This window comes from Sorangium sp. So ce1335, from assembly GCF_051521615.1.
Taxonomy (GTDB): domain Bacteria; phylum Myxococcota_A; class Polyangia; order Polyangiales; family Polyangiaceae; genus Sorangium.
Genome location: NZ_CP150363.1, coordinates 3,103,015 through 3,333,700, shown reverse-complemented (window position 1 = coordinate 3,333,700; position 230,686 = coordinate 3,103,015). Strand labels below are relative to the sequence as shown.

The 230,686-nt window shown below is 72.7% G+C and carries 178 protein-coding genes, 1 tRNA gene and 3 pseudogenes (2 of these 182 running past the window's edge); 93 read left to right on the top strand and 89 right to left on the bottom strand.

Features of this window, described 5'->3' with window-relative positions; genetic code table 11:
* A protein-coding gene (gene ptsP, locus WMF24_RS12505; protein WP_437736619.1) for a phosphoenolpyruvate--protein phosphotransferase crosses the window boundary here: on the top strand, nt 1-99 show its end. It extends 2,409 nt beyond the left edge of the window; only the last 99 of its 2,508 coding nucleotides appear in the window; the start codon falls outside the window, past its left edge; the stop codon is at nt 97-99.
* Between the two features lie 416 nt (nt 100-515).
* Here ptsP and WMF24_RS12500 read toward each other — a convergent pair whose 3' ends face one another.
* The 3 genes from WMF24_RS12500 to wecB all read right to left on the bottom strand — a co-directional run bounded on the left by WMF24_RS12500 (nt 516) and on the right by wecB (nt 4,295).
* Nucleotides 516-2,252: a pentapeptide repeat-containing protein gene (locus WMF24_RS12500; RefSeq protein WP_437736618.1), complete on the bottom strand. Its 1,737-nt coding sequence runs from the start codon at nt 2,250-2,252 to the stop codon at nt 516-518.
* Between the two features lie 11 nt (nt 2,253-2,263).
* Nucleotides 2,264-2,884: a type IV pilin protein gene (locus WMF24_RS12495; RefSeq protein ID WP_437736617.1), complete on the bottom strand. Its 621-nt coding sequence runs from the start codon at nt 2,882-2,884 to the stop codon at nt 2,264-2,266.
* Nucleotides 2,885-3,176: 292 nt separating this feature from the next.
* A complete protein-coding gene (wecB, locus tag WMF24_RS12490) occupies nt 3,177-4,295 on the bottom strand; it encodes a non-hydrolyzing UDP-N-acetylglucosamine 2-epimerase (protein ID WP_437736616.1) in 1,119 nt (372 codons plus the stop codon).
* Nucleotides 4,296-4,491: 196 nt separating this feature from the next.
* On the opposite strand from wecB, the gene WMF24_RS12485 reads away from it, so the two are divergent.
* Nucleotides 4,492-5,655 (top strand): glycosyltransferase family 4 protein, encoded by a 1,164-nt coding sequence (locus WMF24_RS12485; protein WP_437736615.1) that lies wholly within the window; start codon nt 4,492-4,494, stop codon nt 5,653-5,655.
* Between the two features lie 6 nt (nt 5,656-5,661).
* Complete coding sequence (locus WMF24_RS12480; RefSeq protein ID WP_437736614.1) at nt 5,662-6,567, top strand: glycosyltransferase family A protein; 906 nt, start codon at nt 5,662-5,664, stop codon at nt 6,565-6,567.
* Between the two features lie 6 nt (nt 6,568-6,573).
* On the opposite strand, the gene WMF24_RS12475 is transcribed toward WMF24_RS12480, so the two are convergent.
* Nucleotides 6,574-9,393 (bottom strand): cation-translocating P-type ATPase, encoded by a 2,820-nt coding sequence (locus WMF24_RS12475; RefSeq protein ID WP_437736613.1) that lies wholly within the window; start codon nt 9,391-9,393, stop codon nt 6,574-6,576.
* Nucleotides 9,394-9,602: 209 nt separating this feature from the next.
* Nucleotides 9,603-10,433 carry a class I SAM-dependent methyltransferase gene (locus tag WMF24_RS12470; protein ID WP_437736612.1) on the bottom strand — a complete coding sequence of 277 codons (831 nt, stop codon included), beginning with the start codon at nt 10,431-10,433 and terminating at the stop codon, nt 9,603-9,605.
* Nucleotides 10,434-10,492: 59 nt separating this feature from the next.
* Between WMF24_RS12470 and WMF24_RS12465 the strand changes: the two genes are divergently transcribed.
* Together WMF24_RS12465 and WMF24_RS12460 are read left to right on the top strand one after the other, a co-directional pair.
* The gene (locus WMF24_RS12465; protein ID WP_437736611.1) at nt 10,493-12,109 is read left to right on the top strand and encodes a lipopolysaccharide biosynthesis protein; all 1,617 of its coding nucleotides are present in this window, start codon (nt 10,493-10,495) and stop codon (nt 12,107-12,109) included.
* Nucleotides 12,110-12,340: 231 nt separating this feature from the next.
* A complete protein-coding gene (locus WMF24_RS12460; RefSeq protein ID WP_437736610.1) occupies nt 12,341-13,291 on the top strand; it encodes a DUF4123 domain-containing protein in 951 nt (316 codons plus the stop codon).
* Between the two features lie 100 nt (nt 13,292-13,391).
* Here WMF24_RS12460 and WMF24_RS12455 read toward each other — a convergent pair whose 3' ends face one another.
* The 3 genes from WMF24_RS12455 to xseA are packed head-to-tail and all read right to left on the bottom strand — an operon-like array spanning nt 13,392 to nt 18,263.
* The gene (locus WMF24_RS12455) at nt 13,392-15,578 is read right to left on the bottom strand and encodes an amylo-alpha-1,6-glucosidase (protein WP_437736609.1); all 2,187 of its coding nucleotides are present in this window, start codon (nt 15,576-15,578) and stop codon (nt 13,392-13,394) included.
* Nucleotides 15,575-16,561, bottom strand: a complete 987-nt coding sequence (locus WMF24_RS12450) for a shikimate dehydrogenase family protein (RefSeq protein WP_437736608.1) — start codon at nt 16,559-16,561, stop codon at nt 15,575-15,577. Before WMF24_RS12450 ends, WMF24_RS12455 begins: the two co-directional genes overlap by 4 nt.
* Entirely contained in the window at nt 16,548-18,263 is a 1,716-nt protein-coding gene (gene xseA / locus WMF24_RS12445; RefSeq protein ID WP_437736607.1) for an exodeoxyribonuclease VII large subunit, read from the bottom strand. The genes WMF24_RS12450 and xseA overlap by 14 nt, the downstream gene beginning before the upstream one ends.
* Nucleotides 18,264-18,830: 567 nt before the next feature.
* Here xseA and WMF24_RS12440 point away from each other — a divergent pair.
* The 3 genes from WMF24_RS12440 (at nt 18,831) to WMF24_RS12430 (ending at nt 21,871) form a co-directional block, all read left to right on the top strand.
* Entirely contained in the window at nt 18,831-20,012 is a 1,182-nt protein-coding gene (locus tag WMF24_RS12440) for an IMP dehydrogenase (protein ID WP_437736606.1), read from the top strand.
* A 160-nt stretch (nt 20,013-20,172) separates the two neighbouring features.
* Entirely contained in the window at nt 20,173-20,517 is a 345-nt protein-coding gene (locus tag WMF24_RS12435; protein WP_437736605.1) for an SCP2 sterol-binding domain-containing protein, read from the top strand.
* Nucleotides 20,518-20,689: 172 nt separating this feature from the next.
* On the top strand, nt 20,690-21,871 hold the full coding sequence (locus WMF24_RS12430; protein ID WP_437736604.1) for a CaiB/BaiF CoA transferase family protein: 1,182 nt from the start codon (nt 20,690-20,692) through the stop codon (nt 21,869-21,871).
* Nucleotides 21,872-21,992: 121 nt separating this feature from the next.
* On the opposite strand, the gene WMF24_RS12425 is transcribed toward WMF24_RS12430, so the two are convergent.
* Nucleotides 21,993-23,654, bottom strand: a complete 1,662-nt coding sequence (locus tag WMF24_RS12425; protein ID WP_437736603.1) for a hypothetical protein — start codon at nt 23,652-23,654, stop codon at nt 21,993-21,995.
* A gap of 141 nt (nt 23,655-23,795) precedes the next feature.
* Between WMF24_RS12425 and WMF24_RS12420 the strand changes: the two genes are divergently transcribed.
* Nucleotides 23,796-26,642 (top strand): protein kinase domain-containing protein, encoded by a 2,847-nt coding sequence (locus WMF24_RS12420; RefSeq protein ID WP_437736602.1) that lies wholly within the window; start codon nt 23,796-23,798, stop codon nt 26,640-26,642.
* 10 nt (nt 26,643-26,652) lie between these two features.
* Nucleotides 26,653-27,732, top strand: coding sequence for a hypothetical protein (locus tag WMF24_RS12415; protein WP_437736601.1), 1,080 nt, complete (start codon nt 26,653-26,655; stop codon nt 27,730-27,732).
* Between the two features lie 34 nt (nt 27,733-27,766).
* On the opposite strand, the gene WMF24_RS12410 is transcribed toward WMF24_RS12415, so the two are convergent.
* Nucleotides 27,767-28,582, bottom strand: a complete 816-nt coding sequence (locus WMF24_RS12410) for a uracil phosphoribosyltransferase (protein WP_437736600.1) — start codon at nt 28,580-28,582, stop codon at nt 27,767-27,769.
* 240 nt (nt 28,583-28,822) lie between these two features.
* On the opposite strand from WMF24_RS12410, the gene WMF24_RS12405 reads away from it, so the two are divergent.
* Nucleotides 28,823-29,314: an SMI1/KNR4 family protein gene (locus WMF24_RS12405; protein ID WP_020734930.1), complete on the top strand. Its 492-nt coding sequence runs from the start codon at nt 28,823-28,825 to the stop codon at nt 29,312-29,314.
* 57 nt (nt 29,315-29,371) lie between these two features.
* Nucleotides 29,372-31,339, top strand: a complete 1,968-nt coding sequence (locus WMF24_RS12400; protein ID WP_437738798.1) for a serine/threonine-protein kinase — start codon at nt 29,372-29,374, stop codon at nt 31,337-31,339.
* 74 nt (nt 31,340-31,413) lie between these two features.
* Here the strand turns inward: WMF24_RS12400 and WMF24_RS12395 are convergent, their stop codons facing one another.
* Complete coding sequence (locus WMF24_RS12395; protein ID WP_437736599.1) at nt 31,414-32,406, bottom strand: hypothetical protein; 993 nt, start codon at nt 32,404-32,406, stop codon at nt 31,414-31,416.
* Nucleotides 32,407-32,624: 218 nt separating this feature from the next.
* Between WMF24_RS12395 and hisD the strand changes: the two genes are divergently transcribed.
* Nucleotides 32,625-34,010 carry a histidinol dehydrogenase gene (gene hisD / locus WMF24_RS12390; RefSeq protein ID WP_437736598.1) on the top strand — a complete coding sequence of 462 codons (1,386 nt, stop codon included), beginning with the start codon at nt 32,625-32,627 and terminating at the stop codon, nt 34,008-34,010.
* Nucleotides 34,011-34,247: 237 nt separating this feature from the next.
* Here hisD and WMF24_RS12385 read toward each other — a convergent pair whose 3' ends face one another.
* Complete coding sequence (locus WMF24_RS12385; protein ID WP_437736597.1) at nt 34,248-35,177, bottom strand: DUF4388 domain-containing protein; 930 nt, start codon at nt 35,175-35,177, stop codon at nt 34,248-34,250.
* 357 nt (nt 35,178-35,534) lie between these two features.
* Here WMF24_RS12385 and WMF24_RS12380 point away from each other — a divergent pair, with 357 nt between their 5' ends.
* Nucleotides 35,535-36,617 (top strand): L-erythro-3,5-diaminohexanoate dehydrogenase, encoded by a 1,083-nt coding sequence (locus tag WMF24_RS12380; protein WP_437736596.1) that lies wholly within the window; start codon nt 35,535-35,537, stop codon nt 36,615-36,617.
* 70 nt (nt 36,618-36,687) lie between these two features.
* On the opposite strand, the gene WMF24_RS12375 is transcribed toward WMF24_RS12380, so the two are convergent.
* From WMF24_RS12375 to WMF24_RS12350, 6 genes are all read right to left on the bottom strand, one after another.
* Nucleotides 36,688-38,898, bottom strand: a complete 2,211-nt coding sequence (locus tag WMF24_RS12375; RefSeq protein WP_437736595.1) for an ATP-binding protein — start codon at nt 38,896-38,898, stop codon at nt 36,688-36,690.
* 107 nt (nt 38,899-39,005) lie between these two features.
* Nucleotides 39,006-39,380 (bottom strand): hypothetical protein, encoded by a 375-nt coding sequence (locus WMF24_RS12370; protein ID WP_437736594.1) that lies wholly within the window; start codon nt 39,378-39,380, stop codon nt 39,006-39,008.
* A 4-nt stretch (nt 39,381-39,384) separates the two neighbouring features.
* Nucleotides 39,385-43,041, bottom strand: a complete 3,657-nt coding sequence (locus WMF24_RS12365) for a sigma 54-interacting transcriptional regulator (protein WP_437736593.1) — start codon at nt 43,039-43,041, stop codon at nt 39,385-39,387.
* Between the two features lie 99 nt (nt 43,042-43,140).
* On the bottom strand, nt 43,141-44,016 hold the full coding sequence (locus tag WMF24_RS12360) for a DUF2520 domain-containing protein (protein ID WP_437736592.1): 876 nt from the start codon (nt 44,014-44,016) through the stop codon (nt 43,141-43,143).
* Nucleotides 44,013-44,729, bottom strand: a complete 717-nt coding sequence (gene nadD / locus WMF24_RS12355) for a nicotinate (nicotinamide) nucleotide adenylyltransferase (RefSeq protein ID WP_437736591.1) — start codon at nt 44,727-44,729, stop codon at nt 44,013-44,015. The genes WMF24_RS12360 and nadD overlap by 4 nt, the downstream gene beginning before the upstream one ends.
* Nucleotides 44,713-45,330 (bottom strand): hypothetical protein, encoded by a 618-nt coding sequence (locus WMF24_RS12350; RefSeq protein ID WP_437736590.1) that lies wholly within the window; start codon nt 45,328-45,330, stop codon nt 44,713-44,715. Before WMF24_RS12350 ends, nadD begins: the two co-directional genes overlap by 17 nt.
* A gap of 126 nt (nt 45,331-45,456) precedes the next feature.
* On the opposite strand from WMF24_RS12350, the gene WMF24_RS12345 reads away from it, so the two are divergent.
* A complete protein-coding gene (locus tag WMF24_RS12345) occupies nt 45,457-46,731 on the top strand; it encodes a (2Fe-2S)-binding protein (protein WP_437736589.1) in 1,275 nt (424 codons plus the stop codon).
* 88 nt (nt 46,732-46,819) lie between these two features.
* Here the strand turns inward: WMF24_RS12345 and WMF24_RS12340 are convergent, their stop codons facing one another.
* From WMF24_RS12340 to WMF24_RS12330, 3 genes are all read right to left on the bottom strand, one after another.
* A complete protein-coding gene (locus WMF24_RS12340) occupies nt 46,820-47,569 on the bottom strand; it encodes a heme exporter protein CcmB (RefSeq protein ID WP_437736588.1) in 750 nt (249 codons plus the stop codon).
* Between the two features lie 8 nt (nt 47,570-47,577).
* On the bottom strand, nt 47,578-49,509 hold the full coding sequence (gene speA, locus WMF24_RS12335) for a biosynthetic arginine decarboxylase (protein ID WP_437736587.1): 1,932 nt from the start codon (nt 49,507-49,509) through the stop codon (nt 47,578-47,580).
* A gap of 228 nt (nt 49,510-49,737) precedes the next feature.
* Entirely contained in the window at nt 49,738-50,115 is a 378-nt protein-coding gene (locus tag WMF24_RS12330; RefSeq protein ID WP_437736586.1) for a hypothetical protein, read from the bottom strand.
* A 250-nt stretch (nt 50,116-50,365) separates the two neighbouring features.
* Here WMF24_RS12330 and WMF24_RS12325 point away from each other — a divergent pair, with 250 nt between their 5' ends.
* Nucleotides 50,366-51,379 carry a CPBP family glutamic-type intramembrane protease gene (locus tag WMF24_RS12325; protein WP_437736585.1) on the top strand — a complete coding sequence of 338 codons (1,014 nt, stop codon included), beginning with the start codon at nt 50,366-50,368 and terminating at the stop codon, nt 51,377-51,379.
* A gap of 26 nt (nt 51,380-51,405) precedes the next feature.
* Here WMF24_RS12325 and WMF24_RS12320 read toward each other — a convergent pair whose 3' ends face one another.
* Nucleotides 51,406-51,891, bottom strand: a complete 486-nt coding sequence (locus WMF24_RS12320) for a hypothetical protein (RefSeq protein WP_437736584.1) — start codon at nt 51,889-51,891, stop codon at nt 51,406-51,408.
* 341 nt (nt 51,892-52,232) lie between these two features.
* Between WMF24_RS12320 and WMF24_RS12315 the strand changes: the two genes are divergently transcribed.
* The 3 genes from WMF24_RS12315 to WMF24_RS12305 all read left to right on the top strand — a co-directional run bounded on the left by WMF24_RS12315 (nt 52,233) and on the right by WMF24_RS12305 (nt 55,489).
* Complete coding sequence (locus WMF24_RS12315; RefSeq protein ID WP_437736583.1) at nt 52,233-52,919, top strand: transglycosylase SLT domain-containing protein; 687 nt, start codon at nt 52,233-52,235, stop codon at nt 52,917-52,919.
* 193 nt (nt 52,920-53,112) lie between these two features.
* Nucleotides 53,113-54,498: a KamA family radical SAM protein gene (locus WMF24_RS12310; RefSeq protein WP_437736582.1), complete on the top strand. Its 1,386-nt coding sequence runs from the start codon at nt 53,113-53,115 to the stop codon at nt 54,496-54,498.
* Between the two features lie 169 nt (nt 54,499-54,667).
* On the top strand, nt 54,668-55,489 hold the full coding sequence (locus WMF24_RS12305; protein WP_437736581.1) for a hypothetical protein: 822 nt from the start codon (nt 54,668-54,670) through the stop codon (nt 55,487-55,489).
* Between the two features lie 37 nt (nt 55,490-55,526).
* On the opposite strand, the gene WMF24_RS12300 is transcribed toward WMF24_RS12305, so the two are convergent.
* From WMF24_RS12300 to WMF24_RS12285, 4 genes are all read right to left on the bottom strand, one after another.
* A complete protein-coding gene (locus WMF24_RS12300; RefSeq protein ID WP_437736580.1) occupies nt 55,527-56,690 on the bottom strand; it encodes a helix-turn-helix transcriptional regulator in 1,164 nt (387 codons plus the stop codon).
* A gap of 605 nt (nt 56,691-57,295) precedes the next feature.
* The gene (locus tag WMF24_RS12295; RefSeq protein WP_437736579.1) at nt 57,296-57,928 is read right to left on the bottom strand and encodes a hypothetical protein; all 633 of its coding nucleotides are present in this window, start codon (nt 57,926-57,928) and stop codon (nt 57,296-57,298) included.
* Between the two features lie 346 nt (nt 57,929-58,274).
* The gene (locus WMF24_RS12290) at nt 58,275-60,335 is read right to left on the bottom strand and encodes a MopE-related protein (RefSeq protein WP_437736578.1); all 2,061 of its coding nucleotides are present in this window, start codon (nt 60,333-60,335) and stop codon (nt 58,275-58,277) included.
* A gap of 263 nt (nt 60,336-60,598) precedes the next feature.
* A complete protein-coding gene (locus tag WMF24_RS12285; RefSeq protein WP_437736577.1) occupies nt 60,599-62,278 on the bottom strand; it encodes a hypothetical protein in 1,680 nt (559 codons plus the stop codon).
* 229 nt (nt 62,279-62,507) lie between these two features.
* Here WMF24_RS12285 and WMF24_RS12280 point away from each other — a divergent pair, with 229 nt between their 5' ends.
* Both WMF24_RS12280 and WMF24_RS12275 read left to right on the top strand, forming a co-directional pair.
* Nucleotides 62,508-63,692, top strand: a complete 1,185-nt coding sequence (locus WMF24_RS12280) for a porin (RefSeq protein WP_437736576.1) — start codon at nt 62,508-62,510, stop codon at nt 63,690-63,692.
* Between the two features lie 11 nt (nt 63,693-63,703).
* Entirely contained in the window at nt 63,704-67,348 is a 3,645-nt protein-coding gene (locus WMF24_RS12275) for a PHP domain-containing protein (protein ID WP_437736575.1), read from the top strand.
* Nucleotides 67,349-67,477: 129 nt separating this feature from the next.
* Here the strand turns inward: WMF24_RS12275 and WMF24_RS12270 are convergent, their stop codons facing one another.
* Nucleotides 67,478-69,208 carry an OmpA family protein gene (locus WMF24_RS12270; RefSeq protein WP_437738797.1) on the bottom strand — a complete coding sequence of 577 codons (1,731 nt, stop codon included), beginning with the start codon at nt 69,206-69,208 and terminating at the stop codon, nt 67,478-67,480.
* Nucleotides 69,209-70,532: 1,324 nt separating this feature from the next.
* Between WMF24_RS12270 and WMF24_RS12265 the strand changes: the two genes are divergently transcribed.
* From WMF24_RS12265 to WMF24_RS12255, 3 genes are all read left to right on the top strand, one after another.
* Nucleotides 70,533-71,153, top strand: a complete 621-nt coding sequence (locus tag WMF24_RS12265; protein ID WP_437730027.1) for a hypothetical protein — start codon at nt 70,533-70,535, stop codon at nt 71,151-71,153.
* 124 nt (nt 71,154-71,277) lie between these two features.
* Nucleotides 71,278-72,669, top strand: coding sequence for a DDE-type integrase/transposase/recombinase (locus WMF24_RS12260; protein WP_437730026.1), 1,392 nt, complete (start codon nt 71,278-71,280; stop codon nt 72,667-72,669).
* 82 nt (nt 72,670-72,751) lie between these two features.
* Nucleotides 72,752-73,477, top strand: a complete 726-nt coding sequence (locus WMF24_RS12255) for an ExeA family protein (protein WP_437730025.1) — start codon at nt 72,752-72,754, stop codon at nt 73,475-73,477.
* A gap of 163 nt (nt 73,478-73,640) precedes the next feature.
* Here the strand turns inward: WMF24_RS12255 and tnpC are convergent, their stop codons facing one another.
* From tnpC to tnpA, 3 genes are all read right to left on the bottom strand, one after another.
* The gene (gene tnpC / locus WMF24_RS12250; RefSeq protein ID WP_437736574.1) at nt 73,641-75,227 is read right to left on the bottom strand and encodes an IS66 family transposase; all 1,587 of its coding nucleotides are present in this window, start codon (nt 75,225-75,227) and stop codon (nt 73,641-73,643) included.
* 120 nt (nt 75,228-75,347) lie between these two features.
* Nucleotides 75,348-75,719 (bottom strand): IS66 family insertion sequence element accessory protein TnpB, encoded by a 372-nt coding sequence (gene tnpB / locus WMF24_RS12245; RefSeq protein ID WP_437736573.1) that lies wholly within the window; start codon nt 75,717-75,719, stop codon nt 75,348-75,350.
* Nucleotides 75,716-76,057 carry an IS66 family insertion sequence element accessory protein TnpA gene (gene tnpA / locus WMF24_RS12240; RefSeq protein ID WP_437736572.1) on the bottom strand — a complete coding sequence of 114 codons (342 nt, stop codon included), beginning with the start codon at nt 76,055-76,057 and terminating at the stop codon, nt 75,716-75,718. Before tnpA ends, tnpB begins: the two co-directional genes overlap by 4 nt.
* 488 nt (nt 76,058-76,545) lie before the next feature.
* Between tnpA and WMF24_RS12235 the strand changes: the two genes are divergently transcribed.
* On the top strand, nt 76,546-77,328 hold the full coding sequence (locus WMF24_RS12235; protein ID WP_437736571.1) for a formylglycine-generating enzyme family protein: 783 nt from the start codon (nt 76,546-76,548) through the stop codon (nt 77,326-77,328).
* A gap of 78 nt (nt 77,329-77,406) precedes the next feature.
* On the opposite strand, the gene WMF24_RS12230 is transcribed toward WMF24_RS12235, so the two are convergent.
* The 8 genes and pseudogenes from WMF24_RS12230 to WMF24_RS12195 all read right to left on the bottom strand — a co-directional run bounded on the left by WMF24_RS12230 (nt 77,407) and on the right by WMF24_RS12195 (nt 84,689).
* A complete protein-coding gene (locus WMF24_RS12230; protein WP_437738796.1) occupies nt 77,407-77,811 on the bottom strand; it encodes an integrin alpha in 405 nt (134 codons plus the stop codon).
* Between the two features lie 66 nt (nt 77,812-77,877).
* Nucleotides 77,878-77,991: pseudogene (locus WMF24_RS12225) on the bottom strand (integrin alpha); the annotation flags it as partial.
* A 64-nt stretch (nt 77,992-78,055) separates the two neighbouring features.
* A pseudogene (locus tag WMF24_RS12220) lies at nt 78,056-78,115 on the bottom strand (hypothetical protein); the annotation flags it as partial.
* A gap of 49 nt (nt 78,116-78,164) precedes the next feature.
* On the bottom strand, nt 78,165-78,791 hold the full coding sequence (locus tag WMF24_RS12215; protein ID WP_437736570.1) for an FG-GAP repeat domain-containing protein: 627 nt from the start codon (nt 78,789-78,791) through the stop codon (nt 78,165-78,167).
* Between the two features lie 2 nt (nt 78,792-78,793).
* Nucleotides 78,794-79,462, bottom strand: a complete 669-nt coding sequence (locus tag WMF24_RS12210; protein WP_437736569.1) for an FG-GAP repeat domain-containing protein — start codon at nt 79,460-79,462, stop codon at nt 78,794-78,796.
* A gap of 476 nt (nt 79,463-79,938) precedes the next feature.
* Nucleotides 79,939-81,804 (bottom strand): IgGFc-binding protein, encoded by a 1,866-nt coding sequence (locus WMF24_RS12205; protein ID WP_437736568.1) that lies wholly within the window; start codon nt 81,802-81,804, stop codon nt 79,939-79,941.
* Between the two features lie 409 nt (nt 81,805-82,213).
* Nucleotides 82,214-83,251 (bottom strand): cytochrome d ubiquinol oxidase subunit II, encoded by a 1,038-nt coding sequence (locus WMF24_RS12200; RefSeq protein WP_437736567.1) that lies wholly within the window; start codon nt 83,249-83,251, stop codon nt 82,214-82,216.
* Nucleotides 83,241-84,689 carry a cytochrome ubiquinol oxidase subunit I gene (locus tag WMF24_RS12195; RefSeq protein ID WP_437736566.1) on the bottom strand — a complete coding sequence of 483 codons (1,449 nt, stop codon included), beginning with the start codon at nt 84,687-84,689 and terminating at the stop codon, nt 83,241-83,243. The genes WMF24_RS12200 and WMF24_RS12195 overlap by 11 nt, the downstream gene beginning before the upstream one ends.
* 144 nt (nt 84,690-84,833) lie before the next feature.
* On the opposite strand from WMF24_RS12195, the gene WMF24_RS12190 reads away from it, so the two are divergent.
* From WMF24_RS12190 to WMF24_RS12180, 3 genes are read left to right on the top strand one after another with little or no spacing between them, the layout of a single operon-like run.
* Nucleotides 84,834-86,144 carry a thymidine phosphorylase gene (locus WMF24_RS12190; protein WP_437736565.1) on the top strand — a complete coding sequence of 437 codons (1,311 nt, stop codon included), beginning with the start codon at nt 84,834-84,836 and terminating at the stop codon, nt 86,142-86,144.
* Nucleotides 86,145-86,196: 52 nt separating this feature from the next.
* Complete coding sequence (locus WMF24_RS12185) at nt 86,197-87,228, top strand: sensor histidine kinase (protein WP_437736564.1); 1,032 nt, start codon at nt 86,197-86,199, stop codon at nt 87,226-87,228.
* Nucleotides 87,229-87,277: 49 nt separating this feature from the next.
* Nucleotides 87,278-87,982, top strand: coding sequence for a response regulator transcription factor (locus WMF24_RS12180; RefSeq protein WP_437736563.1), 705 nt, complete (start codon nt 87,278-87,280; stop codon nt 87,980-87,982).
* 77 nt (nt 87,983-88,059) lie between these two features.
* On the opposite strand, the gene WMF24_RS12175 is transcribed toward WMF24_RS12180, so the two are convergent.
* Entirely contained in the window at nt 88,060-88,497 is a 438-nt protein-coding gene (locus tag WMF24_RS12175; RefSeq protein WP_437736562.1) for a hypothetical protein, read from the bottom strand.
* 140 nt (nt 88,498-88,637) lie between these two features.
* Nucleotides 88,638-89,105 carry a DUF3293 domain-containing protein gene (locus tag WMF24_RS12170; protein WP_061607955.1) on the bottom strand — a complete coding sequence of 156 codons (468 nt, stop codon included), beginning with the start codon at nt 89,103-89,105 and terminating at the stop codon, nt 88,638-88,640.
* Nucleotides 89,106-89,426: 321 nt separating this feature from the next.
* On the opposite strand from WMF24_RS12170, the gene WMF24_RS12165 reads away from it, so the two are divergent.
* From WMF24_RS12165 to WMF24_RS12130, 8 genes are all read left to right on the top strand, one after another.
* On the top strand, nt 89,427-90,503 hold the full coding sequence (locus WMF24_RS12165) for an ABC transporter ATP-binding protein (RefSeq protein WP_437736561.1): 1,077 nt from the start codon (nt 89,427-89,429) through the stop codon (nt 90,501-90,503).
* Entirely contained in the window at nt 90,500-91,246 is a 747-nt protein-coding gene (locus tag WMF24_RS12160; protein WP_437736560.1) for an ABC transporter permease, read from the top strand. Before WMF24_RS12165 ends, WMF24_RS12160 begins: the two co-directional genes overlap by 4 nt.
* Nucleotides 91,246-92,982, top strand: a complete 1,737-nt coding sequence (locus WMF24_RS12155) for a GldG family protein (protein ID WP_437736559.1) — start codon at nt 91,246-91,248, stop codon at nt 92,980-92,982. The genes WMF24_RS12160 and WMF24_RS12155 overlap by 1 nt, the downstream gene beginning before the upstream one ends.
* Nucleotides 92,982-95,342 (top strand): DUF4340 domain-containing protein, encoded by a 2,361-nt coding sequence (locus WMF24_RS12150; RefSeq protein ID WP_437736558.1) that lies wholly within the window; start codon nt 92,982-92,984, stop codon nt 95,340-95,342. The genes WMF24_RS12155 and WMF24_RS12150 overlap by 1 nt, the downstream gene beginning before the upstream one ends.
* A gap of 63 nt (nt 95,343-95,405) precedes the next feature.
* Nucleotides 95,406-96,317 (top strand): SH3 domain-containing protein, encoded by a 912-nt coding sequence (locus WMF24_RS12145; protein ID WP_437736557.1) that lies wholly within the window; start codon nt 95,406-95,408, stop codon nt 96,315-96,317.
* A gap of 85 nt (nt 96,318-96,402) precedes the next feature.
* Complete coding sequence (locus WMF24_RS12140; RefSeq protein ID WP_437736556.1) at nt 96,403-97,206, top strand: alpha/beta fold hydrolase; 804 nt, start codon at nt 96,403-96,405, stop codon at nt 97,204-97,206.
* A 307-nt stretch (nt 97,207-97,513) separates the two neighbouring features.
* On the top strand, nt 97,514-98,086 hold the full coding sequence (locus tag WMF24_RS12135; protein WP_437736555.1) for a hypothetical protein: 573 nt from the start codon (nt 97,514-97,516) through the stop codon (nt 98,084-98,086).
* Nucleotides 98,087-98,388: 302 nt separating this feature from the next.
* Nucleotides 98,389-98,730 carry a hypothetical protein gene (locus WMF24_RS12130; RefSeq protein WP_437736554.1) on the top strand — a complete coding sequence of 114 codons (342 nt, stop codon included), beginning with the start codon at nt 98,389-98,391 and terminating at the stop codon, nt 98,728-98,730.
* Between the two features lie 218 nt (nt 98,731-98,948).
* Here WMF24_RS12130 and WMF24_RS12125 read toward each other — a convergent pair whose 3' ends face one another.
* The 10 genes from WMF24_RS12125 to WMF24_RS12080 all read right to left on the bottom strand — a co-directional run bounded on the left by WMF24_RS12125 (nt 98,949) and on the right by WMF24_RS12080 (nt 110,733).
* On the bottom strand, nt 98,949-99,434 hold the full coding sequence (locus WMF24_RS12125) for a response regulator (RefSeq protein WP_437736553.1): 486 nt from the start codon (nt 99,432-99,434) through the stop codon (nt 98,949-98,951).
* Nucleotides 99,435-99,760: 326 nt separating this feature from the next.
* Nucleotides 99,761-99,833: transfer RNA gene (locus tag WMF24_RS12120), tRNA-Phe, on the bottom strand.
* A gap of 246 nt (nt 99,834-100,079) precedes the next feature.
* Nucleotides 100,080-101,048, bottom strand: coding sequence for a hypothetical protein (locus tag WMF24_RS12115; RefSeq protein WP_437736552.1), 969 nt, complete (start codon nt 101,046-101,048; stop codon nt 100,080-100,082).
* Nucleotides 101,045-103,153: a M1 family metallopeptidase gene (locus WMF24_RS12110; protein WP_437736551.1), complete on the bottom strand. Its 2,109-nt coding sequence runs from the start codon at nt 103,151-103,153 to the stop codon at nt 101,045-101,047. Before WMF24_RS12110 ends, WMF24_RS12115 begins: the two co-directional genes overlap by 4 nt.
* A gap of 109 nt (nt 103,154-103,262) precedes the next feature.
* Nucleotides 103,263-104,585: a hypothetical protein gene (locus WMF24_RS12105; RefSeq protein WP_437736550.1), complete on the bottom strand. Its 1,323-nt coding sequence runs from the start codon at nt 104,583-104,585 to the stop codon at nt 103,263-103,265.
* 34 nt (nt 104,586-104,619) lie between these two features.
* Complete coding sequence (gene dnaK / locus WMF24_RS12100) at nt 104,620-106,449, bottom strand: molecular chaperone DnaK (protein ID WP_437736549.1); 1,830 nt, start codon at nt 106,447-106,449, stop codon at nt 104,620-104,622.
* A gap of 247 nt (nt 106,450-106,696) precedes the next feature.
* Nucleotides 106,697-108,550, bottom strand: a complete 1,854-nt coding sequence (locus WMF24_RS12095; RefSeq protein WP_437736548.1) for a J domain-containing protein — start codon at nt 108,548-108,550, stop codon at nt 106,697-106,699.
* Between the two features lie 82 nt (nt 108,551-108,632).
* Nucleotides 108,633-109,232: a hypothetical protein gene (locus tag WMF24_RS12090; RefSeq protein WP_437736547.1), complete on the bottom strand. Its 600-nt coding sequence runs from the start codon at nt 109,230-109,232 to the stop codon at nt 108,633-108,635.
* Nucleotides 109,232-110,098 (bottom strand): hypothetical protein, encoded by an 867-nt coding sequence (locus WMF24_RS12085; protein ID WP_437736546.1) that lies wholly within the window; start codon nt 110,096-110,098, stop codon nt 109,232-109,234. The genes WMF24_RS12090 and WMF24_RS12085 overlap by 1 nt, the downstream gene beginning before the upstream one ends.
* On the bottom strand, nt 110,095-110,733 hold the full coding sequence (locus WMF24_RS12080) for an RNA polymerase sigma factor (protein ID WP_437736545.1): 639 nt from the start codon (nt 110,731-110,733) through the stop codon (nt 110,095-110,097). The genes WMF24_RS12085 and WMF24_RS12080 overlap by 4 nt, the downstream gene beginning before the upstream one ends.
* Before the next feature lie 320 nt (nt 110,734-111,053).
* Between WMF24_RS12080 and WMF24_RS12075 the strand changes: the two genes are divergently transcribed.
* From WMF24_RS12075 to WMF24_RS12065, 3 genes are all read left to right on the top strand, one after another.
* Nucleotides 111,054-111,983: a rhomboid family intramembrane serine protease gene (locus tag WMF24_RS12075; RefSeq protein ID WP_437736544.1), complete on the top strand. Its 930-nt coding sequence runs from the start codon at nt 111,054-111,056 to the stop codon at nt 111,981-111,983.
* 158 nt (nt 111,984-112,141) lie between these two features.
* Nucleotides 112,142-112,849 (top strand): PA14 domain-containing protein, encoded by a 708-nt coding sequence (locus WMF24_RS12070; RefSeq protein WP_437736543.1) that lies wholly within the window; start codon nt 112,142-112,144, stop codon nt 112,847-112,849.
* An 81-nt stretch (nt 112,850-112,930) separates the two neighbouring features.
* Nucleotides 112,931-114,250, top strand: a complete 1,320-nt coding sequence (locus WMF24_RS12065; RefSeq protein WP_437736542.1) for a GTP-binding protein — start codon at nt 112,931-112,933, stop codon at nt 114,248-114,250.
* 44 nt (nt 114,251-114,294) lie between these two features.
* Here the strand turns inward: WMF24_RS12065 and rodA are convergent, their stop codons facing one another.
* The 8 genes from rodA to WMF24_RS12025 all read right to left on the bottom strand — a co-directional run bounded on the left by rodA (nt 114,295) and on the right by WMF24_RS12025 (nt 122,802).
* Complete coding sequence (gene rodA / locus WMF24_RS12060) at nt 114,295-115,428, bottom strand: rod shape-determining protein RodA (protein ID WP_437736541.1); 1,134 nt, start codon at nt 115,426-115,428, stop codon at nt 114,295-114,297.
* Nucleotides 115,425-117,380, bottom strand: a complete 1,956-nt coding sequence (gene mrdA, locus WMF24_RS12055) for a penicillin-binding protein 2 (protein ID WP_437736540.1) — start codon at nt 117,378-117,380, stop codon at nt 115,425-115,427. Before mrdA ends, rodA begins: the two co-directional genes overlap by 4 nt.
* Nucleotides 117,377-117,901: a hypothetical protein gene (locus tag WMF24_RS12050; protein WP_437736539.1), complete on the bottom strand. Its 525-nt coding sequence runs from the start codon at nt 117,899-117,901 to the stop codon at nt 117,377-117,379. The genes mrdA and WMF24_RS12050 overlap by 4 nt, the downstream gene beginning before the upstream one ends.
* A gap of 4 nt (nt 117,902-117,905) precedes the next feature.
* The gene (gene mreC / locus WMF24_RS12045; protein ID WP_437736538.1) at nt 117,906-118,763 is read right to left on the bottom strand and encodes a rod shape-determining protein MreC; all 858 of its coding nucleotides are present in this window, start codon (nt 118,761-118,763) and stop codon (nt 117,906-117,908) included.
* A gap of 146 nt (nt 118,764-118,909) precedes the next feature.
* The gene (locus WMF24_RS12040) at nt 118,910-119,944 is read right to left on the bottom strand and encodes a rod shape-determining protein (RefSeq protein WP_020734872.1); all 1,035 of its coding nucleotides are present in this window, start codon (nt 119,942-119,944) and stop codon (nt 118,910-118,912) included.
* Nucleotides 119,945-120,057: 113 nt separating this feature from the next.
* Nucleotides 120,058-120,219 (bottom strand): 50S ribosomal protein L33, encoded by a 162-nt coding sequence (gene rpmG / locus WMF24_RS12035; protein WP_012235039.1) that lies wholly within the window; start codon nt 120,217-120,219, stop codon nt 120,058-120,060.
* A gap of 194 nt (nt 120,220-120,413) precedes the next feature.
* A complete protein-coding gene (locus WMF24_RS12030; protein ID WP_437736537.1) occupies nt 120,414-121,316 on the bottom strand; it encodes an RNA recognition motif domain-containing protein in 903 nt (300 codons plus the stop codon).
* A 511-nt stretch (nt 121,317-121,827) separates the two neighbouring features.
* Nucleotides 121,828-122,802 (bottom strand): prolipoprotein diacylglyceryl transferase, encoded by a 975-nt coding sequence (locus tag WMF24_RS12025; RefSeq protein ID WP_437736536.1) that lies wholly within the window; start codon nt 122,800-122,802, stop codon nt 121,828-121,830.
* 218 nt (nt 122,803-123,020) lie between these two features.
* Here WMF24_RS12025 and WMF24_RS12020 point away from each other — a divergent pair, with 218 nt between their 5' ends.
* From WMF24_RS12020 to carB, 5 genes are all read left to right on the top strand, one after another.
* A complete protein-coding gene (locus WMF24_RS12020) occupies nt 123,021-123,548 on the top strand; it encodes a MogA/MoaB family molybdenum cofactor biosynthesis protein (protein WP_437736535.1) in 528 nt (175 codons plus the stop codon).
* Entirely contained in the window at nt 123,545-124,762 is a 1,218-nt protein-coding gene (locus tag WMF24_RS12015; RefSeq protein WP_437736534.1) for a molybdopterin molybdotransferase MoeA, read from the top strand. Before WMF24_RS12020 ends, WMF24_RS12015 begins: the two co-directional genes overlap by 4 nt.
* A gap of 167 nt (nt 124,763-124,929) precedes the next feature.
* Nucleotides 124,930-126,648, top strand: a complete 1,719-nt coding sequence (locus WMF24_RS12010; protein WP_437736533.1) for a carbamoyltransferase family protein — start codon at nt 124,930-124,932, stop codon at nt 126,646-126,648.
* Between the two features lie 361 nt (nt 126,649-127,009).
* Complete coding sequence (gene carA / locus WMF24_RS12005; RefSeq protein WP_437736532.1) at nt 127,010-128,176, top strand: glutamine-hydrolyzing carbamoyl-phosphate synthase small subunit; 1,167 nt, start codon at nt 127,010-127,012, stop codon at nt 128,174-128,176.
* A gap of 3 nt (nt 128,177-128,179) precedes the next feature.
* Nucleotides 128,180-131,446: a carbamoyl-phosphate synthase (glutamine-hydrolyzing) large subunit gene (carB, locus tag WMF24_RS12000; protein WP_437736531.1), complete on the top strand. Its 3,267-nt coding sequence runs from the start codon at nt 128,180-128,182 to the stop codon at nt 131,444-131,446.
* 100 nt (nt 131,447-131,546) lie between these two features.
* Here the strand turns inward: carB and WMF24_RS11995 are convergent, their stop codons facing one another.
* From WMF24_RS11995 to WMF24_RS11970, 6 genes are all read right to left on the bottom strand, one after another.
* On the bottom strand, nt 131,547-132,686 hold the full coding sequence (locus WMF24_RS11995; RefSeq protein WP_437736530.1) for a collagen-like protein: 1,140 nt from the start codon (nt 132,684-132,686) through the stop codon (nt 131,547-131,549).
* Nucleotides 132,683-133,060 (bottom strand): hypothetical protein, encoded by a 378-nt coding sequence (locus WMF24_RS11990; protein WP_437736529.1) that lies wholly within the window; start codon nt 133,058-133,060, stop codon nt 132,683-132,685. The genes WMF24_RS11995 and WMF24_RS11990 overlap by 4 nt, the downstream gene beginning before the upstream one ends.
* Nucleotides 133,061-133,804: 744 nt before the next feature.
* The gene (locus tag WMF24_RS11985) at nt 133,805-134,419 is read right to left on the bottom strand and encodes an HMA2 domain-containing protein (protein ID WP_437736528.1); all 615 of its coding nucleotides are present in this window, start codon (nt 134,417-134,419) and stop codon (nt 133,805-133,807) included.
* Nucleotides 134,416-134,700, bottom strand: a complete 285-nt coding sequence (locus tag WMF24_RS11980; protein WP_437736527.1) for a hypothetical protein — start codon at nt 134,698-134,700, stop codon at nt 134,416-134,418. Before WMF24_RS11980 ends, WMF24_RS11985 begins: the two co-directional genes overlap by 4 nt.
* A complete protein-coding gene (locus WMF24_RS11975; RefSeq protein WP_437736526.1) occupies nt 134,697-137,927 on the bottom strand; it encodes an HAD-IC family P-type ATPase in 3,231 nt (1,076 codons plus the stop codon). The genes WMF24_RS11980 and WMF24_RS11975 overlap by 4 nt, the downstream gene beginning before the upstream one ends.
* Before the next feature lie 108 nt (nt 137,928-138,035).
* Complete coding sequence (locus WMF24_RS11970) at nt 138,036-139,205, bottom strand: polyprenyl synthetase family protein (protein WP_437736525.1); 1,170 nt, start codon at nt 139,203-139,205, stop codon at nt 138,036-138,038.
* A 305-nt stretch (nt 139,206-139,510) separates the two neighbouring features.
* Here WMF24_RS11970 and WMF24_RS11965 point away from each other — a divergent pair, with 305 nt between their 5' ends.
* The 4 genes from WMF24_RS11965 (at nt 139,511) to WMF24_RS11950 (ending at nt 146,161) form a co-directional block, all read left to right on the top strand.
* On the top strand, nt 139,511-139,903 hold the full coding sequence (locus WMF24_RS11965) for a hypothetical protein (RefSeq protein ID WP_437738795.1): 393 nt from the start codon (nt 139,511-139,513) through the stop codon (nt 139,901-139,903).
* 399 nt (nt 139,904-140,302) lie between these two features.
* The gene (locus tag WMF24_RS11960; RefSeq protein WP_437736524.1) at nt 140,303-141,571 is read left to right on the top strand and encodes a TolC family protein; all 1,269 of its coding nucleotides are present in this window, start codon (nt 140,303-140,305) and stop codon (nt 141,569-141,571) included.
* Nucleotides 141,568-142,929 (top strand): efflux RND transporter periplasmic adaptor subunit, encoded by a 1,362-nt coding sequence (locus WMF24_RS11955; protein ID WP_437736523.1) that lies wholly within the window; start codon nt 141,568-141,570, stop codon nt 142,927-142,929. Before WMF24_RS11960 ends, WMF24_RS11955 begins: the two co-directional genes overlap by 4 nt.
* Nucleotides 142,930-142,945: 16 nt before the next feature.
* Entirely contained in the window at nt 142,946-146,161 is a 3,216-nt protein-coding gene (locus WMF24_RS11950; RefSeq protein WP_437736522.1) for an efflux RND transporter permease subunit, read from the top strand.
* 72 nt (nt 146,162-146,233) lie between these two features.
* Here the strand turns inward: WMF24_RS11950 and tsaA are convergent, their stop codons facing one another.
* The 3 genes from tsaA to treY all read right to left on the bottom strand — a co-directional run bounded on the left by tsaA (nt 146,234) and on the right by treY (nt 152,168).
* Nucleotides 146,234-147,034, bottom strand: coding sequence for a tRNA (N6-threonylcarbamoyladenosine(37)-N6)-methyltransferase TrmO (gene tsaA / locus WMF24_RS11945; RefSeq protein WP_437736521.1), 801 nt, complete (start codon nt 147,032-147,034; stop codon nt 146,234-146,236).
* A gap of 93 nt (nt 147,035-147,127) precedes the next feature.
* Nucleotides 147,128-148,957, bottom strand: coding sequence for a malto-oligosyltrehalose trehalohydrolase (treZ, locus tag WMF24_RS11940; RefSeq protein WP_437736520.1), 1,830 nt, complete (start codon nt 148,955-148,957; stop codon nt 147,128-147,130).
* A 1-nt stretch (nt 148,958) separates the two neighbouring features.
* Nucleotides 148,959-152,168 carry a malto-oligosyltrehalose synthase gene (treY, locus tag WMF24_RS11935; protein ID WP_437736519.1) on the bottom strand — a complete coding sequence of 1,070 codons (3,210 nt, stop codon included), beginning with the start codon at nt 152,166-152,168 and terminating at the stop codon, nt 148,959-148,961.
* A gap of 348 nt (nt 152,169-152,516) precedes the next feature.
* On the opposite strand from treY, the gene WMF24_RS11930 reads away from it, so the two are divergent.
* Nucleotides 152,517-154,097 carry a RecQ family ATP-dependent DNA helicase gene (locus WMF24_RS11930; RefSeq protein WP_437736518.1) on the top strand — a complete coding sequence of 527 codons (1,581 nt, stop codon included), beginning with the start codon at nt 152,517-152,519 and terminating at the stop codon, nt 154,095-154,097.
* On the opposite strand, the gene glgX is transcribed toward WMF24_RS11930, so the two are convergent.
* Nucleotides 154,066-156,396 (bottom strand): glycogen debranching protein GlgX, encoded by a 2,331-nt coding sequence (gene glgX / locus WMF24_RS11925; protein ID WP_437736517.1) that lies wholly within the window; start codon nt 156,394-156,396, stop codon nt 154,066-154,068. The genes WMF24_RS11930 and glgX overlap by 32 nt on opposite strands.
* 343 nt (nt 156,397-156,739) lie before the next feature.
* On the opposite strand from glgX, the gene WMF24_RS11920 reads away from it, so the two are divergent.
* The 4 genes from WMF24_RS11920 to WMF24_RS11905 all read left to right on the top strand — a co-directional run bounded on the left by WMF24_RS11920 (nt 156,740) and on the right by WMF24_RS11905 (nt 160,813).
* Nucleotides 156,740-158,392 carry a 4-alpha-glucanotransferase gene (locus WMF24_RS11920; RefSeq protein ID WP_437736516.1) on the top strand — a complete coding sequence of 551 codons (1,653 nt, stop codon included), beginning with the start codon at nt 156,740-156,742 and terminating at the stop codon, nt 158,390-158,392.
* A gap of 157 nt (nt 158,393-158,549) precedes the next feature.
* On the top strand, nt 158,550-158,870 hold the full coding sequence (locus WMF24_RS11915) for an ArsR/SmtB family transcription factor (RefSeq protein WP_437738794.1): 321 nt from the start codon (nt 158,550-158,552) through the stop codon (nt 158,868-158,870).
* A complete protein-coding gene (locus WMF24_RS11910) occupies nt 158,863-159,294 on the top strand; it encodes an SRPBCC family protein (protein ID WP_437736515.1) in 432 nt (143 codons plus the stop codon). The genes WMF24_RS11915 and WMF24_RS11910 overlap by 8 nt, the downstream gene beginning before the upstream one ends.
* A 208-nt stretch (nt 159,295-159,502) precedes the next feature.
* Nucleotides 159,503-160,813, top strand: a complete 1,311-nt coding sequence (locus tag WMF24_RS11905; protein ID WP_437736514.1) for an ammonium transporter — start codon at nt 159,503-159,505, stop codon at nt 160,811-160,813.
* A gap of 329 nt (nt 160,814-161,142) precedes the next feature.
* Here the strand turns inward: WMF24_RS11905 and WMF24_RS11900 are convergent, their stop codons facing one another.
* Nucleotides 161,143-161,868: a hypothetical protein gene (locus WMF24_RS11900; protein WP_437736513.1), complete on the bottom strand. Its 726-nt coding sequence runs from the start codon at nt 161,866-161,868 to the stop codon at nt 161,143-161,145.
* Nucleotides 161,868-164,033, bottom strand: a complete 2,166-nt coding sequence (locus WMF24_RS11895) for a substrate-binding domain-containing protein (RefSeq protein ID WP_437736512.1) — start codon at nt 164,031-164,033, stop codon at nt 161,868-161,870. The genes WMF24_RS11900 and WMF24_RS11895 overlap by 1 nt, the downstream gene beginning before the upstream one ends.
* A gap of 313 nt (nt 164,034-164,346) precedes the next feature.
* On the opposite strand from WMF24_RS11895, the gene WMF24_RS11890 reads away from it, so the two are divergent.
* From WMF24_RS11890 to WMF24_RS11875, 4 genes are all read left to right on the top strand, one after another.
* A complete protein-coding gene (locus tag WMF24_RS11890) occupies nt 164,347-164,541 on the top strand; it encodes a hypothetical protein (RefSeq protein ID WP_437736511.1) in 195 nt (64 codons plus the stop codon).
* 382 nt (nt 164,542-164,923) lie between these two features.
* Complete coding sequence (locus tag WMF24_RS11885; protein ID WP_437736510.1) at nt 164,924-165,988, top strand: hypothetical protein; 1,065 nt, start codon at nt 164,924-164,926, stop codon at nt 165,986-165,988.
* A gap of 47 nt (nt 165,989-166,035) precedes the next feature.
* Nucleotides 166,036-166,593, top strand: a complete 558-nt coding sequence (locus WMF24_RS11880; RefSeq protein WP_437736509.1) for an RNA polymerase sigma factor — start codon at nt 166,036-166,038, stop codon at nt 166,591-166,593.
* Nucleotides 166,590-167,339, top strand: a complete 750-nt coding sequence (locus WMF24_RS11875; RefSeq protein ID WP_437736508.1) for a hypothetical protein — start codon at nt 166,590-166,592, stop codon at nt 167,337-167,339. Before WMF24_RS11880 ends, WMF24_RS11875 begins: the two co-directional genes overlap by 4 nt.
* Before the next feature lie 464 nt (nt 167,340-167,803).
* Here the strand turns inward: WMF24_RS11875 and WMF24_RS11870 are convergent, their stop codons facing one another.
* On the bottom strand, nt 167,804-168,109 hold the full coding sequence (locus tag WMF24_RS11870) for a hypothetical protein (protein ID WP_437736507.1): 306 nt from the start codon (nt 168,107-168,109) through the stop codon (nt 167,804-167,806).
* Between the two features lie 47 nt (nt 168,110-168,156).
* Here WMF24_RS11870 and WMF24_RS11865 point away from each other — a divergent pair, with 47 nt between their 5' ends.
* The 3 genes and pseudogenes from WMF24_RS11865 to WMF24_RS11855 all read left to right on the top strand — a co-directional run.
* Nucleotides 168,157-170,226 (top strand): hypothetical protein, encoded by a 2,070-nt coding sequence (locus WMF24_RS11865; RefSeq protein WP_437736506.1) that lies wholly within the window; start codon nt 168,157-168,159, stop codon nt 170,224-170,226.
* Between the two features lie 349 nt (nt 170,227-170,575).
* Nucleotides 170,576-171,667 carry an SMP-30/gluconolactonase/LRE family protein gene (locus WMF24_RS11860; RefSeq protein WP_437736505.1) on the top strand — a complete coding sequence of 364 codons (1,092 nt, stop codon included), beginning with the start codon at nt 170,576-170,578 and terminating at the stop codon, nt 171,665-171,667.
* Nucleotides 171,668-171,695: 28 nt separating this feature from the next.
* A pseudogene (locus WMF24_RS11855) lies at nt 171,696-171,962 on the top strand (dihydrofolate reductase family protein); the annotation flags it as partial.
* Between the two features lie 182 nt (nt 171,963-172,144).
* On the opposite strand, the gene WMF24_RS11850 reads toward WMF24_RS11855, so the two are convergent.
* Nucleotides 172,145-172,762, bottom strand: coding sequence for a helix-turn-helix domain-containing protein (locus tag WMF24_RS11850; protein ID WP_437736504.1), 618 nt, complete (start codon nt 172,760-172,762; stop codon nt 172,145-172,147).
* Between the two features lie 629 nt (nt 172,763-173,391).
* Here WMF24_RS11850 and WMF24_RS11845 point away from each other — a divergent pair.
* The 6 genes from WMF24_RS11845 to WMF24_RS11820 all read left to right on the top strand — a co-directional run bounded on the left by WMF24_RS11845 (nt 173,392) and on the right by WMF24_RS11820 (nt 179,914).
* Nucleotides 173,392-174,276 carry an NAD(P)-dependent oxidoreductase gene (locus WMF24_RS11845; RefSeq protein WP_437736503.1) on the top strand — a complete coding sequence of 295 codons (885 nt, stop codon included), beginning with the start codon at nt 173,392-173,394 and terminating at the stop codon, nt 174,274-174,276.
* 494 nt (nt 174,277-174,770) lie between these two features.
* Nucleotides 174,771-175,892, top strand: coding sequence for a hypothetical protein (locus tag WMF24_RS11840; RefSeq protein ID WP_437736502.1), 1,122 nt, complete (start codon nt 174,771-174,773; stop codon nt 175,890-175,892).
* 106 nt (nt 175,893-175,998) lie between these two features.
* Nucleotides 175,999-177,099: a hypothetical protein gene (locus WMF24_RS11835; RefSeq protein ID WP_437736501.1), complete on the top strand. Its 1,101-nt coding sequence runs from the start codon at nt 175,999-176,001 to the stop codon at nt 177,097-177,099.
* A gap of 57 nt (nt 177,100-177,156) precedes the next feature.
* A complete protein-coding gene (locus WMF24_RS11830; protein ID WP_437736500.1) occupies nt 177,157-177,726 on the top strand; it encodes an RNA polymerase sigma factor in 570 nt (189 codons plus the stop codon).
* The gene (locus tag WMF24_RS11825; protein WP_437736499.1) at nt 177,723-178,742 is read left to right on the top strand and encodes a hypothetical protein; all 1,020 of its coding nucleotides are present in this window, start codon (nt 177,723-177,725) and stop codon (nt 178,740-178,742) included. The genes WMF24_RS11830 and WMF24_RS11825 overlap by 4 nt, the downstream gene beginning before the upstream one ends.
* 59 nt (nt 178,743-178,801) lie before the next feature.
* Complete coding sequence (locus WMF24_RS11820) at nt 178,802-179,914, top strand: hypothetical protein (protein ID WP_437736498.1); 1,113 nt, start codon at nt 178,802-178,804, stop codon at nt 179,912-179,914.
* A gap of 179 nt (nt 179,915-180,093) precedes the next feature.
* Here the strand turns inward: WMF24_RS11820 and WMF24_RS11815 are convergent, their stop codons facing one another.
* The gene (locus WMF24_RS11815; protein WP_437736497.1) at nt 180,094-180,468 is read right to left on the bottom strand and encodes a nuclear transport factor 2 family protein; all 375 of its coding nucleotides are present in this window, start codon (nt 180,466-180,468) and stop codon (nt 180,094-180,096) included.
* Between the two features lie 191 nt (nt 180,469-180,659).
* Between WMF24_RS11815 and WMF24_RS11810 the strand changes: the two genes are divergently transcribed.
* The gene (locus WMF24_RS11810) at nt 180,660-181,715 is read left to right on the top strand and encodes a hypothetical protein (RefSeq protein ID WP_437736496.1); all 1,056 of its coding nucleotides are present in this window, start codon (nt 180,660-180,662) and stop codon (nt 181,713-181,715) included.
* Nucleotides 181,716-181,835: 120 nt separating this feature from the next.
* Here the strand turns inward: WMF24_RS11810 and WMF24_RS11805 are convergent, their stop codons facing one another.
* Nucleotides 181,836-181,994: a hypothetical protein gene (locus WMF24_RS11805; RefSeq protein WP_437736495.1), complete on the bottom strand. Its 159-nt coding sequence runs from the start codon at nt 181,992-181,994 to the stop codon at nt 181,836-181,838.
* Between the two features lie 590 nt (nt 181,995-182,584).
* Here WMF24_RS11805 and WMF24_RS11800 point away from each other — a divergent pair.
* The gene (locus WMF24_RS11800; protein ID WP_437736494.1) at nt 182,585-184,255 is read left to right on the top strand and encodes a glycoside hydrolase family 43 protein; all 1,671 of its coding nucleotides are present in this window, start codon (nt 182,585-182,587) and stop codon (nt 184,253-184,255) included.
* On the opposite strand, the gene WMF24_RS11795 is transcribed toward WMF24_RS11800, so the two are convergent.
* The 3 genes from WMF24_RS11795 to WMF24_RS11785 all read right to left on the bottom strand — a co-directional run bounded on the left by WMF24_RS11795 (nt 184,240) and on the right by WMF24_RS11785 (nt 185,770).
* Nucleotides 184,240-184,401: a hypothetical protein gene (locus tag WMF24_RS11795; RefSeq protein ID WP_437736493.1), complete on the bottom strand. Its 162-nt coding sequence runs from the start codon at nt 184,399-184,401 to the stop codon at nt 184,240-184,242. The genes WMF24_RS11800 and WMF24_RS11795 overlap by 16 nt on opposite strands.
* A 75-nt stretch (nt 184,402-184,476) precedes the next feature.
* Nucleotides 184,477-184,701, bottom strand: a complete 225-nt coding sequence (locus tag WMF24_RS11790) for a hypothetical protein (protein ID WP_437736492.1) — start codon at nt 184,699-184,701, stop codon at nt 184,477-184,479.
* A gap of 790 nt (nt 184,702-185,491) precedes the next feature.
* Nucleotides 185,492-185,770: a hypothetical protein gene (locus tag WMF24_RS11785; protein WP_437736491.1), complete on the bottom strand. Its 279-nt coding sequence runs from the start codon at nt 185,768-185,770 to the stop codon at nt 185,492-185,494.
* Nucleotides 185,771-185,840: 70 nt separating this feature from the next.
* Here WMF24_RS11785 and WMF24_RS11780 point away from each other — a divergent pair, with 70 nt between their 5' ends.
* The 6 genes from WMF24_RS11780 to WMF24_RS11755 all read left to right on the top strand — a co-directional run bounded on the left by WMF24_RS11780 (nt 185,841) and on the right by WMF24_RS11755 (nt 194,585).
* Nucleotides 185,841-186,119: a hypothetical protein gene (locus tag WMF24_RS11780; protein ID WP_437736490.1), complete on the top strand. Its 279-nt coding sequence runs from the start codon at nt 185,841-185,843 to the stop codon at nt 186,117-186,119.
* A 395-nt stretch (nt 186,120-186,514) separates the two neighbouring features.
* Nucleotides 186,515-187,390: a hypothetical protein gene (locus WMF24_RS11775; RefSeq protein ID WP_437736489.1), complete on the top strand. Its 876-nt coding sequence runs from the start codon at nt 186,515-186,517 to the stop codon at nt 187,388-187,390.
* 29 nt (nt 187,391-187,419) lie between these two features.
* Nucleotides 187,420-189,663 (top strand): hypothetical protein, encoded by a 2,244-nt coding sequence (locus tag WMF24_RS11770; RefSeq protein ID WP_437736488.1) that lies wholly within the window; start codon nt 187,420-187,422, stop codon nt 189,661-189,663.
* 115 nt (nt 189,664-189,778) lie between these two features.
* Nucleotides 189,779-191,854 (top strand): hypothetical protein, encoded by a 2,076-nt coding sequence (locus WMF24_RS11765; RefSeq protein ID WP_437736487.1) that lies wholly within the window; start codon nt 189,779-189,781, stop codon nt 191,852-191,854.
* A gap of 925 nt (nt 191,855-192,779) precedes the next feature.
* Nucleotides 192,780-193,349, top strand: coding sequence for an NADPH-dependent FMN reductase (gene ssuE / locus WMF24_RS11760; protein WP_437736486.1), 570 nt, complete (start codon nt 192,780-192,782; stop codon nt 193,347-193,349).
* 96 nt (nt 193,350-193,445) lie between these two features.
* On the top strand, nt 193,446-194,585 hold the full coding sequence (locus WMF24_RS11755) for a sigma 54-interacting transcriptional regulator (protein ID WP_437736485.1): 1,140 nt from the start codon (nt 193,446-193,448) through the stop codon (nt 194,583-194,585).
* 106 nt (nt 194,586-194,691) lie between these two features.
* Here the strand turns inward: WMF24_RS11755 and ssuD are convergent, their stop codons facing one another.
* Complete coding sequence (gene ssuD / locus WMF24_RS11750) at nt 194,692-195,831, bottom strand: FMNH2-dependent alkanesulfonate monooxygenase (RefSeq protein ID WP_437736484.1); 1,140 nt, start codon at nt 195,829-195,831, stop codon at nt 194,692-194,694.
* Between the two features lie 386 nt (nt 195,832-196,217).
* Between ssuD and WMF24_RS11745 the strand changes: the two genes are divergently transcribed.
* The 8 genes from WMF24_RS11745 to WMF24_RS11710 all read left to right on the top strand — a co-directional run bounded on the left by WMF24_RS11745 (nt 196,218) and on the right by WMF24_RS11710 (nt 208,536).
* On the top strand, nt 196,218-197,426 hold the full coding sequence (locus WMF24_RS11745; RefSeq protein ID WP_437738793.1) for an acyl-CoA dehydrogenase family protein: 1,209 nt from the start codon (nt 196,218-196,220) through the stop codon (nt 197,424-197,426).
* A 197-nt stretch (nt 197,427-197,623) separates the two neighbouring features.
* Nucleotides 197,624-198,811 carry an acyl-CoA dehydrogenase family protein gene (locus tag WMF24_RS11740; RefSeq protein WP_437736483.1) on the top strand — a complete coding sequence of 396 codons (1,188 nt, stop codon included), beginning with the start codon at nt 197,624-197,626 and terminating at the stop codon, nt 198,809-198,811.
* Between the two features lie 31 nt (nt 198,812-198,842).
* Nucleotides 198,843-199,964, top strand: coding sequence for a dimethylsulfone monooxygenase SfnG (gene sfnG, locus WMF24_RS11735; RefSeq protein WP_437736482.1), 1,122 nt, complete (start codon nt 198,843-198,845; stop codon nt 199,962-199,964).
* A gap of 154 nt (nt 199,965-200,118) precedes the next feature.
* Nucleotides 200,119-201,684 (top strand): AbgT family transporter, encoded by a 1,566-nt coding sequence (locus tag WMF24_RS11730; protein ID WP_437736481.1) that lies wholly within the window; start codon nt 200,119-200,121, stop codon nt 201,682-201,684.
* A gap of 500 nt (nt 201,685-202,184) precedes the next feature.
* Entirely contained in the window at nt 202,185-202,670 is a 486-nt protein-coding gene (locus tag WMF24_RS11725) for a hypothetical protein (protein ID WP_437736480.1), read from the top strand.
* A 434-nt stretch (nt 202,671-203,104) separates the two neighbouring features.
* A complete protein-coding gene (locus WMF24_RS11720) occupies nt 203,105-207,313 on the top strand; it encodes a protein kinase domain-containing protein (RefSeq protein ID WP_437736479.1) in 4,209 nt (1,402 codons plus the stop codon).
* Nucleotides 207,310-207,675, top strand: a complete 366-nt coding sequence (locus tag WMF24_RS11715; protein ID WP_437736478.1) for a hypothetical protein — start codon at nt 207,310-207,312, stop codon at nt 207,673-207,675. Before WMF24_RS11720 ends, WMF24_RS11715 begins: the two co-directional genes overlap by 4 nt.
* Before the next feature lie 105 nt (nt 207,676-207,780).
* Nucleotides 207,781-208,536 (top strand): hypothetical protein, encoded by a 756-nt coding sequence (locus WMF24_RS11710; RefSeq protein ID WP_437736477.1) that lies wholly within the window; start codon nt 207,781-207,783, stop codon nt 208,534-208,536.
* 48 nt (nt 208,537-208,584) lie between these two features.
* On the opposite strand, the gene WMF24_RS11705 is transcribed toward WMF24_RS11710, so the two are convergent.
* The 4 genes from WMF24_RS11705 to WMF24_RS11690 form a co-directional block, all read right to left on the bottom strand.
* Nucleotides 208,585-209,976, bottom strand: coding sequence for a S8 family serine peptidase (locus WMF24_RS11705; RefSeq protein ID WP_437736476.1), 1,392 nt, complete (start codon nt 209,974-209,976; stop codon nt 208,585-208,587).
* A 140-nt stretch (nt 209,977-210,116) separates the two neighbouring features.
* Nucleotides 210,117-211,610, bottom strand: a complete 1,494-nt coding sequence (locus WMF24_RS11700; RefSeq protein ID WP_437736475.1) for a S8 family serine peptidase — start codon at nt 211,608-211,610, stop codon at nt 210,117-210,119.
* A gap of 351 nt (nt 211,611-211,961) precedes the next feature.
* Nucleotides 211,962-212,783 carry an NAD(P)H-binding protein gene (locus WMF24_RS11695; protein WP_437736474.1) on the bottom strand — a complete coding sequence of 274 codons (822 nt, stop codon included), beginning with the start codon at nt 212,781-212,783 and terminating at the stop codon, nt 211,962-211,964.
* A gap of 236 nt (nt 212,784-213,019) precedes the next feature.
* On the bottom strand, nt 213,020-213,721 hold the full coding sequence (locus WMF24_RS11690; protein ID WP_437736473.1) for a helix-turn-helix transcriptional regulator: 702 nt from the start codon (nt 213,719-213,721) through the stop codon (nt 213,020-213,022).
* Nucleotides 213,722-213,979: 258 nt separating this feature from the next.
* On the opposite strand from WMF24_RS11690, the gene trxA reads away from it, so the two are divergent.
* Nucleotides 213,980-214,381: a thioredoxin gene (gene trxA / locus WMF24_RS11685; protein WP_437736472.1), complete on the top strand. Its 402-nt coding sequence runs from the start codon at nt 213,980-213,982 to the stop codon at nt 214,379-214,381.
* 86 nt (nt 214,382-214,467) lie between these two features.
* On the opposite strand, the gene WMF24_RS11680 is transcribed toward trxA, so the two are convergent.
* Nucleotides 214,468-214,884 carry a GFA family protein gene (locus tag WMF24_RS11680; RefSeq protein WP_437736471.1) on the bottom strand — a complete coding sequence of 139 codons (417 nt, stop codon included), beginning with the start codon at nt 214,882-214,884 and terminating at the stop codon, nt 214,468-214,470.
* A gap of 147 nt (nt 214,885-215,031) precedes the next feature.
* Nucleotides 215,032-215,424: a DUF2809 domain-containing protein gene (locus WMF24_RS11675; RefSeq protein ID WP_437736470.1), complete on the bottom strand. Its 393-nt coding sequence runs from the start codon at nt 215,422-215,424 to the stop codon at nt 215,032-215,034.
* Nucleotides 215,425-215,670: 246 nt separating this feature from the next.
* Between WMF24_RS11675 and WMF24_RS11670 the strand changes: the two genes are divergently transcribed.
* The 6 genes from WMF24_RS11670 (at nt 215,671) to WMF24_RS11645 (ending at nt 223,346) form a co-directional block, all read left to right on the top strand.
* Nucleotides 215,671-217,137 (top strand): hypothetical protein, encoded by a 1,467-nt coding sequence (locus tag WMF24_RS11670; protein WP_437736469.1) that lies wholly within the window; start codon nt 215,671-215,673, stop codon nt 217,135-217,137.
* A 147-nt stretch (nt 217,138-217,284) separates the two neighbouring features.
* Nucleotides 217,285-217,878 carry an RNA polymerase sigma factor gene (locus WMF24_RS11665; RefSeq protein WP_437736468.1) on the top strand — a complete coding sequence of 198 codons (594 nt, stop codon included), beginning with the start codon at nt 217,285-217,287 and terminating at the stop codon, nt 217,876-217,878.
* Nucleotides 217,875-218,978 carry a tetratricopeptide repeat protein gene (locus WMF24_RS11660; protein ID WP_437736467.1) on the top strand — a complete coding sequence of 368 codons (1,104 nt, stop codon included), beginning with the start codon at nt 217,875-217,877 and terminating at the stop codon, nt 218,976-218,978. The genes WMF24_RS11665 and WMF24_RS11660 overlap by 4 nt, the downstream gene beginning before the upstream one ends.
* Nucleotides 218,979-219,156: 178 nt before the next feature.
* Nucleotides 219,157-220,122 carry a hypothetical protein gene (locus tag WMF24_RS11655; protein ID WP_437736466.1) on the top strand — a complete coding sequence of 322 codons (966 nt, stop codon included), beginning with the start codon at nt 219,157-219,159 and terminating at the stop codon, nt 220,120-220,122.
* 61 nt (nt 220,123-220,183) lie between these two features.
* Nucleotides 220,184-221,227, top strand: coding sequence for a hypothetical protein (locus WMF24_RS11650; RefSeq protein ID WP_437736465.1), 1,044 nt, complete (start codon nt 220,184-220,186; stop codon nt 221,225-221,227).
* A 55-nt stretch (nt 221,228-221,282) separates the two neighbouring features.
* Entirely contained in the window at nt 221,283-223,346 is a 2,064-nt protein-coding gene (locus WMF24_RS11645) for a PEP/pyruvate-binding domain-containing protein (protein WP_437736464.1), read from the top strand.
* Between the two features lie 114 nt (nt 223,347-223,460).
* Here the strand turns inward: WMF24_RS11645 and WMF24_RS11640 are convergent, their stop codons facing one another.
* Nucleotides 223,461-223,817 carry a hypothetical protein gene (locus tag WMF24_RS11640; protein WP_437736463.1) on the bottom strand — a complete coding sequence of 119 codons (357 nt, stop codon included), beginning with the start codon at nt 223,815-223,817 and terminating at the stop codon, nt 223,461-223,463.
* On the opposite strand from WMF24_RS11640, the gene WMF24_RS11635 reads away from it, so the two are divergent.
* Together WMF24_RS11635 and WMF24_RS11630 are read left to right on the top strand one after the other, a co-directional pair.
* Nucleotides 223,816-224,505 carry a hypothetical protein gene (locus WMF24_RS11635; protein WP_437736462.1) on the top strand — a complete coding sequence of 230 codons (690 nt, stop codon included), beginning with the start codon at nt 223,816-223,818 and terminating at the stop codon, nt 224,503-224,505. The two genes, WMF24_RS11640 and WMF24_RS11635, sit on opposite strands and share 2 nt — an antisense overlap.
* A gap of 93 nt (nt 224,506-224,598) precedes the next feature.
* Entirely contained in the window at nt 224,599-225,834 is a 1,236-nt protein-coding gene (locus WMF24_RS11630; RefSeq protein WP_437736461.1) for a CotH kinase family protein, read from the top strand.
* Nucleotides 225,835-225,853: 19 nt separating this feature from the next.
* Here the strand turns inward: WMF24_RS11630 and WMF24_RS11625 are convergent, their stop codons facing one another.
* From WMF24_RS11625 to WMF24_RS11615, 3 genes are read right to left on the bottom strand one after another with little or no spacing between them, the layout of a single operon-like run.
* Entirely contained in the window at nt 225,854-226,408 is a 555-nt protein-coding gene (locus WMF24_RS11625) for a hypothetical protein (protein WP_437736460.1), read from the bottom strand.
* Entirely contained in the window at nt 226,398-226,904 is a 507-nt protein-coding gene (locus WMF24_RS11620) for an RNA polymerase sigma factor (protein WP_437736459.1), read from the bottom strand. Before WMF24_RS11620 ends, WMF24_RS11625 begins: the two co-directional genes overlap by 11 nt.
* A gap of 56 nt (nt 226,905-226,960) precedes the next feature.
* Complete coding sequence (locus WMF24_RS11615; RefSeq protein ID WP_437736458.1) at nt 226,961-227,092, bottom strand: hypothetical protein; 132 nt, start codon at nt 227,090-227,092, stop codon at nt 226,961-226,963.
* Between the two features lie 249 nt (nt 227,093-227,341).
* Here WMF24_RS11615 and WMF24_RS11610 point away from each other — a divergent pair, with 249 nt between their 5' ends.
* The gene (locus WMF24_RS11610; RefSeq protein WP_437736457.1) at nt 227,342-228,859 is read left to right on the top strand and encodes a L,D-transpeptidase; all 1,518 of its coding nucleotides are present in this window, start codon (nt 227,342-227,344) and stop codon (nt 228,857-228,859) included.
* A 69-nt stretch (nt 228,860-228,928) separates the two neighbouring features.
* Here the strand turns inward: WMF24_RS11610 and WMF24_RS11605 are convergent, their stop codons facing one another.
* The gene (locus WMF24_RS11605) at nt 228,929-229,762 is read right to left on the bottom strand and encodes an STAS domain-containing protein (protein ID WP_437736456.1); all 834 of its coding nucleotides are present in this window, start codon (nt 229,760-229,762) and stop codon (nt 228,929-228,931) included.
* A 252-nt stretch (nt 229,763-230,014) separates the two neighbouring features.
* On the opposite strand from WMF24_RS11605, the gene WMF24_RS11600 reads away from it, so the two are divergent.
* Nucleotides 230,015-230,686, top strand: partial view of an NUDIX hydrolase gene (locus tag WMF24_RS11600; RefSeq protein WP_437736455.1) — the 5' portion only. 18 nt of this gene lie beyond the right edge of the window; only the first 672 of its 690 coding nucleotides appear in the window; the start codon lies at nt 230,015-230,017; its stop codon lies beyond the right edge, outside the window.

Below are 230,686 nucleotides of genomic sequence, written 5' to 3'. Positions count from 1 at the left end.
ACGTTCGCGGAGCTCGCCGCCGCCGCCGAGGAGGCGCTCGCGGTCGACGAGGCGTCCGCGGCCCGCGCGGCGCGCGCGGCGGCGCGGCGGCCGGGCTGACGGCCGGGGGGCGCTCGCTGTCACGCTGCCTGCGCGGGGGCTGCCGCGCTGCCCTCCGCACACCGTTTCCGGTCCCGCGAGGGCTGCCGCGCTGCCCTCCGCACACCGTTTCCGGTCCCGCGAGGGCTGCCGCGCTGCCTGCCGCACACCGTTTCCGGTCCCGCGAGGGCTGCCGCGCTGCCCTCCGCACACCGTTTCCGGTCCCGCGAGGGCTGCCGCGCTGCCCTCCGCACACCGTTTCCGGTCCCGCGAGGGCTGCCGCGCTGCCCTCCGCACACCGTTTCCGGTCCCGCGAGGGCTGCCGCGCTGCCCTCCGCACACCGTTTCCGGTCCCGCGAGGGCTGCCCGGTTGCCTGCCTGTCACCGCTTCCGGTTGTACGAGCCCTTTCCGCGCCGCGGCGGCGGACGCGCCGTTCCTACAGCGCCCCCGCCGGCGCCGCGCCATCGAGCGTGGAGCGCGCCGTGGCGTCCTCCACCGGCAGCGCCGCGCGGACCGGGTGTCCGAGCACGCACGCGCCGTCGCCGGGCAGCTCCGTCGCCTCGTCGCACGCGGCGAGCTCCCAGCCCTGCGCCTTGTCGGCGTCCGTTTCGGAGAGGTCGGCGCCCCGGAGGTCCGCGTCGCTCAGATCGGCGCCCTCGAACGTCGACTCCATCAGCGCGGCGCCCGACAGGTTCGCCCCGGCGAGCCGCGCGTTCCTGAAGCTCGTCTGGGTGAAGTCGGCGCTGGAGAGATCGAGCCCGGACAGGTCGAGGCCGTCGAACCGGCGATGGCCGCTCCGCGCGAGCTGGCGCGCGGCGGCGGACCGGCTCTCGGCGTCGCCCGACGAGAGCGTGGCGCGCAGCCGGAAGACCGCGAGGCGCGACGGGTCGATCCCGTGGACGAGCGTCGCGGCGAGCGCGACGAGGGCAAGGCGCGCCCCGAGCGCGCGCGCTGCGCCGCGCTCGGTCCCGAACGGCGGCAACGCGAAGGTCAGGAGCGCCGCGCCGAGGGCGCCGCCGGCGCGCGCCGCCCAGAGGAGCCCGGGGGGCGGCACCTTCACCAGCGCGACGGCCGCCGCGAGGACCAGGAGCAGCGCGCCGCCGGCGATCGCGAGGCGCAGCTCGGCCGGCCGCGCGAGCAGGGGCGCCTCCTGGGGCGGACGCTGGGCGCCGGGTGAGGCGGGGCCGCGGCGCCCCCGCCCCGGCGGCGGCTCGGCCGACTCGGCGGGGCGGCGCGGCGTCCCCGCGGCCGCGCCGTGGCGGCGCGACGCGGGCGGCGCGGACATCCGCTGCGACTCCGGGGCATCGGACCCCCGCTGCGACGACGGCGCCGCCGGGCTCCGTTGCGATCCGGGCGGCGCGGACATCCGCTGCGACTCGGGGCCAGCGGGCATCCGCTGCGACTCGGGGCCAGCGGGCATCCGCTGCGACTCGGGGCCAGCGGGCATCCGCTGCGACTCGGGCCCAGCGGGCATCCGCCGCGACTCGGGGCCAGCGGGCATCCGCCGCGACTCGGGCCCAGCGGGCATCCGCCGCGAGTCCGGCCCCGCCCCGAGCCGCTGCGACTCGGGCGGCGCGCTCCCCCGCTGCGACTCGGGCGGCGCGCTCCCCCGCTGCGACTCGGGCGGCGCGAGCCGGCGGCTCCGCGCCGCGCCCTCGGGGCCCGCGTCGGCGCCCGCGAGCGCCTCGCGCAGCGGCGACGGGAACGACGCGACGTCGTCGAACGACGCCCCCGCGCCCGCCAGCGCCAGGATCGCCCCCTCGTCGACGCCGGAGCGCGCGCACGCCGGCGCGTCGACGCGCGCGCCCGCGAGCGAGCTCGCCGACGAGATCGCGCGCGGCAGCCGGGCGCCGCGCAGATCCGCGGCGGCGAGCTGCGCCCGGCCGAGCTGCGCCCCCGAGAGATCGGCGCCGCGCAGATCGGCGCCGGTCAGGTCGGCGCCGGTGAGGTCGGCGTTCACGAGCGACGCGGCGCCGAGCCGCGCCCCCGCGAGGCTCGCCCCGCCGAGCTTGGCCCCGTCGAGCCGCGCGCCGGCGAGGTTCGCGCCCTGCAGATCGGCGCCGGGCAGGTGCGCGGCCGCGAGGTCCGCGCCCGGGAGCTCGATCGCGGCGCCGTCCCCGCCGCGGCGCGAGGCCAGGGCGCCGAACAACCTGTGGAGCGCTGCGTGATCCACGGCGCCGCCGCCTACTCGTCCGGGTCGATGGTGCCGATCGCGCTCGCGAACACCACCTGCCCGTCCTTCGAGTAGCCGTCGAGCGCGAACCACGCGTGCGTCCCGTCCGCGTCCAGGTCGCCGCGCGCATAGGCCGCCCACCTGCGCTCCGGCGGCACGTCGGCCGGCCAGTGCGACTTCGAGACCGGCATCGGCGAGCCGCCGAGCCGATAGCGATACTGGTACGACTGAGGGTGGGTGACCTCGAATCCGAGGCACTTCCACCCGACGGTCGGACTCCCCGTGTTGTAATCCACACCCGGCCTGGGGTCGGGCTGGTACTTGATCCCTTGCACCCGGTAAAACGCGTTGGGCACCGTGACCGCGTCGCTGCACAGCGGCTGGGCCGCCGCGCCGCCCGTGTTCGCCTGGAGCCGGTCGGCCGACACGACGACCGCCCGCGCGATGGCGCCGACCGTGTGCTTGGCCTCGGCCGACGTGGCGAGCACCATGTATTTCGATACGCCCTGGGTGGCCAGGGCGGCCAGGACCGCCACGAGCCCGCCCGTGAGCATCACCTCGACGAGCGTGAACCCCCGTCGACCCCGCCCCCGAGATGTCCAGTCGACACCCGATCGAAGATCCCTTGCCACGGTACATTCATAACTGGACTGTTCGTCCAGGAATAGACGGAATCCCCGTCCTGCGGCCACGGAGACGCAGTTTGGTCGGGTGTTGTGGGGAGCGCGGTTGTCCCGGGGGCGCGCCGCCCACGTGGGCGGCGCGAGAGGCGGTGTGGGGCGGTGGTGAGCGCGCGTGGTAAGCGCTGCGTGGCGGGGTGGTGAGCGCGAAAGGCGCGCGCCGTGTCGGTGAGCGCGCAAGGCGCGCCGTGTGAGCGCGCGAGGCGCGCGCCGTGTCGGTGAGCGCGAAAGGCGCGCTCTGGGCTCAGGCGCGCGGGCCGGCGGTCCTGGGCGGCGGATCGCCCGCGAGGAAGGCCTCCAGCGCGTCGGCGATGCGCTCGCCCGTCTTGCCGTCCCACCCCTCGGGCACGGTGCCGCGCTTGCCGCGGCCGTCGAGGATGGCGTCGACCTCGCGCGCGATGAGCGCCGCGTCGAGCCCGACAACGGTGTTTGTGCCCTGGGTCACGGTGATGGGCCGCTCCGTGCCCTGGCGCATCGTGAGGCACGGGATCCCGAGCGCGGTCGTCTCCTCCTGGATGCCGCCGGAGTCGGTGGCGACGAGCAGCGCATTGCCCATCACGGTGACGAAATCGTCGTACCCGAGCGGCTCCATGATCCGGAGCCCCTTCGTCTCGCGCAGGCGCCCCGAGAGGCCGAACGCCTCGGCGCGGGCGACCGTGCGCGGGTGGACGGGGAACACCGTCGGCAGGCGCTGCGCGATCGCGGTGAGCGCGTCGAGCGTCTCGGCGAGCCGCTCGGCGCTGTCGACGTTGGCCGGGCGGTGGAGCGTCGCGATCGCGTACTTCTTCGGCTCGAGCCCGAAGCGCGACAGCGCGTCGGTCTGCCGCTTGAGGGCGTAATGGACCGAGTCGATCATCACGTTGCCGACGAACTTGATGCGCTCGGGCGGGATGCCCTCGGCGAGCAGGTTCGGCTGGGCGTCGTGCGAGGGCGTGAGCAGCAGATCGGAGAGCTGATCGGTCAGGACGCGGTTGATCTCCTCGGGCATCGTCCAGTCGCGCGAGCGCAGCCCGGCCTCCACGTGGACGACCGGGATGCCGAGCTTGGACGCCGCGAGCGCGCCGGCGAGGGTGCTCGTGACGTCCCCCACGACGACGACCACCTTGGGCCGGTGCTCCATCAGGTCCGCCTCGGCGCCGACGAGGACGGCCGCCGTCTGCTGGGCGTGCGAGCCGCCGCCTGCCTTGAGCGTGTGATCGGGCGTGGGCAGGCCGAGATCCCGGAAGAACACGTCGCTCATCGTCGGGTCGAAATGCTGGCCCGTGTGCAGGAGCCGCATCGGCAGGCCGCGCGCCTTGAGGGCGCGGCAGATGGGGGCGAGCTTCATGAAGTTCGGGCGCGTCGCGGCGACGAGGTAGATCATCTCGACCGGCGAGCATGCCGTGGTCCGTGCCTGGCTACCAGCGCGTTGTGTCGCGAGCGCCGGCGCGGCGGTTCACGCCGGGTCACGGCGCTCCACGCGGCCTCACGAGGCTTCACGAGGTCTCACGAGGCTCGGCGCCGCTTCGCGAGGCGCCACGCCGCTTTACGCGCGCGGCGCCGTCCTGTACACGCGCCCCGTGCATCTGACCGTGCTCCTCCACGGCGACCCGAAGGCCACGCAGCAGGCCCGCCTCGGCGCCGCGCTCGCCGCCCGGGGGCACCGGGTGATCCTCTGCGATGCGCCCGGCATCGCGGCGGCGATCCGGCGCGAGTACGGGCAGCGCTGCGAGGAGCTGAGGCTCGTCCCCGCCCTGGTCCCCCACGCGCTCCGGCGCCTCTGGGCGCGGCGGCGCGCGCGCGCGCTCGGCGTCGACGTGGTGCACCTGAACTTCCTCCGCCCGTGGCACGACGTCTGGTCGAGGATGCAGGGCGGTCCGCCGATCGTCGCCACCGCGTGGGGCTCCGACATCAACCCCGAGGTGTTCCGCAGGTCGCGGTGGACGGTGCGCCGGGTCAACCACGTGCTGTCCCACGCCTCGGCCGTCACCGCCGACAGCGTGCCCCTGCTCGCGCGGGCGAGGGAGCGCATGGGCGAGCGCGCCGGCGCCGTCCCCTGCGAGATCGTCCTCTGGGGCGTGGATCTCGCGACGTTCGACCGGCAGCGGGCGCTCGAGGGGGCGGCGCGCTTCCGGCGCGAGCTCGGGATCGAGCCCGGCAAGCGCGTCCTGCTGAGCCCGCGGCAGACGAAGCCGCACTACCACGTCGACCGCATCCTCCGCGCCTTCGCCGCGAGCCGGTGGGCGAGGGAGGGCGTCTTCGTCATCAAGCTGTACGGCCGGCACGACGAGCCCGCCTACGTGCGGAAGCTCAGGTCGCTCGTGCGCGAGCTCGGCGTCGGCGCCAGCGTGAAGTTCGCGGCGCCGTGCCCGTACGGCGAGCTCCCCGGCCTCTACGCGATGGCCGACGCCGCGGTCTCGCTCCTCGAGGTCGACGGCGTGCCGTCCACCTTCTGCGAGCTCGCGGCGCTCGGGGTGCCGATCGTCTCGAGCGACCTGCCGGCCTACGAGGGCGTGCTCGATCGCGATCGCGCGCTCCTCGTGCCGCCCGCCGACCACGCGGCGCTCGTCGCGGCGCTCGACCGGCTGATCGACGAGCCCGAGCTCGGGCCGCGCCTCGCGGAGCGCGGGCGCGCGTGGGCTGTCGAGCGCGCGGACTGGCAGCGGTGCGTCGACAGGTTCGAGGCGCTCTACCGCGCCGCGATGGCCTGCTCGCTGGGGGCGCCCGGCCGCGCCACCCTGTGACGGACGATGACGAGGCCCCTCATCACGGTCGGCATCACCTGCTACGCCGAGGGCGACTGGCTCCTCGAGTGCTGGGAGAGCCTGCTGGCCCAGACCGACGATCGCTGGGAGGCGGTGCTCGTGATGGACGGGACCGAGCACCGGCGCACCCAGGAGATCTTCGCCTCGCTCGAGCACCCGAAGCTCCGGAAGGCCCGCTTGCCCGTCAACATGGGCCCGTATCCCACGCGCAACCGCGCGTTCGAGCTGACCGAGACGCCTTACCACCTCTACCTGGACGGCGACGACAAGCTCCCCCCCGACGCCATCGAGAAGGCGAACCGGACCCTCGACGAGCACCCGGGGGTCGGGCTCGTCTACGGTGATCTCCAGCTCTTCGGCGCGCGACGCCAGCTCTGGCGCTACCCCGCGGTGGTCGAGCCGGACGACTTCGTGTCGAAGCAGGCGCTCCCCGGCGGCGGCAGCGTCTACAGGAAGGCGCTGTGGGAGCAGCTCGGCGGGTACGCGCCGGAGCTCGCGCGCGGCAACGGGGACTACGACTTCCACATCGGGCTCGCCGAGGCCGGGGTCCGAGGGGTGCACTGCGGCGGCGTGTGCGTGCTGTACCGGATGGGCCACGCGACGAAGGTCTCGAGCAGCTACGCGCTTCGCTACCACGAGACGCACGAGATCATGGTCGCGCGCCACCCCCGCTTCTTCGCCGATCCGCGGCGCCGGGCGCTGTTCCTGGCCCACGGAGAGCGGCGATCCGCGGAGGCGAGCTACGCGGCGGGCGACATGACGCGCGCCGTGGCGCTCGCGCGATCCGCGATGCGGCGGGGGCTCTGGAGCAGCCGTACGCTCTGGAAGATCGTCGTGGGGGCCAGGCTGCCCGAGCCGGCGCGCGGCGCGCTGCGGCGGCTCGGGCTCTGACCCGGATCAGGCGCGGCCGCGGTGCGCCATCGCGCCCGCCACGCCCCCCACCGCGGACGACGCCGCGGCGCGGCGCTCGCTCTCCTCGGCGCGCCGCGCCCTTCGGCCGCGCCACCACCGCTCGACGCTCATCACCGGCAGGATCGTCATCGCCACGAGGATCGACTTGATCCAGGCGCCGAGCGAGAGCGGCGCCGAGCCGAACAGCGTGTGCATGAACGGCGCGTAGACGAAGCAGAGCTGCAGGGCGAGGAGCGCGGCGATGCCGACGTAGATCCAGGGGTTCGAGAAGAGCCCGATCTTCAGCATCGAGTCGCGCAGCGACCGGCAGTTGAGCACGTAGAAGATCTGGAACAGCACGACCGTCGTGACCGCCGCGGTCTGGGCCTCGCGGTAGGCGTACTCCGAGACGACGCCGCCGCGAACCTCCGTGAAGTACTCGTACAGGAAGAGCCCGATCGCCCCCGCCGTCATGAGCACCGCGACGATCACCGTGCGCACGAGGACGAACTTGCTCAGGATCGGCTCGCTCGGGTCCCGGGGCGGCCGGCCCATCACGTCCTTCTCCATCGCCTCGAACGCGAGCGGCAGCGACAGCGCCACCGTGGCGACGAGGTTGACCCAGAGGATCTGGACGGCCGTGATCGGCATGAGCGGCGCGCCCCCGAGGATGGGGAAGGTCATCACCGCCACGAGCAGGATCAGCGCCTCGCCCAGGTTCGTCGGCAGCACGAACGCGAGCGCCTTGACCAGGTTGTCGTAGACCCGGCGCCCCTCCTCGACCGCCGCCCGGATGCTCGCGAAGTTGTCGTCGGTCAGCACCACGTCGGCGGACTCCTTCGACACCGCCGTCCCCGTGATCCCCATCGCCACGCCGATGTTCGCCTGCTTCAGCGCCGGCGCGTCGTTCACGCCGTCGCCCGTCATGGCCACGACCTTCCCGTCGGCCTGCAGCGCCTTCACGAGGCGGAGCTTGTGCTCCGGCGCCACGCGCGCGAACACGTTCGTGGACGCCGCCGCCGCGCGCAGCTCCTCGTCCGAGAGCCGCGCGATCTCCGTGCCGTTCATCGCCCGCCCGCCGACCTGCACGAGCCCGAGCTGCTCGCCGATCGCCCGCGCGGTCGCCAGGTGATCGCCCGTGATCATCTTCACCGTGATCCCGGCCTCGTGGCACGCCTTGATCGCGTCGATCGCCTCCGGCCGCGGCGGATCGATCATCCCCTCGAGGCCGAGGAGCTCGAACCCCTCGGCGAGGTGCTCCTCGTCGAGCGTCGCCGCGTCGCGCCCCGCGGGCCGCGCCGCCACGGCGAGCACGCGCATGCCCTGCGCCGCCATCCGCTCCACCTGCGCCATCGCCTCGGCGCGCTCCGCGTCGCCGATCGCGGCGCGGCCGAGCACCGCCTCGGGCGCGCCCTTCATGTAGATCACCCGCTCGCCGCCGGGCGCCTCGTGGAGCGTCGCCATGAGCTGCCGCTCCGACGAGAACGGGACCGCGTCGACGCGCCGGTGCTCCCGCCGCGTCGCGTCGACGTCCACGCCGAGCTTCTGCGCGGCGACGACGAGCGCGCCCTCGGTGGGGTCGCCCTCGATGCCGCACGTGTCGCCCTCGCGCTTCATGCGCGCGTCGTTGCAGAGCAGCCCCGCGCGGAGCAGCGCGCGCACCGGCTCGGGCGCCTCGCCCGCCGGCGCGCCGCCGCGGCAGAGCTCGCCGACCGGCGCGTAGCCGACGCCGGTCACCTCGAGCATCTCCCCGGCGGCCTGCGCGGTGGGGGTCCACAGGGCGCGGACGGTCATCTCGTTGCGCGTGAGCGTGCCGGTCTTGTCGGAGCAGATGACGCCGGTGCTGCCCAGCGTCTCGACGGCGGGCAGCTTCCGGATCACCGCGCGGCGCCGCGCCATGCGCTGCACGCCGATCGCGAGCGAGATGGTGATGATCGCCGGCAGCCCCTCCGGGATCGCGGCGACCGCGAGCGAGATCCCCGCCAGCATCGCGTCGACCGGCGGGTAGCCGCGGAAGAGCGCGACCCCGACGATGAGCAGCGCGACCGCCACGATCGCGATCGTCAGCACGCGGCCCACCTTGGCCATCGAGCGCGTGAGCGGCGTCTCGATCTCGGTCGCCTCGTGGAGCATCGACGAGATGCGCCCGAGCTCGGTCTTGCCGCCCGTCGCGACGACGACGGCCATGGCGTTGCCGTTCGTCACGAGCGTCCCGCCGAAGGCGAGGTTCTTGCGGTCGCCGACGCCCGCGTCCTCCGGGACCGCGTCGATCTGCTTGTCGACGGGCACCGACTCGCCGGTGAGCGCCGACTCGTCCACGTGGAGGTTCTTCACCGAGAGCAGCCGCGCGTCGGCGGGGATCTTGTCGCCGGCCTCCAGCACCACCACGTCGCCGGGGACGACGTCCGCCGCCGAGATCACGCTCCGCTGGCCGTCGCGCACGACCGTCGCCGACTGGGGCACCATGCCGGCGAGCGCCTCGATCGCCTTGCCCGCGCGGAGCTCCTGCACGAACCCGATCGCCGTGTTGAGCACGACGACCGCCAGCACGACCGATCCGTCGATGGCCTCGCCCATGATCATCGCGAGGGCCGCCGACGCGAGCAGCACGTAGATGAGCGGGTCGTTGATCTGTCGGAAGAGCAGCTTGAGCGCGCTGTCGCCCTTCGCGCGCTGGATGACGTTGGGCCCGACGTCCTTGAGCCGCCGGGCGGCCTCGTCGGTCGCGAGGCCTGTCTCGGCGCTCTCTATCTTCGAGAGCGCCTCGCCGGCTGGCAGGCTGTGCCAGGCTATCCCGGCCGATGAAGGGAGGACGCTTTGGGACATGCAGTGTTCTCCTGCGGGAGCCGCGCTGTGCGCGCTGCGCTCACCGGCGGTGGCAGCTTCTCACCACGAACTCTGCACTTGCTTGGCATGTGTCATGCCAGTAACCGCGCCCCGGCAGTTCGGCACATCGAGGGTTGCCCGCGCACGATTTGCGCTGCGCCTTTTCTCCCCGGTGGGGTGTTTTGCCCCACCCCTCTCGAACCGGGCTTCTACGGCGCAGGCAGCTCTCGGCGCCGGTAGAGCGCGATGATCCAGTAAGGCTGCGTTCGCTCGCCCGACGCCAGCTGCCACGCCACGGTCGCCACGTCGAGGACGAGCCGGCCCACGTGCTGCGCGAGCCCGACCCGAGGCGCGGCGAGATCGGCCTCGCCGCAGCCCGGGCAGGAGACGCGTGTGCCCCGCGGGAGGAACCAGCACCCGAGCGCGCGCTGGCGCAGCTGCTCGATCCGCCGGCTCGTGGCCCGCTCGGGACGACCGGCGAGCTCGGTCGCGATCCGCTCGAAGCGCGGGAAGAGCCGGTCGAGCGACGCGGCGTCGAACGACTGCAGGTGGCCGTAGATGTTGAACTCCAGGCCGCAGCGCGGGCAGCGCGCGAACCTGCGGCGGAGGTTCTCCCGGAAGGGCACCGAGATGAGGAGGTATCGCGCGGCGATGCGATCGAGCTCGCGCGCCGCGCCGGCGAGCACCTGATCGGGCAGGTGCTCGAGCATCTCGCTCGAGAAGGCGAGGTCCACCGCCCCGTCCGGGAGCGGCAAGGCGTCCGCGCTCGCCTGCAGGGTGCGGACGCGCAGCTTCGCGAGGGCGACGGGGCTGCGGTCGATGGCCAGCACGTCGTAGCGCTCGGCGAGGCGGTGCGTGAGGTAGCCGTCGCCGCAGCCCACGTCGGCCACGGTGCGCACCCCCGGCGGCATCATGCGCAGGAGCAGGTCGCCCTTGGCGACGATCGCCGGATCGGCCGCCGTCTCGGTGTGCTGCCAGAGCCGATCGTAGAAGGTCTCGCTGTCGTTCGCCTGCTCCGCGCCGCCCATCGCGGGTCGCATGCCACGGCGACCGACTCGCAGGAAGGGCTTCTGCCCGGCGCCTGTGGTACCGAGCCGCGATGCGAGACGAGCAGCCGCCCCCCCCCGACGCGAGCGCGCCGCCGCGGGCGCCGGCGGCCGCGGCGGCGCCCGCGGCGCCCACCGGCGGCGCGGAGGACGGCGCGGAGGACGGTTCGTCGCTGGCCGACCGGATCGGGATGATCGTCGGAGGTCAGCTCGTCAACAACCTGATCACCCTCGTGCAGGGCATCGTCGTCGTGCGGCTGCTCGGCAAGTCGGAGTACGGCGTGCTCGCGTTCGTGACGGTGCTGTTCACGACGGGGCGCGATCTCGCGCAGCTCTACGTCCCGGAGTCGCTCCTCTACTTCACGCCCAAGGTGACCCGCCCCGAGCTCAGGGGGCTCGTGCGGCAGAGCATGGCCCTCCTGCTCGGCCTCGGGACGCTCACGGCGCTCGTCTTCGCCGCGTTCGCCTTCCTCCCCGGCGTCTTCCTCGGCGGCCGGGAGGGGATCACGGTCCCCCTCTTGCTCATCGGCCTGACGAGCGTCGTCGGCTTCCCCGCGAGCGTCTTCGGCCCGCTCTTCATCGCCACGAACAACCACCGCAAGTCGGCGGGCGTCGCGCTGGTCGTCACCGTGGCGAGCGCCGCGGGCGCGCTGCTGCCCGCGGCGCTCGGGTGCTCCATCACGTGGATCCTGGCCGCCCAGTGCGCGGCGCAGGTCCTGAGGCTCTGGCTGTCGCACCGGCTGTACGCGCGGCTGTTCCAGGGGACCCCCGCCGCGCCGTTCCCGGGCGGCGTCAGGGCGCAGCTCGCGTACGCGCTCCCGCTCTCGGTGACCCGCTTCGCCGGCCTCTTCAACCAGAAGCTCGACAAGTTCGTCGTCGGCCTCTTCTTCAGCGCGGGCCTGTTCGCCGAGTTCGCCGTCGGCTCGCAGGAGCTGCCGCTCGTCAGCGTCCTCGCCTACTCCGTCACGTCGACGATGCTCCCCGACTTCGTCGCGCGCGTCGAGGGCGGGCGGACCCGCGAGGAGGGCGCGAGGGCGGCGATCGACCTCTGGCACTCGGGCATCCGCAAGACGACGCTGATCATGCTCCCGGTCGCGGCGTTCCTCCTCCTGTTCGCCGAGCCGCTCATGCGCACCGTGTACGGCGACGCGTACGCGGGCGCCGCCGTCCCGTTCCGCATCTACTCCGCGCTCCTGCCGCTGCGCGTGACCGCGTACGGCATCATGCTGATGGCGTTCGGCCAGACCGCGGTCATCCTGCGGATCCAGGTGATGGCCATGGTGTTCAACACCGCGGCGAGCCTGGCGCTGCTGCCCACGATCGGCATGATCGGCGCGCCGCTCTCGGCCGTCCTGACGCAGGCGATCATGATCGTCCTGATGGTGGCCCGCATCGCGCGCTTCTCGGGCGTCGGCCTGCGCGGCGTCTTCCCGTGGGCCCACTACGGGCGCGTCGCGGCCACCGCCCTCGTCGCCGCGGCGCCGCTCACCGCGTTCCTGATCACGGGAACCTTCGACGCGCGCCCCGCGCTCTCCCTCACGCTCGGCGCCCCGCTCTACGCGGCGCTCTACCTCGTGGCCGCGCGGGTCACCGGCGTGCTCGCGCCCGAGGACCGGGCGTTCGTCGCGCGCTGGCTCCGCCTGGAGCCGCTGCGCAACCGCCATGGTTGAGCCGCCCGATCGCTCGAACCACGGCCGCTCACCGTCGCTGTCTCGGGCGGCAAGACAGCGGACACCTGCGCGAATTCCGCGCAAGCTGCTTGAAAGGGCGGGCAAGCTGGAAAGATTGGCAGTCTTCCGGACGCCTCTCTCACGCTTCCCGCCTTCGTGTGGATTTCGCGCCGATCGATGCTCTAGGCTTACTCGCCGGCCTCATCGGCGCCCTGTGCGATGGAGACGACCATGAGCGAAGACCAGGAAGCAGGTTTCCTCCTCCGGGTCATCTCGGGCCCCCTGGCCGGACAGACCGCGCGCATCCCTGGCGACCGCCCGCTGCTCGTCGGCCGCGCGCCGGAGTCGGATCTCCCGATCGCCGTCGACGGTGAGCTCTCCGCCCTTCACTTCTCGGTGGAGCAGATCGACGGCAGCTACCTGCTCCGCGATCTGGGGAGCCGCAACGGGACGCAGGTCAACCGCGAGCGCGCGCGCGAGGTGCCGCTGCGGGACGGCGACGAGATCCGCGCGGGGGCGACGCTGTTCACGGTGGTGCGCCGCGAGCCCAACGGCGCGAACGGTAGGTGCACCCCGACCCAGCCCGCCCCGCCGTCGCGGAGGGCGCGGCGGACCGTCGCCGTCGCGACGGGCGCGCCGTACGCCGCGTCGGCGCGGGCGCGGCTCCGACAGGAGCGCGCGCCGCTCTTCGCGGTGCTCGACGCGGCGCGCGATCCGCGGATCCGGCTCCTCCTCGTCGAGGCGGGCGAGCAGGCTGCCTCGCTCTACACAGGCTTCCAGGGCGAGCTGCTCGCGGACATCAGCCCCACGCTCGTGCACCTCCCGCGCGAGTCCAGCCTGCTCGACGCGCTGATCGACAGCGGCTGGGGCGACGGCTGGGGCGTCTTCCTGACGAGCAGCCGCCCGTTCGGCGACGTGCGGAAGCACCTCCGCCGGTTCCTCCTCGTCGAGAGCGGGGCGGGCAAGCAGCAGTATTTCCGGTTCTACGACCCGCGCGTGCTCCGCGGCTTCCTGCCCACGTGCGGTCCGCGGAAGACCGAGGCGCTGTTCGAGGAGATCGAGTCCTTCGCGATGGAGGCCGAGGATCCGGGCAAGCTGCTGCGCTTCACCGCCCAGGGCGGCAAGGCGATCCGCGAGGAGTCGACGCTCGATCGACAGGCTGACGGCTCCCACGCAGGCTGACGGCTCCCACGCGGGCTGACGGCTTCCACGCGGGCTGACGGCTCCCACGCGGGCTGACGGCTCCCGCGCGGGCTGACGCGCGCCGCGCTGGCGCGACGGCTCAGCGCGGCGGCGCGCCGGATCCGCCCCCGTCCGAGTGGGGCAGATCCCACGCGATGACGCGCAGCAGCTCCGCCACGCTGAAGGCCTGGGCGAAGCAGCCGCCGGGGTGGTGCGGCGACTCCCCGGACGCGACCTCGGGCACCTGGTTGAGCGCGATCTCGTTCGCGGCCGCGGAGGCCACGAGCCGCTGGATCAGCGGGATCACGTGCTCGCCGAGCGTGGAGTAGCGCTTCGCGGCGCGCGCGTAGAACCCGAGGAGGAACGGCCAGACCGTGCCCTGGTGGTAGGCGCTGTCGCGCGCCTCGGGCCCGCCCTGGTACCGCGGCACGTAGGCCGGGTCCGCCGGGGATAGCGTGCGCACGCCGGCCGGCGTCAGGAGCTCCAGGCGGGCCCGCTCGAGCAGCGCCGAGGCCTGCTGGGGCGTGAAGCAGGCGGGATCCACGGCCACGGCGATCACCGCGTTGGGGCGGATCGACGCGTCGCGGAACGCGCCCTCCCCCTCCGCGTGCTCCGAGATCACGTCGTACGGATAGCTGGTCTCCTCGCACCAGAAGCGGGCGGCGAACGCCCGGCGGGCCGCGCGCGAGGCCGCCTCCGCGCGCTCGGCGAGGCGCTCGTCGCCGGCCGCGCGCGCGAGGCGCGCGAGCGTCTCCGAGCCCTTCGCCCACAGCGCCGTGAGCTCGACCGGGCAGCCGGCGCGCGGGGTGACCGCGCGGCCCCCGACGCGCGCATCCATCCACGTGAGCCCGTCCATCGCGCCCTCGCCGGTGCGCCCGGCGGCGAAGAGGCCGTCGGCGGTGACGTGGATGCCGTTCCTCGTCCCGCGCAGGGCCGCCTCGAAGGCGTCGCGCAGCGCGGCGAGGAGCTCGCCCGCGACGAACGGGTGCGTGTCGCCGACGGCGTCGGCGAGCAGGCGGGCCGCCTCGAACAGCCACAGGGTCGCGTCCGCCGCCTGGAAGTCGGCGGGCTCGCCCGCGTCGGGGAGCCGGTTCGGCACGAGGCCGTCCTGCATCGAGTCGATGAGCGCCCGCAGGACGCGGATCGCCCCCTCGGTCTTGCGCGGCACGAGGTAGAGGCCCGGGAGGGAGATGAGCGCGTCGCGGCCCCACACCTCGAACCACGGGTAGCCCGCGATGATGCCGGGCCGCGCGGCGGCGTCGGCGCGGAACGCCTCGGCCGCGATCGAGAGCCGCCGCTCCAGGAGCGGCCGCCGGGGCCCCGGGTCCTCGGCGCGGATCGCCGCGCTCGCCGCCGCGAGCAGGCTCTCCGGCTCGTCCTCGGGCAGCGCGCCCACCGCCACGAGCAGGTGGATCGGCTCGGCGCCGATCACCGTCTCGAAGTGGCCCGGCGTCCAGAGATCCTCGAGGAAGTCGAGGCCTCGATCCTGCTCGCCGAGGTACTCGAAGCGGCGCCACCAGTCCTGCGAGCCGACGAACGTGCCCTGGTAGCGGAAGCAGATCCGCGGCAGCGCGCGGTTCGGCTGGACCCGGACCTCGCCGATCGCCGGGCGGTCGCGCGCCGCGCCGGGCTCGCCGCGCACCGCGCCGGCGCGCAGCTCGACCTTCTGGGAGATGCCGCCGTTCTCGCGGAGGAGCTGGTGCATGTGGCGCGCCGCGAGGAGCGGGCGCAGCGTCAGCATCACGGGATCCGCCCCGCTCCAGGTGTAGCGCAGGACGGCCGCGTTCTCGCCGCGCACGAGGCCGAGCGTCACCTCGAGCTCGCCGCCCGGGAGGGCGTAGGCCCAGCGCGGGAGCGGGTCCTGATCGAAGCGCTCGAGGAAGAACGAGCTGGCCTCCGGATCGATGCCAGGGAACTGGTGCTTGGCGAGGTCCCACCGCGGCCACGACGCCCGGCGGTCCGTCGGCGAGCTCTGCGGCCGGAGGGGGCGGACGCTGGCGTCGACGTGCGAGAGCATGACGTGCCGGCGCCGCGGCGGGTCCAGGGCCGCGACGAGCAGGCCGTGGTAGCGGCGCGTGTGCATGCACGCGATCGTCGAGCTCGCGTAGGCGCCCGCCCCGTTCGTGTGCAGCCACTCCTTGCGCGCGATGGAGAGCTGGCCGTGCACCTGGACGTGCGGCCACGGCGACGCGCGGTCCAGCGCCGCGCCCTGAGCGCGCGAGGCCGCTGGCGTGGACGAGAGGGGGTCGTGGGCCGGAGCGCTCCTCCGGGATCCGTCAGAGCTCATCGACCGCCGGTGGCCTTCCTGAGCGAGTCCTCGGCGGCGGCGCGCATCACGTCGACCGGGGCCGGGAGGCCGGTCCAGAGCGTGAACGACTGCGCCGCCTGGCCGACCAGCATGCCGAGCCCGTCGGACGCGCGGAGCCCCCGGTCGCGCGCCATCCGCAGGAACGGCGTCACCGGCGGGTTGTAGACGACGTCGTAGAGGCACACATCCGGCGAGAGCGAGTCCCACGGGATGATGCTCGTGACCTCGTCGCCCGGCGGCCCGCCGAGCATGCCGGCGCTCGTCGCCTGGATGATCAGGTCCGCCGCGACGGCGAACTCGCTCCAGTTGAGCCGCAGCGCCTCCGAGGACTTGCTGCTGATCGACCGGTCGGTCGGGATCGGCCACGGCGCGGTGAGCGCGCCGAGCTCGGACGCGCGCTGCCCCGCGGGCGACTCCAGCATCGCCTCGGTGCTCGTCCACGACCGGGTCGTCACGCTGATGAGGTGGTAGCCGAGCATCTTGCAGGCGGCGATCGCCGCGAACGCAGCGCCGCCGGCCCCGATGATGACCGCGCGCTGCCGCGGGCTCGAGGTCGCGCCGCCGCGGCCGGCCGGGTCGTCCCCGGCGGGCGGGGCGGATCGGAGGAGCTGCGCGAGCTCGTCGCGGAGCGCGAGCACGTCGGTGTTGTGCGCGGTCACGCGCCGCGACTCCGTCGCGCAGAGGACGTTGGCGACGCCGACCTCGGCCGCGCTCGAGTCCACGTCGTCGACCATCGACATGATCGCGCGCTTGTGCGGGATGGTGACGTTCGCGCCCGCGATGAGGCCGCTGCGGATGTCGCTGACGAAGCGCGCGAGCTCCGCGCCGGTGGGCACGTCGAACGCGCTGTAGATGTGGGGGAGCTGGTGGGCCCGAAACGCGGCCGAGTGCATCGCCGGCGAGACCGAGTGGCCCACCGGGTGCCCGACCAGACCGAACATTCGCCGCTCAGGGTTCGACATGACGCCTTTCCTCCGGGCCGGCCTCTGCTCCGCCTTGCCCCGCCGAGACCTGCCCGGAGCCGCCCGCGCGACCGTAGGCCGGGGCGGGCTCCTCGGCCACGAAGCCGAGCCCGAGCTGCTCGCACGCGGGCGCGCCGGGCTGCGACCTGCTGCGCCTCGGCGCGCGGCCGCCCCCCGAGCCGCGCGGCCCGCCGTTCTGGCGCGCGGCCGCGGCGGCCGCAGCCGCCGGCGCTGCCGCGGCCGGCGCGCTCGGCTCGACGAGCGGCTCGTCCGGCCCCGCGGTGGCCACGACGCGCGCGAGCAGCGCGCCGTGGTGGACGCGGACCGCGACCGCATCGCCCAGCGCCACCTCGCGGTGGTCGCGGACCGCGCGGCCCGACGCGTCCGTGGCGATGGCGTAGCCGCGCGCGAGCACGCGCAGCGGCGACATCGCCTCGAGCCGGGCGACGTCGCTCGCGAAGCCCTCCCGCAAGAGGGCGACGTGGCGCTGCGCGGCCGCGGCGAGGCGCACCGACAGCGGCCGGAGCGCCCCGCGGGCGCCGGCGATCACCGCGCGCGGGTGCCGCGCGGCGAGCCGCCGCTCGAGGCGCTGCAGCCCCGCGCGGTCCTCGACGAGGATGCGCTCCATGCGGCGCCGCAGCCGCGCCACCGCGTCGTCGATCCGCTGCTGCGGCTCCGCCAGGATCTGCGCGGGCGAGCCGAGCCGGGCGCGCTGCCGGTCGAGATCGGCGCGCGCGCCCCTGAGCCGGTGGGCCATCGCGCGGCGCATGCGCGCCTCGAGGTGCTCCAGCGCGGCGCGCCGCGCGGCCGCGTCCGCGACGAGCATCTCCGCGGCCTGCGAGGGCGTGGCGGCGCGCGCGTCGGCGGCGAGGTCGGTCAGCGCGACGTCGATCTCGTGGCCGACGGCGCTCACGATCGGCACGCGCGCGGCCGCGACCTTCCGGACGACGATCTCCTCGTTGAACGCGCTGAGGTCGTCGGCAGAGCCGCCCCCGCGCCCCACGATGATCACCTCGATGCCCGGGAACTCCTCGAGCAGCGCGATCGCGCGCACGATCCGCTGCCCCGCGCCCGCGCCCTGCACGGGCGTGCGCGCGAGGATCAGCCGGGCGCCGCCGCGGCGGAACGCGACGGTCACGATGTCGTGGATCGCCGCGCCGTCGCCGCTCGTGACGACGCCGATGATCTGCGGATCGACCGGCAGCTTGCGCTTGCGCTCCGGCGCGAAGAGCCCCTCGGCGGCGAGCTTCTCCTTGAGGCGGAAGAGCGCCTCGAGCAGCGCGCCGCGCCCCGCGAGGCGCGCGTCGTCCGCGCAGAACTGGAGCCGGCCGCGCGGCACGTAGACGGTGGCGCGGCCCGTGAGCACCACGCGCGCGCCGTCCGCGAGCAGCTTGCGCGCGCGCGGCGACGCGGTCCGGTACATCACGCAGTCGATCGCCGCCTCCTCGCTCTCGTCCTTGAGCGTGAAGTACGCGTGCCCGCTGCCCACGACGCGCAGGCTCGAGATCTCGCCCTCGACGCGCACGTCCGCCGTCGACCCCTCGAGGATCCGCTTCAGCCGGCGATCGAGCTCCGCGACCGACACCACCTCCGGCTCGGCGCCCTTCGGGCGGCGCGAGGGCGGCGGGCTCGTGAGCTCGCGCGGCTCGACGGCGGGGATGGCCGCGAACGAGAGTTCGGGCGGTAGATCGCGGCGCTGCACAGGGCAGACCTACCCTTTTGCTCGGCCTGGGGAAAGACTCTCGGCGGCCTGATCCCCCGTCGGGCGAGCCCGCCGCCGCGCGCGGCGAGGCTCGGCTCGGCTCGGCTCGGGGTCGCTCCGCGACAGGGCCGCTCGTGCAGGTGCTTTCGTGCGACAGGGCCGGCTCGCGATCCGCAAGGTGCTCGTCGCCGACCGCGGCGATCGCCGTCCGGATCCTCCTGTCGCTGCATGAGGCCGGCACCCAGCGGGTCGCCGTCGACGCAGATCGCGGCAGCCTCCATGTCCACCTCACGGGCGCTTCTGCTCCATCGGTCCCGCACCTGCGGCCGAGAGCTACCTCCGCACCGGTCGCGTCCTCGACGCCGCCCGGCGCTCCGTGGCCAGCGCCATCCACCCCGACGCGGGTTCCCCTCGGAACCGGAAGCCTCAGAACCGGAACTCCCGGACCCTGAAAACGAAACCTTGAACAACGCGCCGCCTACGCAGCGCGTCGCCCAAAGTCTCCTCTCGCTCTGGTCTCGCTCGATGCTATCCTACCCCGAACTTTTCGGCTGGGGTGGAGGTGCGATGGGACGCGAGGCGAAGGGCCAGAACCCTCTTGAGGCCGTCGCCACGCTCCCACCGATCGAGGCCCGCGCGCACGAGCCTCCGCCCGCGACGGGCTGGCCGGCAGCGCAGCGCGCCGACGAACCGGCGAGCGACGCGGCCGCCGGGTCCTCGGATTCTCCGTCTTCCCCCGTCGCGCGGTGGTTCGAGGCGACCGCGCCCTGCGTGGTCCCGGAGGAGCCCGCGCGCTCGCGGCGGCTCCTGTCGATCCCGCTCCTCGTGGCGGCGATCGTGCTGGTCGCGACGGCGCGCAGCGTGATGGTGCGCGCGCTGTTGCCGCTCGCCCTCGTCGCGGCGGCGGTGGCGCTGCTCGCGCGGGGGCGGCGGCGGCGCCTCCTGCCGCCCGTGCAGGCGAGCCGGCGCGGGCTGAGCCTCGACGGCGATCAGCTCGTCCTTCAGGGCGAGGGCGGCGCTGCGCAGCACGTGCTGCTCGCGACGCGCGACCGCTTCGGCGTCACGCTCCTCGCGCCCCCGCGCCGCGATCGCATCGTCGCCCTGCTCAGCTCCAGCGCCGGCATGTCCTCGATCGGCGCCAGCTTCGACGGCCCGTCGCGCCGCACCTTCGCCGCGCTGCTCGACCGCGCGTACGTCGTGGGCGCCGACGAGATCGGGCTCGAGGCGCTCGGCCCGGACGGCGAGGCGCTCTCGCTCGGCCCCCCGGCGCTCGTCGCGCTCCTCGACGAGCTCACGGCGCGCTCGCCCGGGTGCCTCGAGCGCTTCGTCGCGACCGACGCGCGCGGCGCGGCGCTCAGCCTCGACGGCCTGGAGCTCCGCGCCGGCGGCCGCGTCTTCGATCTGACCGCGCCGCTCGAGTGGCGCGCGTTCGTGTTCCAGGAGGCGCTCGGCCAGGCGATCGCGGTCTATCAGGGGACGTGGGTGCGCCAGGGCACGAGCGAGATCGTCCTGGTCTGCCTCCTCCCTGCGATGACGCCGGCGCTCGATGGGCCGAGCGCGCCGAGCGCGTCGCTCGGCTCCCTCGATCGCGGCGCCCTCCGCGACCTCCGGTTGATGCAGGGCTCGCCGGAGAGCCCGCCACCCGCCGACCAGCGCGTCGCCGTCGATCGCCTGCTGATGGTCCCGATCCGATCCGCGCTGGACAAGGCGCCTCGGCCTGCCGCGCAGGCGCCGCGCGCCCGCGCGTGAAGCACGGCGACGCGCGCACCAGGGTTGTCCTGACGGAACGACTCGAGCAGGCCCCCGACGTCGGGCTTCGCTTGACGCGCGCGTTCGGGCACGGGTAAACCGCGCCCGGTATTCGGTCGATTCGAGTCACCACGTCCCACACGAGATCCGGAGGCGATCCATGGCCGTCGATATCCAGAAGCTGTTCAACGAGGAGCTCCCCGCTGCCCTGGCGAAGAATTCTGACACGGCCAAGCAGATCGGCGGGAAGTACCAGATCAACGTGACGGGCGAGGGCGGCGGCGAGTGGCTGATCGACCTGGCGAGCGCCACGCCCAGCATCGCCTCCGGCAACCCCGGCACCGCGGACGTCACGATCGCGCTGAGCGCCGAGGACTTCCAGAAGCTGCACGAGAACCCGCAGGCGAACTCGATGCAGCTCTTCTTCGCGGGCAAGCTCAAGGTCACGGGCAACCAGATGCTCGCGATGAAGCTCCCGAAGCTGTTCCAGCTCAACGCGGGCTGATCGGCGCCCCGGCGGCCCACCTCGGGCGCCGCGCTGCGGCGGGCTGCCGCCCGATCGCGGCCCGCGCGCCCCTCCCCCCGCGCCGAGGCGCCTGCCGGGCGCTCCGACCCGCGGCGGGCATGCCTTGTCTCTTTCCTTCTCATCGCCCCCCGCTCGCGACAAAGAGGTCGCCATGCGCCCGCTCACCGACACGCGCGTCCTCGATCTCTCGAGGCTCCTGCCGGGCCCCTTCGCGACGCTCGTGCTCGCGGATCTGGGCGCGACGGTGGACAAGATCGAGGACCTCGCCGGCGGCGACCTCCTGCGCCACATCTCGCCGCAGATCGCGGGTGAATCGGCGGCGTTCCAGCTCCTGAACCGCGGCAAGCGCAGCGCCCTGCTCGACCTCAAGAGGCCCGAGGGGCGAGACGCCTTCCGCCGGCTCGCCGCGACGTACGACGTGCTCGTCGATCAGTTCCGCCCGGGGGTGCTCGATCGGCTCGGGCTCGGCCACGAGGCGCTGCGCGCGGACAACCCGCGGCTCATCGTCTGCGCGCTGACCGGCTACGGCCAGACGGGCGACCTCGCCGCGCGCGCGGGACACGATCTGAACTACGTCGCGCGCGCCGGGGTCCTCGGCGCGCAGGGGCCCGCGGAGGGCCCGCCGCAGGTCCCCGGCTTCCAGGCCGCCGACGTGGGCGGCGGCCTGTGGTGCGCGATCGCCGTCCTCGCCGCGCTGAGGGAGCGCGAGCGCACGGGGCGCGGCGCGGTGCTGGACATCGCCATGACCGACGGCGCGCTCGGCTTCGCGCTCCCCTCGCTCGCCGCGGCGCTCGCGGGCGGCGAGCCAGGCGCGGACGGCGGGGCGGCGCGCGCCGCGGGCGACGAGCTGCTCACCGGCGGGATCGCGCCGTACAACACCTACCTCTCGAAGGACGGGCGCGCGATGGCCCTCGCCGCGCTCGAGCCGAAGTTCTGGATCTCGTTCTGCGAGGGGACCGGCCTCGATCCCGATCCGAGCGCGCTCGTCCCCGGGCCGCACCAGATCGAGCTCAAGCGCGAGCTCGCCGCCGTCTTCCGGAGCAGGACGCGCGCCGAGTGGGAGGCCTTCGCTGCGGAGCGCGATTGCTGCCTCGAGCCGGTGCTCGATCCGCGGACCGCCGCGGCCGATCCCCACCTCGCGTCGCGCGATCTGCTGTTCGAGATCGCGTCGCCGCGCGGCCGGATCCCGCAGCTCAGGACGCCCGTCACGCCGCGCGGGGTCGCGCTCGCGCCGGCGCCCGGCGCCGGAGAGCACACGCGCGCCGTGCTCCGCGACGCAGGCTTCTCGGACGCCGACGTCGACGCGCTGATCCGCGCCGGCGCCGCCCGCTAGCGGACGGCGACGCGCGCTAGCGGACGGCGACGCGCGCTGGCGGACGGCGACGCGCGCTGGCGGACGGCGACGCGCGCGGAGCGCCGGCGCGAGCCCGGCGCGCCGCTGCGCGTCCTCCGCGTCAGATCTTCTTCAGCTCGTCGACGAACTCCCAGTCGGCGATGAGGTGCTTCTTGAGCAGCAGCGACAGCAGCGCCGCGAACATCGCCTCCCAGCGCACGTTGTTCCCGAGGATCTCGCTCGCGTCGGCGCCGTGGGAGACGGCGCGGAGCGCGGAGACGAGATCGCGCGCGGTGAGGCCCGGATCGTCCGCGGCCGGCGCCGGCGGCGGCTCGGACTGGGCGGCGGCTCGGTGGGACGACGGCGCCTGGCGCTGGGGCTTGCTCCCGCGCGCGGGGAGCGTGATCGTCGTGCCGTCGAGCAGCGTGAGCGAGACCATCCTGCGCCGCCCGCGGCCCTGCGGCGCGGGGATGTTGCGCACCTCGCGCTCGCTCGGGGGATCTTCCCCGTGGTCCGGGGCGGGCTCCGGGGGGCTCTCCGGGACGCTGCGCGCCGCGGCGCTCGCGCGCCCGAGCACGGCGCCGAGGAGCGCCGCCGCCGGCGTGCTCGGCGCGGGCGCCATGTCCATGCTGGGCGTGGCCTCGCTGGCGGCCGGCGTCACCGGTCCCGGCGCGGTGCTGGGGCGCAGCGTCTTCCGGCGCTCGGACGGCGTGGCCGGCGCGGGCTGCGCCGCCTGCGTCGACGGCGTCGGTTGCGGCGGTTGCGCCGGTTGCGTCGATTGCGCCGCCTGCGCGGCCGCGAGCAGCTCGGGCGACGGCGCCACCTTCAGCGTCGGCCGCGAGCGCTCGTCGGATCGCCCGCGGATCTGCCGCTCCTCCGGGCGACCGCGGACCTCCCGCTCCTCCGGGCGACCGCGGATCTCCCGCTCCTCCGGGCGACCGCGGACCTCCCGCTCCTCCGGGCGACCGCGGACCTCCCGCTCCTCCGGGCGACCGCGGACCTCCCGCTCCTCCGGGCGACCGCGGACCTCCCGCTCCACGGGACGCTGCGCCTCCCACCCCATCTCGTCGTCCAGGACGCCCACGTCCTCGGCGTCGACCTCCGACGTCTCGATCGCGGGCATCGCGTCCTCCACGAGCCGGGCCCCGGAGCGGAGCGCGGGCCTCGTCAGCAACAGGGGCTCCGGCGTCGACGAGACCTCCTCCGAGTGCCTGGCGGTCTCCGGCGCCCTGGTGAGCTCGGAGGACGGCGGCGGATCGACCGGTCGCGCCCGCGACTGCGGCTCCGCCGCCGGCGCGCGCTGCGCGGGCGCAGGCGGCGGCGCCGAGCGCGCCCGCGCTCCGTAGTAGACCCGGATCGCGTTCCGGATGTCGCTCGGCGGGGCGATCATCGCGCGCACGGGCAGGCCGGAGAACGCCATGCACTCCTTCATGCCGTCCTCGTTCGTCGGATCGTCCATCGCGACGTAGAGCGTCTCGCCCTGGTTGCGGACGTGGCGCACGTAGATCGGGACGAGGCAGTACCGCTCGGCCACGTCGTGCGGCACGAGGTTGAGCAGCTGCCGCGAGAACTCGATGTGGAGCAGCGACACCCAGGGGACGGCGAGCTGGTGCGACAGGATCTGCGTCAGCTGGGTCTCGTTGATGAGACCCTGTTCGACGAGGAGCGTCCCGAGCCGCCGCCCGTCCGTGCGCTGCAGCTCCAGGGTCCTGTCGAGGGCCTCCGGGGTGATCATCCGCGCGTCGACCAGGAGCTGACCGAGACGTAGGCGAGGCGTAACCATCGCGCCCGAGGTTACCCCAAGTGGGATCCAGGACCTAACAGACGGCTGGACGAGCCCCCCCGGCCCCCTCCCGGCCGCGCCCCGGGGCCCGGCGCCGACCTCGACTCCAATCGCTTTCCCGAACGTGGTAAGGTCCCGCGCGTGTCCACAGTGGTCTGCCCGCAATGCGCGAATCCGTGCGAGCAGGCGCACAAATTCTGCCCGGTGTGCGGCTTCCCGATCTCGGAGTTCAACCGGACGTCCGACGATCCGCTGATCGGCACGACCCTCCCGGGCAACTACGTGATCCTGGAGCTCGTCGGGGTGGGCGGCATGGGCCGCGTCTACCGGGCCGAGCAGAAGGCCCTCGGGCGCACGGTCGCCGTCAAGATCATCCATCCGCACCTGCTCGGCGATGAGAGCGCCTCGGTCCGGTTCATCACCGAGGCGCGCGCCGCGAGCCGCCTCAACCACCCGAACTCGGTCGGCGTCATCGACTTCGGCAAGAACGGCGGGCAGCTCTACCTCGTCATGGAGTTCCTGCGCGGGCGCGACCTCGCCCGCGTCGTTTACGAGGACGGCCCGCTCCCCTTCCGCCGCATCGTCGACATCCTCTGCCAGGTCCTCGCGGCGCTCTTCGAGGCGCACCACCTCGGCATCATCCACCGCGATCTGAAGCCCGAGAACATCGTGCTCGAGCAGATGCGCTCGGGCGGCGACTTCGTGAAGGTCGTCGACTTCGGCCTCGCGAAGATGAAGGCGGAGGTCGCGACGACGAACATCACGAGCCCGGGCATCGTCTGCGGGACCCCGGACTACATGGCCCCGGAGCAGGGGCGCGGCGATCCGATCGACGCGCGGAGCGACCTCTACGCGTGCGGCGTCATCCTGTTCCAGCTCCTCACCGGCCGGCTCCCGTTCGAGGCGGAGTCGCCGACGCAGGTGGTGCTGATGCACCTCTCCCTGCCCCCGCCGGATCCGGCGCTCGTCGCGCCCGAGCGCGAGATCCCCGAGCCGCTCGTCGAGGTCACGCTGCGGGCGCTCGAGAAGGACGCGGCGCGGCGCTACCAGTCCGCGGACGAGTTCGCTGCCGCGCTGCGGGCGGCGGTCGGCACGTTCGACACGCCCTCGGGCCGCTTCTCGTTCGCCGAGGCGACCGTCATCTGCGCCTCGTGCCGCGCCATCGTGCCGCGCGGCCAGAAGTTCTGCGGCGAGTGCGGCGCGAGGATCGCGCAGGCGCACGCGCCCGCCCCGGCCCCGCGCGCCGCGCCGGGCGCCGCGCCCCCCACCGCGCGGCGCGAGCGCGCGTCAGCGGCGCCCCCGCTCCCGCTCCCGTTCGCGGCGCGCGAGGACGATCTCGCGTGGCTCGACGACTGCCTCGCCGACGTCGAGGGCTCGGTCGTCGCCGCGCGCGTCGTCGGCGAGCACGGCGTCGGCAAGACGCGGCTGCTCCGCGAGTTCCTCGACGTCGCCGCGAGCCGGGGCGACGTCGTGATCCAGGCCGGCCCGGATCCGTGGGGCGCCGAGGTCGGCTACTACGCGCTCCGCACAGCGATCGCCGGGCTCGCCGAGCTGCCGCCCGACGGCGGCAACGCGTCGAACTGGAGCGGCGCGACGCCCGAGGCGCGGCGCGGGCTGCTGGAGATCTTCGGCAAGGGCGACCGCGGCAGCGACGTGCGCCGGCACGCCTGGAACAAGCCGGCCGCCGGGGGCCTGTCGCCCGACGATCGCCGCTTCATCGCCGCGGAGGCGCTGCGCTGGGCGCTGTCGCGCGCGCAGCAGACCGCCTTCCCGCACCGCGTCCTGCTCGCGATCGACGACCTGCACGCCGTCGACGGCGCGAGCCGGAACGCGTTCGCCGACGTCATCGCGGAGCCGCCGCTCGCGGCGCTGCTCATCGTCGCCAGCCACACGCCGGGCTTCGAGCCCGAGTGGGGCGGGGCCGTGCGCGCGCTCGGCGGCCTGCCGAAGGACATCGCGCTCTCGCTCCTCCGGAGCAGCGTGAACGTCGATCACCGCGGCGCCCGCAAGACGCCGCCGAGCACGGGCGGGGCGCGCCTGTCGCCGCGGCGCGACGCCGACGGCGCCGCCGATCAGGCCGCCGTGGGCCTGCCGCCGAGCGCGGCGAGCCCGTCCGGCCCGGGCGGCGACGGCGCGACCGTGCCGCCGCTCTACATCGACCAGCTCGTCCGCTACACGCTCGAGGGCGGCAGCGACCCGCCCGCGCGGATGGCCGACCTCGTCGCCGCGCGCATCGAGCGGCTGCCGCAGGACGCGCGCCGCACCCTGCAGGCGCTCGCGGTCATCGGCGACGCGGCCGACCGGGCCACGCTGCAGCGCCTGCTGCCGGACATCCGCGCCTTCGACGACCTGCTCGGCAAGCTCGTCGCGGCGGGCATGATCGAGGAGCACTCGAGCGGCATCCGCACGACGCACCCGCTCCTGCGCGACGTGACGCTCGCGACGATCCCGGCCGGCGTCCGGCGCGACCTGCACGCCAAGGCGACGTTCGACAGCGCGGGCGACCCGCTCGCGCTGCCGATCGAGGTGCAGGCGATCCACGCCTACCACGCGCAGAACGCGTTCGTCGCGCTGATGCTGCTCGAGCAGGCGGCCGATCGCTCCGCCGCGCGCGGGGACAACGCCGGCAGCGTGCTCGCGCTGCGCCGCGGCCTCGATCTGGCGCGGCGGGAGATCTTCCGCGGCGAGCTCGACGACCCGGTGCGCGCGGTGCTCATCTTCAGCCGCAAGCTCGGCGAGGCGCTCGCGCGCGCGGGCGATCTGACCGACGCCGACGGCGTGCTGCGCGAGGCGCTCGACCTCGCCGGCCCCGGCGGCCCCGATCGCGCGCTCGTCCTCGGCGCGCTCGCGCACGTGGCGCACCAGCGCGAGCGCACGGGCGAGGCGTCGATGTACCTGCGGGAGGCGATGGACCTCGCGCGGCAGAGCGCCGACAGCGACGTCGTGCAGTCGCTCGACAGGATGCGGCGCGAGTGGATGTCGCGCTGAGCGGATCACCGTGAACGGCGAGGAACGAGCGCAAGGGCCCCGATCTCAGGCGAACGCAGCGGCGGCGCCCGCGCGCGCGCCGTTCATCGCGCGGTGGGATCTCGACAAGACCTACCTCCGCACGGACTTCGACACGCTGCGCGATCTCCTGCGGACCGCGATCGAGCGGCCGGATCAGAAGCGCACGGTGCCGGGCGCCGGCTCGCTCCTGCGCGAGCTCGGCCGCGCGGGGGTCGAGACGCACATCCTCTCGGGCAGCCCGGAGCAGCTCCGCTCGCGCATCGAGCAGAAGCTGCGCCTCGACGGCGCGCGCTGGGCCTCGCTCACGCTGAAGCCCAACCTGCAGAACATCCTCCGGCTGCGCTTCCGCGCGCTGCGCGGCCAGCTCGGCTACAAGCTGCCCGCGCTGCTCCAGCGCCGCTGCGAGCTCCCGAGCCAGCGCGACGCGAGCGGCGCGTTGATCCGCGAGGTGCTCCTCGGCGACGACGCCGAGGCCGACGCGTTCGTCTACTCCCTGTACGCCGACATCTGCGAGGGCCGGATCACCCCGCTGGAGCTCGGCGAGGTGATGCGGCTCGGGCACGCCTACGACGACACGATCCTGGATGCGATCCGGTTCGCGAGCTACGTCGAGAAGGGCCCCGTCGTCGAGCGGATCCTGATCCACCTCGATCGGCAGTCCTCCCCCTCGGATTTCCGGATCTTCGGCGACAGGGTCGTCCCTTTCTACAACTACCTCCAGGCGGCCTTCGTGCTCCACGAGGACGGCCGCATCGGCGCCCACGCCGTGCTCCGCGTCGCCCAGGACCTGGTCGTCGCCCACAACTTCGACAGCGCGGCGCTCGCGCGGAGCTACGTGGACCTCTCGCGCCGCGGGCACGTCTCGGGCAAGGGCATCGCGTCCCTCGAGGCGGCCTACGGCGAGCTCGCGCAGCGCAGGGCCGCAGGCGCGAGCGACCTCGGCGCGATGATCGCGGAGCTCGCGCGGCTGTCCGCCGACCTGCGCCCCGCGATGAGCCGGCCGCACGCGGCGATCGACTACCGCGCGCTCGCCGTCGGCCACAACCGCCGGTCGAAGCGCCGCCGCTGACGCGCCCCGCGCGCGCTCGATCCGGCCCGCGCGCCTACAGCCAGGCGTTGTTGAGGATCTCGCCCACGCCGCCGGCGCCCGGGACGATGTACTGGATGTCGTTCAGGCCGCGCTCCTCGTCCCAGTGCGTGCCCGGCTCGGTCTTGAGGACGCGCGGCGGCGAGAGGCCCCGATCGAGCCGGAGCGCGTAGATGATGACGTCCGGGTGGGCGGTGGTGACGCGGCGGATGTACTCGGGCGTCACGATGAGGTGCATGGTGATGCACTTGGCCGGCTGCCCCTCGAGCGCGGTCTTGTAGTAGGAGAGGGCGCTGACCATGGATGAGCCCGTTGCGCCCATCGGATCGGGGAAGAGCACGTGGCGGCCGTCGACGTCGCGGCCGATCTTGGCGTCGTGCCAGGTGGCCCCGATGACCTCGCCGTGCTCGTTCGTCTGCCGGCTCATGAACAGGTGGTCTTGCCGGACCAGCGCGGGGTCGAGGACCTCGTTCAGGAGCTCGTAGACGACCTGGGAGGGCATCGTCCCGGCGCGCGCGATGCCGACCGTGACCGCCTTCGTCGCGCGCGACAGCGCGGTGCCGCGGTACACCGCCTGCGGGTGGGACGAGATCATCCGGGTAGGGACGTCGACGCGGGCGCGCCCCAGCTCGGCGGCGAGGACCACGCGCGCCAGGATCTGGTAGAGAACGCCGACGAGGCGTCCGACGTCGGGCTGAACCGTCTCCGGGGAGCAGGCACGAGCCAGCAGCGTCCATGCGAGTGGGTCGTCGAGGAGGTGCACGCCCGGACCGTACCGGTGGGCGATTTCCGGGGGCCGGAATCGACTCTCAGCGTACGCAACGTCGACCATCGTTTTTCTGTTACACTACCTGGCCCGGCGCGGGGTATTCCTCCGGGTGCGCGCCGGAGCTCTCCCCGGGAGCGAAGCGGTTTCGAAGCGATGAGGGCGCCCGCCGAAGCGGGTGGCCCGGTGGACTTGCAAAGGAAGGGATGTTCGGTGGATAGCGACCTTGCCGAGTCGGTTACGGCGCTCAAGGATGCCTTTGCCCGAAGAGGCATCCCTGCGAGGTTCGGAAAGGCGGCTCCAGCGGTGGTGGAAGAGCTGCGCAGGACGCTGCGGGTGCCCGCCAGGTACCGTGCTTTCCTGCAGGAGGCAGACCCGCTCGACGTCGAGACGGTGACTCCGGTCGAGCGCGTACGCCTCATCCCTTCGGAGAAGCTCGCGGCCGAGCAGCAGGCGAACGGCGGCGACAGCTCCCTTCCGGGCTGGCGCAAGAGCTGGATCCTCATCGCGCGCAGCGCCCTGCTGGGAGATCCCTACTTCCTCGACATCTCGAAGCTCGACGCCGAGGGGGACTGTCCCGTGTTCACCTGCATGACCGGGACCGACTCGCTCAAGCCGGAGCTCTGCGCGTCGAGCTTCCAGCAGTTCCTCCGCATCCTCGCCACCTCGATGGAGGTCGCGTCCGGCTTCGGCGAGAGCGGCCTCGACGACGACGACGAGGCGATCTTCCGCGAGGCGCTCGCGCCGAAGATCAAGACGATCGACTCCGCGGCGCTGCGCGCGGGTCACTGGACGTGACGTAGCGTCCACGGCTGGCCGCTCGCCGGGCGGCCGTGGATCGAGCTGATCGTGCCCATGGCCAGGTGCCCGGCTTGCAATGCAGAGAACCCGGGCTCCGCCCGGTTCTGCGTGTCGTGCGGCGCGCCGATGGCCGCGCGGAGCAACGCGGGCGGCGCGGCGCTGCCGGCGCCGCCCGGGCCCCGCCCGCAGGCGACCGTCCCTGGGCAGCCGCTGATCGAGGCGCTGCTCCCGGACGGCTCGGCGCCCGCCTTCGGGCCCGGCGGCGCGGGTGGCCCGCACGCCTTCGGGCCCGGCGGCGCGGGTGCCCCGCCCGCCTTCGGCGGTGGCGCGAGCGCGGCGGCGGCGGCGCACGTGGTCCCGGCGCCGCTGGCAGGCTCGCTCCCGCGGCGCGCTCCAGGGGGTCACCTGCCGGCGGGGACGCTCGTCGATCAGAAGTACGTCGTCGAGCGGGTGCTCGGCGAGGGCGGCATGGGGGTCGTCTACCTCGCGCGGGACGTCCACACCGGGCTGTACGTGGTCCTGAAGGCGGTGCGGCAGGAGCTCGGGCACCGGCCCGACGTGCGCGCGCGGACGCTCGCCGAGGGCCGCGCGCTGGCGCAGATCGATCATCCGAACGTCGTTCACCTGAAGGCGGTGGTCGCGGAGCGGGACGATCTCTGGCTCGTCATGCAGTACATCGACGGCGAGAGCCTGGAGCAGACGCTCGCCAGGTACGCCGAGGAGCGCCGGCCGATGCCGCTGCCCGAGGCGCTCTCGATCTTCCGGCAGATCGCCTCCGGCATCGCGGCCGCGCACCGCGAGGGCGTGATCCACCGCGATCTCAAGCCTGCGAACGTCCTGATCCGCGGCAAGGACGGCGTCGCCAAGGTCACCGACTTCGGCATCGCCAAGGCGGAGGCGGACGCGCTCGCGGGGCGCGGGATGACGAAGGGGATCATCGGATCGCTCTATTACATGTCGCCGGAGCAGGTCCTCGGGCGCCGCGACCTCGACAAGCGGGTCGATATCTACGCGCTCGGCGTCGTGCTCTACGAGATGCTGATCGGGCAGGTGCCGTTCGACGCCGAGAGCGACATCGAGATCATGCGGCTGCACGCCGAGGTGCCGCTCCCCAGCGTCAGCGCGGTGCGGCGCGACGTGCCGCCGGAGCTCGACGCGTTCCTCCGGAAGACGTGCGCCAAGGACAGGGCGGATCGCTTCGCGAGCTGCGAGGAGATGCTCGCGGCGCTCGACGCGATCGCCCGCCCCGCGCCGGCCGCGACCTCCGCGCCGCTCGGCGTCTCGAGCCGCCCGCCGCCGCCCGCGGCCACGACCGTCGACGAGATCCGCAACGCGGCGCTGTCGCCGGGCGGCGCGCCGGCGGGCTGGCCCGCGCGGTCGCAGCGCGGCCTGGGCTCGCGGCTCGCGATCGGCGCCGGCGCCGTCGTCGTGTTCGGCGGCGCGGCCGCGCTGCTCTGGCTGGGCGTGCTCGACAGGCCGCGCGACGTCCGCCGGAGGCGCGCCGCGCCGCCGCCGCCCGCGGTCGCCAGCGCGAGCGCCGCCGCCCCCGAGGCGAGCGCGGAGCCGCCGGATCCGTCGCCGCTCGCCGGCCTGACCGGCCTGTGGGTCGGCAACGGGCGCGAGCTCGAGGCCGTCCTCGCCGGCGAGACGCTCGAGTTCCGGGTCCGCGACCCGGAGCAGTTCGCGCCGCAGGACTACGTGGAGGGCGAGGCCCGCTTCTCGCTGCGCGAGATCCCCGGAGAGACCCAGGTGTTCGCCGTGGAGGACCGGCTCCGTTTCATCGCGCCCGAGTCGCGCCAGTTCGATCCGTCGCGCTCGCGCGGCACGTGCCAGGACGTCCGCAGCGCCGTGGAGGGCCGCCCCCTGCGCGCGAGCTTCGACGGGACGCGCCTGAGCGTCGAGTTCGCGAAGATCGAGCCGACCGCGCGCAACTTCGTGATGGAGCGCAACAAGGTCGTGAGCTGCGTCGGCCTCAGCGCCCTCCCCGCCACGCGCGTCGTGAGCACGCTGTCGAGGATGTGACGCGGCACGCCGCGATCACAGCCCGCCGACGCGTCACGAGCGCGCTGTCAATGATGGGACGCGGCACGCCGCGATCACAGCCCGCCGACCGCCGGCACCGGCTGGGGCTTCCCGGCGTGGATGACCGCGCAACGGACGGTCGTCGACGACGTCGGCGCGCTCGCCCTGCCGCCGCCGAGCACGAGCGTGTTGAAGATGCCGCGCGCGGCCGTGTCGACCTCGGCGGCGCCGCGCGGCGGGACGGGGTTCCCGCTCGCGTCGAACACCGTCACCGCCTGCACGACGCCGCGGGCGATCTCGCTCTCCGGAAAGGACATCATCACCGCGATGCGGACGTAGGCCGACGCCCCCTCGACGACGCCGAAGCTGTGCGGCTTCTTGGCAAAGGCGCCGCAGAAGCCGCTCGTGCCCATGCCGCCGTTCGGCCCGTAGTTCGCCGACGCCCACTGGCCGACGTTCACCGTGAGCCCGCTCTCGCCCGAGCCCTGCGCGTACTGGACGCACTGGCCGAGCGCGGGATCCCACATCGCGCCCGTCGGGCACTGCCCCACCTTGGCGCAGGCTTGACCGGTCCAGACCTCGTCGCGCGCGCAGGTCTGCGAGCGCGGGACGCACGCGGCGGTCGGGCCGTCGACGACGAGCTCCTGGTCGGGCGGGCACCCGAGCTTCTGCCCGGCGCCGACGGCGACCCCGATGTTGCTCGCCACCTGCTCGCGCGAGACGCAGTAGCCCGTGCTCTGGTCGATCTCGTCGCCCGGCCTGCAGCGGTCGGGGGCGCACCCGCCGGCTTCATAGTGGCGGCCCACGCCGCAGTAGGCGTTCGCCGCCTCGGGCGTCAGGCACTGGCCCGCGATGGAGAGGTAGCCCTTCAGGCAGCGGCAGCGGTTCTGCTTCGTATCGAAGCCGGCGCCGTCGCTGCACGACGAGATCGAGCAGCGGCAGCTGCTGCCCTGGCAGATCTTGAGGAAGCAGGAGTTCTCCGGGCACCCGACGAGGACCGCGGGCGCGATCGCGAGGAGCGCGAGCGAGAGCGCGGTGGGGGCGACGCCAAACGAGCCGGGCCGCATGGCGCGACCCTACTCCATCCGGTCTGGCCGGGGAACTTCGCGGCGCGCCGCGAGGTGCGGCCACACGCGCGCGGCCGGCGTGCAGGCGGCGCGGGCGACGGCGGCGCGGACGACCGTGCGGGCGTGCGCGCGCGGCCGGCGTACCACCGGCCGGGGTGCTGTGGTACGGGGTGTCGCCGTCCGCGCGGAGATCCCGCCGCGCCGGTCCACGTGAAGCCATGCTGCCCATCTACATCGAAGGTTCGCCTGAATTCGAATCCACCCTGTCTGCCCTGCGCGCCCGCGGCACGGGCGATCTCGCGAACGTCACGCCCGCGGTGACCGAGATCATCGACAACGTGCGTCGCGGGGGCACGTCCGCCGTGCTCGGCTACATCGAGAAGTTCGAGCGGAGGACGCCGAAGGCGCTCATCCGCCATGCGGGCCCCGAGGCGGAGGGCGGCTTCGGCGGGGCCGAGGCGCTCGCCCGGCTCCCAGCCGACGTCCGCGCCTCGCTCGAGACCGCGGCCGCGAGGATCGCGCGGTACCACGAGCGGCAGCGCGACGCGGGCGACCTCGGGCCGGCGAACGCGGCGCCGGGCGGCCCCGCGCTGCAGGCCGGCTTCAGCTACGAGGAGGAAGGCGTCCTCCTGGGCATGCGCGTGCGCCCCCTGCGTCGCGTCGGCGTCTATGCGCCGGGCGGCAAGGCCCGCTATCCCTCGAGCGTGCTGATGTCGGCGATCCCCGCGCGCATCGCCGGCGTGCGGGAGATCGTCCTCGCGAGCCCGTCGGCGGACGACGCCACGCTGGCCGCCGCGCACCTCTCCGGCGTGACGACCCTGCTCGACGCGGGCGGCGCGCAGGCGATCGCGGCGATGGCCTACGGCCTCCCGGGTCTCGCGCCCGTCGACAAGATCGTCGGCCCCGGCAACGCCTACGTCGCCTGCGCGAAGCGGCTCGTCTTCGGCGACGTGTCGATCGACGGCATCACCGGGCCGAGCGAGATCCTGGCGCTCGCCGACGACACCGCGGATCCGCGGCTCGTCGCGGCCGACCTGCTCTCGCAGGCCGAGCACGACGAGGCGTCTTACGCGCTGCTCGCGACGACGTCGGCCGAGCTCGCCAAGGCGGTCGCGCGCGAGCTCGCCGCCGCGCTCCCGGAGCTCACGCGGCGCGCGATCGTGGAGCAGTCGCTCTCCGAGCACGCGGCGGCGCTCGTCGTCGGGTCGCGCGCGCGGCTCGCCGAGATCGCCGATCAGCTCGGGGTCGAGCACGTGGCCTTCCACGTCGCCGACCCCGAAGCGCTGTTCTCGGAGATCGGCACGCTCGGCGCCGCGCTGCTCGGCAGCCTCACCCCGGTCGCCGCGGGCGACTACCTCGCGGGGCCGTCGCACGTGCTCCCGACCGGCAACTCGGCCCGCTTCGGATCGCCGCTCGGCGTGTACGACTTCGTGACCCGCGCGAGCGTCATCCGTTACTCCGGCGCGGCGCTGCGCGCTCAGGGCCCGATCATCGAGAAGCTGGCGACTGCGGAGGGCCTGCAGGCGCACGCCCGCGCCGTGACGCTCCGCCTGGCGAGCGCTGCGCTCGACCCGGCGGCGAAGCGCGACGCCTCGAAGGCCTGACCCCCCGCCGCTCGTCGGACGCGCCGCTCCCTCGGGGGCGCGGCGCGTCGCCGGGCGGCGCCCGGATGATGGCCTGCGCGCGCGCCCGCCGCCCATGTGCGCGCGCCCGCCGCCTGCATGCGCCTCTTCGCAGCGCCTCGCCGTGCGTGCGCCGGCGAGGCGCCGCGCAGCGCGCGACAGCTCGTCGCACGGAGCCATGACGCGCGCGGCTCACGGCGCCGCGCGCTCAGCTCGGCGTCACTCGACGCGCAGGTAGCCTGCGTTGATCAGCTTCAGCACGGACTGCGCGGTCTCCAGATCCGTCGCGGGGCTCTTGTTGAGGACCATCGCGAGGTGCCCGTGGTTGTAGACGACCTGGAGGACGTCCAGATCGACGGGCGAGAGATCACGGAGCAGCGGCTTGAGCGGCTGGGGGATGACCAGGCGCGCCGAAAGGTCCGGGAGCTGGTGCCGGATGTTGTTCAGCTCGTCGATCTGCCGGAGCCCCTCCATGAGGAGCTCCTGGACCGTCGCGCTGATCTCACCGGTCATCACCCGTTCCTCGGCCGGCTCAAGGTCGAACGTCCCGCCGACCCACGTGAGGATCCGGTAGACGCTCTTGAGCGGCGGGACGTCGGTCAGATCGTTGATCGTCGCAAAGGTCACGATGCCCTTGCGCAGGTAGATCTTGCCGACGTCGTCGTCGGAACGGACGACGAGGACTCCGCTCTTCTTCGATGTGCCGAAGAGCTGAAGCAGATCGGGGAGCGGGATCTCGTCGATCGACCCGGACATCGACCGGGTCTGACCGCTCCTGAGCGAGGGCTCGTCCATCCGACGGCGCGCCGGGGGCGCGCCTGGATCGGTGGAGACGACCTTGAGGATGCTGGTGCCGATGAGCACCCGGTCGCCCTCCTTCAAGGTCGTCTTCTTGATCTTCTCGCCGTTGACGAACGTGCCGTTCGTCGAGCCGAGGTCCTCGATCACGATCTGCTGATCGGTACAGGCAATCCGGGCATGGCGCCGGGAGACCATGTCCTCGACGAGGACCATGTCGAGGTCGCTGGAGCGACCCACGACGATCTCCTGCTGCTCCCCGAGGGGGAATTCGCCGCCTTGGTACTTCCCGGAGATGAAGCGCAACGCCAGTTGCCGCGTTGCCGACACCTTGGGAGCGTGGTTATCCATCGCAGGGAGTAAAAACCTTCATGCGCTACGCGCGCAATGCGAGCGCCAGCAGGGGGCAAAGTCTAGTTTCACCGAGCAAAGGTGGTCAAGAGATCCGGTCCGTTCTTTCAAATGAGTTCGCCCGCTCAGCCTAACGCAGCGCGCCGGCCGCCCGCCCCCCTGCCCCGCTCGGCCCCGGCCCGGAGCCCGCCGCCGGGCGTCCTCGTTCCCTCCCTGGTGCACCCAATTCCCCGGAAAATCGGCCGGTTGCCTCTGCTGAGCCCGCTGGCTTCCAGCTCCCGGAGATGAGCGCAGCGGGCCGCCTCCACCGCGGAGATCGCGGCCGCTCGGTTCATTGCCCTTGCTTTCGGCCCCGGCATGTTCAACGGCCTCGGCGTGAGCTCCGAAGCGACGCAACGCACCCTCGCCGCAGGCGATCCGCTGGGCACGCACCGCGTGCTCGAACCACCGGGGGCCCTCCCCCAGCCGGCAGAGCGGCTGGACGCTGACGCCTCGCGCCACTTCGAGACCGAGATCGTCGTCGACGTCGAGACGCTGAACATCGACGCCGCCAGCTTCCGCCAGATGGAGGAGGCCTCCGGCGGCGATCCCGACGGCGTGGCGCGGCTCGTGCTCGAGACGGTCGCGCGCCGGGGCAAGCAGCACAACCCGGTCACCGGCTCGGGCGGCATGCTGCTCGGCGTCGTGCGCCGGGTCGGCTCGCTCGCGGAGCACCGCGGCGTCGCCGTCGGCGACCGCATCGCGACGCTCGCGTCGCTCTCGCTCACGCCGCTCGCGCTCCGCCGCATCGTCGCCGTTCGGCCCGCGTCCGCGCAGGTCGACGTCGAGGGCACCGCGGTCATCTTCGCGTCGGCGCCGCTCGCGCGGATGCCGAGCGACATGCCCGAGCGGCTCGCCCTCGCGCTGCTCGACGTCGCGGGCGCGGCGCCCCAGGTGGCGCGCCTCGCCGGACCGCGCGACAGCGTCGTGGTGCTCGGCGCGGGCGGCAAGTCCGGCCTCCTGTGCGCCGCCGAGGCGCGGCGCTGCGTCGGCCGCGCGGGGCGCGTGATCGGGGTCGAGGCGTCCCCGGAGTTCGCCGCCGACCTGCGCGCGCTCGAGATCTGCGACCACGTCGCCGTGGTCGACGCGCGCGACCCCATCGCGGTGCGCGACGCGGTGCTGCCGTTCACGGGCGACGCGGGCGCCGACCTCACGCTGTCGTGCGTGAACGTCCCCGGGGTGGAGCTCAGCGCGATCGTCGTCACGCGCGATCGCGGCAAGACGTACTTCTTCGCGATGAGCACGAGCTTCACCGCCGCCGCGCTCGGGGCCGAGGGCATCGGCAAGGACGTCGACCTCTACATCGGCAACGGCTACGCGCACGGCCACGCCGAGCACACGCTGGCGCTCGTGCGCGAGCGCCCCGCGCTCGAGCGCCTCATGACGTCGCGCTACGGCTGAGCGCACCGCGCGGCGCGGGCGTGCCGCGCGCCCGGGCGCCGCGGCCGCGGCGCGGGCGCGCGGGTCGGCATCACCCTGCCCGCTCCTGAGGAGCCGGCGCCGCCTGGGGCAGCGCCGCGGACGCGGGCGCGCCCAGCTTGTCGACGGCGGCGGGGAGGATGACGGCGAAGGTGCTCCCCTTCCCCTCGTAGGAGCGGACCTCGATGCGGCCGCCCGCGCTCTGCGCGATGCGCTGGCTGATCGACAGCCCGAGCCCCGTCCCCTTGTCCTTCGTCGTGAAGAACGGGAGGAAGATGTTCGCGAGCACCTTCTGGGAGATGCCCGGGCCGTTGTCGGTGACGTTGAGCTCGACGAACGGCTCGTCCGAGCCAGCGCCGGGCCGCGTGCCGCGCCCGAAGCGGACGCGCGTGGAGATCACCACCTTGCCCCGACCCTTCATCGCCTGGACCGCGTTGCGGAACAGGTTCATCAGCACCTGCCGGAGCTGCTCGGGATCGATGGCGACCCGCGGGAGATCGGGATCGAGCGTGACCTCGACCTCGAGCTGGTCGTTGCGGCGCTCGATCGAGAGCACCTGCAACGTGCGGCGCACGATCGCGTTCACGTCGGTCGGCACGACCGAGCCCTGCGCCGGCCGCGCGAGGTCGAGCACCGACCCGACGACCCGATCGAGCCGGTCGACCTCCTCGAGGATGATCCCGAGGAACTCGCGCGAGGCCGGATCGATCTGCGCCTCCGGCACGGGATCGGCGAGGAGCTGCGCCGCGCCCTTGATCGCGCCGAGCGGGTTCCTGATCTCGTGCGCGAGCCCCGCCGCCATCTGGCCGAGGAGCGCGAGCCGGTCCCGCTCCTTCATCTGCGCGTAGAGGCGCGAGTTCTCGAGCACGACGCCGATCTGCGCGGCCAGGGTCTCGAGCAGCGTCAGCTCCTCGGGCGAGAACGCGTCGCGCACGCGCGAGTCGGCCACGACGAGCAGCCCGATCGGCTCTCCCTGCTCGTCGCGCGCGCAGAGCACCACGCCCGAGCAGAGGCTGCCGAGCACCTCGGCCGCCGCGAGCACCGCGTCCTCGGGGACCTGCGGCCGCACCTCCGTCCGCCGCGCGAAGTTGCCGTCGTCCTCCGCGTCGCTGTGGCTGCGGCGGGCGCGCCGCTCGCGGGCCTCGCGCTCGAGCTCCTCCATCGCGATCGGCCCGCGCTCCAGGCGATCGAGCATCGCCCTCGCGGTCGCCACCTCGATCCGCTCGGGGACCCGCGGCCCGAGCGAGGCGAGCCGGTCGAAGCCGGTCCCGTCCTGATCGCGCAGGTAGAGCGCCGCCCCCGTGACCCGGCGCGACTGCTCGAGCGCGCTCATCACGATCGCGCCCATCTCCTCCACCTCGAGCGTGTGCACGAGGCGACGCCGCGCCTCCGCGAGCGAGCGATCGAGATCGAACCGCTCCCGCAGGAAGAGGCGCTGGATCTGCTCCTCGACCCGCTCGCGCAGCGGATCGAACAGCACGAGGATCACGATCGCGGCGAGCACGGCGTTCAGGTACATCGTGTTGAAGCCGCCGATGAACGTGAGCAGGAGATAGAAGATCAGCGCGATCAGGAACGCGACCGCCGTGGCGACGAGCAGGCGCGCGAGCATCTCGTAGGCGTCGAGGAGCCGCTCGTGCCGGAGCGCCTGGGCGAGGACGAACAGGAAGACGATCGAGAGGGCCGCGCCGACCGGCGGCGGCTCCGCGCCGAGGAACCAGGCGAAATCGGCGACGCTGGCGAGGCCGGCGAGCGCGCCGATCACCACGAGGAACCGCACGCGCCGCTGCGTCGCGCGCGAGGAGCTCCGCTTGCCGCGCTGGCCGAGCGTGTACAGCCCCGCGGTGAGCAGCGCGAAGACGTAGGTGAAGATGCAGCCGCGCGTGAGCCAGTCGAGCCACGAGCCCGGCTCGCGGCTCATCAGCACGAGGATGAACAGCGGGATGACGAGCACCCCCGCGAACCGGAGCAGCCGCGAGCGCCGGTCCCCGTCGTGGGGGATCATCGCCTCGAAGAGGTGGAGCGCGAACTGCGGGAGCAGCACGGCGAGGATCGCCGTGAAGCGCTCCCAGATCGAGGCCTGGAAGAAGCCGAAGAGCGACTGGGACAGGTACCAGAGCCCGACGTCCGCGGCGAACGCGGCGAAGAACAGGTGGACGCGGCGGACGCGGCCCCGCAGCAGCGTGGAGGCCGCGATGGCCAGGGCCAGGGCCCCGCAGACCAGGGTCGTCCGTGTGCGGAGATCGAACCCGAGCGGCTCCACGCGCGAAGGCTACCGCAGCGCGCCCGGCGACAACCGCAAAACGCGAAAGGGCGGCCGCCCGCGCGGCGCGGGCGCGCGGGCGTCTCGGCCCGGCGCGGGCGCTCGGCTCAGCGCGTCCCGTCGCTGTCGGACGGCGCCTTGTCGTGGCTGTCCGCGCGCCCCGGGGGGCACCAGGGGAGCGGATCCGGCTCCGAGTCGTCGCGGTCCCGCGACCGCACGTAGCTCGTGGTGGGCCAGCGCTCGCCGACGGACGGCACCGCCGCGTCGCGCTGCCGGAGCGGCGCCGGCGCGATGACGTCAAGGCCGACGTCGCCGTCCGGGTCGTCGTTCCTGGCGGATGCCTCTTCGGAGATCATCGGGTCGAGCTCGCTCCACGGTTCCACGCCCTGCTCATCGTGGTCCTCGGGCGCGATCGCGCACCCCACGATCAACAGCGGCGCCGCGAGGCCCCCGAACAGCCAACTCGTCCAGCCACCTCGCATCAGTTCAATCCTCCGAAGTCCCGCCAAAGCCATACTGTTTGACAAGCTGGGAAAGCCGCGGGCGCTTCATGCCCAAGAGCGCGGCGGCGCGCGTGATATTCCCACGACTTTCGTCGAGCGCCCTAGCAATGCATTCGCGCTCGATCTCACGCTTCATGTCGCTGAGGCTGACCCCTCCCCGGACATGCGCGTACGCGAGCTCCAGCGGCGTGCGATCCGCGGGCACCGACGGGGGACGAGACTCCGGCGCGGCCCGCTCGGGCGCCGGCGCGTGGGGAGCGCTGGGCGGCTCGCTCGCAGGGCCAGCAGGCGGCGTGCCAGCGCGCGGTGTCGTCGGCGTGCTCATCGGCTCCGCGGCGTCGAGGTCCCGCAGCCCCTCGACGTTCGTCGTGAAGTCCTCGAGCTCGATCACGTCGCCGTCCGCGAAGATCGCCGCAGCGCGCAACGCGTTCTCGAGCTCGCGCACGTTGCCGGGCCACGGGTGCCGCGACAGCGCCGCGAGCGCCCGGCTGGAGAGGCGCTTCGGCGCCGTGCCGCGCTCGGCGGCGATCCGCTCCAGGATCGCCGCCGCGATCACCGGCAGGTCGCGGGGACGCTGCCGGAGCGCGGGGACCTCCAGGACGACCTGCCGGAGGCGATAGTAGAGATCTTCCCGGAACTCGCCGCGGGCGACCATCGCGCGCAGGTCGCGGTGGGTGGCGCACAGGATGCGGACGTTGGCGCGCAGCGGGGTGACGCCGCCGACCCGCTCGAACGTCTTGTCCTGGAGGACACGGAGCAGCGCGACCTGCGTGCGCGGCGAGATGTCCCCGATCTCGTCGAGGAAGAGCGTCCCGCCCTCGGCGAGCTCGAAGCGCCCGCGGCGGCGCGACGCCGCGCCGGTGAACGACCCCTTCTCGTGCCCGAACAGCTCGGACAGGAGCAGGGTCTCGACGAGGGCGGCGCAGTTCACCTTGACCAGCGGGCCCATCCGCCGCGCGCTCACCTCGTGGATCGCCTCGGCGACGAGCTCCTTGCCGGTGCCGCTCTCGCCGTGGATCAGCACGGTGGCGTCGCTCGCGCCGACCTTCTCGATCTGGTGGACGAGGCTGAGCAGCGCGGGCGTCGTGCCCACCATCCGCTTGAGCGCGGGCGCCGCGACGAGCGGCCGCGGGGCGCGCGTAGACGCCCGCGCGCACCCGGCGCACGCGCTCGATCCGCAGAGCTCGCAGCCCCTCGGCTCCGCCTCGGCGGCGCTGCGCGCGCACGCCTCGATCCGGGCGAGCTCCGCGAAGCACCGGCGCGACAGGAACCGGCGCGCGATCTCGGGCGGGAGCGACTCGGCGATGCGATCGCGCAGCGCGATCGCCGCGTCGAGGTGCGACCGCGCGGCCGCGGGCTCGTCCTCGGGTGCGTGCGGCGCGTGCGGCGGTCGGTCCACGGCCGACGCGTGGTGGAGCAGCACGTGCGCCTCCAGGGCGCGCTCGCGGTTGTGGGCCTGGCGCGACAGCGCGAGCGCCTCGGCGGCGCGCTGCGCGAACGGCTCGCCGGCGGCGCGTGCGCGCAGCGCCTCGAGGAGCGCGACCTCGGCGCGAAGCCAGTCGGAGCTCGCCTCGGCGCGCGCCTTCGCGATCATCTGCGCGGCCTGCACGAGGTCGCCGTCGTCGAGCGCGATACGGGCGGCGATCGCGTAGCACTCGCCGAGCTTCGAGCCGGCGCCGTACGCGAACGCGGCGCTGAGCTCCGACCACGCCTCCGCCGTGCGGCCGCACGCGAGGTGGATCTGCGCCGCGACGTAGGCGACGTGCGTGATCCGCACGCCGGGGACGACGTGGCCGCAGGCCTTCCGCGCGAACGCGAGCGCCTGCTCGGCCTCCTCGACGAGCCCGAGCTGGAGCCGGATCTCGGCGAGGTTCGCGATGAGGTTCACGAGCGCGACCTTGTCGCCGATCTTCCGGAAGGTATCGATCGCGCGCTCGAGGAGGCGCAGGGCGTCCGGGTACTCGTGCCTCAGGTGCGCGATGACCGCGAGGTTCGTCAGCGCGTAGCCCGTCGCGACGCGCTCGCCGCGCCGCTCGCCGTCCTCGAGCACCCCGGCGAGCATCGAGCGCGCCTCGTCCAGGCGGCCGCTGGAGAGCTGCGCGATCGCGCGGTTCAGCCGGGCGCGCAGCTCGCTCACGTGCTCGCCCGCGCACGCCGCGTCCCACGCGTCGGCCGCGAAGTGGAGCTCCGCCTCGGTCCAGGCCTGCTGCGCGAGCAGCAGCTTGCCGAGGATGTTGCGCGCCTGGAGGCGCGTCGCGATCTCGCCCGCGCCGGCGAGCCCCTCCTCCGCGTACCCCCTGGCCGCGGCGAGGTCGCCCGTCTTGCAGCAGAGCTCCGCCATCTCCACGGCGCCGCGCGATCGCTCCGCGGGCGTCCCCGCGCGCGAGAGCGCCCGCGAGAGCACCATCGCGGCGGTCGTCAGGTCGCCGCGCGCGCTCGTCGCGCGGCCGTGCACGAGCAGCGCGGCGAACGACTCGCGCTCGCGCTGGGCCGCCGAGGAGAAGTCGATCGCGAACTCGACGTCGCCGAGCCGGAGCGCGAGCTCCGCGGCGCGGAGCAGCCGGTCGCCCGAGGCGGCGCGCTCGCCCGACAGCGACCGCATCGATCGCGCCCAGCGCTGCCAGAAGTCGGCGCGCGCCGACGGCTCGCCGACCGAGGCGATGGCCTGCACCGCGGCCGCCTCGGCGCGGTCGTGGTGGCCCAGCGCGGCGAACAGCTCGCTCGCGCGCGAGGCGCCCCACGGGTCGGACGGCAGCGCCTCGAGCGCCTCCGCGACCGCGAGCACGTCCTCGGGATCGACGCCGGCCGGATCGACGGCCGCGCGCCGCGCCGCGACCCACCCGCGGTCGTCGACCTCGATCAGGCCGAGGGCGGCGAGCTCCTGGAGCGCGCCCTGGCGCGCGACGTCCGCGAGGCCCTGGTCCGCGCGCCGACCCGCGATCTGGCCGAGCTGCGCGGCGGGCCAGGGCCGCTGGCTGAGCGCGAGGCGATCGAGCAGGCGCCTGGCCGCGGCGCTCGGCGGCTCTGGCGCGGGGCGCTGCTCGGGCGGCGTGGCGAGCACGGCGGAGCACCAGCCGTCGAGCGCGTCGAGCCGCTCGAGCTTCGCGACCACCCGGCGCTCCGCGTCCGCGGCGACCGCCTCCCAGAAGCGGTGCAGGTCGTCCGGCGAGGCGACGGCCTCGATCGTGATCGCGCTCGTCCACGGCCGCCTGGCCGCGTCGCTGCACACGATCACGAGCGCGGCGCACGAGCCCTCCGCGATGAGGCGCGAGAGCTCCTCCAGGACGAGGCCCCCCCAGCTCGTCGGCTCCCCCTCCGAGACGAGCAGGATCGCGCCCTGCGCGGCGGAGCCGATACCCTGCGCGGCCGCGGCCGGGTCGCAGGAGACGACCCCGCAGCGCAGCGCGAGGTCGCGCCAGGGATCCCGGTCCGCGGCGTGCGCGGCCGAGATGAGCGAGCGCCCGACACCCCGCGCTCGGCGCGCGACGTGGGAGCAAACCGCGTCCAGGACCGACCGCTGTCCATGGACGTGGAGCACCCCACGGGACGCGGCATCGAGGACGCGCTCGTCGAGCGCCCGGAAACCTCCGGCGTCGCTCGTCGTGGCGGAAGAAGCACAGGCTGCGGCGGGTGATCCCAAGGCAACAAAAGCGTACCTTCGCGCCGGACCACGCATCAACGAATCCAGCCATCGGACATCGATAAGTCCGTGCCGCCAGAGTAGAAAATTTCAGCGTTACTACTTGCTTCCGTCCAGGGCCCGCTCGATGGCGTCGAACGCATCGGGAGGCGCTTCGCCGAGGGCGCGGGCCAGCGGGAGCTGCGTCGCGGCGGCGGCCACGTAGAGGGGGACGAGGTGCGGCGCGAGCCGACGGAGCGTCTCGAGGTGCCGCGCGACGCCGCCCGCGTCGCCGCGCCGCACCGGCCCGGTGAGCGCGTCGGGCACGCCGAGCACCTCGACGTTGTCCGCCACCGTGCGGAGCAGCGGGCCGAGCATCTCGGCGGCGATCTTCCGATCGACGCCCGCGCGCTCGAGCAGGTCGACCCCGGCGGCGGCCAGCGCGGCGGCGCCGTTGGCGACGAGGCCCGCCGCGGCGTGGTAGGCGACGCGGTCGAGGCCGGGGAACGTTCGCGGCGACATGCCGAGGCGCGCGCCGAGCGAGCGCGCGACGCGCACGGCGCCGGGATCGCCGTCGACGTGGAGCTGGCCGCGCTCGAGGAACGGGACGAACGCGGGCGAGGCGAACGAGATCATCGGGTGCATCTGCGCGACCGAGACGCGGCCGCCCCGCACCGCCGCGAGCGCCTCCGGGCCGAGCGCGCCGGCGCAGTGCACGACCGCGACGTCCCGGTGGCCCACGAGCCCGCGGTCGCGCAGCGCCTCGGCGCAGGGCGCGATGTCGCGATCGCGCACGGCGAGGATCACGAGGTCCGCCTCGATGCGCTCCGCCGGCAGGCCATCCCGGGCGGGCCGAAGGGTGACGGGCATCCCGGCGTCGCGGATCGCGCGCGCGAGCCCGCGGCCCACCTTGCCGCCGCCGTAGATGAACACGTCCAGAGGAGCGCTGTCCTCCCGGAGCATCGGCGACGGGCGCGTGCTGTCCATGTCGTTCATGAGGTGCTCCTGTAAAGGCCGTGCGCGAGCGCGTAGTCCAGCACCGCGCGCGGCACGCGCTGGCGAACGGCCTCCAGATCGCCCGCGGCGAAGGCGCGCCGCACGTCGCTGCTCGAGATCTGCGGGAGCAGCACGTCCGCGGCGCGCAGGGGGGGCCGCCCGACGGCGGACGCCGCGCCGGGGTGCGCCGCCGCGCCGGGGTGCCCCGCCGCGCCCGGGTGCGCCGCCTCGCCCGGGTGCGCATCGACGGACGCGTCGAAGCCGGAGCGGCCGAGGACGATCGGCGGCGCGATCTGCTCGATGCGATCGAAGCGGTGCCACCGCGGCAGATCGGGGAGCACGTCGGCGCCGACGAGCAGCCGCATCGCCCAGCCCGGGTGCTCCGCGGCGAGGTGCTCGAGCGTGCGCAGCGTGAGGCTCTCGCCGCCGAGCTCGCGCTCGACGGTCGACACCGACACGCCCGGGAGCCAGCCGAGGGCGAGGTGGCACATCGCCAGGCGGTGCTCGTACGGCGCGAGCTCCTTCGCGAACGGGTGGCGGTAGACGGGGACGACGAGCACCTCGTCGATCGGCGCGACGGCGATCGCGTACGTGGCCGCGAGCACGTGCGCCACGTGCGGCGGGTTGAAGCTACCGCCGAAGATCGCGACGCGCCGCGCCCCGGGCGCGCTCGAGGCCGGCGCTCCCGCGGGCGCCTCAGCCGTGCGTGCCACCTTGAACCCTCAGCCTGGAGCCGGCCGCGGACGGGCCCACGATCTCGCGCGCGGTCACCGCGCCGTTCGCGTTCATCACCTCGATCCGCACCCCGCCCTGCCCGTCGTCGAGGAGCGCCCTGCCGCCCTCGGAGCCGATCGGCCCCGGGGAGAAGAACGTCCGCGGACCGACCTTCTTGATGAGCGGCCCCGAGCTCTTGCCGAAGACGAGGAGGGACGCGGCCACGATGTCCTCCTCGTCGAGCGCCGCCTTGTCGAACACGAAGAGCGCGACGCGCCCGTCCAGGATCTCGATCGTGCGCTGGCCCGGGGGGAGGCTCATCAGCACCTTGAGGCGCAGCCGCGCCCGCTCGGACGCGACGAAGGCGTCGATCGCCTCCGGCGTCGCGGTCGCGCACCGCGCCGCCCGCTCGAACAGGGCGCCCCCGGTGGGGTTCGCGCCGACGAGGCGCTGCGCCCAGCCCTCGACGACCCTGTCGAGGGCGTCGTCCTCGGCGACGTAGATGACCCGCTCGGCGTGCCCTTCGTCGAGCAGGTGCTGCGCGCCGCGAGCGAGCGCGGGCAGGTCACCCTGTGCAGGGCCGAGGACGCCGAGGCGCATCGGCGACAGCATAGATCACGGCGCCGAGCGGGGGACATCTTCTACGTGCGCTTACGTACGTCGCAACCGCTCGCGCGCCGCGATCGCGCGGGCGCGTCCCGGCGCGCGTCTGCTAGCGTCCGGCCCATGTTTCGGCGAGGTCGCGCGCTCCGGGATCCGGTCACCATCACCCTCGACGGAGCAGCCGTCCCGGCGGAACGGGGCGAGCCGCTGGCCGTGGCGCTGATGGCCTCGGGGCGCGTGACGCTCGCGCGGAGCCCGAAGCTCCACCGCCCCCGGGCGCCGACGTGCCTGCGCGGCGGCTGCGACGGCTGCCTCGCGCGGGTCGACGGGGAGCCCAACGTGATGACGTGCCTGCGCCCGGCCGCCGGCGGCGAGCGCATCGAGGTCCAGAACGTCGTTGGCTCGCGGCAGGCGGACCTGCTCCAGGTGACCGACTGGTTCTTCCCGCAGGGGATCGACCACCACCACCTGATGGCCGGCGTCCCGGGCCTGTCCGCGGTGATGCAGTCGATCGCGCGCAAGCTGGCGGGGCTCGGGCGGCTGCCGAGCGCGGCGGTCCCGCCTGAGCCCGCCGCGCGGCTCGACGTGGACGCCGCGGTGATCGGCGCCGGGCCGGCCGGCGTGGCGGCGGCCTCGGCGCTCGCGGCGCGGGGGCTGCGCGTCGCGCTGATCGACGACGGGCTCGCGCCCGGCGGGTCGCTCGCCGGGGCGCCGCGGCGCGCGGCCGAGCTCCTCGCGCGGCACCCGCTCGCCGGCGTCCGCGTGCTCTCCCGGCACGTGGCCGCCGGCGTCTACCTGGGCGAGCTCCTCGTCGCGGGCGACGCGGGCGCGACCGTGATCCGGGCGCAGGCAAAGGTCTTCGCCACGGGGGCGCACGACGGCGTCGCGGCGTTCCCGAACAACGATCTGCCCGGCGTCTTCTCGGCGCGCGCGCTCTGCCGGCTGCTCGCGCACGGCGTGGAGCCGACAGGCCCTGTCGCGCTCGCCGGCGAGGGGTTCTGGGCCGACGAGCTCGCGGGCGCGCTCGGCGACCGCATCGCGGCGCGGGTCCCGCTGGCCGCGCTCGCCGCGGTGCACGGGATCTCGCAGGTGAAGGGCGTGGCCGTGCGAAAGGCGCCCTTCGGCCCCGACAGCCCGACGACCGACCAGAAGGTCGTCGCCGTCGCCGTGGACGCGCCGGCCGCGCCCTCGTTCGAGGTCGCCGCGCAGGCGGGCGCGCGCGTCGAGGTCGACCGGCGCGCGGGGTACGCCGTGCGGGTCGACGCGCGCGGCCGGGCCGGCGACGGCGTGTGGGCGCTCGGCGAGTGCACCGGCGCCGCGCTCGACCTCGCCGGCATCGAGCAGGCGGCGGCGACCATCGCCGACGACGTGCTGGCGGCGCGCGACGCGGCCACGTGAGCGCGCGCTCGATCGGGCCTGGCCGCGCGGCCCCGTGAGCGTGCGCGCGGCCGGCCCTGGCCGCGCACCCGCGTGGGCGCACGGGAGATCAGCCCTCGATCATCAGATCGAACAGGCCGACGCCGCCCGCGATGAACACCACGTCGAACACGGCCATGAGCGCGATGTAGTCGGTGAGCTCGCCGATCGACGCGCCGCCGAACAGCTCCCGGGTGCCGGCGACCGCGGCGAGCAGGGTGGGCGCGAGGAGCGGGAAGAGCACGCTCGCGAGCACGAGGTCGCGGGCGCGCGTGCGCACGGTCATGGCCCCGAACAGGGTGCCGCTCGCGGCGATGCCCGGCGTCGCGGCGAGGCAGAAGAGCGCGAGCCCCGCGCCCGTCTCCGCGAGATCCACCGCGAACAGGAGCGCCGCGACCGGGATGATGATCGCCTCGACCGCGCCGATGAACAGGCACAGGCCGAGCGCCTTGCCGGCGAAGAGGGCGCTCCTCGCGATCGGCAGGACGAGCAGGCCCGCGAGCGCGCCGTCCTCGCGCTCGCGCTGCCAGGTGCGGCTCAGCGCGAGCACCGACGCGAAGGCGACGCTCACCCAGATGACGCCGGGCGCGACCCGCTCCGTCGCGTCCTGCCCCGCGTGAAACGCGAGCGACGCGATCACGGCGACGAGCACCGCGAAGAAGCCGCTGGTCGTGACGATCTCGCCCGTGGCGAGCTCGATGGAGAGATCTTTCCCCGCGACGAGCCACGCCTGGCGCGCCCAGCCCGGAGGGCGGCGCCCGGGGAGCGACGCGCGGCCCGCGCTCACCGCCGTCTGGGGCGCCGTGGTCTCGGAGGGCACGGCGCGGCTCAGAGGCTCAGGTACGTCTGATCCTTGAGCCCACGCTCGTAATCGGCGAGCAGCCGCATGCCCTCGGTCGGCTTGAGCAGATCCTGCTTGATGGCGCCGTCGACCTGCGCCTTCACCTTCCCGACGAGATCGCGGTTGTCGTACTGGGTCAGCGCCAGGACCTCCTGGATCTTGTTCCCGGCGATCGTCTCCTCGATGTAGTACCCGCTGTCCTCGTCCTCATCGAGGAAGACGTGGACCTCGTTGACCCGGCCGAAGAGGTTGTGGATGTCGCCCATGATGTCCTGGTACGCGCCGGTCAGGAAGATGCCGACGTAGTACGGCTTGTCGCCCGAGATCGGGTGCAGCGGGAGCGTGTCCTTCACATCGTTGAGATCGATGAACTTGCTCACCTTGCCGTCGGAGTCGCAGGTGATGTCGACGAGCGTGCTGTCGGCCGCGGGGCGCTCGTTCAGCCGGTGGATCGGCACGATCGGGAAGAGCGCGCCGAGCGCCCAGTGGTCGAGCAGCGACTGGAACACCGAGAAGTTGCAGATGTACTGATCGGCGAGCTGCTTGCGGAGCTCGCCGAGGTCGTCCGGGACCTCCTCGGGATCGAGCTCCGACGCGATCTTCTGCATGCTCTCGGCGATCTCCCAGAAGAGGATCTCGACCCGCGCCTTCACGTCGAGGTTGAGCAGGCCGAGCTCGAACATCTTCTGCGCCTCCTCCTTGATCTGGAGCAGGTCGTGCCACGACTCGCCGAGGTTCGGGCTGGACAGGTTGTCCTTGATGTAGAGGAGGTTCTGGATGAGCTTGTGCTCCTCGGTCTGGATGTCGATCGGCGACATCGGCGTCTTCTCGATCGAGCCGAACGCCTGGACGACCAGCACCGAGTGGTGCGCGACGATCGCGCGGCCGGACTCCGAGACGATGTTCGGGTGCGGCACCCGCTCCTCGTCGCAGATGTCGGCGATGTTGTGCACGATGTCGCGCGCGTACTCCTCGACCGAGTAGTTCATCGACGAGTGGAAGGTCGAGCGCGAGCCGTCGTAGTCGATGGCCAGCCCGCCGCCGACGTCGATGTACTCGATGCGCTGCCCCATCTTGCGCAGCTTCGCGTAGTAGCGCGTCGCCTCGCGCACGGCGCGCTTGATGATCAGGATGTCCGGCACCTGCGAGCCGATGTGGAAGTGGAGGAGCTTGAACGAGGCGCTCATCCCGGCCTCGTCCATGATCCGGATCGCCGCGAGGATCTCGGCCGTGGAGAGCCCGAACTTCGCGTTCTCGCCGCCGGAGGTCTTCCACTTGCCCGCCCCCTCGGTGAGCAGCCGGACGCGCAGCCCGATCATGGGCTCGACGTTCATGTCCTTGGCGACGCGCGTGATCATCCGCACCTCGGAGAGCTTCTCCGCGATGAGGATCACCTTCTTGCCGAGCTTGCGCCCGATCAGCGCCGTCCGGATGAAGTTCTCGTCCTTGTAGCCGTTGCAGACGATCAGCGACTCGGGATCGGTGTGGACCGACAGCCCGGCGAACACCTCGGGCTTGGAGCCGACCTCGACGCCGTAGTGGTAGGTCTTCCCCGCGTCGAGGATCTCCTCCACGACCTCCCGGAGCTGGTTCACCTTGATCGGGAACACGCCGCGGTACGTCCCGCGGAACTTGCTCTCGGCGATCGCCTTGTTGAAGGCCTCGTTGAGCGACCGCACCCGGTGATGGAGCAGATCCTGGAAGCGGATCAGCAGCGGCGTGCGGAGCCCCTGCTCGAGCGCGGCGTCGACGACGTCGCGGATGGCGATCTTGCTTCCGCGCTCCTGGAGCGGCGCGACGGTGAGGTTGCCGTCCGGGCTCACGTCGAAGTAGCCGCGGCCCCAGCGGTCGATCATGTAGAGCGACTTGGCGTCGTCCGTGGTCCAGACGCCGGTCTCGGTCTCGTGCGCGCTGCTCACAGTCGTTCTCCTTGGCGGGGCTCGCGGCGGGCGATACCCACCTTTCTGGGAGGGCCCAACAAGAGGGGATTCACGCTCAACAGGGGGACGTCAGATCGTCGGTCCGACGCTGGACGGCTGCACACCGCGCGCTGGCGACGCGGCTCAATTACGACAGGAACGCCGGACCTTCAAGGGCAGGCAGCCCGGTCAGATCCGGCATGGACGGGCGCGCTCGGCGGGCGGGGCTCAGGCCTGGGTCTTCGGGGTCGCCGCGGCGGCCTTCGCCCGCTTCGAGGCCGACTGGTAGAGGTCGTAGAGGCGCGGGACGGGGTACGCCTCGAGGCGCTTCCTGTACCCCTGGTCCTTCGACCGGTTCAGGACGGTGAGCGTCTCGTCGATGAGGCGCGCCCGCGTCCCGAACTTCTCCTTCACGGTGCTGAACGTCGCGTGAAGGCGGAGGAGCTTCGCGTTCGAGACGTGCTCGAGCCCCTTGCTGCCGCCCCGATCCGAGCTGACGCGCCCGAGCCAGAGGTCCTCGGTCGCGAACCCTTTCACGGCCTCGACGAGCTTCGCCTTGTCGCCGAAGCGCTCCTTCACGATCGCAAGCGGATTTTTGCTGGCCATTGCTGATACTCCCACGGGCAGGCGAGGCCTGCGCCGGACATGCGCGAGATGACTCGCGCGGCATTGAAGAGGGAGCGCGATCTAGCAGAGCGGCCCGGGTCACCGCAAGGGCGCGCTGCGGGAGTCCGCCGCGGCGGCGCGGGGTCATCGGCGAGGGGCGTCCGCGAGCGGCGCGGGGGGCGTCGGCGAGGAGCGGTACGCCGCTCGTCGGCGCTGTGCTGGACCGCGGATCATGGTACAGGGCGCGCCGATGCTCAACCTGGGGAGCTGGCTCGTGGCGCACGTCGACTGGCTCCGGCCGCTCAAGCCGCCGCTCCAGGAAGCGAGCTCCCGCTTCGCCGAGCCGTCCTCCGCCCTGGCGAGCACGCTCCTCAAGGCCCTCTTCCCGGTCGCCGCGTTCGTCGCGCTCGCGCCCGTCCTCTGGCTCTTCTTCCGGCGCACCTGGCGGGAGCTCGACGTCGAGGCCCACGAGCACCAGCGGCGCACCCTCGCCGCCGGGGGCTACGACCGCCGCCCCGCCGTCCTGTTCACGATCACCGCGGTCGTGCTCCTCCTTCAGCAGTACTACGGCGGCCGGGCCGTCTACGACGCGCACATCCGGCCGTGGCTGCGCGAGGTCGAGCTCGCCCAGTCGCTCGCGCCGGCCGGCGCGCTGCTGCCCGTCTCGCTCCGCCGCTACGACGAGCTCTACAGCTACGTCTGGTGGTCGTTCACCCGCGTGTTCGGCTACGTGGCCATCCCGATGGTCGCGTGGAAGCTCTGCTTCCCCAGGGACAGCCTGCTCGACATGGGGCTGCGCGTCCGCGGGCTCGCGAAGCACGCGTGGATCTACCTTCTCTGCCTGGCCGTCGTGGTCCCGGCGGTGTTCATCGTCGCGAGCGCGCCCGACTTCGGGTCGTACTACCCCTTTTACAAGCAGTCATCGCGATCCTGGTTCGACCTCATCGCCTGGGAGCTGATGTATTTCGCCCAGTTCTTCGCGCTGGAGATCTTCTTTCGCGGCTTCTGGCTGGCCGGCCTGCGGCACACCATGGGCTCCGGCGCGATCTTCGCGATGGTCGTCCCTTACTGCATGATCCACTTCGGCAAGCCGTACCTGGAGGCGGCCGGCGCCGTCGTCGCGGGGATCGCGCTCGGCTCGCTCGCGATGCGCACGAAGAGCATCTACTCGGGCTTCCTGGTCCACGTCACGATCGCGCTGCTCATGGACCTCGTCTCGCTGTCGAACCGCGGCGCGCTGCCGCGGACGTTCTGGGCGAGCTGACGGCCGCGCCCGCCCCGGCGCGGAGATCAGCCGAACGTCTCGGCCAGCTTGCGCATGATCTCGGCGCGGTTCCGGTCCCGGATCTCGCGCCGGTAGAGCGCCTGGAGCCCGACGGCGGCCGCGCGCGCCGCGTCGCGGTGCTCGCCGTCCCACGGGAGCACCGCGAGCCTCCGCCAGAGGATCTTCTCGAGGAGCCGGGGCCTCCGCCTGGCCAGCGCGCCGCTCGCGAGCTCGATGACCCGGGCCGACGTGGGGTCGGCGCGCATGGCGCGCACGAAGAAGCCCACCGCCGCGGTGACGCGGCGGCCGCCGCGCAGCGCCTGTACTCCCGCGTCGCACAGCGCCTCCGCCCGCTCGCGGGGGGTCGCGGCGCGCCGCGCGCGCTCCCGCGCGGCCTGGACCTCGGCGCTCAGCGCGTCGCGGCGCCGCCGGACGGGGCGCATCTTGACGACAAGGAACAGGAGGAAGAGGGCCGCAACCCCCACGAGCACGTGCCGCCAGCCGATCTCCATGGCGCCCGCCTTAGTACAGCGGCCGGGACGTGCTCACCAGACGGACCGTCCACGAGGGCGCGCCCACGGAGGCGCGCCGGCGCCGCCGCGTCCGGCCCCGGAATGCCACCGCGGGACCGCGGCGTTGCTTCCGCGGCCCTGCTCCGCCGTCTGTCATGACGTCTGTTCCGCCGTCTGTTCCGCCGTCTCGTTCGGACGCCGCTTCCCACGTCTGCTCCGATGTCGGTTCCCGTATCGGTTGCGACGCCTGTTCCGGTGTCTCCAACGTCTCCAACGTCTGGTTCCGCCGTCACGGTGCGGTTTGCACGAGCGGACGATCCCAACCTATGCTTCGGCCAGAGATGCCCGTCACGTCCACCTCCGGATCCTCGCTTCGCCTGCCGCTGCGCGCGCTCGCCGCCGCACTCGGGCTCGCCGCCCTCGCCCTGCACCCGGGCAGCGCCCACGCCGACATCTTCACCTACACCGACGCGGATGGGACGGTGCACTTCTCGAACCGCGCCGCCGGCGACGGGCGCTTCAAGCTGTACATCAAGGGCGACGGGCGCCGCTCCCCGGCGCGCCCGGGCGTCACCCCGGTCGCCCCGAGCGACAAATCGCTCGAGCGCTTCAGCCGCTACGACGCGTGGATCCGGCAGGCCGCGACGCTCTACCAGATCCCCGAGGAGCTCGTCCGCGCGGTCATCAAGTGCGAGAGCGACTACGACCCGCGGGCCGTCTCGCCCGTCGGCGCGCAGGGGCTCATGCAGCTCATGCCCGAGACCGCGCTGCGCATGCAGGTGCGCGACGCGTTCGACGCGCGCGAGAACATCTTCGGCGGAACGCGGTACCTGCGCATCCTGGCCAACCTCTTCAACGGAGATCTCGATCTCACCATCGCCGGGTACAACGCTGGCGAAGGGGCGGTGATGCGGTACGGCGGCATCCCGCCGTACGCGGAGACGCAGGCGTATGTGACGCGCGTGCGAACCTACTATGCACGCTACCGCACCACCCGGGACACCACGCTGGCTTCCATCGAGCCCTGACCGGCTCGCCCGCCACAGAGCACCTCCGCCCGCCAGGCGAAGACGCGGCGCACATCGCCCCCGACGGGCGCACCGCGATGCTACGATCCGATAAACCGCTGCCCCTGCCCCTCCCGGGCGGGCCCCCGAGGGGCGCAGGCGGACGGCCATCCGCAGACGCCCTCTCTCCTCCGCGCGGACAAGGGTCCACGACATGACGACGACCTCGAGCCTCATCGAACTCACCAAGCGAAGCAACGACATCGCGCCCCTCAAGCCGCCGGTCGATCCGGCGTCGCTCGAGCACGCGAAGCTGCTCGAGATGCCCGACTTCCGGAGGATCCCGGCGTACGCCGACGTGACCGACGAGCAGTTCATGGATCACCGGTGGCAGGCGAAGAAGTCGATCACCCGCCCGGACAAGCTGCTCGACACGCTGCGCGGGATGGTGTCCGACGACTTCATCCGGGACGCGACCGAGGGCTTCGCGCACGCGCCCATGAGCGTACGGGTCTCGCCGTACATGCTCTCGCTGATCGACTGGAGCGATCCGTACAACGACCCGCTCCGCACGCAGTTCATCCCGCTCGCCTCGCGCATCCTGCCCGATCACCCGAAGCTCGGGCTCGACTCGCTGCACGAGCGCGCGGACGCGCCCGTCCCCGGGCTGACGCACCGGTACGCCGACAAGGCGCTGTTCCTGCCGCTCGACACCTGCCCCGTGTACTGCCGGTTCTGCACGCGCAGCTACGCGGTGGGCATCGACACGGAGGAGGTCGAGAAGACCCACTTCAAGGTCGACGAGGAGCGGTGGCGGCGCGCGTACGCGTACATCGCGTCGCGGCCGGAGCTGGAGGACATCGTCGTCTCCGGCGGCGACGCGTACAACCTGCGGCCGGAGCAGCTCGGCGCGATCGGCGAGGCGCTCCTCAGGATGCCGAACATCCAGCGCATCCGGCTCGCCACGAAGGGCCCGGCCGTGATGCCGCAGAAGCTGCTCACCGACGACGAGTGGATCGACGCGGTGACGCGCACCGTGGAGCTCGGCCGGAAGCTGCACAAGGAGGTCGTGATCCACACGCACTTCAACCACCCGAACGAGATCACGGGCATCACGCGCGACGCGATGAACCGCCTGTTCGAGCGCGGGATCACGGTGCGGAACCAGTCGGTGCTGCAGCGCGGGGTGAACGACACGCCCGAGACGATGAAGCTGCTCGTGAAGCGCCTTGGGCACCTGCACGTGCACCCCTATTACGTCTACATCCACGACCTCGTGCGGGGCGTGGAGGACCTCCGGACCACGCTCGCGACCGGGCTCATGATCGAGAAGCACGTGCGCGGCTCGACCGCCGGGTTCAACACGCCGACGTTCGTCGTCGACGCGCCCGGCGGCGGGGGCAAGCGCGACGCGCACTCGTTCGAGCACTACGACCGCACGACCGGCATCTCCGTGTTCGAGGCGCCGAGCGTCAAGCCGGGGCAGCGGTACACGTACTTCGACCCGATCGATCAGCTCCCGCCCGAGGGGCGCGCCCGCTGGGCCGACCCGGCGGAGCACCAGAAGATGATCGACGAGGCGCTCCGCGCGTCCCGCTGAGGCGGCCCGGCGCAGCGGACGGCCCGGCGCAGGGGACCGAGCCGCGCTCGGCCCGCTGCGTGAGAGGGCCCTTCCCTCGAGAATTCCGCACGAGGTCGCGCTCCAGCACGCAACTCCATGGTGTGTCCCGCCGACTCGCCGGGGGGACCTCTCGCTGGAGGATGCCACCGTGACCCTGCGCAGGCCGTCGAAGAACCCCGCTGCATTGCATCAGGCCCCCGAGGCGACCCCGCCCGCTGCCCGGAGGCTGCCGGGCCACGGCGAGCTGCCGCGCGTCGATGAGCGCCTCGTCGAGGCCGAGACCCGCGAGGAGATGGTCGGCGGCCGCCGCGTGACCGCCGCGCCCGCGAGCCCGCCCCACGCCGACGCCCACTGCCAGGTCGACGGTGAGGCGCTCTTCCACGTCCGGCCCGGATACATTGCCTCGACCGACATGCTGACGCGGACGGATGGCGCGTCGGATTTCGCCACCGACACGTCGATCCGCAAGGAGGGGAACGACCCGGCCACCGGCGCCCGCTACCTGGAGGAGGTCGTGTTCGAGGTCGTCCACACGCAGCCGCTGCGCGACCTCGTCGACAGGGCCGAGCGGCTCACGGCGCGAGGCATCCGGCGCATGTTCGCGATCTTCGTGGAGAAGCGCCTGGTGGCCGAGTGGTCGCCGGCCGACCGGGCGTTCCGGCCGCTGCCCGTCGACGCGGAGATCGAGGACGCCTGCCTGATCCGGCCGCTGCCGGTGCGGGCGCTGCTCGACCGCGCCGAGGGGCGCAACGCGGTCGCGCGCGTGCTCCTGGACGAGAAGAACCCCGTCCTCGCCGAGGCCCAGCAGGAGGCCTTCCGCAGCGGTCTCCGCGCGGCCATCGAGCGCCTCTGCCAGGCGCTCCAGATCGAGCTGACCGACGCGCGCCGCGCCGCGCTCGCGCGCCTCGACGCCGCCGCGCTGGAGGAGATCGCCGCGCGCATCGCCGCCGAGCGGCGCTGGCCGTCCTGAGCGCCCCCGCGCCGCGCACCGCCCGCCAGCGCGCCGGTCAGGCCTGTCCGTCGGCGGGCGGCGGCTCCGCGTAGCGCGCGAGCGCGCCGGCCAGCTCGCGCTTCACGCGGTCGACGAGATCGGGCGGCTCGACGACGCGGGCGGTCTCGCCGAAGCCGAGCACCCACGTCGCGAGCTCGGTCATGTCGCCGATGTGCATCGTGAGCCGCACGCCGCCGCCCGGCAGCGGCGTGATCTCCTGGGAGGGGTGCACCTTGCGCGTCCGAACGAACTCGGTCACGCGCTCGTCGAAGTCGATCACGACGCGCCGGGGCTCGCCGCCGCGCCAGATGCCGAACTGGCCCTGGAAGTAGTCGTCGATCGAGAAATCAGGGGGCAGCTCGAAGCGCTCGGTGACGGCGCACTCGGTGTCGCGCATGCGATCGAGGAGGAACGTGCGCACCTCGCCGCGGCTGACGTGGAGGCCCACGCAGTAGATCGCGTCCTTGTAGAGGACGAGCGCGTACGGGTGGATGAGCACCCGCTCCTCGCGCCCGTCCCGCGCGCGGCGGTAGCGGCACCGGAGCGGGCGCAGATCGGCGACGGACTGGAACAGGTCGTCGAGCTCCTCGGTGCGCGCGGCGTAGTCCTTCGGCGCGAACGGGAGGTAGAGGAACCGCTCCTCCAGGCGCGCGTCGGCGACGCCGGCGTTCGGGCCGCGGCCCGGCCGGCGCGCGACGCCGAGCAGGCGCTGCGCGGCGAGGTCGATCTCCTCGAACAGCGTCGAGCCGCGCATCGGCTCGAACAGCCGGCGCGCGGCGAGCAGGGCGTACGCCTGCGTCCGCCGCACCTCGACGCGCCGGGGCGCCTCGCTCGGGGACAGCCGCCACAGGCGCGGGCCGCCGGGGCGCGTCGCGACCGACACGAGATCGAGCTCGCGCTTGACCTCGACGAGGTAGCGCCGGAGCGATCGCGGCGTGACGTTGAGCTCGCGCGCGAGGTCGTAGATCGTCAGGCCGGCAGGGTGCTTCTGCAGCAGGCTGCGCAGCGCGTCGAGCCGCCGGTGCTGCGTGAACGGGCCGCGCGGCCGGCCGCGCTGCGAGCCGCCCCTGGCCTCGCCCTCGTCGTCGTCGTCGTCCTCCTCCTCGGGCGGCGGCGGCCTCTTCGACGCGGCCGCCGGCGGGATCGAGTCGACCCGCGGCGGGGCCGCGGGAGGGCGCACGCTCGGCGCGGACGGGGTCGCGGGAGGGCGCACGCTCGGCGCGGACGGGGTCGCGGGAGGGCGCACGCTCGGCGCAGACGGGGTCGCGGGAGGGCGCACGCTCGGCGCGGGCGGGGCCGCCGTCGCGGGCCTCGCGTCGAGCCCTACGTCGCCCGTGAGGCGCGGCGTCGTGCCCGCGCGCGGCTTCGATGGCGGCAGGGCGCTGCTGGAGAACGGGTCGGCCGCCTGGCCGGCGCGCGCGCGGGGCGCGCCCGCGGCACCGCCCGACCCGCCGGCCCCCCGCGCGCGAGCCGGCGAGGCGGCCGGCGCAGGGGCACCCCCAGGGCCTGTGCGAACAGCGCGCGCCATAGGCTCAGCGCTCTATCGCATCACCCCCGCCCATCCAAGATGTTTGTCCCGCGCTCCGCCGGCCGGACGGCGACCGCCAACCGGCGCGCCGGGCGACCCGCGCCGCCCGGCGCGCGCCAGGCCCCCGGCGCGCGCGGCGCCCCCGCGATCTGGAAAAAATGTCTTGAAGTTACGAATACTTCTGCCGACCATCCGCGACGGGCGCGGCGGCGGGCGGCGCGCGCGGGAGCGCGCTCGCGGCGCACGCGGCGGGCGGCTCACCAGGGGCGATCGCGCATCGTCTTCTTGTACTGCTCCTTGTAGAGATCGTGGCATTGCTTGCAGCTCGCCTTGGCGCCGTCGATGTCGCCGGCCTTCGCCTTGGCGGCGCCGGCCCTGGAGATCGCGGCCCAGCTCCCCATGCCGGGCGGCGGCTTGCCGGCGATGTACTGCAGCCCCGCCGCGATCTTCTCGCCGTCGCCGCTCGAGGTCGCCGAGGCCATCGTGCTCTTCATCCAGGCCTGCATCGGGCAGGGCTTCTGGCCCTTCGACCCGCACTCGAACTTCTTCTCACCCGCCTGGGCAGCGCCGGTCGACGCCGGTGCAGCCGCCGCGACGGCCGACGCCGCGGCGGTCGCCTTCGGCGCGGCCGCGGCGGCCGTCTCCGCCGGCGCGGCGGCCGCGGCGGCCGTCTCCGCCGGCGCGGCCGTCGGCTCGGCGGTGGCGGCGGCGGCCACGGCCGTCGCCGCCGCGGGCGCAGCCGTCGTCGCCGCGGGTGCGGCGCTCTCGGCCGGCTTGTCCTCGGCGACCGCCCCCGGGGCGGTCGCGTCGTTCCCCTTGCTGTCGCAGCCGAGCGTGGCGAAAGACAGGCCCGCGAGCAACAGCGCGAGCGGGGTGATCGTTCTCCTCATGCAGTCTCCTTGGGTGATGAACAGAAGCGCTCCTGCGAGCGCGAGACCGAGGGATGCGCGCCGCGGTCCCCGGGTTCGTCGCGCAGTGTAATCGGGTCGCCGTCCGTCCGCTGCGTTCGCGCGCCGCCCTGAACGCCGCTGGCCGGGGTGCTCGCCCTGAAGCGCCTTCACGGACGTCCATTCCGGCAGGTGGTGGCAGCTTGGATTACCGAGGCGAGGGGCCGAGCGAAAAGTTCACTATCGCTTTCGCGTGGAGATGCGCAATTTTCCACCGCGCCGGGGCTCGCGGCGCCGACGTCGGCTGCGCCGTGGCTCGCCGGCCGTCAGCAATGCCGTGCTGGACGCCTCATTCGCGCGTACCGGGCGTCGTCGCGAAGCCGGACCACCGGAAATTGTCGAGGAGGGCGACGGAGTCGTTCCACGGATCGCCGGTATCCCAGAGGACGAACCGCAGCTCCATGATCTCGCCCGGGGTGACGTTGCCGTTCATGACGAGCCACCCCGTCCCGCCGCCGGTGAGCTCGCTCGAGCCGCACCAGCCCGGCTCGCCGTCGAACTGGGCGGGCGGCCGCGCGACGTCGAAGCCCGTCCCCTGGAGCGCTTCGACGCCCGCGCAGGTCGCCGTCGTGCCGGGGGTGGCGCCGCCGCCGCACCCGGTCGGGCCGTTGACGCACTGGGTGAAGAGCCCGGTGCCGCCGAACGCGAGGTTCACGCCGAGCGGGTAGACCGGCGCTCCGGCGGGCGGAGGGTCGTAGAAGGCGAGGTTCTTGTCCCCGGGGTTCGGCGGCTCGCCCGGGAGCGGCGCGAACGACGAGTCGAGGAGCGCGAGGAAGAAGTCGTTGAACCGGCTGCACACCCACTCGGGGTATTCCGACGAAAGGAAGTACGTCGAGACGCTGAACGAGCTCGCGTTCGTCGGCACGCGGACGCGCAGCCGCAACATCACCGGATCGCGGGCGGTCGGGCCGCCCTGCGGCTCGGGGCACCCGGGCGCGTTCGGGAGGTTGCCGCCGTTCGCCGCGAGCCAGTCCTCGGGCACGCCGCTCGATGTCCCCATGTCCTGGCCGCCCTGGAACGGGGCGAAGCTCGGCCTCGTGTGGTTCGGCGCCGTCCGGGCCGCGGCCACGCCGGTCGAGAGCACCGCCAGCCGCGCGCCCTGGAGCGGCGAGATGCCGGCGCCGAAGCCCTGGCGGATCGACCGCTGGGCGGCCGCCGGCGCGCCGGCGGCGTCGGCGCGGTGGAAGCTCGCGGAGACGACGCCCCACGTGCGCGCCGCCGGCGACGCCGGGTTCGCCGCGGTGGTGGCGCAGAGATCCATCGCCCTCGCGTAGTCGAGCGCGGTCGCCGAGTCGCTCGCGAGCCCCGCGTCACACGGCGCGGCGTTGTCGACAGCGCCGTCGCAGTCGTCGTCGACGCCGTTGCCTTCCACCTCGAACGCGCCGCGGTTCACGAGCGCCGGGGCGTCGCACCCGTCCAGCGGGGAGTCGCAGCAATCGCCGTCGCAGGTCGTCCACCCGTCGCCGTCCTGATCGGCGGTGTTGTCGATCGCGCCGTCGCAGTCGTTGTCGACGCCGTCGGCGCACGCGTCGAGCTCCGGCAGCACCTGGCCGAGGCACGGGCCCCACCCGAGGCCGTTCTGCCTGCAGGTCGAGGTGCCGGGGGCGCACGGCGAGACCCCCTCGGTGCCCGGCGGTCCCTGGTAGCACGCCCTCGTCTCGCCCGGCGCGCACGAGCAGGGCCCGCGCGCCGCGACGTCGTGCTCGCACCCGTCCGCCGGGTCCTTGTTGCAATCGATGAACCCGCTCTCGCAGGCGCCGAGCGCGCAGGCGCCCTCCTCGCAGGCGCGCTCGCCGTGGGCGAGCTCCGGACAGGCGCGATCGCACGCGCCGCAGCTCCGCGCGTCGGTCTGGAGGTCCCGGCAGAGGCCGTCGCAGCACGCCGCGCCGCCCTGGCACGGGTGCGCCGCCGAGCACCCCTGGATGCACTCGCCCTCTTCGGTGCACGCCAGGCCGGCGGGGCACTCGTCGCTCGTCGCGCAGCCGACGCAGGCGCGCTTCGCGGGATCGCAGGTGAGCGGAGCAGGGCAGTCGGCGTCGGATTCACAGCCGGCCACGCAGCGCCTCGTGTCCGCGTCGCATCGGTGGCCGGCCGGGCACGCGCCCGCGCCGGGGAGGCACGCGACGCAGCGCCCCGTCGCCCTGTCGCACAGCGGCGCGCTCGGATCGGCGGCGCAGTCGGTCGGGCAGCCGGCGGCGTCCTCCCCGCCGCCGCCGAGCGGGGCGTCGGGGGGCTCCGCGCTGGCGCAGGACGGCGCCACCCCGGACGCGAGCGCGAGCGCCGCCAGGGCGGCCAGCCCTCCGGTCCAGGCCAGCGGGCGGCGATGGACGGCGCGGGTTCTCTTCGACATCGGCAAGCTGCTCCCCTCCGCAGGCGGCGAACACACCGAGGAGCGCCGGCCGCAAGGATCGTAGACTACCCTGCCGCCGGCGAGCACGACGGCCCGATCCGGCGGCCCGCGCAGAGGGCGCGCCCGCGCAGAGGGCGCGCCCGCGCGGCCAGAGGGCGCGCCCGCGCGACCGCTGACGAGCGCCGCCCCCCTCGTGGCGCGCGCCGCGCGGCGCGAGCTGCCGCGCCGGGGCGGCCGCGGCGGAGGTGCGACCGAGACGGTGGTCAGCGCGCGCGCTGGTACAGCGTGAAGGCGCCCTCGCGCGCGACGCGGCGAAAGGGGGTGCGCGCCCCGGCGAACACCGACCTGTCCGGCCGCTCGTTCCGGAGAAGCACGTAGTCGTAGGCGGCGCCGTGGACATCCGGCTTGAACCACTCGCCGCGGTTCGCCGGCGGCGCAGGGAGACGGCGCTTCAGCGTGAAGGGGAAACCCACGTTGTGCCAGCCATCCGCGCTGAAGCCCCCGCGCAGGATCTGCACCCACGAGGAGAAGTGATTCATGCCCTCGATGATCAGGGCCTCATCGGCGCGCGGAGGGAGCGATACGAAGAGCACCTCGGCGCCGGGCGGGATCTGCTCCACGATGCGCGTGAACGGCCGCGCTCGCTCGTCGAAGCTCGCGTATTTCTCCGAGAGGTGGAGCGGCAACACGAGCGCCGCGACCGCGGCCGGGGCCATCAGGAGGCGAGAGAGGCCCCGGAGCGGCGCCGTGATGGCCAGGAAGCCGAAGAAGCAGATGAGCGGTGAGAAGCGCCCGCTCACGAACCACCAGTCGAACGGGCGGGCCAGATGCAGTGGCACGAGAAAATAACACGCCACCATCGCCGCGCAGAGGGCCAGGGAGCGATGGCGGTACAGCCGGTCGAGGAGCGGGCCGGGAAGCGGGGGGTGCGAAGGAAGCGGAGGAGGAGCTTCCGCGTCGCGGCGCGGGAAGAAGCGCCGGGCGACGCTCCAGAGGGCCAGCAGCGACGCCGTGGCGAGCAGCACCCAGAAGAGCCGCGTGTCGAGCTCGCCCGAGACCGAGTCGAGCGTGTACCCGGGGAACGACCGGATCATCTCGTGCCAGGGCACCCAGGCGCCCTGGAAGCGCGGGCCGCTCCGCAGGTCGACCATGGGGCTCTTGAAGGCGACGAGCTGCCAGAGGAGGAGCGCGACGGCGGGCGCGAAGAGCGGCAGCGCGCGGGCGATCCGGCCCCACCGGGGCAGGTGGCAGAGCATCAGCACGGCGACGCAGACGTAATAGCCAAACAGGATGAGCGGATGGCTGAGGCCGCAGCCGACGCTGAGCAGCGCCACGGCGGCGGCGCGCCCGCGGCTCGGCCGATCGAGGTGCGCGTCGAGCGCGACGACGGCGGCGAGCAGCAGGGCGATGCCCACGAGGAACGGCAGGAAGCCGCACGCCCAGGAGAGGCTGAACGCGAGCGGGAACGTGAGGATCGAGAGCCACGGGCTGCGCCGCGTCCGGTGCGCCCAGGCGAGCGCCGTCGCAGGGATGCCGAGCACATAGCCGGAGAGCACGAGTCGATTCGCGTCCTCGAGGCTGACCACGTGGGCGATGGCGTGCGTCAGGATGTGATACGCGCCATAGGGCGCGGGGCGCAGGCTGAGCTCGTAGAAGTCCCGGAATCGGGTCCACGGCTCGTCGAAGTTGTGCCAGATGTGGACGGCCGCGAGGTGGTTCGGCAGGTCGAGCAGGGGCAGGAACCGCACGCGCCATATCGGCACGACGGCCGCGACGGCGAGGAGCGCGAAGGTCGCGACAAACACCCTGTCGCTCGACCAGCGAGGCCCCTGCGCCGCAGCGGGAGAGTCGGCCTCGCCGGCGGAGACGCCCGGCGCGGCGGCGGGCGCGGCGGGCCCGGGCGTGAGTTCGCTGTCGGGTGGGCTCGATCCGGGCGTTCGCATGAGAAGGGTGGCCCTCCCTGCCCTCCGCCGGCGGCGCGCGGCGCGCGTGGGCGATGGGCCGATCGAGGCGCCGCGAGCCTTACCACAGGACGCGGCGCAGATTGCAGCGTCGCGCGTCTTCCTCTAGTTTCAGCGGCACCTCGCCGGGCGGACACGGCACGATGGCGCCCGCCGGTCATCCGGAGCGGTGTGGGGCGCTCCACGCAACCCTCCAGGAGAACCTGAATCCATGAGGCATCTTGCTCGCGCCGCCGGCGGCGCCGCCGTCCTGCTCGCCCTCTCCACGACGCGCGCGCAGGAGCCCGCGCCGGCGGCGGTGACGGCCTCGCCGGCCGCGGGCGGCGAGCCGCTCGGACCGGGCTTCCGGGAGCGGCTGCGGCTCGCGCTCGGGCCGCTGGAGATCGCGCCGATCGCGCTGATCGCGCTGCAGGCCGCGCCCTTCGTCGGCGACGACGCGCTGAGCCAGGCGGGGGACAGCGCCGAGCAGCCCGGCTTCCGGCTGCGCCGCGTCCGCGCCGGGCTGCACGGCGACGTCGCGGGGCTCGTCCGTTTCGCGATCTCGACGGACCTCGCCGGGGGCGACGAGGCGACGGCGCGCATCCACGAGGCGTGGGGCGGCGTCACGGCGCTTCCCGCGCTGGAGATCTATGCGGGCGCGCGGACCGTCCCCTTCTCGCGCTCCGCGATGACCGGCGCAGGCGAAGGGGCGCTCACCGAGCGGCCGCTCGCCGTGCGCGCGATCGCCCCGTTCACCCAGGTCGGGATCCAGGCCGAGGGGCACTTCCAGGACCGCGCCTTCAGCTACTACGCGGGCGTTTACAACGCCTTCCAGCGCTCCGATCAGTTCTACACCGGCCACGCCGAGAGCCTCGCCCCCCTCGGCAACCGCTTCGAGGGGATCGCCGTCGCCGGCAGGCTCGCCACCGAGCCGCGGGGCCCGATCGGCCGCACGATCCAGGACGTCGCCCGCTCGCCGTTCCGCGTCGCGGCCGGCGCCGACGGCTTCTTCAGCAACGGCGGGGCGCGCACGCTCTACGGCGCGAGCGCCGACGTGCTGGTGCACGCCGCGGGGCTTCACGCGCTCGGCGAGGTGCTCTGGACCGGCGCGAGCCCCAGGTCGGTGCCCACCCAGCCGATCGCGCAGGTCACGTCGGTCACGTCGCTCGCGGTCGTGCTCGAGGCGGGCTACATGATCGTCGCCCGGCAGCTCGGCGTCTCGGGTCGGGTCGAGTGGATCGACCCGAGCGTCGCTGTCGAGGACGAGGGGGACAACCTCGTTCTCACCGGCGGCGTGAGCTACCACGCCTACGACGATCTGGTCAAAGCGCAGCTCGATTACACGCACCGTGAAGAGCTCGGCGGGCTCTCGCTCGCGAACGACACGCTCGTCCTGCAACTCCAGCTCTCGCTGTAGGGGAGATCGCTGTGCGGCGAACACACCGCTGGTTCACGAGGGTCGCGCTCCTGCCGCTCGCGGCCGCCGCGCTCGCCGCGCCCGCGCTCCCGAGCTGCGGTGAGCAGCGGCTGCTCCGCGCCAAGCAGATAGAGCACCGGACCGAGCTCGTCGGCGGCCCGGTGGCGATGGCGGACGTCGGCGACTTCCTCCTCGAGAACGACCAGATCCGCGTGGCGATCCTGGGCGGGCGGGACTCGCCCGGCCCCGGGATCTTCGGCGGCGCCATCGTCGACGTCGACCGGCGGCGCGGCCGGATCGGCGAGGAGGGGGGGCTCGGGCGCGACAGGTTCGCGGAGATGTTCTCGCTCGCCAACCTCGTCGTGCCCGACCCCACGGCGACCGACGTCTCGGTGCTCGCGGACGGGTCCGACGGGGCGGAGGCCGGGATCCGCGTCGAGGGAGACGGCGAGTTCCTCTTCGAGGCGATAGGCCTGCTCCGGGCCCAGGAAGACCTGCTCGGCCTCTTTTTCCCCAACGTGCGATCCAGGATCCGGTTCCGGACAGACTATCTCCTCCGCCCGGGCGATCGGTTCGTGACGGTGCGCACGACGCTCCTCCTCGACGACAGGCCGCCGCCCGGCTGCGCGCCGCAGCAGAGCTGCGATGCGTGCCCGGACGGGTACCAGCAGGACACAGGCGGGTGCCCGACCTGCGCGTGCAGCGAGGTCCTCCCGCTCGACAACGCCACCGCCCCGGTCTCGGTGTTCGGCGGCATCCTCGGCGATCCGCCGGACGACGCGCAGCAGGCGGGGTCGCGCCGCGCGGGCATCGTCGCCGGCGACTTCGTTTTCTTTGGCAACCAGAACGACGTCTTCGCGCCGGGCGCGGGCTTCGACGAGGACACGGCGGTCCAGGACGCGTGGAACGCGGGGCGCAACTCGTTCCAGGAGCCGCTCACCTTCGATTTCGTCGCCGCGGCCGGCGGGGACGTCAGCTACGGCTACTTCACGAAGGCGCAGGAGGGCGCGGCGCCCTCGGTCGTGAACGTTCCGCTCTTCGCCAGCGCGGCGACGGCGTTCGTCTCCGCCAGCCGCTCGTGCCTCTTCGGCGAGGAGGACGACGCGGCGTGCGACGCCCACCGCGCGTTCAGCTACGAGCGCTACCTAGCCGTGGGCGACGGCGACATCGCGAGCGTGACGGGCGTGATGCACCGGCTGCGCGGGACCGCGACGGGCACCGTCGGCGGCCACGTGCTGTGGGAGAGCACGCTGGAGGCCGCGCCGAACGCGCGGGTGTTCGTGTTCTCCGATCCCGACCCGTCGCGGCCCTTCGGCTCGCTCGACGAGCTCGTGGCGGCGAACCGCGCGGCCCGGGGCGACGTGGGCCTCGTCGACGCGATCGACGCGGACGTGGGGCTCGACCCGTCCGAGGACGGCGACTTCCGCGGCGCCCTGCCGCCGGGCGACTACGTGCTCGTGGCGCGGAACGCGGCGGGGACCGCGACCTCGGCGCCCGTCCGGGTCCGCCTGCGCGCCGGGGAGCACGTCGCCGTCTCGCCGCGCCTGCCCGCGCCGGCGACGGTGCGCTACCGCGTCGCCGACGGGAACGGGCAGCGGATACCGGCCAAGATCGCGTTCGCCTCGCTGGACGCGGCGGGGCGGCGGCTGCCGGGGGACGGGCGGCGCCGGGTGTACCTCGGCGACGGGCGGCTCGGGAACGGCAACCGCGCCATCGAGGTCACCGCCACCGGCGAGGGCGAGGTGGAGATCGAGCCGGGGCGATACACGATCACGGTGTCGCGGGGCATCGAGTACGGCATCCACGTGGAGCGCGACGTGACGCTCGCGCCGGGGCGCGCGCTCCAGCTCGACGCGACGCTCGTGCGCGAGGTCGACACGGCCGGGTGGATGTCGGCCGACATGCACCTGCACTCCAGGCCGAGCTTCGACAGCGGCATGCCGCTGCCGCGGCGGGTCGCCACGATCGCGGCCGAGGGCGTGGAGCTCGCCGTGTCGACCGATCACGACGTCGAGACCGACTACCAGCCGACCGTGCGCGCGCTCGGGCTCGCGCCCCACCTCGCCACCGCGATCGGGGCGGAGATCACGACGCTGGAGCAGGGGCACTTCATCGGCTTCCCGCTCCGGTACGACGAGCTCGACGTGCCGAGCCACGGCGCGCACGACTGGACCTGCGAGCCCGGCGGGACGATCCTCGACGCGATCCGCGCCTCGGGGGACGGCACGGTCGCGCCGCTGACGATCGTCGCCCACCCGCGCGACGGGTTCTTCGGCTACATCGAGCAGCTCGGCGTCGACACGTACACGATGGCCCGGACGCCGACGTTCCTCGAGGAGAACAACCCCGTCTTCCGGACCGCGAGCTGCGATTTCGACGCGATGGAGCTCATCAACGGCAAGCGGTTCGACCTCGTGCGCACGCCGAGCGTGGCCGAGGTCGTCGACTGGAACCGCTGCCTCGCGCGGCTGAACGCCGCCGGGAGCGCCGCCGAGATCGAGGCGGCGTGCCCCGAGGTGGCGGGCTGGCTGCGCGCGCCCTGCGCGATCCCTGGCGACGCGGCGCCCGCGCCGGGCGGCGACGCCGGCGCCGCGCCGGCGCCCGTCGCGATCGCGGACTGCCGGCGCCGCGCGCGCACGGAGCTCGCGTGGGCGCTCATGAAGCGCGTCCTCGCGCGCACGCCCGAGGAGCAGGAGAAGGACTGGGCGTTCGCCGGCGCGACCCCCGAGAGCCAGGAGCTCTGCGGGCCCGCCGCGCTCGGCGACGCGGAGGTCGCCCCGGAGGCGCGCGACGCGCCCTGCACCTTCCGGGCGGGCCAGGTGGACGACTATTTCCGCTACCTCGAGCGGGGCTTCGTCCCGGCGCAGATCGCGAGCAGCGACAGCCACGACGCCTCGAAGGAGCCGGGCTTCCCGCGGACCTATTTCCGCAGCGCGACCGACTCCCCTGCCGCCCTCGAGACGCCGGCCGCGGTGGAGAGCCTGCGGGGCGCGCACGCCTTCACGACGTACGGCCCGTTCATCCGGGCGACGATCGGCGGCAAGACGTACGGCGAGGTGGCGAAGGGGAGCGCCGGGACGCCGCTCGAGGTCCTCTTCGACGTCCAGACGGCGAGCTGGTTCGGCGTCGACCGGGTGGAATTTTACCTCAACGGCAGAATGATCCGCCTGCTGGAGCCGGACATGCCGCCGACCGCGCTCGTGGACGTGCGCGGCAAGGTCACGTTCACGGTGCCGGACCGGGACTCCTGGGTGGTGATCATCGCGATGGGGCTGGAGGACAGGAACCTGATGAGCCCTGTGTCCCTGGACGTGCCGTTCGGGGAGATCCAGCTCTCCCGGCTGGCGAGCGACGCGTTCGGCAGGATCCCCGCGATCAACGCCCTGTTCGCGCCCACGCCGACGGTGCCCGACTGGTCGCCGGTGCCGCCCTACGCGGTCACCAACCCGATATACATCGATGTCGACGGCAACGGCCGTTACGACGCGCCGCTGCCGGGGCCCGACTTCTGCTCTCGCCCGTGCGATCCGGCGGTGCTCGATCCGGCGCAGTGCCCCGCGAAGCAGGACTGCTTGCTGGAAGAGGAGGTCTGCGGCTTCCCGATCCCCGGCAAGTGCGATCATCGCCGCCCGGCGCTCGGGCGTCACGACCACTGAGGGCGAGGGCCCGGAGGCGGCCGCCGCGGTGTATGCCGGCGACCGCTCCGGGCGGAGCTTACCGGCCCTCGATGGCCTGCGACGTGGGAGGCGGCCGCCGGTACGCCGGCGGCCGCCTCCGGGCGGAGCTTACCGGCCCTCGATGGCCTGCGACTTGATGTGGAACTCGACGCGCCGGTTGCGCTGGCGGCCTTCCGGCGTGTCGTTGGACACGAGCGGCCGGCGGGAGCCGTAGCCGACCGAGCTGAGCCGCTCCGACTGAATGCCCTTGTTGACGAGGTAGACCCGGACCGCGATGGCGCGGTTGTGAGCGAGCCTGTCGTTGTAGTCGATCGTGCCCTGGTTGTCGGTGTGCCCCTCGATGCTGAGCAGCTTGATCTCGGGGTTCGCCTTGAGCAGCCGCACGACCTCGTCGAGGATCGGATAGCTCTGCGGGAGGATCCTGGAGCTGTCGAACTCGAACTCGACCTGCTTCATGATCTCGATCTCCGCGGAGCCCTGGATCCTGCGGATGTAGTACGGGCAGCCGTTCTTCTCCGGGTCGTCGACGACGACCTGCCCCGGCTCCTTCGGGCACTTGTCGACGGCGTCGGGGATGCCGTCCTGGTCCGCGTCCTCCTCGGGGCAGCCGTCGCGGTCGTCGATGCCGTCCTTGTCCTCGGGATCGTCCGGGCACTTGTCGACGACGTCGGGGATGCCGTCGCCGTCGCGATCGGGCATGTCCGGGCAGCCGTCGCTCGGCTTCGGCTGCTTGCCGTCCTCCGGGTCCTCCGGGCAGAGGTCGATGACGTCGGGGTAGCCGTCGCCGTCCGTGTCCTTCTCCGCCTCGATGACGTAGTTGAAGCCGGGCGAGCGGGCCTCGGACTCGGCGATGCTGAACGAGCCGCCGACGACGGCGACCCCGCGGAAGTCGGGGGCGTAGCCGCCGCTCATCCGGGTGCCGACGCCGGCGCCGGCGTAGAGCGCCTTGTCCTTCGTGAGGAACATCCGGCTGTTGAGCTGCCACTCGATCGGGGAGGCATCGAGCTCGCCGCGGGTCTCCTCGATGAGGCCGAACGAGCCGAAGATCTCGGCCCCGACGCGGATCGTGTCGTCGCGCAGCGGGACGTAGCCGCCGACGCCGTAGGTGAGCTCGGTGCCGACGTGGAGCTCGTTGAGGCGGACGTGCGGCCGGATCGCGACGCCGGCGTTGAGGGCGACGAGGACGTGCTTGAAGTCGTACTCGGCGCCGAGGCCGAAGGCGCTGCTCACGGTCCTGTCGCCGGCGAACGAGTACACGTTGCCGGTGGGCACGAAGACAGCGCCCGTCAGGCCGAGCCGGAAGCGGCGCTCGTCGAGCTCCAGCGGGACGACGCGCGCCTCGATCCGGAGGTCCATGGGGGCGGCGGTCTTGAGGTCGACGCTCTCGTTGAGGCCGAGCTCGCGGTTGTACGTCTGGTTGCCGTCCTGGAAGAGGATGACCGGGAACGAGACCTGGAGGGAGCCGCGGCCGAGGATCTCGACGCCCGCGTTCAGGTAGGTGATGAGCTGCGAGGTGACGGGCCCGTCGCCCTGGAGCTGCTCCTCGACGGCGAGGTTGTCGACGTAGTTGTCGTTGCGGAGCGGGTGGACCGACACGCCGAGCCCGAGTTGCCCGAAGATGCGCGTCTTTTCCCCCATGTGGGGGCGCCAGACGCCGATCCCGTCGTCTGGGGCGCCGGCCATCCTGAGGCGATCGAGGTAGAAGGTCCGGTCCTGCGCGTGCGCGGCGGAGGGCGCGAGCGCGGCGAGGGCCGGGGCGGCCAGGGCCGCTGCGGTCAACGCGCAGCGAAGGCGCGACCGGCGTCGCGGCTTCCAGCCCGGCAGGTGTCGTCGATCCATCACGGTGAGCTGTCCTCCAAGCAACGCTCGAAAAACGAGGTTGACGCGAGCTTTCCGCCGCATGCGGGCCGGCGTCCGGGCGGGAGATTACTCGGGCCGGGGGAGGATGTCTCCTGGGTCGAGGCAGGAGGTGCGAGGGGAGCGCCAGGGGGGCGCAGGGGCGAGGGCGCCGTGGGCGCGAGGGAAGGCCAGGGAGGGGCGCGAGGGCGGCGAGGCCGTGTCCGGGGTGCCTGGGGTGACGGGGGTCGGGGGCCTCGGGGAGCACGCGCCGGCGTGCGGCCCCTTCGCCCCGGCGGACGGGGTGTAGCGTGGGCGCGTGGCGACGGTGTAGCGCGAGGCGCGTGGTTACGGTGACGAGACGGTGGGCGGGCGACCGCTCGCGCACGTGGCTGGCTCTCCTGTTTGCTGTGGCCGGGACGACGAGCTGCGGCATCGTGCTCGGGCTGGACGACTTGTATCCGTTCTGTAGACCGCATCCTCGCGAGGTGCGGGCCGTCGCCGTAGATTCGCGACGCGATGCGAGAGCAACAGCGGCCTGCGACGACGGGGGGCTGGGCGCAGCAGCAACCGGGGGAAGGGGCGGTCGACGCCGACGTCGCCGCCCGCGCGAAGGTCGCCCGCAGGCGCACGGCGGCCAAGCCGCGTGCCGCCGATGCCTCCGCCGCGCCCGAGTCGTCGTCGAGGCGCCGTGCGCCACGCGTCGACCGAGGGAGCGCCGAAGAAGCGGCACCAGCGCGCCAAAGCCGGCGAGCGGCGCGCCCCGCAGGCGGCGAGGCTGCGTCCGTACCCGCGGCAGCCGATGGCGACGCGGAGGAGCGATCAGCTCGGCGTCGGGGCCGACGCACGGGGCCACGAACTTGCCGCGAGCCGCTGCCGAGCGTCGGCGTTCTCGAGGGTTTGCTTCCAGGACTTGGTGTTACCGCGCCCTCTCAAAAGTGGAGTTCGCCCCGATCTCGATCCCTATTCGTGATGGGAATCCCCTGATCGGCCGCTGCCCGCCCATCAGCGAGCCGGTGTGGGCCCGAGAGAGGAAGCCAGGGTGGAGGCTGATGCCCCGCCGTCGGCCGGCGTTCGCTGTGCATTCCTAAAACCAACCAAAAAATCTCACACAAACGTCAAGTCGCGCGACTTCGCCGCGCTGAGCGCCCTTGCATTCCCGTTCCACGACCCCAATTACCACTACACTTTGCGACACGTCAGCCCCTCGCTGACGTAAGGCCGGGGCCGAGGGAGCGGAGCATCGGCGCGAGGCCGGCCACAAAATAGGCGACGAGGGGATGCGTGTTGTGGCGACCCGTCTTCCCCTCGTCGTGCTCCGAGCACCGTGCAGGAGCGGAGCTCATGCAGGATCGTTCAAGCCGACGTCGACATCAAGCGCTGGATGACGGTGCTGCCAACGGTTGACCTCGTGCGGCCCGCGCGCTGCCCCTGCTGCGACGCGGCCGGCCGCCCCGTCAACGGCCCGCTGGTGATGCGCGGCCACGGCCTGCGCGAGCGGCTGGTGTGCGGCCCGCTCGAGCCCGGCGGCGCTCCCCAGCAGGTCACGATCCAAGCTCGACGCTACCGCTGCAGCGCCTGCGGCGCGATCGTGGTCGTAGTGCCTCGCGGGTTGCTGCACCGCCGGCGCTACTCCGCGGCGGCGATCGGCTGGGTGCTCGCTCGCATCGGGCTCGACGGCGTGAGCACGCCTGTCGCCCGCGCCGAGGTGTGCCCCTGCGCGACCCTGGGCGTCGCAGCGGCCGAGCGGTGGCTCGCGCCGTCTCGCTGGATCGAGGCCAGCCGCCGTGGACAGCTGTTCCCTCGGCTCGGGCGCCATGGCGCGGAAAGCCCCCGCGCGCAGATCGCCGAGCGCACCGCGATGCAGCTCGTGGGGCTGTCACCTCAGGGCAGCACGCGGGAGCCGGCGCCGCACCTGGCGTTCCGCGGCGCCGTGCTCGCAGCGTGATGCCCATCCGCAGGCCAACGCAAGCTCCGGCGACTCCACCACGCAGGATCGGGCACGGCGGTGCAGGAATGAGGCACTGGGTCCACATGGGTCGTCGAAGACGGACCCGTGGAAAGGACCGCTCGTGGACATCCTCAAACCCAGAGACCACGCGGAGGAGATCGCCATCTTCCGCCACGGCGTGATCGGGCAGCTCTGCGCTCGCGATCTCGAGCATGGCGACCTCGTCGAAGCGCTACGCGCCCTCTCGAAGGAGCGCGTGCGACCGCCCGGGAGCTCGTGTACACGCACCTTCGCGGTGCCGACACTCGAGCGCTGGCTCTATGCCTACCGCCAGCGCGGGCTCGAAGGGCTCTGCCCTCGCGCCCGTCGCGACCGCGGGCGCGGCCGCGAGCTCGACCCGGTGCTGAGAAGGCTGCTGTGCGACATCCGCCGGGAGCACCCGGACGCTTCGGTGCCACTCATCCTGCGCACGCTCCGCGCAGACGGACGCCTGAGCGCCACGGTCAGCGCGTCGACCGTGCGTCGCCTCTTCCGTCAAGAGGGGCTCGACAAGATCCCGCAGCGCGACGGGAAAGGGCCGACGACTCGGCTCAAGTGGCAAGCCGAGCGCCCTGATGCGCTCTGGCATGGTGACGTGTGTCACGGCCCGACACTTCATCTCGACGGCCGAAGGGTCACGGTGCGGATCCACGCCCTGCTCGACGATGCCTCGCGCTTCATCGTCATCCTCTCGGTCGAGAGCGACGAGAAGGAAGACACCCTGCTGCGGCTGCTCGTCCGTGCCCTCCGGCTCTACGGAGTCCCCGATGCGCTCTACCTCGACAACGGTGCAACCTACCGTGGCGACGCCTTGCGCCTCTTCTGCTCGCGCCTCGGGATCACCCTGCTTCACGCGCGCCCCTACGACCCGCAGGCGCGTGGTAAGATGGAGCGATTCTGGCGGACGCTTCGAGAGAACGTGCTCGACCACCTGGGCTCGGTCACGTCGCTGCAGGACATCTCCTCTCGCATCCAGGCCTTCCTCGACGTCCACTACCACCCGTCGCCGCACGCCGGGCTGATGGGGCGCGCGCCGGGGCTTGTGTACGCGCCCGGGCAGCGCGAGATCGACGCCCTCTCCGAGGCTCGCCTGCGCGAGGCGCTCACGCTCCGGCAGCGTCGGCGCGTGCGCCGCGACACGACCGTCGCCCTCCGAGGACAGCTCTTCGAGCTTGATCACGGCTACCTCGCCGGCCGTGTCGTGACGGTCGCCTATTGCCTGCTCGACGAGCCTCTCGCCCCGGTCGTCGAGCTGGAGGGGCAGCGGATCCCGCTTCGCCCTGTCGACCCGGTACACAACGCGCACGTCAAGCGGCCAGCGCGCCGAGCCACGAGCGGCGGCGCGTCGGCCGCGGGGCAGCCTGTTGCCTTCGACCCGGGCGGCGCCCTGCTCGTCAAGAGCGCGCGCGACGCGGCCCTGGCGACCGGCGCGGACGAGGCCGATGGGGAGGAGGACCTCGATGCGATCTTCTGAGCTCGGCTTCTTCGGCCTTCGCACGGCCCCCTTCTCCAAGGAGCTCGACGATGCCGAGCTGTGGTTGCCCACGTCCAAGCAGGTGCTCGTCGACGATCTCGAAGCCGCGCTCCTCGAGCGTGCCAGTGTGCTCCTCGTCGGTGAGCCGGGCGTCGGCAAGACGTGTGTGCTACGGGCCTTGCGGCATCGGCTACCCCAGGCCGGATTCCGCCTGACCTACTGCCACAATGCGACGCTCGGCCGACGCGACTTCTACCGCTATCTCTGCCACGCGCTCGGCCTGCAGCCGACCTCGAGCGCCGCGAACCTGTTCCTCGCCGTCGAGCGGCATGTCCACGAGTTGCGCAGAGATCAGATCCACCCGGTGTTTCTGCTCGACGAGGCCCATCTGCTGCACCCGGACATGATGGCGCACTTGCATATCCTCTTGAATCACGAGTGGGACAGCCGTGCTCTTCTGTCGATCGTCCTTGTTGGCCTCCCGGAGCTCGAGGGCCGCATGGCGCTGCGCTCCCATCGCTCGCTCCTCACGCGCATCCACCACCGCTTCATGATCGAGCCGGCCACGGTGGAGGACACGGCGGAGTACGTGGCCTTCCGGCTGAAGGGCGCCGGTGTGGAACACGAACTCTTCTCGCGCGAGTCGCTCGCCGCGCTGCATGAGCTCGCGTCGGGCTCGCTGCGCGAGATCGACCGCCTCGCCTCGGCGGCGATGCGGGAATCGGCGCGCCGCAAGCGCAAGCTGGTCGACCGCGAAGCGGTGGCCCGCGTCGCCGAGACGCTCACGCTCGCCTCGTCTCTCGGCTGAACGGCGGCGCACAGCCCGCGAGGCTCGTCGGCCTCGCGGGCCGAGGCGCGTCTGATCCAGGATGGCCATCGCCTCGCCGCGAGGGACCGTGGCCGGCACGATGCCCATCGCCGTACAGCGCCGGCGCGACACGCCCGCGATGGGCATCGGCGGCTGGGGAGACCTACCGAGCTGCGGCAAGATGGCCATCATTCAGGCGGGGCGCAGTGCCATCAGCCAGCCGGCTCGGCAACAACTTGGGAGCGAGCTCGATGACCCGCTCGGGAGGCCAGGTCGGCAGCAGGATCAGCACATCGCGCAAGTAGGCCCACGGCTCGATGCCGTGCAGCGCACAGGAGGCGATGAGCGACACGATGGTGGCGTTCCACTCGGCGCCGTCCTTGCTGCCCACGAAGATCCAGTTCTTCCTGCCCACGGCTTCGCGGCGGAGCTCAAGCTCGCTCCGGTTGTTGTCCAGGCGGAGCCGACCATCCTCGAGGAAGCGAGTGAGCGCGGTCCACTGATTGAGCGCGTAGCCGATGGCGCCGGCGATGGGGCTTTTCGGCAGGACGAGCACGTCCTCTGTCTCAAGCCAGGCGCGGAAGGCCACGAGCACGGGCTCGGCATCCTTCCGGCGCTGCTCGGTTCGACGACTCGGCGGCAGCTCCTTGGTCGCCTTGTCGATCGCGTAGAGCTTGCGAATGAAGCCGATGGCCACCGTCGCGCGGTCCTGGTCGGAGGTCATCGCCTCGAAGAACTTCCGCCGGCAATGGGCCCAGCAACCGACCTCGGTCACCTGCTCGGTGCGGAAGAGCTGCTCGTAGACGCTCGAGGCGTCGGCCTGGACATAGCCCTTGTAGCCGCGAAGGAACTCTTTGGGGCCATCCTGGTTGTGATGGGGCGTGAACCGGAACAGGACGTGATCTCGGTCGGCCACCAGGACCCAGAAGTGGCCCCGCCGGCACTTTTCCTTTGCTTGCACGAGCACGCCGGTGGCGTCGATGGCGATGCAGTGCGCGTTCAGCGCGTCCTGGGCCATCGCCCCGACGAGGGGCGCGAGCTTGTCGGCGCACGATTCGACCCAGCCGCACAGCGTCGAGCGCGAGAGGTGAAGGCCCCAGCGCTCGAACATCTTCTCCAGCCGGTGGAGCGGCAAGTGATCCGCATACTTGCTCACCAGCACGTGCGCGAGCAAACCCGGACCGGCGAGGCTGCGCGGGACAGGGCTGACGGGGAGGTCGGCGATCGCGATGCCCTGCTCGGGCTCGCCTTTGACCGCGAACTTCGGCCTCACGATCTGCAGCCGCACGAAGCTCGCGGGCCGCCACTCCAGCGTCTCCGACACCTCCTCGCCGATGCGGACAAGCGCGGTCGCGCCCTCATCCTGCGCCTCCGGCGGCAGCAACTCGATCCGCTCGACAGGCAGATGCTCGGGCAGGCGTTGCCGCCCGTGCGGACGGGCCTGGCGCCCCTTGTCCCCGCCTCCGGAGGAGCCGTCCGGCGCCGCGCCATCGCGACCGTCCGGCTGCGCACCGGCGCCCGCATCCGGCTGCGCACCGGTGCCCGCGAGCATCTGCACGATCGCGTCGAAGGCGAGCTGCATCTGCCCGGGGTCGACGTGCTCCGCCTTCTGGCCGAAGATGTGCCGACGAAGCCGCTCCAGCTCGATGCTGGCGAGCTCGTACAGCTTGCGGTACTCGTCGCGCTCGTGGGCAGCGCGCGCGAGCTTGTCCTTGAGCTCACGAATCTGCTCTTCGACCGGCTTGCTCACGACGCCGTAAGTACTCGTGAGCTCCTGATTTTTGAAGGGAATCGTGGAGGAAAATTACCGTTTCCCAGGGGAATGCAGCGTTCGGTGCTCCCCGGAAAAAGGCAGAGCTCTCAGGTGGGATCAGGGCGCTGGAGGCGGTGCGGTCTCGGCGAGCCGGACCTCTCGCCGCAATTTCGAGGGCGAAAGCGCGATGCCTTCGAGGATCTTCGCGAGCTCGGCGGCATCGATGATGACGCTCGTGCCGCCCGGTGTGATCGCGCGCGGGACTCGAAACGTTCCGCGCTCTAGCCTTTTGTAAAGCAGACAATACCCGCTGCGGTCCCACCAGAGGGCCTTGCAGCGGTCGGCTGCCCGGTTGAAGAAGAGGAACAGCGCTCCGGAGAGCGGGTCTTCCCGCAGCACCTCCCGCACGACGGCAGCGAGACCATCGAACGACCGGCGCAAGTCGAGCGGCTCGGCGGCAACGTAGATCGATACACGGCCCGGGATCATCGCGCACCCCCGAGCGCACGAACGACGCGCGCCAGCGTGGCCTCGTCGAACGATGGCGGGACACGGACGACCGCACCGTCCGGCAAGACGATCTCCAGCGATGCGCTCGACGAGGGCGCCGTAGCTCCCGCTTGGGCGACCACCACGGGCAGCAGCGCCGGCAGCGTCGGCCCCGGCGAGCGCTTCGGGTACTCGCTCCGCTTCATGCCCAGTCGGCGGCTCCAGGAGTACAGCGTGCCGGCGTTGACCCCCTCCTGCTCGGCGAACACGCGGGCCGAGTGCCCGCTCTTGTGCCAGCGCGCCACACGGTCGCGCCAGGTGCGTGTGCTCTCATCCATCGATACCTCCGGTGCTGGTTTCTACGCAGCCCAGAGGCTCGAAGACAGCATGGGGGTCGCCGAACGCATACGACGACTTCGAGGATGCGCCTCGATCGAGCGCTGGAGGAGCCGGAGCTGGTGGCGAGAGCGGCTCGATCTCGAGCTCGAGCACGGGGGGTTGCGCGAACGGCGACCGCGACTGCGTCGGTGACACGCCACGACAATGCGCCGACGGGGAGTGGGTTCACCAGCGGCCGTGTAGCGGAGAGGAGCCGGTCTGTGCAGGAGGGCGATGCGTCCCATGTACGGAGGGCGAGCGCGGATGCGCTGGCAACACACCGCTACGGTGCGAAGGTGGCGCGTGGATCGAGGAGGCGGCATGCGCGACGCCGTTCCCGGGGTGCCGAGGCGGGGCATGCGTCCCGACGAGCTGCCAGGGTGGCGAAGCGGCCGGCACAGGGGTCAATTGTGGGGCCTCCAGGGACAACGACTGTTGCGCCACGGACGTGGTGCCGGGCGGGACGTTCTACCGCAGCAACAATGAGAGCTATCCAGCCACCGTCAGCGATTTCAGGCTCGATAGATACGAGGTCACGGTGGGACGATTTCGCGCTTTCGTGGAGGCGCTGAAGGGAACGCATGTGGATCCCCCGCTGCCAGGCGCCGGCGAGCGTTCCGGGGTGCCGGGGAGCGGGTGGAAATTCGCATGGGCATCTTCGCTCTCCGCAGACACCGCGGAGCTCAAGACACAGCTCGAGTGTGATTACTACCCGACGTGGACCGCCACCCCCGGCCCCAACGAACACCGGCCGATCCATTGCGTCACGTGGTACGAGGCGTTCGCGTTCTGCGTATGGGACGGGGGTTACCTGCCCACGGAGGCAGAGTGGAACTACGCCGCCGCCGGCGGAGCAGAGCAAAACGTCTACCCGTGGGGTTCCTCGAAGGAGCGCGGCTTTGCTGCCAACGAATGCAGAGGAAACGGCTCCTCTACTGGATGCAACCTCTCCGCGCTCCTCCCCGTCGGCTCGTTCTCGCCATCGGGCGATGCCAGGTGGGGCCACGCCGATATATTAGGAAACGTCTCCGAGTGGACGCTGGATTGCAGCGGAGACTATCCAGTACCGTGTGAGGACTGCGCGAACCTGGGCTGCTCGGGCTCAACTGGGCACGTGGTACGCGGCGGGAATGCCATCGCACCGCTCTTCGATACAGCGTTCAGGAACAGTGAGGACCGCACGAGCCGGACTCAGGGTGTACGCTGCGCGAGAGGGATCCGGGTTGAGTGAGCTGCGATCCGATGTGCGGGTGGTATCTCACTCGCCGCATCGAGGGCTCGACCCCGGCGCTGGGAGCAGAGCGCTGCGTTACCGCCGCGACACCGCGACGCCAAATGTCAAGTCAACCAACGGCTGCATCACAGCGCCGTCCTCTGGATCAGGGGTCTCGCTCGCCGACTTGCCGAAGAACAGGTAAACGGCATCATCCTGCGGCGCAGCGACCGTGAGATCCGAGAAGCCATCGCCGTTCACATCTCCCGACGAACCCAGGACAGGTCCAAAACCATCACCCTGGACCGGTCTGTAAAAGGCCACGTCCGCACTGCCATTCAGCATCGTCCCCGAACCGCCCATGTAGACATAAACCGTCCCGGGGTCACCACGATAGTCGCTCGTACCAACAGCAACGTCGCCGAAGCCGTCCCCGTTCATGTTCCCTGCCGACGCGACCGCCAGACCGGAATTCGTACGTTCCTTGCCCTCGAGCGTCAAGACCGGCATAGGATCCAAGCCATCGGGTCCGCCGACGTATATGTAAGCACGAGCGAGCCCGTGGGATCCGACGATCACATCCCCGAAGCCATCGCCATTCACATCACCTGCTGCGGAGATCGCGGAACCGAAGCTTCGAGTCCTCCACGGGCGCGATAAGCTCCACGTCTGGCACAGCATCGAAAGCAGGCCCTACCGCTCCGAAGTACAGCCCCACCGTCTGCCGGCCTGAAGGCGAACCAGGCTAAAAAGATACGATCACATCAGAAAACCCATCGCCGTTCACATCACCGGCTGTCATCGCGCCCCGTCACCCGGCCGAGGAGGCGACGCTCGCGGCGCACATCCCGACGTCACCGGTGCGCCACGGCGAAGCCGAACTCTCTATCACTTGGGGGCTGCGCTATCAAGACGTCCTCAGTCAAAGGACTTGCGACCACAGAGCGCCCGAAATAGAGATATACAGCATCCTCATCCGCCATGGCGATCGCAAAGTCCGAGTAGCCATCCCCATTCACATCCCCAGGTGATCCCAGGCGCTGCCCTGTCCTGTCTTCAATAGCATCCCTGTAGATTGCAACATCCGGCTCGCTCAGATTTGATTTATCACCGCCCAAATACAGAAGCACCTTTGGAGACCGGTCGGCAATTGCAACGTCATCGAATCCGTCGCCGTTGACATCACCCACCGTCGCAACCGTGGCGCCAAACGAGTCGCTCCCTGTCAGGGTCACGCTCGGCGCCGTCTCCAACCCCTGGGGTCCACCGAGATACACGTAAGCACGACTATCCTGCGTGGCGCCGATGATGACGTCATCAAATCCGTCACCATTGACATCACCAGCCGTACCGAACGAATGAACAAACCTGGATTGGCCGGACGGATCCACAAGCTCTGCCTTCGGCGCGGCATCGAACCCTCGACCCGGGTTGCCGTGATAGACCCGCACGACATCGCCATCAATCGTATGGAATACCACGATTACATCGGAAACCCGTCCCCGTTGGTGTCACCCGCCGATGAAGCGCGCGAGATCGCATTTTCCCGGTTCTCTACAGGTTCACCAAGCTCGATCTCGATGGGCGCATCGAGCTCTGACGCGCCTCCCAGGTACAGAGACGCGATCAACCTGGAGCGCTCGGCTGTTCCGACGATGACATCGGCGAATCCGTCTCCATTGACGTCACCTGCGGAAGCCACATAGGGCCCGAGATAGCCATCTACCGAATTCCCGTCGATCCTGATATACTCCGAACTAAATCGGACTCTGCTGCTGCCACGATACACGAATGCATTGTCTCGATAGGGCGCACCAACCAGCACATCGGCATAGCCATCGCCGTCAACATCGCCAGCACACGACAAGGATATCCCGAAACCGTCGCGAGCACCAGAAGGACTGAAGACGATTCCATCGTCATTCAAATCAAACTGCGTACCGGGGATCCCGTAGTAGAAGTAAATGGCACTGCTCGTTGGGCTGCGACCGTAGGCAGTGATTGCGACGTCATCATGACCATCAGCATTGTAGTCGCACTTCGTCCGGCCGATATTTACCCACCGTGCCCGCGAAAAATCTGAACAGGCTCCCTGCGCGCAGGCGCGCACACGCCAGTAATACCGCCGCCCGACAGGCGGAAGCAGCGCCATCTCGAGATCCTCTGCCGGCTGATGCTCCGTAAGGTCTGTGGTGACCGAGACTGCATTGTCCGCCTCGAGATCGGTGCCGTACTGCAGCTCGTACTCGATGGGAGCACCGGAAGGCGATGTCGACGCTTCCCAAACGAACCTAGGCCTGCGCGAGCCGACCTTCCGTTGAGCACCAAGATAGGCATCGTTCCTTGGAAGCCGCAGGACGGGTACTGTTGGCGGCTCCCCCGGGCCGTTGCCACCGCCGGACGTCATGCCCCCGCTGTCGCTGCCGGATGCCGCCCCCCCCGCCGCTGCCGACCACCGAACCGGAGGGAGCGTCGACGAACTCTTCGAGACCGAGGATCTCGCCGCAGCCGGCGAGAAAGACGGCGACGGCGAGCCATCCCGCGTCAGGCCGGAAGAACACGGTCGACCGACGAGTCCTCATGACATCTACAAAATCATACCGAACACATCGATGTCAAGGGATGACCCTAGTTTGCCACGGGAGGGATCTCGACATTATTGATAGGCAGGAATCCAGCACCGGCGGGATATGCGTAGGAAACACGATAATTTTGCTGAATTGCACCCCATCCCCAAACCGTGACGCCAAAGGGGAGTTCGCTCCGCATCTCGTGCCGACCGTTCACGCACCCATTCACCGACTGCCACTCCCCAGTCATCAAATCAACAATAGTATATTCGTAGCTACCATCGCCAACAGGAGTCCACCCCGTGAGATTTCCAACACAATCCAGCTCAACGTCGGCAAATTCACCATTCACCCTCGATCGGGTACGGACGACAACGAGACTCGTCTCCGGGTAAGTCGGATCGGTGAAAAATGCATAGTAATCGAGATACTGAGACGGCGGGATCACATTGACCCACTCCGGGTCCCCAATACCCCCGAGGAGAGAACCACCCGTCATATACTGACCGACATAGAACGGATGATTAGCATCCTGACTCTTGACAACAAAAGGCTCACCTGTCGCAAACTCATACACTTCGCCCAGCCGCAGCTCCTCAGGTGCATTATCTGGCCTCGATGGCTCCCAAGTGAGCCGCGTGCCGTCAACCATGCCCACAATTCGGTACGGCGGCGACTCATCCTGTTCCGTTCGGTTCCGGTGTCGAACCGCGACGTACTCGCTCCCGGTAGCTCTAACGGGCGCGATTTGCTGCTGTCCAGAGTCACAATCACGAACATCACTGCCCGCAGGCACGAGCATGCAAGCATGCGCCCCGAACAGGCCAACAGGCTTGGTCGATTGAATTGGGCTACCGGTCAGCTCAGCCCGCTGCGTAATCTGCAGGAATTCGCCAGCATTCAGTGCATATGTTTTCGCTTCACCCGCGTTCGCGGGCTCAACGCCGTCCCCCGCCTCTACACTCACCTTGGGCAGGATAGTAACCTCGGTATCATCTTCATGAGCAACGATGGCCAACGAAGGATACGCACCATTGTACGCCGGAGACTGCGACTCTGATTCCGAGTAACCATTTATAGCCACATAGTTGCTATCCCAGGCGCTCGTCGGAAGCAGAAGCGTAGCGGAGGTGAATGACGCTTTACCTCCGCCGTACGGAAGGATCTGGTAGGCTACGACTGGGAAATCGGTCGTGATATGAAAGGCCTTTCCGCGACCGGTGATTGGCTCGCCCGGAAACTCCGGGACGCCGGTTTCCTCATCCAGCGCTCCGGGCGCTGGGCAGTCCTCAATACCGCCCCCTGCAGACAATCTCGACAGGAACAGGACAGCAACTTTCCCCGCGGCAAGCTCATTGGTGTCAGCGTACTTTTTGTAGGTAACGCTCTTTGTCTGCTCGTTCCATTCGGGGATGTAGGCGAAGGTGTCAACCGGAAGCGGCTCTCCACCGCGCTCGACGTTGATGTGAACCGGCAAATTCCACGTATTCGCGACAATTGCAGCGAAACATGCGCCCTGCGTGGTCGGCCGCAGCGCCGTCTTCAGCGCCCAGTAATCGCATCCGTACGAGCTCTTCGACTCCCGCGCCGCCTTGCACGGGTCCGGCACGCACTGCGCATTGAGGCACCCCTCTTCGGGCTTGCACTCCTCGACCGTCGCGCCATTGCAGCTGATGACCTTCTTCAGATCGTTGGAGCACGTGTACTCGCACCGCCCCCCCTCCCCGAAGGTGCCCGAGCTCCCCGCCTCCCCGCCCGCGCCGCCGATGCCGGCGCCGCCGCCGGTCCCGGTGGGGCCGGAGCCGCTGCCGGTGAGCTCGTTGCGGTACGAATCAGAGCACGCGGCGAACGAGCCCGTCACACCGGCTGTCGCTGCAAGAAGACCCATAATCGCGTGTCGACGGTATCTGGCCATGTTCGCCATCTCTACAGGGCTCCTTCCCCCACAAGCATCCTGAAACTCTTGACTGCGAGCCTAACACGGTTCCCGCGCGCTGGGGAGGCCCGCGAAAGCGCTCGCGTTTTTTCACCGGCCTCATGAGAGGGGGTTCTGGGTTTCAGGAATGCAATGCGCGCCCTGCCGCGCGCCGCGACCGCCTAGCGCCCGGACGGATAGACGCCCTCTGAGGGAGCCGACCTCACGCCTCTCCAGCGGGTGGGGCGAGGTGGTCGGACGATGGCGACCCGTTGCTACCGGTCACGAGCAATTGGGGCCGTTCCACCGGCCGCACCGGCCGTACCGGCCGCACCGGCCACGCGGCCGCACCGGCCAGCCTCGATCGCGACCGATCGGGACCAGTCACGACCGGTTGCGACTTCCACGCACCTCGCCCCTACTCCCGCTCATGCGCCTCGTCGCCGTCCGGCGCTGCCGCCGCGCGGCTGTTCCCGAAAATCCGGAAAAGGATGTACAGACAAGGGAAGAGCAGCACGAATCCGACGCCGAGCACCCAGACCAGAAGTCGCAGCGTCTTCGGGTTCGACGCCGCCCCGGCGAGCGTCACGTCGGGCACGACAAGGAACGGGTACTGCGACGCCGCCCAGCCCAGCACGATGAGCGCGACCTGCGCCGCCGCCGCGAAGCGCGCCAGACGGAAGCGGCGGGTCCACAGCGCGTGGAACGCCGTCGTCGCGGCGAGGCCCGTCGTGACGTGCAGCGGCCACGTGATCGGATGATCCGTCAGGCCCTCTCGGATCAGCGGCGCGCCCTGGAACGAGGCCCCGAACGACGCGAGCGCGAGCGCCGCGACGACGCAGCCCGACGCGAGCGCGCGCCGACGGAAATCGTCGACGAGCGCCGGATCCGTCGCCTCGTTCGTCAGGTAGACCGCCGCGAGGAACGCGAACAGCGCCAGCGCGAACAGCCCGACAACGAACGGAAACAGCGAGAGCCACGGGGCGAAGAAGCCGCTCGTCACCACCCCGGACCTCACCTGGATCCGGCCCGACGCCACCGCGCCGACGATCATGCCGAGCAGGACCGGCGCGATCACGCTCGCCATCGAGAACATGAAACCCCAGCGCTTCTGCTGCCGATCGCCCCGCGAGTCGTAGCTGCGGAAGCTGAACGCCGAGCCGCGGAACACGACCCCCACGAGGAACAGCGTGAGGGGGACGTGCAGCGCGATCGAGATCGCCGCGAAGGCCGGCGGAAACGCGGTGAAGAGCAGCACGATCGCCAGGATCAACCACACGTGGTTGGCCTCCCAGATCGGGCCCATCACCCGCTCGATGAGCGCGCGCTGCTCTTGCTTCCGCGGGCCGGAGGCGAGCAGATCCCAGACGCCGCCGCCGAAGTCGGCCCCGCCGAACAGCGCATACAGCACGAGCGCCGCCACCATCACCCCGCCGAGGAGCAACTCAACGTGCATCGGCGCCTCCCGCGACCGCGCGCGGCTCGCCGCCGCCCGTCGCGCCGGTCGCGCGCGGCTCGCCGCCGCCCGTCGCGCCGGTCGCGCGCGGCTCGCCGCCGCCGGTCGCCCTTCCCCCGCGCGGGCCGCCGCCGCCCGTCACCGCGAGCGGCGCGTCGCGGAGCTGGCGCACGAGCAGGTAGGTCACCATGACGCCCAGGAAGACATAGAGCGCCATGAACATCCAGAAAGGCGCCGCCAGGTGCGGGAACGGGGTCACCGCGTCGCGCGTGCGCATCGCGCCCCGCACGATCCACGGCTGGCGCCCGAACTCCGTCACAAGCCACCCCGCCTCCATCGCCACGATGCCGAGCGGGCTCGCCAGCACCGCCGCCCAGAGGAACGGGCGCTGATCCGGGATCCCCCGGCGGCGCCACGCGAGCACCGCCGCCACGAGCGCGAGCAGCGCCATCGCAGAGCCCGCCGCCACCATCACCTGGAACGAGATGTGCGTCGCCGTCACCGGCGGCCACTCGTCGCGCGGCACCGCGTCGAGCCCCGGCACCACCGCGTCCGGATCGCCGTGCAGGAGCACCGACAGGCCGCCCGGGATCTCGATCGCATGGTCGACCTCGCCCCGCTCGACGTCGGGCAGGCCGCCGATGAGGAGCGGCGCCCGGGCCGACGTCTCGAAGTGCGCCTCCATCGCCGCGAGCTTCGCCGGCTGCCCGGCCCCGACCTGCACCGCCGCATAATGGCCGACGAACGGCTGCGCCAGCGCCGTCACCCCGGCGATCGCCAGCGTCACCGCGAACGCCTTCCGGAACAGCGGGCTGCCAGGGTGCCGCAGGAGCACCAGCGCGTGGATCCCCGTCATCACGAACGCCGTCGCCTGATAGCACGCAAGGATGCCGTGAAGGGTCTCGTGCTTCCACGGCGGGCTGAACATCGCCGCGATCGGGTCGATGTCCACCGGGCGGCCAGCCGCCATCGTGAACCCGACCGGGTCGTTCATGATCGCGTTCACGAGGATCACGAAGAACGCCGACATCGCGCCGCTCAGGGCCACCAGCGCGCCGGAGAGCAGGTGCAGCTTCGGCGGGAGCTTGCCGCGCCCGTAGAGATAGATGCCGAGGAAGATCGCCTCGGTGAAGAACGCGAACCCCTCGAGCGAGAACGGCAGCCCGACCACCTCGCCGAACGTGCCCATGAAGCTCGGCCAGAGCAGGCCGAGCTCGAACGAGAGCACCGTCCCCGACACGGCGCCCACCGCGAACAGGATCGCCGTCCCCTTCGCCATGCGCTTCGAGAACTCGAGGTAGTCGCGATCGCCCGTCCGATGCCAGAGCGCGTCCGCGATGACCATGATCAGCGGCAGCGCCACCCCGGCGGCGGCGAAGATCATGTGAAATGCCAGCGACAGGCCCATCTGGGCCCGGGCGTAGAGCAGGCTGTCCATGAGGCCCCGTGCGGCTCCCTTCCAGTGCGAACGCGACCGGCACCGGATCCGCTCTCCTGCGGGGGCGGCCCGCGCGCTCCCAGCCACCATAGGGACGACCGCGCCGGGGACAAATAGGGCGCAAGCCGGCTAAGCTCGACGCCCATGCAGACCCTTGTCGAGCTCGTCGCGAAGAAGCGCGACGGCGAGCGGCTGTCCGAGGACGAGATCGCGCGGATCATCCGCGCCCACCAGGGCGGCGAGCTCGCCGACTACCAGATGAGCGCGCTGCTCATGGCCGTCTTCTTCCGCGGCATGGACGACGCCGAGACCGTCGCCCTCACGCGGGCGATGCTCCACTCGGGCGACGTGCTCGACCTGTCGAGCGTGCCCGGGCGGAAGGTCGACAAGCACTCGACCGGCGGCGTCGGCGACAAGGTCTCGATCTGCCTCGCCCCCCTCGTCGCCGCCTGCGGCGTCCCCGTCCCGATGGTGTCCGGCCGCGGCCTCGGCCACACGGGCGGCACGCTCGACAAGCTCGAGGCCATCCCGGGGTTCGACGTCGCGCTCGACACGGCCACGTTCGCGCGCATCGTCCGCGAGGTCGGGACGTGCATGATCGGGCAGACCGAGCGGATCGCGCCGGCGGACAAGCGCATCTACGCGCTGCGCGACGTGACCGCCACGGTCGAGTCGATCCCGCTCATCGTCGCCAGCATCCTCTCGAAGAAGCTCGCGGAGGGCATCGACGCGCTCGTGCTCGACGTCAAGGTCGGGCGGGGCGCGTTCATGAAGACCCTGGACGACGCCCGCGCGCTCGGGACGGCGCTCGTGCGCGTCGGGACCGCGGCCGGCAAGCGCGTCTCCGCGCTGCTCACCGACATGAGCGCCCCGCTCGGCCTCACCGTCGGCAACGCGATCGAGACCCGCGAGGCGATCGAGGTGCTGCACGGCCGCGGCCCGGCCGACCTCGTCGCGTGCACGCTCGCCCTCGCCGAGGAGATGCTGATCGCCGGCGGCGCCGCGGCGAGCGCCGCCGAGGCGCGCGTCAAGCTCGACGCCGCCATCGCGAGCGGCGCGGCGGCCGAGGTCCTCGCGCGGATGATCGCCGCGCAGAAGGGCGATCCGGCCGTCGTCGAGGACCCGGGCAGGCTCCCCGCCGCCCCCGTCGTCGTCGAGGTCGCGGCGCGGGACGAGGGGCACGTCGTCGCCGTGGATCCGCTGGAGATCGGGCTCTCCGCGGTGGCGCTCGGCGCCGGACGGACGCGCGCCGACCAGCGCGTGGACCCCGCCGTGGGCGTCGAGCTCGCCGCCGTGCGCGGCGATCGCGTCGGCCGCGGGGCGCCCCTCGCCCGCATCCACGCCCGCCGGGCGGAGGACGCGCAGGCCGCGGCCGAACGCGTCCGCGCGGCCTTCCGGCTCGGACCGGCGCCCGCCCCGGCGCCCGCGCTCGTGCTGGAGCGGATCGAGGCGTAGCCCGCCCCCGAGGCCGCTCGCGGGCGGCGCGCGGCCCCACTAAGCTGCCGTCATGCGGACCCCGCGGCGCGACCTCACAACGCTCGGCTACCGGCGGATCATCCAGCTCCTCGTCTACCTGGTCATCGTCCCGGGCGTGCTCCTGTCGGGCGTCGGCTTCATCCTGCTCGTGCTCGGCGAGGCCCAGTACAACCTCATCATGGGCATCCTGGTGCTCACGTTCTGCGGGACGCTCGCGACAGGGGTCATCCTCGTGTGGGTCTTCCTCCGGCGCGAGCGCAACCTGTCCGAGCTCCAGGCCGACTTCGTCTCGAAGGTCTCGCACGAGCTGCGCACCCCGCTCACGTCGATCCGGATGTTCACCGAGACGCTCAAGCTACGGCGCGGCGACACGCACAGCGAGGACCGCTGCATCGACGCGCTCACGAAGGAGAGCGCCCGGCTCCAGCAGCTCATCGACCGGCTGCTCGACTGGGGCCGCATGGAGAGCGGCCGGCGCGTCTACGAGCTCTCGGAGCACCGCCTCGATGACGTCATCGACGAGGCGATCCACGCGTTCGAGCCGACCCGCGAGAAGCGCAGCGTCGAGCTCGACGTCGCCGTCGACGAGCAACTCCCGCCCGTGCTCTGCGACCGCAGCGCGCTGGTCGACGCGATCGTCAACCTCCTGTCGAACGCCTACAAGTACGGCGGTCAGCCGAGGAAGATCCGCGTCTCCGCCCATGTCGTCAACCGGTCGGCGCTGATCACCGTCCGCGACAACGGCAAGGGCATCGCGCGCAAGGAGCACAAGCGGATCTTCGAGAAGTTCTACCGGGTCGACGATCTCCTGGCCCGGCATCAGGAGGGCTCCGGGCTCGGGCTGTCGATCGTCAAGCACGTCATCCGCGCGCACCGGGGCAAGATCCTCGTCGACAGCGAGCCGGGGAAGGGCAGCACGTTCACGCTCGTCCTGCCGATCCGGAGCGCGCCAAGGACGAGCCCCGCCGGGAAGCCTCCGTCGAACGCGTCGAGCGCGCCGGCCGCCGTCGCCGCGGCCCCCGGGGCCGCGGAGCGCGCCGCCGGAGCGGAGGCGCCGCCCTAGGCGCGGCGCCTCCGGACCGGGCATGGACATGCTAGAGGACGTCCCCAGCATGACCCGGAACCCTCAAGCCTCAGCGCGGACCGTCCTGCTCGTGGAGGACGATCCCAGCATCGCGATGGGTCTCGAGATGAACCTGACCGCGGAGGGTTACCGCGTCCTCGTGGCCGAGGACGGCGAGCGCGGGCTCACGCTCGCCCGCGCCGGCGGGATCGATCTCATCATCATCGACGTGATGCTCCCTCGCCTGAACGGCTTCGAGCTGCTCCGCATCCTGCGGAGCGAGCGGCGCACCCTGCCCGTGATCATGCTGTCCGCGCGCGGCGCCGAGATGGACAAGGTGATGGGCCTCGAGCTCGGCGCCGAGGACTACATCACGAAGCCGTTCAGCCTGGCCGAGCTGCTCGCCCGGGTGAAGGCGGTGCTCCGGCGCGACGCGATCGCGCGCGCGGACGCGGAGCAGCTCCGCGCAGGCGACATCGTGATCAACGCGGCGACGCGCGAGGTCCGCCGCGGCGACGCGCTGATCGAGCTCACGGCGACCGAGTTCGACGTGCTGCTCTGCCTCGCCGAGGCCGGCGGCCGGGTCCTGTCCCGGGAGCAGATCCAGGCCAAGGTGTGGGGCCCGACGCACCACGGGACCCCGCGCACGATCGACAACTTCATCCTCCAGCTCCGCAACAAGCTCGAGGACGACGCGGCCGCGCCGCGCCACCTCGTGACGGTGCGCGGGGTCGGCTACCGCTTCGTGCCCTGAGCGCGCGGCGCTCCTCGGCACCGCGCCGGCGCGCTGCCCTGACGCGGCTGCGCCGGCGGGCCGGTCGCTTCAGGGCTTCAGGGCGCCTGACAGAACTTGTTGATGTTGTCGACGAGCGGGTCTTCCTGCTTGATCGCCTTCTCGATCGCGGCCTGGGCGGCGTTGCTCTTCTCCGCGTCGTTCGCGTCGGCCGCGGTCGCGAGGTCGCGCGCCGCCTTGGCGACGTCCTTGGCCATCGCCTGGTACTCGCCCGAGAACTTCTGCAGCTCCGGGGTGGTCAGCTTCACCTGCGCCGCGTCGGCCGCCACCTTGTCCATCGCGTCGGCCATCGCCTTCAGCTCGCTCGACCCGCCCTGGTCGGCGCCGGTCTTCGTGCCCTTCTCGATGCTCTGGACGCCCTTGTTGATGACCTCGATGAGCGCGTTGCACTCCGAGACCTTGTTCTGGCCGCAGCCGCCAGCGCCGGCGACGAGCCCGAGCGCGGCGAGCGCCGCGAGGGTGACCTGGGTGCGCATTCTGCTGTGTCTCCTCATGTGGTGAGCGAGGCCGGTCCGCCCATCCCTAAACGCCTGGGCATGAACCCACATTTTGCGGGTATGTTTCAACATGGAATCGGCGCTCCGCGTCCGCGGCCGCCCTCAGTGTCACGACCGAGTCACGACCGGACGCGCCAGTTGCCCTGGAAAGTTCGGCCGATGTCGTCGGCGGTCGGGTCCGTGATGATGAGCTCCGGCCGGCCGCCTTGCGCGAAGACGATCGTGTTCTGCCGGAAGACGCGGCCGAAGGCGATCGCCTCGTCGCGGTCCATGCCGTGGACGAGCCAGGCCGGCTCGCGCCAGATGCCCTCCGGCTCGGCCTCGGATCCGACGCACGGCTCCACCCGGTAACACCCGAGGATCAAGAGGTCGCGGAGCACGTGGTGGCGCTGATCGTTCACCCGGCGGGGGATGAGCATCGAGCGCGGGTTGTAGGCGGTGAGCACGGCGAACTTGCGGGTCAGGAGGTCGGGCAGCCCGGCCTGGTCCTGGACGATCTCGCCGTCCAGCGAGACGCGCAGCGTGCCCGCCGCCGTGGGGAACTCGTAAATGGTCGAGAAATACGACCGGAGGAGCGTCTGATCCATCGTGAAGCGGGGGTGTGAGGGGGCCGCGGCGCTCGGCGCACCGGGTGCGTCGCACGGCGGAGGGGCCCGTGGCCTGAGCGCCCGGCCGCCGGGCGCGACGGCGGAGGGTTACCAGAGACGCGCGGCTCTGGCTACTCGGCGGCGATCGGCGGGCCCCGCGTCCACCGCGGCGCACGGACGCCCGCCGCGCGCTTCCCCTACCCCGCCCGGTGCGCTAAGCGTTCCGCGCGTTCGCCGCGGCGTGGCCCGCGCGCACCTGCGCGTGCCGCGCGGGCCAGCGCGCGCCGCCCGCGCCGACGGCCCCGACCCCCCGATGTCCCGATGATCGAGGTCGAGCACCTCTCCAAGTCCTACGGCCCTCACCTGGCGGTGAGCGACCTCTCCTTCCGGGTGAGCCAGGGAGAGATCGTCGGATTCCTCGGCCCGAACGGGGCGGGCAAGAGCACGACCCTGCGCATCCTCGCGGGATTCCTCGGCGCGACCTCCGGCCGCGTGCGGGTGGCCGGGTACGACATCGCGGAGGAGCCGATGCGCGCGCGGGCCTCGATCGGGTACATGCCCGAGACGTCGCCGCTCTACCCGGAGATGCGCGTCTCGGAGTACCTCGCCTTCCGCGCCGAGCTCAAGCTCGTGCCCCGGCGCGCGCGCCGCGAGGCGGTCGCGCGCGCCCTCCGCGACGCGCGCGTCGAGGACGTGGCGAGCGTCATGATCGGCCACCTCTCGAAGGGCTACCGGCAGCGGGTGGGCCTCGCGGACGCGCTCGTCGGCGACCCGCCGCTGCTCATCCTCGACGAGCCCACGGCGGGCCTCGATCCGAACCAGATCCGCGAGGTGCGCGCGCTCGTGCGCCGGCTCGGGCGCGACCGCACCGTGCTCCTCTCGACGCACATCCTCTCCGAGGTCGAGGCGACCTGCACGCGGGCCGTCGTGATCGCGCGCGGGCGCCTCGTCGCCGAGGGGTCGATCGACGAGCTGCGCGCGATGCGCCGCGTCGGCGGCGCGCGCGTCGTCGTGCGCGGCGCGCCGGACGCGGCGCTCGCGGCGGCGCGCGGCGCGGCGGGCGTCCGCTCGGCCGCGGCGGAGCCGGCCGGCGACGCGGCGCGGCTCACGGTCGAGTTCGACGCCGGCGCCGACCCCGGCGAGGCCACCGAGCGCCTCGTGCGCGCCCTCGTCGGCGCGGGCATCGGCGTGCGCGAGCTCGTCCCGCACGCCCCGTCGCTGGAGCAGGTCTTCTCCGAGCTGACCGCCGCCGACGACCCCGGCGAGCAGACCGCCGCCGCGGAGCCGGCCGCGCCCGGCTCGGACGGCGGCGGCGAGGCGCCTCCGAAGGCGGCCCCGAAGAAGAAGGGCGGCGCCGGGCGCCGGGGCGCGGGCGGCGCCGGGGAGGAGCGGCGGTGAGGGGCTTCTGGCCGATCTTCAAGCGCGAGCTCTTCTCGCTGTTCGTGACGCCGCTCGCGTGGGTGCTGATCACCACGTTCCTGCTCGTGCAGGGCGTGCACTTCTTCCTCATCGCCACCCAGTTCGCGGGCGAGGTGGAGCTCTCGGCCGACACGGGCCCGGTGCAGGTCTTCTTCGGCCAGACGATCCTGATCTACCTGCCGCTGCTCTTCGTGTGCCCGTTGCTCACGATGCGGCTCTTCGCGGAGGAGCGCAGGAGCGGCACCATCGAGGCGCTCCTCACCGCGCCCGTCGGGTCCACCGGCGTCGTGCTGGCGAAGTACGCCGCCGCGCTCGTGACGTACGTCGCGATGTGGGCGCCGACGCTGCTCTACGTGGTCCTCATCAGCCGGACGGGCGAGCTCGACTGGCGGGTCGTCGGGTCGAGCTACCTCGCCGTCGTCGCGGTCGGCGCGGGCTACCTCGCGATCGGGACGATGACGAGCGCGCTCACGAAGAGCCAGCTCATGGCGGCGGTGCTCAGCACGATGGCGGTGATGGGCCTGTTCATCCTCGGCATCGGGGAGTTCATCTTCCCGGACGGCCCGGCGCACGACCTCTGCGCCCACGTCTCCGTGTGGGCGCAGATGAACGATTTCTCCCGTGGAATCGTGGACTTGCGACGGCTCGTCTTCGACGCCACGGTGATCGCGCTGCCGCTGTTCGTGACCGTGCGCGCGGTGGACGCGTGGAGGTGGGGCTGATGGCCGAGGAGCGGCCCGCTCGGGATCCTTCGCCCGCGCCGCCGGGCACGTCGCTCGGCGAGAAGCTCTCGGTGAGCGTCGGCATCATCGCCGCGATGGTGCTCGCGGTGCTCGTCAACCTGCTCGTCGCCCGGCACTACAAACGCTGGGACTGGACGCAGGGCGGCCTGTACACGCTGAGCGACGCGACGATCGCGACGCTGCGCTCGCTCGAGGAGCCGATCCGCGTCTACGTCCTGCTCTCCGAGGGCGACCCGCTGACGCTCTCGGTGCGGCACCTGCTCGACGCGTACCGCGCCGAGACCTCGCGGATCGAGGTCGAGGTGACCGACCCCGATCGGCGCCCCGCGGAGTTCCTGGCGGTGCAGCAGCGCTACGGCGTCGTGGCGGGCAAGACCGAGGACGGCCGCATCGTCACGGACGCGGCGATCATCGTCGCGCGCGGCGACCGGCCGCACTTCCTGACGGCGAGCGACCTCGTCGAGGTCGAGGACGAGGACGATCTCCGGGCGCGCCCGCGGCTCGAGCAGGCGCTGACGGGCGCCATCCGGAGCGTCGTGCGCAGCGAGCGGCCGATGGTCTGCTTCGCGACCGGCCACGGCGAGAAGTCGGTCGAGGTCGGCGGCGCCGATGGGCTCGCGGCGCTCAAGGACCGGCTCCACAAGAACAACTACGAGGTCGTGGAGCTCGGCGGCGGCCGCGGCGCTCACGGCCACGACGACCACGGCCACGACGACGAGCCCGCCGCGCCGAAGGAGCCCGCGGCCGAGGTCGACCTCGGTCGCTGCCGCGTGCTCGTCCTCGCCGAGCCGAGCCATCCCGTGCCCCCGCGCGACGTGGCCCGCTACAGGGCGTTCATCGAGGAGGGCGGCAGCGCGCTGCTCGCGCTCGGCCCCGTGCCGGACGAGAGCGATCAGCGCTACGTGGACCTCGGGCTCTCGGGCCTGCTCGCCGTGGCCGGCGTCGAGCTCCGGTCGGACTTCGTGTTCGAGCTCGACCCGAAGCTCCGCTCGACGCAGGGCTTCGGCGAGACCTTCTCGCCGATCGTGCGGCCGCACCCGATCACCGAGGGGCTCGTCAGGGCGGCCGATCAGGGGCTCGGCCCGGTGCTCACGGTGGCGAGCTCGCTCGCGCCAGCGAAGACAGGGCCGGTCGCCCCGGCGCCGCTGCTCGTCACGAGCGACAAGGCCTTCGGCATGGTCGATTTCTTCGGCTGGGCCAGGGACCCGTCCGAGCCGAAGCCGCGCGACGGCGATCACCCGGGGCCGCTCACGGTCGCCTACGCCGCCGAGCTGCCGAAGGCCGCGGGGTCGAGCGCCGCGCACGGCCCGCGGGTCGTCGTGATCAGCTCGCCCAGCGCGCTGTACGGCGCGAACTGGCAGAGCCCCGAGCTCCGCGGGACGGCGGTGTTCGTGGAGAGCGCGCTGTCCTGGCTCGCCGCGAGCCCGCCGATGCTCGACATCCCCGACAAGCCCGCGGTCACGGCGGGCCTCCGGCTCAGCGAGGACTCGCTCGCCGGCATCTTCCGCTACGTCGTCGTGTACATGCCGCTCGCGGCGGCCCTCTTCGGCCTCGCCGTGTACCTCTCGCGGCGCAGCTCCGAGCGCCGCCCCGACGGCAAGGGCGGCCCCGGCGCGCCCGCCGACCGCGGCGCGCCCGCCGACCGCGGCGCGCGCGGCACACGCGGCACGCTGAACGCTCGCGAGGACGGCGCCGGGCGCGAAGGGGCGCCGTGATGCGGTCCCTCCGCCGGCACGCGACGACGCTGATCCTCGTCGTGCTCGCCGCCGCGGCGGCCGTCGTGCTCCTCGTGCTCGACCGCGGCTCGGTGTCCACGGACGAGGCGGAGCGCCGCAGGAAGCACCTGTTCGAGGCGTGGCGGCCCGAGGAGATCACCGAGCTCACCGTGACGATGACCTTCCCCTCCGGGCTCGAGACGGCGCGGCTCACGCGCGGCGAGGTCAACGACGCGGGCCAGCGCCCCTGGAACGTCGAGATCGACGGGGAGCGCTACCCGGCCGACGAGCCCACCGTCGACCAGCTCCTCGGCACCCTGGAGTTCGCGACCGCCGAGCGCCGCGTGTCCGCGGAGGCGGTCGACGCGGCCGCCTTCGGCCTCGGCGCCCCCCGGCTCACGATCGCGATCGCGATGGGCCCGCGCCGCGAGCGGCTGCTGCTCGGCGGCAGCGCCCCCACGCCGCCCGGCGCCGTCTACGCCGAGGTCGCCGGCCGGGGGGTCTTCGTCATCACGAAGCAGCTCGCCGCGGCGCTCGACATACCGCCGGTTCGCTTCCGTTCTCGGAGCTTCGTCCCCTACCTGCCGTCGGAGCTCTCGGGGCTCACCCTCGAGGGAGACGGCGGCCCGCGGCGCTTCTCGCGCGCCCCCTGGGGCGGCGGCCGCGGCGCCGGCTTCCGCTTCGCCGAGGGCGCGCCCGAGGGCAGCGGCGTCCGGGTCAGCGCGCCGGCGATGGAGCGCGTCCTCTCCGCGCTCGGCCGCCTGCAGGCCGAGGCGTTCCTCTCCGAGGAGGAGGCCCGGGAGGCCGCGGCCTCCGGCGGCCCCCGGGTCACGCTGACGCTCCTGCCCGGCGACCCCTCGGCGAAGCCCGGCGTGATCGACCTCGGCGGCGCCTGCCCGGACCGGCCCGACCACGTCGTCGCCGTGCGGCGCGAGCCCACGCGCGCGGCCGCCTGCGTGCCGGCGAGCGCCCTCGAGCCGCTGACCGAGGAGGCGTCGCGCTTCGTCGATCTCGCCCTCGTCGGTGCGCCGCTCGATGAGGTCGCCGAGGTGAAGCTCTCGGTCGGCGAGCGCGGCGAGGGCGGCCCTGGCTCGCTGGAGCTCGCGCGCGCCGGCAACGAGTGGCACCTGCGCGCCCCGCAGGACCGGCCCGTCCCGACCGAGACGGGCCGCGCCCTCGTCCAGGCGATCCTCGACGTCCGCGCGACGCGCCTGCTCCCGACGGCGAGCGACCCCCGGGCGCTCGGCCTCGACCCGCCCCGCGCCACGCTCCGCGTCCTCTCGACGCCGCCGGAGTCCGCCGGCGAGGGCGAGCCGCGGGAGCGGATCGAGACGCTCGAGATCGGCGCCGAGCAGGCCGGCGTGGTCCACGTCCGGCGGCTCGAGGACGGCGCGATCGCCGAGATCCCGGCCGCGGCCGCCGGGGCGCTCCTCCCCTCCGAGATCTCGCTGCGCTCGATGAAGGTGTTCGATTTCACGCCCGACCAGGTCAACGCGCTGCGCGTCGAGCGCCCCGGCCTTGTCCAGCGGCTCCGCCGGACGGGCGACGGCGCCTGGCAGCTCGTCGAGCCGACCGGCGAGGGCCTCGCGGCCGACGGCGCGCTCGCGGACGAGCTCGCCGACCTGCTCGGCGCCCTCCAGGCCGAGCGGTGGGTCGCGCCGGACGCCGGCCAGGGCCACGGGCTCGCCGCGCCGCGCCTCGTCGTCGAGGCCGAGCTGACCGCCGCGCCCGGCCCCGGCGACCCCGCGGGCGACCCCGCCGCGGGCTCGGCCCGGGTCGAGCTCGGCGCGCGCGCCGGCGCTGGCTCGTTCGCGCGCGCCGGCAAGGGCGCCCCGGTGTTCGTGGCGCCGCCGTCGCTCGAGGCCGCGGCCGGGCGCCTCCTCCTCCGCCGCGACGTCTTCGCCGTCGCGCCCGACGACATCGCGCGGGTGACGCTCACCCCGGCCGGCGGCAAGCCGGTCGTCGTCGAGGCCGCGGCGGGCGGCTTCACCCTCGCGGGGGCGGCCGACCCGGCGGCGGCCACAGCGACCGCCGCGGGCGTCCGCGACGCGCTCGCCGACCTGCGCGCCGAGGGCGCCGTCGCGCTGGGCAAGCCGGCGCCGCACCACGGCCTGAGCCCGCCGCGGCTCCGGATCACCGTCGATCTGGCCCGGCCGCAGCCCGCGCCGGCGGCCGAGGGCGGCGCGGGTGCGCCGCGCTCCCCGGCGGGGTCCCTCTCCATCGCGATCGGCGCCGGCGACGCCTTCCGCGGCACGAACGTCGTCTATGCCCGTCGCGACGGCGTGGACGCTGTCTACGCCATCGCGCAGTCCAGGGTGCGACCGCTCCTCGAGGCGGCGGGCGTGGCGGGCGCCCGCTGAGCGACCGCGCGCGAACGGACTATTTCGTTCTGGCGGCCCACCTGTGCTAGGCGACGTGCAGGCATGGCGAAGGCGGACATGGCGAAGCGGCAGCGCCCGCTGACGGTCGACATCCCCCGTCCCGGCGATGAGCAGCCGGTCTGGTCGCGGGTCGGGGTGATCGCGCTCGTGGGGTTCGTCGTCGGCGTCGCCTGGCCCAGGCTGGCCGGCGTCCGCATCGGCCCGAGCGTCCCCGGCGACCTCAAGCCGACGGCCGAGACCGCGGCGGCGTCCGCGCCGCCCGCCCCCGCCGCCGCCGCGCCCGGGACCGCCGAGCCCGAGGCCAAGCCCCCGGAGACCGCGAAGGACCAGCAGCAGGTCGTCGTCGGCCCCGGCAGGATCACGCGCTGCTCGGACAGGAAGAACAAGAAGATCGAGGACTGCGGCGAGCTCCAGTTCGACCCGATCGCGTTGCCGCGGCTCAAGGAGCTCGCCAGGTGCCCGGCGGCGCTCGGCGTCGACGGCAAGCTCCCGATCGGCTTCGAGCTCAACTTCGAGAAGAAGGAGGTGCAGGTCGTCAAGGGCAAGAAGACGACCCTGCCCGCCGCGACGGTCAGCGGGATCCTCCAGTGCGCCGCGCGCGAGTTCTCGAACGTTTCCCTCGAGGAAGTCCCGCACAAGCACCGCCGTTACTCCCTTGTTTACACGGCCACCTTCGTCCCCCCGGGCGCGCAGGCGGAGGCCGCGAAGACCGAGGCGGGCGGCGAGGACCAGGAGAAGGCCGCCGGCGCGACGACGAGCGAGACGGCGGCGAGCGGCCTGGCCACGGTGAGCTGGGATACCGCGCTCGTCCGCGGGGCGCCCAAGGAGGGCGATGTGGTCATGCGCCTCGTGCGCGGGACGCGCGTCAAGCTCGTTGGCCGACAGAACGATTGGTACAAGATCGAGCACCGGGGGAAGACAGGATGGGTGTACCGCGGCTCCATCGGGCTCTAGCCGAGCTCGTCGCGCCGGCGCTTCGCTGACGCGCCGGGGTCGCCGCGCCTGACCAGCCTGGGACCGGTCCTCCAGGAGGTGCTCGATGGCTCGGTTGAACCTCGGAGGCTGTGAGCTCTACTACGAGGAGCTCGGACAGGGCCGCCCGGTCGTGTTTCTCCACGGCGTCTGCATGAGCGGGCGTTTCTTCCACCGCCAGCTCCCGTATTTCTCGGCCCGTTACCGCGCCATCGCGCCCGACCTGCGGGCGCACGGCCGCTCGACCCAGGTCCCGTCGGGCCACACGCTCCCAACGTACGCGCGCGATCTCCGCGTGTTCCTGGAGCGGCTCGCGCTCGACGGGGTGGTCCTCGTCGGCTGGTCGATGGGTTGCCTCGTGATCTGGGAGTACGTCAGGCAGTTCGGGACGGCGCGCCTCGCGGCGACCGTCCTCGTCGAGCAGTCCCCCTCCGACTTCAAGTGGCCCGACTGGCCGCTCGGCGCGTACGACCTCCCGGCGCTGACGGAGTCCATGGAGCAGCTCCAGACGGACCGCGACGCCTTCGCGAACGAGTTCATCTCTCTCATGTTCAAGGATCCGCCGGGCGCGGCCGATCGCCGGTGGATGTTCGACGAGATCACCCGCATGCAGGAGTCGATCGCCGGGGCGATCCTCTTCGATCAGACGATGCGGGATTACCGGCCGGTCCTCGGCTCGCTCGCGGTTCCGTCGCTCGTCGTCGTGGGCCGCGACGAGAAGCTGGTCCCGGTCGCGGCCGGCGAGCACCTCGTTCGCCATCTCCCCGACGCGCGGCTCCTGGTCTTCGAGGAGAGCGGCCACTGCCCCTTCCTCGAGGAGCCGGACCGGTTCAACGAGGAGGTCCACCGGTTCATCGGGTCGCTGCCGTGACGGGCTGCCCGGAGGCCTCGCGCGCCCGGCTTCGCGGGTCGCCCAGGTGCCTCTTCCGGCGGCGCGCGGCGCGCGGCGCGGGAGCGGGGCGGCGGCGCGGGAGCGGGGCGGCGGCGCGGGAGCGGGGCGGCGGCGCGGGAGCGGGGCGGCGGCGCGGGAGCGGGGCGGCGGCGCGGGAGCGGGGCGGCGGCGCGGGCGCAGACGAATGCAGGAACGCGCGACGACGCGGGCGCCAGCCAGCTCCGGGCGAGTTTCCCGGACCGCGCGCAGGCGGGCGCGCGCCGGTTCGCGTAGAATGCCAGGTCCGATGACGCGCAAGCTCTCGCTCCCCCTGATCAAGCTGGACGACCCCGTGCGCGTCGCGGCGCTTGCCGCCTCGAAGCCCACCGTGGACGCCGTGCGCGAGCGCCTCGGCGGACGCGCGTCGGCCGAGCCGGGCGTCGGCGAGCTGGTCACGCTGACGACCGCCGCGGGCAAAGCGCTGCCCGGGGTGGTCCTGTTCAGGCGCGGCGCCACGGTCGACGTGTGGATCGACGCCACGGACACCGTATCATCCGTCCAGGACGATACAAATCACGCTGCCTCCGCGCGCTCCACGACCAGCCGGGGCGTGCTTCATCGCGCGCAGCGCGCGGATATCGCGCCGCTGCGCGTCCCTGCGCCGGAGTCGCTCGTCGCGGTCGCGTCGGATGCGCGCGTCTTCGCTGCCCTGAGCGAGGGCCAGCGCATCCGGTTCCAGGACGGCGGCGATTTGGCCGAGGGCACGCTGGTGGAGAAGTGCCGCTACGGCGGCCTGGTCCAGCGTGACGATGGCGTCCTCCTCGGCGTCGGCTTCCGCCGGCTCTGGCCGGCGCAGCCCGCCGACGGCAAGCGGAACTGAACGAGACCGCGAAGGCGCGGTCTCGTGGGACGAAGGACGAGGGTACCCGTATGAGCGGGTATCCATGCCCCAACATCGCTCGTCGCCGCGCGGCGGATCGCCCGTGGCGCCGTCGAACGACACAGATGTCGTCTGGCAGCAGCGGAGTCCCGCGCTGCCGTGCGCGCGGCCGGAGCGCCCCGCAGAAGCCGCTCCAGGCGCGTCCGGGGCGCGAACATGCGGCTTGTACCTCCTCCGCGGACGCGATAGACAAGCTGCATCATCGTAGCTCGCGCGCCGCGCGACCAGGCTGGAGGTACACCTTGAAGCTCGCTAGCTCGTTCACGGTCGCCGTTGCGCTCGCCCTGCTTCCGGGCTGTGGGAGCTCGATCTCGAGTCTGTGTGAGGACAAGTGCGATTGCACCGGGGACTGCAGCCCGGATGACCTGGACGACTGCATCGACAACCTGGAAGACATCGAGCGCGAAGCGGAGGAACAGGGCTGCGAGGACCAGTTCGACGCGGCCATGTCCTGCGTGGAAGACGAGTTCGCGTGCCGGAGCCGTGGCGTCGACGTGGACGGGTGCCGCCCGGAGATCGACAACCTGGGGGGCTGCACCGATCGCGCGACCGGGCTCCTGTTCTGGGCCCTCGTCAACGACTGAGGGTCGACCGCGCGCCGCGCCTGTCCCTGGGGGCCTGGAACGGCACGGCGCCGGAGCCTGCCTCCTCCGCCCCGGCGCGGGCCGGGACGAGCAGGGCCCGGTCGGATGACGCCGCGAGCCGTCCGACCAGCGAGAGCGAGCGAGGAATACGACGTATCTCGGGCGATGTCGATCGACGGATCGGGCGCGCAGCAGCGCGTCAGGCGGGCGGAGCGCGCCTATTCGCCGAGGTGGGTACGGACCTTCGTGAGCAGCGTGTCGCTGTCAAAAGGCTTCACGAGGTAGTCGGTGCATCCGTTGGCGAAGCCGATCTTGATGCTCGTCTGATCGCTCCTCGTCGTCATCATGATGATCGGCACGGTCTTCGTCGCGTCGAACGCGCGAAGCCAGCGGCAGGCCTGGAAGCCGTCCATGGCGGGCATGACCACATCCATCAGGATGAGATCAGGGCGCTCGGCCACGGCCTTCGCAATGGCCTCCTTGCCGTTGCGCGCGATGACGATGTCGTAATCGTCCGCGCCGAGCGTGAGCTGCTGCGACAGCAGTGAAGTCATCGAGTCGTCGACGACGAGGATCTTCTTCTTCTTCGTCGTCTCACTGGCCTGGTTACCTGGCGCGGTCGGCCGGCTCCGCGGCGCCGAGTCGGAAGCGGAGGCCGTTTCCGGAGAGCTCTTTCGCGAGGAGTCGACACGACGATCGGCCATGAGGGAGCCTCCATGAGGGGGCGCCGTTCCCTGGGGCGCTCCCGGAGTGTTCAGGTTGCAACGAGTGGTCCCCCCGTCACCTTACCAGGATCGCTACCGCACCGGAACCAAGTTCCACTGTCACCCGATGTGGCCAAATCCGCGAAAGTACTCCTGAACAGTACCGTCGCGCCCACGCCGGCGACCCGTCGCTGAGGCCGCCCGACGAAAGGCGGAGTCACCCCGGAGGGAACAACAGGAGCGGACCGGGGCGAGGCAGAAGCTCACGCACGAACGTGAGAACGGAGCGGCAGCGCCTGCTCGCCGGCACAAGAAAGGAGGAATAGTGCCCAGGGACGGAATCGAACCGCCCACACGAGGATTTTCAATCCTCTGCTCTACCAACTGAGCTACCTGGGCTTGCTGCGGGCCCCGCGCTTACGCCGAAGCGTCGGTCACGGGCGGGCTACGTTACGCGGATGCGGAGCCATGTCAAGGACTTCTGCATCGCGATCTCTCCGTTCGCGCTTTCAGACAGAGCCCGGGCGGGCACCGGCACCGTCGTCGCCGGCGGGAGCCTCTTGCCGCCCCTGGGGACCATGGACGCGGCGCAGCGCGCTGGCGACGGAGGCGCTTCCCTGGCGGGAGGTTCACCTGCCGCGGTCTTCACCTGGCGGCGTCGTCCGGCGCCGTGGCGACGGCGCCGCGCGGCGTGCGCTCGTGCGTGAGCGCGCCGCGATCGGATAGCCGCAGGGCGGCGGCGAGCCACGAGGCGCGCAGGTAGGCCGCGACGGCGAGCGCCGCGAGCTGCGCGGCGAAGGCGGCGGCGACGCGCGGGCCCGTGCCGACGCCGGCGAGATGGATGGCCCAGGCCCCGCAGGCGAGCGCGACGACCGCCAGGGCGCCCCGCCATGCCCAGGCCCAGGCCGCCGCGAGCGGCGCGGCCTGGAGGGTCGCGAGGCCCCGCGACGCGGCGGCGTGAAAGCCCCGCTGATCGTCGACGAGGGCGACCCGCGCGAGGTCGTGGAGCAGCCCGATGGCCGCGACCGGCACCAGCGCGACCGCGGCGACGGCGATCGCCGCGATGTCGCGGGTGCGGGGCAGGACCAGGAGCTCTGCGCACAGCTGCATCCCGGGGAGCAGGACGAGCGCGGCCGCGGCGACCTGCGCCGCGAGCGCGACGCCCCAGAGCAGCGTCAGCGGGCCGAGGGCGCGCGCCGCGCGGGCCCCCACGGTCTGCGCGGAGAGCGGCCCGCCCTGGGTCAGCGCGGCGAGGAGCACCGCGAGCGGGACCAGCCCGAGCGCGGCGGCGACCAGCGCGCCAAGGCCAAGCTGGGCCGTCAGCGACGCGGCGGCGACGGCCGCGAGCCGCCCGAGCTCGGTGAGCATCAGCCCGCCGGGATCGAAGAGGATGGCGTCGCCCCGGGGATAGCCGCCGACGAGGTCGGCCGCGAGGACGGAGAGCGGGGTCGCGACGACGAGCGAGGCGATCGCGCGGTGGCCGAAGTAGAGCGCGACGGCGCCGAGCCGCTCGTGCGCGGCAGGGCGCCGCGGCGCGCCCTCGCCCGCCGGTACAGCCGCCTCCGCCGACGCCCCCTCGCCCGCCGGTGCTCCCTCCTCCGCTGGCGCGCTCATGGCCCCAGAAGCGTGAGCGCGAGCCCCACGCCGAAGCTCGCGCGCGAGAGCACGGCGGGCGCGAGGAGGTCCCGATCCGAGCGGCGCGCGTTATTCGCGAGATCCTCGTCGAGCAGCACCCGGTGGTCGGGATCGATCACCACGGCGACGAGCGGCGACGCGCCGGCGTAGGGGATCCTCGCGACGCTCTCGCGCGCCGGCCACCGCGCGCGCTGTACGCGGCCGTCCGCCCCGTACAGCGCGACGTCGACGGGGAGCACCAGCGAGCCGCGGCGCCGCACCACGGCGTGGCCGCGGTAGGCCGGCGCCTCTCGTCCGCCCTCCTCGGGAGCGGCCGCCGTGGCGTCCGTCGGCGGAGCGGCCGCCGTGGCGTCCGTCGGCGGAGCGGCCGCAGCGGGGTCGGCGACCGGAGCGGCCGCCTGGGCATCCGCGGGCCACGAGTGGAACGTCGCGACCGTGTAGTCGACCCAGGCGCGATCGAAGAGCCCGGCGCGGAGCGCCTCGGCCGCCTCGTCGCCCGCCTCCCGCCGCACCGCCTCGAGGAGCGCCTCGGGGCCCGGGTGCCGGAACCGGTTCTCGCGCGCGTAGCGGCCGACCGCGCGGCGCACGACGTCCTCGCCGTACACGCCCGCGAGGGTCGCGAGGAGCACCGCGGGCCTCGTGTACACGAGCCCGGCGTAGTCCTCCCCGTTGACGAACGCCGTCGCCGGCTGCGCCACGGCGCCGTTGTGGCCCGACGCGATCGCGCCGACGCGGTGCTGCGCCAGGAGGTCGATCTCGATCCCGAAGAGCCGCGCCGCGGAGCCGTCGCCGTAGCGCGCGCGCAGCGCGTCGGCCTCGGCGTAGGTGGTGAGGCCCTCGTCGAGGAACGGGTGGCGGTGCTCGTTCGTCGCGACGAGGCCGTAGAACCACTGGTGCGCGAGTTCGTGCATCGTGACCGCCTCGACGAAGCGCAGGCCCACCGCGGGCCAGAGCCAGCTCCCGCCGGTCGTGATGAGCGTCGGGTACTCCATCCCGCCCGCCTCCTCGGCGCCCTCGGGCGGGTGCACGATCGTGAGCGTGCCGTACGGGTAGCGGCCGAACGCCGCGCCGAGGTGCGACAGGCCGAACTTGACCACGTCGATCTCGAGCGCCGCCTCGCGCTCGTTCCCCGCCGGGTACAGGCACCGGATGGCCACGCCGTCGTCGGTCGTCGCGCGCATCTCGAGGAAGCGGTCCCACGCGGCGAACGCGAAGTCGTGCACGTCCTCCTGCACGAACCGGCGGATCGCCCGCCCGTCGCGCCGCTGCTCCTCGACGAGCCGGCCGGTGGCCCCGACCGTGAAGCCCTCCGGGACGTCGACGGTCACGTCATACGCGCCGAAGTCCGCGTAGAACTCCGAGAGCCGGTGGAAGGGGAAATGCGCCCAGACCCCGTCGGGCTCGAGGCGCGCGATCTTCGGGAACCACTGCCCCACCATGTGGAAGCTCCCGTGGTGGCCCGTCCTGAGCGCGAGCGAGGGGAGCTCCGCGTCCCACGCGAGGTCGATCGTGATCGCGTCCCCGGGCGCGACGGGCTGCGGCAGCTCCACGCGGATGTCGGTCTCGTCGTCGGGATCGCCGGGCGTCGTCGGCTTCCCCCCGGGCCACACGTCCGCGCCGCCCATCTCGCGCACGGCGAAGCGCGTGACCTGGATCTTCCCGTAATAATACAGAATTTCGCTTCCACGGAAGCCGTTGACGGGCGTGCGGAGGAAGGCGGTGCGCGGGTCCTTGAAGCCGTTCAGGTAAAGGTGGACGAACAGCTCGCGCTGCGGCTCACGCGAGGCGTTGCGCCAGACGAGCGTCCCCTCGCCGCGCAGCGTGTGCTGCGCCGGATCGAGGGTCGCGCGCAGCGTGTAGCTCGCGACCGGCTCGGCGCGCGCCGCGAGCGCCGCGCCGGGAGCGGGCGCGGGGAGCGCGGCGGGGGTCGGCGACGGGCGGGCGGCATCGGCGGCGCCCGCAGCAGCGGCCGCCGGCGGCTCGGCCGGAGCGCCGAGCGCGATCGTGGCGACGAGCGACGCGCCCGTGCGGGCGGCGAGCAGCGCGAGGAGGAGACCGACGGCGGCCTGGAGAGCCGTGCGCACCCGTGCAACCTAGCGAGCCAGGGCCGTCGCGGAAAGCCGCGTCCGAGGGCGCGGCCGTCCGCCCGGCGCGCGGCGCCGCGAGCTCAGGCCCCCCAGGGGGGCCGGACGGCTAGACGCCGCAGACGATCCCCTCCTGCACGAGCTCGTACAGGATGCGCAGGGCCTCGAGCGACGGCATGCCCGACACGTCGAGGATCTCGTCGATCGAGCTGCACCCGTCGATGCACGACAGCAAAAATCCCGCGCGGTGATCGAGGTTCAGCGAGCGGAGCTGGTCCGGCGGCACCGCGAGGCGGAGCACGCGCGAGCCGTCGCCGAGGCGCGACTGGTACATCTGCCGCAGCATCTCGACGCAGCTATCGGCGTACTGCCGCGCCATCCAGTCCTTCGGGTTCTCCTCCAGCAGGCCTTCGGCGAGCACGAGCGCGCCGCCGAAGTCGCCCTGATCGAACCGGTGCTGCATCTGCTCCCGCGGCCCAGGGGCGCTGAGGTGGGGCTCGGTCGCGCGGGAATGAACCCCCCGGTCGACCCTCCCCCCGGACGCCGGCGAGCGCTCGGTCTCCAGGGGGCGCGGCGCGCGCGCCTCGCCCGAGACCTGGTACGAGGTGGAGCCGGCGAGGGCGCCCGTGCCGCCGCGGAAGGCGGGCTCGTCGTCCTCGACGATCAGGCCGTAGCGGAGCGTGCCGGGCGGCGGCGTGATCGGCTGCTCGTCGATGGGGAGGCCCGGGTCCTCGAAGCCGAGCCCGAGATCGAGGCGGAAATCGATGCCCAGCGGCCCGCCGTCGTCCGGGCGGGGCGCGCGGCCCCTGGCGCTCGGCGGGACGCGGACGTCCCGCGAGTCGATCGGCGGGCCGCCGAAGACGTCGATCTCGCCGAAGCCGTGCGGGTACGGCTCGCCTGGGTCGCGCAGGAGATCGTCGTCGAGGTCCGGCCCGAGCTCGCGGTCGGCGTCGAACGACCCGAACCCCAGGCGCCCGCCGGGCCGCGACGGCACCCCCGGCTCGTCGCACTCCAGCCCGAGCTGCGCGCCCTCCCGGCCGAAGCCGCCGTGCTTGCCCGAGAAGACGCTGCCGGGCGGCGGCTCCCAGGGGATCGTCCTGCGCGCCGGCGGCGGCGGGTACCCCTCCGCGGGGACCTCGGGCGGGTGCGGCCGCTGGGCGGCGATCTCGGAGCTCGAGTGAGAGCGACGCGTCATCATCTTTGCCACGTATTCGCTGACCGGGATCGGCGGCGGAAGGGTGATCTTGCCGTCGGGGTCCGGCTGCAAGGGAACGCCGGACGGCGGGGTCTCCATGCGGGGTGAACCGTGCTGCTCGCGCGCGCGCGCGACGTGCGCGAGCATCTCCTTCGAGGCGACCGGCTGGGTGTCCTCGAGCTCGTCCACCTCGTCGTGCCCCCAGGAGGCGTCCAGGGTCTTGGAGTCAGGCGGCACGGACCGCATCGTCTTCCCTCATCGCGGCCACGGTTCACCCCTGCGGCCGGGCTACGACACCCTTGAACATCCGGTGGGTGCGCGAGAGCGCCTCCATCTGCTCCTTGACCGCGGCCGCGTCGCGCCGGCCGATGGCCTGACGCGAGCGGTCCACGATGCCGCGCGCCTTGCCGATGGCGTCGCGGCCGAAGTCGCTCGACGCCACGATCTGCTCGACCTGCGGGAACATGCGCTCGATCTCGGCGATGAGCTTCTCGGCCTCCTGCCGGACGCCCTCGAACTGGTCGCTCGCGCGGCGATCGACGAGGTACTCCTTCGCGGCCTCCATCATCTCGCCGACCTCCTCCTTCGTGAGGCCGCTCGATGCGGTGACCTGGATCGACTGCTGCTGGCCCGTCTCCAGATCCTTCGCGCTCACGGAGACGATGCCGTCGCTGTTGATCTCGAACGTCACCTCGATCTCGACCTGGCCCTTCGGGGCGCGGCGCAGGCCGGTGAGGATGAACTCGCCGAGCAGCTCGTTGTCCGTCGCCTTCGTGTGCTCGCCCTGCATGACCAGGATCTTCACCGCGGTCTGGTTGTCGCGGCTCGTCGTGAAGATCTTCGACCGGGCCGTGGGCACGGTCGTGTTCTGCGGGATGAGCTCCTCGAAGTTGGACCCGAACGTCATGATGCCGAGCGCGTGCGGCGTGACGTCGAGCAGGATCATCTGCTTCGTCTCGTCCACGAGCGCGGCGCCCTGCACCGCCGCGCCGAGCGCGACCACCTCGTCGGGGTGCACCCCCTTGCACGGCTCGCGCTCGAAGAAGTCGCGCACGGCCTCCTGCACCCGCGGCATGCGCGTCATGCCGCCGACGAGCACGACGTCCTCGATCTCGTCGCGATCGAGCCGCGCGTCCTCGAGCGTCTGGCTGCAGATCTCGATGCACCGCTCGACGAGGTCCTCGCACAGCCCCTCGAGCTCGGCCCGCGAGAGCGTGCGCTGGAGGTGCAGCGCCTCGTTCCGCGCGCTCGAGATGATGAACGGCAGGTTGATCTCGGTCTCCAGCACGCTCGACAGCTCGCACTTCGCCTTCTCGGCCGCGTCCTTGAGCCGCTGGAGCGCCATCCTGTCCTGCCGCAGATCGACGTCGTGCTGCTCCTTGAAGCCCTGCACCAGCCAGTCGATGACGCGCGCGTCGAAATCCTCGCCGCCGAGGAACGTGTCGCCCGCGGTGGCGATGACCTTGAAGACGCCGCCCGCGCCGATCTCGAGCACCGAGATGTCGAACGTGCCGCCGCCGAGATCGAACACGGCGATCGTCTTCTCGACGTTCTTGCCGAACCCGTACGCGAGCGCCGCCGCCGTGGGCTCGTTGACGATGCGGATGACGTCGAGCCCCGCGATCTGGCCCGCGTCCTTGGTCGCCTGCCGCTGGTTGTCGTTGAAGTAGGCGGGGACGGTGATCACCGCCTTCGAGATCGGCTCGTTGAGGTAGTCCTCGGCGAACAGCTTCATCTCCTGGAGGACCATCGCGCTGATCTCGGGGACCGAGTACGTCTTGTCGCGAAGCTGGATGCGGACGTCCCCGTGCGGCCCCTCGACGATCTTGTACGAGGCGGTCAGGATCGCGTTCTTCACCTGCGGGGACGACCACTTGCGGCCGATCAGCCGCTTGGCGGCGTAGACCGTGTTTTCGGCGTTGGTGATCGCCTGCCGCTTCGCGATGTGACCGCAGAGCCGCTTGCCGGCCTCGGTGATCGCGACCATGGACGGCGTCGTCTTGTACCCACCGCGATTCGGGATGACGGTCGGGACGCCCTCCTCGACGATGGCAACGCACGAGTTCGTGGTGCCAAGGTCAATGCCGATGACACGCTCCATCGATGCCGCTGCTCCTCTTGTGATCTCCGGCCCGAACGGCCGCCGAGGTCACGATGCTAGAACGTTTCGCGGAGCCGAGCGGGCCAATCGTGCGTGACCCCCGAGGAAGTCGGCGCGAGGGCACGAGGAGCGGCCGCGACGCACAAGCGCGGACCCCTGGACCACGCCTGGGTGAAACGGAGCTTCGTCCCGCGCGAATTTCAGCGGACGGACGGACGGCCTGCCGACGCGATGCCCGATGGCGGCACTAGACTTGCTTACCGTATCGTCGGGCTTGCTCGCGCGCTTGCGCGACGAGGCCGCGCAGCCTCGGATCGGTGCCTGCCAGCTCGGCGGCGCGGTCGAACTCGCCCGTCGAGCTCTTCGCGAGCCCCGCGGCCGAGTACGCCAGCGCGAGCGTCAGCCGGTACTCCACGGAGCCGGGCACGAGCTCGACCGCACGGCGCGCGTACTCCACCGCGCGCCGCGTGTTCTCCCCGGTCTGCAGCGTCGCGTAGGCGACCCGCTCGTACGCGCCGGCGTCGTCGGGACGACCGCTGCACACCTTCGCGTAGCTCAGCGCCGCGTCGAACCAGCGCCCGTTCTGCGCCTCGTACTCGGCCTGCTTCAGGTAGCCGTCCGCCAGCGTCGCCGCCGCGAGGCGCTGCGCGTCGGCCGACGCCTTCTGGAGCGCGATGTCGTCCGGCGCGAGCGACGCGGCGATCCGGTACGCGTTGGCCGCGGCCGCGTGGTCGTTCCGCTCGAGCGCGACGCGGGCCGCCTCGGCGTGCCGGGCGATCTGGTTGCGGAGCGCGTCGCTGCGCGCGGCGTCGTACCGCGCCTTGAGCGACTCGACCGCCCGCATCGACTCGGGCGAGCGGGAGCCGCCCGGCGCCTTCGGCATCGCCACCGCGGCGGTCGGCACGGCGGGCGCCGCGGGCGTCGCCGCAACGGACGCGGTGACCGATGCTGTGGCGGACGCCATCGACGCGGCGGGCGACGCGGCGGGCGACGCGCCCGCCGGCGCGCGGCGCAGGCCGCCAGTGAGCTTGCGCGCGAACGTCTCCCGCCGATCCTTGGCGCTCGGCGCGCTCGGCGCGCTCGGCGCGCTCGGCGCGCTCGGCGCGCTCGGCGCGCTCGGCGCGGGCGCGACCGGCGCGCTCGCCGCCGCGGCCCGCGCCGGCGCGCCCCCGCCGTCCGCCGCGCTCGCCTCGCGGGGCGGATGCGCCGGCGCCGCGGCACGGGAGGTCGCCGCGGGCGCGACCTGCTCCGCGGCGGCCGGGCGCGCCGCGGCCTGCTCCATGGGCGGGCGCTCGGAGGAGTAACGGCCGGGCGACGCAGCCACGTCGCGCGGATCGGCGAAGGCAGCGCGCACCGACGCGTCGACGGCCGTGGCGATCGTGGCGATGTCGCGGGGCGTCTGCTCGATCAGCGCCGCCATCACCCGGTTCTTGTGGGTCTGCTCGAGGTACGCGTCGTACTCGGCGCGCCGCTGCTTCGACGTGAGCGTGTCGTGCGCGAGCGTGATGCGCGTGAAGATGGCCTCGATCTTGTGCTTGTACGAGCCGAGCTGCTTGCGGAAGTAGGTGTCGGGGTGGAACTCCGGCGCGAGCAGGTAGTAGGCGCTCTTGATCTGCTTCTTGTCCGCCTGGTCGGAGACGCCGAGCAGCGCGTAGTAGCTGAGATCCTCGAGCCGGTAGTAGAGGTCGAGGATCCGCCGCTTCCGCTCGGGGGTGAGCTCGACCGGCTCGTCGAGCTCGGCAGGATCGTAGAGCGGTCGGGACTCCACCTGCTGGAGCGCGTCCCGGCCGAGCGGCGGGACAGGCTCGCCCCCGGACGACATCGATCTCTCCGGGTCCGCCGCGGCCCCGCGCCGCCCGGCCTCGGGAGCACCCCGCGGCGGGGGCTGGCCGGCGACATCGCCGTCCAGCACGATCGCGCCGAGGTCGCGCAGGCGGCGCAGCGTCTCCACGGTGTCGCCGTGCGACATGCCCGTGATCAAGGACAGATCGCGATCGGTGAGGACGCCGTCGATCCTGGAGAGGAGGAACGCCTCCGCGGGTTTCAGCGGGAGCGACTTGAGATCGTACCCGGGCTTCAGCCTTGGAACACGGAGCGTCATCGCGTCGGGCAGCGGCCCCTCTCGGGGAGTCTAGCGAGGAACGCGCGCGCGTCGCAATTGCAGACCACGGCGGCCGCGCGCCTCAGCGCGACTTTTCCGGGGCGCCCTCGAGGGTGTCGGTGATAACCTGATCCTGGATCGAGATCGCCCGCTCCAGCAGCCCGAGCGCGCGCTTGCGGGCCTGCGCGGCCGCCTCGCGATCGCCCTTCTCGTCCAGCGCCTTCGCGCGGCGCTCCTCGACCACGCCCGCCACCTCGTAGAGGTGGCCCTGGAAGTGGGACGGCGCGGGCGCCAGCTCGAGGCCCGCCTCGATGTCGCGCGCCGCGGCGTCGAACTCGCCGGCCTCGCTCCGGAGCTCCGCCAGGCGGGCGTGGGTGTCCGCGATCACCTCGGCGACCTCCGGCGGCGTGCCCGGCGGCCTCGGCGCGGCGATGATCCCCTCGAGGGCGCGCACCGCGGCGGAGCGATCGCCGGCGCCGAGCGCCACGTCGGCGGCGTGGTGCGCCGCGCGCGCCCGGGAGAGAAAGGCGAGCAGCGTCGGGTCGACGACCTGCGCCGGGGCGCACGCGCACTCCGGATCGCGCGGGGCGCCGGCGGCGCGCGACCGCTCGCGGTCGCGGGCGCACCCGACGTGCGCCGCCGCGAGGAGGGCGAGGCAGGCGGCGAGGCGCGCGCGCCGCATCAGCGCACCCCCCACGCGGCGTAGCGGTTCTGGCGCAGATCAGACGCGCGCGCGGCGGCGATGCGGTCGATCCGATCGGTGTGGCCGCCCTCCCGGGGGAACGGCGCGGCCGGATCGAAGAGCGCGGCGGTCGAGCGCGCCTCGATCAGCCGGGGCAGCGGCACGGCTTCAGCAGCCGGCGAGCCGGGCGCACGCGCGGCGGGGGCGCGCTCTCCGCTGATCTCGCCGACGAGCAGCGCCACGGCCGCCGCGGCCGCGGCGAGGGTCGACAGCGCCGCCATGGTGACGGGCGCGAGGCGCCGGGCGCGGGGCGCCGTCGCGGGGCGGAGGGCGCCCTCGACGAGCGCGCGGCTCCGGAGCTCCGGGAGCGGCGCCGGGCGCCACGCGGCCCGGAGCGCGACGGCGAGCTGCGCGAGCTCGTCGCGCCCGTCGTGCGCGCCGCCGCTCCATCCGCGCGACCCCTCGCGTCCGGCGCCGCCTCCCCTGCCCGGCTCGCCCTCGCCGGAGGCGGCGCGCTGCTCGAGCGCGCCCCGCAGACGCTCGGCGGCGCGCAGCTCGGCCCGGGTCGGCGGCGCGTCCTCGTCGCCGAGCGCGCGCGCGAGCAGCGCCTCGTGGTCCGTCCTGTCGAGCCCGACGGGCCTGGCCGCCGCCCGGAGCGCTTCCGCGAGCGGGACCTCGCCCCGATCGAGCGCCTCGGCGAGCTCGCGCGCCGCGCGCACCTCGGCGTCCTCCGCGGGCGCGAGCGGATCGTCGTCCGGCGCCGCGACGAGCGCGAGGTGCCGGCCCCGGTCCGCCCCGGCGCGGCGCTCCAGCGCCTCGTCTCCAGCCGGTGAGGGGCGCGGTCCCCGGGGCAGCCGCGGCTTCATCGCGCCCCTTCCTTGGGCTCCGCGCGCGGCGCGGCAATCCCCGCGGCGAGCGCCTTCTTCAGCGCGGTCATGGCGCGGTGCAGGACGACATCGAACGTCGCCACGCTGACGCCGAGCGCGAGCGCCACCTCGTCGCGCGGCCGCTCCTCGAGCACCCGGAGCCGGATCGCCTCCGCGTAGCGCGGGTTGAGGCGCGCGAGCGCGTCCTCGACGCGCGCCCGCGCGTCGGCGAGATCGCGCTTCTCGCAGAGCTCGGCCTCGCCGCGGGCGGTGAGATCGGTCTCCGCGGCGTCGATCTCGCGCTGCAGATCGTCGGGCTCGAAGAGCGCCTCGCGGCGGCGCGCGCGGAGCATGTCGAGCGCGATGCGCAGCGCGATCACGCGGAGCCAGGGGTAGATGCCGCAGCTCTGCCAGTGGAACTGGGAGAACCGCTCGACGACGCGCGCGTACGTCTCGGCCAGCGCGTCCTGCGCGGCGGCGTCGGAGCCGAGGCGGGGGAGCAGCACCGAACGGTACAGCGCGGGCCCGTACCGGCGGAGGAGCAGGCCGAGCGCGGCGCGATCGCCCTGCGCGGCGCGCTCGCACTGGAGGCGCTCCGCCTCCAGATCCGGCCTCGCTGCTGCCACCGCGGTCACGGCCGCGACGATACCCGGACGTGGAGACGATCGCATCGGTGTCCGCCTCGCGCCCGCGGCAGGGCCGCGGGCCCGGCGGCCCTGGAGCGCGGGCGCGCCGCCGCGGGTGCGCCACGCGGCGACGAGGACCGGGCGCGGGAGGGCTGCCGCATTCACACCTCGACAACGGCCCAAAGCCGTGGACCTTACGGCGAAGAGCCGCCACAGTGTGCCGGTCCCTGGCGGCGTGCGTCCGCCGTGGAAGGAGCCCTGGTGAACGTCGATACAACCTTTGCGCAGCGCCCCCGCCTCGAGGGCGGGCGGCGGGTCGGGCTCGCCCCGTGACGGCGGGACCGCCCGGCGAGCGGAGGCGCTCGCTGCACTGTGCGCGCTGCGGCGCCCTCAACGGCAGCGACTTCGACCGCTGCATCCGCTGCGGCGCGCCGCTGCTCGCGCCCGCCGCCCACGCGGCGCCGCCGGCGCGGGGGCTCCTCGACGGGCGGAGCCTGCCCGCGACGAAGGTCCTGGCCGCGCTCACGGCGTTCGTGTTCGTGGGGCAGATAATGGCCGCGCACAGCCGCGACCTCGGCCTGCTCTCGGGGTGGGACGCGTCGAACTACCTCCGCTTCGGCGCGCTCTGGCTCGTGCCCGGCGCCCCGTTCGAGCCGTTCCGCCTGCTCTCCGCGGTGTTCGTCCACATGGGCGTCCTCCACTTCGCCATGAACATGATGACGCTGGGCATGCTCGCCCGCGCCGCCGAGCCCGCCGTCGGCTCGGCGCGGTTCGCGATCGCCTACGTCGTCACGGGCCTGGTCGGCTTCGTCTCGAGCGCCGCCTGGAACCTGCTCGTTCAGCCCGAGGTCGTGCTCACCGCGGGCGCGAGCGGCGCGGTGTTCGGCGTGATGGGCCTGCTGCTCGGCTGGCTCGTCCGTCGACGCGACCCGCGCTGGAAGGACCTGGCGCTCCAGGCCGTCTTCTACATCGTCCTCTTCGGCTTCGTCGTGAACGCGTCGAACACCGGCATCCGCATCAACAACGCCGCGCACATCGGCGGCCTGATCAGCGGCGCGCTGCTCGGGGTGATCTACGCGGGCCCGTCGCGCCGCCGGTACGAGGGTGTGGTGAACGCGGGCGCGCTCGCCGGCGTGATCGCCTGCGTCGCCGCGCTCGCCCTGGCCCAGCGCTCGCCGGTCTGGCGCGCCGCCGAGTCGCTCGAGGCGCGCTCGGGCCTGGAGACGCCCGGGATCGAGGAGCGCCTCGATCAGCGCTGAAGCCAGGGGCCGGCAGCCCGGAGGCCGGGGTCGCCCGCGGGGCCGGGCTCGAGGCGTGGCGCGACGCTGATTGCCGCGCCCTGCTCGAACGTCTAAGCGGCATCCTCGCATTCACGTGGGGGGCGGGCCCGTCCGGCCGTTCCCTCCCAGGAGACGTCATGGTCCGAACCTCATCGCGCATCGCCTCGTGCGTGCTTGCCGCGTCTCTCCTCGGCGGCTGCCATGTCACCATCCAGAGCGGCAGCGACACGCCGGCGGAGACCTCACCGCCGCCCCCGCCGCCCCCCGCCAAGACCTCCTCCCGGGCGCGCAAGCCGGCGAAGCCCGACCCGGAGCCGGCGCGCCGCAGGCAGCCGAAGTGGCGCCTGCCCGCGAGCAACGCGCCGCGCATCAACGCCCCGAACGCGTTCGGCAACGGCGAGGGCGGCGCCTTCCGGGGGCTCGCGTACGTGATCCCCGAGGGCAGCAAGAAGCTCCCGAGCTTCGACGGGCTCGTGCCGTTCGCGATGCTCTTCACGGACAAGTTCGAGGTGAGATCGCAGGAGTTCTCCAGCGGCTTCCCTGGCGCGCTCATGCAGAACGACTGGTTCGCCATCCGCTTCGAGGGCGAGTTCACGGTGCCGAAGGACGGCGAGTACCAGCTCCGGCTCACCTCGGACGACGGCGCGATCCTCTACGTGGACGACAAGCGCGTCGTCGCGAACGACGGCGTCCACAACGCGAAGACCGAGGACGGGGAGGTCCAGCTCACCGAGGGGACGCACCGGCTGCGGCTCGATTACTTCCAGGCGCAGCGGGGGCAGGTCGCGCTCATGGTCCAGATCGGCCAGAAGAACAAGTTCGAGCCGCTCGTCGGCGTCCGCTGACGACGCGCGGCGCCCTCCATCGGGGGCGCGCGCACGCTCCGGCGCCCCCCATCCCCTTTTCGTGTATCGTCGCCGCCGCCCATGGCGTCGGTGAACCCACTGTCGCGCGAGCTCGTATTCAAGATCGTCTATTACGGGCCCGGTCTGGGCGGCAAGACGACCACGCTGGAATACCTGCACGCCACGGCGAAGCCCGAGTACCGCGGCAAGCTCGTCTCCCTGGCAACGCCGGTCGATCGGACGCTCTACTTCGACTTCCTGCCGGTCCGGCTCCCGCAGCTCCGCGGGATGAACGTGCGGCTCCAGCTCTTCACGGTGCCGGGGCAGGTCTACTTCAACGCGACCCGCAAGCTGGTGCTCACGGGCGCGGACGGGATCGTGTTCGTCAGCGACTCGCAGACCGTCCGCGCCGACGCGAACCTGGAGAGCCTGGAGAACCTGCGCGACAACCTCGCCGAGCAGGGGCGGGAGCTGCGGCAGGTTCCGCTCGTCTTCCAGCACAACAAGCGGGACTTGCCCGATCTCCTCCCGCTGGAGGAGCTCGACGCGATGCTGAACCCGTTCCGTGCCTTCTCGCTGGCGACCTCGGCGAAGACGGGGCTCGGCATCTACGAGGGGCTGGAGGAGATCAGCGCCGCCGTCCTTCGCGCGTTCGAGAGCCGGCTGCCCGACGCGATGGGGAGCGGGCTCGGCGGGTTCGACGCCATCGAGGGCGGGCTTGTGACGGCGCTGCGCGACGCGTCGCCGCCGCCGTCGGCTCCTCTCGATGCGGTGATCTCGCGTCTCGCGCCGCCCAGCAAGCCGTGGTCGACCATGCCCCCGAACTCGACGATCGGCGACCCGGGCGAGGGCGAGGCCGCGCCCGGCGCGGGCGCGGCGCCGAGCGTCGGGGCCATGCAGCGCAACGCCGGCGTGCTGCGCAGCGCCGGCGCGCGGGAGCCGGCGAGCCGCGAGATACCGTCGTCGCTGCGGCTCGCCGCCCGGCGGCTGGCCGCGTCGGCGGAGGCGCCGGCGACCGCGCGCGCGGATGGCCCGTCCGCGGCGACGCGGCACCTCGCCCAGCCGGGCCTGTCGTTCGTGGCGCTGTGGCCCACCGCGGAGCGGGAGGCGGTCGCGGAGATCGAGGCCGCGATCGCCGCGGAGCGGTACGCCGTGGCCGTCGCGCGCTGCGACGCGCTCGTCACGGAGATCTTCGACAGAGCCGGGGAGCTCGCGGGCGCGCGGGAGGCGTCGCGCGACCCCGCGACGCTGCCGGCGCTGCTCGGCCTGGACGGGCGCCGCTACCTCGGGTTCCGCGCCGCGGTCCGGAGGGCGCACGCCGGCGGCGAGGTCACCGAGCGCGACGCGCTCAAGGCGTTCGCCTTCGTCATCGATGTGCGCCTCGCTGAAAGTGCCATCTGACGAGAACTGAAGCGGGCTGACGAGGAGGGCGCGCGCCCCCGCCCTCACAGCCGATCGAGCGAGGCGACGCCGGAGTAGCGGCGCATCGACACGCTCATGAGCAGCGAGATCGCGACCATCACCGTGGTCACGCTCGATCCACCGTAGGAGAACAGCGGGAGCGTGACGCCGACGACCGGGAGCACGCCGGACGTCATGCCGAGGTTGATGACCGCGTGCCAGAAGATGATCGCCGCGGCGCCGACGCCGAGCACCGCGCCGAAGCGGTCCTTGGCCATGGAGGCGATGCGGATCCCCCACACGACGAGGAACGCGTAGAGGCTCACGAGGACGACGCTCCCGACGAACCCCCACTCTTCAGCGAAGACCGGGAACGGGAAGTCGGTGAACTGATCCGGCAGGAAGAGGAACTGGTTCTGGGTGCCCCTCAGGTACCCGTTGCCGAACAGGCCGCCGTTGCCGATCGCCACGCGCGAGTGGTGGGCGTGCCAGCCGCGGTGCAGGAGATCCTCCTCGGGGTGGAGGAACACCTCCACGCGGGCGCGCTGGTAGTCGAGCAGCACGTACTCCCAGACGATCGGGACCGCGATGACGATGGACGTCACGAACAGCGCGGCGCTCTTCCAGCGCACGCGCGTCACCGCCGCGATGGTCAGGAAGACGAACACGAGGATGAGCGCCGTCCCGAGATCGGGCTGCTTGAGCACGAGGAGCGCGGGCACGGCGGTCAGCGCGGCCGGGATGGCGAGATCGCGCAGGGTGCGGCCCTCGTTGCGCGGGTCGTCGTGCAGGTACTTCGCCAGCGCGATGACGAGGAATATCTTCATGAACTCGCTGGGCTGGAAGCGGAACGCGCCGAACTCGATCCACCGCGCGGAGCCGCGCACGTCGCGCGCGAGCACGAAGACCAGCGCCAGGGAGAAGACGCCGAACGTGTAGAGCACGTACCCGAGGCGCTCGAGGTGCCGGTAGTCGATCGCGATCAGGACGCCGCCGATGATGCCGCCCATGAAGAGCCAGTAGACCTGGCTGATGTAGAGCTCCGCGCGCGACCCCGAGTAGACGCTCGTCGCGCTGTAGAGGTTCACGACGCCGAGCACGGCGATCGCCACCGCGGCGATGAAGAGCGGCCAGTCGAAGTGGTCGCGATCGCGGGAGAGTGAGTCGCCCCGGATCATGGCGTGCGCCCCGACGCGGCGGGCGCGCGGCCCGCGCTGTTCTTGCCCGCGCGGGGCCCCTCGTTCGGGCCGCCGCGCCGCTCCTTCGCGAGCTCCTGGTACGCGCGGACGACCTCGAAGGCGACCGGCGCCGCGTGCTTGCCGCCGGCGCCGCCGTGCTCGACCAGCACGACGATGGCGACCTCGGGCGAGCGCGTCGGCGCGTAGCCGGCGAACCACGCGTGCTCGCGGTTGAAGTACCAGACCCGCTCGGCCTCGACGCCGCGGGTGAGCCGGTGCGAGACCTGCGCCGTCCCCGTCTTGCCCGCCATCTCGACGCCGGCGACGCGGGCCTTGAACGCCGTGCCGCCCTCCTCGTTCACGCCGGCGACCATCGCCTTGTGCACGAGCGTGAGGTTCTCCGGGCGGATGTCGATCTGGCGGCGAACGCGCGGCGTGAACTCCTGCACGACCGTGCCGGCGCTCGTCTCGACGGCCCGCACGATCTGCGGCTGGTAGAGCGTGCCCCCGTTCGCGAGCGCCGCGTACGCGAGCGCGAGCTGGAGCACGGTGACCGTCGTCGCGCCCTGGCCGATCGCCGCGTTGAGGCCGAAGCCGAGGCGGAACTGCCCCTTGTTCCGGAGCGTCATCCACGCCCTGGTCGGCATCCTGCCGCCCGCCTCGGCGTTGATGCCGAGCCCCGTGCGCGCGCCGAGCCCGTAGCGCTGGCCCATCTCGGCGATGACGTCCATGCCGACGCCGTACTCCGCCGCGAGGCGGTAGAAGAAGACGTTGCACGACTCGGCGATCGCCTTTTGCATCGCGACCGGGCCGTGCACGTGCGTGCACCGGAACGTGCGCTTGCCGAACGTCAGCGCGCCCCGGCACCGCGTGGACTGGCGCGGGTCGATGAGCCCCTTCTCGAGCGCCGCCAGCGCGGTGAACGGCTTGAACGTCGAGCCAGGCGGGTACGCGCCGGAGAGCGTCTTGTCGAGCGCGGGCTTCAGCGGGTCGGAGTAGAGCCGCCTGAAGGCGTCGCGGATGACCTGCTTGCCCGAGCCGCCCGAGAGGGCGTTCGGGTTGTAGCCGGGCTTCGAGTAGAGCCCGAGGATCCGCCCGGTGCGCACGTCGATCAGCGCGACGCCGCCGGCGAGCTGGCCGCGCATCGCCTTGTCGATCGCCTTCTGGATGTCGGCGTCGAGCGTCAGCCGGAGGTCGCGGCCGGGGATCGGATCGACCCGCCGCGGCTCCTCGATGATCCCGTCGCCGCCCGCCCGTCGCCGCCCCTTGGCGTCGACGAGCACCTTCTCCCAGCCGCGCGTGCCGCGGAGGTAGCTCTCCCAGGCGCGCTCGATCCCGGTGACGCCGATGCGGTCGCCCTCGATGTAGCCGACGCTCCGGAGCGACGCGAGCCGCTCGGCGTCCACCTCGGCCATGTAGCCGAGGACGTGCGAGCCGACCTCCTCGTAGGGGTAGTAGCGCACCGGGACCGGGACCACGTCGACCCCCGGCAGCTCGGCGTCGTGCGTCGCCAGCGTCGCCACCGCGTCGCGCGAGATGTCCTCCTTCAGCAGGATCTGCTGGTTCTTGCGCGGGCCGTCGCTGGCGCGGATGGCGGTGATGTGCGCCTCCAGCCGCGCGCGCTCCTCGATCCCGACGCCGAGGTACTCGATGAGCTTCGGCCAGGTCGTCTCCATGTCGAGGCGCCGCGGGACGACGTACACGTTGTACGAGGGCCGGCTCGCCGCGAGCACCTTGCCGTTCTTGTCCCGGATGATGCCGCGCGTGGTGGCGAGCGTCACGCGCCGCACGATGTTCTCCCGGGCGATGGCCTTGTTCTCGTCGGCCTCGATGATCTGGAGGTAGAACATGCGCCCGATGATCACCATGAAGCCGACGACCATGCCGAGCGCGATCCACCGGAAGCGCCGGCGGAACTCGCTGACGTCGGAGCGCTGGACGAGCAGGCTCACCGCGGGCTCTCCCCCGGCCGCGGGACGTTGATCGTCGCCTGGTGCACGCGCTCGGCCAGCCGGAAGACGAGCGGCGCGAACAGCGCCGTCGAGACCGCGTGCGGCGCGACGAGCAGCGCGAGCGCGCGGGGGCGCGCCGCGTCGCCCCCGAAGATGGCGGTGAGGATCACGATGAGCACCCCCTCGACGAGGCCGAAGACGAAGGCCAGCGCGATCTTCGTGAGCAGCGTCTGCGCGGCGAGCCGGACGCCGGCCGCCCGCGACACGACGAAGGTCGCGACGGTGATGAAGGTGAACAGGCCGACCGGCGCGCCGGCGAAGAGATCGAGCAGGTAGCCGAGCAGGAACGCGAGCGCGGCGCCGCGCGCGATCGAGTACTCGTGCACGCCCATGAACACGACGAGCGGCAGGAGCAGGCTCGGCGTGGAGCCCGGGATGTTCAGCTTGCCGATCAGCCGGAACAGGTTCGACTGCACGATCAGCAGGGCGGCTCCCATGAACAGGAACGCGGAGTTTCTCATCGCGTCACCTGCGCTGCGCCTGCGGCGGCGTCTCCTCCGGCGGCGTCGTCGTGACGATGAGCACCTCCTCCAGCCGGGAGAAGTCGACCGCCGGCGCGACGTACACCTGCTGGTAGATGCCGAAGTCGCGCCGGATGACCTGCGTCACCGTCCCGACCGGGATCCCCTTGGGGAAGCGCCGGCCGACGCCGCTCGTCACGAGCAGGTCGCCGACCTCGATCTCGTCGGTGCGCTGCACGTACTCCACGCTGCACGAGTACTTGGTCTCGTCGCCCGTGCCGCGCACGAACCCGCGCGCGCCGGTGCGCTCGACGACCACGTCGACGCCGCTGCCGGCGTCGACGACGAGCCGCACGTCGACCGTGTCGCCGGCGCTCTTCAGCGTCGTGCCGACGACGCCGTCCGCGGAGAGGACCGGCAGGTTGGAGCCGATGTCGCGCGCCTCGCGATCCAGCATGACCCGCACCACGCGGAAGAAGTCGTTGGTGCTCTTGCCGACCACCTGGGCGCTCACGACGTCGGTGCGGAGGCTCTGGCGCAGGTCGAGCAGCCTGCTCAGGCGCCGGTTCTCCTCCTCGAGCGCCTCGAGCTTGCGCACGCGCTCCCGCAGGCGCGCGATCTGCGAGGCCTGCCTGGCGTTGTCCTCCTTGACGTCGACCAGGTAGATGTAGTCGCCCCAGAGGTTCGAGATGCCGCGCGCCAGCGTCGCGGCCGCGTACTGGATCGGCGCCGCGATGCCGATGATGATCCGGTCGGCCCCCGTGTTCTGCTTTGGGTCGCGCATGCTGGCGCGCAAAAACCAGAACGGCACCGCGAGCGCCAGCAGCACGATCACGAAGTCGCGGTAGCGTTTCAGGTTCACCGTGGCTCCCGAACCCAGGTAGTACGGGGCGACCCGCGAGGCCACCCCTGTCGACGCCGCGCGGGGCGCCCGCGTAAGGAGGCGCGCGCCGCGCGTCCCCAAGGAGCCCCGCCGGCAAGCTCACGGGCGGGGCGCGAGACCGGAGGTCAGCTGATCGTGACCTCTTTCAAGAGCTCCAGATGATCGAGCGCCTTGCCGCTGCCGAGCACCACGGCGCTGATCGGGTCGTCGCACACCATGACGGGCAGCCCCGTCTCCTCGCGGAGGAGCACGTCGAGGTTCTTGAGCAGCGAGCCGCCGCCGGTGAGCACGATGCCCTTGTCGACGATGTCGGCCGCGAGCTCCGGCGGCGTGCGCTCCAGCGCGATGAGCACGGCGTCCACGATGGCGTTCGTCGGCTCGCTCAGCGAGTCGCGGATCTCGTCGGAGTTGACCACGACCGTCTTGGGGATGCCCGCGACCATGTCGCGCCCCTTGACCTCCATCGTGAGCTGCTGCTCGAGCGGGTACGCGTTGCCGATCGTGATCTTGATGCGCTCCGCGGTCTGCTCGCCGATGGCCATGTTGTACTTGCGCTTCATGTAGGCCATGATCGACTCGTCCATCTTGTCGCCGCCCACGCGCACGCTCTGCGAGTAGACGATGCCGGCGAGGGAGATCACGGCGACCTCGGTCGTGCCGCCGCCGATGTCGACGACCATGTTGCCGCTCGGCTCGGTGATCGGCAGCCCGGCGCCGATCGCCGCGGCCATCGGCTCCTCGATCAGGAAGACCTCGCGCGCGCCGGCGCCCTCGGCGCTCTCCTTCACGGCCCGCTTCTCGACCTCGGTGATGCCGAACGGGACGCAGATGATGATGCGCGGCTTGACGAGCGTGCGGCGGTTGTGCGCGCGCGCGATGAAGTACCGGAGCATCGCCTCGGTGATCTCGAAGTCGGCGATGACGCCGTCGCGCAGCGGCCTCACCGCCTGGATGTTGCCCGGGGTGCGCCCGAGCATCTCCTTCGCCTCGCGGCCGACGGCGAGCACCTTCTTGCCGCCGCGAGCATCGCGCTGGACGGCGACCACAGAGGGCTCGCACGACACGATGCCCTTGCCCTTCACGTAGATGAGGGTGGTGGCGGTGCCGAGATCGATCGCGAGATCGTTCGAGAACAGGCCGTAGAGCCAGTCGAAGATCATCGCTGCGTCCTAGAAGTGAACAAGGATATGCCGAGCACCGCGAGGGCGCAGATGCCTGACCCGAGGCCCGCGTGCGCGGGCCCCGGCGGCAGCAGCCAACGGCGCAGCGTGGCCTAGCCCTTCGAGATCTTGCCCTCTTTGTGCTCGGTGTGCTTGCGCTCGGTCGGGCAGAACTTCTTGATGACGAACTTGTCCGTCATCGTCCGCTTGTTCTTCGTTGTGTGGTAGTTCGCGCGGCCGCAGTTGCCGCACGTGAGCTTGATGATGTCGCGCATCGGAGGCCTCCGAGGACAGGGCCGACCTGCTTCCACAGGCGGCCCTGGTTGAACCCAGGCGCGGGTAGCACAGGAGGCGCTGACACCGCAACCGGCGGGGTTCCAGAGGACGTGAGCGGGGTCAGCGACGCCCGACCGCCCGTCTGGAGGGCGCCTACCCTACGGGAAACGGTGCAGTTGTCAACCGGGAGAGCTCATTCGTCGTCCCAGTCGTCCCCGCCGCGACCACGATCCCAGTTCTTGTTGTTGCTGCGACGGCCACCGCCGCCACCACCGCCGCCGCCGCCGGGAGGGCCATCGCCGTCGTGAGCGCCGCGCCGCCGGCGATCGTCGAACGTCTTGCGCGCAGGAGGCGGAGGCCCGCCACCGCCGAAGCCGCCGCCACCACCGCCGGCGAAGCCGCCGCCACCACCGCCGGCGAAGCCGCCGCCACCGCCGGCGAAGCCGCCGCCGCCGAAGCCGCCCGGGCGCTCCTCGCGCGCCGGACGCTCGCCCTTCGGGTGAGCGAGGTTGACGACAAGCCGGCGGCCGCGCACATCGACGCCGCGCAGCGCATCGATCGCGGCGCGCGCCGCCTCGGCGCTGGCCATGGTCACAAAGCCGAACCCGCGCTTGCGACCGTCAGGGTCCATCGGGAGGTGGACCCGCACCACCGGCCCGGCGCCCGTCGAGCCGATGAGGCCCTCGACCTCCTCGACGCTCGCGTCGTAGGGCAGGTTGCCGACGTAGAGGGTGCGATCCGGCGCCGCGGCAGGGCCGCCGCCAGGACCGCCGCCGCCACCAGGGGCGCCGCCAGGGCCGCCGCCGGGGCCCATCGGGCGACCTTCGCGTCGCGGCGGCTCGGCCTGGAAGGGCCGGACCGAGATCGACTTGCCGCCCTGAAATGAACCGTCGAGCGACTCGCGCGCGGCGTTGGCTTCGCCGGTCGTCGAGAGCGTGACGAAGCCGAACCCGCGCGGACGACCTGTCGCGCGATCTTTCGGAAGACTGACCTCGACGACGTTGCCGCCGGTGGCCTCGAAGAGCTGCCGCAAAACGTCTTCGGTGATGGAGTCGGGCAAGCCCGCCACGAACAACTTACGCGAATCTTCAGCCATTGTTGAAAAACCTGGGGTTGGCCCCTGCGTTCCCTCTTATTTGGTCCACTCGCTCCGTGATCGATGTCGATGATGCGGAGCCTTTCGCGAGCGCGCCTCGATCGACCCGCCCTTCGTCGGAAGGGCCAACCGAGCTCAATCGAGCGAAGGTCGGCGGGCCGACCCTCTGGTGCAAACTCCACCCCACGATATCTAGTGCCCCTGGCGCGTCAAGGGACCCGCCGCGGGCGAGCGAGCCAAATGCAGGCCCTACGGAGCACTCCCGACCCCCGCCCCCCGAGGTTCGGGTCCGCCGGCGGGGGCCGCACCGTGCGCCGCCCCGTCGCCCGCGCCACCTTCATTGCCGGCGGATGCCGCGAAAACATGGGCGGATGGCGGGGAAAGCGCGCTCGGGGAGGAGGGCGGCGTGGTCCAGCGCTGACCGGCGCATCAGGGAATCTCCTGACATCGCTTTTCCCGACTCGACCGCCGGACGAAGGCGCCCGGACCCCGGAATTCCCGGCAGCGGCGACTAACGTCCGGCCCGGGCGCGAGGCGCCCGGGGCTCCTCGGCCTCGTCGTCCACGTCGTTCTCGTCATCGTCCGCGTCGTCCGCTTCGTCGTCCGCGACGCGCGGAGCGCCGGCGAGCGGCCCCGCCCCGGCGCTCGACGGCTCACCGCGCGCCGCCATCCGCAGGAAATACAGGCCCAGCGCGAGCAGCCCGAAGCAGGCCCACTGCGCCGGCGTGAGGCCGCCGTAGCGCGGATCGCCGCCGAGGAGCGTGCCCTCGCGCTCGCGCAGGAAGTCGAGGCCGAACCGCACCGGCGCATACGCGGTGCACATCACCCCGGTGTAGAAGCCGAGCGGGCGGTGCGGATTCCTGCGCCAGAGCACCGCGAACGCGATCGCGAGCGGGATCGTGAGCACGCACTCGTACAGGCCGAGATCGAACCGGCCGACATAACCGTTGCCGAGCGGGTAACGGACCGCGAACCACGCGTCGGAGAGGCGGCCCGGGTGATCGTGGACCGACGCGCAGCCGGCGCGCCCGAACACCCACGCGAGCGGGAACGCGCTGTTCACGACCTCGCAGTACGGGAGGATCCTCTCGCGGCGATAGAAGCGCCACGCGGCGGCGCCGAGCAGGGCGCCGGTGAAGCCGCCAAAGCTCGAGAGGCCGTCCCAGAGCGCGAAGAGGTAGAGCGGATCGCGCGCGACGCGCTGCGGGTGGTAGAAGATCGCGTCGAAGACGTGTCCACCGATGAAGCCGGCCGCCACGACCCAGAAGATGAACTCGCTCATCTTCTTCTCGTCGAGCCGCCGCTCGCGCGCGTGCCGCGTGGCGACCACGGCGCCGATGTAGACGCCGAGCGCCACCAGCGTGCCGAACGGCTTGATCGAGGGCGGCTTCGCCGGATCGATGAGCTGCCCCACGATCGGGATGTGCTCCAGGAACGAGAGCGGGATCTCGGGGAGCTGGATATAAGGGATCAGGGGGCCGGACACGCCGCTCCCCCTAGCGCAGCGGCGCTGCGAAAGCCATCCGCCGTGGAGGCCAGCGGCGCGTTCCCCCGTCCGCGGCGCGCCGCCGGCCGCGCGGCCGCGCTGCGCCGGCGAGGTGCCGCGCGCCCCCGAGCGGCCGCGAGGCGCAGCGGCGCCAGGGCGAGCGGGCCGGCGTCACCAAGAGGTCGCCATCGGCCGTCGAGCGGCGTAGATCTCGCCGCATGAGCCGCTCCCCCGTGCGCGTCGCCACGCTGACGCTCAGTGATACCCGCACCCTCGACGAGGACGAAGGCGGAAAGCTCCTCGGCGCGCTCCTGACGAGCGCGGGCTTCTCCGTGACGTCCCACGCCGTCCTCCGCGAGGAGCCCGAGATCCTGCGCGCGGCGATCGAGCAGATCGCGAGCGCAGGGTCGGCCGACGCGATCGTCACCACCGGCGGCACGGGGATCGCGCCGCGCGACAGGACCTTCGAGGCGCTCGCGCCGCTCTTCGAGAAGACGCTCGACGGCTTCGGCGAGGCGTTCCGGCGCCTGAGCTGGGATGCGATCGGGCCGAACGCAATCCTGTCGCGCGCGGCCGCTGGCGTCGTGCGCGGGCTCGTCGTGTTCGCGCTGCCGGGCAGCCCGAAGGCGGTGGAGCTCGCCGTCACGCAGCTCATCGGCCCCGTCCTCGCGCACGCTGTCGCGCTCGCGTCCGGCAAGGGCGGCCACCACCACCGGCACGCCCAGGACAGGGAGCAACGCGGATGATCCCCTTCGAAGAGGCGCTGGCGCGGCTGCTCGCGACAGCGGTCCCGGTCGGCCCGGAGCGGGTGTCGCTCGACGAAGCGGCCGGGCGCGTGCTCGCCGAGGACATCGCGGCGGCCGACGCGATGCCCGCGTTCGATTACAGCGCGATGGACGGCTACGCCCTCGCGTCGGCCGACCTCGCAGGCAGCGGGCCCTTCACGCTCCCCGTGCGCGGCGAGAGCGCGGCCGGTCGGCCTCTGCCGGCGCTCGAGCCGGGCACGGCGTGCCGGATCTTCACCGGCGCGCGGCTGCCGCCCGGCTCGGACACGATCGTGCCGCAGGAGGACGCGGCGCGGAGCGGCGACGAGATCACCGTGCGGGAGGCGCCGCGCGCGGGCGCCTGGGTGCGGCGCCGCGGCGCGGACCTCGCGCAAGGCGCGGTCGCGCTGCGCCGCGGGGCGCGCCTCACGCCGGGCAAGGTCGCGCTCGCGGCCGCGCTCGATCGGCCGACCGTGCTCGTCGCGCGTCGGCCCGTCGTCACGGTGCTGTGCTCCGGCGACGAGCTGCGCGCGCCCGGCTCGCCCGGCGCCGCGGGCACGGTCGCGGAGTCGAACAGCTACTTCGTCGCCGCGACGGCGCGCGCCGCGGGCGCGGCGGTGCGCATCGCGCCCTTCGTCCCGGACGACGCGGCGCGCGCCGCCGAGGCGGTGTCGACGGCGCTGCGCGGGTCGGACCTTGTGGTGACCGTCGGGGGCGTGAGCGTCGGCGACCACGATGTGGTCCGCCCCGCCCTCGAGGCCGCGGGCGTGACGCTCGACTTCTGGCGCGTCGCGATCAAGCCGGGCAAGCCGCTCGCGGTCGGCCGCGCCGAGCTCCCGCGCGGCGGCGCGGTGCACGTGCTCGGCTTGCCGGGCAACCCGGCGTCCGCGTCGCTCACGTTCGTCCTCTTCGGCGTGCCGCTGCTGCGCGCCCTCCAGGACGACAGCGCGCCGCTGCCGCCGCGCGTGGTGGTCCGCGCGGCCGGCGCGCTGCGGCGCCAGACCGGGCGCGCCGAGTTCCTCCGCGCCCGCCTCGAGATCTCGGACGGCGAGCTCGTCGCGCGCGTCTCGGCGAACCAGGCGTCCGGCGCGGTGACGAGCTTCGCCGAAGCGGACGCGCTCGTCCTCGTGCCGGCCGATCAGGATCGCATCGACGAGGGCGACCGGCTCCAGGCCATCCGCCTCGCCGAGATCTGACCGCGCGCGAGCCCACACGCGCGCGCGTTCACGCGTCCTGCGCGCATGCGACGCGCATGGCGCGCACGGGCCCGCGCACGGGCGTTCACACGCGCACGGCGCTTCGCACGAGCGCGCGCGGCCACGGCGTTGACCCTCGCGGGCGGGCACCTGAAGATGGCCTGCGCATGCTCATCCTCGGGATCAACGCCTACCACGGTGACGCGTCGGCCGCGCTGCTCGTCGACGGGCAGCTCGTCGCCGCGGCGGAGGAGGAGCGGTTCAGCAGGATCAAGCATTGCGCAGGGTTCCCGCGGCTCGCCGTCGAGTACTGCATGAGCGCCGCCGGCGCGCGCGTCGAGGACATCGACCACATCGCGATCGGCCGCGACACGCGGGCGCACCTCGGCGACAAGCTCCTCTACGCGCTGACGCGGCGCTCTCCCGCAGGGATCCTCAAGGGATCGTTCAGCTCGAGCGATCCGAAGGTGCACCTCGGCGCCGCGCTCGGCGTCGACCCGAAGCGCATCCGCGCCGCGTCGCACAGCGTCGAGCACCACCTCGCCCACCTCGCGTCGGCGTTCTTCCCCTCGGGCTTCGACGACGCGGCGGTCGTGTCGATCGACGCCTTCGGCGACTTCGTGAGCACGATGTGGGCGCGCGGCCGCGGCAACAAGCTGGAGATCCTCCGGCGCGTCGGCTTCCCGCACTCGCTCGGGCTGTTCTACTCGGCGCTGACGCAGTACCTGGGCTTCCCCAAGTTCGGCGACGAGTACAAGGTCATGGGGCTGTCGGCCCACGGCCAGCCCGAGCTGCTCGACAAGCTCCGGCAGGTGGTGCGCGTCAAGGACGGGGCCTTCGAGCTCGGGCTCGAGTACTTCCAGCACCACACGAAGGGCATCGCGATGACGTGGGAGGGCGAGCCCCGCTACGGCACCATCCACTCCGATCGCCTCGTCGACCTGCTCGGCCCCGCCCGCAGCCCGAAGAGCCGCATGGAGGACCGCTTCATGGCGGTCGCGGCCTCGACGCAGGCGGCCTTCGAGGAGGTGTACTTCGAGCTGCTCGCGACGGCGAAGCACCTCACCGGCTCGACGCGCCTCGCCCTCGCGGGCGGCTGCGCCTACAACTGCGTGGCCGCGGGGAAGATCCGGCCGAAGGGGCTGTTCGACGACGTCTTCATCCAGCCCGCGGCCGGCGACGCCGGCACGTCGTTCGGCGCGGCGCTCCACGTCTACCACCACAAGCTCGGCAACCCCCGCCGCTTCCACCAGACGCACAGCTACTTCGGCCCGGCCTTCTCGCAGGAGGCCATCGAGGAGCTGCTCCGGAAGGAGCAGGTCGCGTTCGAGCCCCTCCCCGACGAGGACCTGATCCCCCGCGTCGCCAGGGCGATCAGCGAGGGCAAGGTGGTCGGCTGGTTCCAGGGGCGGATGGAGTTCGGCCCACGCGCGCTCGGCAACCGCAGCATCCTCTGCGACCCGCGGCGGCAGGACGTGAAGGACATCATGAACGAGCGGATCAAGCGCCGCGAGATGTTCCGCCCGTTCGCGCCGGCGCTCCCCCTCGAGCGCGTGGGCGACTACTTCGAGCAGAGCGCGGCCGACCCGTTCATGGTGAAGGTGTCGCGCGTCAAGCCCGAGCGCCGCGCCGAGATCCCCGCCGTGACCCACGTCGACGGCACCGGCCGCCTCCAGACGGTCACGGCCGAGGAGAACCCGCGCTACCACGCGCTCCTCCTCGAGTTCGGCCGGCTGACCGGCACGCCCGTCCTCCTGAACACCTCGTTCAACGCGAGCGAGCCGATCGTTTGCACTCCAAAGGAAGCGCTCGACTGCTTCCTCCGGACGAAGATGGACGTGCTCGTCCTCGAGCGGGCCTACCTGGAGCGCCCGCAGTCCCCCTAGGCAGACCCGGCAGGCCGGCGAGCTCGTGAAAATCACTGCGGAAACGGCCGGGAAACCTCAGGCGATAATTCCTGGTTGACGTGGAGCGAGGGGACGGCAAATGGGCGTCCCCGGCATGTGGAAGAACGGGACGGCGGGCGCCATGCCCACCTCGACGGAGTGCCGGAGCGAGCGGGTCCGGCATCCGGGGGTGCTTGAACGCCCAGCCTCGAGCATGATGCCGGCCCGCCGCGCGACCCGCGCGCGGACCTGGTCATGGTCACCCACCGGCCCACGGCGCGTCACGCGCCCGCGGCCCCCCCTTGCGTAACGGTCCGCGCCGCGGCGGCCCAGGCGGTCAATGAGGATGGATGCGAATCGGATGAAGCTCGTACTCGAAGACGGCACGACCATGACAGGCCGGTGCTTCGGCGCCCCGCGCGCGGTGAGCGGCGAGGTCGTCTTCAACACAGGCATGACGGGGTACGTCGAGACGCTCACGGATCCCTCGTACAGAGGCCAGATCCTGGCGCTCACGTACCCGCTCGTCGGCAACTACGGCGTCCCCGCGCCCCGGAAGGCCGGGAGCGTCGACGGGCCCTACGAGGCCGACCGGATCCAGGTGCAGGGGCTCGTGGTCCAGACCTACGTGGAGCGGTACAGCCACCACGCTGCGGTCCGCTCGCTCGGCGCCTGGCTCGCGAGCGAGGGCATCCCGGCGATCACGGGGATCGACACGCGGACGCTCACGCGGCGGCTGCGCGAGGCCGGCACCATGAAGGGCTGGCTGTTCCCCGCCGAGATGGACCTGGAGCGGGTGAAGCGCTCGGCCGAGGCCGTGGACATGCGCGAGGAGGTCTTCCGCCTCGTCGCGCCCCGCGAGCCGATCACGTACGAGGGCGGCCCGCTGAAGGTGCTGCTGATCGACGCGGGCGCGAAGGACAACATCGTCCGCTCGCTCCTCCAGCGCGGCGTCACCGTCATCCGCGCGCCCTACCACGCGCGCATCGCCGAGCTCGCCGAGGCCGCCGACGGCGTCCTCATCGGCAACGGGCCCGGCGACCCCAAGGACCTCGGCCAGCTCGTCGCCGCGGTGCGCGGCCTGCTGGGGACGTACACGAAGCCGATCTTCGGCATCTGCCTCGGCAACCAGATCCTCGCGCTCGCGGCCGGCGGCGACACCTACAAGCTGCCGTACGGGCACCGCGGCGTGAACCAGCCGGTGCAGGACCTCCTGAGCCGCCGCTGTTACGTCACGAGCCAGAACCACGGGTACGCGGTGAAGCACGAGTCGCTCCCCGCCGAGTGGGAGCCGTGGTTCATCAACATCAACGACGGCACCAACGAGGGCATCCGCTCGCGGCTGCGCCCCTTCTTCAGCGTCCAGTTCCACCCCGAGGCGACGCCCGGGCCCGAGGACGCCGGGTACCTCTTCGACGACTTCCTGCGCCTCTGCGGCGCGATGAAGGGGTCGGCCGATTCGCGATTCAAGACCGCAGGGACCGCCGCCGCGGAGCCCCGCGCCACCTCCACCGCAGGAAGGAGCTGAGCCATGTACGGCGCCTATCTCCCCAAGAAACCCCGGCGCGTGCTCGTGCTCGGCTCCGGCGCGCTCCAGATCGGCCAGGCCGGCGAGTTCGACTACTCGGGGTCGCAGGCGATCAAGGCCCTCAAGGAAGAGGGGATCGCCACCGTCCTCGTGAACCCCAACATCGCCACCATCCAGACGAGCGAGGGGCTCGCCGACCGCATCCACCTCTGCGCGGTCACCCCGGAGTTCGTCGAGCGGATCATCGTCAAGGAGGAGGTCGACGCGATCGCCCTCTCCTTCGGCGGCCAGACGGCGCTCAACTGCGGGCTCGAGCTCCACGACGCCGGCATCCTCGACAAGTACGGCGTGCGGGTGCTCGGGACGCCGATCAAGGCGATCCGCGACACGGAGGACCGGCGGCTCTTCATCGACCGGCTCGACGAGATCGGCGTGAAGACGGCCCGGAGCCGCGCCTGCCGCTCGCCCGCCGAGGCCATGGCCGCGGCGCGCGAGATCGGCTTCCCGGTGATGCTCCGCGGCGGCTACGCGCTCGGCGGCAAGGGCAGCGGCATCGTCGAGAGCGAGCGCGACCTCGAGGACGCGGTGCGGCGCGGCTTCGCCGGCGGCGTGCCCCAGGTGCTCGTCGAGGAGTGCCTCCGCGGCTGGAAGGAGATCGAATACGAGGTCGTCCGCGACGGGCGCGACAACTGCATCACCGTCTGCAACATGGAGAACCTCGATCCGATGGGGATCCATACCGGGGAGTCGATCGTCGTCGCCCCGTCGCAGACGCTGAACGACGAGGAGTACCAGCTCCTCCGCTCGGTGGCGCTGAAGACGATCCGCCACCTCGGCATCGTCGGCGAGTGCAACATCCAGTATGCGCTCAACCCGCACAGCACCGATTACCGGGTCATCGAGGTGAACGCGCGCCTCTCCCGGTCGAGCGCCCTCGCCAGCAAGGCGACGGGCTACCCGCTCGCCTACGTCGCCGCGAAGATCGCCGTCGGCTACACGATGCCGGAGATCGCCAACGCGATCACCCGCAGGACGACCGCGTTCTTCGAGCCGGCGCTCGACTACCTCGTCTGCAAGGTCCCGCGCTGGGACCTCGGCAAGTTCCGCGGCGCCTCGATGCGCATCGGCAGCGAGATGAAGAGCGTCGGCGAGGTCATGGCCATCGGCAGGACGTTCCCCGAGGTCATCCAGAAGGCGCTGCGGATGCTCGACATCGGCGTGAAGGGGCTCGACCCCGACGCGTTCACCTTCGAGGACCTGCCCGACGCGCTGAAGAACGCGACGCCGCTCCGGATCTTCGCCGTCGCCCGCGCGCTCCAGGAGGGCATGTCGGTCGACGCGATCCACGATCTCACCAAGATCGACCGGTGGTTCCTGAACCAGATCGAGCCGATCGTGCGGATGCAACGGGACCTGCGGGCGCTCAAGGTCGCCGTCCCGGCGCAGGCCGACAGGCCCGCGCCGGAGCCCGAGATCGACGAGGCGACGCTGCGGGAGGCGAAGCAGCTCGGCTTCAGCGACCGCATGATCGGCTCGCTGACGGGCGCGGCGCGCGGCTCGATCCGGGAGCGCCGGAAGCGGCACGGCGTCGTGCCGCACCTCGCCCAGATCGACACGCTCGCGGCCGAGTTCCCCGCCGAGACGAACTACCTCTATTCGAGCTACCACGCGTCGGCCACGGACGTGGCGCCGTCGTGGCGGAAGAAGATCATGGTGCTCGGCTCCGGCGCTTACCGCATCGGATCGAGCGTCGAGTTCGACTGGTGCTGCGTCAACGCGATCCGCGCGGCCTCGGAGCTCGGCTACGAGACCATGATGCTGAACTACAACCCGGAGACGGTCAGCACCGACTACGACACGTGCGACAAGCTGGTCTTCGACGAGATCAGCTTCGAGACGGTGCTCGACATCTACGAGCGGGAGCAGCCCTACGGCATCGTGGTCAGCATGGGCGGCCAGGTCCCGAACAACCTGGCGCTCCGGCTGCACCAGGCGGGGGCGCGCATCCTCGGCACGAGCGCGGGGAGCATCGACACCGCCGAGGACCGGAAGAAGTTCAGCGACCTGCTCGACCGGCTCGAGATCGATCAGCCGCGCTGGGCCCACGTCACCGACGCGGGCGAGGCGGGCGAGATCGTGAACAAGCTCGGGGGGTTCCCCGTCCTCGTGCGCCCGAGCTACGTGCTGAGCGGCGCGGCCATGAGCGTGGCGCACGAGCCCAACGAGCTCGATCGCATCCTCGCCCGGGCCAAGGCCGTCTCCCCCACCTACCCCGTTGTCGTCTCGAAGTTCGAGACCCACGCCCGCGAGGTGGAGATCGACGCGGTCGCCGACCGCGGGGAGATCGTCCTCTGGGCGATCAGCGAGCACGTCGAGAACGCCGGCGTCCACAGCGGCGACGCGACGCTCGTCCTGCCCCCGCAGTCGCTCTACATCGCGACGATCCGCAGGATCAAGCAGATCGCCCAGCAGGTGGCGCGCTCTCTCTCGATCACCGGGCCGTTCAACATGCAGTTCCTGGCCAAGCACAACACGGTGAAGGTGATCGAGTGCAACCTGCGCGCGTCGCGGAGCTTCCCGTTCGTGTCCAAGGTCACGGGGAACAACTTCGTCCGGGAGGCGATGCGCAGGATGCTCGGCGTGTCGCAGCCGGTCGAGAACCGCGGGCTCGACCTCGATTACGTGGGCGTGAAGGCGCCGATGTTCTCGTTCTCGCGCCTCGTGGGGGCCGATCCGATGCTCGGCGTGGAGATGGCGAGCACCGGTGAGGTCGGCTGCTTCGGGGACGACATGCACGAGGCGCTCCTGCACTCGCTGCTCGCGACCGGCTTCCGGTTCCCGAAGAAGGGCGTGCTGCTGTCGCTCGGCCCGCTGGAGGACAAGTACTGGTTCGCCGACGAGGCGCGCATCATCGCCGAGCACCTCAAGCTCCCCATCTACGCGACGCCGGGGACGGCCGAGGCGCTGCGGGCGCTCGGGCTCGCGTGCACGAGCCTCGCGAAGCAGCCCGATGAGGGGGAGACGGCGATGAGCGCCATCGAGCAGGGGAAGGTCGATCTCGTGATCAACATCCCCCGCGAGTACGACCAGCTCGGCCGGCCGGACGGCTACCTGATCCGCCGGCGCGCTGTCGACGCGAACATCCCGCTCATCACGGACCTGCAGCTCGCGCGCGCCGTCATCGGGGCGCTGCGCGCGAAGCGGATCGAGGATCTGCGCACCCTCGCCTACGACGAGTACATCGCGCGGAGCCCGGTGGCGCTGCGCTGACGCACGAGCCCGCGCGCCCCGCGAGCGGGGCGCGCGGGCGCCTCCATCCCCGCCAACAGCCCCACGAACGACGAGCCCGGCGCCGCCGCGGCCGGCGACCTCAGTCGTTCGTGACGATGAACCAGCCGTTCACCATCGAGCCGGCCCCATCGATCTGGTAGCTGCCCTCGTTGCGAAGGCACATGCCGACGTTCCACGTCCCCACCGGCAGCACCGTCGTGGCCGACACGGAGTAGGTGGCGCGCGTCGACGAGAACGGGTGGTTCGCGAAGCCGGCCCCGAAGAAATTGGCGATCTCGCCGGAGGAGCCGTCGACCCGCTGATAGCAGAGGCCCACGGTGGCGAGAAGCGGAGCGCCGCCCGCCTTGAGCGAGAGGGGAGCGGAAGCCGAGCCCGTCACGCGCTGGGGCCCCTCGCGGATGGTCAACGACGCCGGAGGACCGACGAACTGGTAAATGGGGCTGTTGGCCATGAAGGTGTGGGCGGCGTTACCCGCCAGCGCCACGGTCGCCACGACGCCCGACGGCCCAACCGGCCCCGGCGGTCCCTCAGGACCCGGCGGCCCCTCGGGACCCCGCTCCCCCGGCGGCCCCTCGGGCCCCTGCTCCCCCGGCTGGCCCGGCGGCCCCGTCAGCCCGGGCGGCCCCTCGGGCCCCCGCTCCCCCGGCTGGCCCGGCGGCCCCTCGGGGCCGCGCTCCCCCGGCTGGCCCGGCAGCCCCTGGGGACCCGCAGGGCCCTCGGGCCCGACGATGCCGCTCGGGCTGCCCACCCAGTTGCCGTTCTCGTCGATGACGACCTTGTCGCCGATCTTCACGCGCTTCGGCGTGATCTCGCCGACGGCGTTGTTCGCGACCATCGCATAAGGGACGCTCCCGATCGCGGTGCGAGGCTCCATCTCCGGGTCGTCCCCGACCGTGATGCCCAGGTAGCGAACCGAGCCATCGAAGACCTTCGCCGCCTGCTCCTCGGTGAACTCGAGCACCGTGGAGAAGTAGCCGTCATCGAACGTGATCGCGATCGACTCGCTCCAGAGAGGCGCCTCGCCCTCCCCGGGCTCCGCGGAGGCATAGACGGCGAACGTCACCGGAAGCGCGTTGTTGACCGGATCTCCGTTGGCCCCGAAGAGCCGCCCCTGGTGCGTGATCTGCGTTGGCACCGCGGCGGCCGCGCCGCGCACGATGCCGAGCGAGGCGGCGAGAAGAACACAAACCGCGAGGAGACGCGGTCCCATCCCGTTCATGGCAAGCTCCCGTTCGCCCCCACGAGGCCGCCCTGCATGCGGTAGCTCGGTGAGGTCGTCTTTCCCTGATTCTGAGTCGGCTGACCGAGCGTGAAGACCATGCGATAGCTCGGACTCCTCACCACCTGGCCCGCGCTGACCACATCGCTCGCGGTGCGCCCCACGTCCGCGAGCTCGGGCGCGCCGCCAGCGCCGCCCCCGCCCTCCGCGGCCACAACCGAGCCAGCCCCCGCGCCGCCAGCGCCGCCCGATCCCCCGACCCCCGCCCCGCTCACCGCGACCGTCGCGGCCTCCGGGCCGCAGCTACAACCGGGCGACACGGCGAGCGACACAACCGCCAGACCGAGCCACACAGAAAATTGCAATCGCGCCATCAACGGGTTCCCCTCTGCTTCCGGGGCTGACGAACCGGGGCACAAGGTACGCGCGCCGGCCTCGAGGTTCAATCAGTTCCAGGGCCGATTTCGATCGGTTGATGGCTTATGTCGAGGTCAACGGGCGCGACACGAACTTGAAAACGCGCCGGCACGCCCCGGCCGCGAGAGGATGTCCGATGGCGAGGCGCGCGCCGAGAATCATGTCCTCTCCGGTGGAATGCTGTCTCGCCGTCCTTCCCGTCCCTGTGTGTCATCAGGCGTTCCCCGCGGGTTCTCTTCCCCCACACGCGTGGAGTCGCCGTCGCCGGGCGGACGACGGTGCTCCGGATCTGCCCGATTCCGGGGAGCATTTCCCGGAACAGCACGCTTTTCTAGGCCCTGGAGCTGGAAGTCCTTCTGGCGACCTTCTGGACGGTGCTCCTGACCGAGCTGGGCGACGGGACGCAGCTGGCGGTCTCCGCGATCGGCGCCCGGCGGCAAGAGCCGCGTGTCGGTGTGCATCGGCGCCATCGCCGCCCTGGTGCTGAGCACGCTCATCGCGGTCGCGGAGGCCCAGGCGGTCAACGCGCGCCTCAACCCGCGCTGGACTCAGGGGCTCGCCGGCGACCTTCTCATCGTGACGGGCGGCATCTATCTGGCTGGCGCGCCCCGCCCGGCCGCGGGCCGGCGCGCCCCGCCCGGCCGCGGGCCGGCGCGCCCCGCCCGGCCGCGGGGTGACGCCAGCCGGGCGACGCGCCTGAGCTACAGCTCGCCGCGAGGCGGGCACGCCCCGCCGGGTCCGCCGCCCGGGGCTGCCGGCGCGCCCGGTACGCCGCCGGCGGCGCTGCGCAGCTCCTCCGACACCGCCCCGGGGTTGAACGTCATGAACCACCGGAGCGACCACCAGAGCAGGTTGAACCACGCCGGCGCAGGCAGCCGGCGCGTCACGCCGACCTCGGCGAGCCCCGCCGTCGCGAACACGACCGGCAAGAGCGTCCCGAGATCCGCGCGGTAGCCCAGCGCCTCGCGCACGTCCGCGTTGATCCCGGCGAACGCGTGCGCGAGCGCGCGGGCGACGCGCGTCGGGCCAGGGTGGGCGTCGGGAGACGGCGTGGCGAGCAGGTGACCCTCGTCGTCCCGCGCCTCGCCAACAAGCTCGGCGAGGCGGCCGCAGAGCCGCTCGGGATCGAGGCCGCCGTCGAGGCGCTCGACGACCACCGAGCCCGTGGCCGGGCGCACGGTCACGACCTCGCAGACGGGGTCGGCCGCGAGCTGCTCGGCGACGCGCTCGCACGCGCCGCGGTGGCCGGCCAGCGCGGGCGCGCGCAGGCGGACGCGCCGCTCCAGGGCGTGGGCGACGACCACCGGCGCCCTCATGACGACGGCTCGTCGTGGAGCGCCGAGGCGCCGTTGCTCTTGCGCGGCGCGCGCTCGCGGCGCGCCGCGCCCCGGGTCCGGTGCCGCGCGCGCTCGGCGACCTCGGCCCAGAGATCCTCGGCGTGCTCCCGCTGCCGCTCGACGAGGGCGAGGCCGAGCTTGCCCAGGTGGAGCCCGAGCGCCGCGATCTCGACGACGACGGGCCGGAGGTGCTGCTTCTTGCTCATCAGGAGGACGGCGCTGCCGACCCCCAGCGCGAACGATGGTGGATGAAACCTCATGGTGCCGGATCTCCCTCGCGCGCGGCGTCGTCGTCGGCGATGACGTCGCGCGCGGCGTTGACGACGATCACGATGTCGCGGCCGGCGCCCGCGAAGGGCCCCGGCCGGCGGCGGAGCAGCGAGGGCAGCGCGCCCGCGGCGACGGACAGCGCGAGCTCCCCGCCGCGGAGGCGCGTCGCCCCCAGCAGGCCGCCGAGGGAACGGGAGCCGAGCGCGAGCGCCTGGAGCGCGGCGGTCGCGGCGAGCGCGCGGGCCACGTGCGGGTTGTCCCCGCGAGGCGCGGGCCCGGGCGCGCCGTCCGCGGCGCCCGCGCGGCAGGCCATGATGTGGAGGAGCTGCGCGGTCACGAGCGCGGTGAACGCCCGCGTGCCCGCGGCGGCGCGGCCGCCGAGCGCGTACGCCGCGAGGGAGGCGCCGGACATCAGGGCCGCGTCCGCGCCCAGCGCGCGGACGTCGCGCGGGCCGAACAGCCGCGCCCGGTGGTCGCGCGGGGGGCGCTGCATGACGCCCGGCTCGGCCGGCTCGAGCGCGAGCGCGAGCGCGGGCGCGACGTCGGTGAGCAGGTTGATCCAGAGGAGCTGCAGCGGGGTGAGCGGCGAGGCGCCTGCCAGGGAGCCGGCCAGCATCGCGAGGACCTCGCTCGCGTTCGTGGCGACGAAGTACGCGATCGCGCGGCGGACGTTGTCGTGGAGCCGCCGCCCCTCGCGGACCGCCTCGGTGACGCTCGGCAGGTCGTCCTCGGCGAGGACCACGTCGGCCACGGCGCGCGCGATGTCGGTGCCGCGCTTGCCCATGGCCACGCCGACGTCGGCCGCCTTGAGCGCGGGGCCGTCGTTCACGCCGTCGCCGGTCATCGCCACGATCTCGCCGCGCCGCTGGAGCGCCCGCACGATGTCGAGCTTGGCCTCGGGCGTGACCCGGCTGTGCACGGCGTCCTCGGGGATGCCGAGCTCGGCGCCGATCGCGCGCGCGGTCCGCTCCTGGTCGCCCGTGAGCATCAGGGTGCGGATGCCCGCGCCGGAGAGCGCCGCGAGCGCCTCGCGCACGCCGGGGCGCGGCGGGTCGCGGAGCCCGACGAGGCCTGCGAGCTCGAGCGGGGCGTCGTTGTCGGGGCGGCCGTTCTGCCGCCACGCGAGGGCGAGCACGCGCAGGCCGCGCGCGGCCATCTCGTCGTTGATCCGGAGCACGTCGCCGCGCGCGTCGCCGAGCGCGTCGCAGCGCGCGACGACCTGCTCGGGCGCGCCCTTCACGAGCTCGATGTGCCCGAGCTCCGGGTGGTCGTGGACCGTCACCATGAACGCGCGCTCGGCCGAGCGGCGCTCCTCGCTCACGCGCCGCGCCGCGAGGCGCCGCGCCGAGACGGGGTAGCCGGCGGCGAGCGCGAACTCGACGAGGGCGCGCTCGGTGCCGCTGCCCTGGACGACCTTGCCCACGTCGCTCAGCTCGACGTCGGCGTTGAGCGCGGCGATGCGCGCGAGCGCGTGCACGGGCCCGGCGGCGACGTCGACCTCGCGCCCGTCCTCGCCGATCAGCGCGACCTGGGCGGGGCCGCCGTGCTCGACCCGGAGGACGCCCTCGCCGGGGAGGAAGATCTCGGCGACGCGCATCCGGTTCTCGGTGAGCGTGCCGGTCTTGTCGGCGCAGACGACGCTGACGGCGCCGAGCGTCTCGGCCGCGGCGAGGCGGCGGATCACGATGCCGCGGCCGCGCAGGCGGCGGCTCGCGAGCGCGAGCGCGGTGGTGCCCACGGCGGGGAGCCCCTCGGGGATGGCCGCGACGCCGAGGGCGACGGCGCTGCGCGCGAGCGCGCGGAGCGGCCTCCGCCGGGCGAGGCCGACCACCACGACCGCCGACGAGCTCGCGAGCGCGAAGGCCGCGAGGCGCCGGCCTATCCAGGCGAGCTCCTGCTCGATCGGCGGGGTGCGCTCGCCCTCGCGGGAGAGCGCGCGCTGGATGTCGCCGAGCGCTGTCCGCCGGCCCGTGGCGACGACGATCGCCGTGCCCTCGCCCGAGGCGATCGTGGTGCCCGCGTACACCATGCTGCGGCGGTCGGCGAGCGGCGCGCCCGCGTCGACCCGCGCCGGGCCCTTCTCGGCGGGCTCGCTCTCGCCGGTCAGCGTGCTCTCGTCGGCGGCGAGCTCGCGCGCCGCGACGACCCGGGCGTCCGCCGCGACGGGCTCGCCGGCGCGCAGCGCGAGGACGTCGCCCGGCACGATGTCCGAGGCGGCGAGGCGCTGCTCGCGGCCGTCGCGCACGGCGCGCGCCCACCCGACCTGGAGGTCGCCCCACGCGTGCAGGAGCTCCTCGGCCCGGGACTCGCTGTACGTGCCGACCACGACGTTCGCGCCGACGACGAGGAGGACGGCGCCCGCGTCGATCACGTCGCCGAGCGAGAGCGACAGGCCCGCCGCGCCGAGGAGCAGCGCGGTGGGCACTGTAAAAATCTGCTGTGCGAGGATATCGAGCGTCGAGCGGGTCGCGACGCCCGCGAGCTCGTTCGGGCCGACGTCGCGGAGGCGGCGCTGCGCCTCGGCGGCGCCGAGCCCCGCGCGCGGGTCGACGCCGAGGGCGCGGGCGACCTCGCTCGCGTCCTCGGCGTGGGCGCGGTCGGCGGCGGCGAGGAGGTCTTCCCCTTCGCGACGGCCGGGCCGCGCCGGCTCCCGCTCTACGGGCGGCGCCGGCATCCGCTCTACGGGCCGCGCCGGCATCCGCTCTACGGCCCGCGCAGGCTCCGGTCCCCCGGCCCGCGCAGGCTCCGGTCCCCCGGCCCGCGCAGGCCGCGCGCCCTCGCCCGCTGTGCCCTCGCCCGCCTCCCCCTCGCGGCGCGCGCGTCGGCCCGCCGCGCGGACGAGCGCGCCGACGCCCTCGGCCACGGCGCGCGCGGCGCGGCGCGCGGAGGGCGGCGGCGGGGCGCCCGCCTCGGCGTGGGCGCCGAGCGCGGCGTCGACCGCCTCCGCCGCGTCTCGCTGCAGCAGCACGAGCACCCGCCCGGTCCGCGCGCTCGCCCGCACCTCCAGGACGCCGGGCATCGCGGCGAGATCCCGCTCGATGCGCGCGGCGCGCGCAGCGTCCCCGAAGAGCCCGGCGACCTCCACGCGCACCCGGGCGATCCCCGCGCGCCCGTGCAGATCGCGCCCACGCGGGCCGCGGAGCCCCCCGGCGACGCCTCCGCCGCTGCCCCTGCCCCCGCCGTGACGGCCGATCCAGCCCGTGCCCGAACGCTCCATGATCCTCCGCGCTGGGCCGGGGACCAATTCAAAGGTCGAGCCAGCGCCGATGTGCGGTCGGGCCACATCGCCCTGCCGGGGCGGGCGCGGCGGCGCGCGCGGGCCGCGTCAGCCGTAGCTCTGCTTCAGCAGCTCGATCTCGCGCTCGAGCTCGACGACAGGCGACGCGCTGCCGACCGCGGCCCGGAGCGCTGCCAGCGCGCCGCCGAGGTGGCGCGCGACGCGGACCCGGCCGGTCGCCCCGACCCGCTCGCGGAGCATCTCGGCGACCGCCCGGAGATCGCGCTCGTCCTCGGCCAGGCAGAGCCGCCGCTGCGCCTCCGCGAACGCCCGCGGCTCGACCAGCTCGGCGAGCCACGCCCACGGCCACGTCGAGCGGCGGTGGCGCAGATCCTCGAGCCCCTTGTCGGCGCGGGCGCTGGAGGTGATGCCGCCGAGGTCGTCGAGCATCTGCAGCCCCACGCCGACGTCGCGGCAGCACCGCGCGACGCGCCGAACGAGCGGCGCCCCGGCGCGCGCGGCGCGGGCGCCGACGTAGCCGCAGAAGCCCATCAGGCTGCCGGTCTTGAGCCGCGTGATGCTCGCCACGACGCCGGGCACGAGCGGCTGCGCCAGCTCGGCGACGCGCACCGTGAGGTCGAGCGCCTGCCCCTCGTGGCAGCGCATGAGCGTGCGGCCGAGGCGGCGGTAGATCGCGAGCCGGGCCGCGGCGCCGAGGGGCGCGCGGCCGAGCAGGTCGAGCGCCCAGAAATACATCCAGTTGCCCGTGTTGATCGCGAGCGGCACCCCGCAAACGCGATGCAGCGCCGGCGCGCCGCGCCGCGCCGCGGAGTCGTCCTGGACATCGTCGACGATGAGCGAGCCCGCGTGGAGGATCTCCACGACCAGCGGCAGCTCGTCGGGGAGCTCGGCGGGGTCGCCGCCGCCGAGGGCCCAGCCGATCGCCACGAGCCGGGCGCGGAAGTCCTTGCCCGGGCGCTGCAGGAAGTCGCGCGCCGGGCCGACGAGCGCCTTGCCCCACAGCGCGTCCGGCAGCCCCGAGGGGAGCGCGCCGGGCGCCGCGCCGAGCGCCCGCTCGAGGGCGCGGGTCAGGGGCGTCTCGCGCCGGCGCGCCTCCGCGGCGAGGCCATTGAGCCGCCGCTCGCCTTCGGGCCGCCGCTCGCCTTCGGGCCGCCGCTCGCCTTCGGGCCGCCGCTCGCCTTCGGGCCGCCGCTCGCCTTCGGGCGGCTCGTCGCGAGGGTGGGTTGCACGACGAAGGCTCGACCGCGGCTCGCTCATGGATCCATCGCTCTCGGCAGACCGGGGGACACGGCGCTGCGCCCGCCTCGCGCACGGCGCCGTCGCGTTCCGTTGACCACGCGCGCACAGCATCCATCGACTGAACCGGGAGCGCCAGGGCCGCTCCCCGGGCGCGGGCCCGCGTCGTTGCAGCGCGGGGCTTCGCCGCCATCGCCGACGCCGCCAGCAACCGGCGCGCGTGCGCGTGCGCATCGACGATGGCGGGCGCCGCGCCGTGGAGACCACCGAGCGCCGCGAGCTTCCGCCTTGACGCCCCGCGGTGGGGCGCCCCATCCTTGACGGGCATGTTCCGCGTCCGGCCCGCGCAGCGACGGCGTGGCCAGCTCCTCCGCTGGCTCGGCGCGGCCCTGTCGGTCCTGCTCGTCATCGGCCTGCTCGGCCAGGGACACACGTTCCAGACGCTCGGCATCGCCGTCGCCTGTACGCACCCGGCGGCGCCCGCCTTCGCGGACGCTGAGGACGACGGCGGCAGCCACGACGGATCGCACAGCGACTGCCCCCCGGACTGCCACGACTGCGCCTGCGGCCACGTCCCCATGACGCTGCCGCGCGTCGAGCCGCCGCTGCTTTCCTCGCTGCTCGCCGCGTACGAGCTCGAGGATCTCGCCCCGCCGGTGATGCCGGGGCGCGCCGCGCTCGACCGCCTCGAGAGACCACCGCGCCAGCCGCGCGCCTGAGGCCCCGGGTCGGGAGAGGCGCTCCGCGCCGGAACGCGCGCCACCGCGTGCCGCGCGCCACCGCGTGCCGCGCGCCACCGCGTGCCGCGCGCCACCGCGTGCCGCGCGCCACCGCGTGCCGCGCGCCACCGCGTGCCGCGCGCCACCGCGTGCCGCGCGCCACCGCGTGCCGCGCGCACCGCGTGCCGCGCGCACCGCGTGCCGCGCGCACCGCGTGTCGCGCACGGCGTGCCGCGCCGCGCGTGAGGCGCTCACGAGGCTCCGCGCACGGCGTGTGGCGCCGCGCGTGAGGCGCGCACGAGGCGCCGCGCGCTGCGTGGACAGCGCGCCACGCCTCCCCTGACGACCGGGATTCATGCGGCTCTTGCGCGAGCGCTGTGCGCTCGGGGTTGCCCGGCCATGTCCCTTTCTCCTGCGCGTGCTCTGTCGATCATCGCTCCGTTCGTCGTCCTCTCCGCCGTCGTCCTCCCGGGACCAGCCCTCGCCGCCGAGGCGCCGCTCACCCGCGCCCGCGTCGTCGAGCTGGCCCGCGCCTCGCCGGCCTCCCGCGTCGCCGCGGCCGAGGTCGCCGTCGCGCGCGCCACCGCCGGCGCGTCCGGCGCGCTGTCGCTCGAGAACCCCGTCCTGGCCGGCGCGGGCGGCGTCCGCCTCAACCCCGACGGGAGCCGGCCGGCGGCGGCGATGGCGTCGCTGTCCTGGCCGGTCGACCTCGGCGGCCAGCGCGGGGCCCGGATCGACGCCGCCGAGGCCGAGCTGCGCGCCGCGGAGAGCGCCGCCGAGGACGGCCGGCGCGGCCTCGTGCTCGCGGCGCTGCTCCAGCACGCCCTGGTGCTCCGCGACGAGCGGCACGTCGCGCTCGCGCGGGCGCGGCTCGCGCTCGGCGACCGGCTCCTCGCCGCGGCGGCGCGGCGGCGCAAGGCGGGCGAGGCGCCCGAGGTCGACGTGGCGCTGGCGTCGCTGCAGCGCGGCCGCGACGCGGCGGCCGAGGCGGCCGCGAGGGGCACGCGCGACGCAAATCTGGCCGCGCTGCGGGTGCTGCTCGGGCTCCCCGCCGCGGCCGACCCGGAGCGGGGGCACGAGCGGGGGCCCATGCAGGGCCCGCTCGTCCCGCCGGACGAGCCGCCGCCGCTCGCGGCGCTGCTCGAGGCGCTCGAGCAGCGCACGGACCTGCGCGCCGCCGCGGCGTCGCTCGACGCGGCCCGGGCGAGGTCGGCGCGGGAGCAAGCCGCGCGGTGGCCGACGGTCACCGTCACGGCCCAGTACGAGCGCGACGACGGCGCCAACATCGGGATGCTCGGGCTGGCCGTGCCGCTGCCCCTCCTCAACGCGAACCGGTCCGGCGCGGCGACGGCGGCCGCCGAGGTGGACGTCGCCGCGGCCCGGAGCGGCGCCGCGCGCGCGGCCGCGGCCGGCAAGGTCCAGGAGCTCCACGCGCGCTACGTGGCGACGAGGCGCGCGCTCGAGGCGCTGACGCCAGCGGCCGCCCTGGGCGAGAAGGCGGCCGCGCTCGCGGCGCGCGGCTACGAGCTCGGCGAGAACGACCTGCCGAGCGTCCTGCTCGTGCGCCGCGAGGCGCTCGAGACGCAGGCGGCGCTGCTCGACGCGGAGCACGCCCACGCGGCCGCGAAGATCGAGCTGCTCGTCGCCGCAGGGAGGATGCCCCTATGAGCAGCAACAGCGGAAAATTCGAGCTCACGCGGAAGGGCGTCGCGGCGCTCGCCGCCGGCGCGCTCGCGCTCGTCGGCGCGGCCGTGGGGGCCACCGTGCTCGTCGAGCACCGCCTGCACGGCCACGGCGCGGGCGCGGGCGCGGCGCACGACCACGACGCCCACGCACACGGAGAGGAAGGCCGCGAGCACGGGCAGGACCGGGGGCACGGCCACGGGGAAGATGACGGGCACGGGCGCGGGGAGGATCACGGGGACACCGCGGGTCATCCCCACGGCGAGCACGGCGCGCACGGCGACGAGCACGCCGGGGGGAGGCTCAGGCTGTCGCCGGCGATGATCGAGAACGCCGGGATCGAGCTCCTGACCGCCGGGCCGGGCAAGGTCGCCGTCACCCTGCGGCTGCCCGGCGAGATCGCGCTCAACGCCGAGGGCGTCGCGCACGTGACGCCGCGCGTGCCCGGCGCGGCGCGGGAGGTCAAGAAGCAGCTCGGCGACGCGGTGAAGAAGGGCGACGTGCTCGCCGTGCTCGACAGCCGCGAGCTCGCCGAGCTCCAGCGCGAGCTGCTCGCGGCGAAGGAGCGCCTCACCCTCGCCGAGGCGAGCTTCGCGCGGCAGGACGCGCTCTGGAAGGAGCAGATCTCCGCCGAGAAGGAGTACCTCGAGGCGAAGCAGGCCGTCGCGGAGGCCCGGATCGAGCACCGGAGCGCGGCGCAGAAGCTCGGCGCCGCCGCGGGCGCCGGCGGCGGCAAGGGCGGCGGCTACGCGCTGGTCGCGCCGATCGACGGGACGATCATCGAGAAGCACATCGCGGTCGGGGAGGTGCTCAAGGAGGACACGCAGGTGTTCGTGATCGCGGACCTGTCCACCGTCTGGGTCAACGTGACCGTGTACGCGAAGGATCTGCGCCGCGTGCGCGTCGGCCAGGCCGCGTGGGTCACGGCCGAGGGGGCGCCGGCGCCGGCCCGGGGGACGGTGACGTACCTCGGGCACGTGCTCGATGAGGGGAACCGCTCGGCCAGCGCCCGCGTCGAGCTCCGCGAGCCGGACAAGGGCTTCCGGCCGGGGCTGTTCGCGACCGTGGACGTGAGCGTCGAGGAGGTGGACGCGCCGGTGGTCGTCTCGGACGAGGCCATCCAGCGCGTCGACGGCGAGGACGTCGTCTTCGTCCAGGAGGGCGACGCCTTCGAGGCGCGGCCCGTGAAGGTCGGCCGCCGGGGGGCCGCGGACCCCGCCGGGCAGGGCGCGCGCGTCGTGGAGATCGCGGCGGGCCTGTCGGCGGGCGAGCGCTACGTGGGCAAGAACAGCTTCGTCCTCAAGGCAGAGCTCGGGAAGCCCGAGGGCGGCCACGCGCACTGAGGGGCGCCGCACGACCATGATGACGCTGCTCTCGCGCCTCCTCGCCTTCTCGGTCCGGCACCGCTTCCTCGTCGTCGCGCTCACGCTCGCGGCGGGGGCGCTCGGCGCCTACAACTTCACCCGCCTGCCGATCGACGCGGTCCCGGACATCACCAACGTCCAGGTGCAGATCAACACGCAGGTGCAGGCGCTCTCGCCCGTCGAGGTCGAGCGCCGGATCACCTTCCCCGTCGAGCACGCGATGGGCGGGCTGCCGCGCGTCGAGGAGGTCCGCTCGCTGTCGCGGTACGGCCTCTCGCAGGTCACCGTCATCTTCGAGGACGGGACCGACATCTACTGGGCGCGGCAGCTCGTCGCCGAGCGGCTCGCCGCCGCGCGGGAGAGCCTGCCCGAGGGGCTCGGCGCGCCGCAGCTCGGCCCGATCGCGACGGGGCTCGGCGAGATCTACATGTGGACCGTCGAGGCGGCGCCCGACGCGCGGAAGCCCGACGGCACGCCGTACGACCTGACCGACCTCAGGACGCTCCAGGACTGGGTCGTCCGGCCCCAGCTCCGGACGGTGCAGGGCGTGACGGAGGTCAACTCCATCGGCGGCCACGAGCGGCTCTACCAGATCGCGCCCGACCCGGCGAAGCTCGTCGGCTACGGGCTGTCGTTCCGCGACGTGCTCGACGCCGTCGCGGCGAACAACGCGAACGCGGGCGGCGGCTACATCGAGCACCGGGGCGAGCAGTACCTCATCCGCACGACGGGCCTCGTCAGGGGCGAGGACGACCTGCGCGGCATCGTCGTGGGCCACCACGGCGGGGCGCCGATCCGCGTCGAGGACGTCGCCGAGGTGGGCGTCGGCCGGGAGCTGCGCACGGGCGCCGCCACCGAGGACGGCGAGGAGGCGGTGATCGGCACCGCGATCATGCTGATCGGCGAGAACAGCCGCGCCGTGTCCCGCCGCGTCGACGAGCAGATGGCGACGATCAACCGGTCGATGCCGCCGGGGGTGTCGGTCAAGACGATCTACGACCGCACCTACCTCGTCGAGGCGACGCTGAGCACGGTGCGCAGCAGCCTGCTGGAGGGCGCCGCGCTCGTCGTGGCGGTGCTGTTCCTGCTGCTCGGCAACTTCAGGGCGGCGCTCATCGCCGCGCTCGCGATCCCGTTCTCGATGCTGATCGCCGTCACCGGCATGGTCGAGGGCGAGATCAGCGGCAACCTGATGAGCCTCGGCGCCATCGACTTCGGCCTCATCGTCGACGGGTCAGTGATCATCGTCGAGAACTGCGTGCGGCGCTTCGCCGAGGAGCAGCGCCGGCTCGGGCGGGCGCTGACGCAGGACGAGCGGGTCGCCCTCGCCTACGAGGCGTCGCAGGAGGTCCGCAAGGCGACGATCTTCGGCGAGATCATCATCGCGATCGTCTACCTGCCCATCCTCACGCTCACCGGGATCGAGGGGAAGATGTTCCGCCCGATGGCGCAGACCGTCGTGCTCGCGCTCGCGGCCGCCACGATCCTCTCGATGACGTTCATCCCCGCGCTCGTGGCGCTGCTCCTCACGGGCAAGGTGTCGGAGCGGGAGAGCGCGGCCTTCGGCTGGGCGAAGCGCGCTTACGAGCGCGCGCTCCGCTGGGCGCTCGCCAACCGGCCCGCCGTGCTCGGCGCCGCCGGCCTCGCGCTCGCGGCCTCGGGGCTCGTCGCGGCGCGCCTCGGGAGCGAGTTCGCGCCGAAGCTCAGCGAGGGGGCGCTGGCGCTCCAGCCGGCGCGGATCCCGTCGATCAGCCTGACCACGAGCGTCGCCATGCAGGCGCAGCTCGAGCGCGTCCTCAAGGAGCGGTTCCCGGACGAGATCGAGCACGTCTTCGCCCGCACCGGGACGGCCGAGGTCGCGACCGATCCCATGGGGCCGAACGTCTCCGACACGTACCTGATGCTCCGGCCGCGGAGCGCGTGGACGAAGGCGTCGACGCAGGAGGAGCTCGCCGAGGCGATCGAGGAGGTGATCCGCGAGGTGCCGGGGCAGAGCTACGAGTTCAGCCAGCCGATCGAGCTGCGCTTCAACGAGCTGATCAGCGGCGTGCGCAGCGACGTCGCCGTGAAGGTCTTCGGCGACGACCTCGACGTCATGCTCCGGGAGGCCCGGCGCGTGGGGGCGATCCTCGCGGCGACGCCGGGGGCGGCGGACGTCAAGGTGGAGCAGGTCACCGGGCTGCCCGTGCTCACGATCGACGTGGACCGCGCCGCTGTCGCCCGGTACGGGCTCAACGTCGCCGACGTGCAGGCGGTCGTCGAGACCGCGATCGGCGGCGTGAGCGCGGGCGAGGTGGTCGAGGGGGACAGGCGGTTCGACATCGTCGTGCGCCTGCCCGACGCGGTCCGCCGCGACGTGGACGCGCTGGCGAAGCTGCCGATCCCGCTCCGCGCCGGGAGGGAGCGGCCGGAGGGGCCCACGAGCCCGGAGGCCGCCGCGGCGGCGGGGCACCGGGCGGCGTTCGTGCCGCTCGACGCGGTGGCGAACATCTCGCTCGAGGAGGGGCCGAACCAGGTGAGCCGCGAGGACGGCAAGCGCCGCGTCGTCGTGCAGTGCAACGTGCGCGGGCGGGATCTCGGCGGGTTCGTGGCGGACGCAGAGGCGCGGATCGACGCGGAGGTGAAGCTGCCGTCAGGCTACTGGATGGCCTGGGGGGGCCAGTTCGAGAACCTGATCGCGGCGCGGGAGCGGCTCGCGCTGGTGGTGCCCGTCGCGCTCGGGCTGATCTTCGCGCTGCTGTTCCTGTCGTTCGGCGCGGTGAGGAACGCGGCGCTCATCTTCACGGGCGTGCCGCTCGCGTTGACCGGCGGCATCGCGGCGCTGTGGGCCCGGGGGCTCCCGATCTCGATCTCGGCGGCGATCGGGTTCATCGCCCTCTCGGGGGTCGCCGTGCTGAACGGGCTCGTGATGGTGACGTTCATCGAGAACCTGCGGCAAGGCGGCGCCTCGCTCGACGACGCCGTGCTCGAGGGCTCGGTGTCGCGGCTCCGCCCGGTGCTGATGACGGCGCTCGTGGCCGCGCTCGGCTTCGTGCCGATGGCGCTCGCCACGGGCACCGGATCCGAGGTGCAGCGCCCGCTGGCGACGGTGGTCATCGGCGGGGTGCTCTCCTCGACCGTGCTCACCCTGCTCGTGCTGCCGGTCCTCTACCGGCTGTTCCACCGGAAGGGTGATCCGGCCCGCGCCGACGAAGCGGCGACGAGCCCGTGAGCGCCGCGCCTCGAGGCCCGCTCCTGCGCAGGAGACCCTCATGATCGATGGCGGCGCGGCGCTCGCGCCGCGCTAGCCGCGGCCGAACCGCTCCACGAACTGCCGGTGCGCCGCGAGCTCGGGTGCGTCTCCGCCCCAGAGCTCCTTCTCCCGGTAGCCGGTCGAAACGGACAGCACCTCGATGCGCCGCCCCTCGGCCCGGAACCGCACCCGCCACGAGGTGACGGCGAGGCGCATGGCGTCGCCGTCGGCGCGGATCCGCCGGTAGGGGTGCGGCTGCGGGCCGAGCGCGAGCACGCGGTCGACGCGCTCCCGCAGCGCGACCCCGTGCGCCGCGTCGAGCCACGCGGCCTGCTCGGCCGCGCGCTCGCTCCAGACCACCTCGAAGCCCGGCTCCGGGTCGGCCGGCGCCTCGCCCGGCCCGAGCGGCGCGACCCAGCCGGTGCGCGCGTGCGGGTACGCGTCGGCGTAAGGCACGTACGGCTTCAGATCGAGCACCGGCGTGCCGTCGATCATGTCCACGCCGCTGACGCGCAGCGAGAGGCCGTCCACGGCGAGGAGCTTGACGACGCTGAGGCCGATCGGGTTCGGGCGGTGCGGCGAGCGCGTCGACAGCACGCCGCGCCGCTTGCCGGCGCTCCGCGGCGGCAGGACCTTCGGGCGCCAGCCCTCGTTGAGGTGGAACCAGAAGACGACCCAGAGGTAGTCCCACCCCTCGATGTCGCAGAGCGCGTGCTCCAGCCCGCGGCCGGGCACGAGCTCGATCGTCCCCTCCGCGCCGGCCGCCGCGTGCGGCTGCCGCGGCGCGCTCACCCGATCGGGGAACGGCGTGCGCACGACGCCGATGGGCGTGAACGTGACGGGCTTCAGCATCACGGCAGCGACGTAATCGATGCGGGCGGTGGGGTCACGGGGTCGACGCGAACTGCGCGAGCGACGTGACCAGCGCGACCCCTGCGGCGGGCGTCACGCGCGCGGCACCTCGACGATCAGCACCGCCGGCCCCTCGAACGCCGCCCGGCCGCGCTCGAGCGGGATCCGCTGCGCCGCCCCGCCGAACCGCGGCTCCTCGCTGAACGCGAGCGCCCGCGCCTCCGGGCGGCCGAGGTCGACGTCGAGCGCGCCGCGCAGCGCGACGAGGGCGATCACGGTCGTCTCGCCGCCGCGGCGCTCGATGCGGACCGCGTTGTCCGAGATCGCCTCGGCCGAGAAGTCGCCCCGCCCGCGGCGCCGCAGCGCGGGGTGCGCGGCGCGCAGGCCGAGCAGCTCGCGGTACCACGCGAGGACGCCGGCGTGCTCCGGCCGCTGCCGCTCGCTCCAGTCGAGCTTCGACCGCTGGAACGTCCGCGGATCCTGGGGATCCGGGACCTCCGCGCCGCTGAACGACGAGAAGTACTGGAACTCGCGCCGCCGGCCCTCGGTGACGAGCCGGCCGAGCTCGGGGTTGTGATCGGTGAAGTACTGGAACGGCGTCCGCGCGTTCCACTCCTGCCCCATGAACAGCAGCGGCGTGTACGGCGTGATCAGGAGCAGCGCCGACATCGTCCGGAAGGCCGCCGCCGTCACCGTCTCGCCGAGCCGATCGCCGAGCGCGCGGTTCCCGATCTGGTCGTGGTTCTGGATGCAGTGCACGAAGCGCGGCGGCGGCACCGGCTCGGCCGGCGTCCCCCGCGGCTTGCCCGCGTGCTTCGAGACCTGCCCCTCGTAGAGCCACCCCTTGCGGATCGTCGCCGCGATGTCCTCCGCCGTGCCCTCGTGGTCCTCGAAGTAGCCGTCGCGATCGCCGGCGAAGCAGACGCGGAGCTCGTGGTGGAAGTCGTCCGCCCACACGCCGTCGAGGCCGTGGCCGCCCTGCTCCACGGGCGCCACGAGGCGCGTGTCGTTCAGGCTGTCCTCGGCGATCACCACGACGCGCCGGCCCCCGCCGGCCGCCCGCGCGCGCTCGGCGATCTCGCGGAGGATGTGCGGCTCGGTGTCGTCGAGGATCGCGTGGGTCGCGTCGAGGCGGAGGCCGTCGATGTGGAAGTCGCGGATCCACATCTCCGCGTTCGAGATCGCGAGCGCGCGCACCTGCTCGGCCCCCTCGCCGTCGTAGTTCACCGCGTCGCCCCACGGCGTCTTGTGGCGCTCGGTGAAGTAGCGCTTCGTGTAGGCGCGCAGGTAGTTCCCGTCGGGGCCGAAGTGGTTGTAGACGCAGTCGAGGATCACGCCGAGCCCCGCGGCGTGCGCCGCGTCGACGAGGCGGCGGAGCCCCGCCGGGCCGCCGTAGGCCGCGGACGGCGCGAAGAGATCGACGCCGTCGTACCCCCACCCGCGCTCGCCCGGGAAGCTCGCGACGGGCATGATCTCGATCGCCGTGATCCCGAGCTCCCGCAGCTCGGCGAGGCGCGGGATGAGCGCGTCGAACGTGCCCTCCGCGGTCGCCGTGCCGACGTGCACCTCGTAGAGGACGAGATCCTCGAGCGCCACGCCCTTCCACCCCGCGTCGGTCCACGCGAACGACGGGTCGTCGACGGCGGACGGCCCGTGCACGCCGAACGGCTGCGCGCGCGCGTACGGGTCGGGGAACGGCCCCTCGCCGTCGATCCTCACCTTGTAGAGCGCGCCCGCGCCGAGGCCGGGCGCCGTCGCCTCGAAGGTGCCGCCGCCGGTCGGGGTCGCCGGCAGCGCGCCGGTGACCTCCTCGCCGTCCTCGCCGTAGGTGACGATCTCGACGCGATCGTGATCGGGCGCCCAGACGCGGAAGCGGACCGCGTCGCCCTCGATCCACGCGCCCATGGTGCGAATCGCTTTCATGTCACTGACCTCGCTGTGGCGCCCGCACGAGCAGGGCGACCGGGAAATCGGAGAGCACGCGGTCGAGCGGGAGCGCCGCGCCGCCCTTCGGATCGGACGTCGGGGCCGCGTCGCGCGGCGAGGAAGCGGGCGCCGACGCCTCGATCTCGGCGCCGGTGAAGAGGTCCTTGTAGAGGCCGGGCTCCACGTCCACGGAGGTGCCCGCCCACACCTTGCCGATCGGCGGGGCGACGGCGCCGCCGAGCAGCCGCGCGCTGAACCGGGGCGCGATCACGACGAGCGCGCGCGCGTTCGACGTGTCCGCCTCGACGCGGCGCGAGAAGGCGACGACGTGCGCCTCGCGCTCGCCGGTCACGGCGCGCGGCGCGTAGGCCCCGTCGGCGCCGAAGAGCGCCGGGCAGCGCCGGCGCAGATCGAGCGCGACGTGCGTGACGAAGAGCTTGATGCGGCCGTCGCGCGCCTCGGCGCAGAGCTCGCGCGCGAGCGCGGCGTCGCCGCCGTTCCACCGCGAGCGGACCTCCGCGAGCGCCTTCTCGCGCGCCGCGTAGTCGACAGCACGGCGGTTGTCGGGGTCGACGAGGCTGAAGTCCCACACCTCGTTGCCCTGGTAGATGTCGGGCACGCCAGGGGACGTGAGCTTGAGGAGCGTCTGCGAGAGAGACCCCCACATGCCGTGGTACGCGACGACGCGCGCGAGCGGCAGGAGCGCGCCCATCACCTGCGCCGACGCGATCGCCTTGCGCACGAACGCCTCGACGGCGGCGTCGTACTCGGGCTGCGCGTCGATCCACGACGTGTTGACCTTCGCCTCCTTCGTGGCCTTGCGCATGTAGTCGACGAGCCGCCCGGTGTAGGCCTCGAGCGCGTCGCCCTCGGGCGCGCGCGCCGCCTCGGGCGCGCCGAGCAGCGCCTCGATCGGCAGGCTGCCGAGGAGCGTCTGGTAGAAGAAGTACTCCTCGTTGCTGTCCGGCGCGACGCGCCCCTCGATCTCGGCCTTGAGCGGCGCGGCGGCGGCGGCGGCGCGGTGGAGCGCCTCCTCCCAGGCCGACGGCAGCTCGGAGAGCACGCTGATGCGCGCCCGCACGTCCTCGCTGCGCTTCGTGTCGTGCGTCGACGTCGCGAGCATCGAGCAGGGCCACGTCTTCTGCCGCTGCACGTTGCCGCGGTGGAACGCGAGCACGCTGGCCCCGTAGCGCTCGGGCTCGCCGCCGACCTCGTTGAGCGAGACGAGCCGGTTGTAGATGTAGAATGACGTGTCCTCGAGCCCCTTGGCCATCACCGGCCCGGTGAGCTGCTGGAACTTCATCACGAAGTCGCAGAAGAGGTGCCGGTCCTCCTCGCGGAACAGGTCGGTGCCGTCGAGCATCAGGACCGAGCGCACGAACGTGAAGATCGAGGCCTCCATCGTCGGGTTGCGCCGGCGCGCGAGGGCCACGGCGCGGCCGATCGCGACCCGGTCGTGATCGGAGATCGTCGGCGTCCGCTCGTTGGCGTACGTGCGGTACACCGGGAAGCACGCGATCACCTCGCGCAGCGCGTCGTTGAGCGAGCCCAGGGTGAAGTCGCGGAAGCGGCGGTCGCGCTCGGTGAGCCGGTTCAGCGCGTGGGTGAGCACGTTGAGCTCGCTCGCGAGCGCCGTCCGCAGGATGACCTTCTTCTTCTCGTAGACGAGCGTCTCGAACTCGATCTGGTCGCCGATGAACCGCTCGTAGATCGACGTCATCGCCGCCTCGCTCGACGCGTCGACGAAGAGCTCGGCCACGGCCGCGGTGAAGTCGTACCCGCTGGTCCCGTGGATGGGCCAGGCCTCGGGCAGCGTCTCGCCGCGGGCGAGGATCTTCTCGACCACGACGTACATCGGCCGCGCGAGGCGCGAGGCGCCCCCCTCGCCCTCGCGCATGCGCTCCCTGAGCGCCGCGCGGAGCGCCGGCTCCAGCCTGGCGAAGCGGGCCTCGGGGCGGCGGCGCGGGTCGAGGAGGCTCCGCGGCTCGGGCTCGCTCGCGGCCTCGGCGAGGAAGCGGCGGCGGCAGCGCTCGATGAGGTAGCCCTGCTGCAGATCCTCGAAGTAGCCGATCGGATTCCAGAGGCCGTCGGGGTGGTCGATGCGCAGCCCGGTGACCTGGCCCCGCTCGCAGAGCTCGAAGACGAGCCGGTGCGCCTCGGCGAACACCGGCCGGTGCTCCATCCGGATCGCCGCGAGGTCGTTGATGTCGAAGAACCGGCGGTAGTTGATCTCCTCGGCGGCGGTGCGCCAGAAGCTCAGCCGGTAGGCCTGCTCCGCGATCAGCGCCTCCAGCGGGTCGAAGCTCCGCGGGTCGCCGACCTTGCCGTTGATGCGCTCGACCCCCTCGGCCACCGCGGACGCGACCTCGGGCGAGTCCGCAACGAGCGTGGCGAGCCGCCGCTTCAGGATCTCCTTCTCGCGCCGCCGCTCGATCACCTTGGCGCGCTGCGTCTCGGTCCGCGGCGGCAGGTTGCGCAGCCCGGTCAGGATGCTCTGGAGCTCGAGGAGCGCGTCGTGCTCCTCGCCGAGCGCGGCGGTGAGCCCGGGCACGAGCGGGCCGATGATCATCCCGTACGTCCGCGGGTTCACCGGGAAGACGTGATCGAAGTAGCGGAGGACGAACGCGCCGTTCTCGAACGTGATCTTGAGCTCGCCGCGCTCGAGCACGCGCCCGTAGTGATCGCCGAGCACCGGGAGCAGCACCATGTTCCTGAGCTCCGTCTTGAGCGGCGCCCAGTCGATGTCGAAGAACGCCGCGTACAGCGAGCTCGGGCCGTTCTCGAGGACGTCGTTCCACCAGGCGTTGTCGGACGTGCCGACGCCCATGTGGTTGGGCACGAAGTCGAGCAGGAGGCCCATGCCGTGCTCCGCGAGCGCGCCGGTGAGCCGATCGAGGTCGCCGCGGTCGCCGATCTCGGGGTTCAGCGTGTTGTGATCGACGAGATCGTAGCCGTGGAGGCTCCCGGCGCGCGCCTTGAAGAAGGGCGAGGTGTAGAGATCGCTGACGCCGAGCGCGTCGAGGTAAGCGACGACGCGGCGCGCCTGCTCGAAGGTGAAGTCCTTGTTGAGCTGCACGCGGTACGTCGCGCGCGGCAGCCGCGGCGCCGCGCCCTCGCACGCCGCCTCGACGAGCCGCGCCACCGTCGCCTGCTGCGCGGCGCTGTCTGCCTGGCCGCTCATCTTCTGATCGTCCGACGCTTCCGTCATTCGTCGTGTGCCTCCGCGGCAGAATCTACTTCGAACGAGCCTTGGTGAAGGAGGGTATTTGCCAGGATCGTCGCGAGATCCTGTCGCGCCGACTCGGCGCACGAAGGGAGAACCTGAGGGACATAGGGAATCACAGCAGAGGCGCGCCCAGCGCCGCCCGGACGCGCGCTGAGCGCATGGAAATCGTCACGAACCTTCAAATCGGTTTGCCGGCGCAGGCTCCGGCGGGAGTGTGGCTTTTCGTCTCAATCGATGCCCTGACTGGGCATGGCGGAGCCACGCTGAGAGGGCGCGAGTTACAGCGCGCGAGCATGGCGCGCCCGTCGCGTGCGCGCCATGCTCGCCCCCATGGATCAACAGCGGGGCGCGCCGAGCTGGCAGGACATCCGGCAGATGGCGCGCGAGCGGTTCGGCGTGAAGACCTTCCGGCCGGGCCAGCGTGAGCTCATCGAGGCGGTGCTGTCCGGGCGAGACGCCCTGGGGCTCCTTCCGACGGGAGCGGGCAAGTCGCTCTGTTACCAGCTCCCCGCGCTGCTCTTGCCGGGCCCGGCCGTCGTCGTCTCGCCGCTCATCTCGCTGATGCAAGATCAGCAAGCGAAGCTGGCGGAGGCGGACATCCCCGCCGCCAAGCTCGACTCGACGCTGAGCGCGACGGCGGAGCGGGAGGCGGTCGACGGGATACGGCACGGCGATCTCCCGCTCATCTACGTGACGCCCGAGCGGCTCGAGAACCCGGAGTACCTCGACCTGCTGCGGCGATCGGGCGTGTCGCTCTTCGTCGTGGACGAGGCGCACTGCGTCTCGCAGTGGGGCCACGACTTCCGCCCTGCGTACCTGGGCCTCCGCGAGGCGGTCGCCGCGCTCGGGCGGCCGCCGGTGCTGGCGCTGACGGCGACGGCGACGCCGGAGGTGGCGAACGACGTCGTGGAGCAGCTCGGCATGCGCTCCGCGACGGTGGTGAACACCGGGGTCGATCGCCCGCAGCTCTCGCTGGAGGTGATCCGCACCCCGAACGAGGAGAAGAAGCGCGAGCGCCTCGCGCGCATCCTCGAGGAGGAGAGCGGCGTCGGCATCGCGTACGCGGCGACGGTCCGCGTCGCGAACGATCTCCACCGGTGGCTCGAGGGCCGCGGCGTGCCCGTCGGCCGCTACAACGGGCAGATGCGCGCGAAGGAGCGGGAGGAGACGCAGCAGCGGTTCATGAACGACGAGTACCGCATCATCGTGGCCACCAAGGCGTTCGGCCTCGGCATCGACAAGCCCGATATCCGGTTCGTCGTGCACTACAACTTCCCCGACTCGCTGGAGAGCTATTACCAGGAGGCCGGCCGCGCCGGGCGCGACGGCCGCCCGGCGCGGGGCGTCCTCCTCTACCGCGTGGAGGACCGGCGCATCCAGGCGTTCTTCCTGGGGGGCAAGTACCCGCGCCCCGACGAGAGCTACCGCGTGTACGAGACCATCGGCCGCCTCGAGGCGCAGCGGGCCGAGGGCAAGAAGCGGGGCGGCATCCCGGTGAAGACGCTGGCCGAGGTCGCGGATCTGCCCGAGCGCAAGGTGAAGGTCGTCGTGGCGCTGCTCGAGGCCGCCGGCATCGTCGACCGCGGCCGCGGCGTGCGCCGGCTGCGCGACTTCGCCGACGAGGCGGAGCTCGATGCGTTCCTGAAGGCCTACGAGGAGCGGCGGGTGGGCGACCGCGAGCGCCTGGAGGCCGTGATGCGGTACGCCGAGAGCCCCGAGTGCCGGATGGCGCTCGTGAAGGCGTACTTCGAGGACACCGGCGCGCCGGACGAGGGCGGCGGCGCGGCCGTGGAGGCCTGCGGCCGCTGCGACAACTGCCGCCGCACGGAGGACTCGAACCGCGCCGTCGTCGACCGCCTGACGGCCGCAGCGCCGCCCGCTACGCCTTCCGCGACTTCGGCGGCTTGCTGACCTTCTTCTTCGTGTTCGTGCCCTTCCGCTCCAGGAGCCGCATCACCACGACGGAGCGGTCGACGAGCAGGTAGCGCTCGCCCCCTGCCCTCGCCGGCACCGTGCGCGCCGGCTCCCCGGCGGTGCGGGTGTCGACGAGCACCTCCCAGCGCTCGCCGAGCTCGATCGCGGGCAGCACGAACTCGAGCGGCGAGTGGTTCGCGTTGATGAGCACGAGCAGCGTATCGCCGGTGATCATCTCGCCGCGGGCGTCGGGCGTGCAGATCGCGTCGCCCCCGAGCAGGAAGCCGATCGCCCGCGCGTTCGGGTGCGTCCAGTCCTCCGGCGTCATCTCGCCGCCGTCGGGGCGGAACCACACGATGTCCTTGAGCCCGCTGCCGTGCACGTAGCCGCCCGAGAAGAACGTCCGCCGGCGCAGCACCGGCTGGCTGCGCCGGAGCGCGATGAGGCGGCAGGTGAACTCGAAGAGCTGCTTGCGCCGCTCGTCGAGGTCCCAGTCGTGCCACGACAGCTCGTTGTCCTGGCAGTAGGCGTTGTTGTTGCCGTTCTGCGTCTTGCCGATCTCGTCGCCGGCGTTGATCATCGGCACCCCCTGCGAGAGGATCAGCGTGGCGAGGAGGTTGCGCTTCTGCCGCTCGCGCAGCTCGACCACCGCGGGGTCGCTCGAGGGGCCCTCGACGCCGTGGTTGTAGCTGTGGTTGTTGTTCGTGCCGTCGCGGTTGCCCTCGCCGTTCGCCTCGTTGTGCTTGTCGTTGTACGAGACGAGGTCGTTCAGCGTGAAGCCGTCGTGCGCCGTCACGAAGTTGACGCTCGCGTACGGCCTCCGCCCGCTCGACGCGAAGAGGTCGCTCGACCCGGTGAGCCGGTAGCCGAGATCGGCCGCGAGCAGATCCCCCTTCCAGAAGCGGCGGACCGAGTCGCGGTAGCGGTCGTTCCACTCCGTCCAGAGCACGGGGAAGTTGGCGACCTGGTAGCCGCCCTCGCCGACGTCCCACGGCTCCGCGATGAGCTTGACGCGCGAGAGCACCGGGTCCTGGTGGATGATGTCGAAGAACGAGCTCAGGCGGTCGAAGTCGTGGTGCCCGCGCGCGAGGGCCGACGCGAGGTCGAAGCGGAAGCCGTCGACGTGCATCTCGGTCACCCAGTAGCGCAGGCTGTCCATGACGAGCTGGAGCGTCTGGTAGTGGCGCGTGTTGACCGTGTTCCCGCAGCCCGTGAAGTCCATGTAGTAGCGCGGGTTGTGCGGGACGAGCCGGTAGTAGGCCCAGTTGTCGATCCCCTTCAGCGAGAGCGTCGGGCCGAGGTGGTTCCCCTCCGCGGTGTGGTTGTAGACCACGTCGAGGATCACCTCGATGCCCGCGGCGTGGAGCGCCTTCACCATCGCCTTGAACTCGGCCACCTGCTGGCCGAGCCGCCCGGTCGACGAGTACCGGCCGGCCGGCGCGAAGTACGCGAGCGTGTTGTAGCCCCAGTAGTTGACGTGCCCGCGCTCCCAGATCTCGCGCTCGCTCGCCATCTCGTGCACCGGGAGCAGCTCGATCGCCGTGACGCCGAGCTTCTTGAAGTGGGCGATCGCCGCCTCGGACGCGAGCCCCGCGTACGTGCCGCGCAGGTGCGCGGGGACGCCGGGGTGCCGCTGGGTGAACCCCTTGACGTGCACCTCGTAGATGATCGTGTCCTGCCAGCGCGTCGCCGGCGGCCGGTCGCCGTCCCACGCGAAGCGGTGGTCGACGACAACCGACTTCGGCGCGCCCCACGCGCTGTCGCGGTGGCAGATCTCGAGGTCGTCGAGCGCCGCCGGCGCCGGCGGGCACTCCTTCGCGCGCGCGTCCGCGGCGCGGCGGTCGCTCGCCTTGCCCGCGCGCGCGCCGTCGCCCTTCTCGCCGGCCGCGCCGTCGGCCTTCGCGGCCTTTCCGGGGACGCTCTCGGGCGGGTGCTCCCCGCGGTCGTACCCGTAGAGCGGCGCCTTCCAGTTCGGCTCGTTCGACAGCGCGTACGCGTACGGGTCCACCAGCAGCTTCGCCGGGTTGAAGCGGTGCCCGGAGCGCGGGTCGTACGGCCCGTGCACCCGGTAGCCGTAGAGCTGCCCGGGCTTGAGCCCCGGCACGTACCCGTGGAAGACGTGGGCCGTGCGCTCGGCGAGCTCGATGCGCACGCGCTCCACGACATCGTCGACGGCCTCGAACAGGCAGAGCTCCACCTTCGTGGCGGACTGTGAGAACAGCGCGAAGTTCACCCCTTCGCCGTCGTAAGAGGCGCCGAGGGGGGTCGGCGCGCCGGGCCATATGCGTCTGGTCATCGGAAAAACCTGTGGAGCCGCCTATTCGCGAAAATGGCGCCGCTGTCGAGACACAAGCGCGCCGGGCGCGAGTTTTTCGCGCGCCGGGCGCGCGGCCAGGCACCTGCCTGCCCGCTCGGGCGATGCCCGGCGGGCGGTCGGGCGGTGCCTTCGCGCCCTCCGGTCTCGCTCCGATCGCGCGCGATGGCAGCGCATCGGCGCGGCGCGCTCACGTCGCGCCCGACGCGTGAACGCGCGTGAACGCGCGCGTTTCCGCGAGGATCGCGCGCGAGGAGCATCGCGAAGCCGCGCGACCCGGGATAGACTCCGCCCCCGAACGCCTGGAGCCAAGCCAAGAACGCACATGTCTTCCCCCTCTGTTGAAAACCAGTCCCAGGGCTCGTCCCAGAAATCGTCCTCTCCTTCCGGCGCGCGCCGCCGCATCTCCGGCGTGACGGTGCCGCTCTTCTCGCTGCGCAGCGAGCGCTCGTGGGGCATCGGCGAGATCGGCGACCTCCCCGAGTTCGCCGCGTGGATGCAGGGCGTCGGGCTGCGCCTCGTGCAGCTCCTGCCGCTCGGCGAGGTGTCGGGCGGCGAGACGTCGCCGTACATGGCGCTCTCCGCCTTCGGGATCGATCCGATGTTCATCTCGCTCTCGGCGGTGCCGGAGCTGCCGCCGGAGCTCGTCGGCGAGGCGCTCGGCGAGGACGTGGAGGCGCTCGAGCGCGCGAAGAGGAGCGCGCGCGTCGACTACGATCTCGTGCGCCGCGTGAAGCGGCGGGCGCTGCGCTTCGCGTTCGACAGGTTCGAGCGGGAGCACCTCGCGAAGCAGACGCCGCGCGCGGCCGAGCTCTCCGCGTTCGTGAAGCGGCAGTCGGACTGGTTGCCCGACTACGCGCAGTTCCGCGCGTTCAAGGACGGCTTCGAGGGCATCGCGTGGTGGGACTGGCCCGAGGAGGTCCGCCAGCGCAGGCCCGAGGCGCTCGAGGGGCTGCGGCGCGAGCGCGCGCGGGACATCCTCTATTACGAGTACGTCCAGTGGCTCGCGCACACGCAGTGGGAGGCGGCGCGCGCGGATCTCCGGAGCAAGGGGATCGAGATCATGGGCGACCTCCCGTTCATGGTGTCGCGCGACAGCGCCGACGTGTGGGCGCACCAGGACGAGTTCCGGCACGACATGTCGGTCGGCGCGCCGCCGGACCAGTTCAACACGGAGGGGCAGAACTGGGGGCTGCCGCCGTATTTCTGGGCGAAGATGCGGGAGAACGACTTCGCGTGGCTGCGGCGTCGGTGCCGCTACACGGGGCTGCTCTACGATCGGTTCCGGATCGATCACCTCGTCGGCTTCTACCGGACGTACATCTTCCCGGAGCAGAAGGGCCAGGGTCAGGGGGGCGAGCGGCCGAAGGCGACGTTCGATCCCGCGGAGGAGCCGGAGCAGCGCGAGCACGGCGAGCGCGTCGTGCGGGCGATGATCGAGGGGGCCGCGGAGACGGGGGCGCAGCTCATCGCGGAGGATCTCGGCGCGGTGCCGCCGTGGGTGCGGGCGTCGCTGACGGCGCTCGGGGTGCCCGGGTACAAGGTGCTGATCTGGGAGAAGGACGACGTTCTGTTCCGCGATCCGGCGGAGTACCCGGAGCTCTCGGTGGCGTGCTTCGGGACGCACGACACGGACTCGGTGGTCGTGTGGTGGGAGTCGCGGGACGACCGGGAGCGGGCGGGGGTGCTCGATCTGCCGCAGCTCGCGCCGCGGCGGCAGGAGTTCGGGCGGGAGTTCACGAAGGAGACGCACAGGGCGCTGCTCGACCTGATCCACGGGTCGAAGAGCGAGCTCGTGCTGCTGCTCGTGCAGGACGTGCTGGCGACGCGGGAGCGGGTCAACACGCCGGGGACGGTGGGGCCGGAGAACTGGTCGCTGAGGCTGGCGGCGACGCCGGCGGAGATGGACCGGGATCCCGAGGTGCGGGGGGCGCTCGATCGGGTGCGGGAGAGCATCAAGGCGACCGGGCGCGCGTGAGCTGACAGCGGGCGGCGAGGTTGAGCCGAGCCGCCCGGCCCCCTCGATCCTGCCGTCGCGCGACGGGACGCGATCGACCTGCTTGACATGCAACCGGTTGGTTGCATATTGACATGCAACCGATTGGTTGCATGATGGGCCGGTGAGCGGCGGCTCGATGGACAAGGTCTTCAAGGCGCTCGCGGATCGGAGCCGCAGGAAGCTGCTCGATCGGCTGCACGCCGAGAGCGGGCAGACCCTCGGGCAGCTCTGCGAAGGGCTGGAGATGACACGCCAGGCGGTGAGCAAGCACCTCGGCGTGCTCGAGGACGCGAACCTCGTCGTCGTCGTCTGGCAGGGACGGGAGAAGCTCCACTACCTGAACCCCGCGCCGATCAGCGAGATCTACGAGCGATGGATAGGCAAGTACGAGCGCCAGCGCGTGCGGGCGCTCGACGCGCTCAAGCGCACGTTGGAGGGAGAGAGCGACGATGAGTAAGCCCGAGTTCGTCTACGTCACGTACATCGCCTCGACGCTGGACAAGGTCTGGGAGGCGCTGACCACCGGCGAGTTCACCCGGCAATACTGGGGCGGAAGGACCATCCAGTCCGAGTGGAAGCCCGGATCGGCCGTGAAGCACATCAAGGAAGACGGCTCCTTCGACTGGGAAGGAGAGGTCCTCCAGGCCGACCGACCAAAGCTCCTCGCCTACACCTTCGGCAACGTCCTCGGCGAACGCCCGTCGCGCGTCACCTTCGAGCTCGCCCAGTTCGGCCCGCACGTGAAGCTCACGCTCACCCACGACCGGTTCGACGAGGGAAGCAAGGTGCTCCCGGCCATCAGCAACGGATGGCCCGCCATCCTGTCCAGCATGAAGAGCCTCCTCGAGACAGGAAAGGCCCTCTACCCGGAATGGCGATGACCCCAGCGGCACGGCACGCGGGCAGCCCCACGGCAAATCCACCAACGCCGCTGTAAACCCCGGGTCATGACGCGCGCGTGCGGTTGGCGGGCCCACGCGCGCTGACTCGCCGCGTCGGGTGGGAGATTTCACGAGTTCGTGAAGTACATGCCGGCGAAACATTCCGGAAAACTGCTTCCTCTTACTTTCGCCGTCGAGGAGGCCACCAGTGAACGAAATCAACGCCTCGGACACCACCTGGCTCCTGGTCTCGTCGGCAATGGTTCTGCTGATGACGCCAGCGCTGGCCCTGTTTTACGGGGGCATGGTCCGAACAAAGAACACGCTCAGCACCTTCATGCACAGCTTCTTCGCCATGGGTCTCGTGACCCTGGCGTGGGTGACCATCGGATACTCGATGGCGTTCGGCGAATCCAAGGGCGGGTTCATTGGAGGCCTGAACCATGCGTTCCTGAACGGCGTCGGCTTCGAGCCCCGCGAGGGGATGACGGTGCCGCACCTGCTGTTCATGGTGTTCCAGCTGATGTTCGCCATCATCACGCCGGCGCTGATCTCGGGCGCTTACGCGGAGCGCATCAAGTTCTCGTCGTATGTCGTGTTCACGCTCCTCTGGTCGCTCGTCGTCTACAGCCCCATCTGTCACTGGGTCTGGAACCCGGGCGGGTGGCTCCTCGCGCGCGGCGCGCTCGACTTCGCCGGCGGCACCGTCGTGCACCTCGCCTCGGGCGCGAGCGCGCTCGTCATGGCGATCATGCTCGGCAAGCGCCGGGGGTACCCGACGCGCAAGATCGTCCCGCACAACCTCACCATGACGCTGCTCGGCGCGGGCCTCCTGTGGTTCGGCTGGTTCGGCTTCAACGGCGGCTCGGCGCTCGCGGCGAACGGGCTCGCGTCCGTCGCGTTCGTGAACACGCACATCGCCGCCGCGATCGGCGCGCTCGCGTGGGCCCTCATCGAGGGCGTGCGCTACGGCAAGCCGTCGCTCCTCGGCGTGGCGTCGGGGCTCGTCGCGGGCCTCGTCGCCATCACGCCGGCCGCGGGCTTCGTCGGGCCGATGGCCTCCGTCGCGATCGGGCTCGCGGCGGGCGCCGTGTGTTACGGCGCCGTGATGATGAAGGGCAAGCTGGGCTATGACGACAGCCTCGACGCGTTCGGCATCCACGGCGTCGGCGGCCTGCTCGGCGCGCTGCTCACCGGCGTGTTCGCCTCCAAGGTGTGGAATCCGGCCGGCCAGGACGGCCTCATCAAGGGCAACTCGGCGCTGTTCACCGAGCAGGTCATCGCGGCCGCCGTCGCGGCCGCCTATGCGGCGGTGGTCACCTTCGTGCTCGTGAAGGGGATCAACGCGGTCATGGGCTTCCGGGTCGACGCGGAGGTCGAGGACGAGGGCCTCGACGGCGCCCTCCACGGGGAAGAGGCCTACTCGCTCGGCGAGGGCGGCGCCCACGCGGTCGAGTCGGTGCCCCCGGCCTCGCCCGCCCCCGCCCCGTCGCCGGTCCTCGCGCGCGAAGGCGCCTGATCCAGCGCAGCGGAAGCGCGGGCCCGAGGGCCGCCTGGCATCGCCGGGCGGCCCTCGCCGCTTTGTGGCCTGTGCTTCGATGGCGGCAATGCGGGCTCGCGGGCGCCTGGGCGATGAGAAGAGAAGAGAGAGAGAGAGAGAGAAACCACAGAGGGCACAGAGGGCACAGAGGAAGAGAGAGCTCAGAGAGAGAGCTCGGAGAGGGCTCGGATCGTGCCGAGGGGGCTCGGAGGACGAGCCAGAGAGAGGTCAGAATCTTCTTCTCATCCTCTGTGCCCTCTGTGCCTCTGTGGTTTTTCTCTCTCTCTCTTCCCCCGACGCGAGCGGCGTCACCTGCACGCAAACGACGGCTCTCCCGTCTCCCTGCAGCCCTGGTAGCATGCGACCTTGGCGCACCCGCAGCGGCGCAGCGCGCCCCGGTCGCCGTCGCGCCCGCAGCCGGCGCCGAGGCTGCGGCAGTCGGCCTCGCAGCGCGCGACCTGGGCAGGTGACGGCGCGCAATCGGCGCCATCCGGCCGGCCGCCGGGGCCGGCCGCGGCGCACAGCTCGACCGACGCGACCTGCTCGAGCAGCGGAATGCGCCCGCCGCTCAGGCACTGCGCGTGCGGCTCGCAGACGTGATCCCGCAGGACTGCCACCACGCGGACGCGCTGCCCGCGCAGCGCGCGCCAGTCGGGACCGAGCCAGCGCTCGGCGTCCTCGCGCGCCATGATCCTCCCGGCGATCATCGGCTGCGCGCCCTTCGTCAGCTCCAGCGCGCCGACCCATCGCTCGCGCGGGACCGCATCGCCCGATCGCTCCTGCTCCCCTGGCGGAGACGGGGGCGCCCCGGCAGGCGCGGAGCTCGCCGCCGTCGCCGCCGGCGCGCCCTGCTCCGCCGGCGCGCCCTGCACCGCCGTCGCCGCCGACGCGCCCTGCACCGCCGTCGCCGCCGGCGCAGGGCGCGCGCCCTCCGCGCAGCCCGCCCCGCCGGCGCAGCACGCGCACACGAGCGCCCCGCAGCGCCACAGCCGAGCTCCCGCTGCGGCGGGCTCGCGCCGCGACGCGCGCGCCATCACGCCCTTCCCCGCCCAGGGCGCAGCTCGCGCGGCGAGCCCGCGTCGCCCCGCCCCGCGCGGAGCGAGCGGAGCCCCCCGCGCGCTACCTCGTCGAGCGCCGACGACAGCGACTTGCGCGTGGCGAGGTCCCCGAGGTCGACGTCAAGCGCCACGAGGCGCGCCGCGATCTCCGGGCGCACGCCGACGAGGACGACGCGCGCGCCGAGCAGGCCCGCCGCGCGGTGGGTCTGCTGCAGCGCGTGCGCCACCTGCGCGTCCACGAGCGGGACGCCCGTGATGTCGAGCAGCACGCAGCGCGCCCCGTGCCGGCTCACCCCCTCGACCACCGTCTCGAGCACCTGCCGGGCGCGGTCGCCGTCGAGCTCGCCGATGAGCGGGACGAGCAGCACGCCCTCGAAGAGCGGGATGAGCGGACACCCCAGCTCCCGCACCGCCGCCGACAGCGCGCGCTCGCGCTCGAAGGCATCCAGCAGGCTCGCGTGCTGCTCCGAGAGCGACTGCATCAGCGCGTCGCGCTCGAGCGCCGCGCTGAGCAGCGCCCCCCAGATCGCCACCGAGCCCTCGTCGCCGGCGATCTCCGGCGAGCCCGGGCCGACCGTCGCCAGGATGCCCCAGTCCCGCTGGAGCGTGCGGATCGGCAGGAGCGACACGAGGTACGGGCCGCCGACGGACGACGGCGGCAGCAGCTCCGCGGGCGGGAAGGCCTCCCGCGGGACGACGCTGCCGAGGGGCGGCGTCGGGCTGCCATCGCGGCTGTAGGTGCCGACGATGACGAGGCGCTCGCGCGTCGCCGGATCCTCCCAGAGCCCGAGGCAGCTCCACATCGTGGACGTCGCGTCGAGCCAGGAGAGCGAGCGCAGCTCGTCGTGACTGCCGCCGAGCAACGCCAGGCTCACCTCGTGATCGGACCGGACGACCTGCCCGAGCTCCCCGACGAACGCCCGCTCGGCGTCGAGCCGGGCCAGCATGAGCGAGAGGCGCACCTGCTCCAGGAACTCCTCGACGCGGTCCTCGGCCGCGCCGTCGACCCCCTCGCCCCGCCGCGCGCGGCGCCGCCTGAAGGCCCGGCCGAGCAGGCGGACGATGCCCATCAGGCTCTCCACGTCGGGCGTGAGGCGGACGGCCTGCTGGCAGGCGTCGTCGATCCCGGCCGCCGGCGGGGGCGTCGCGCCCTCGATCGCCGCGGTGAGCCCCTCGAGCACGCGGGTCACGCCGGGCCACGCCGACCCGGGCGGCGTGCCGGGCGGCAGCGCGTGCGGGGAGAGCAGCGCGACCATCTGTCGGGCGAGGAGATCGCCGAGGTCGTCGTCGGGCGCCGCGTCCCCCGCGCGGAGGAAGCCCTGGAGCGCGTTGCAGCCGCACGAGCGCCGCTGGACAAACGTGGTCGGCGCGAGCGCGGGGCCCGGCGGGACGACCTCGCCGTCGAGCTTCGCCAGCACGAGCTCGCACGCGAGCCGCCCCAGGCCGTCGAACCGCTGGCGCACCGTGGTCAGCGGCGGCGCGGCCCACTGCGCCTCGGCGATGTCGTCGAAGCCGGTGACCGCGAGGTCCTCGGGGACGCGGCACCCGGCCGCCTGCAGCGCCGACATGAGCCCGAGCGCGTTCTTGTCCGTACCGGCGACCGCTGCCGTGATGTCGCCCCGGCGCGCGAGGATCGCCGCGGCGACGTCCTGTCCCCCGGAGAGCCAGTTGTTCGCGGCCTCGAAGACGAGCCCCGGATCGAACGGGATCCCGCGCTCGGCGAGCGTCGCCTTGTAGCCCTCGAGGCGCGCGCGGATGTCCTCCTGCTCCAGGCAGCCGACGAACGCGATGCGCCGGTGTCCGTGCTCGATCAGGTGGCTCACCGCGCTCCGGATGCCCGCGGCGTTGTCCGGCATCGCGGTCGGGCAGCCCGCCTCGGGCGCGCAGGTGCTGACGGTGACGAGCGGCACCCCCGCCCGCGCGAGCCGCTCGATGCCGTCGGTGCTGAGCACGACGATCCACCCGTCCACGAGGTCGCGGGCGAGCGACGGGGCCTCGACGAGCTCGGGGGTGGCGCGTACCACGACGAGGCGGTGCCCGCGCTGCTGCACCGCCTCGTGGATGCCTCGTACGACGGCGTTGAAGTAGAAGCCATCGAGGAAGGGGGTGAGGACGCCAATGGTCGTGGGGCGGGAGTGCATGGGGGCGCGCGCTCGGAGCAGGGGCGGAGATGAAGTGATGCTACGCGAAGCGGGCGCCGAGAGGGGATGTGCGGTTGCCGGGGAGCAGGAAGGCTCGTCGCCAGCCATGACCCTGGAGCAACAAACGGGTTGACCCCGCCTGAAACGAGCAGAGCTTCGAACCGCCAGGGCGCCAGGGCGCCAGGGCGCCAGGGACGCCAAGATATTCTCTCCTTCTTGGCGTCCTCGGCGCCTTGGCGGTTCATTTCTCGCTCGATCCACGTGTTCCGACGGCCTGTTCAGGGCGCCCGGGTTCGCGGACGTGCGGCCTCGCGTGCTCCCTGGCACGAGCCAGGATCTCGGGCTCAAGAACCTCCTCGACATCATCACGGGCTGGAAGCGGGCGCTCATCCCCGCGAGCCAGGCCGCCGAGGCGGAGCAGGACCTCGCGGACGTGTACACGATCACCACCGTTCCGGAGGCGTGGGGCGCAGCGGGCGTGTTCTACACCGTGGGCAAGAAGCCGTAGCGCGACGCCGCTCAACCCACACTGGCGCTTCGAGAGCGCTGCCAATGTAAAAATCCAGCGTCGAAGCGGCGCCCCGGCGCGCCCACCGCGCACGCCCTGCGCGCACGCCCTCCGCGCTTCACATCGCGGCGTGCCCGCTCGACGCGACGGGAGGAAGCGCCACGCGTCGCGCCTTCTCCGCCGCGTGTTTCTCGTGTACATGCGAGGAAGGCCACCCGCAAAGGCACCGTAAATTGGGGTGTGACGCGTCGACCACCCGGGTGTACACGACCGCGCTCACGACTGGCACGTGAGCTAACATCCTCTCCGTCATGACGCGTCGCTCCGTACGAGGTCTCACCATCGCCCGCAGAACCCCGAGCCACCGGCGAGGTGCGACGCGATGGTGAGCGCGGGGGGCGCGCGTGCGCTGGCGCCGGTCGTCCTCGCGGCCGCCGCGCTGGCGCCGGCCGTGGCGCGAGCGGAGGAGTGCGACCTCGCGGCCGCCGACGTGTCGTGGGTGCGCCTCGAGGGGGCGGAGGCCCAGTGCCCCTCGGCGTCCCAGGTGCGCGCCGACGTCTCGCGCCGGCTCGGGCGGGAGCTCGTCACGACGGGCAAGGTCACCTCGATCGAGGCCGTCGTGCGCGGGCAACCCGGGGCGTGGTCGGCCCAGGTCCGGACCGAAGGGTGCGACGGCGCCCCCCCGACCGTCCGCACGATCGCCGATCACGGGATGAGCTGCGACGGGATCACCGCCGCCGTGACGCAGATCATCGTCCTCGCTGTCGACCCCGACGCCGAGCTCTCCTCCCCGGCCCCGCCGCCCGCCGAGCCGCCGCCACGCCCGCCCCCCCCTCCGGCGCCGCCCCCGGCGACAGGAAAGCCGCCGGAGCCGCCGTTCCCCTGGCCGGCCGAGACAAGGCCCGCGCCCCCGCCGCCGCCCGCCCAGCCGCCGCACGTCGGGGTCTCCATCACCTGGCGCGGGCTCGCGTCCGTGGGCCTCATCCCCTCGCCCGGCGGCGGCGTCTCCCTGGCGGCCGCGTGGTCCGTCCTGCCGCGATGGACCGTGGAGACCGGGGCGATGTGGCTCCCGGAGCAGCCCGCGACCGACCCGACGTTCGCCTTCGGCCTGACCGCGGGCTGGCTCGGCGGGTGCGTTGAGGCGATCCACAGCCGCGCGATCGCCCTGGGGCTCTGCGGCCGGGTGCTCGCGGGCGCCGTGTACGCCGTCATCGACGAGGACGAGCGGTACGTCCCCACCGATCCCGGCGCCCGGACGTGGATCAGCGCCGGCGCGGGCGCGCGCCTCGGCGTCCGCGTCGTCGGGCCGCTGCGGATCGAGACAGGCGCCGACCTCATCGTCCCCATGACGCGGTACAGCTTCCGGCTCGAGGGCGAGCAGCCGGCGCCCTTCGAGCAGCCGGCGGTCGGCGGCGCGGCGTTCGTCGGCGTCGGGGTCGCGTTTTGATGAAGGAACCCCGGGCTGCCGGCATTCACCAGTCCGTGGAGCAATGCATGCCAGCGGAGGTCCTGGGCGGCGCCAAGCAGCCGCCGCAGAGCCTCGTCGCCCTGCACGCCGAGCACGGCGGCTTCGTCTGGGCCACCCTTCAACGGTTCGGCATCCAGCACCCCGACCTGGAAGACGCCTTCCAGGACGTCTTCATCGTCGTCCAGCGGCGCCTCCCCTCGTTCGACTGGGCCTGCCCCGTCACGACGTGGCTGTTCGCCATCTGCCGGCGGGTCGCCGCCTCGCAGCGCCGCCGCGCCCACACGCGGCGCGAGCGGCTCGGCGAGATCGTCGACGACGTACCGGACTCGGCGAGAGGCCCCGAGGAGATCACCTCTCAACAACAGGCGAGATTGCAGCTCGAGTCGATCCTCGAGGCCATGGATCTCGACCGGCGAGCCGTGTTTGTCATGTTCGAGATCGAAGAGATGCCGTGCAACGAGATCGCGAGCCTGATCGGCGTCCCCGTCGGGACGGTCTACTCGCGGCTCCACGCGGCGCGCAAAGAGTTCGCGAATCTGTTAAAGAAGGCGGAGGCCGCGCGAGAGCGCAGGGGGAGGGCATGAGCGATCCGAAGCGATGGATCCTGGACGGTGGGGGCGCCCCCCAGGGAGCGCGTGAGCTGCTCCTCGCCGCGTCGCGCCCGCGGCCCATGACGTCCGCCGAGTTCGCGCGGACCGCTGCGCGGGTGGCGCCGCTCGGTACGGCGAGCGCGGGCGCCGGGGCGACGCTGCCGATGTGGGTCAAAGGGATCTTCGTCGCTGTGGGCGTCGGGCTCGGCGGGGCCGGGCTCTACCTCGCCCTCGACGACGGCCAGCGCGCCGGCGCCCCGGCGGCGACCCCGCCGCAGCTCGTCAACTTGCCACTGGAGGAGCTGATCCAGCGCGGGGGCGGCGTGGCCGCGGCGCCTGCGGAGCCCGTCGCCGCGCCGGAGGCTGCGCCGGCGCCGGAGCCGGCGCGCCCGGCGGCGTCCGTCCCCCGCCGGGAGCTGCCGAGGAACACCCGGCCGGCCGCGCCGGCGGCGGCCGCTGCGAGCGACAGCGACGAGCTGCTCCGGGAGTCGAAGCTCATCGACACGGCCAGGGCGGCGGCCGCGCAGGACCCGGACGCCGCCCTCGCGGCGGTGCGGGAGCACCAGCGCGAGTTCCCGGGCGGGCGGCTCGCCGAGGAGCGGGAGTACGTCGCGATCCGCGCGCTGATGCGCCTCGGGCGCGTCGACGAGGCGCGGGCGCGCGCGGCGTCGTTCCTCGCGCGGTACCCGTCGACCCCCTACGCCGAGCGGGTGCACCGGGCCGTGAACGCGGCTCCCTGAAAAAAATTACGAGCCCGCCCGCGATCCCGTGAAGGATGGCGGGCTCAGCGGCATTCAGGGTGCGTGAGCCGATCGCCGCGGCCCCTGTCCGTGCGGTCCTTCTCCGCGCCGTTCTCGTTCACAAGCTGTGACCTCATCGCGAACCCCGACCGGCGCCGCGTCGCCCGGGCTCGTCCTTCGTTCCCGCAGGCAGCAGAGCCGAGGAGCGCAAAGCAGAGGAGAGAAGAGAAACCCTTTCGAGGCACGAAGGACACAGCATCTTCGCTCTCTCTCCTGTATCCAGTGTGCCTCTGCGGCTTCACCTCTCCTGCGCGCGGGGACGACCCCGGACGACGCGGCGCCTGCGACTTCCCCCGCCGCGCCCCACAGGCGCGCACTGGACATCTCGCCGCGCGCGCCGCGCGGGAGATGTCCAGTGCGCGAGCCGCGCAAAACTTGCTGGCCGCGCGCGCCGCGAACCGTGATCAGAAATCGAAGAAAAGTCCGCAACGCTTGATTTGATCACAAACCAGACTAACATCGCCGCTCGTGATTATGCCCAGGGCGTCGCCGCAGAGAACGGCGCGCGGGCAGGTGTTCACAGGATCGTCCATGTCATGAACGATGAGGCCGTGCTGCGGTGACAGCGTGGCCAGCGGCGATGCGCGCCCGGGTCGGGCGCGCGCGGCTCGTCGTTCATGGAGCAGCGTCTCGGCGCGCTCGCGCGCTCGCTGCCGTGCAGGCCGCTCCTTTGTCGCGCGCGCAGCGACGCTGCGATCGCAGGTGGTCACTCTCAGGAGGTCTCATGTTCTCCAGGTCGTCGAGTTCGAGCAGTCCGGTGCGCACTCATTCCCATCACACCTCCGCCGGCGCGTGGCGGAGGTCGCGGCACGCCGCGCTGATCGCGCTCGCGCTCTTGCCCGCCGCGTGCTCGGACGTCGGGCCGACGGACGGCGCGCCGGAGGATGTCCTGGAGGGCGAGGCTGGCGAGGCCGCCCTGGCGCTCACGCTGCCGTTCCTCATCGATGACCGCAAATCGCTCATCGTCACGGAGACGGACGTCGTGAGCGCGTTCACGCTCGAGGAGGTGCTCCAGCAGCTCATCGACCAGGCGGGCGCCTCCAGCACCGCGACGCCCCTCTCGGTGTTCCGGCAGTTCATTAACAACCACCGGCCCGGATCGAGCGACCCGAACAACATCGGCCCGAACTGCGATGACGAGCCGCCGAACACCGGCGATCTCGAGCCTGTGGACGATCCGCTCACCGGCCCCATCCCGCATGAGGAGAAGAACCAGACCGGCTCGATCAACGGCTGGCCCATCTTCTGCCCCCGGACGGCGGACGACCCCGAGAGCGATCCCTTCGCTGACTCGGAGAGCGACAGCGCGTACATGGCCACGACCCTGGCGAACCGCTTCGACCTCGCGCCGCCGGACGGCGCCCATTGCGGCGAGTACCGCATCGTGTTCGCGAAGCGGTCGGGCATCACCAACACCCTGAACCGCAACTTCATCATCTTCGAGGGCCGGCTCCCCAACCCGAACCCGAGCCAGGGCCGGCTCGGGTGCGCCCCCGTCGTCAACTTCTGGCTGAACCAGTCGGATCCCGCGAAGAGCCCGGCGACCCGGGCGGCGGAGCTGCACGACTTCTACTTCGATGGTCTGAGCGGGTTCGAGCCCGTCATTCACATCGACCACTACGGCCCCGAGGGCGGCCAGATCCGGACCAACGAGTTCGTGAGGCCCATGGGCTTGCCGTTGACCTCCTGGTCGCTCCGGCAGTTCGAGATCGCGCACGCCGGTCCGACCGGCGGCTGGCTGCTCATCGCGCCCTCGTTCGTATCGGACAACCCGGCCGGGAAGCTCTTCACGAGCGCCTCGGGCGATCAGCGCGTCACCGACTTCCAGGCCACGTTCTTCCCGAGCGTGGTGGAGAGGCTCGCGGCCACGGACGACATCAACCGGTTCGCGTACGGGGCGGAGGTGCCCAGCGAGCACGAGGCCGGCGAGAGCCTGATGATCCCGATCCACAACAACTACCTGAACAAGTTCACCACCGCGCCGACGGCGTTCAGGAACAGCATCCAGGCGAAGCTCACCGCGATGGGGAGCACCTTGACCCCGGAGCACATCGTGGCCCGCGCGCAGTCGCTCGCCTGCGCCGGGTGCCATGAGCCCGTGAACGTCGACAACGAGTTCTTCAAGACGACGCTGGACGAGAACGGCCAGCCCGTGCCCGACCTCACCGATCCCGAGAGCCCGCTCGACGTCGGCCTGGACGAGAATCCCCTCCGGACGCTGGGGTTCACCCACACCTCCGAGCAGAAGGAGCCGGTCGACGAGACGACGACCCGGGAGCGGTTCCGCATCTCGAAGATGCTCAGCGAGAAGTTCCTGCCGTTCCGCCAGCGGGTGATGGAGGACTTCCTCCTCAACAACCCGATCCTCGGCTTCGAGAAGCCGGGGGCGTGGACCTCGACGCAGGCCCTGCTCTCGGTCCACACGGGCCGGGTGCAGGAGGGCATCTCGTCGCTCGAGGTGAAGATGCCGTCCTCGTGGAACGAGATCGTGAGCGCGAATTTCAGCACCGCGGGGCTCACCCCGGTGGGCGACAAGATCACGGTCGACCTCTTCGTGTCCCCCGTGCAGCCGAATCCGAGCTGGATCGGGAAGGTCGTGGCGATGATCTCGATCCCGTCGGCCGGCATCAACAACCAGTGGGCCGGCGAGGCTGAGCTGACACCGCTCACCCCGGGGGAGTTCCATACGATCCAGTTCGCCTCGCTGGCGACGGCCACCAAGAACGCGCTGAACGCATCGCCCAGCGATGTGAAGCTGCAGTTCATCTTCAACGTGACCGCCAACGCGGGGCCGTACTACCTGGACAACGTCCGGTTCGCGAACTGACCGCGGGCGGGCGCTCGTAGAGCGCGCGCTCATGAAGAGGGCGCCGGCTCCCCCCGGCCGGCGTCCTCTTCCTTCTATTTTGTACTGCGGTCTGCGCGGGGCGCCCGCCGAGGTGCGGGAGTGGGGCCGCGCCCGCAGCGCCGGGCAACCCGACCCGGGTTGAGGCGACCCGACCCGGGATTCCGGGGAGCCGCTCGAGTCCGTGCCAGCGCGTTGGTCGTCGCGGGCTGAATGCCTGGAAGACGAGCGCGCGAACGCGCCTGTGGACCGAACCCTGCTGCTCGGTTGACGCTGGCGCGCGAGCGCTTGTAGGGAGGTCTACACCTGAACGGAGCCCATCGAGGAGATCATGTTCCTGAATCGACGCTATGTTGCGCTGGCTTCCATCTGCCTCACGTCGATGCTCGGCGCGTGCGGCGACGATGATGTCGGCGATTCCGGTACCGGCACCACATCGAGCGGGGCGAGCACGTCCTCGGGCACGGGGGGCGAGGGCGGGGCCACGTCGTCCACCTCCTCGGGCACGGGGGGTGACGGCGGCACCGGCGGCACCGGCGGCACCGGCGGCACCGGGGGCGATGGGGGATCCGGCGGCGCCGGGGGCGATGGAGGCGCCGGAGGCGATGGGGGATCCGGCGGCGCCGGCGGCGGCCCCGCCTACGCGTTCCAGCAGGTGGGCGGGTTCGCCGCGCCGGAGAGCTGCTACTGGGATCCGGAAGACCGGCTCTGGTACGTGTCGAACATCGGGGGAGAGGGCGAGGCGGGCTGGATCAGCCGCCTCGACGAGAACGGAAAAGTCCTCGACGCGAGATGGCTCGACGGGCTCAACAATCCCAAAGGGATACGGGTCTTCGAAGGCGCCCTTTACGTGACCGACGTCGACCGTGTCCTCGGCATCTCCCTCTCGGACCACACCGTCACCGAATACCTCATTCCGGAAGGCCTGTTCGTCAACGACGTCGCCGTCGACGAGAGCACAGGCCAGGTCTACGCCTCCGACACGGTCGCGAACGTCATCTATCGAATCGACCCCGGCGCCCCCACGAGCGCCGAGCTCTTCCTCAAGTTCGAGGACGTGGTCGGCCCGAACGGCGTGCTCGTCGACGGCGGATCGCTCGTCGTGGTGGGCGCGGGGGGCGAGACAGAGGATCAGCTCGGGACATTCCTCTCCATCGATCTCGCCGACCGGACCGTCACGCGCCTCGGCGATCTCGCCGGCAGGCTCGACGGGGTCGAGAGGGATGGAGACGCCTTCTGGGTGTCGGATTATGGTTCTGGCAAGGTCTTCCGGGTCTCGGCGGACGGCACCTGGACGGTCGCGTACGACCTCGCCGCGGATCACGCCGTCGCCTCGGCCGCGGACATCGGCTTCGATCCGGAGCGCCGCATCCTCTGCGTCCCCGATCTGAACACCAGCGTCGCGTTCATCACCGCGGAGTAAACCTGAGCGCGACGTCGTCGCCGGCGTCGCCGGCCTGAAGCAACGCTACGAGCGCGAGGTGCAAGTGCACGGCAGCGCGGGCCTCGCGCAGGCGCTGCTCTCGCACCGCCTGGTCGACGAGCTGCACGTGCTCACGTTCCCGGTCGTGCTCGGCGCCGGCACGCGCCTCTTCGAGCGCGTCGCGCCCACGGCCTTCGAGCTCAGGGCCACGCGCACGACCGCGCGAGGCGTCGTCGTCAACACCTACCGGCGCGCGGGCGAGCCGACGTTCGGCTCGCTCCGGCTCGACGATTGAGCCGCCCCGCGCGACGCCCCGGCCACGCGCGTCGACATGCGTCGCTCGCGCGGCGGGCCGGCGCGCCGCGGCCTCACGCCGGCTCGGCGGGGAAGGCGACGAGGATCGAGCGCGCCCACAGGGCGATCCCTCCTCGGGATCGACATCGGGAGCATCGCAGCCCGAGACACCGTCTCTGCTCTTTACGCGGCCGCGCTCCCGCGACGGGCTGCGCCGTTCCCCCCTTCGGTGAGCTTCGCTTCGTGCTTTGCGATCCACTTGCGGAGCCGTTGCGACAGAGGTGACCGTCCGTTCTCGTAGTTGGCGACCGAGCTGCGCGCGAGGCCGAGCTTCCCGGCGAGCTCGGCCTGCGAGAGTCCGAGCTTCTCGCGAAGCACCTTCAGCGACGTCGCGCCCGTCGCCGCTTGCTCGCGCGTCGGTGCGCTCGGAGGGCGAGGCGGCACGACCTCGATCGCACGCACACCCCGCTGTGCGCGCTCGACCCCCACCGGCGGCGACTCGGTGCGGGCGCCTTCCGACGCGGCGCGTCGCGCCACGGTCGCCCGGACGCTCGTCGCGCTCCCCACCAGCCCCTCGCCGCAAAACGGGCAGTACTTGAACGCGAGGACCTTGCCCGAGTCCGTGCGGAGCTCGACGCCTTGGATCGAAGCCGGGAGCCCTTGCGCGCGGCGCTCCTCGCTCGACCACCCGTAAACAACCGTGAGCCCGGGCCCCTCGTGATTTACCGGCAGACCGGCCTGACTCATCTCGAGGCAGACCGTCCTGCCATCGCGTGTGCACTGTCGTCCGATGATGGGCATTGTCATCTCCTAGCTTCGAAGGGGGTGCGAGCGCAGGCCTACCCGGTCGAACTTTTGCGCAGTACTGTTCACGTGTCAAGGTAGAGATGAACCGAGTGCGTCAGACGAGGCCTGGGCGGGGGATCACGGGCCGTCCGGGTGACGAGGCAGCCGCGGCGGCTTGATCTGCGCTGGCGCGTCCTTTCGCAGCTCACCCCCCACAGCGCACAGCTGCCCGGCAGCTGCTCGTTTCGGCGCTCGTTTCCGCGATGGACCTCGGCAGAGAACCTGCGCGCCCGCGCCGGGGTGCAGGCGGCAGCCCTCGGCGTCTCGAAGGCCTGCCCGGCGCGCCGCGACTCGCCAGCCCGCCGTCGCGAGCGCACGGGCGACCTCGCCCCGCTTGGTCTGTCGACCCCACCGCACGCCGCCGCACAGAGCACGCAGCCCCGAGCCTCCCCGGGATGCTCATGACCTCATGTACGCGACACGGCGCCGGCGGCGAGCGGTGTGACTGACACCCCGCAGGCGCGGTGGAGCCCTGTGCACAGCGCGCTGGGATTCACCTTGACAGCCTATGAAGCCTGAGGTGGCATCAGCCGGTGGTCTCCAGGCATCTGCGCAGGTGATCACAGGGAAGAGGAGATCAGATCTTGCCGCACAAAGAGACCGTATCCATCGTTGGTCTGGGTCAGATGGGCGCCGCGCTGGCGCGCGCCTACATCAACGCAGGTCATCGGGTGACCGTATGGAACCGGACCCACAGCAAGGCAGAGCCGTTTCAGGGCCAGGCGAAGGTGGCGGCGACGCCCGAGCAGGCGTGCAGCGAGAGCGACCTGACGATCATCTCGCTGCTCAACTACGAGGCAAGCGACCAGGTCCTCCGCGCTCCCCTCGTGGCCGAGGCCGCGAAGGGCCGGACGATTGTACAGCTGACCAGCGGCACGCCCAACGACGCCCGCAGCGGGGCGGCATGGGCGTCGGACCTCGGAATCAACTACCTGGACGGATGCATCTTGGCTTACCCCAGCTACATCGGCGGTGAACAGACGCCGGTGTTCTACTCGGGTCCCAGGGAGCTCTACGACCGCCACGAGCCGACGCTGCGCGTCCTCGGCGGGGCCACCTCCCACGTCGGCGAGCCGATCGGGGCCGCGGCAGCGCTCGACTGCGCTCTCCTGGAGAGCTTTTACGGCGCCACGCTGTCGTTCCTGCACGGGGCGGCCATCTGTGCGTCGGAGAAGTTTCCCCTCGACGCGTACTTCGCCAGGTACCAGGCGATCATGCCGCTCATCTCGATCACCGCCGACATGTGCAAGAAGATGCTGTCGACCGGCGATTTCAACGGGACCGACTGCACGCTGGACATTCACACCGGCGCACTCGAGCACATCGCGCGTCTCAGCCGGGAGAACAACATCGATCGGCGCATCCCGGAGCTCATCCTGTCCTACTACAAACGGGCGTTGCAGCTCGGCCACGGCGCCGATGAAATGGCCGCCGTGTTCAACGCCATCCAGGATCAGGCCCGCGGCTGACCCGCGGCGCGGGGCCCGCTCCTGCCGATACGATAGCCCGTAAAGGGGTCCGAGGGGCCCCCGCTCCAGCCGCCCTGGCCGAGCCCGAGGCGGAGCCCGGCGCCGGATGAGGCCGCCGAATTCGACCTTCCCATCGTCGGGCACCGCGGCCTCCGGATCGCGCTGTAGGAGAAAATAGTCGCCATACCACCGTCCTGTGGCATGAGGCGGTCGAGCGGGCGGGCGGGGCAGACCATAAGAAAAATAATCTGAAGGATCGATCCCCGCGGCGGCATCAAGAGCACGAACAGAAGCTCCCGCCGCCAGGCAGCCCAAGTCGGTCGCATCGCGTCGCTGCTCCTCGCCGCCCTGTGTCCGTAGGGCTCCTCGGCGCACCTGGCTGCACCAACGTCGGCCGCCTGGCTCGGTCCGGCTTTGGTCGGCGATTCAGCACGACGGAGTTCGACATGAAATTCTACATTATCATTGCTTCGTCAGTTCTTCTTTCGGCGTGTATGGGAGAGGTGGACGACGTCTCCACCAAGGGGACGGACGGCAACTCCGCCTCCGTCATCGGAGGCGCTGCCGATGCGCCTGTCGACAGCGCGCCGCTTTCGGGGGAGCGCCCTCCGACGCGCGAGGAGGCCGAAGCGATCCTCGATCGCGTGGTCGCGCTCTACCAGGACCACGCCGCGGCCGCGAATCCGGCAGGTACCCACAAGATCTCGTGGAGGATCAACTGGGACAGCGATGCGGTCAGCGCCAGCGTGCAGCTCAAACCGGGGGAGGACTGGACGATTCAGGTGACCAGGGGATGGCTCACGGCCCCGAGCATGACGACGGAGGTGTTCGCGCTCACGATGTGCCACGAGATGGGGCACTTCATCGGCGGGTTCCCGTTCAAGACCAACCGCGGCGGGGACAGCGCCGGCGCGCTGGGCACGTCGATCTCCTCCGAGGGGCAGTCCGACTACTTTGCCACGAAGGATTGCTTGCCGCGGCTGTGGGCGAATGAAACCGAGGCGAACGCCGCGGCGTTCGCCGAGCTCGACCCTTCCGCGCGCGAGCGTTGCACGACGGCCTACAGCGACCTGGCGAGCCAGCAGCTCTGCGGCCGGATCCTGCGCGCCAGCCTGCAAACGGGGCGGTTGTACGAGGAGCAGGAGGTGCTCCAGGCCCCGAGGGAGCTCGTCTACCCGCGGCTCGACACCCCGGACACGACCGAGGCCGCGGTGACGAAGGAGGGCCATCCTACGTCCCAGTGCCGCCTCGACACGCTCGTCGCGGGCGCCGTGTGCAGCGTCAAGGCGACGGGGACGGGGATCCCGGGGTTCGTGCCGCCGTACGCCGAGTACAGCGATGCGAGCGAAGAAGCAGCGCGCCCGTTCGCGTGCCAGACCGGCCCCGGAGCCCGACCGAGGTGCTGGTTCCAGCCGGACACCGTGGCCACCGACTGCTCCGGGCTCGGTGAGGCAGCGTGCGTCGTCGAGGACGGGGTACACGGGGTCCGGTACTGCGATACGACGTTCGGCGTGAGCTATTACTGGTGCTTCCAGGACGAGGTGTGCAAGACGAGCAGCGACGGTTTCTCGGACTGCTATGCTGCCGACGTCGATCCCGAGGAGGGCTCTCCCTGAGCGCGATCGACCGGTTCGGACTGCGTAGAGCCCACTGACCTGACGCAGCTCCGGCCCCATTTTCCCCTTCTTGACGGCCTCGACGATCGAATGGATAAGCTGCCGCATGAGACCCGCGGCGCTCGCGCTCCTCGTCGGGGCCGCGCTGGGCACCTTCGGTCGTCCTGCCGACGCGGGACCGCGCACCTCGTCGCTCGCGTGGGTGCGGATGCCTGGGGCCGAGGCGTGCATTGACGCGCGGACGCTCGCGCTCGCCGTGGAGCGGCGGCTCGGGCGGGTCGCGTTCGTGCCGCCCACCCTCGGCGAGGTGGCCATCGAGGGGCGGATCGAGCGCTCGCAGGAGTCCGGCGTCTGGCGGGCGACGATCCGGGTGTTCGGCGCGGGCGGGGCGGCGATCGGGTCGCGGGAGATCGAGGCCGCTCACGTCGATTGTCGGGCGATCGACGATCAGCTCGAGCTCGTGATCGCGTTGCTCGTCGACCCCGACGCGTCGCTCCTGCTCCCCCGCGCCGCGGGCAGCCCGGCCGGCAGCTCGCCCGCGAGCGTCGGCGGGGGAGCGCCGGCCGCGAGCGCCGGCGGGGGAGCGCCGCGCGCGGCGGTGCGGCCCGCCCCGCTGCCCCCTGCCGCGCACGCGGCCGCCGCGCTTCCGGCGTGTCCGCCCGTCAGCGCGGCGCCGAGCGCATCCTGGCGGGTGGGGGGCGCGGTGGAGGCGGTGGGCGGGCTCGGGCTCGTGCCCGGGCCCGCGAGCGTCGGGGTCGGGGTGCGCGCGCACGCGACGCCGCCGCGCGGGCCGGGCTTCGCGCTGGGCGGCGTGCTGTGGGCGAGCCCAAGCGTCCGCGCGGCGCCGGGATCGCCGGCGTTCTCGCTCGCCTACGGAAGCCTGTCCGTGTGCCCCATCGAGATCGTGCGCGGCGAGACGGCGCTCTCGGGCTGCGCCGGCGCGATGCTCGGATCGCTGCGCGTCGAGGGGCCCGCGGTGCCGAGCAGGTTCCGCCACGAGCGGCTCGTCTTCGATCTGAACCTCGACACGCGCGTGCGGCGGCGCTTCGTTGGGCCGCTGTTCGGGGCCGTCGGGCTCGGGATCGCGGTGCCGACCGTGCGAGATGTCTATTTTTACACCGACGCCGCGGGGGCGCGGCACGACATCTTCCAGGTGTCGCCGGTATCGGCCATCCTCGACCTCGGCCTCGGCCTCGAGCTGCCGTGACCGGGCCGCGTCGATTGTCTCAAAACGCGTCCGCCGCGCGTCCACTCACCCCAGCGCATGCCCCTGCTCGCCACCGCGCGCGAAGGCCGGCCGCGCGCGATCTCCGCGCCGGGAGGGCCGGTCCCGTCCTTCGAGCAGCTCTTCTTCGATCACGCGCCGTTCGTCTGGCGCGCGCTGCGGCGGCTCGGCGTCCATGAAGCCGACGCGGAGGACGTCTGCCAGGAGGTCTTCATGATCGTCCACCGGCGCCTCGCGAGCTTCGAGGGGCGATCCTCGGTCCAGACCTGGATCTATGGAATCTGCATCCGGGTCGCGGCCGATTACCGCAAGCGCGCCCACCGGCGCCGCGAGTCGACGCACGCCGAGCTGCCCGACCAGGTAGCGCCCGAGGACCCGCACGGGGCGCTCGAGGACCATCAGGCGCGCGCGCTCCTCGACGCGTGCGTCCAGATGCTCGACGACGACAAGCGCGCGGTGTTCGTCCTCTTCGAGCTGGAGGAGCTGCCGATGACGGAGGTCGCCGAGGCGGTGGGCTGCCCGCTTCATACGGCGTACGCGCGGCTCTACGCGGCGCGCCGGGTGATCGAGGCCGCCCTGCGGCGCGCCACGGCCAGGAGGATGCCTTGAGCAAACCGAAGGATCCGCCGCGGCTCTTCGATGCGTCCTCGGACACGACCGACGCCGTACGCGCCGTCTTGCGCGCGGGTCAGCGCGAGCTCCCCGGGCCATCCGACCTCGCCCGCCTCGCCGCGCGCCTCCCGCTCGGGCCGCTCCCGCCGCCGGGCGCCTCGCCCCCGGGCGCCTCGCCGGCGGGTGCCTCGCCGCCGGGCGGCTCGCCGCCGGCCGGGGCGCCCCAAGCCACGTCGCCCCCGGGCGCCTCGCCGCCGGCCGGGGCGCCCCAGGTCGCTTCGCTGCCCCCGCCGCCTCCGCTCGCGCCCGGGCACCTCGCCGCGGCCGCCGCGGGGCCTTCCGTGGCCTCCAGCGCGCTCCTCGGCGCGCTCCTCGGCCTCGGCGTCGTGGGCGGCGTGTGGTGGCGCGACGCCGCCACGCCGCCGCGCGCCGCCGCCACGGCCCCGCGCGACGCCGCGCCCAGCGCCGTCGCGAGCGCCGCCGGGCCGAGCGTCGCCGCGCCCAGGCCCACCCCCGCGCCGCCCGCGGAGCCCGGCCTCGACGGCGCCGGACCCGCTGGATCGGAGCCCGGTCGCGGCGCAGCGCGCGAGCCCGCGAGCGCGCCGCACGACGATCTCCTCCCGCGCGCGCGCACCGCCGCGCCGCGCGCCGGGGGGGCGGCGCTCCGCTCGCCGGGCGCGCCGAGCGGCGGGGCTCCCCCGAGCGCGAGCCCTCCCCCCGCCGGCGCCGCCGACGAGGCGGAGACCGAGGTCCAGCTGCTCCATCGCGCGCAGGACGCGCTCGCCACCGACGCCGGCTCGGCCCTCGCGCTCACGCTCGAGCACGCGCGGCGCTTCCCCACAGGCGCGCTCGGTCAAGAGCGCGAGATCATCGCCATCCGCGCCCTGCTCGCCCTCGGCCGCGCGGCCGAGGCGCGCGCTCGCGCCGCGAGCCTGCTCGAGCGGTTCCCCGGCTCCGCGTACCGCGGCAGGCTCGAATCGCTCGGCCTCGAGGGATCACCTCCAAAAAATTGAGCCGGTCTCTCCACGTACCCGGTGACCGCACGACGCGGTCCCTTCGATGGAGATGACCCATGTCGAACCGCTTCTCCTCGCGCGCCTCGCTGCCGGCGCGCGCCGCGAACCTCTTCCTTCTCGCCGCGCTTGCGGCGACCGCGCCGCTCGTCGGCGGCTGCGGGATGGTGCTCCAGATTGGCGACGAGTCCAGCGGCGGTGGTGGTCCCGAGCCCGGGACGGGCGCGGGCGGCTCCCCGCCGGGCACCACCGCCGCGACGGGAACGGGCAGCGGAGGCACCACCGAGACGGGCACGGGCGGCTCCCCGCCAGCCGCCAGCGGTGTGGGGGGCGGCGGGGACACCACCGCGACGGGCGCGGGCGGGACAGAGGAGATCCCGCCCGACCTCTGTCCGGGCGGCGTGGAGAGCGACGATGAGCGAGAACCGACGTCGGAAGAGCAGTGTCAGGAGATCGGGGCGGTGCTGAAGGCCGAGCACGACACGGCCCTCCAGGGCGCGGAGCTCGCCGTCGCGCCGCTCGCAGGAACCTGGGTGATCGGCAGCGGCCCCGAGCGCGTCGAGCTCGTGCTCGACGCGCAGGGCCAGGGCACGCTCCTCTTCGGGGAACCGACGGACCTCCCTCCGATGTCCGACCCTGACGAGCTCTACCTCACGAACAGGGCGGCGAACGACGCCGAAGATCTCTTCGGGCTCGATCACCTGAAGATCCACCCTGGTTTCAGGTACTCCGTCGTCGCCGAGAGCGGCCGCGGCGGCGAGATGTCGTTTCACATCTGGGTCGTCGAGGTGTGGGAGGGCTGGTGCGCAGCGCAGACGCCCGTCCCCTCCCCGTACTCGCGCCACTGCCACGCCTGCATGTACGACGAGGGGCGCTACACCTTCATCAGCAGCAGGTCGGCCTGCGAGGTGCCGCCGGGCTGCTACGCGGGCCACACGCTGGAGGAAGACAAGCTCGTGGATTGCGGTCGCCTCGAGCTCTGCGTCTTGCCCAACTACAACGTGTGCAACTGCACCGGCGACGAGTGCTTCGCCAACCTGGGAGGGAGCCAGAACCAGCTCACCGTCTACCCCTACACCGTGACGCTCGATCCCGCCGACGCGACGATCCTCCGCCTCAAGAGCCTGTCGGAGCTCGACGGCAGGACTTACTATCTCGACAAGCAGCCGTAGGCCCGGCGCTGGGGGGCCTGCGCCGGAGGCGGCGGGCTCAAGAGCGCGACGCGGTGTTGCGCGCCCGAGCGAAGGACGACCGGGGCTGCCGGCATTCACCGGGTGCAGGCGAACGACAGCGCGATGAGATCGAGTCGTACCCGCCGTGTTACAGGTAGATGGCCTCTACCGGCCGTTCGTCAGGCGTCCGCAGCGTCACGTAGAGGGCCGGCGAACGTGAGCAGGAGCGAGATGCGGCCCGCAGGGTCTACCTCTCCTGCGTCGAAGAACTCGAAATTCTTGCCATCGCTACGTTCGACGACCGAACGGAATCGAAACGTGGTGTTCCCCGTGTCGATGACGCTGAGCACGCGGACTCGCACGAGCAGCGGATCCTCGAGCAGCTTCGCGATCTCGTCAGCGACCGCTGCTCGCCCTCGGATCTCGCGGCTGCGCGAGACGACGCGCCCGTCAGCCGCAAAGCACGCATCGAGCATCGCTGCCCGCTTCTCTGGATCCCGCTCGCTCGCCGCGTCGATGTAGGTCTTCACCGCGGCGTCGACAATGCTTCCCATGGTGGGGCCAGGAGATCCAACCGCGCTCCGAAAGTCAACCTCCTCGCGGTGGCCGTCCCACCAGGTGACGCCCGTCCGGGCCCACGCCTGGCCAGAACACCGACATCGAGATCCAGGAAGCGATCGACAGGGCCAAGGCAGAGATTCAAGCGGCCCTCGGCGGAGCCTCGTCCCCGCCGGACAAGGCCGCCGTGGTGCGGCTGGGGCCCGGCGTCTTCAAGCTGGGGAAGACCATCCAGCTCGACGGTGCCGTCTCGCTGTTCGGGGCGGGCATGAGCGCCACCAGGCTGGAGTGGGACCCTCGCGGGCCGGACGGACAACCCATCATCGACGGTAGCCCGGCCATCAAGGTCCACAATCACTCGCGTTACGAGGCCGGCAACTTCGAGCTGTTGAACAAGCTGCCCTCCACGGGCACCCCGGATCCGCAGAAGAATCGGCTGAGCTTCCCCGCAAACGCCAATCGCGCCGGGACCGGCCTCCTCCTCACCGGCACGGGCTTCGGCACCCGGGGGCACACGGCGTTCTGGCGGAACGTCAACCTGCGCAATTTTCACATCGGGATGCAGGTGGGCGAGGTAGGCCCGGGCGTTCAGGTCGCGAACAGCGAGCTGAAGTTCGTGAACCTGGAGGCGAGCTACAATGACATCGGCGTGCTGCTCCGGGACTACAACACGCTGAACATCAATTTCGACATGGTGTCGATGGCCTACAATCAAACCGGCCTGCTCGCCGTCGAGGCCAACTCCGTGAGCGTGTACGGCGGCTCGGTCGGCTACAACGGAATCGACTTCAGCTTCACCCCTGGCGGGGCGTTCTCGGTGCGCGACGTCCGCAGCGAGCACTCCGGGTGGTTCGTCTTCGCCTCCGGGACCAGCGCGCCCACGCCCGTCACGATCGACGGCTGCAAGGTCGCCGCGTCGGAGCCCGACCCCGATCCGAGCCATCCCCCCCTGTCCATCCGGACCAACGGCGGCGCGCTGCTCAACATCCGTGGTTGTCTGCTCGCGCGTCCCATCGGCGTCGCCGTTCCAGCAGCTGGCCAGAGCCTGGTGCTCGTCGGGAACTCCATCGGCGGCGAACAGCCCTTCCTTCCTTATTACGCGGCAGGGATGAACGGCCTGCGGTACGTGTCGCTCGGCAATGTCCGCACCAACCAGCAGTTCGAGGTGCTCGGGTTTCACCCGTACGAGGTAGGCCACGTATCAGGCGGCCAGAAGGTATCGACCCTCTTCCCCATCCAGTAGCCGCGCCCGAGGGGCGCCGGCTCGGCTCTGGGGTGTACATCCGCGCGAGGCTCGAGGAGCCGCACCGATGGTGCCTTGCAGCTCGCCTTGGCGCTGTCGATATCGCCCTTCTTGGCCCTCTCAGCGCCTTCCTTCGAGATCGCGATCCACCTCGACCGATGCGGGGACGTCCGCCGTCCCGCCCGCGGCCCATCCTGCGCCAGCAAAGCCGACCGCAAAGCCGCCGGCAAAGCCAATGCTGACGCTCATGATCATGGCCCCCATCAGCTTGATGCTCATCGACATTGGCGTCTCCTGGTCCGGTGAAGGGCAAGCTCGACTACCCCATCACAGCCCCAAATGTGAACGTTCACAGGTGCGACGTCAATCCAGATCGGCCGAGGATGGGCCGAGCTCCTGGCGCGGAGCGCGCGCTCCAGTCGCCGCGCGTAAGAGGCGACACTTGGGACGCCCACAACCTGCGGCATCGGGCGCCAGCCGTCCTTGCGCAAGGCCGCCATCGAGCGCCGACCCTCCCTGCGCAGGTCGGCATCGAGCGCATCGGGCCAGCGATCGCCGCGGTCCGGCGCCCGCCCCCGGGTGACGCGGCGCTCCGGAGGAGCCCGCCAGCGTCGTCCTCCCTCCGGGATCGAGCATCCCGCTCCGGCCGGTCGATTGGGTTTGACATCAGAAATGTGATCGTTCACATTTCGAAGGGGGTATACTTGTGCTTTGCCCTGGGTAGGTCGTCCTGCGCGCCTTTGCGCGGGCTATCCGCCCATTGGATGGGCGCCTTTGTCGAGTCAGCACCAGGGGTGCGGGGCGCCAGCAACTCGCTCGCGAGAGGATTCAACGTGCGCCTGATCACAACGTGGTACCGAGCAAGAAGAATGACCCTTACGGCGATGGCGCTGGCCATCGGCGCCGCGCTTCCGTCCCCCGCTCGGGCGGACAACCCGATCGTGCAGACCTTCTACACGGCCGACCCCGCCCCCATGGTGCACGAAGGCACGTTGTATCTCTACACGTCCCACGACGAGGACGTCTCGGTGAACAACTTCTACACCATGAACGACTGGAGGCTCTACTCCACCACGGACATGGTCAACTGGAGGGACCACGGTTCGGTGGCGAGCTACAGGACCTTCCGCTGGGGGACCGGCGACGCGTGGGCGCCGCAGGGGATCGCCAGGAACGGCAAGTACTATCTCTACGTGCCGCTGAACAACGCCACCGGCGCGAGGATCGGCGTGGGCGTGTCGGACAACGTGGCAGGACCGTTCATGGACCCGCTGGGAAAGGAGCTGGCCGCGACCGGATCCGGCAACATCGACCCGACGGTGTTCGTCGACGACGATGGACAGGCGTACATGTACTGGGGGAACGGCACCCTCCGGTACGTGAAGCTGAACTCGGACATGATCAGCACCTCGGGGAGCATCACCAACGTGCCGTTGAACGGCTTCACCGAGGGGCCGTGGCTCTACAAGCGAGGTTCGCTGTACTACCTCGTCTACGCCGCCATCTCCGGGACCGAGAAGATCAGCTACGCGACCAGCAACAGTCCGACCGGGCCCTGGAGCATCCGCGGCGACATCATGGACGCCGGGCGCACCTACACCAACCACGCCGGCATCGTCGACTACAAGGGGCACTCGTATTTCTTCTATCACAACAGCGCATTGCCGGGCGGCGGTGACTTCAAGCGCTCGGTCTGCGTGGAGGAGTTCACGTACGGGGCCGACGGCAGCATCCCGAAGATCACGATGTCCACGAACGGACCGTCCGCCGTCGACACGCTGAATCCGTTCAGTCAAGTCGAGGCCGAGACGATCGCCTTCTCGTCCGGTCTCAAGACCGAGGCGTGCACCGACACCGGCGGCGGCATGAACGTCACGTCCATCAGCAATGGCGACTACATCAAGGTGAAGAACGTCGACTTCCTGGACGGCGTGACCTCCTTCGAGGCTCGGGTGTCGTCCGCGGCCGGCGACGCGAAGATCGAGCTCCGCCTCGACAGCCAGAACGGCACGCTGCTCGGGACGTGTGACGTCTCGGGCGCGTCGTCCTGGACCACCAAGACCTGCACGGTCAGCGGGGGCAGCGGGAAACACGACTTGTTCCTGAAGTTCGTCGGTGGCGGCGGCGACCTCTTCAAGTTCAACTGGTGGCGGTTTACCGGCCCCACCACGCCGGATGGCGAGGGCGGCGGAGGCGGCGCCGGCGGCAGCGCCGGCGCCGGGGGCACGATGTCGGGCAGCGGCGGCTCGGTCGCCGGAGGCACCGGCGGAACGACCGACCCCGCTGGCTCGGGCAGCGGCGGCAGCGCCGATCCCTCCGGTGGAGCGGGCGGCGGTGGCGACGCCGCCGGCGCTGGTGGTCGCGGGGACAGCACGCAGGCTGCCAGCGGCTCGGGTGGGAACGGCGCGGACGGCGCCGACGCCGACGGCTCGTGCGGTTGCCGGACGGGCGCGAGCGCTGGGCACGGCGGATTCGCCGCCGCTCTCTCGCTGGTCGCTTCTGCGCTCGTCCTTCGGCGCCGGCGTCAGCGCTTGTCCTGAAGGTCGTCCGAGGGGGGTGCATCGGAGAAGGCGCCTGCTGGAGCGACAACCGGGTTGAACCCGCCTGAAACCAGCAGAATTTCGAACCGCCAGGGCGCCAGGGTGTTGTCGTCGTCTCGGCGCTTCACCCGTACGAGATCGGCCACGTATCAATCGTCCAGAAGGTATCTCTTCCCCATCCGACGGGGTTGAAGAAGCTCGGCGTCGTGATGCGCCGTGTGTCATGCCTCGTCGTCCTCCAGCGCCCCCTCACGCGAAAGCACCTCTGCCAGCGCGTCGTCCACCGCGGCCCGGACACGGCCCGCGCGTCGGACGAGATAGCTCTCGACCAGGGCCACCTGCGCCTCCTCGCCGAGACGACCGAGCGCATCGAGCGCCGCGCCTTCGGCCTCGCCACCTCCGGATCCAGCGCGCGCCGTCCCTGGCGCCCCGAACCCGTGGAGCATCCCGGGGGCCTCCACCTGCTATGCTCGTCAGGGGGGTGCTCGATGGCCCAGGTCGCGCCTGCAACCGACGAGATCGCCGAGGAGCTCTCGAGGATCAGCCGAGCTGTGCTCCTCGTGCGGCGCCCCGGGAGCGTCAGCCGAGCTGTGCTCCTCGGGGAGGAGCCTGATCCGATGAGCGTCGCTCTCCAGCGCAGCCTGGACGAGGTCGACGCGTTGCTCGCGCGGTGTCCACGCCGCGCGGAGGCGAGGCTGCTTCGAGACCGGATCGCGGACGCATTGCGACGGCTCAGGACTGTAATTTGCTGCTTCGGCGGTCGCTCGATGCTCGAGCGGCACCGGCTGCAGGCGCCTCCGCCCAGCTTCACCGGCCGCGAGGGAGAGCTCGGCGAGCTGATGCAGCATGCGGATCCCTGGGGCCCGCTGATCTGCGGGCCGGGCGGGGTGGGAAAGCCCCCCGGAGACGTACGTCGATCGGCTGCGGGACGCCCGGGGTCGATACGAGCAGGTCGACGCGGCGCTCGGGGTGACCCACGGTCTCCTCGCGCCTGTCCATGAGATGCTGTGGGCTCGCCTGAGCGTCGTCTCGTCCTTCTTCCCTGTCGATCGCGCGCTGTCGATCACCGCGTTTCCCGCGCTCCACGCGCTCCTGCGCGACCTCCAGGCCTGCGCCATGCTCGACTACAATCCGGCGACGAGGCTCTACAGCATACCTCGCGCGGCGCGGAGCTTCGCGGCGTCGCGTCTGACCGAGGAAGACCGCGACGAGACAGAGCGTCAGCTGAGCGCCGCGTCAGCCGGTCCCCCGACGAGACCGAGCGGCCGATTTCTGTCGCTCGAGCATCGGGATCACGTGCTCGGCGTCGCCCGCCGCGCGGGATATCGGCGCGCCGAGGTGTTTTACCTGGAGAGGATGGCGGACTGCGAGGCGCCTGCCGCTGTGCAGTTCCTGCAGCAGGCGCTGGCGATCTGCTGGGAGATCGGCGATGGCCCCGCCGAGCGCCGGATCTTGTTCAAGATGATCGGGCTCTACGAGCGCATGGAGGATCACCGCAGCGTCCTCGAGCTCCATGCGCACGCCCTGGTCGTCCTCCGCGGGCTCGGTGACCGGAAGGAGGAGCTCCGGATAACGAGGGAGCTCTTTGCGTTTCTACGCGATGCTCCGCAGATCGAAAGAGCGCGCTGTCGAGCTCGGGGAGCGCGCCGTGGCCCTCGCGCACGAGCTCGACGACCTGGAATCGGAGCGCCACCTGCTGAAGGAGCTGGGCAGGCTCTATCTGGTTCACAAGGAGACGCACCGCGCGGCCGAGGTCTACGAGCGCCTCCTCGCCGCCACCGGCGAGGTTCGTGGCACCGTCCCTCGGGGTCGCATCGCCCCGCCGCCCAACTCGATGTACAGGCGCTTCGCCAGCTCGGATTGATGAACCGCGACCGACGCGCCCAACGCGACCGACGCGCCCAACGCGACCGACGCGACCGACGCGACCGACGCGCCCAACGCGACCGACGCGACCAACGCGACCGACGTGACCGATGAACGGTGGCCCACCACAATGCTTGAAAGGCGCGCACGATCCGTGTAGCGTGAGCACACTGGCCCCAGGTCACGCCTCCGCAAGGACGGGACTTACAAGGGGACAAGAAGCTCTTCGCGACGAATCGGCGGTCGGTAGGGCGCGTGCAGCGGCTTTGCGCTGCGCGCGCCCTACCGGGTGGCCAGCTATTTTGTACTCATGAGGTGAACATGGCGATGCTGCGCGCGAGCCGACAGCTCCGGGCGGGAGCTATTGGGCTCCTTTGTTTGTTCACGAGCGCCTTGTCGCTCTCCTCGTGCATCGACGGCGGGTCTCCGAGGACGAGGGAACGACCGACGCTCCGGATCCTCCCGGAGGTGACGTGCTCGTCCGAGTCGCCGCGGCGCGTCTATGTGCTTCTGGAGCTGCGCCAGCCTGATCTCGGCGAGGCTCCCTTGAGGCCCGTCGTTATTTATCTGAGGGCCGACGGCGCGACGGTGGGCATGCTCCCGGGGCCGACGTTCTGCGAGGCGCCGAGCGACGGCGCCGGGGCGGCCGGCGGCGGTGGCGGCGCGGCGGGCGACGCGGCCGGGGATGGCGGCGCGGCGGGCGACGCGGCCGGGGATGGCGGCGCGGCGGACGGCGCGGGCGGCGGCGGGGGCAGCGGTCCCGGGGACGAAGGCGTCGGAGCAGGCGAGGCAAACCTCGTGATCCCGAGCGCGGCGCTCCTCGTCAACGACGCCGCCGGCACGCGCGATTTCGCGTTCCTGCTTGAGCTGCCCGATGGGAAAGACCTCGTCTCGATCTACGCCACGGCGTATTCGCACGAGGGCAAGCCCGGTGATTGCGAGGGCTTCAACCTGCGGCCGATCGCGGTAGGCCGCCAGGAAATCGAGCGAACCTGCGGGCGCGACGGAGCTGATGACGGCGAACAGGGCGGAGGTGGTGAGGGAGGCAGCCAGGGGAGCGCCGGCGGCGAGGGCGGCGCTGGCGCTGGCGGCGGCGGCGAGGGTGGCGCTGGCGGCGGCGAGGGCGGCGCTGGCGGCGGCGAGGGCGGCGCTGGCGGCGGCGAGGGCGGCGCTGGCGGCGGCGAGGGCGGCGCTGGCGGCGGCGAGGACGGTGGCGGTGGCGGAGATGGCGAGGGTGGTGATGGCCAGGCGGGCGGTGACGGGAACTAGCCGGTGAGCGAAGCGAACACCGAGGGACGGTGAACATCATGAAGCGAGTGTTTGGGATAGCTCTTGTTTCGATCGCTGCGTGCGGAAGCCTGCTGCTGGCCCCCCCCAGAGCCGACGCGGCACCGCAGCCCGCGCCAACGTCCGGACCGCCGGCGAATCCCGCCTATGCGCTCTTGGATGTCTCCTGCGACGCGAAGACAGGTCAGCTCGTCGTCGCGAAGGGCGCGACGCTGGCGGGGGACGCCGAGAGCTACTACGTCCGGCGAAATTGCCCCGGCCGTAAAGGCGCTGAGCTGCTCGCGAACCGCGAGCCCCTCACGAAGAGCGACTGCCCCGCGGGGGCGGCGCCTCCGGCTGCGGCCGTGGGCGACCCCAACCTGATCGAGTGCTTCGAGCTCGAGAAAGAGGCGCTCCCGGTCAACGACGAGCGGCCGTCGACGCTCTGGCTCTCCTCGCGCGAGGACGACCCCCAGACAGCGATCGCGCTCACCCGCGCGGACAAATCCGGCCCGATCCAGATCGGCCCGCCGACGTGGACCGTCGCGCTCGAGCTCAACTACGCGCCCGACGGCACGCTGCACCTCGTCCACCCGAAGACGTTCGCGCGGAAGCAGAAGGGCTCGCGGTATGCGGTCGCGGTCTACAACATGCCGACCAAGACCACCAGTGTGTTCATCGAGGGCGAGCAGGCCTTTCCGGCCGAGTGCAAGGAACAGGAGGCGGACACCGCCACGTGCTTCGACGTCCCGATGCTCGATGGCGTCGGCGCCGGGTACAAGACCCAGCTTGATTTTTCCACGACCAGCGCCGGGGCGTTCACGAGGATAGCCCTCCAGCTCGACGCGAGCGACCGCATCCGCTCCACGCTCGCGGCCAGCGCGTACGATTACCTTCAGGCGATCAGCGCCGCGTACGAACAGGCGAAGAAGAGGATCAAGCGGCAGAAGCTGGTCGACTGCCTCGACAGCGGCAAGACGGACATCCCGCGAAACCTCTATTGCCCGATACAAAACTTCGCGATCCTGTTCTTCGATGAGACGGGCGCCTCGCCGTTCGCGCTGGAGCGCGTCGACGAGGACGACGAGGTCGTCATCGTGGTGGTCCCCCGGAACGGGATGCCCATCCAGGAGCTCACGCTGACGACCTGCGGCAACGCCGATCAGGCCCGGGTCGCCGGCAGCATCGTCGCGGTCAACGCTGCGTCGGCCCAAGGAACCGACGCGCTGGGTCGTGGGCCTCAGAGCGTCGACAGGCAGAAGGAGAAGATCGAGCAGACGACCAAGGAGGTTGGCGAGCAGAAGGCCGAGGCAAAGAGGAACCAGGAACGCGCGGCGGATCTGGACGCCAAAGCAGCGCAGCTCTCAACGCCGGTCGCGGGGAAGGCCGATGCCAACGCGCTGGCCGAGAAGCTCGATGAGCTCAGCCGCGATCAGGCGCTGACAGACGATCTGCAGGACGAGCAGACCAATGTCAAAGCCATCAATGAGAGAATCGCGTCCAGCAAGAAGAAAGAGATCTCGGATGACGACAAGAGGGAGCTGAACGCCCAGCGGGAAAGCGCCCAGAAGGACATCCTCGCCGAGCGGTACAGCTACGAGCAGAAGGCGCTGAAAGCAGAGAAAGACGCCGCGAGCGCGGCGCGCGAAGTCCGTACCCTCCAGGCCCAGCTTCAGGCGAACACCGCCGTGCGCATGCTCGTCGCCAAGCACTGCGCGTCGCCGAGGATGCAGCTCACGGTGCGGGGTGAGGGGCAGACGCAATCATCGCAGATCTCGATCGACACGCTCCCGATCTACCGGTTCTCGGTCGGCCTCGCGCTGATCGCCGATTTTTCGACCAAGGTGGAGTACCGCTCCACATCGGTGAGGGGAGAGACGGTCCCCGTGATCCAGAGGTCCGCGGAGACCCAGGGGCTCGCCCCGCCGATGCCGTTCATCGCCTGGCGGCCCAGCGGGACCAACATCGAACGGAAGCGTGACTGGAATTCCTGGGAGGGGTTGGGCATAGGGGTCGGCATCTCCCTGGTGGAGCCGCTCGATCACCTCTATCCCGGCGTTTTCTACGAGCCCGTCCCCGGCTTCGGCCTGCTCGTCGGGTTGCACTGGCAAACCGTGCCGGAGCTGACCGGCGGCTACGAGGAGAACGATCGCGTGCCGGCGGGGGAGATCGGTGTGGAGCGGAAATGGAAGGCGGGGCCCATGCCTTTCGTCGGTGTCAACCTGGATGCAGCTCTGTTCCTGAAGCTGGTCGGCGCCGTCGGCACCGGCCGGTAGCGTGCGCGTACAGCCACGCTGCGCGCGCTGGTTGACGTGGACCCCCTCCCGAGGAGCGCCCTGTTCGCCCCCCCGCGCGGGAACCATCGCAGCGACGCCGTGTCGCTCCCCTCGCATGTTCACCTTCCGCCCCCGTCCGCGCTCCTGCCGCGCTGCCGTCCGGCCGGCGCCCGCGGCCGCGCTGACCGCCTCCCCTCGCCTCGCCGGTGCCGTCCTCGCCGGCGCCGCGCTGCTGCTCGCCGCCGCGGGCGCCCGGGCCGACGGCCTCGACACCGTCGAGGGCACCGAGACGAATGCGCTCGTCGAGCAGGAGCACCGCATTGCGCTTCGCCTCGACCGCGGGCACGCCGAGCTCGTCGTCCAGCGCACCGTCGTCAACGGCGGCCCGCGCCACGATCAGGCGCTGTTCCTGCTCAACATGCCGCGAGGCGCGGTCGCGACCGGGCTCGCCTCGCTGGGGCTCAAGGACGGACGACCGTCCTGGTTCCGCGCGGACCTCATGGAGGCCGAGGCCGCCGCCGCGAGGTACATGGAGCTCACCGGGGTCGCGGGCTACCACCCAAAGGGTGCGGCGCTCCTCTCGTGGCGGTCGCAGGGCTTCCTCGCGCTCCAGGCCTTCCCGTGCGCGCCCGGCCAGCCAAGGACCGTCGCGTACACCGTCCGCGTGCCCACGGCCTACCGCGAGGGCCGCCATCACCTCACCTTGCCGCGCGTGGGGACCGAGACCCTCACCGCCACCGTCGTGGTCTCCGCGGCGCGCCCCGGAGATCGCCTGTTCCTCGACGGCAAGCCCATCTCCCCCGGCGCCACCTTCCAGCTCGCGCAGGACGAGACCGACCTCGCCCTCGCCCCGCGCCCCTCGCTCGCGCTCGACGGCGCGTTCTCCTCCTCGTCCCTCGGCAGCGGCCGCGCGCTCGTCGCGCTCCGCGTCGACGCGCCTCTCCGCCTCTCCGAGCCGCCGCGCAACGCCCGCGTCGTCGTCCTCCTCGACGCCTCGCGCTCGCTCCCCGAGCGCGACGGCGCCGCCGCCCTCGCCGCCGCCCGGGCCTATCTCTCCCATCTCGACGGCTCCCTCGTCGAGGTCCTCACGTTCGACCGCGAGGTCCGCCCGCGCCACGGCCGCTTCGTCCCCGCCGCCCGCGCCGCCGCCGACCTCGACGCGCTCGTCCTCCCCCGCCGCAACGGCAGCCGCCTCGACGACGCCCTCGCCCGCGCAGACGCCCTGCTCGCCGCGACGCCCGCGGGCCTCCCCCGCCGCATCCTCGCGCTCACCGATCTCCGCGCCCGCTCCGCGCTCACGCCCCGCCGCCTCGGCGCGATCGTCAAGAGCGGCGCGCTCGTGCACGTCGGTGTCGTCGGCGAGGGCGCGCCGGACCTCACGCGCAACGAGCACCCCTTCGCCGCCCCGGTGCGCGCGACCGGGGGGCTCGTCTGGACCGCGCGCGCGAGCGCCAGGCCCGGCGACGCCGGCGCCATGCGCCGCGTTTACGAGGAGTGGGTTCGCCCGCTCCGCATCGACCGCCTGGACGTGGAGCTGCCCGGCGTCGACCCCTCGGAGGTCGGCTTCGGCGAGCAGCTGCCCGAGGGCAAGGGCCTGGAGCTGCTTCGCCTCCACCGCGGCCGGGTCGCGCGGGCGGTGCTGACCGGCGAGCTCTGGGCGCGGCCCATCCGGCGCGTGTTCATGCCGGACCCGGCGCACGGCCGGCTCTGGTCTGCGCTCGTGTTCGGCTCCGAGCTCCTCGATTCGCTCACCGAGCCGGAGATGGCCGTCCTCGCCTTCCGCGGCGGCGCCGTCTCGCCCGTGACGAGCTACGTCGCGAGCGCGCCCGGAGAGCGCCCCATGACCCTGAGCCTGGGAGGCAGCGCGGGAGGAGGATCCAGCACCTGCGAGGGGCTCGGGGGCGGCCTTGGCCATGGCGGCCCGACGGGGAGCGGGAGCTCGTTCGACCATCGCGCGTACCTCCGCGCCGCGCTGCAGCGGGCGTTCGGCGGCTGCCCGCCGGGGCCGAAGAGCGCGCGCGTCACGCTCGAGACCACGGTGGACGAGGTGGTCGACGTCCCCGCGGTCAGGCTCGCGGGGAGCGATGCCGAGGCGGTGCGGCAGTGCCTCGGCGAGGCCGCTTGGTCGCTCGCGCTCCCGGGGGAGTTCAGGGAGCAGCTCGCCAGCTATGACATCGAGGTCTCTCGCTGAAGCGTCCTTCTATCCCGCTCCTGTGCGCCATGGCCGAGCAGGGCTACCGCGTCGTCGTGCGCACGGCGCGCGCTCGGATGGTGCCGGACTCTGGCCGAAAGTGCGGGACTTTGGGAACCGCCAAGGCGCCAAGGAATCTCAATAATTTGGCGTTCTTGGCGTTCTTGGCGTCCTGCCGGTTCGAAGCGCTGCGGCCTGTCTACGGAGAGTCCCGCACCACCTGCACCGCAGCCTGACCCGGACCGTTTCCGGTGCCTCGGTGGCTGCGCCGCAGCCTTGCCCGGACCGTTTCCGGTGCCTCGGTGGCTGCGCCGCAGCCTTGCCCGGACCGTTTCCGGTGCTCCGAAGGCTGCGCCGCAGCCTTGCCCGGACCGTTTCCGGTGCTCCGAAGGCTGCGCCGCAGCCTTGCCCGGACCGTTTCCGGTGCCCCGAGGGCTGCGCCGCAGCCTTGCCCGGACCGTTTCCGGTGCCCCGAGGGCTGCGCCGCAGCCTCTCGCAGACCGCTTCCGGTACCGCGAGGGCTGCGCCGCAGCCTCGCCCGGGCCGTGTCGGCCGAGGTTGGCGAGGATACCTCCAGAGATCGCGATCTCGCTCGCCGGCAAGATTGCAGTGAAGGCCGGTGAGGACGCCTCCAGGGTGCGAGGCAAGCGCTCCAGCCGCTGACGATTGCATGAAGGACCCGCACGCTCAGGACATCCACTGGACAGGTGGCATGAACGACCCGCACGGAGCAGCTCGAACCAGCGACAGACGATCTGCCCCACCGCCGGTCCGCACCATGGAGGGACATGTGGGTGACGACGATCGCGCGCAGGTCCACCACGCCGTGAGCTGCCCGGCGCCGGTCCAGCCAGCGCCGTCTCCCATGACGGACAACTCGTCCGTTATGATGGACAACGGGCGCTGGTCTTGTTATGTCGCCCCCATGTCGACCATTGCCATCATCACAGGGAGCGTCTCCGCGCGCTCCAAGACGGCGGCGCTCGCGGGCCGCGTCGCGGCGCGGCTCGGGCGTGAAGGGTTTCGCGTCGCCACCGTCCATGTTCGTGACCTGCCCGCGGAGGATCTCCTCTTCGGGCGCGTCGATTCGCCGGCCATCGCCGAGGCGACACGCGTCATCGCCGAGGCGGCGGGGGTTGTCATCGCCACGCCCATCTACAAGGCCTCGTACACGGGCGCCCTCAAGGCGCTGCTCGACCTCTTGCCGCAGTTCGGGCTCGCCGGGAAAGCGGTGCTGCCGCTCGCGACGGGGGGCACGCTCGCGCACGTGCTCGCCATCGATTACGGGCTGCGGCCGGTGCTCCAGTCGCTCGGCGCACGGCACGTGCTCGCGGGGCTGTTCCTCCTCGACAAGGCGCTGCGCCTCGGCGAGGACGGGCTGCTCGAGATCGATGATGAGCTCGGAAACAAGCTGGAAGAGGTCGTGAGGCCGTTCATCGACAGCGTGGTCCGCGAAGGCCTGGCGCTCCCGGCGCGCGAGGTCGCAGCAGCCTGAGGTCGGGCCGGGGAGGAGGGCGGCGCCCTTCGATTCGTTGCTTGTGCATAGCAGGATTCGCGCCAGGAAGTCCGCTGGCGCTTCGAGGTGAAACCCATGCGCTTGCTCACCCTCCCCACCCCGCAATCGACGACCCCGACGACCGAGCGCGCCAGGGCGCTCGTCTTCGAGGACCCGAGATCGCAGCAGCTCCTCCAGCGCGTGAAGCAGGTCGCCTCGACCGACACGGCCGCGCTCCTCACCGGCGAGCTCGGGACCGGAAAGGAGATCCTCGCGCGGCACGCGCACGAGCTCGGCGCGCGCCGCGACAGGCCCTTCGTCGCCGTCCGGTGCGGGGCGCTGTCCCCCTCGCTGGCCGAGAGCGAGCTGTTCGGCGACGAGCAGGGGAACGGGCCGCGAAAGCGCGGCCTGTTCGAGGCGGCCCACGGCGGCACGCTCTACCTCGACGAGGTCGGGGACCTGCCGCCCGGCGCGCAGGCGAGGCTGCTCCGCGCGCTCCAGGAGCGCGAGGTGCTCCGGGCCGGATCGCGCAAGGCGACGCCGGTCGACGTGCGGGTCATCGCCGCGACGAGCGTGCCGCTCGAGAGCGTTGTCGCCGCCGGCGGGTTCCGCGAGGACCTGCTCGCCAGGCTGAGCGGCGCGCACGTCGCCGTGCCGCCCCTGCGCGAGCGGCCGGGCGATATCCTGCCGCTCGCGCGCTATTTCGCCGGGCTGTCCGGGCGGCGGTCCGGGGCCGCGCCGTGCGCCCTCGCGTCGTCCGCGGTGGAGCTGCTGCTCGCGCACACGTGGCCAGGCAACATCCGCGAGCTCGAGCACGTCATCCACCAGGCGTCGCTCGTCTGCCGCACAGGCCGCGTGACGAGGGACGACCTGCGCTTCACGAGCCTCCACCCGAAGGCGCCGGCGTCGCCTGGCGCCCCGTGCACCGTCGACGGGCTGATGGCCACGCTCGAGACGACCATCGCCGCGCTCTTCGAGGGCGGCTGTCCCAACGTGCACCAGCGCGTCGAGGAGATGGTGATCCGCGCGACCTACCGCCGCTGCGAGCGCAACCTGGGGCAAACGGCGGCCCGGCTCGGCGTCAGCCGCGACCTCGTGCGCACGCGCCTGCTGCAATCCGGCGAGATCGCGACGCCGCCCGCCTCGGAGCCTCCAGCTTCCCTCCCGGCAGCTCCGCCCTCCAGGACCGGAGAGGCGCTGGCGGCGGTGAGAGGGCTTCTGGCGCTCCACTCCTGATCGCACACCGCCACCGCGGATACGCGCCGCGCTGCAATCGCAGCGGATACGCGCCGCGCTGCAATCGCAGCGGATACGCGCCGCGCTGCAATCGCAGCGGGCCGGCTCAGCTCTGCGACCGCTGGGGGAGGATGTCGTTGGCGATCACCTCGCCGAACGGCCCCGTGAGGTTGGGGCGGACGTCTGGCCCCTTCTGCGCGATGGAGAGCCGCGGGAAGAGCAGCTCGGCGACGCGATAGGCCTCCTCGAGGTGCGGATAGCCGGACAGGATGAACGTCTCGATCCCGAGCTCCGCGTACTCGCGCATGCGGCGCGCGACCGTCTCCGGGTCGCCGACGAGCGCCGTGCCGGCGCCGCCGCGCACGAGCCCGACGCCGGCCCACAGGTTCGGGCTTATCTCGAGCGCGTCGCGCCGCCCGTTGTGCAGCGCCGCCATGCGCCGCTGGCCCTCGGAGTCGAAGCGCGAAAACGCCTGCTGCGCCGCGGCGATGGCGCGGTCGTCGAGGTGGCGAATCAGGTCGTTCGCCGCCGCCCACGCCGCCTCGGCGGTCTCGCGGACGATGACGTGCATCCGGATCCCGAAGCGCACCTCGCGCCCCTCGGCCGCCGCGCGGCGGCGCACGTCCGCGATCTTCTCGGCCACGGCCGCCGGCGGCTCGCCCCAGGTCAGGTACACGTCGTGGTGGCGCGCGGCCAGGGCGTGCGCCGCGGGCGACGAGCCGCCGATGTAGAGCGGCGGGTGCGGCGCCTGGATGGGCGGATAGAGGACCTTCGCCCCCTTCACGCGCAGGTGCTTGCCCTCGAAATCGACCGTCTCGCCGGCCATGACGCGGCGCCAGATGGTGAGGAACTCGTCGGTCACCGCGTAGCGCTCGTCGTGCCCGAGGAAGACGCCGTCGCCCTCGGACTCCGCGGGGTCGCCGCCGGTCACGACGTTGAGGAGCAGCCGGCCGCCCGACAGGCGATCGACCGTCGACGCCATACGGGCAGCCCACGTGGGCGAGACGATGCCCGGCCGCAGCGCGACGAGGAACCGGAGCCGCTGCGTGAGCGGGATCATGGCCGACGCGACAGCCCACGCGTCCTCGCACGACCTCCCCGTGGGGAGCAGCGCGCCGTGATAGCCGAGGTCGTCGGCGGCCTGCGCGATCTGGCGGAGGTACGAGAGCGAGACGGGGCGCGCCCCCTCGGCGGTGCCGAGATACCGGCCGTCGCCGTGCGTCGGGAGAAACCAGAAGACGTTCATGAACAGATGAGCTCCTCGCCCGCGCATCGCCGGGCCGGAGGCCCGCAAGCACGCCCCGCGCCGCGGCCGCGGAGCCATGCATCCGCGCGCGAGCGCAGGCCGGATCCGCGCGCCAGCGCAGGCCGCCGCGCCCGGGATCCCCTCGCGCGCCGGGCCGGCGCTGCTGCTCCAGCAACACCTCACACGCAGCCCTTGCTGCTGGAGAAGCAGCGCCGGGCGGGCTCCACCGCTCTGCTCAGCCCGTTCCCGCGGGCAGCGCGACGGGATGGGAATGGCATGAGTCGTGCCCAATCGCGCGTATCCAACGATACGTGGCGATGACACGTGCCAGTGACGTGCCACGGACGCGCGGCGTCGCGACGTGGCATGTCGATCGAGGCGGAGGCATGCAGGGCGAAGGAGCTCACGTGAGCAATGGACGGGCGCATCAGGCGCCGAGCAGCGCGCTGGAGCTCGCCGACGAGCTCGCGCGCGCCCTCGCCGCGACGGCCGTGGAGCGGGACAGGCGGGGCGGGACGCCGAAGGCGGAGCGCGATGGCCTGCGGCGGAGCGGGCTCCTCGCGCTCTCCGTGCCGGCGGCGCTGGGCGGCTGGGGAGCGCCCTGGCCCGTCGTGCTCGAGGCGGTCCGGCGTATCGCGCGCGCCGACAGCGCCATCGCACACGTCTTCGGCTTCCACCACCTGATGCTCGCGACGCTGACGCTCTTCGGCAGCGCGGGCCAGGCGACCCGGCTCCAGGCCGACACCGTCGCCAGGCGCTGGTTCTGGGGGAACGCGCTCAACCCGCTCGACACGCGCGCGCGGCTCGTGCGCCGCGGCGACGCGCTCGTCGTGCGCGGTGCGAAGAGCTTCTGCTCCGGCGCGGGCGACTCGGACATGCTCATCGTGTCCGCGATCGACGACACAACGTCGCGGCTCGTCGTCGCCGCCGTGCCCACGGGACGGCCGGGGATCCGGGTGCTCGGCGACTGGGACAACATGGGGCAGCGGCAGACCGACAGCGGCACCGTCGAGCTCGACGACGTCGAGGTGCGGGCGGACGAGCTCCTCACGACGCCGGGGCCGCTCGGCTCGCCGTTCGCCTCGCTGCGCCCCTGCCTCGCCCAGCTCGTGCTCGCGAACGTGTACCTCGGCCTCGCCGAGGGCGCCCTCGAGGAGGCGCGGCGGTACACGCGCGCGCGGCGGCGCCCGTGGGTCGCGGCGAAGGGGACGCCCGCGACCGAGGACCCCTACGTCCTGCTCCGGTACGGCGACATGTGGCTCGGGCTCGAGGGCGCGCGGCTGCTCGCCGACCGCGCCGGCGCGGCGTTCCAGGCGGCCTGGGAGGAGGGCGACCGGCTGAGCCCCGAGCAGCGCGGCGCGTGCGCCATCGCCGTCGCCTCGGCGAAGGTGACGACGTCGCGCGCCGGGCTGGAGATCACGAACGGGATGTTCGAGGTGATGGGGGCGAGCGCGACGACCGCCGGCGCCGGGATCGACCGGTTCTGGCGGAACCTGCGCACGCACACGCTCCACGACCCTGTCGATTACAAGTCGCGCGAGCTCGGCGCCTACGCGCTGAACGGCGCGATCCCGGAGCCGAGCTTCTACTCCTGAGGAGAGCGCGGCGCGAGGCCGCGCCCGGAGCAGGGCAGCGCGCGGACTCGCGGAGGGCGACGCAGGCCGCCGGCGCGCGGGCGCCGCGGGGCCCGGCAAGGACGGGAGGTCGCCGGGCCGGGACGAGGCAAGGACGATCGGCGCGCGGGCGCCGTCACGAGGAGATGCGATCGGCGCGCGGGCGCCGTCATGAGGAGATGCAGATGGCCAGACGAGATGATGCTGCGATCCGCGAGAGCGTGAGGGCGATCGTCGCCGGGGTGATCGCGCCGAACGCCGAGCGGGTCGATCGCGAGGGGGTCTTCCCGCGCGAGAACCTGGAGGCGCTCGCGCGCGAGGGGTGGAATGGAGTGCTCCTGCCCGAGGAGCTCGGCGGGCTCGGGCTGGGCCACGCGGCGTTCGCCGTCGCGACCGAGGAGATCGGGCGCGCCTGCGCGTCGACGGCGCTCGTCTACGTCATGCACACGGGGGCGGCGCAGACGATCGCGCTGTACGGAAGCGACGATCAGAAGGAGCGGTGGCTCAGGCCCGCGCGGCGCGGGGTCATCGGCACCTACTCGACGAGCGAGAAGGCGTCGGGGGGCCACTGGTGGTTCAACTTCAGCGAGGCGAAGCGCGACGGGGACGATTACCTGATCTCCGCCGACAAGTCGTTCACGACGAGCGCCGGCAAGGCCGACTACTACGTCCTCCAGACGCGCACGCCGGGCGCGAAGGGGCCGACCGACATCACCTTCTTCATCGTCGACGGGAAGCGGCCCGGCATCGAGGCGGGGCGCTGGGACGCCCTCGGGGTGCACGGCAACCACAGCGGGCCGATCCGCTACACGGACGTGCCCGTGCCGCGCCGCGACCGGCTCGGCGCGGAGGGCCAGGGCAAGGACATCATCTATCACGGCGTCTCGCCCGTGTACCTCATCGGGCTCGGCGCCGCGTGGCACGGCGTCGCGCGGGGCGCGCTCGCGGCCGTGACGGAGTACGCGCTCGGCACGGTGCACCGCGACTTCGATCGCCGCCTCGCCGACTACCAGGTGCTGCGCCAGCAGCTCGGAGAGGCGAAGGTCCTCGTGGAGAGCCTGCCGCCCTGGCAGGCGGCGCTGGCCGAGCAGCTCGACGCGCTAGAGGCCGCGGGCAAGCCGCAGGGCGAGCTGCTCCTGCCGCTCACCGAGTTCAAGGTCCACGCCGCGGAGGTGGCCAACAAGGTGACGCGCCTCGCGCTCGACGTGAGCGGCGGCTACGGCTACCGCCGCGGGCCGCTCGAGCGCGCCTTCCGCGACGCGCGCGCGGCGATCGCCATGGGGCCGTCCAACAACATCGCGCGCGAGTGGATAGGCAAATCGCTCGTCGGATTGCCGCTCGAGCTGTTCGAGGCCGGCGGAGAGTGAGCCCGCGCGGGCACGCACGGAGGACAGGATCATGAGCCATCACGGAAACATCACGTCAACGCCGGCGCCGCGCGCCCCGGTGAGGTTCGCGTACTGGGTGCCGAACGTCAGCGGCGGCCTCGTCGTGAGCAAGATCGAGCAACGGACGCACTGGGGGATCGATTACAACCGGAAGCTCGCGCGGCTCGCGGAGGACAGCGGCTTCGACTACGCGCTCAGCCAGGTCCGGTACATGGCGAGCTACGGCGCCGAGTACCAGCACGAGTCGACGTCGTTCAGCCTCGCGCTGCTGCTCGCGACCGAGCGGCTCCGGGTGATCGCGGCCGTCCACCCGGGGCTGTGGCACCCCGGGGTGCTCGCCAAGCTCGGCGCCACGGCCGACGAGCTGTCGGGCGGGCGGTTCGCCGTCAACGTCGTGAGCGGCTGGTTCAAGGGCGAGTTCACGGCGCTCGGCGAGCCGTGGCTCGAGCACGACGAGCGATACAGGCGCTCGGAGGAGTTCATCCGGGCGCTCCGGGGCATCTGGACCGAGGACCACTTCTCGCTGCGGGGCGACTTCTACCGGATCAACGATTTCACGCTGAAGCCGAGGCCGGTGCAGAAGCCGCACCCCGAGATCTTCCAGGGCGGGAACTCGAAGGCGGCGCGGCACATGGCCGCGCGCGTGTCGGACTGGTACTTCATGAACGGCAACTCCATCGAGGGCGTCCGGGCGCAGGTGACCGAGATCAGCGAGCTCGCCGCGCGCGCGGGGCGCCGCGTGAAGTTCGGGCTGAACGCGTTCGTGATCGCCCGCGACACGGAGGAGGAGGCGCGGCAGGTCCTGCGCGACATCATCGCGCACGCGGACGTGGAGGCGGTGAACGGCTTCGGCGACGCCGTGAAGCAGGCCGGCCGGGCGTCGCCCGAGCGCGAGGGCATGTGGGCGAGCTCCGATTTCGAGGACCTCGTGCAGTACAACGACGGGTTCCGCACGGGCCTCATCGGCACACCCGAGCAGGTCGCGCGGCGGATCGTCGCCTACAAGGCGGCCGGGGTCGATCTCGTGCTGACCGGGTTCCTGCATTACCTCGAGGAGGTGGAGCAGTTCGGGAAGAAGGTGCTCCCGATTGTCCGCGAGCTCGAGGCCGACGAGGCCCGCAAGGCGGCCTGAGAGACGCCGGCGTCCGCGCGGGCGCGCGGGCGTCGAAACGTCGAGGAGCGCTCGACGGCGCTCGACAATTCCATGCCAGCATCGCCCTCGAAATCGCGCGCGCGCCGCCGCGCGACGGCGCCCATCCGCGCGCGTTCCGGATTACGATGCGCGCATGTCCAGCAACCAACCCGAGCTCCCCTCGCCCGCGCCCGGAGCGCCTCGCGGCTGGGCGAGCCGCGCCCTCGACGCGCTCGAGCGCGCCGGCAACAGGCTGCCCGACCCGGCCGTGCTCTTCGTCGTGCTCGCCGCCGTCGTCATGCTCGCCTCCGCGGCCCTCGCGCCGCTCCAGTTCAGCGAGATCGACCCGCGGACGAAGCAGCCGCTCCAGGTCCAGAGCCAGCTCTCGGGCAAGGCCCTCACCGAGTTCCTCTCGAGCATGGTCCCGACCTTCACGGGCTTCCACCCGCTCGGCGTGGTGCTCGTCGCCCTGCTCGGGGTCGGGATCGCCGAACACTCGGGGTTCATCAACGCCGTCCTGAAGAAGCTGCTCACGATCACGCCGAGGGCGCTGCTCACGCCGATGCTGATCCTCGTGGCCATCATCAGCCACACGGCGGCCGATGCGGGCTACGTGCTCGTCATCCCGCTCGCCGCGGTCATCTTCCATGCCGCGGGCCGGCACCCGCTCGCCGGCATCGCCGCCGCGTTCGCCGGCGTCTCGGGGGGCTTCAGCGCCAACTTCATCCCCTCCAGCCTCGACCCGCTGCTGCAAGGGCTGACCCAGGCCGGCGCCAACATCCTCGACCCGAAGCGCACCGTCAACCCGCTCTGCAACTGGTTCTTCTGCAGCGCCTCGTCGGCGCTGATCATCGGGCTCGGCTGGTTCATCACCGACCGGGTGATCGAGCCGCGCGTCGCGCGCGTGCCCGTCGACGCGGCGCCCGAGCAGGACACGCGCATGGCGGACCTCACGCCGCGCGAGGCGCGCGCGCTCTGGGCAGGCCTCGGCGCGATGGCCCTCTGCGTCGCCGCGCTCGTCGCCGCATGCGCGCCGGCGTCGTCGCCGCTGCGCGCGCCCGGCGGCCAGCTCACGGTCAGCGCCGCGCCCCTGATGACCTCCATCGTGCCGCTCATCTTCCTCTTCTTCCTCGTCCCGGGGCTCGTCTACGGCTATGCGGCCGGCACCTTCAAGAGCCACCGGGACGTCATCGGCGGGATGAGCAAGACGATGGGCACGATGAGCTATTACCTGGTCATGGCCTTCTTCGCCGCGCAGTTCATCTACCTGTTCAACAAATCGAACCTCGGCGCGCTCCTGGCCCTCAAGGGCGCCGCGGCGCTGCAGGCCCTGGCGCTCCCGAGCACGGTCACCATCGTGGGCATCATCTTCCTCACCGCGGCGGTGAACCTCCTCATCGGCTCCGCGTCCGCCAAATGGGCGCTGCTCGCCCCGATCTTCGTGCCCATGCTCATGTCTCTCGGCATCTCGCCGGAGCTCACGCAGGCGGCTTACCGCGTCGGCGACTCGACGACGAACATCATCACCCCGCTCATGGTGTATTTCCCCCTCGTGGTGGTCTTCTGCCAGAAGTACGTGAAGAGCACCGGTATCGGCACCCTCATGGCGCTGATGATCCCCTACTCCATCACATTCCTCGTCGCGTGGAGCCTGTTTCTTCTCGCCTACTGGCAGCTCGGGTTCCCGCTCGGGCTCGACGCGCCGTACGTCTATCCGTGACGGCCCCGCGGCGCGCGATTTGCTCTGCACGCGCCGCCTCCGCAGCCTCACGCAGCCTTTGCACGCCCGCGCCCCGCCCGGCGAGCGCCGCGCCTACCCGGGAAGCGCCGCCCGCCGCGCAGGGCCGACGCACGGGCTGCGCGCGAGGCGCAGACAATGCGCACGCCGCGCGCCCGCGCCGGGATCCACCCGAGCCGGCCTCCCCCCGCGCCGGTGGCGCGGGGTATGCGACATGCGAGCAGGCTCGGCGCGCGGCCGCCGCCGGGCTCGTGCGCGTATCTCCGCGCATCTCCGCGCATCTGCTCGCATTTTCCTGCGTCGCCGCCGTGACAGCGGTGTTTCGATCGGGGCGCACCGATTGCGTGTCCGCGCGAGGGCTGCGCCAACCCGCGCTGCGGCAATCGCTCCAGGCACGTCCAGACGCCGGATCGAGCGATGGCGCGCGGCGTGCAAGCGGGCTTGTGCGTGGGATCGGACGGCGAACCCAGAAAGGGGTTTGTATGAGCTCAATGCATCTCGGCGCGGCGGGGAACTGTAACGGCGCGTCGTCGGGGCCGCTCATGGCACGCGACGGCGCGCCGGTCGTTCGTGGCACGCAGGCAGCCGTGCCTTCCGAGAAGGCGGGCGAGCCGCCACCCGCCGTGGCGAGCGCGCTCGCCCGCGCCGCGGAGGCCGAGCGCACCGAGCGCGGCGAGTCATGGGGGCTGTGCAGCGCCCTGCTCGCAGTGGCCATCGGCTGGCTCGCGTGGTCGCAGCCGGCGCCGAGCGCCCGCACCGTGCTGTTCGTCGCGCTGTGCCTGGCGCTCGTGACGATCGAGTACCGCCGGGCCGGCGCGCGCTTCCGCGGCGCGATCGTCGCGGCCGGGGTGGCGCACGGCCTGACGGCGGGCGAGGCAGCGCGCGAGGCGTGGCGGCTCGACGCGGACTTCCGCGCGGCCCGCGACGCGGGGCAGAGCGAGGCCGACGTCGACGCGAAGCGCGGCTGAGCGACAGATCCCGCGGGCCAGCGGCCCCTCCGGCGAGCGCAGGAGTTGCGCGTGTGCCCGCCGAAGCGCCTGTCCGATGCACATGGTCTCAGGCAGGAGACAACTCTTGTTGGGTGGGCCACTCGGGCAGATTACAGATCAGGAGTTGCCGACGCGCGGCGGCTCCTGAGCACGGGCGCAGGAAGGTACCCGGCATGGCGAGCAGCCCCGGCGGGCCTCCAGGACCCTCACCGCGGGCCGGGAGGTCGACCCGTCCGATGAGACCCCCTGCGTTCGGACCGTGGCCGCCCACGGTGTCATGAAGCCTGGGGTTCCCTCCCATCACGGGGGGAAGAGGCCTACAGCTCTCCCACAGCGGAGCCGCTTCCCTCGAACGCCGCCATGAAGCGGAGCTCCCCGCCGATCGCCTCCACGTCCGGCACGAAGGCCGCGCGATGGATGAGATACTCGGTGGGATGACGCCGGGGGAGAGGCTGGGGGCGCGCTATATCATCGAGCGTCAGGCGGGAAAGGGCGGCCTCGGCACCGTCTACCGCGCCCGCGACGGCGAGAGCGGCGCGCCGGTCGCCATCAAGGTGATCCGCGAGCCGACAGCGGACAAACGCAGCCGCTTCGCCCGCGAGGCGCGCGCGCTCGCCGCCCTCTCGCACCCCTGTATCGTCCGTTACATCGCGCACGGGCAGACACCGGACGGCGAGCTCTACCTCGTCATGGAGTGGCTCGAGGGAGAGGACCTCGGAGCGCGGCTCGCCCGGGGGCGGCTGGGGCCGGCCGCCGCGCTCAAGGTCGTGACCCGCGTGGCCGAGGGGCTCGCGTCCGCGCACGCCCGGGGCATCGTCCACCGCGACATCAAGCCCCAGAACATCTTCCTCCGGGACGGCGAGCTCGAGCGGGCGACGATCGTCGACCTGGGCCTCGCGCGGCTCGCGGACGCGACGGCGTCGCTGACGCGCACCGGGGCGACGGTCGGCACGCCGTCGTACATGGCCCCGGAGCAGGTGATCGGCGAGGGCGAGGTCGACGCCCGCGCGGACATCTACGCGCTCGGCTGCGTCCTGTTCGCCTGCCTGGCCGGCCGGCCTCCGTTCACCGCGGCGCACCCGCTCGCCATGCTGGCCCGGGTCGTCTTCGAGGAGCCCCCGCGGCTGAGCGCGCTCGCGCCCGGCGTGCCCGCAGAGCTCGACGCCTTCGTGGCGCGGCTGCTCGCCAAGCAGGCGGGCGACCGGCCGGACGCGCGGGCGGTCATCGAGGAGCTCCGCGCGCTCGCCGCGCGCGTCGCGGGGTCGTCGTCGATCGCGCCCGCCTCGGCGGCGGGCCTGACGCGCCGCGAGCGGCGCCTCGTCAGCGTGATCCTCGCGCTCGCGCCCGAGCCGGCCGCGCCCGCGATGACGGCGGGCTCGCTCGCCGCGACCGCCGCGCACGTCGACGCCCCGCTGATCGGCGCGCTCTACAGGACGTCGCAGACGCTCCGGCAGGTCGCCGCCCGGCACGGCGCGCAGCTCGAGCTGCTGCGGGACGGCTCCCTCGCGGCCGTCATCACGGGCGCGGGCTCGCCGACGGATCTCGCCTTGAACGCCGCGCGCTGCGCCATGGCCCTGCGCGACCTCCTGCCCGGCGCGCACGTGGCGCTCTCGACCGGGTGGGACGAGCTCGAGAAGACGCAGCCGATGGGCCAGGTCATCGATCGCGCGAGCGCGCTGCTCGCGGGGACCGCGGCCGCGCGCGCGGCCGATCGCGCGCCGCCCGATCCGAGGGCCGCCGCCACGCTGTGCGATCCGAAGGCCGCCGCCACGCTGGACCCGAAGGCCGCCGCCACGCTCGCTCCAGAGGCCGCCGCCGCGCTGGATCCAGAGGCCGCCGCCGCGCTGTCCGGTCGCGAGGCAGAGCGCACGCTGTCCCCCCGCACGCTGTCCGCGCGCGAGGCCGCTCGCCCGGCCGGCGGCGCGGACAGCGCGGCGCGCGTGCTCCTCGACCGGATGACGGCGGACCTGCTCGGCGACCGCTTCGAGGTGTCGCTCGACCGCTCGACGCTGGCGCTCATCGGCGAGCTCGAGCCCGCGGACGAGGCGCGCAAGCTGCTCGGCAGGCCGACGCGGTGCGCGGGGCGGGAGCGCGAGCTGCTCCTCCTGCAGTCGACGTTCGACGAGTGCGTCGCCGAGTCCGAGGCCCGCGCGGTGCTCGTCACGGCGGACGCGGGGGTCGGCAAGTCGCGCCTGCGCCACGAGCTCGCGCGCCGCCTCGCCGCGCGCGGCGCGGCGATCGAGCTCTGGATCGCGCGCGGCGACCCGATGCGGATGGGCGCGCCGTGCGGCATGCTCGCCCAGATCGTCCGGCGCGCGGCGGGGCTGCTCGACGGCGAGCCGCTCGAGGCGCGGCAGCAGAAGCTCGCGGCGCGCGTGGCCGAGCGCGTGGCCGCGCCGCTCCGGCGGCAGGTCACCGAGTTCCTCGGCGAGATGGTGGGCGCGCCCTTCCCGGCCGAGGCGAGCGTGCTGCTCCGGACGGCGCGGCAGGACGCGAAGGTCATGGGCGACCAGATGCAGGCCGCGTGGGTGGAGCTCGTGCGCGCCGAGTGCCGGACGCGGCCCGTCCTGCTCGTCCTGGAGGACCTGCACTGGGGCGACCGGCCGACGGTGGAGTACGTCGACGCGGCGCTCCGGCTCCTCGAGGGCGAGCGGCTGATGGTGCTCGCGCTGGCGCGCCCCGAGGTGCGCGAGGCCTTCCCCGATCTCTGGAGCAAGCGCGCGCTGACGGACCTGCGGCTCGTCGGGCTGTCGCGCCGCACGTGCGAGAAGCTCGTCGTCGAGGCGCTCGGCGCGCCCGATCCCGAGACCGTCGCGCGGATCGTCGACCGCGCCGGGGGCAACGCCTTCTTCCTCGAAGAGCTCGTCCGCGCCGCGGCGGAGGGCCACGGCGGCGGCGTGCCGGAGACGGTGCTCGCGATGATGCAGTCGCGCCTGGAGGGGCTCGCGCCGGACGCGCGGCGGGTGCTGCGCGCGGGCAGCGTGTTCGGGGGCGTGTTCTGGCGGGGCGCGGCGGGCGCGCTGCTCGGCGCCGAGGCGGGCGAGGCGCACCTCGACGAGCAGCTCGGGGAGCTCGCGCAGAGCGAGCTCATCGTGCGCCTCCACGCGTCGACGTTCCAGGGCGAGGTGGCGTACGCCTTCCGCCACGCGCTCGTGCGCGACGCGGCCTACGAGATGCTGACCGAGGAGGACCGGCAGCTCGGCCACCGCCTGGCGGGCGCGTGGCTCGCCAGGGCCGGCGAGACGGACGCCATGGTCCTCGCGACGCACTTCGAGCGCGGCGGCGACCTCGAGCGCGCGCTCGGCCATTACCGGCAGGCGGCCGGGCAGGCGCTCGGCGGGTGCGACTGCCGGGGGGCGATCGAGCGCGCCGAGCGCGCCATCGCCTGCGGCGCTTCCGGCGAGGCGCTCGGCGAGCTCGAGGCCATAAAGGCGCAGGGGCGCCGCATCCTCGGCGAGAGCGCGGCGGCCGAGCGCCACGCGCTCGCGGCGATGCGCGCGCTGCCCGAGGGGAGCCCGTGGTGGTGCCGCGCCGCCTGCGTGGCGGTCTGGGCCTGCGCCGTCGTGGGGCACCGGGAGACCGTCGTCGAGCTCGCCAGGGCGCTCTGCGCGCGGTGGTCGCCGTCCACGACGACGGGGCCCGAGCTCGCCGCCATGGCGCAGGCCGCGCAGGTCCTTCACTACGCCGTCGGCGAGAGCGAGGAGTCGGAGGCGCTGGCGTCCCGGATCGACGCGTCGTTCGATCGCTTCCGGAACGACCCGGCCGTCAGCGCGCCCATCCTGCGGCTGCGCATGCACCGCGCGGCCCTCGCCGGGGATCTCGGCGGCGCCCGGGAGCTCGGCGAGGCGTCGGAGCGCTGCTACATCGCGGCGGGCGACGCGCGCGGCGCCTGCGACGCGCGCGTCAACGCGGCCCACCACTGCAACGAGCTCGGCGCCTACGCCGACGCCGCGCGCCTGCTGCGCGCCGCGCTGGCCGACGCGGAGCGGCTCGGGCTGCCGTACCTGACGGCGTTCGCGAAGGAGAACCTCGGCCGCACGCTCTTCCTCCTCGGCGATCTCGGCGAGGCGCGGGCGCAGCTCGACGCCGCGCTCCGCGTGTTCGCTGCGTCCGGCGATCGGCGGATGGAGGGCGGCACCTACGTCTACCTCGCGGAGGTGTCGCGGCTCGCGGGCGATCTCGCCCGCGCCGAGGAGGAGGCGCGCCGCGGCTGCGAGCTCCTCGCCGACTGCGCGCCGCTCATGCCGTGCGCGCTGGCGACGCTCGCGCAGGTGCTGCTCACCGGCGGGCGCCCCGCCGAGGCGCTCGAGGCCGCGCGCCGCGCCGACGAGCACGCCGCCGCGCTCGTCCGATCGCTCGGCCACCTCGAGGAGGGCGAGGCGCAGCTCGATCTCGTGCGCGCGGAGGCGCTCGAGGCGTGCGGCGCGCGCGAGGAGGCCTGCGCCGCGATCGAGGCCGGCCGGGGCCGTCTGCTGAAGCGGGCGGCGCGGATCGCGAACCCCGCGTGGCGGGCGAGCTTCCTGGAGAACGTGCGAGAGCACGCCCGCATCCTGGCGCTCGCCCGCGCGTGGCTGGGCGAGCCCGACGGCGCGGCGAACGCGCCCGCCGGGGGGGCGCCGTGAGCGCCCACGCCGCGATCGAGCTCGCCGGGGGCCGCACGTCCTACGAGGCCGGCGAGGAGATCGCCGGGGTCGTGCGCCTCACCGCGCTCCCGGGCCGCCCGCTGCCCCGGGTGGAGCTGTCGGTCCTGTGGCAGACCGAGGGCAAGGGGAGCACCGACACGGGCGTCGCCCACGCCGAGGTGCTCACCGAGGGACAGCAGGAGGCGCCCGCGGAGGGCTTCCGGTTCCGGGCGCAGCTGCCGCTCCTGCCGCGCAGCTACCGCGGCCACCTGATCGAGATCTGCTGGCTCGTCCGGGTGCGGTGCTCCGGCGGGTTCCTGAAGGAGGACGCGACCTATGACCAGCCCATCACCGTGCGCTGAGGTCCGCGACCTCGCGATCGTGGGCCGCGCGCTCCTCGCCCTGGCCGCGCTCCGCGCGCGGCGAACGGCGAGCGACATCGGCCCGTCTCGCCCGGGAGGCGGCTCGTGAAGGGCGCGCGGAGGTCCGGCGCGGAGCCCGCCGCGCCGCCGCTCGCCGTTCGCGACCCTTACCGGAGCGGCGGCCAAGGCGGCCCCCTCGATCGCTACCGCCAGGTGCTCGATCGGCTGCCGCTCCCCGCGGCGCGCACGGCGGCGGGCGCGCACCTGCCCGTGCGGCTCCTGCACGACACGGACCCCGTCGGCCCGGTCAGCCATCGCGCCCAGGTCGCGATCTTCATCGCCGCCTTCTCGCTCTGGGGTCTGGCGGTCTCGCTGGAGCGCCCCGGGCGCACGTCGGTGCTCGCAGCGCTCGTCTTCGCCCTCAGCGCGTGGATGGCCTGGTGGTTCCTGGTCGGCCACCTCCGGCGGGCGAGCCGGGACCTCTCCATCGAGCTCGCGGAGGAGCCGCTGGTCCTCGGAGCGCCGCTGCGCGTCTGCCTGGCCCTGCGCGGGCCGCGGCGCGTGCGCCGCGTGCGCGTCACGCTCGTCTGCGAGGAGCGGGTCCAGTTCCAGCACGGCTCCGACACGGCCTCGGACGCGCACCGCCTCTGGGAGCGGGTGCTGCTCCTGGTGGAGGGCCTCGACATCGAGCGTGCGAGAGGCTGGTACCAGGAGGTCATGGCGCACCTGCCCGAGCAGGCGACGCACTCGTTCAAGTCGGCGAGCAACGAGATCCGCTGGGCGTTCCTTGTCGACATCCAGGCCGAGCGCGGTTCGAGGGTGACGCTGTCCTATCCCGTGCGCGTCTTGCCGCCGGCGTGACCCGGGCCGGCGCACCGTGATCGTGCGGCGAGGAGGGGAGCGTCGTGTCTATTTCGAGATCGGCGCCTGGGGCTCTGTCGTCGCGGACACCGGCGCTTGCACAAGGCCGGCGCCGACGTCCGTGGCGGGCGCGTCGAGCTTGCGCGCGCTCGCCTGCAGCCGCTGCCAGATCTCCCGGGCGCTCGCGTGCGGATCCGCCTGCATCAGCAGCGCGATGACGCCCGCCACGTACGCTGCCGCCGCGCTTGTGCCGCTGAGCGCAGCGTAGCCCGGCGGCCGCGGCCACGACGAGTGCACGTCGACGCCAGGCGCCACGATGTCGATCTTGCCGCCGGGCGAGAAGTCCGCGACCCGGAGGCTCTTGTCGACGGCCCCGACCGCGACGATCGTCTCGACGTTCGCCGGCGAGCCTGTGCGGCCGATGTGGCCCCGGGAGCGCTGGCCGCTACTCCCTGCCGCGGCGACGAGGATCGCGCCCTGGTTCAGGGCGCGCTCGCCGAGCATCCGGTAAATGTTTCTGGGAGGCGCGTCGCTCCCGATGGACATCGAGATGACGCGGCACCCGTTGCTCAGGGCCCAGTTGATCCCGTTCATGATCCAGCCATCCTGGCCGGAGCCTTCTCGGCCGCCCAGGACCTTGCAGATGAAGAGATCGGCCTCGGGCGCGACGCCGTAGCGCGGCCCCTGCGCCGCGGACAGCGGCCCGCAGGCGATGCCGGCCGTGTACGTGCCGTGACCGGCCACGTCCTGGATCTCCTCTCCCGGCACGAAGGACTGGGAAACGACCTTCCGGCCCCGGAAGTCCGGATGGTTCGAATCAAGACCCGTGTCGAGGAGGGCCACCCGGATCCCGCGCCCCGTGAGCGGGGACTTCTCCATCCCTATCGCGACGAGCCCCCAGGTCATGTCCCCCTGATCCTGCGGCCTCGTCCCTGGTTCGTGGAGCTCGCGGCCCGGCCTCTCCTCGGGGGCGCCGCTCGCGCGCTCGCCGCGCGCGGAGCCCTCGCTCGTGTACCCCTGCGTCGCGGCAGGCGCGCCGCCGGTGATCAGATGGTCGACCAGCCCGTTCACGCCGGCCCGATAGCCATCCAGGTACTCTCGCTGCGAGGGATGCAGGGCGGGCGCGCCGAGGGCGTGAACGTACCCCTCGTCCTCCACGGAGAGGATGATGCCCCGCTTCTTGAGCTCGTCCATGACGGCGAGGGCCGCCGGCGAGGTGTCGGCGACGACCATCATCTGCAGCCTGTCGAACACGATCGCGTCGGCCGTGGCCATCTTCTCCGGCGGCACGGCGCCGCCGTACTGGGAGGCCACCACGACGTCCATGCCGACCGCCTCGAGGGCGCTCGTCATCACAGGGATGTTCACGGTAGGGCTGAGCACGACGAGCTTGCGGCCCGTTGTCCTCTGCTCATCGCTCGGAGGTTGGCTCTTCTTCATGACGTGCTTCTCCAGGGGGGTCGGTCCGACAGGCTGCGTGTTCCTTCATGATGCGGCGCCCGCCGCCGACAAGCGGGCGCCGCTCGCCTGGCCTCGCCACGACGGCGGCGTCGGCGCCAGGTGGGCTCGGCTCCGCGGGATTACCGGGTGCTGGACTCTCGCGCCGAGGGGGGCTGGCCGCTGCCGCTCTCCACGAGGGAGTCCTGACCCTGCGCGGGCGGCGAGGAGGGGGCCGACGCGCCCTGCTTGCCGATCGGCTTCTCCGGCTCTGTCCTCGCGGACGTCGGCGCCTGCACGAGGCCGGCGCCGACGTCCGTGGCGGGCGCGTTGAGCCTGCGCGCGTTCGCCTGCAGCCGCTGCCAGATCTCCCGGGCGCTCGCGTGCGGATCGGCCTGCATCATCAGCGCGATGACGCCCGCCACGTGCGGGGTCGCCATGCTGGTGCCGCTGATCGTGTTGTAGCCCTGCGGCAGCGGCCACGACGAGTGCACGTCGACGCCTGGCCCCGCGATGTCGATCTTGCCGCCGCTCGAGAAATCCGCGACCCGCAGGTTGCTGTCGAGCGCCGCGACCGCGAGGATCGTATCGACGTTCGCCGGCGAGCCTGTGCGCGCGATGTGGCCCTGGGAGCGGTGGCTGGCGTTGCCCGCCGCGGCGACGATGATCGCGTTCTCGCGCAGGGCGCGCTCGCCGAGCATCCGGTACATGTTGCTGGGAGGCGACTCGCTCCCGAGGGACATCGAGATGACGCGGCACCCGTTGCTCAGGGCCCAGTTGATCCCGTTCATGATCCAGCCCTCCTGGCCGAAGCCTTGTCGGCCGCCCAGGACCTTGCCGATGAAGAGATCGGCCTCGTGCGCGACGCCGTAGCGCGGCCCCTGCGTCGCGGACTGCGGCCCGCAGGCGGTGCCGGCCGTGTGCGTGCCGTGACCGGCCACGTCCTGGGCCGTCTCGCGCGGCACGAAGGACTCGAAAACGACCTTCCGACCCCGGAAGTCCGGATGGTTCGAATCAAGACCGGTGTCGAGGACGGCGATCCGGATCCCGCGCCCCGTGAACGGGGACTTCTCCATCCCTATCGCGTTGAGACCCCAGGTCATGTCCCCCTGATCCTGCGGTCTCGTCCCTGGTTCGTGGAGCTCACGGTCCGGCCTCCCCTCGCGGACGCCGCTCGGGCGCTCGCCGCGCGCGGAGCCCTCTCTCGCGTACCCCTGCGTCGCGGCAGGCGCGCCGCCGGTGATCAGGTGGTCGACCAGCCCGTTCACGCCGGCCCGATAGCCATCCAGGTACTCTCGCTGCGAGGGGTGCAGGGCGGGCGCGCCGATGGCGTAAACGTACCCCTCGTCCTCCACGGAGAGGATGACGCCCCGCTTCATCAGCTCGTCCATGACCGTGAGGGCCGCCGGCGAGGTGTCGGCGACGACCATCATCTGCAGCCTGTCGAACACGATCGCGTCGGCCGTCTCCATCTTCTCCGGCGGCACGGCGCCGCCGTACTGGGAGGCCACCACGACGTCCATGCCGACCGCCTCGAGGGCGCTCGTCATCACAGGGATGTTCACGGTAGGGCTGAGCACGACGAGCTTGCGGCCCGTGGTCTTCTGCTCATCTCTCGGCGTATTGATGTCTGTCATGGCTCGATTCTCCAGGTGAGTCGACGATCGGCAGCGTGGAATCCCCCGCACGGGGCTCCGCGTGAATCTATGAAGTCGCCCTCTCACCACGGCAAGCTGGCCGTCCAAACTGATAGAATCGAACTCCGCGCAATCCAGCGCTGAGCGCGTGTACGCCTGGTTCGGCCCGCTCCGCGCAATCCAGCGCTGAGCGCGCGTACGCCTGTACCAGCCCGCTCCGCGCAATCCAGCGCTGAGCGCGCGTACGCCTGGTTCAGCCCACTCCGCGCAATCCAGCGCCGGCGGGTCCAGCCGCTCTCCTGGATAACGAGGCTCGAGCGGAGAGGGCCGGACCTGCGCGAGCAGCTCACGCTACGCCGCGAACGCCGCCGCGTGCTCCGCCGCCCACTGCGCGAACGTGCGCGCCGGCCGTCCTGTCACCTGCTCGACCGTCGGGACGACGGTGCGCCCGATCTCCGGCGTGTTCCCGTAGATCTCCACGAAGAACTCGATGGCTTCGGGCGAGAACCCCGCCGCCGCCCACCGCTCGCGCGCCTGCTGCTCGGTCAGCTCGACGAGCTCGATCTCGCGCCCGGCGGCGGCGGCGAGGAGGTCTATCTTCTGGCGCAGGCTCAGCACCTCGGGCCCGGTGAGCGTGTACGTCTTGCCGGCGTGGCCGTCCTGCGTCAGCGCCGCGACGGCGACCGCGGCGATGTCGGCCTCGTGGACCGCCGCGCTCAGCCGGTCGCAGAACGGCTCGCGCACCACCCCCTCGCCGCGGATCGACGCCGCCCACTCGAGGTGATTCGCCATGAACTCCACCGGCTGGAGGAACGTCGCGTCGATCCCGCTGGACGCGACCGCGGCGTCGAGCGGGGCGGACGAGCCGCCGAGCAGCACCGTGATGCGCCGCACCCCGGCCTTCCTCGCGAGCGCGACGATCTGCTCCCCTGTCTCCAGCGGCGCATACTCCTCGCCGCCGAAGTTGATCAGGTGCAGCGCCTCGACGCCCTCGAACGCGGCCGCGAACGTCTCCGGCGCTGTCAGGTCGCCGCCCACGGCCTCGACGCCCGCGGGGAGCTTCGCCTTGCCAGGGTTGCGGCTCAGCGCGCGGACATGGTGCCCGCCCTCGACGAGCTGCTTGACGATCTCGCGGCCGACGGTGCCGGTCGCGCCTGTGACAAGGATCTTCATGGTTTTTTCCTGTGCTCCTGTATTCGTCGCCGGCGAGCCGGCAGCCTCTCCACCCACGGTCGCTTCCGGGGGCCTGGAGCGGGCCTGGAGCGGGGATCGCGCGCCTCGCGGCAGCGAGCGGCGCCCGGATCCTCGTGGGCTCCTTGCCCGCGGTGGACCCGAGGAGCCTGCGCCACCCCTCCTGACAACCCGTGGCAGCAGCGCGCGCGACGCGATCGCGCCGCGCGCCCGCGGGCCTATGCCGGCGCGCTGCCCCGGCGCTCCCAGTCCTCTCGCCACTCCTTCGTGAGCGTCCGGCGCGGCTTGCCGTAGGGCTGCGCGGTGAGCGCGAGGCTCACGACGCGATCGGCGCGGAAGTGCCGGAACGACCCGCGCAGGCAGCACCACGCCGCGATGATCTGCTTGCCCTCGTAGTAGGCGATCTGCACCGGCCAGACGTCGCGCTCGGTGATGCTCCCCGACTCGCTCGCGTAGCGCATCGCGAGCGCGCGCTCCTGTCGCATCGCCTTGCGCACGAGGCCGAGCACGGGCTGCGGCGCGGCGCCGGACCACGCGAGCACGACCGGCCAGAGCCCCGTGTCGTCGATGCGGCGGCGGAGGTCGTCGGGCGAGGCGGCCGCGATCTTGGCCACCGCGTAGCTCGCGGCGTCCGCGAGGCCCTCGTCGGCCTGCGCGCCGACCCAGCGCGCGCCGAGGACGAGCGCCTCGAGCTCCTCCGCGGTGAACATCAGCGGGGGCAGGAAGAAGCCGGGCCGCAGCACGTAGCCGACGCCCGCCTCGCCGTCGATCGGCGCGCCGAGCCCGATCAGCGCCTGCACGTCGCGGTAGATCGTGCGCACCGAGACGCCCTGCTCCTCCGCGAGCCGCGCCGCGGTGACCGGACGCCGGTGGCGCCGGAGCGCATCCATGAGCGCGAAGAGGCGCCCGGTCCTGTCCATCGCCGACGACGATCGCAGGAGGGGCGGGCCGTTGTCGAGCGGCGCGGAGGGCGCGGCGGAGAGCGGCGAGACAACGAATGCCCCCCTGTGCCGCCGTGGCTCGGAGGCTCGACGCGCGTGGCCTTCCGGACGACACCACTCCCCCTGTCCGGCACGCTCGCCTCGGATGGATCTGCGCGGCGATACGGGCTCAGCCGCCTTGAGCCGCCTGGCCCATCGCCCGGGGACACGGGTGGGTTTCGGGGCTATGCTCCGTGGATGAGTACCACAGAGCTCAGCGCGGCGAACTTCGAGCAGACGGTCGACTCGAACGACATCGTCCTCATCGACTGGTGGGCGCCCTGGTGCGGCCCCTGCCGGGTCTTCGCGCCCGTCTTCGAGAAGGCCTCCGAGAAGCACCCGGACCTCGTGTTCGCGAAGATCAACACCGACGAGCAGCAGGAGCTGGCCCAGGCTTTCAACATCCGCTCCATCCCGACGCTCTTCATCTTCCGCGAGAAGGTCCTCCTCTTCGCGCAGGCGGGCTCCCTGCCGGCGTCGGCGCTCGACCAGGTGATCGAGAAGGTGCGCTCGCTCGACATGGACGAAGTGCGAACGAAGATCGCCGAGGAGGAGGCCAGACAGGCGGCCGGCGGAGGTCAGGGCGGCGAGGAGGCCTGAGGCGCAGAGGATCGCCGGCGCCACGGCTCGCTGACCAGCCCGGCCCCCGGGGCGCGGCGCGGCGGGCGGTGCCGGGGGGGCGCGGCTCAGCTCGGGCTGCCGGTCTTGCTCCCGCGGTAGTCGGTGGCCCCCGGGATGGGCGGCAGCCAGGGGACGCGGTGCACGGTCCAGCTCTGGAATGCGGGGGGCGGGAGGTCGCCGGGCCGGTCCATCGTGCCAAGGAAGATATCGATCTCCCGCGACCCGTCGCGGCGCCAGAACAGCGCGGATCCGCAGGTCGAGCAGAACTGGCGGACAGCGATGCTGGAGGACCGGTAGGTCGCGGGCGAGCCGGAGAGCAGCTCGAAGCGCTCGTCAGGAAAGGTGGCGAAGGCCGGCATGGGTGAGCCGCTCTGCCGCCGGCACTGGGTGCAATAGCAAAGATTGGTGCTCGAGGGCGCGCCGCGCGCGCGGTAGCGGATCGCGCCGCAAAGGCAGCCGCCGGTGTGGTGAGCCTCGGTCATGGACGTCGCCTCCTCCTCTGCTGGGTGATGCGAGCGCCAGCCTGGCCCCTCCCGGCGCACGTCGCAACCGCGCGGCTCGCCGCGGCGCGCGCCTCGCAGTGCGGGCGCCTCGCCGCCGCGCGCGTCCAGGCCGCCGACGCGCCGGCCTCATGCCGAGGCCCGGAGCGGCCGGCAGAGCGCGTGGCCAAGGACGCAGCCGAGTCCGTACAGCGCGAAGTCCGCGGGGTCGAATCCGCCGTTTCCGCCGAGCAGGAGCCGCCCCGGCAGGGTGCTGCGCGCGGCCAACAGCCAGGGCGCCTCGCTGAGCTGGAGCAGCTCGATCGTGCACGTGGCGGCGAGCACGGCGAGCGCCAGCCGATGGGTGCGCGCCGAGATCCACACGAATTGCGCCGCGGCGATCCACACGACCACGTAGAGCACCGCACCAGCGCTGTTGCGCAGCCAGGCCGGACCGCCCTGGAACCGGGCGATGAGGCCGATCGGGACGGCGGCCACGACGAGGAGGGCCAGCAGGATGCGCTTGCGCACGGCTTCCGGCATCCGCAGAGCCTACAGCGACGTCCGCGCGGAGAGCACGGCCGGAGCGAGGGCGCGCGCCTCGTCGATGGAGCAGCGCGCAAGACCGCCCCGCGGCGACGGACAGACACAGAGGAAAACTCCTCGCGTGCTTCATCATCGATGCTCCCTCCGACGGCGCAATCCAGGGACAGACGCCGCGACAGGAGCCTGTCCCGCACGAGGCAGGGGATGGTGCGCCCAGGGAAACACTGGTAAGTTTCATAGCCCGTGCCGGCTGGGTCGTCCGCGCTCGCCCTCCGCGCTGCCCGAACGGCCGCGTGCGCGGTCGCGTGCGCGCTCCTCGCCCTGCCGGCTGCGGCGAACGAGCCCCGCGCCGCCCGCAGGCCGGTGCTCGTCCTCGCCGCCTCCCCGAGCGCCGACCGCATGAACACGCGGGCCATCGACCTCGTCGCGGCCCACATCCGGCCCCTCGGGATCCACCTCCAGATCGTGCGTCCCGGCGCGCCGAGGCCGGCGCTGGCGCAGTTCCTCCCCGACGCCCGCGCGCTCGCCGACGCCTGGGACGCGCGGGGCGTGCTCTGGGTCGACGCCGGGTCGACGGGCGAGCTCGCCCTGTTCGTTGTCGAGCGCGACGGCCACCAGATCTACGGCCGGCGCATCCCGGTCGCGCCCGGGCAGACGGCCACGGCCCTCGAGTCGCTCGCCAACATCGCCGGCGCTGTCGCCGAGGAGCTCCGCGAGGGGCACGTGGCCGCGCTCGCCCAGGTGAACGTCGCCTCGGCCGGGGCGGACCCGGCAGCTCCGCCCGCGGCCGCTGTCTCCACCGCGACGGCGGCGCCCGCGGCGCCCGCGGCCGGCGCGCCCCTCGCCGCCGCGGCCGGCGCGCCCCTCGCCTCCGCGGCGGCCGCGCACCTGCCGCCGCGCCCGGGGCCGTCCGCGGCCCAGCCGGGAGCCCACCGCCCGCCGGACCGGCTGCCCACGGTCGCCGTCCTCGCGGGCTACACCGGCGCGAACTTCAGCGGCGAGGCGCCCTGGCAGAGCGCCGCGGCGCTCCGCGCCTCCTGGGCGCCCGTGGATCGCGCCGTCGTCGGCCTCGGCTACGAGCTGATGCCCGCGGCGACCCTCGGCGACGAGCGGTTCGAGTTCGACCTCGCGCGCCACCCGGTGACGACGACCGGCCAGCTCCGGCTCCGCCTGCCGCTCGGCCTCGATCTCCAGCTCGGGGCGCGCGCCACCGTCGATGTCGTCCAGCGCATCCCCCAGGGCGGCGCGCAGCCGCCGGCCCGGCAGCCGCAGGCGGCCCCGCAGCCGCCGGCCCAGCCGCCGCCCGGCCATGCGCTGCCGCCGCCCCCGCCGCCGCGCTTCCCGCCGCCCCCCTGGCCCCCGCGCTTCCCGCCGCCGCCCCCGCCGCGCTTCCCGCCCCCGCCCCCCTACGGCGCCCCGCCGCCGACGACGTGGCAGCGGATGGCGCCGCAGGAGACGCCGCCGCTGGAGACCCAGACCGACGTGCTCGTCAGCGTCGCGCCGGTCGCGGAGCTCGGTTACCCGCTCACCGAGCGGCTCCGCATCAAGGCGACGCTCGGCGTGGACTTCCTCCTGACGCAGCCCGACGGCTCCGTGCACCCGGACCTCGCGCTGCAGCCCCACCGGGTTCGGTTCCTCGCCGGCCTGGGGCTGGAGGTCGGCCTCGGCCTGCCGACGCCGCCTGCGGCCGCGGGTGGGGCCAGCCGGTGAGCGCCCGCGCCGCGTGAGCCGGCACCGAAAGAAAATTGACCCGGTTCGGGGCGGGCATCGCACCAGATCGCGGCGATGGACGCCGAGCACTCACGAGCTCTCCGCGCGAGCCTCGGCCCGCTGCCCGACCTGCGTCTCGCCAGCGCCATGACGCGCCCCGCGCCCCCGCCCGCGGCGCCCGTGCCGCCCGACCTCGAGCGGATGCGCCGCGCCGGCGCGGGGGATCCCGCGGCCCAGGCCTGGCTCATGACGCACGTGCTGCCGCGGGTCCGCCGGATCGCGCGCGCGTTCCTCCGCAGCTCGGCCGACGCCGACGACGCCGCGCAGCTCGCCCTGCTCGCGATCCTCGAGAGCGCATCGACGTACCGCGGCGAGGCGACCGTCGAGGCCTGGGCCAGGCGCATCGCCGTCCGGACGATCCTCCGGTACGTCAAGCAGCGGCGGCGCGACGGCGCGCCGGTCGCCCCGGAGAGCGCGATCGACGAGGAGGTCGCCCATGCGCCGCACCAGCCGCCGTTCGAGGCGCTCCCGCGCGACGCGCGCGCGTACCTCGACGCGCTGCCGGAGGCGCAGCGCGACGTGATCGTCCTGCACCACGCGCTCGACTACTCGATCGAGGAGATCGCCGGAATGACCGACGTCAGCCCCGACACGGTGAAGAGCAGGCTCCGCCTGGGGATCGGCGCGCTCCGGAAGCAGGTGCGCCAGGACATCGCCGTCGGCCGCAAGAGGACAGCATGACAGGGACGCCGAAGTCCGAGATCGACCTGGACCGCCTTCCCGCCCTCCTCGCCGCCGAGGCGCGCGGCGGGCCGCTCGGACCGGAGGACGCGGAGATGCTCCGCCGCGCCGAGCAGGAGGACCCCGAGCTGCGCGTGGAGGCGCCGCTCTGGGCCGCGCTCGGCAAGCTCGGCGACCCGCGCGGCGACGGCCGCGAGCTGAGCGACGCGGCCATGCTGGAGCGCGTGCTCGAGCGCGCCTCGGCCCAGCGCGCGCCCGCGAGCGCGGCCGGGCCGCGCGCGGCGCCGCGGCCGTCGCTGCGGCGCGGGTTCGCGGGGGCGATCGCCGGCGTGGCCGTCGCGGCGACCCTGCTCGTCGCGCTGGCGGCCGAGCTGCTCGACGGGCCTGCGCAGCCGCCCGCGCCGGGCGGGAGCGGGGCGATCTATCCGGGCGGCGCGCCGCGCGAGGCCCCCGCCGCCACGCCGCCGGCAGGGCCATCGCCCGGCGTGGGCGCGGCGGGAGAGCCCGCGCCGGCCGCCGACGCCACCGGCGAGCCCGCGGCCGCCGGCGCCCCCGCGAGCGCCCCCGCGGCCGCGAGCGCCCCCGCGGCCGCCGGCGCCCCCGCGGCCGCCGGCGCCCCCGCGGCCGCCAGCGCCCCCGCGGCCGCCGGCGCCCCCGCGGCCGCCGGCGCCGCCGATGCCCCCGGCCGCGCGCCGCCCAGACCGCGCGCGGAGCCGCCCGCGGCGAGCGCCGAGGCGCTGCTCCTGCGCGCGCAGTCCCGGCTCGCGCAGGGGAAGAGCGCCGAAGCGAGCGCCGCGTACCGGGAGCTGATCGCGCAGCACCCGTCCAGCCCCGAGGCGCGCGCCGCCCTCGTGTCGCTCGGGCAGCTCGCGCTCCACAAGGGCAAGGCGGCCGAGGCGCTCGCCCATTTCGAGCGCTACCTCGCCGGCGGCGGCGGCCCCCTCGCCGCGGAGGCACGCGTCGGCCGGGCGCAGAGCCTTCGTCGGCTCGGGCGCACGGCCGACGAGCGCGCGGCCATCGCCGACTTCCTCTCCCGCCACGGCGAGAGCGTCCACGCGCCCCGGCTGCGCGCGCGCCTGTCCGAGCTCGGCGCCAGGTGACCGCAGGGCCCGCGCGGCCCCGCGATCGCCGGCCCCCGCGCGGTACGCCGCCCGCAAGAAACTTTGACCCGCCATCTCGCGAGGCCACCACCTTGTCATCGAGATGACGCAAAAAATCCTTCGAATTGTAAAATTCCTTTCCCGCGGCGAGTGGCGCGTCAGCGCCCTCGGCGGGGTCTTGAGCCTCCTGTCTGCAAGCTGCTCGACCACGACGACCGGCAACAACCCCCCGGAACCCGGTCCCCCCGACGGGGCCGGAGGGTCGGACGGCGCGACCGGGGACTCCACGCGCCTCATCGGCGCCTTTCAGGTGCGCTCGTCCCCTGCCTCGGGGGACGGCGCGCCGGCGGGGACCACCGCGGTGCTCGGCAAGATCTACGACGGGACCACGCCCTCCCAGATCATCTGGGAGCTCGCGGCCGAGGAAGGGAGCTGTCGGCTCCTCACGCCGCGCGTCCCGTTCTGCAACCAGCCCTGCGGCGGCAGCGCCGTCTGCGTGGAGGACGACACGTGCCAGGCCTACCCGGCCGCGCACAGCGCCGGAGACGTGACGGTGACCGGCCTGAACCTCGAGTCGGGCGAGGCGGCCTTCGTCATGAAACCCACGGCGAACAACTACCAGCCGCCCGCCGGCGTGAAGCTCGGCTATCCGCCCGCCGACGAGGGACAGACGGTTCGCCTGGAGGCGAGCGGCGATTTCTTCAGCGCCTTCGCGGTGGAGTCGAAGGGCGTGAGCCCCCTGGAGCTCCTGAACGACGCGATCCACATCGAGCCCGATCAGGGCGTGCAGCTCGCCTGGACCCCGCCGGGGCAGGCCGGCATCTCGGAGATCTACGTGAAGCTCGATATCAGCCATCACGGGGGCACGAAGGGGATGATCGAGTGCTCCGCCGAGGACACCGGCTCGCTCGACCTGCCGGCGGCGCTCGTCACGCAGCTCCTCGACCTCGGCGTCGCGGGCTTCCCGACGATCGTCGTCACGCGCAGGGCCGTGGGCTCCACGACGATCCAGCAAGGCCGGGTCGATCTCGTCATCTCGTCCCAGATCGAGCGGTCGGTGGTGATCGCGGGGCTCACCTCGTGCAACGACAGCTCCCAGTGCCCCGAGGGCCAGACCTGCCAGCCCGATCTCACCTGCCAGTGAGCCTCGCCGGTCCCCGGCGCGACGACCAGTCCAGCTTGATAGATAAAAAGGAACGAAGACCATGACCATCGCTTATCGCTCCCTCTCCTTGCTGCCCCTCGCCCTCGCGCTGTTCTCACCCGTCGTCGGCTGCTCCGGATCGGACCCGGAGGTCTCGAACGACGGAGCGACCGGCACGTCGTCGAGCGCCGGCGGCGGCGCCACGACCACCACCGGCGGCGGCGCCACGACCACCACCGGCGGCGGCGCCACGACCACCACCACCGGCGGCGGCGCCACGACCACCACCGGCGCCGGCGGCGGCACGACCGAGAAATTCAGCTTCTTCGTGACCAGCCTCGTCGCCATGCAGGAGCTGTCGGGCTCGCAGGAGGGCTTCGGGGGCGATCTCCGCTTCGGAGAGACGGGCCCGGGGGCCGGTCTCCGCGGCGCGGACAAGATCTGCGCGACGATCGCGGACAAGAGCCTTCCGGGCGCGGGGAGCAAGGGGTGGCGCGCGTTCCTGAGCGCCGTGGCAGGAGAGGACGGCAAGCAGGTCGACGCGATCGACCGGATCGGCGAGGGGCCCTGGTACGATCGGCTCGGCCGGCTGGTCGCCAACAACAAAGCGGAGCTGCTCAACGATCGTCCCATCGCGGCCGACGAGGCGATCATCGACGATCTGCCGAACGAGGACGGCGTCCCCAACCACCAGCCCGATCCGAGCCAGCCCGAGGTCGACAACCACGATATCCTGACGGGGACCAACGACGAGGGCAGGCTCTACAGCGCGACGGCGACGTGCAAGGACTGGACGTCCGCGGTGGGCGACAGGGACGTCGAGGGGAGGCCGCGCGTCGGACACTCGTGGCCGAGGGACTTCGGAGGAGGGTTCGGAGAAGGCGGCGGCTCCGGCTTCCCCGGCGGCGGGCCCGGCTTCCCCGGCGGCGGCCCCGGCGGCCCCGGCGGCGATTTCAACATGGCCAACTGGATGTCGTCCCTCGACGAGTCGGGGTGCGCGCCGGGCGTGAGCCTCGTGGAGATGGGGCCGCCGCAGCTCGACGTGCCCACGGTCGGATCCGGCGGCGGTTACGGCGGGATCTACTGCTTCGCCCTGACGCCCTGACGCAGGCGCACCGCCGCGCGTCCCCTCGATCAGCTTACTTGTCTCAGGAGGATTCATGGTTCATCGCAATCGCATCACGTCGATCCTCGCGCTCGCCCTGCTCGCCGCGGCGCTGCCGGGCGCGTGCGGCGGCTCGTCCGACGAGCCCGGCGCGACCGCAGAGGTCTGCGAACGTACGAGCGAGGACGGGTCGACGGAGTTCCTGAAGCGCGTGGGGTGCGCCGCGGACTTCGAGGCGCTCGCGTCGGCGCCCGTCGACGCCAGCCTGCCCGGCGCGCGCTCGGTCAAGGTGGTCCTGGATCGCGCCGATCAAGACGCGCTGTATTTCCAGAACAGCGTGCTTTACCAGATCCACTACGACTTCGTTTCATCGCACCTCTCCGGCGACGCGCTGCCTTATGTCCCTCCCCTCGCCGAGTTCAACGCGACCGAGTACTTCACGCCGGATCGCCGCTTCGTCCTCGGCGCGGTGACGCATTACCAGGGTCCCGACGTGTGGGCGCTCGAGCTCTCGCCCTACGACACCGCGTCTGCGGACATGATCACCGCCCTGTTCAAGGCGGTGCAGGGGGCCTCGTTCTTCGGCTCGAAGCTCGCCTTCCACCCCACGTCGGAGGCCGTGGCGGTCGAGGCGCAGAAGCTCCCCGCCGACATCCCCGTGGTCAGCACCGGCGATCTCTACGCCGGGATCGACTACCAGCCGCTCTCGCTCGGCACGGCGGTGGGGCGGCTCCGCTTCGCGAAGGCGGCGGATCTCGCCGACGAGTACCTCTCCCACCAGGACATCGTCGTCCTCGACCAGGCGCCCAACGACATCTCCGTCGTCCAGGGGATCATCACCGAGGAGTTCCAGACGCCGCTCTCGCACGTCAACGTGCTCTCCCAGAACCGGCGCACGCCCAACATGGGGCTGCGCGACGCGATGAGCCACCCGGAGCTGCTCGCGCTGAAGGACAAGCTGGTCGAGCTCACCGCGGGGCCGTCGTCCTGGAGCGTCCGCGAGGTCACCCAGGCGGAGGCCGAGGCGTTCTGGGAGGCGCACAAGCCCGAGCCCGTCACGCTCCCCGAGCTGGATCTGACGGTCACCGATCTGCGCGACATCGAGGAGGTGACCCCCGATCCGCCGGACGGCGAGCCGCTCCGGGACGCGATCAAGAAGGCCGTCCTCGCCTTCGGCGGCAAGTCGGCCCACTACTCCATCCTGGCGAGGATCCCCGAGGTCCCGATCCAGAAGGCGTTCTCGATCCCGGTCTACTACTACGACCTGTTCATGAAGCAGAACGGCTTCTACGAGCAGATCGAGGCGCTGCTCGCCGATCCGCAGTTCAACACCGACACGGCGGTCCGCGACAAGGGGCTGAAGGCGCTCCGCGACGCCATGAAGAGCGCGCCCGTCGACGCCGAGCTCCAGGACCTCCTCAGGGCGAAGATCGAGGCGGAGTATGCCGGGCACCCGATACGCTTCCGCACCAGCACGAACAGCGAGGATCTCGACGGGTTCCCGTGCGCCGGCTGCTACGACTCGAACACCGGCGATCCGACCGACTGGGAGGACGTCCTCGACGCCATCCGCAAGACGTACGCGAGCGCCTGGAAGCTCCGGACCTTCGATGAGCGCACCTATTACGGCATCGATCACAGGACCATCGGGATGGCGTTGCTCGTACACCACAACTTCCCGGACGAGGAGGCGAACGGCGTGGCCATCACCAACAACCCGTTCGACACGGCCGGGGTCCAGCCTGCGTTCTACGTCAACGTGCAATCGGGCGGCGACGTGGAGGTCGTGGCCCCGCCCCCTGGCGTGACGAACGACGAGTTCCTCTACTTCTTCAACCAGCCGAACCAGCCTGTCACGTACCTCACCCACTCGAGCCTCATGCCCGAGGGCCAGACGGTCCTCACGGCGGCGCAGGTCCACCAGCTCGGCGTGGCGCTCGACGCCATCCATGAGCGGTTCTCCCCCGCGTACGGGCCCGCGGCGGGCAACAACGGCTGGTACGCGATGGATGTGGAGTTCAAGTACGACGACGACGCGAACCCGGGCGAGCCGGCGACGCTCTACATCAAGCAAGCGCGCCCCTACCCCGGCCGCGGGGCGGCCGCCGGCGCGCCGTGAGGCGGCTCCGCGCGGCGCTCGCGCTCCAGCATGCCGGCCCCGCGATCAGCCGGACACGACGCGACGAACAACCTGGCTCGAAGAGGACAAGGGAATCGACACCATGACATTTGCTTATCGCACCTTGTGGCTCCCTCTCACGATGGCGCTCTTCTCGCACGTGCTCGGCTGCGGCTCGGAGGCCTCGAGCGACGACGCGACCGGCGCGTCGTCGAGCTCCGGCGGCTCCGCCACCAGCGGCGGCGGCTCCGCCACCAGCGGCGGCGGCTCCGCCACCGGCGGCGGCGGCTCCGCCACCAGCGGCGGCGCCACGACCACCAGCGGCGGCGGCTCCGCCACCAGCGGCGGCGGCTCCGCCACCAGCGGCGGCGGCTCCGCCACCAGCGGCGGCGCCATGGCCACCAGCAGCAGCTCCTCGGGCGGCGGGACGACGGAGCCGTTCAGCTTCTTCGTGACCAGCCTCGCCGCCATGCGGGAGCTGTCGGGCTCCCAGGACGGCTTCGGGGGCGATCTCCGCTTCGGGGAGACGGGCCCCGGGGCCGGCCTCCGCGGCGCGGACAAGATCTGCGCGACGATCGCCGACAAGAGCCTCCCCGGCGCGGGGAGCAAGACGTGGCGCGCGTTCCTCAGCGCCGCGGCGGGCGAGGACGGCAACCAGGTCAACGCGATCGACCGCATCGGCGAGGGCCCCTGGTACGACCGGCTCGGCCGGCTGGTCGCCAGCAACAAAGCGGAGCTGGTGAACGAGCGCCCCCGCGGGGCCGACGGGGCCATCGGGGACGATCTGCCGAACGAGGATGGCGTCCCCAACCACCAGCCCGACCCGAGCCAGGACGAGGTCGACAACCACGACACGATGACGGGGAGCGACGCGCAAGGGCGGCTCTTCGGCGCGACGGCGACGTGCAACGACTGGACGAGCGCGTCGGGCGACAGGGCCTCCGGGAAACCGCGCGTCGGGCACTCGTGGCCGAGGAATTTCGGCGGCGGCGGCGGCGTGGGCGGCATCAACATGGCCCACTGGATTTCGGCCCACGAGGCGCCCGGGTGCGCGCCGAGCGTCAACCTCGTGGACGCGGGGGGACCGGCGCCGGGCGCGAACGGCGTGGGGTCCGGCGGCGGCTACGGCGGGATCTACTGCTTCGCCCTGACGCCCTGACACGCCGGCGCCCCTTCGCGGCGCTCTCCGCGCAGGCACGCCGGCCCGCGATCGCCCTCGAGCCCACGCGCGCGGGGTGATACGCCGTAGGCGATGAGACCCCGCAGCGCTTCCCCTCTCCTCCTCCTCGTCGTCGTGGCCAGCCAGAGCGGCTGCCCGGCTGACGAGGGGTACGCCTCGGCGGCGGTGTTCGACCGGGCGGTGCTCCACACGGTCGAGATCACCGTCGACGAGGCCTATCTCGACCAGCTCGCGACGGACGACGAGGCGCGCGTCCCGTGCAGCGTGGTCTACGACGGCGAGGTCGTCCGCGGCGCCGGGATCCGGCAGAAGGGCAACAAGCTCGAGGAGCTCTCCGACAAGCCGAGCTTCAGCATCAAGTTCGACGAGTTCAACGAGGAGACGGAGCTGCGCGGGCTCAACAAGCTCCTGCTGAACAACGCAAAGCAGGACCCGACGTTCCTCCGCGAGCAGATCGGCGCGGAGCTGCACGCCCGCGCCGGGGTGCCCGCGGCGCGCGTCGCGCACGCGGTGGTGAAGCTCAACGGCGTCGACCAGGGGATCTACGTCGTCACCGAGGCGGTCGACAAGCGGTTCCTGAGGCGCCATTTCGGCCGGGGGAACGACGAGGGGGCGGTCTACGAGGGCCCGTGCTGCGGCGACTTCGTCCACGACATCGACGCCGTGGAGCTCGACGGCGGGGAGGACGCGGGGGCGGCCGCGCTCCGCGCGCTCGCCGACGCGATCCGCGACGCGCCGGACGAGCAGCTCGCGGCGCAGGTGAGCCAGCGGCTCGACCTGGATCGGTTCATCACGACCTACGCCCTCGAGGCGCTGATGGGTCACTGGGACGGCTACGCGTACCGGGCGAACAACTACTATCTTTACAGGAGCCCTGTCGACGGGCGCTTCGTGTTCCTCCCCCACGGGATGGATCGCATCCTGGACGACGTGCGGTTCGACACGGAGACGGCGCCCGTCGCCGTGCTCCCGGGCCGCATCCGGGCGATCCCGGCGCTCGACGAGCGGTTCCGCGCGGAGCTCGCGCGCGTCGCGGTCGAGGCCTGGGACGAGCGCGCGTTGCTCGCGGTGGTCGATCAGGCGGCGGAGGTGGTCGGCAAGGCGAGCGCCGGCGAGGCGACCCGGCGCGACGTGAGCGAGCTCATGGCCAACATGGGCGCCCTGCGGGACGACCTCACGCTGCGCCGCGCGCTGATCGACCCCGCGATCGCGTGCGGCGACGGCGACGTCGAGGGGCTCGAGACGTGCGACGACGGCAACACGACGGGCGGCGACGGGTGCAGCGCGAGGTGCCGCGTCGAGCCTTGACGGGGACGCCGCCGGCGCGTCACGCGCCGCCGCGCGCAGGGCGCAGCGCGAGCGGCGCGGTGCCGGTGAGCAGCCCCGCCGCGAGGGCGACGACGCCGCCGAAGCCGACGCACGCGCAGCCGAGCGCGCCCGTCAGGGCGGCGACGCCGCACGCCGAGGCCCAGGAGGCCCCGAGCCGCTCGGACCGGCGCAGCACCCGGGAGAGCAGCACGCCGGCCGCGACCCCGCCCGCGAGGCACGCGGGGACGCAGATCGACACGCACCCCTCCGGCGTGCACAGGTGGCCGTAGATGCGCGCCGCGTGCGCCGCCGCGAACGGCACGAGCCCCGCCGCGACCCCCGGGAGCACGCCCCGCGCGAGCTGTCGCCCCCGCCAGAAGAGCAGCGCCGCCGCGATGTAGAGCGCCGCGCCGATGGCGGCCGTCGTGAGCGGGCGATCGCTCATCAGCGCGGCGACGAGCGCCACCGCGATCGTCGGGGCCGCCGCCAAGGCGGCCTGCCGCGCCCTGCCGCGCTCGTACGCGCGGTAGGCCTTCTCCTTCAGGTTCAGGCGCGCGGTCGCCTCAGGTCCCATAGATCCTCCTCCACGCCTCCCGGAGGCGGGCAAATGCGCGCTCGCGGCGCTTGCGGAACGCCGCTCCCGACACCGACGGGTCGCGGTCGCTCTCCAGCACGGTCGCCCGCAGCGTCTCGCGATCCGCCTCGGCCAGCGTGCCGAGCACCTCGCGCGCCGCGTCGTCCAGATCGCGGGCGATCGCCGCGTCCTCCGGCGTCGGCGCGTCGGCCGCGACCGACGGGGCGAGCTCGCCCGGCGCCTCGCGCGACCTGGCTCGCCGCCGTCGCGCCGTGCGGCACTCCCACGCCGCGATCGCGAGCGCCCAGGTGAGCGCGTCCGCCTCGGGGTCGAACGAGCTGGCGCGGTCGAAGACCTTGAGGAGCGCCTGCTGCGCCGCGTCCTCGGCGTCCGCCTCGCCCCCGAGCATGCGCCGGCAGAACGCGCTGATGGCCGGCCACAGGGCGGCATAGACGGCATCGAACGCCGCGCGATCGCCGTCAGCCAGGCGTCTCATCGACGCGTTGAGCAGCGATCGCGCGCGCGGTTCCAACGGTGCCTGTCCTCAGCCGCTCAGCCGCAGGGGCAGTCCGGGCAGGGGCAATCGCCGCACGGACAGCCGTCCATGAGCTGCGTGCCAGCGTAGGCCGCCGTGGGGATTCCGAGGACGGCGGCGATCAGGGTCACCTTGAGCCAACGACGCATGAGCGTTCTCCTTGTTCTCTGACCGGCTGTCGTCGCCGGCCTTCATCGGCTCTAGGCGCGAGCGGGGGCAAGCGTGACACCCGCGGCGATCAAAATCATGGCGGCCGAGGGAGCGTGAGAGGAGGAAGGAGGAGGCACGCGCGATGACGCGCAGCCGTGTTCGACCGCCCGCGCCCCGCAGGCGCGCCGCGATTCCAGTTTGGCAGGTCATTCCGCCGTACAGGCCGAACGTGCTAGGGTGGCGTGCCTATGTCCGGCCGCTTCTGTACCGCCGCCCTCGGCGTCCTGTGGCTCGTCGGGTGCACGTCGTCGCGGCACGAGGCCGGCTCGAGCGCCGGCCCGTCGGGGAGCGCCGGCGTCGCGGTCGCGGAGCCCGCCGGCGACCGCCCGGCGGGCGCCGTCGCGCCGGCGGTCGTGCCCGGGCCTTCGCCGGTGGTGCCGGCCGCCGCGGTCGCGCCCTCGCCGGCCGCCGCGGAGCCGGCGCCGGCCGCAGAGGCCGCCCGCGTGTACTCGAAGAGCCGCGAGGTGATGATCCGGGCGGCCCCGCGCCCGAAGTCCCAGTGGATCGGCCAGCTCTCGATCGGCGGCTCGGTGCTGTTGAAGAGCGCCGAGCCCGTCCGGGGCTCGGGCGACTGCCCGGCGTTCTACGCCGTCGAGCCGCGCGGCTACGTCTGCGTCGACGGCGACCGCGCCACGCTCGACCCGGCCGACCCGATGCTGAAGACGCTGGCCCCCCACGCCCCGCTCGTGGATCAGCCGCTGCCGTACCGCTACGGCGAGTCGCTCGGGCTCAAGCGCCTCTTCGAGGTCGATGGCTTCGAGACGCCGGAGTGGCCGTCGGGCATCCACGACAGGCGGCACATGACGGTCCGCCCGCGATCGTCGGTCGCGTGGACGAGGGAGGTCGAGGCGGGCGGCGCGACGTGGCTCTGGGCGTCCGATCTCACGTTCATTCCGAAGGACAAGGTCAAGCCGTACGAGGGCGCCACCTTCGAGGGCGTGCACCTCACCTCCGAGGAGCGCCTCCCCCTCGCGTTCTTCCGCCGCAAGCCGCGCCCCAAGTACCGCCTCACCGAGGGGGACGCGCTCGAGAAGACGGACGCCGTGTGGGAGCGCCTCGACCGGGTCGGGCTGACGGGCAAATCGCGGCGGGTCGGCAAGCTCACCTACCTCGAGACCCGCGACGACGGGCACTGGGTGCTCGAGCGCGACGCGGTCGTCATCAAGCCGCGCAAGTCGCGCAACCCCTGGGGGCGCCCCATCCGGCTCGGCGGCGATGCGCCCGAGGCGCGGGCCGAGGGGCCGAGGAACACGTGGATCGAGATCGCCGCGCTCGAGGGCTGGCTCATCGCCTACGAGGACGACCGGCCCGTCTTCGCGACGCTCATCTCGGCCGGGCGCAACGGCGCCGACGAGCCGGAGAAGACCGAGACCGAGTCGATCGTGCCGCCGTCGACGACGCCGCTCGGCCAGTACCGCATCAACCGCAAGTGGGTGACGAAGACGCTGATCACGCCCCACGTCAACGCCGACGACTGGATCGAGGCGGAGGTGCCGTGGAGCCAGCACTTCTTCAGCAAGTACCTCGTGCACGCCGCGTACTGGCACAACAACTGGGGTGACGGGCAGAGCGGCGGGTGCGTGAACCTCTCGCCTGTCGACGCGAAGTGGCTATTTCACTGGACCGAGCCGCCCGTGCCCGAGGGGTGGCACGCGGTCCAGGTCACGCGCAAGGACCCGTCGACGCGCCTCGTGATCCACCGCTGATCCGCGCGCCGGCGCTCGTCTCGCCGGCGCGCCTCACGATCCACCGCGGATCCGCGCCCGCACGGGCGCTCACTTCGCGGGCGCGCCGCCCCCCTCGCCCGCCCTGGCCATTCGCTGCATGCACAGCTTGAGGCCGGCGCGCAGGTTGCCCACCGTCGTGACGCCGGACAGGTCGAGCCCGAGCGCGATCATCGTCTGCGCCACGTTCGACCGGATCCCCGTGATGATCCCCTCCGCCCCGAGCAGCCGGATCGCCTGGATCATCTCGATGAGGTACCCCGCCGTCCGCGTGTCCACCGCGTCCACGCCCGTGAGGTCGAGGATCGCGAACCGAGCGTCCTTGCTCACCACCGCGCTCAGCAGGTTGTCCATCACCTCGGAGATCCGCAGGCTGTCCACCACCCCCACCATCGGCAGCGTCAGCACCTTGTCCCAGACCTCGATGATCGGCGTCGACAGATCGCGGATCACCCGCTGTTGCTTCTCGATCAGCTCCAGCTTGTTCCGCAGCTCCTGCTCCCGCTGCCGCGCCGCGGTGGCGTCCATGGTGATGGTGACCGCGCCGGGCTCCCCGCCGTGGCGCACCGGGATGACCCATGTCTCCCAGGTAACGCCGTGCGCCTCGGAGATGGTGTGCGACCCCTTCCCCGCGATCGCCTGCCGGATGGACTCCACGGCCTCCGGCGCGCTCGCGTAGAGCTCGTAGACGCTCTTGCCGACGTGCGCCCCCGGTTGCACGCCGGAGACCTCCAGCCCCTTGCCGTCGTGGAACCTGAAGATGCCCTCGCGGTCGTACCTGCACACGGCGACCGGCAGGTTGTCGAGGAGGGCCCGGAGGAGCAGCTCTGCCTCTCCGAGGCTCGCCTCGGGCTCATTCTGGCTCTCCGCAGCGGTCATCGACATCGGACTTCCCTCCCCCGTCATGGAAGCCTTCTACCGTGCGCGCGCGCTGCGCGTCGAGAGTTTGTCGACGGTCGCCGGGGCGTTTCTCGGCCCCGCGGAGGGAAATGTCGCACCGCTTCCCCGGAGCCCGCCAGAGGCCGCCCGCCGCGCGCCCCGCGCCGGGCAGACGACGCGCGCGCGGCGCGGGTTGACAGGGGTGTACGGATCACACAAAGGTCCGTGGTTGAGCCACACGGAGGCACGGAAGGTCTCATGTCTGCATCGTACGAGCACCCGCGGCCGGCGCTGACGGTGGATTGCGTCGTGTTCGGCCTCGACGAGGGGGACCTCAAGGTCCTGCTCATCCGGCGGGAGCTCGAGCCGTTCCGCGGCAGGTGGGCGCTGCCGGGCGGCTTCGTGCGCGTCGACGAGGCGCTGGACGACGCCGCGCGGCGGGAGCTCGCGGAGGAGACGGGGCTCTCGGGGGTGTTCCTCGAGCAGCTCTACACGTTCGGCGCGCTCGGGCGCGACCCGCGCGAGCGCGTCGTGTCCGTGGCGTACTACGCGCTCGTCAAGCTCGGGGATCACCGGGTCAAGGCGGCGACCGACGCGCGCGAGGCGGCGTGGTTCGCGGTGGACGACACGCCTGCGCTCGCCTTCGATCACGAGGAGATCCTCGCCGTCGCGCTGGAGCGGCTCAAGGGCAAGGTGCGGTATCGGCCGATCGGGTTCGAGCTCCTGCCGCCGAAGTTCACGCTGTCGCAGCTCCAGCGGCTCTACGAGGCGATCCTCGAGCGCCCGCTCGACAAGCGCAACTTCCGCAAGAAGGCGCTCGGCACCGGGCTGCTCGTCGAGCTCGACGAGGTCGAGCAGGACGTCGCGCACCGCGCGGCGCGGCTCTACCGGTTCGACCGTCGCAAGTACGAGCGGCTCGAGAGGGACGGC

Excerpts from the sequence above, each read along its gene's own strand:
- wecB (WP_437736616.1), bottom strand. The coding sequence starts at position 4,295 with ATGATCTACCTCGTCGCCGCGACGCGCCCGAACTTCATGAAGCTCGCC.
- WMF24_RS12480 (WP_437736614.1), top strand. The coding sequence starts at position 5,662 with ATGACGAGGCCCCTCATCACGGTCGGCATCACCTGCTACGCCGAGGGC.
- WMF24_RS12475 (WP_437736613.1), bottom strand. The coding sequence starts at position 9,393 with ATGTCCCAAAGCGTCCTCCCTTCATCGGCCGGGATAGCCTGGCACAGC.
- WMF24_RS12470 (WP_437736612.1), bottom strand. The coding sequence starts at position 10,433 with ATGCGACCCGCGATGGGCGGCGCGGAGCAGGCGAACGACAGCGAGACC.
- WMF24_RS12465 (WP_437736611.1), top strand. The coding sequence starts at position 10,493 with ATGCGAGACGAGCAGCCGCCCCCCCCCGACGCGAGCGCGCCGCCGCGG.
- WMF24_RS12460 (WP_437736610.1), top strand. The coding sequence starts at position 12,341 with ATGAGCGAAGACCAGGAAGCAGGTTTCCTCCTCCGGGTCATCTCGGGC.
- WMF24_RS12455 (WP_437736609.1), bottom strand. The coding sequence starts at position 15,578 with ATGAGCTCTGACGGATCCCGGAGGAGCGCTCCGGCCCACGACCCCCTC.
- WMF24_RS12450 (WP_437736608.1), bottom strand. The coding sequence starts at position 16,561 with ATGTCGAACCCTGAGCGGCGAATGTTCGGTCTGGTCGGGCACCCGGTG.
- WMF24_RS12440 (WP_437736606.1), top strand. The coding sequence starts at position 18,831 with ATGGGACGCGAGGCGAAGGGCCAGAACCCTCTTGAGGCCGTCGCCACG.
- WMF24_RS12435 (WP_437736605.1), top strand. The coding sequence starts at position 20,173 with ATGGCCGTCGATATCCAGAAGCTGTTCAACGAGGAGCTCCCCGCTGCC.
- WMF24_RS12430 (WP_437736604.1), top strand. The coding sequence starts at position 20,690 with ATGCGCCCGCTCACCGACACGCGCGTCCTCGATCTCTCGAGGCTCCTG.
- WMF24_RS12425 (WP_437736603.1), bottom strand. The coding sequence starts at position 23,654 with ATGGTTACGCCTCGCCTACGTCTCGGTCAGCTCCTGGTCGACGCGCGG.
- WMF24_RS12410 (WP_437736600.1), bottom strand. The coding sequence starts at position 28,582 with ATGGTCGACGTTGCGTACGCTGAGAGTCGATTCCGGCCCCCGGAAATC.
- WMF24_RS12400 (WP_437738798.1), top strand. The coding sequence starts at position 29,372 with ATGGCCAGGTGCCCGGCTTGCAATGCAGAGAACCCGGGCTCCGCCCGG.
- WMF24_RS12395 (WP_437736599.1), bottom strand. The coding sequence starts at position 32,406 with ATGCGGCCCGGCTCGTTTGGCGTCGCCCCCACCGCGCTCTCGCTCGCG.
- hisD (WP_437736598.1), top strand. The coding sequence starts at position 32,625 with ATGCTGCCCATCTACATCGAAGGTTCGCCTGAATTCGAATCCACCCTG.
- WMF24_RS12385 (WP_437736597.1), bottom strand. The coding sequence starts at position 35,177 with ATGGATAACCACGCTCCCAAGGTGTCGGCAACGCGGCAACTGGCGTTG.
- WMF24_RS12380 (WP_437736596.1), top strand. The coding sequence starts at position 35,535 with ATGTTCAACGGCCTCGGCGTGAGCTCCGAAGCGACGCAACGCACCCTC.
- WMF24_RS12370 (WP_437736594.1), bottom strand. The coding sequence starts at position 39,380 with ATGCGAGGTGGCTGGACGAGTTGGCTGTTCGGGGGCCTCGCGGCGCCG.
- WMF24_RS12360 (WP_437736592.1), bottom strand. The coding sequence starts at position 44,016 with ATGAACGACATGGACAGCACGCGCCCGTCGCCGATGCTCCGGGAGGAC.
- WMF24_RS12350 (WP_437736590.1), bottom strand. The coding sequence starts at position 45,330 with ATGCGCCTCGGCGTCCTCGGCCCTGCACAGGGTGACCTGCCCGCGCTC.
- WMF24_RS12345 (WP_437736589.1), top strand. The coding sequence starts at position 45,457 with ATGTTTCGGCGAGGTCGCGCGCTCCGGGATCCGGTCACCATCACCCTC.
- WMF24_RS12330 (WP_437736586.1), bottom strand. The coding sequence starts at position 50,115 with ATGGCCAGCAAAAATCCGCTTGCGATCGTGAAGGAGCGCTTCGGCGAC.
- WMF24_RS12325 (WP_437736585.1), top strand. The coding sequence starts at position 50,366 with ATGCTCAACCTGGGGAGCTGGCTCGTGGCGCACGTCGACTGGCTCCGG.
- WMF24_RS12320 (WP_437736584.1), bottom strand. The coding sequence starts at position 51,891 with ATGGAGATCGGCTGGCGGCACGTGCTCGTGGGGGTTGCGGCCCTCTTC.
- WMF24_RS12315 (WP_437736583.1), top strand. The coding sequence starts at position 52,233 with ATGCCCGTCACGTCCACCTCCGGATCCTCGCTTCGCCTGCCGCTGCGC.
- WMF24_RS12310 (WP_437736582.1), top strand. The coding sequence starts at position 53,113 with ATGACGACGACCTCGAGCCTCATCGAACTCACCAAGCGAAGCAACGAC.
- WMF24_RS12295 (WP_437736579.1), bottom strand. The coding sequence starts at position 57,928 with ATGAGGAGAACGATCACCCCGCTCGCGCTGTTGCTCGCGGGCCTGTCT.
- WMF24_RS12290 (WP_437736578.1), bottom strand. The coding sequence starts at position 60,335 with ATGTCGAAGAGAACCCGCGCCGTCCATCGCCGCCCGCTGGCCTGGACC.
- WMF24_RS12285 (WP_437736577.1), bottom strand. The coding sequence starts at position 62,278 with ATGCGAACGCCCGGATCGAGCCCACCCGACAGCGAACTCACGCCCGGG.
- WMF24_RS12280 (WP_437736576.1), top strand. The coding sequence starts at position 62,508 with ATGAGGCATCTTGCTCGCGCCGCCGGCGGCGCCGCCGTCCTGCTCGCC.
- WMF24_RS12270 (WP_437738797.1), bottom strand. The coding sequence starts at position 69,208 with ATGGATCGACGACACCTGCCGGGCTGGAAGCCGCGACGCCGGTCGCGC.
- tnpB (WP_437736573.1), bottom strand. The coding sequence starts at position 75,719 with ATGATCCCGGGCCGTGTATCGATCTACGTTGCCGCCGAGCCGCTCGAC.
- tnpA (WP_437736572.1), bottom strand. The coding sequence starts at position 76,057 with ATGGATGAGAGCACACGCACCTGGCGCGACCGTGTGGCGCGCTGGCAC.
- WMF24_RS12210 (WP_437736569.1), bottom strand. The coding sequence starts at position 79,462 with ATGGCGCTGCTTCCGCCTGTCGGGCGGCGGTATTACTGGCGTGTGCGC.
- WMF24_RS12205 (WP_437736568.1), bottom strand. The coding sequence starts at position 81,804 with ATGGCGAACATGGCCAGATACCGTCGACACGCGATTATGGGTCTTCTT.
- WMF24_RS12200 (WP_437736567.1), bottom strand. The coding sequence starts at position 83,251 with ATGCACGTTGAGTTGCTCCTCGGCGGGGTGATGGTGGCGGCGCTCGTG.
- WMF24_RS12195 (WP_437736566.1), bottom strand. The coding sequence starts at position 84,689 with ATGGACAGCCTGCTCTACGCCCGGGCCCAGATGGGCCTGTCGCTGGCA.
- WMF24_RS12190 (WP_437736565.1), top strand. The coding sequence starts at position 84,834 with ATGCAGACCCTTGTCGAGCTCGTCGCGAAGAAGCGCGACGGCGAGCGG.
- WMF24_RS12185 (WP_437736564.1), top strand. The coding sequence starts at position 86,197 with ATGCGGACCCCGCGGCGCGACCTCACAACGCTCGGCTACCGGCGGATC.
- WMF24_RS12180 (WP_437736563.1), top strand. The coding sequence starts at position 87,278 with ATGACCCGGAACCCTCAAGCCTCAGCGCGGACCGTCCTGCTCGTGGAG.
- WMF24_RS12175 (WP_437736562.1), bottom strand. The coding sequence starts at position 88,497 with ATGCGCACCCAGGTCACCCTCGCGGCGCTCGCCGCGCTCGGGCTCGTC.
- WMF24_RS12170 (WP_061607955.1), bottom strand. The coding sequence starts at position 89,105 with ATGGATCAGACGCTCCTCCGGTCGTATTTCTCGACCATTTACGAGTTC.
- WMF24_RS12165 (WP_437736561.1), top strand. The coding sequence starts at position 89,427 with ATGATCGAGGTCGAGCACCTCTCCAAGTCCTACGGCCCTCACCTGGCG.
- WMF24_RS12155 (WP_437736559.1), top strand. The coding sequence starts at position 91,246 with ATGGCCGAGGAGCGGCCCGCTCGGGATCCTTCGCCCGCGCCGCCGGGC.
- WMF24_RS12150 (WP_437736558.1), top strand. The coding sequence starts at position 92,982 with ATGCGGTCCCTCCGCCGGCACGCGACGACGCTGATCCTCGTCGTGCTC.
- WMF24_RS12145 (WP_437736557.1), top strand. The coding sequence starts at position 95,406 with ATGGCGAAGGCGGACATGGCGAAGCGGCAGCGCCCGCTGACGGTCGAC.
- WMF24_RS12140 (WP_437736556.1), top strand. The coding sequence starts at position 96,403 with ATGGCTCGGTTGAACCTCGGAGGCTGTGAGCTCTACTACGAGGAGCTC.
- WMF24_RS12135 (WP_437736555.1), top strand. The coding sequence starts at position 97,514 with ATGACGCGCAAGCTCTCGCTCCCCCTGATCAAGCTGGACGACCCCGTG.
- WMF24_RS12125 (WP_437736553.1), bottom strand. The coding sequence starts at position 99,434 with ATGGCCGATCGTCGTGTCGACTCCTCGCGAAAGAGCTCTCCGGAAACG.
- WMF24_RS12115 (WP_437736552.1), bottom strand. The coding sequence starts at position 101,048 with ATGAGCGCGCCAGCGGAGGAGGGAGCACCGGCGGGCGAGGGGGCGTCG.
- dnaK (WP_437736549.1), bottom strand. The coding sequence starts at position 106,449 with ATGGAGCGTGTCATCGGCATTGACCTTGGCACCACGAACTCGTGCGTT.
- WMF24_RS12095 (WP_437736548.1), bottom strand. The coding sequence starts at position 108,550 with ATGACGCTCCGTGTTCCAAGGCTGAAGCCCGGGTACGATCTCAAGTCG.
- WMF24_RS12090 (WP_437736547.1), bottom strand. The coding sequence starts at position 109,232 with ATGCGGCGCGCGCGCCTCGCCGCCTGCCTCGCCCTCCTCGCGGCGGCG.
- WMF24_RS12085 (WP_437736546.1), bottom strand. The coding sequence starts at position 110,098 with ATGAAGCCGCGGCTGCCCCGGGGACCGCGCCCCTCACCGGCTGGAGAC.
- WMF24_RS12070 (WP_437736543.1), top strand. The coding sequence starts at position 112,142 with ATGGTCCGAACCTCATCGCGCATCGCCTCGTGCGTGCTTGCCGCGTCT.
- WMF24_RS12065 (WP_437736542.1), top strand. The coding sequence starts at position 112,931 with ATGGCGTCGGTGAACCCACTGTCGCGCGAGCTCGTATTCAAGATCGTC.
- rodA (WP_437736541.1), bottom strand. The coding sequence starts at position 115,428 with ATGATCCGGGGCGACTCACTCTCCCGCGATCGCGACCACTTCGACTGG.
- WMF24_RS12050 (WP_437736539.1), bottom strand. The coding sequence starts at position 117,901 with ATGAGAAACTCCGCGTTCCTGTTCATGGGAGCCGCCCTGCTGATCGTG.
- WMF24_RS12040 (WP_020734872.1), bottom strand. The coding sequence starts at position 119,944 with ATGATCTTCGACTGGCTCTACGGCCTGTTCTCGAACGATCTCGCGATC.
- rpmG (WP_012235039.1), bottom strand. The coding sequence starts at position 120,219 with ATGCGCGACATCATCAAGCTCACGTGCGGCAACTGCGGCCGCGCGAAC.
- WMF24_RS12030 (WP_437736537.1), bottom strand. The coding sequence starts at position 121,316 with ATGGCTGAAGATTCGCGTAAGTTGTTCGTGGCGGGCTTGCCCGACTCC.
- WMF24_RS12020 (WP_437736535.1), top strand. The coding sequence starts at position 123,021 with ATGAGCCGCTCCCCCGTGCGCGTCGCCACGCTGACGCTCAGTGATACC.
- WMF24_RS12015 (WP_437736534.1), top strand. The coding sequence starts at position 123,545 with ATGATCCCCTTCGAAGAGGCGCTGGCGCGGCTGCTCGCGACAGCGGTC.
- WMF24_RS12010 (WP_437736533.1), top strand. The coding sequence starts at position 124,930 with ATGCTCATCCTCGGGATCAACGCCTACCACGGTGACGCGTCGGCCGCG.
- carA (WP_437736532.1), top strand. The coding sequence starts at position 127,010 with ATGAAGCTCGTACTCGAAGACGGCACGACCATGACAGGCCGGTGCTTC.
- carB (WP_437736531.1), top strand. The coding sequence starts at position 128,180 with ATGTACGGCGCCTATCTCCCCAAGAAACCCCGGCGCGTGCTCGTGCTC.
- WMF24_RS11995 (WP_437736530.1), bottom strand. The coding sequence starts at position 132,686 with ATGAACGGGATGGGACCGCGTCTCCTCGCGGTTTGTGTTCTTCTCGCC.
- WMF24_RS11990 (WP_437736529.1), bottom strand. The coding sequence starts at position 133,060 with ATGGCGCGATTGCAATTTTCTGTGTGGCTCGGTCTGGCGGTTGTGTCG.
- WMF24_RS11985 (WP_437736528.1), bottom strand. The coding sequence starts at position 134,419 with ATGAGGGCGCCGGTGGTCGTCGCCCACGCCCTGGAGCGGCGCGTCCGC.
- WMF24_RS11980 (WP_437736527.1), bottom strand. The coding sequence starts at position 134,700 with ATGAGGTTTCATCCACCATCGTTCGCGCTGGGGGTCGGCAGCGCCGTC.
- WMF24_RS11975 (WP_437736526.1), bottom strand. The coding sequence starts at position 137,927 with ATGGAGCGTTCGGGCACGGGCTGGATCGGCCGTCACGGCGGGGGCAGG.
- WMF24_RS11970 (WP_437736525.1), bottom strand. The coding sequence starts at position 139,205 with ATGAGCGAGCCGCGGTCGAGCCTTCGTCGTGCAACCCACCCTCGCGAC.
- WMF24_RS11965 (WP_437738795.1), top strand. The coding sequence starts at position 139,511 with ATGTTCCGCGTCCGGCCCGCGCAGCGACGGCGTGGCCAGCTCCTCCGC.
- WMF24_RS11960 (WP_437736524.1), top strand. The coding sequence starts at position 140,303 with ATGTCCCTTTCTCCTGCGCGTGCTCTGTCGATCATCGCTCCGTTCGTC.
- WMF24_RS11955 (WP_437736523.1), top strand. The coding sequence starts at position 141,568 with ATGAGCAGCAACAGCGGAAAATTCGAGCTCACGCGGAAGGGCGTCGCG.
- WMF24_RS11950 (WP_437736522.1), top strand. The coding sequence starts at position 142,946 with ATGATGACGCTGCTCTCGCGCCTCCTCGCCTTCTCGGTCCGGCACCGC.
- tsaA (WP_437736521.1), bottom strand. The coding sequence starts at position 147,034 with ATGCTGAAGCCCGTCACGTTCACGCCCATCGGCGTCGTGCGCACGCCG.
- treZ (WP_437736520.1), bottom strand. The coding sequence starts at position 148,957 with ATGAAAGCGATTCGCACCATGGGCGCGTGGATCGAGGGCGACGCGGTC.
- treY (WP_437736519.1), bottom strand. The coding sequence starts at position 152,168 with ATGACGGAAGCGTCGGACGATCAGAAGATGAGCGGCCAGGCAGACAGC.
- WMF24_RS11930 (WP_437736518.1), top strand. The coding sequence starts at position 152,517 with ATGGATCAACAGCGGGGCGCGCCGAGCTGGCAGGACATCCGGCAGATG.
- glgX (WP_437736517.1), bottom strand. The coding sequence starts at position 156,396 with ATGACCAGACGCATATGGCCCGGCGCGCCGACCCCCCTCGGCGCCTCT.
- WMF24_RS11920 (WP_437736516.1), top strand. The coding sequence starts at position 156,740 with ATGTCTTCCCCCTCTGTTGAAAACCAGTCCCAGGGCTCGTCCCAGAAA.
- WMF24_RS11915 (WP_437738794.1), top strand. The coding sequence starts at position 158,550 with ATGGACAAGGTCTTCAAGGCGCTCGCGGATCGGAGCCGCAGGAAGCTG.
- WMF24_RS11910 (WP_437736515.1), top strand. The coding sequence starts at position 158,863 with ATGAGTAAGCCCGAGTTCGTCTACGTCACGTACATCGCCTCGACGCTG.
- WMF24_RS11900 (WP_437736513.1), bottom strand. The coding sequence starts at position 161,868 with ATGGCGCGCGCGTCGCGGCGCGAGCCCGCCGCAGCGGGAGCTCGGCTG.
- WMF24_RS11895 (WP_437736512.1), bottom strand. The coding sequence starts at position 164,033 with ATGCACTCCCGCCCCACGACCATTGGCGTCCTCACCCCCTTCCTCGAT.
- WMF24_RS11885 (WP_437736510.1), top strand. The coding sequence starts at position 164,924 with ATGGTGAGCGCGGGGGGCGCGCGTGCGCTGGCGCCGGTCGTCCTCGCG.
- WMF24_RS11880 (WP_437736509.1), top strand. The coding sequence starts at position 166,036 with ATGCCAGCGGAGGTCCTGGGCGGCGCCAAGCAGCCGCCGCAGAGCCTC.
- WMF24_RS11875 (WP_437736508.1), top strand. The coding sequence starts at position 166,590 with ATGAGCGATCCGAAGCGATGGATCCTGGACGGTGGGGGCGCCCCCCAG.
- WMF24_RS11860 (WP_437736505.1), top strand. The coding sequence starts at position 170,576 with ATGTTCCTGAATCGACGCTATGTTGCGCTGGCTTCCATCTGCCTCACG.
- WMF24_RS11850 (WP_437736504.1), bottom strand. The coding sequence starts at position 172,762 with ATGCCCATCATCGGACGACAGTGCACACGCGATGGCAGGACGGTCTGC.
- WMF24_RS11840 (WP_437736502.1), top strand. The coding sequence starts at position 174,771 with ATGGGAGAGGTGGACGACGTCTCCACCAAGGGGACGGACGGCAACTCC.
- WMF24_RS11835 (WP_437736501.1), top strand. The coding sequence starts at position 175,999 with ATGAGACCCGCGGCGCTCGCGCTCCTCGTCGGGGCCGCGCTGGGCACC.
- WMF24_RS11830 (WP_437736500.1), top strand. The coding sequence starts at position 177,157 with ATGCCCCTGCTCGCCACCGCGCGCGAAGGCCGGCCGCGCGCGATCTCC.
- WMF24_RS11820 (WP_437736498.1), top strand. The coding sequence starts at position 178,802 with ATGTCGAACCGCTTCTCCTCGCGCGCCTCGCTGCCGGCGCGCGCCGCG.
- WMF24_RS11815 (WP_437736497.1), bottom strand. The coding sequence starts at position 180,468 with ATGGGAAGCATTGTCGACGCCGCGGTGAAGACCTACATCGACGCGGCG.
- WMF24_RS11805 (WP_437736495.1), bottom strand. The coding sequence starts at position 181,994 with ATGAGCATCAAGCTGATGGGGGCCATGATCATGAGCGTCAGCATTGGC.
- WMF24_RS11800 (WP_437736494.1), top strand. The coding sequence starts at position 182,585 with ATGACCCTTACGGCGATGGCGCTGGCCATCGGCGCCGCGCTTCCGTCC.
- WMF24_RS11790 (WP_437736492.1), bottom strand. The coding sequence starts at position 184,701 with ATGCTCCACGGGTTCGGGGCGCCAGGGACGGCGCGCGCTGGATCCGGA.
- WMF24_RS11785 (WP_437736491.1), bottom strand. The coding sequence starts at position 185,770 with ATGGAGCTCGAGGACGCTGCGGTGATCCTCCATGCGCTCGTAGAGCCC.
- WMF24_RS11765 (WP_437736487.1), top strand. The coding sequence starts at position 189,779 with ATGTTCACCTTCCGCCCCCGTCCGCGCTCCTGCCGCGCTGCCGTCCGG.
- ssuE (WP_437736486.1), top strand. The coding sequence starts at position 192,780 with ATGTCGACCATTGCCATCATCACAGGGAGCGTCTCCGCGCGCTCCAAG.
- WMF24_RS11755 (WP_437736485.1), top strand. The coding sequence starts at position 193,446 with ATGCGCTTGCTCACCCTCCCCACCCCGCAATCGACGACCCCGACGACC.
- ssuD (WP_437736484.1), bottom strand. The coding sequence starts at position 195,831 with ATGAACGTCTTCTGGTTTCTCCCGACGCACGGCGACGGCCGGTATCTC.
- WMF24_RS11745 (WP_437738793.1), top strand. The coding sequence starts at position 196,218 with ATGCAGGGCGAAGGAGCTCACGTGAGCAATGGACGGGCGCATCAGGCG.
- WMF24_RS11740 (WP_437736483.1), top strand. The coding sequence starts at position 197,624 with ATGCAGATGGCCAGACGAGATGATGCTGCGATCCGCGAGAGCGTGAGG.
- sfnG (WP_437736482.1), top strand. The coding sequence starts at position 198,843 with ATGAGCCATCACGGAAACATCACGTCAACGCCGGCGCCGCGCGCCCCG.
- WMF24_RS11730 (WP_437736481.1), top strand. The coding sequence starts at position 200,119 with ATGTCCAGCAACCAACCCGAGCTCCCCTCGCCCGCGCCCGGAGCGCCT.
- WMF24_RS11725 (WP_437736480.1), top strand. The coding sequence starts at position 202,185 with ATGAGCTCAATGCATCTCGGCGCGGCGGGGAACTGTAACGGCGCGTCG.
- WMF24_RS11720 (WP_437736479.1), top strand. The coding sequence starts at position 203,105 with ATGGATGAGATACTCGGTGGGATGACGCCGGGGGAGAGGCTGGGGGCG.
- WMF24_RS11705 (WP_437736476.1), bottom strand. The coding sequence starts at position 209,976 with ATGAAGAAGAGCCAACCTCCGAGCGATGAGCAGAGGACAACGGGCCGC.
- WMF24_RS11700 (WP_437736475.1), bottom strand. The coding sequence starts at position 211,610 with ATGACAGACATCAATACGCCGAGAGATGAGCAGAAGACCACGGGCCGC.
- WMF24_RS11695 (WP_437736474.1), bottom strand. The coding sequence starts at position 212,783 with ATGAAGATCCTTGTCACAGGCGCGACCGGCACCGTCGGCCGCGAGATC.
- WMF24_RS11690 (WP_437736473.1), bottom strand. The coding sequence starts at position 213,721 with ATGGACAGGACCGGGCGCCTCTTCGCGCTCATGGATGCGCTCCGGCGC.
- trxA (WP_437736472.1), top strand. The coding sequence starts at position 213,980 with ATGAGTACCACAGAGCTCAGCGCGGCGAACTTCGAGCAGACGGTCGAC.
- WMF24_RS11680 (WP_437736471.1), bottom strand. The coding sequence starts at position 214,884 with ATGACCGAGGCTCACCACACCGGCGGCTGCCTTTGCGGCGCGATCCGC.
- WMF24_RS11675 (WP_437736470.1), bottom strand. The coding sequence starts at position 215,424 with ATGCCGGAAGCCGTGCGCAAGCGCATCCTGCTGGCCCTCCTCGTCGTG.
- WMF24_RS11665 (WP_437736468.1), top strand. The coding sequence starts at position 217,285 with ATGACGCGCCCCGCGCCCCCGCCCGCGGCGCCCGTGCCGCCCGACCTC.
- WMF24_RS11660 (WP_437736467.1), top strand. The coding sequence starts at position 217,875 with ATGACAGGGACGCCGAAGTCCGAGATCGACCTGGACCGCCTTCCCGCC.
- WMF24_RS11650 (WP_437736465.1), top strand. The coding sequence starts at position 220,184 with ATGACCATCGCTTATCGCTCCCTCTCCTTGCTGCCCCTCGCCCTCGCG.
- WMF24_RS11645 (WP_437736464.1), top strand. The coding sequence starts at position 221,283 with ATGGTTCATCGCAATCGCATCACGTCGATCCTCGCGCTCGCCCTGCTC.
- WMF24_RS11635 (WP_437736462.1), top strand. The coding sequence starts at position 223,816 with ATGCGGGAGCTGTCGGGCTCCCAGGACGGCTTCGGGGGCGATCTCCGC.
- WMF24_RS11640 (WP_437736463.1), bottom strand. The coding sequence starts at position 223,817 with ATGGCGGCGAGGCTGGTCACGAAGAAGCTGAACGGCTCCGTCGTCCCG.
- WMF24_RS11630 (WP_437736461.1), top strand. The coding sequence starts at position 224,599 with ATGAGACCCCGCAGCGCTTCCCCTCTCCTCCTCCTCGTCGTCGTGGCC.
- WMF24_RS11625 (WP_437736460.1), bottom strand. The coding sequence starts at position 226,408 with ATGGGACCTGAGGCGACCGCGCGCCTGAACCTGAAGGAGAAGGCCTAC.
- WMF24_RS11620 (WP_437736459.1), bottom strand. The coding sequence starts at position 226,904 with ATGAGACGCCTGGCTGACGGCGATCGCGCGGCGTTCGATGCCGTCTAT.
- WMF24_RS11615 (WP_437736458.1), bottom strand. The coding sequence starts at position 227,092 with ATGCGTCGTTGGCTCAAGGTGACCCTGATCGCCGCCGTCCTCGGAATC.
- WMF24_RS11610 (WP_437736457.1), top strand. The coding sequence starts at position 227,342 with ATGTCCGGCCGCTTCTGTACCGCCGCCCTCGGCGTCCTGTGGCTCGTC.
- WMF24_RS11605 (WP_437736456.1), bottom strand. The coding sequence starts at position 229,762 with ATGTCGATGACCGCTGCGGAGAGCCAGAATGAGCCCGAGGCGAGCCTC.